Origin of the sequence: Sphingomonas sp. ACRSK, from assembly GCF_022346685.1 — a bacterium.
GTDB lineage: Bacteria > Pseudomonadota > Alphaproteobacteria > Sphingomonadales > Sphingomonadaceae > Sphingomonas > Sphingomonas molluscorum.
Map to the genome: position 1 here is coordinate 1 of NZ_JAKRNR010000004.1, position 171,257 is coordinate 171,257.

Consider the following 171,257-nt stretch of genomic DNA (forward strand, 5'->3'; position numbering starts at 1 on the left):
CTCAACCTCACGCAGCTTCCCGATAATCTCCTCGGGCTTGTGCTTCTTCGAAGGCATTCGTCGTCCCTTCCTTGATCCAGACTGTCATAGTCGATGGACCACTCAGAAGGGGGCAGCTCAGTCGGCGGCGCGTCGACGGCGGCATAAAAGCCCTGGCGCGGGACGTTCACGGTGAATTTGCGCCCGTCATAGTAGAACTGGCGGTACTGACGATCGGAGCGCAATTCGATGAAGAACGCGTTGGGACGCTGCACGCGATAGGTGTTCTCGAGGCCGAGGCTCACCTTGAGATCGGTGTTCTCCATGTTGGTCTCGATCGTCGCCTTGCTGCGCAATTCGAACGAGTTGAGGGTCTTCAGATAATTCCCCATCGATCGAAGCGCCTGGATCGCCACGGGATCGACGGTGGTGGCGGCCGTCCCGGCCACACCTGCTTGCGGCGCGCTCTGGGCATATGCCGGCGAACCGATCAGAACGGCTGCGGCCAAGCCCAGCTTCCATCGCACTTGTCGATACATCGTGCATCTCCATCGCTTGTTGACCTTGAAAGAATTGTCCCGGGGCCGTGGCTCTCCAATCAGGGGAAACCCGCTGAACCTTTCGGGACTTGGCCGGGCGACGCCGCTAGGACGCGGCGGGGCAAGTCCCGGCCGGGGGCGGGGGCGCGCGCGTTGCCTCGGCCTGGGCGGCGAGGATGTCGCGGCGGAAGCCGGGGTCGCCGTGGAGTCGCGCCACCGTGGCGGCTGCGATCGTCCGTCCTGCCTCCACGTCGCTTTCCCAGTGCGCGTTGCAGACCAGACGGCTCTCGCCGAAGTCGCGACCGCGCGCGAGGATGGCGTCGGCCTGATGTGGCATGATCTCGGTGAAGATCAGCGCCCAGCCCCAGCCGATCGCGCTGTGTCCCGAAGGGTAGGAGCCGTCGGTACGCAGCGCCGCCTCATCCTTGGGGAAGCACGTCGCGCCCGCATGGGCGACGAACGGCCGCGTCCGGCGGTAGTGGTTCTTGGCCTTGTAGGTCGACAGGCCGATGTCGATCATCGACTTCTGGAGCAGCCGGTAGAGTACCGGGGTCCGCTTCGGATCGGGCGCGAACCCCGCCGCGCAGTCGAAGGTCTGTGTCAGATGCCCGAAGGTCAGGTCCGCGTCCTGCGCCGCCTGCGTCCAGCGGCTGCTTCCCGGCGGCAGGGACATGGCCTTGCTGACCGCCTCGTCCAGGGCAAAGCCGGCGGAGTTCGGGGGCGGCGGGGGCGGCAGCAGCGCCAGGCTGTCGGGAAGCTCCGAGGGCGCAAGATAGCCCTGCGGCGTGGCATGGGCGCCCTGCAGCGACGGCGGTATCGACGGCGGCGCGTCCTGTGAGACGGCGCCGCTCGACAAGAGAAGCAACGTGCCGGCGAGAACGGCGGCACGCGCCGCCCGACGCACGACGGTTCGGTGGAAAGGCGCCATCGCAACCTCCGCTTTTCAGTTCGAGATGCCGCCCGTTCGCGGTGGGCGGTGAGCCGGGTGCGGGCTCCGCCGGAGAGGGAGCGGAGCCCGCGTGAGGATGCGCCGCGTCAGCTGGAGCCGGCGTTCGCGTCGGCCATCTTTGCGATCGCATCGTCAATCGTGAAGCTGTTCGGCCGCTGCACGGGCGGAAACTGGTGGAAGGTTTCCGCGAACTTCTTCGCCGCGAGCTGTGCGATGAAGATGAAGTAGTCGTTGTACAGGAACCAATGGTAATAGGTGTTCGACGTAATGTCGGCATATTCGTACGGATCGGTGCGCAGGTTGAAGACCTTCGGGAGCCGTAGTCGGACGAAGGGTTCGGCCCACACCCGCATCGTGCCGGCGACACGCTGCTCCATGAACACGATCTTCCAATTGTCGTAGCGCATCGCCAGGATGTCGCCGTCGTCGCTGATGTAGAAGAAGAACTGGCGGGGACTCTTCTCCTCCTGCCCGGTGATGTAGCCGAGCAGGCTCATGCCATCGATGTGGTTCTTGTAGGTGCGCCCGATCGCGTCATAGCCGCTCTTCAGCTTGTCGACGATGTCCGGGGCGCCGGCCATCTCGAGAAACGTCGGAAGCCAGTCGTGATGCTGGACGATGCCGTTGGCGATCGATCCGGGCGCGATCTTTCCAGGCCACCGAACGAGCAAGGGCACGCGGAAGGCGCCTTCCCAGTTGGTGTTCTTTTCGCTGCGGAACGGCGTCATGCCGCCGTCCGGCCAGGTGTTGCGATGCGGGCCGTTGTCGGTCGAATATTGCACGAACGTGTCGTCGGCGATGCCGAGCTCGTCGAGGAAGGCGAGCACCTCGCCGATCAGCTTGTCGTGATCGACCATGGTGTCGTGGTAGTCGGATTGCCAGCGGCCCGCCTGTCCCTTGCTCTCGGGTTTGGGGTGGGTGAACAGGTGCATGTGGGTGGTGTTGAGCCACAGGAAGAACGGCTGGTCGTCGTTGGCGGCCCGCTTCATGAAATTCTTGGCAGCCGCGGCGAACTCGTCGTCGACGGTTTCCATCCGCTTCTTGGTCAGCGGGCCGGTGTCCTCGATCCGTTGCTTGCCGACGCGGCCCCAGCGCTCGTGCTCGGTGGCATCGTCGGTATCGGTGGCCCAGCTGTGGATCACGCCGCGCGGGGCGAACGCTTCGTGGAAGCGCGGATCCTTCGGATAATCCGTCATCTCCGGCTCTTCCTCGGCGTTGAGGTGGTAGAGGTTGCCGAAGAACTCGTCGAAGCCATGGTTCGTGGGCAGCATGTGGTTGAGGTCGCCCAGGTGGTTCTTGCCGAACTGGCCGGTGGCATAGCCCTGCTCCTTGAGGAGCGCGGCGATGGTCACCGTCTTTTCGTTCATGCCGATCGGCGCGGCGGGAATGCCGACCTTGGAGAGGCCGGTGCGCAGCACGCTCTGCCCGGTGATGAAGGACGAGCGCCCGGCCGTGCAGCTCTGCTCGCCATAGCTGTCCGTGAACATCATGCCCTCTCGGGCAAGCCGGTCGATGTTGGGCGTCTGATAGCCCATCAGCCCGTGACTGTAGCAGCTCAGATTGCTGATGCCGATGTCGTCGCCCCAGATCACAAGGATGTTTGGTTTGCCTTTGGGCATGATCGGACTCCTTCTTGCCGTTGCGCCGGAAGGGTGCCGAGTCCCGCGACCGGCTGGCATCAGGGCTTTCCCGCGGACCAGCATCGGTCGAGTCCCGGGGCGGCGGCCTGCGCGCGACAGGCGGTGCGCGCAGCCGTGCAGCGGCCCGCCGCGAAGCCGCAGGGAGTCGGCCTTGAACTGTTGTCGAGAGGGAGCGACGCGTTCTGCGCCGACACGCCGAGATCGGCGATTCGAGGAAGTCAGCGGCGAAGGGCCGAAACCGTCATTCGGGGAACAGGAAGGTGAGGGTCAACCGCAGTCCCCAGTCGGGCCCGCCGCTCGGCCGCTCGGCATAATATTTGCCGCTCATCGAAATCTGCATGGGCTGCCGGCCGATGCGGACCAGCTGGCCCAGCGTGATGTCGATCGGCACGGTCCACTGCTTCTGCTTCCAGTTGTAGCTCGCTTCGGTATTGGCACCGATGCTCATGCCGTTGTGGAACGTCTGTGTCACAAACGGCTGCAGCAAGGTTGCGCTGACGCCCGGCCGGTCATCCTTGCCCGCATAGGACCAGAGATGGTTGGCGAGCATGCCGAGCGTAGTCCCCTTGGGCGTCTGTTTGACCACAAGGGCGGTCGGGCCTGCCGACCACTTCCCGCTGCCGAATTCCTTGTTCCCGATCGGCCACACGACAGCCGGTCCGGCGGCGATCGTGATGCCGTTGATCTGGGGCTTGAAGAAAAAGCTCTGCGTGATGTCGCCGAAGCCGTTCGTGCCGCGCCCGTCCGAGACGGTTCGTTCCTGCGCGATGAACGGCAGGATCGTGCGCGTGATCAGGCTCAGTTCGGAGTTCAACCGGACGGGGATGACCGGCTGGATGTTGAGCGTATAGCGGTTCGCGTCGGCGGGGCCGAAGCAGCAATCGAGATTGCTCTGCAACGGCACGCTGATCAGTTCCGCCACCGGGTTCGCAACCTGTTGCGCCAGATTGGCATCACTCCCCGGCGTGCCGACACCCTGCGCTGCCGCTGCCGCTGCCGGTGCCGGTGCCGGTGCCGGTGCCGCTACCGGCGCACCCTGCTCCATGGGCGGATCCTCGGGATCGGCGGACGTCGGGTCCGCCATGAGGAGTACGGCACCGATTGCGCTGAAAAGGGTCATGGCGGCCTCCCTGGCTGATAGGCCATCGTCGCCACGGACCCGCAGGCCAGCCATCGGGATCAACCCGCTGGCAGAGCAGGGCACAAGCCGGAGCGATCGTCCTCAAGCCGGGGTTCTGGCGCTCGCGCCGCTCGGGAGTTGTCCCGATGGGCTTGCCGCGGCCGCTCGGCGATTCTTGCCCCCGACAGCAATGGGGAAAGCGATGGCCGAAGATACTCATCTCCAGCGCCCGGCGCCCATGGCCCTGCCGCCGCTACCGCCCGTTCCGGACACCACGGGCCAGGAAAACGGTGCGGCATCGGTCGAGCTTGCCCGCTTCCGCAGCGAGCTTTCCGAACTCCGCAGCCGCATGTCGGAACACCGCACGGACCTTTCGGAGTTCCGGACCAGCCTTTCCCAGCACCGTACCGATCTTTCGGAGCACCGTACCGATCTGTCCGGCGAACGTACCGAGATGTCGATGCGCCGGACCGGCATGTCGATCCAGCGCACCAGGATGAGCGCGGATCGGACGCTGATGTCGGTGCAGCGGACGTCGCTTTCGCTGATCGGCTTCGGTTTCACGCTGTACCAGACGTTCGACAAACTGCACGACATGGGCACGATCCGCAGTTCGGCAGCGCCCCGGAATTTCGGCGCAGCCTTGATCGTCCTCGGCATCCTGCTGCTGGTGGGCGGCATTTCCCGGCACCTGCAGTTCGCCTTCCAGTTGCGCCACGTCCGGGCGGAACTGAAGGAGGCAGGACTCGTGCACGGGGAGATGGACTATCCGGTCTCCCTCACGCTCATCACCAGCATCCTGCTGCTCGCGATCGGCGTTCTCGCGATCACGGGCATCGTGTTCCACATCGAGGTATTCGGCGCATGACCGAGACGCGTTTCGAAGCAGATGGTCGCGGCAGCTCCCACCCGGACATGGTCTGGATCGGCGGGGGTGCGTTCACCATGGGTTCGGACCATCATTATCCCGAGGAGCGCCCCAGCCGGCGCGCGTCGGTGAGCGGCTTCTGGATCGACCGTGCGCCGGTGACGAACCGGCAGTTCGCCGCCTTCGTCGCTGCGACGGGACATCGCACGATGGCCGAAACGCCGCCGGATGCGGCCGACTACCCCGGCGCGCTTCCCGAGATGCTGGTGGCTGCGTCGCTCGTGTTCGCACCGCCTGCGGGCGCGATCGATCCGCGCGGTCCTTCGTCGCAATGGTGGAGCTTCGTTCCCGGCGCGGATTGGCGGCACCCGACGGGCCCCGACAGCACGATCGAGGGGTCGGAGGACCATCCGGTGGTTCACGTCGCGCTTGCGGATGTGGAGGCCTATGCCGCCTGGGCGGGATTGTCCCTGCCGAACGAAGTCGAGTGGGAGTATGCCGCGCGCGGCGGCCTCGAAGGCGCCGAGTTCGCCTGGGGCGATGCGCTGCTGGTGGATGGCGCCCACGTGGCCAACACCTGGCAGGGCGAGTTCCCGCACCGCAACCTCGCGCTGGACGGATGGGAGCGTACCTCGCCGGTGGGCAGCTTCCCGGCCAACGGCTATGGCCTGGTGGATATGATCGGCAATGTCTGGGAGTGGACAGCCGACTGGTGGAGCACGCCGGGCGCCATGCGCGGGAGTTGCTGCGGCGCGTCCTTGCAAGACAAGGTCAAGGCCAGCGCCGATCCGGCCGATGCCGCCCGGATCGCCCGCAAGGTGCTGAAGGGTGGATCGCACCTGTGTGCGCCCAACTATTGCCGCCGCTACCGGCCGGCAGCGCGCCATGCGCATCCGATCGACACGTCCACGTCGCATGTCGGCTTTCGCTGCGTGCGGCGCCCCTGACGCGGGCGCCGCTCACTCCTTTGCGGGCATCTTCATGTGCAACGGCAGGCTGAGGCTCAGCATGAAGTTCGTGCCTTCGACGCGGTTCTTGGCATCGAACTCCTGCAGGACCTGCAGCCGGATCGTCGCGGGGCTGCGTCCGAGCACGGTGTCATACGCCAGCGTCCCACCCGCTGCGAGCACGCGTCCTCGGTAGGCGCCCAGCTTCGCGCCCGCGCCGGTGTCATCGCTCACCTGCTGGAAGTAATAGCCCTGGGCGCCCAGCGAGAACTTCGAGGAGAGCTTCTTCTCCGCGGCCAGCTCCGCGTGGAAGTCGTTGCCCGAATTATAGTCGGTGTCTTCGTTGTGACCGTTGAAGGTGAAGCCGACCTTGCCGCTGATGTCCCAGCCGGTCTTCGGGTCGAGCCACGTCGCGGCGACGGAGACGTCCCCGGCCCAGCGGTGGAAGGCGATGTTGGCAAGCCTGCCGACCCGATAATGCCCCACCGGGACGTTGAGCATGCCGCTGACGGCGTAATGCATGTTGCCGCTTTTCCAGCCCATCATCGCCGTGGCGATCGGGTCTCCGACCATCAGTGCGGAATCATGGGTGCGGACGCCGAGCTGGCGCCCGCGGGGTCCGGTGAGCACGGCAGAGGCATCGATCATCGGTGCGCCGACCGGCAGCGTGCCGCCGACCGTCAGGGTGCCGCCGAGCACGTTCGTGCTCGGGACCCAGAGCAGCGTCGTGAAGTTGGCGGCCACCGTCGAATCGACGTCCGCCACGACGTTGCCACCGATGGTGAGGTCGCGGCTCGCATGCGAGCTGGCGTCATAGACCATGACGATGTTGTCCAGGTACACGCCCGGCAGCGGCGGGGAGACCGCCGCGCCTGGCCCGCCCGACCCCAGCAGATAGAGACTTGCGCCGTTTTCGTCGGCCATCGCGGGCACTGCTCCCAGCGGGAGCACCGCGGCCGCGATCAGGAAGAGGCAGCTATTCTGGTGCAAAGGATCACGCGGCATGACACTCACCCCTGTTGCGGACCCTTAGTCGGTATCGACCTTCCTGAGCCGCCAGCATCGGGGCATCCCCGAGACGGGGCGGGGGGAACTCCCCCCGGTCCGCCTCCGGATCGTTCTCGGGAGCGCGTTTGCGCATGGGTCCGGGGAATCGCCGATCGCAAGACCCGGCCATCGCGCCGCATTCTCCGGCCCGTGGAGGAGGCGGCGCGGTGTCCTTGGATCGGGTGGGTGGCGGGCAGCGGGTGCGTTCCGGTCCCGGCGCGACGTTCCGCCTGAGCCCCGACATAGGCCGGATGGTGCGGCTGGGATTGCTGCTTTCGTGTTTGCCGCTGGCGTGGACCGGCGCGCCTGCCGCGCATGCGCAGGAGGCCGAAACCACCGCTCCCGAGCCGGCACCGCACCATCCGCTTTCCCTGACCGGATCGATGCGCGTGCGCTACGAAGCATTGGGTGGCCAGGCCCATGCCGGGCTTCCGGACACGGACTCGCTGCTCAGCATCCGGACCACGGTGCTGCTCGCCTATGCCCAGGACCGGCTGCGCGCCGGCGTCGAACTCCAGGACAGTCGCGGCTATTTCGGGAAACGGGGCGGCGAAGTGAGCGCGAACGACGTGAACGCGTTCGAATGGATCCAGGCCTATGCCGGGCTGACGGTGGGCAGCGAAGGCCTCGTCCGGGTCGGCCGGGTCAAATTCGACGTCGGATCTCGGCGGCTCGTCGCGGCGCATGATTACCGGAACACGGCAAGTGCCTTCACCGGCCTGGTCGCGACTCTTCCGGCAAGTGGCGGCACGGCCACGCTGTTCTACACGCTGCCGCAACAGCACCGCCCCGACGACCAGGATGCGGTGCTCGCCAACCGGGTGCAATGGGATCATGAGGGGTTCGACCTGCAGTTCTGGGGCACGCACCTGGCCGGGGTTCCGATCGGCTCGGGCACGCTGGACATCGGCTATTTCGGGCTGAACGAGCGGGACACGCCGGACAGGCCGACCCGCAATCGCAAGCTGCACAGCCTGGACCTGCGGCTGGCCGATGCGCCGGGGCGGGACGGGGCGGATTTCGAACTGGAGGCAGTGTACCAGTTCGGCTCGATCCGCGCCGACACGACCGCTGATGCCGCCGAGTTGCCGGTCTCCGCCTGGTTCGTGCACGCGGCCGCCGGCTATCGATTCCCCGGCGCCCCTCATGCACGGCTCTCCCTGGCCTATGATCAGGCGAGCGGCGACGGATCGGGCGGGCGCTACGGCCGGTTCGACACGCTGTTCGGGGCCCGGCGGTCGGACCTCGGGCCGGGCGCGATCTATGGTGCGGTCGGGCGGGCGAACATTTTGACGCCGTCGCTCCGCCTGGAGTTGACGCCGAACCAGCGCCTCGACGGCTTCCTCGCCTATCGGGTGATGTGGCTCGATTCCCGCACGGACAGCTTTTCCACCACGGGCGTGCGCGACGCCTCCGGCGGATCGGGGCGCTTCGCCGGGCACCAGGTGGAGGGGCGGGTCCGCTGGTGGCTGCTGCCTCACCGGGCGCAGCTCGAGCTGAATGCGGCCTGGCTAAAGAAAGGGCGCTTCCTCAAGGAAGCGCCCAATGCTCCGTCGACGGGGGATACGCTCTATGGCGCGGTGTCGCTGTCGATCCCCTTCGGCAGCGCCGTTCAGAAGCGGTAGCCGAGGCCGACGACGATCTGGTTGCGGTCGACATCGAGGTCGTAGCCCCGGACGTCCCCATAATGCGAATAGCGATACTCGCCCTTGGCATAGAAGCCTTGCGAGAAGCGGTACTCCAGGCCCAGGCCTGCCCGGAAGCCGTCGCTGTCCGCCGCATCGTCGATGGTGTTCTGGCCGGGAACGCTCGGGATGTAGGTGCTCTCGATGCGCAGGTTGGTGTAGCCTGCCTTCACATAGCCGAGGAACTGCGGGGTAAAGGCGTAGCCGAGCCGTGCGCCGATATAGATGTCGCGATCCGCTTCCACGCGAAAGAGATCGGACGGAGTCATGTAGCTCCTGACCGTCGACGAGGTGCCGGCGCCGGTGAGTTCCAGTTCGGCACCGACGACGATGTTCTGCATCTGGTAGTCGTACCCGATCGCACCGCCGAACACGAAGTCGTCCTCGGAATCGGATTCGCCGTGCCCGGCGCTAAAATTGTCCCAGCCCGCGATCGCCTCGACCCTGGGGCCCGTGAAACTCCCGTCCTCTTGGGCAGACGCCGGAGCGGCAAACCCGGCCGCGACGAGAAAGATGGTCGCCGTACTCAGAACACGCATCGAACTTCCCTTTCTGCTTGCCGCGTCTAGGTTGCGCATGCGCAGGGGCATCAACATCGGCCAAAACCCGCAAAGCGGACGCGATCACGCCCTATTCCCGTCCCGGCGCAGCGCCGCGCCCGTGGGAGGGGGATCGATGCCGGCGTCGAGAGACGCTAATCCAGGCACATGAGCAGGACCGAGTCAGCCTCGACCGCCGATCCCTCGACGCAGCCGGCGGAGGGCGTGGCTGCATCGCTGGGCGTGGACCCGGAGGCGGGCCTGTCGACCGAGGAAGCGGCCCGGAGGCTGGCGGAACATGGTCCCAACGCGCTTCGAACAACCGCCGGCCCGTCGCTCTGGCGCCGGATCGCCGCGCAGTTCCGGGATCCGCTCGTCTATCTGCTGCTCGGCGCCAGCGCGGTGGCGTTCCTCGCCTGGTTGATCGAGCATGAGGGCGGTTGGCCCGTCGACACCATCGTCATCCTGGCGGTGCTGCTGGTCAATGCGGCGCTCGGCTTTGCCCAGGAGAACAAGGCCGCGGATGCGGTCGCCGCCCTGGGGCGGATGACGCAAGTGACGTCGTCGGTGCTGCGGGCGGGCGAGCGCCGTCGGATCCCGAGCGTCGAACTGGTTCCCGGCGACGTCCTGCTGCTGGAGGAAGGCGATTCGGTCGGCGCGGACGCGCGCCTGATCGCCGCTGCGGCGCTTCGCGTTCAGGAAGCGTCGCTGACGGGGGAAAGCGAGCCGGTCTCGAAAAGCCCGGACCCGCTCGCCGCGGCCGCGCCGCTCGCGGATCGCACGTCGATGGTCTTCAAGGGCACCGCCGTGGCGCAGGGAACGGGGCGGGCCGTCGTCACCGCCACGGGAATGGACACGCAGATGGGGGCAATCGCCACTCTGCTCGACGCGACCGAGGAGAGCACGACGCCCCTGGAGCAGGAGGTCGCCCGCATCGGCCGCATGCTCGGCCTCGCCGTGGTCGTCATCGCCTTGATCGTGATCGCGTCGGTATTCGCCGTGTCCGACGTCGCCACCTTCAGCGGCGTGGTCGCGGTGCTGCTCCTCGGCGTTTCCCTCGCGGTCGCGGCGGTGCCCGAAGGGCTGCCGGCGATCCTCTCGCTTGTGCTGGCGCTGGGGGTCCAGCGCATGGCAGCGCGCAAGGCGGTGGTGAAGCGGCTGTCGTCGGTGGAGACGCTGGGCGCCGCCACGGTCATCTGCTCCGACAAGACTGGGACGCTCACCCGTTCGCAGATGACGATCCAGCGGATCGCGACCGCCTCCGGCGACAGCCGCGTGGCAGGCGTCGGCTATGTCCCGGAGGGCGCCATCACGGCCCCGGGCGAAGCCGCGATCGCAGGCGCGTTGAAGGCGGAGCTTGTCGTGGTGCTGAGCGGCGGCAGCCTGGCGAGCAACGCCGGCCTGCATCAGACGCCGGACGGCCTGTGGGAGATCGAGGGCGATCCGACCGAAGCCGCCTTCCTGGTCGCGGAGAAGAAGCTGGGCGCGGACCGGCGGCGCCAGACGCGTTTCGAGCGGGTCGCCGAGCTTCCCTTCACGTCCGAACGCAAGATGATGTCCACGATCGCCCGCGACATGGAGCATGGCGGCGAACTGGTGCTCGTCGCCAAGGGGGCGCCCGATGTGTTGATGCAGCGCTGCACCCGCGTGCGCGTCGGCATGGAGGTGCTTCCGTTCGACGAAGGCCATCGCGCGCGCGCCGCGGGCGAGGTCGAGCGGCTCTCCGGCGAGGCGCTGCGCACGCTGGCGGTGGCCTATCGTCCGCTGGCGGAGGGGGAGGAACGGTCCCTCGACCCGGCGCTGGAACGCGATCTCATCTTCGTCGGGACCGTCGGCATCATCGATCCGCCGCGCGAAGAGGCGGCGGTCGCGATCGCCGAGGCGCACCGCGCCGGCATCCGGGTGATGATGATCACCGGCGACCATCCCCGGACCGCCGCTCGCATCGCCGCACTGCTGGGTATCGCGCCGGCGGATGCTCCCGTGCTGACGGGCACCGATCTGGAGGCGTTGGACGAGGCCGGTCTCGCCAAGGCCGTGCGCGAGACCTCGGTCTATGCCCGTGTCGCCCCGGTCCACAAGCTGCGGATCGTGGACGCGCTCCAGGCGAACGGGGAAGTCGTGGCGATGACCGGCGACGGGGTGAACGATGCGCCCGCGCTCAAGTCCGCCGACATCGGCATCGCGATGGGCGTTACCGGTACCGAAGTGACCAAGGAAGCGGCCAAGATGATCCTGGCCGACGACAATTTCGCAACGATCGTCGTCGCCGTGCGCGAGGGGCGCGCGATCTTCGACAACATCCGCAAGTTCCTGCGGTACCTCCTGTCCTCGAACATGGGCGAGGTGCTTACCGTCTTCCTGGGCGTGATCGGGGCGGGGGTCATCGGATTGAACGCGGGCGGCGACGGCAAGACACTGGTCGCGCCGCTGCTTGCGACGCAGATCCTGTGGATCAACCTCATCACCGATTCAGGTCCCGCCCTGGCGATGGGGGTCGATCCGGAGACGGAGAACGTGATGACCCGTCCGCCGCGGCGGTCCGGAGAACCCGCGATCGACGCCGCCATGTGGCGCGGTGTCCTGGAAATGGGCCTGGTGATGGCGATCGCCACGCTCCTCACCATCGACCTGTTCCTGCCCGGCGGGCTGTTCGAGGGAAGCCATGCGCTCGAGTATGCGCGAACGGCGGGATTCACGGTCCTGGTCTTCGCCCAGTTGTTCAACTGCTTCAGCGCCCGCTCGGAAACAGCCAGCGCCTTTCGCCACCTGTTCGCCAATCACTGGCTGTGGGGTGCCGTGATCCTCTCGGCGTTGCTGCAGGTCGCGGTCGTCCATCTGCCCCTTCTCAACACTGCGTTCGGCACCACCCCGCTCACCGGTGCCGACTGGCTGCTGTGCCTGGGCATGGGAAGCGCGGTGCTTTGGTTCGCCGAGGCGCGCAAATGGCTGCTTCGGCGGATGGGGGCCGTTCCGGCGAGCGCCTGATCCGGCTGTATTCCGGACATCTATCGGTATCCTGCCGAATGTCTGACAAATATTTCGTATGATTAAAGCTGCGAAGCAAAGTTCAAGAAAACTGCTCCCATTGGTCTTGAAAGCGCTTGTGAAAGCCGAAGAACTGGCGTTACGATAGCGGTCACATAGCCGGCGTACGACCGGGAAAGCATACGCGGTCAGCGACCGCGACTAGGGAGGGGATGATGATGAAGGCCAAGGGTCTTGCGTCGGCGCTCGCGCGCTCGGCTTCCGGCATGGCGCTCGCCACGTGTCTGACGGTCTCGGGGGCTGCCTTTGCGCAGACGCAAAGCGGCGCGGAAGCGACCAATGCGCAGCCGACCACGGCTCCGGGCACGACGGCAGATCCGGCGGGCGACGCCGGCCAGCTGACGTCGCCGCAGGCGGCGCCCACGTCGGAGGCCGCGTCGGCCGATCAGGACGCGACCGGCAGCGACATCGTTGTGACCGGCATCCGCGCCAGCCTTGAGCGCTCCATCGCCATCAAGCGCAACTCGACCGGCATCGTCGATGCGATCTCGGCCGAGGACATCGGCAAGTTCCCGGACACCAACCTCGCCGAGTCGCTCCAGCGCATCACCGGCGTGTCGATCAACCGCACCAACGGCGAAGGCTCTCAGGTCACGGTGCGCGGCTTCGGGCCGAGCTACAATCTGGTGACCCTGAACGGGCGCCAGCTCGCCACTGCCAACGTGCAGGTGGTCGGCGGCGACCAGAATTCGGACAGCGCGCAAGGATCGAGCCGCTCGTTCGACTTCTCCAACCTCGCCTCAGAAGGCGTGCGAACGCTGGAGGTCTACAAGACCGGCCGCGCCTCGATCCCGACCGGCGGCATCGGCGCGACCATCAACATCGTCACCCGCCGGCCTCTCGACGGCGAGGGCGGTCTTACCGGCAGCATCGGCGCCAAGGCGCTCTACGACACCAGCACCCACGGCTGCCTGGATTGCGGGTCCAAGGTGACACCCGAACTGTCCGGCGTCGTCAGCTGGGCCGATCCGACCAACCGCTTCGGCGTGTCGCTGTTCGGCAGCTATCAGAAGCGCAACTTCACCTCGATCAGCGCGACGTCCAACGACTGGAACATCATCCCGTACAGCACCTTCCTGAGCGGCGGGTTCGTCAAGGCGGACGGCAGCACGGAGATCACCGGCGCACCTTCCGATCCGGACCAGTTGGTGGGCGTCCCGAACGACAGCCGCTACCATTATGCCGAGGGCAGCCGCGAGCGCATCAACGGCCAGGCGGTGTTCCAGTTCAGGCCGGTCGAGACGCTGACGCTGACCGCGGACGCGCTGTTCGCGCAGAACACCCAGGAGGAAGTCCGGTCCGACCTGTCGAACTGGTTCAGCCGGCCGTTCGATGAGGTGCAGTTCGACGGCAACCCGACCGTTGCGACCGCCACCTACCTCCACGAGACCATCAACGGCGCCAAGGACGTGGGCTTCGAGGCGCAGAATCGCGGCCAGAAGAGCCGGATCCAGGATTATGGCCTGAACGGCAAGTGGGACATCGCCGACAACTTCTCGCTCAACCTCGACGGCCATTACAGCAAGGCATGGAGCCGCCCGAACAATCCCAACGGCAACAGCTCGACCCTGGTGGGCATCGGCGCCAACGTCGTGACGGAGCATTCGGTCGACTATAGCGGCGACATCCCCAAGCAGGACGTCACCCTGAACGGCCCGCTCACCCTCGCCGAGGTCGGGTCGCAGATGGGGCGCACCTATGCGTCGTCCCAGTCCCAGACGGTGAAGGAGGTGCGTGCCGACTTCGGCTGGGACCTGGGTGAAGGCAGCCGCGTCGACTTCGGCGGCAACTATCGCGATACGCGCATGCGGCAGACCCGCGTGGCCACCCAGCAGACGCTCGGCGACTGGGGCATCACCAGCCCCGGCGATATCGAGCGGCTGGCGCCGGGCGCACTCCAGACCTTCTGCCTGGTCTGCAAGTTCAACGCCTTCGATCCGGGCAACGATCCCGACTCGCAGACGGCCTTCCGCGGCGATGCGGCCAACATCTATTCGATCCTCTCGCCCTACTACGCCGGGCAGGGCAATGCGATCGGCACGACCAGCAACGAGGACAATCGCGTCCGCGAGAAGATCTGGTCGCTCTATGCGCAGGTCACCTGGAAGGGCGACATCGGCAACAGCCCGGCGACGCTGGTCGGCGGTCTGCGCTATGAACACACCGATTCGGAATCGACCTCGCTGGTCGCGGTGCCGGCGGCGATCAACTGGGTGTCGGACAACGACTTCACCGTCGTGATCTCGAACGAGAACAGCTTCCTGACGGACGGCGGCTCCTACGACAATTTCCTGCCCTCGATCGACTTCCAGGTCGAGCTGCGTCCCGACGTGATCGGCCGCGTGTCGTACAGCAAGACGATCGCCCGGCCGGAATATGGCAGCCTGTTCACCTCCACCAGCGTCGGCGGACCGCCGCGCCCGATCGCCAACGGCGGCGTCGCGACGGGCTCCACCGGCAACGCCCGGCTGATCCCGCTCGAATCCGACAATTTCGATGCGTCGATCGAATGGTATTACAAGCCGGACAGCTATATTTCGCTGGGCGTCTTCGACAAGCGCGTGCGCAACTTCATCGGCAACGGGCAGTTCACCTCGGAACTGTTCGGCCTGCGTGACCCGAGCTCGGGCGCCGAAGGCACCCGGTCCGGCCAGGCACGCGCAGCACTGCAGTCACTGGGCGCCGACCAGAGCGACGTGAACCTGTTCGCGCTGACGGCGCTGATCGACCAGACCGGCTCGGTCGCCGCTGCCACGGCCGCGTTCCAGGCGAACTACAACACCACGACCGGCTCGCTGAACGACGACTTCGTCAAGCAGATCAACAGCGCGCGCGACGTCGTGGCGAACGGCACCGACGTGCTCTACCAGTTCCAGGTGACCCAGCCGGTCAACAACCGCGATGCGGAGATCTATGGCCTCGAGATCGCGGGGCAGCATTTCTTCGGATCGACCGGCTTCGGCATCGGCGCCGCCTATACGCTGGTGCGTGGCGACGTCGGGTTCAACATCGGTGCCAGCCCGTCGCAGGACCAGTTCGCATTGCTCGGCCTGTCCGACACGTTCAATGCGACGCTGATCTACGACAAGAACGGCCTGTCGGCTCGGGTGGCGTACAACTGGCGCGACAAGTTCCTGTCGGGCATCAACCGCCAGGGTTCGCGCAATCCGGAGTTCACCGAGCCGTTCGGGCAGCTCGATCTCAACATCAGCTACGACATCACGCCCAACTTCGCGGTCTCGTTCGAAGGCATTAACCTGACCGAGGAGTCGCTGCGGACCTATGCCCGCAGCAAGAGCCAGCTCTGGTTCGCGCAGGAACTCCAGCGCCGCTTCCTGCTGGGTGGCCGCTTCCGCTTCTAAGCGCGGAGCTTGAAGAAGGTGGGGCCGCCTGCAGAGGCGGCCCCATCGTCGTTGGGCGGATTGCACTCGAGCACCGGCGCCCGCATGATGCCGCGGCTGCGGCGCGAACGCTTGCAAGCCGCAAAGGGCGCAACGTGACGAACATCGTCCTCCTCAACAATGTCGATCACGCGGATCTCACGGTCGCGATCGGCCACGGTCCCGAGTTCGGCGACGCGGTGAACCAGACGCTGGTCTTCCCGACCGAATGGGAAGAGGCGCAGCGCGAATACCCGATCCTGTTTCGTCGCGGCGACGACGGGCGGCTCCAGTCGGTGCTGCTGCTCGGGTTCGACCGAGACGAAAACCTGTTCCTGGGCGACGGCGTCTGGGACGGTCGCTACGTACCGGCCCTGCACCAGCGCGGGCCCTTCTCCATCGGGCTCCAGGCTTCGGAAGATGGCGCGGAGGCGGAGCCGATGATCCACGTCGACCTAGACCATCCGCGGATCGGCGGCGCGCAGGCACAGGCGGTCTTCCTGCCCCACGGCGGCAACTCTCCCTATCTGGACGCCATCTCCGGTGTGCTGAGGCGAATTCACGCCGGGGTCCTGGTCGCCGACCCGATGTTCGAGGCGTTCGAAGCGCATGGCCTGATCCAGCCGATCGCCCTGGAAGTGACGCTGAGCGAGACCAAACGCTATTCGCTCGACGGCTTCCTCACGATCGATGCGGAGCGGCTGGGCGCCCTGGAGGGACCGGCGCTGCATAGCCTGCACCAACGCGGCTTCCTGCAGGCGGCGTTTTGGGCGGTGTCCTCGCTTGCGAATGTCGCCCGGCTGATCGATCGCAAGAACCGTCGGTTGCCCCTGCCGTGACTGCCCTTGGCGCTTTGCCCCCGGTCCGCGTGATCGAAGGACCGCATGGCGACGTGAACTACCAGGCGCTGGTCGATGCCGGGGAGCCGGTCGTGCTCAAGGGTGCCGGTCAGCATCTGCCGCTGGTCGCCGCGGGGCGCGAGGGCGCCAAGGCGGCGATGGCCTATCTCCTGCGCTTCGACGCGGGCCGCGGCGTGGTCGGCTTCGTCGGCGATCCTGCCATCGGCGGACGCTTCTTCTACAACGAAGACCTGAGCGCGATGAACTTCGCGGGCGGACGCGCACCTCTGGCCCATTATCTGGAGCGGATCCGCGACGGCATGGGACAGGCGGACGCGCCTTCGATCTATGTCGGCTCGACAGACCTGGACATCTACCTTCCCGGGTTCCGCGAAGAAAATCCCGTGGTGCCCGATGGTGCGCTGCCGGGCGCACAAGCGCCGCTTGCGAGCATCTGGATCGGGAACCGAACCACGGCCGCCGCGCACTGGGACATGTCGAACAACGTCGCTTGTCCCTTGGTCGGCCGACGGCGTTTCACCCTGTTCCCGCCGGACCAGGTCGCGAACCTCTATCCCGGGCCGCTGGAGCCGACCCCGGGGGGGCAGGTCGTCAGCATGGTGGATTTCCGTGCGCCCGATCACGCCCGCTACCCGGGATTCCGGCAGGCGCTGGCGACGGCGCAGGTGGCGGAGCTCGAACCGGGGGACGTGCTCGTCTATCCGGCGCTGTGGTGGCACCAGGTGGAGGCGCTCGACCCCTTCAACGTCATGGTGAACTATTGGTGGAACGAGGCACCCGCGTTCGCCGATACGCCCATGACGACGCTGCTGCATGCGCTGCTCAGCGTGCGCGACCGCCCGGAGCACGAGAAGCAGAGCTGGCGCGCCTTGTTCGACTATTATGTCTTCGGCCCCGCAGACCGCGCAGGCGAGCACCTGCCCCCGCACGCGCGCGGCCCGCTCGCCCCCCTCGATGACCGCACCGCGCGGCGGCTGCGCGCGCACGTGATGCAGCGTCTGAACAGGTGAACACCATGACCCCGACCGATGTCCCGCAGCGCCGCCGGGTGGTGATCGCAGGCGGGGGCACCTCCGGCTGGCTCGCCGCGGCGGCGCTCGCCCAGCAGCTGGGGGCGCTCCTCGACATCACCCTGGTCGAATCCGAGGAGATCGGGACGATCGGCGTCGGTGAGTCGACCATCCCCACCGCCCGGGCCTTTCACCGGTTGATCGGGCTGGACGAGCAGCGGTTCATGTCGGAGACCGGTGCCACCTTCAAGCTCGGCATCGCGTTCGAGAATTGGGCGCAGAAGGGCGACCGTTACATTCACGCGTTCGGCGAGACCGGCCAGTCGACCTGGATGGGGGCGTTCCACCACTTCTGGCTGCAAGCGCGCGAGCAGGGCTTCGGCGGAGACTTCGGCGAATATTGCCTGGAGCTCCAGGCGGCGGATGCTGGGCGCTTCGGGATCGGCGCCAAGCTGCCGGAGCTCAGCTACGCCTATCATCTCGATGCCGGCCGCTACGCGCGTCACTTGCGCGGCATTGCCGAGCAAGCGGGCGTCCGCCGCATCGAAGGGATGATCGAGCGGGTCGAGCAGCAGGGCGATGGCGCGGACATCACTGCCCTGGTGCTGCGTTCGGGTCAGCGGATCGAAGGTGACCTGTTCCTCGACTGTACCGGCTTCCGCGCGCTGCTGATCGGACAGGCGCTGGGCTCGCCGTTCGAGGATTGGGGGCACTGGCTGCCGACCGACCGTGCCGTCGCCGTGCAGACGCGCGCCGTCGAGCCTGCGCGGCCCTATACTCGGGCTATTGCCCATGGCGCTGGGTGGCGGTGGCGCATTCCCCTCCAGCATCGCGTCGGCAACGGCTTCGTCTACGACGGCCGCCACCTCTCGGACGATGAAGCGCGCGCGCAACTGCTCCGCGAGGTCGAGGGCGAGATCGTCGCCGAGCCGCGGCTTATCCGCTTCCGTGCCGGGCGGCGGGCCGAGGCATGGCGAGGCAATTGCGTCGCACTCGGGCTCGCGGGCGGCTTCGTCGAACCGCTCGAGTCCACCGCGATCCACCTCGTCATGATCGCGATCACCCGGCTGCTCCAGCTCTTCCCCTTCGCGGCCGACTGCGCCGCGGCGGCGCGGCGCTTCAACGCGCAGGCGGCGGCGGAGCTGGACGGCATCCGGGACTTCATCATCCTCCACTATGTCCTCACCGAACGCGAGGACACGCCGTTCTGGCGCGGCATGCGGGCGATGGAGATCCCGGAGTCGCTACGCGATCGGATCGCGCTCTTCCGCGATGGCGGCATCGCCTACCAGGATGGCGCCGACCTGTTCCGCGTCGATTCCTGGGCCCAGGTGATGATCGGCCAGCGGCTGCTGCCGCACCAGCATCATCGCATGGCCGAGATCATGGGTGCGGCTCGCTTGCGCCAGGTGCTGGCGGACATGAAGGCGCGGGTGGCCCAGCAGGTGTCGCTGCTGCCGACGCACGCCGCCTTTCTGCGGGACTATTGCCCCGCCGAAGACGCGGCGTAGCCCTAGGTGCGCGGCCTGGAGACGGCGATCATGGGTAGCGCACCGGGGCTGGCGCCTCCGGGAGCGGGATGAACTCGTCCTCATCGGGCACCGGCGCGAACCGCTGCGCCTTCCAATCGGCCTTGGCCTGCTCGATCCGCTCCTCGCGCGACGAGACGAAGTTCCAGAAGATATGGCGGCGCTCGGGAAAGGGCTCGCCGCCGATCAGCATCAGGCGCGCACCCTCGGGTGCCTGCACGACGATCTCCGCGCCGGGCTTGAACAGGACGAGCTCGCCGGTGGCGAAGGTGCCGGTCTGTCCCACGACTGCGACGCTTCCTTCGACGACATAGATCGCGCGCTCGATGTGTTCGGCCTTCACCTGATAGCGTGCGCCGGGCGCCAGCTGGATGTCGGCGTAGACCAGGTCGGAGAAGGTCTTCACCGGAGACGCCATGCCGTCCGACGTGCCGGCGATCAGCGTCAGGCGGGTGCCGTCGGCTTCGGCGACGGGGATCTCCTGCGCCTTGTAGTGCGCGAAGTCCGGAGCGGCCTCTTCCACATGGGTCGGCAGCGCCAGCCAGGTCTGGAGGCCGAACAGGCTGCTCTCGGCCGCGCGCTGCTCGGGTCCGGTGCGCTCCGAATGCACGATGCCGGAGCCTGCGGTCATCCAGTTGACCTCGCCCGGCCGGATCGGCTGCACCGAGCCCACGCTGTCGCGGTGCAGGATCTCCCCGTCCAGCAGATAGGTGACGGTGGCGAGGCCGATGTGCGGGTGCGGGCGCACGTCGAGGCCTTCGCCGCCGCGAAACGCCGCGGGTCCCATCTGGTCGAAGAAGATGAAGGGACCCACCATGCGGCGATGCGCCGACGGCAGCGCGCGACGCACGGTGAAGCCATCCCCCAGATCGCGCACTGGCGGCAGGATGATCTGCTCGACGCCTTCGACGTCGCTGCTTCGAATGGTCATTGGCACACTCCGGGAATCAGGTCGGGGGAAGCTCGCAGGCACTAGATCAGGCGGCGCGGCCGAGGACAATCTCGCTCGCGCCCATGGGCGTCCAGATCACCTCCCTTCGTGGACAGGAAGCGGACGAGCCCTCTAAGGCGATGTTGAACTTCGATCAGGAGGGGTGATGGTCCCCAAGCACAGGGTCACGCTTGCGGTTGCAGCGCTATGGATGGTGTCGACGGCGGCGAGCGCACTACCGCAACAGGGGCGCGCGCGCGGCGGGCTGAGGCTCGACCTCCCCACGATGGAAGAGGCGCAGCGCGCCGATGCCTCCCGCTCTGGCGAGACGGTAACGGGGACCGCCGAGGATGCGGAGGCGCGCGCGGCTGCGGAGGCCGAGGCGGCGCGGGTGCGGGAAGCCAATGCCGCGCAGCGCGTCCTGGCCGAGGCCGACTCGCAGCGGATCGCCGCGGACCGGCGGGCGCAGGAGGCGCGGCTGGCGCAGTATCGCGAGCAGCAGCGCCTTCACGACGAGGCGCTCACCAACTATGCGGATCAGGTCGCTGCCGCCGAGGCCGCTCGCCGCCGCTGGCAGGCGGACGTCGCCGCCTGCAAGGCGGGTGACCACGCCCGATGCGGAGTGAGCGCCAGCCCGCGCTGACGCGGGCCCTTGTCCAAAGGGCCTCTGCTGTTCCGGTCAGCAGGTGACGATCCGCCCGTCACGCACCGTGACTGGCCAGGAGGTGAGGCGCTGTCCGGCGCACGGGCCGCCGACGCAGGCGCCCGTCTCCGGCTCGAACAGCGCGCCATGCCAGCTGCAGGTGATGAAGCGGCCGTCGGGGGTCAGGTAGGCGTCCAGCGTCTGGGCGAGCGGCAGCCCGGCGTGCGGGCAGCGATCGACATAGCCGCGGACCTGGTCGCCGACCCGCACCAGGAAGCCGTGGAAGCGGCCGGTTCGGGTCTCGATCACGAAATTGCGGGCCGTGCCCTCCGCAAGGAGATCCAGGGTGCAGAGGGCGATGCCGGCCGGAGTGGCGGAGAGGCGCGCAAGATCGCTCATGCGGGGTCGGCGTCCGGCTGGCGATCGGGACGGGCTTCGGCGACCGGCTCGAGCGCCAGGGCTGCGGCTGAGCAGTCGCGGATCCTGGGAAAGGGGGAGAGATCGACGCCGAAGCGCTCCGCCGAATAGACCTGGGGTACGAGGCAGCAGTCGGCAAGCGTGGGCGTGTCGCCAAAGGCGTACCGGCCGCCGTGCCGTGCCACCAGCGTCTCCAGCGCGCCGAACCCTTCCGTGATCCAGCGCCCGATCCAGGCGGAGACCTGCGCTTCGTCGGCACCCAAGTCGCTGCGGAGGGTGGTCAGCACCCGCAGGTTGTTGAGCGGGTGGATGTCGCAGGCGATCAGCCCCGTCATCGCGCGCACGGTTGCGCGGCCCCGCGCGGACTTGGGGAGCAGGGCAGGCGCCGGGTGCGTCTCCTCCAGCCATTCGAGGATGGCGAGGCTTTGGGTCACGACCCCCTGGCTGGTCTCCAGCGCGGGGACCAGTCCCTGGGGATTGAGCATGGTATAGCTTTGGTGGCGCTGTGCGCCGCTGCGCAGGTCATGGGGCACTTGGAGATAGGCGAGCCCCTTGAGGTTGAGTGCGATCCGGACCCGATAGGCGGCGCTCGACCGCCAGTAGCCGTGCAGGCGGATCACGCGGCGATCGCGGGCATCACGATGCCGGTGCACGGGCCGAAACCGATCGCGCGATAGCCCGGCGCCTCGGCACGGCCGGCGAGGGTGAGTTCGTCGCCGTCCTCCAGGAAACTGCGGACTTCTCCCGTCGGCAGCGCGATCGGCTCCGCACCGGCGCGGGTGAGTTCGAGCAGGCTGCCGAAGCCCTCGCGCGTCGGCGCGGAGATGGTGCCGGTGCCGAGCAGGTCGCCGGGGCGAAGATCGCAGCCGTTGGAGGCATGGTGCGCGACCATCTGGGCGATCGTCCAGTACATGTGGGTGGCGGCACTGCGGCTCAGCCGGACCGGCGCCATGCCCGCCGCGCGCATCGCCTGGGTGGCCAAGGTCACTTCAAGCGTGATGGCAAGCGCGCCCTCCGCCTGATCCCCGGCGTCGAGCAGATAGGGCAGGGGAGCGGGATCTCCCGCTGGCCGCGCGGGCTGGGCCGTGCGGAAAGGAGCGAGCGCCTCGGCGGTGACGATCCAGGGCGATACCGTGGTCAGGAAGTTCTTGGCCAGGAACGGCCCGAGCGGCTGATACTCCCAGGCCTGAATGTCGCGTGCCGACCAGTCGTTGAGGAGCGACAAGCCCGCGACATGCTCCCCGGCGCTTCCGATTGGGATGGTTTCGCCGAGCGCGTTGCCGGTGCCGATCCACACGCCCATTTCCAGCTCGAAGTCGAGCCGGCGGGTGGGTGCGCGCACGGGAACGTCGGCGTCCGGCGCCTTGAGCTGGCCACACGGGCGCACCAGCGGCGTGCCGGACACGCGCACCGACGAGGCGCGGCCGTGATAGCCGATCGGCACGTATTTGTAGTTGGGCAGCAGCGGATTGTCGGGGCGGAATACCTTGCCGACGTTGGTCGCGTGATGGATGCCGACGTAGAAGTCGGTGTAGTCGCCCACTGCCGCCGGAAGGTGCAGCGTGCATGCCGCGGCTTGGTACAGGCAGCGCGAGACGGCGTCCTGCTGCGCCGGGTCGCTGAGCAGCGCCGACACCGCCCGGCGGAGTGCGCGCCGGGGCGTCGCGCCGAGCGCCAGCAACGCATTCAGCGTCGGGCCGGAGGCGGCGACCGCAGCCTGTTGCGCTTCGCCCTCCAGCAGCCCGCTTTCCGCGAGTGCGGCGAGATCGAGGATTCGGTCGCCGATGGCGATGCCGCCGCGTGGCGCCCCGCCGGTCGAGAAGATGCCGAGGGGCAGGTTCTGGATCGGGAACTCGGGGTGGTCATCCGCGCCGGGCACCCAGCTCGTCCGGGCGGGGTCGTGGGTCTCGTCGATGGTCCAGCTCAACACGGCAACTCCGCCTTGGCGAAACCGGACCAGACCTCGTCATAGTCGAGCTGCATCGTCGGGGTCTCGGTTGCCCAGCGGGTCGGCGCGACCACGTGGCGAGTCTCGAACATGAAGGCCATGGTGTCCTCGATACGGTGCGGCGCGAGCTCGGCGGCGATTGCCTTGTCATAGCTCGCGCAGTCGGGCCCGTGCCCGTTCATCTGGTTGTGCAGGCTGGCGCCCCCCGGCGAGAACCCGCCCTGCTTGGCATCATAGGCGCCGGTCACCAGCCCCATGAACTCGCTCATCACGTTGCGGTGGAACCAGGGCGGGCGGAACGTGCCTTCGGCCACCATCCAGCGGGGCGGAAAGATCACGAAGTCGCAATTGGCCGTTCCCGGCGTGTCGCTGGGGCTGGTCAGCACGGTGAAGATCGACGGATCGGGATGGTCGAAGCTGACCGTGTTGATCGTGTTGAAGCGGGTGAGATCATAGCGGCAGGGCGCGAGGTTGCCGTGCCAGCCGACCACATCGAACGGCGAGTGATCGAGCGTCGTCTCCCAGAGCCCACCTTGGAACTTCTGAACGACGGTGCAGGGCGCATCGACATCCTCGAACCAGGCGACCGGCGTCTCGAAGTCCCGCGGATTGGCAAGGCCATTGGCGCCGATCGGCCCGAGATCGGGCAGGCGGAACAGGGCGCCATAGTTCTCCAGCACATAGCCGCGTGCCCGCCCGTCCGGAAGCGCGATGCGGAAGCGTATGCCCCGCGGGATCAGCGCCACCTGGAGCGGCGCGATGTCGATCTGGCCCAACTCGGTGGTGATCGACAGCCGGCCCTCTTGCGGCACGATCAGCAGCTCGCCGTCGGCCGAAAAGAAGGCGCGCGCCATGTCGGCGGTCGCGGCGTAGAGATGGATGCCGACACCGGTCTGCGCGTCCGGGCTGCCGTTGCCGCCATAGGTGACGAGCGCGTCGAGCCAGTCGGTCGCGACCTCCGGCCAGGGAAGGGGATCCCAGCGCATGCGGTTGGGCGACGGCGGCACCTCCGCGAACGGGCCCGAGCGCAGGCGCGGGGCCGCGGCAGAGCGCACGAACGCCGGGTGCTGGGCGGCGGGGCGAAGCCGGTACAGCCAGGAGCGCCGGTTCTCCGCGCGCGGGGCGGTGAAGGCGGTGCCGGACAATTGCTCCGCATAGAGGCCGAAGGGCACGTGCTGCGGACTGTTGCGGCCGATCGGCAGCGCACCCGCAACCGCCTCCGTCGCGACATGGTTGCCGAAGCCGGGCACATAGGCTGCGCCCGTATGCGCCCCCGCGGGCGTGTGCATCGTCATGCCGCGTTGCTCCGCAAGCCTGCCGTTCCGGGATCAGGCATCGACCTTGATGACCCCGCGGCGGATCTGGTCGAGCTCGATCGATTCGAACAAGGCCTGGAAATTGCCGTTGCCGAAGCCCTGGTTGCCCTTGCGCTGGATGATCTCGAAGAAGATCGGCCCGACCATGTTCTCGGTGAAGATCTGGAGCAGGATGCCTTCGCCGTTCTCGACCGATCCGTCGATCAGGATGCGGTTGCGGCGCAGCCGCTCCAGATCCTCGCCATGGCCGGGCACGCGCTTGTCGACCAGCTCGTAATAGGTCTCGATCGTGTCCTGCAGCCGCACGCCGCGCGCGCGTAGCTTCTCGACCGTCTCGTAGATGTTCTCGGTGGTGAGGGCGAGGTGCTGGATGCCTTCACCCTGATACTCGCGGATGAACTCCTCGATCTGGCTGTTCTCGTCCTGGCTCTCGTTGAGGGGAATACGGATGGCGCCGTCGGGGGCGATCATCGCCTGGCTGAACAGGCCGGTCGCCTTCCCCTTGATGTCGAAATACTTCTGCTCTTCGAACCCGAACAGGCGGCCGTAGAAGCTCGACCAGGTCCGCATCTCGCCACGGCGGACATTGTGGGTGAGGTGGTCAAGCAGGTCGAGGCCTACGGAGTTGCGCGCCTCCGCCTCCTGCCAGCCCGGCACTTCCTGCCACGCGGCGTAGAGATCCTCGCCGCTCTTCACCAGATAGAGGTAGGATCCGCCGATCCCCTCGATCGCACAGGCGTCGGTGCCCAGCGTCCCGCGCCCGGCGTCGACCGCCACGGCGCCCTCCGCCACGGCATGGTCCCGGGCCGCGCGCGGATCGGCGACCCGGAAGGCCATGCCGCTTGCCGACGGGCCGTGGGCGGCGCGGAACTCGGCGGCCTGACCCTCCGGCTCGGCGTTCAGCAGGAGGTTGATACGTCCCTGCTTGTAGCGGGTGACCTGCTTGGTCGGATGGCGGTGCGTCGGCACGAAGCCCATCTGCTCGAAATGTTGGCCGAGCTGTTCCGGATCGGGCGAGGTGAACTCGCAGAATTCGAAACCATCGAGGCCGAGCGGATTGTTCTGCGTGGTCATGCAAAGCCTTTCGGAGCGTTGGTAGATGGGGAGGGGCGGCATCGCCGCGGAAGGCAGCTCATGCGGAGCGCTTTCCTTGCGCGTAGGCCTGGGTGCCCCGGGTATAGAGGTGGTCGGACGGGAGGACCGCGTCGGTCTCGATGTCGGCGGCGCCCGCCAGTTCGGCATAGATCGGGCCGAAGTCGGTGTTCAGCGTCTGGTCGAGCAGGTCCTCGAAGCTGTCGATGACGAAGTAGCTCTGCTGATAGTCGTCGATGCGATAGCGGGTCTGCATCACCCGCTTGAGATAGAACCGGATGCGGTTGGGCGAGGGATCGTCGAGCGCGAACTGCGACTCGCCGTAGGAGGAGACGATGCCGGCGCCATAGAGCTGGAGCGCATTACCCGCCCGGACGAGTCCGAACTCGACCGTGTACCAGTAGAGCCTCGCCAGCTTCGCGATCGTGCCCGCCGCAGCGGCGCGCTGCCCGCCTTGGCCATAGGCCTGCATGTAATCGGCAAAGACCGGCTGGGTGAGCAGCGGGACGTGGCCGAACACGTCGTGGAAGACGTCGGGCTCCTGGAGATAATCGAGCTGGTCAGGACGCCGGATGAAGTTGCCGGCGACGAACCGCCGGTTCGCGAGATGATCGAAGAACACGCTGTCGGGGACGAGCCCGGGCACCGCCACGACCTGCCATCCGGTGGCCTTCATCAGCCGCTCCGACAGTTCTTCGAAGTCGGGAATGCCGGGCTTGGAGAGGCGCAGGATGTCCAGGCCCTGCAGAAACAGCGGTGTGACGCGCCCGGGAAGAAGCTGCGCCTGGCGCTCGAACAACCTGTCCCAGGTGGCGTGATCTTCCGGCGTATAGGACTCCCACCGCTGGGGGATGGTCCAGTCCTTGGCGGCGCCCGCCGGTGGTGTGCCCGGATCCTCGCTCATGCCGACACGATCTCACCCAACGCCGATGATTGCTCATCATTCGAGGCGGCTTTATCGTCTCGGCTGAAATGGGTTCGCGAGGATCGCCGGGAAGATGAAACAGGATCGCGCGATGGATGCGGTCGATCGCCGAATCGTCCGGCTCTTGCAGGAGGACGCGACACTCAGTCACGCCCAGCTTGCGGAGGAGGTCGGGGCGTCCCCGGCTTCCTGCTGGCGGCGGGTGAAGGCGCTGGAGGCGGCCGGCATCCTCGGGCGCACCGTCCGGCTCGTCGATCCGGAAGCCGTGGGCCGCGGCGTCAACGTGATGTGCAACATCCGCATGCGCAGCCACGCGGCCGAGGCGCGGCAGAGCTTCGAGGAGTTCGTCCGGGGCCGGCCGGAGGTGGTGGAGTGCTTCTCCATGTCCGGCGAGTGGGACTATCTGCTCCGCATCGTGGTGGCCGACGTCGTCGACTACAACCAGTTCCTGATGCAGACGATGCTGGGCCACCCCTCCGTCGCCGGCGGATCGTCGCACTTCGTGCTGGCAACCACCAAATACACGACGGCCTTACCAGTGTGATAGCTTCCGGGACGCAAGGTTCCGCTCCACTCAAGACGCGGCTGGAGTGCGGCTTCCGCGTTCCGCGTCGCGGGCGTTGAACCGTCATACCGGCAGGACGGTGGTCGACTTGATCTCCGACAGGGCGACGGTGGAGATGACCTCCTGCACGCCGGGTACGCGCGACAGCTTGTCGAAGAAGAAGCGCTCATAGGCCTCGATGTCCTCGGCGACGACGCGCATCAGGAAGTCGACCGGCCCCATCAGCACGTAGCATTCCAGCACTTCCGGAAAGGCGCGGATCGCCTCGGCGAACTCGTCCAGGTGGGCGCGGCCATGGGCGTTGAGCTTCACCTGCGCGAAGACATGCGCATTGAGCCCGATGGCCCGCCGATCGAGCAGCGCCACGCGCTTGCGGATGATGCCATCCCGCTCCAGCCGGTCGATCCGTCGCCAGCACGGCGAGGGGGAGAGACCCACGCGTTCTGCGACTGCAGCGGTGGGCAGGCTCGCGTCCTCCTGAAGGACGCGCAGGATACGACGTTCGGCATCATCAAGCGGTTGGGGCAATCTATCCTCCATGATGGAAAACATCGGTCAATTCTTGCGCGTACAGCGAAGGCGGCGGTCAACAAAGATCAGTTCGCTCTGCGGGCTCGAGGTATCACTTCGCTGCATCACAGATGAGGGTCCCGCCATGAATGAATTGCTGCCCCCGGAAGCCGTAGTCCGGCTCGACGACCCGCAGACGGGCTTGCGGGGCTTCATCGTCCTGCATTCCACCGTGCTCGGGCCCGCCGCGGGCGGCTGCCGGTTGTGGCACTATGCCGACGAGGCGGCCGGGAGCGAGGATGCACTGCGGCTCGCCGCGGGCATGACGATGAAGAACGCGCTGGCCGGGTTGCCGCTGGGCGGCGGCAAGGCCGTGCTGATGCTCCCCGAGGCGCCGTTCAGCCGCTCGCAGCTGTTCGAGGCGTTCGGGCGCGCGGTCGCAGCGCTCGACGGGCGCTACGTGACGGCGGAGGATGTCGGCACCAGCGTCGAGGACATGGCGGTTGTCGCAGGGCGGACGACCCATGTCGCCGGCCTGGCTCGGCAGGGCGAGCGGCCCGGCGGCGATCCTTCCCCCTGGACCGCGCGCGGCGTGTTCCGGGCGATGGAGGTGGCGGTCGCGCGACGGCTGGGCAAGTCGCTGGCAGAGGTGACGGTGGCGGTGCAGGGCGTCGGCCATGTCGGCATGGCGCTGTGCGAACTGCTGCACGCCGCCGGTGCACGGCTGGTGATCGCGGAATCGCGATCGGAACTGGCGGCGCGGGCGGCAACCCGCTTCGGAGCGGTCCTGGTGTCCTCCCGCGCGATCTCCGGTGTTCGGGCGGATGTCTTTGCACCCTGTGCGCTGGGCGGCGTGCTGAACGTTGCGACCGCCACCAGCTTGCAGGCGAAGGTCGTGTGCGGTGCTGCCAACAACCAGCTGGCGTCGGCGGAGGTGGGGGAGCTGCTGGCGAAGCGCGGCGTGCTCTACGCACCCGACTATGTCGTCAACGCCGGCGGCATCATTAACGTGGCGGCCGAATATCTCGGCTGGAGCGAAGCGGTGGTGCCGTCCCGCGTCGACGGCGTCGCCACGCGGCTGGGCGAGGTGCTGGACCTGGCGGAGGCGGAGCGGCTTTCCCCCGCGCGTGCGGCCGCGTTGCTCGCGCGCGAGGTGATCGTCCAGGGACGGCAGCCTTGCGACAAGGCGAGGCTCGCTGCCTGAGGGGGAGGGCGATGCGCGTGACGGTCACCGGCGCCGCCTCCACCTCGCTGCTGCTGCGCGTCGTCAATCTCGTCGCGCTGCATGACCTGGCGTTCGCTACCCTTGCGGCGGAGTTGGCGGATGGCGGCATGGTGATCCGTCTCGACCTGGCAGACGGGGCGCCGCCCGCAGAGGCGAGCCTGGAGAAGCTGCGCGCGCTCGTCGAGGTCGCCAGCGTCGAGCTGACCGATCAACCGGGATGCTGACGCGCGATTGCGAAGGCGCATTGCCTGCGAAGCCGCGGCCGAGCATGTTGCCCGAACAACGGGAGGGGCGACATGCGGGCACTCGGGTTATTGGTTTTGATGACGGCGTGGCCGGCAGGCCTGGCGGCGCAGGAGGCCCTGCCGCCGCCCGCCGCCGCCCCCGGTGCGGCAAGCGCGCAGGGCGACGTTTCCGTCACCATCTACAACAACGACGTGGCGCTGGTGCAGGACGTGCGCGTCCTCGATCTTCCTGGCCGGCGAATTCGCCAGGACTTCCCCGACGTCAGCGCGCAGATCCGGCCGGAGACCGTGTCGCTTTCCGTCGCCGATGCCGCCATCGTGGAGCAGAATTTCGACTATGATCTGCTGAGCCCGTCGAGCCTGATGGAAAAAGCGGTGGGTGAGACGATCACCCTGGTCCGCACCAACCCTGCCACCGGCGTGGAGACGCGCGAGCGGGCGCGAGTGCTGGCGGTGAACGGCGGCGTCGTGCTGGAGATCGGCGGTCGCGTGGAGGTGTTGCGCGACGACGGCCTGCCGGTGCGCGCGGTGTTCGACCGGGTGCCCGAGTCCCTGCGCGCACGGCCCACCCTTTCCGTAACGCTGGCGAGCGAGCGTGCGGGCAGCCGCCCGGCGCGACTGTCCTATCTCAGCCGTGGCCTCGGCTGGAGCGCCGACTATGTCGCGCTCTTCGACGACAAGAGCGGCACCGTCGATGTCCAGGGCTGGGTGACGCTGCGCAACACCAGCGGCACGACCTTCAACAATGCGAAGACGCTGCTCGTCGCAGGCGATGTCGGAAGTGCCGAGAATCCGGACACCTATGCCCCTAGGCCGCGACGCGGGACACAGGTGCGGCCCGGCACGGAATCGGCGGCGCGCGAGCAACTCGGCGACTTCTATCTCTATCCGCTGGCTGCGCGGACCACGATTGCGGACAAGCAGACCAAGCAGGTCAGCTTCCTCGACAGCAAGGGGGTCGCCGCACGCTCCGGCTATCGGTTCGAAAATCCCTGGCTCGGAACCGCGAACGAGCCGCGCAGCGCACAGAGCGTTCTCTACTTCGCCAATTCCGGCGCCGCGGGACTCGGGGACGCGCTGCCGGCAGGAACGGTTCGCGTCTATGTCCGCGATGCGCGCGGCCAGCCGCAGTTCACGGGCGAGAACCGGATCGACCATACCCCGCAGGGCTCGACCATCGCGCTGCCCACGGGCGACGCGTTCGACGTGAAGGTGCAGCCGACGACGGTTTCGCGCACGCGCCTGAGTGGGGATCGCTGGCGCACCCAGCTGCGCTATCGCCTCACCAATGCGCGCGCCCGCGCCGTGACGGTGGAGCTGGTCCAGGCTGGGTTGGGCTGGGCCGACACCCGTATCCTCGAGGAGAGCCGGCCAAGCGAGCGGCGGGATGCCGGCGCGGCCGTGTGGCAGGTGCCCGTCCCCGCCAATGGGGAGGCGGTGGTCACCGCGACGTTCGACACGCGCTACTGATGCGCGCATCGGCATTTCTGGCGGCGATGGTCGCCACCCTTGCGCTGCCGCGACCGGCAGCGGCGCAGGAGCGCGTCGTGACGTCGCGCGCGCCCGAGCATGTCGGGCTGACCGTCTATCGCGCGCCCTTCGGCCGGGGCGGCATCAACCTGCGCTATCTGGGGGGCTTCGCGCTGGTGACGGAGACGCGGCGGGTGAAGCTGCCGCGCGGGCCGGCGACGCTCCGTTTCGAAGGCGTGGCCGAAGGCATCATCCCGGTGAGCGCGGTGGTGGAGGGGCTTCCGGGAGGTGTCGTGGAGAAAAACCGCGACGCTCGCCTGCTTTCCCCCGCCTCGCTGGTCGACGGCACGCTCGGTCGGCAGGTGACGCTCACCCGCACGAACCGGGCGACCGGGCGGACCGTAAGCGAGGAAGCAACCCTGATTGCCGGGCCGCGGCCGGGTGTCGTGCTCCAGACCGCGGGAGGCATCGAGGCGCTACGGTGCTCCGGCCTTCCGGAGGCGCTCTCCTTCGACGGTACGCCCGCGGGGCTGACGGACAAGCCGGTGCTGAGCGTGGCCGCGGTGTCCCCCGTGGCCCGTACGGTGACGGTCCGGCTGAGTTACCTGGCCTCCGGCTTCGACTGGCGCGCGAGCTATGTCGCCACGGTCGCGGCCGATGGCCGCACGCTTGATCTCTTTGCGTGGCTTACTCTGGCGAACGGCAACCCTGGGTCGCTTGCCAAAGCCGAAGTGAATGCCGTCGCCGGTCGGCTGAACCGGGTGGACGTGCGTGCGCTCCCCGAAGAAGCGGGAGCCTTGTCGCTGACTTGCTATCCGCTCGGCACCACCACTTCGGACTTGCGGAGCGAGGCCTTCGAGCCCGCGGAGGAGATCGTGGTCACGGCGGCCCTGGCCAGAGTATATGCCCCGCTGCCTGTGGCGGCCCCGCCGCCACCGCCGCCGCCACCGCCGCCGCCACCACCGCCCGAGGATTTGGGGGACCTGAAACTCTATCGCGTGCCCGAACCGGTGACGGTTCAGGGCCGTGCCCAGAAGCAGGTCGCGCTGCTGGGGCGTACGGGCGTGCCCTTCGAACGGCGCTACCGGCGCCCGATCCCCGTCGGTGCGACGCTCTCGCCCATGCCCACTGCCGTGGTGCTGGTGATGCGCAACCATAAGGAAGCCGGCCTCGGCCTGGCCCTGCCGTCCGGGAGCACGGCGGCCTATGCCGAGCGGCAGGGGGGCGAAACCTTGCTGCTGGGGCTGGGGGCGCTCGACGACCGGGCGGAGGGCGAAACCTTCCGGATCGGGGCCGGCATCAGCACGCAGGTGCTGGTCGAACAGCGGACAGAGAAGCCAGGCGAGGCGCGGATCCGCGTGACCAATGCCAATCCGTTTCCCGTGGCGCTGGAGATACCGATACAAGTCGGCACTGCCGACGTGGATCTGAAGATCGAGGGGGAAGCTCCCGTGGCAGCGGACGGGCTCCGCACCTGGTCGCCGACGGTGGCGGCGGGTTCGGAGGCGGAACTCCGCTACCGCTACTGATCGGGAACGGAGCTTTGTGCGCCGGCGCCGGGTTGGCCGCAGCGCTGCTCGAACAAGCCTTGGGGGAAATTAGCGCCTCGTTCTGTTGATACTGCTAGTGACTCGCAAGTTGCCTTCGGCTAGAGGCCCCGCAACATCAAAGGGGGATCCGAATGCGTTTGCCGAAGAGCCTGTTGTCGAGCGTCGCCATCGCCTGCCTGGGCGTAGCCACCGCCCATGCGGCGCCCGTAGCCGACGGCGCGCAGGTGCGGTCGGAGGACGCAAGCAGCGACGAGGTGGTCGTGGTCGGCAAGAGCTACGGCCGCGAGGTCGGCAAGACCGTCACCCCGCTCAAGGACATGCCCAATACGGTCACGCTGATCGACCGGGAACAGATCGAGGCGCAGAACCTGTTCACGCTGGAGGACGCGATGACCGCGACCAACGGCATCACCGTCACCGGCATCGGCAGCGAGGATCCGTCCTTCATGTCGCGCGGCTTTGCGATCACCAACTACCTGATCGACGGCGTGCCGACGCTGTCGTTCGGCTTCCCGGGGGTGGTGCCGGACCTGTTCGCCTATGACCGGCTGGAAGTGCTGCGCGGGCCTGCCGGCCTGTTCAGCGGATCGGGCAATCCGGCAGGCAGCATCAACCTTGTGCGCAAGCGGCCGCTGGAAGCGTTCAAGGTCCAGGCCTCGGCCGGCTATGGCAGCTACGACAATCTGCGGCTCGAGCTCGACGTTTCCGCCCCGCTCGGCGATCGCGCCGGGGTGCGCGTCGGCGGCATGCTGCAGGACCAGGACCAGTTCTTCGATGTCGCCCATCGCAACCGGCTTGGCTTCTATGGCATCACCGCGATCGAGATCGGCGACCGGACGACCCTGACGATCGGGGGGAGCTATGACCGCTTCAAGCCCGCGATCCAATCCGGGCTTCCGGGCTATGCCGGCGGAGCCGACGGCAGCGAGGGCCGCCTGCTCGATGTCGACCGTTCGACCTATTTGGGCGCCGACTGGAACCGGTTCCGCTCGGAGACCTGGACCGCCTACGCCGAGCTGACGCACCGGGTGAGCGACCGCTGGACGCTGCGCGCGACCGGCCTGATGACCGACGTCGATCGGATCGACGTCTACAGCTACATCGGCAACCAGGCTGTGACGCCTGCCAACGGCGGCAACACCAACCACATCGCCTATCGCGGCGACAATTTCGCCAAGACGCGGTCGTTCGACATGAACGGCGTCGGCAGCTTCCCCCTGTTCGGGCGCGAGCAGACGCTGATCCTGGGCGCCGATTATCAGGCGTCGGATTATGACAGCTATTTCACGCGGCTTTCGAACTACGCGCGCATCAACGTGTTCGATCCGGTTTCGCCGACCGAGCCGCCGCTGAACCCCTATGGCCCGCTGCCCTATTACCCGGTGCAGGGGAGCAATGCGACCTGCCCGAACACCAGCACGCCGATCACGCCCGCGCCGGTCAATTGCGTCCTGCAGTCCTATGGCGGCACCAGCACGCTCGTCGAGCAATACGGCCTCTACGGCCAGATGCGGCTACAGCCGGTCGAGGGGCTGACGCTGGTCGGCGGCGGCCGCCTCACCTGGTGGGAGCAGACGACGGAGACCCTGCTGCCCACTCCGGCCGCGCCGCGCTCCACAGGCGTGGATGCGCAGCTCACGCCCTATGCGGGCATCGTGTGGGACGTCACCCCGAACCTCAATGTCTACGGCAGCTATGCGGACAGCTTCACGCCGCAGTCGGCGCCCGCCGGCCGCACGCGTCCGGATCGCGAACCGGTCAAGCCGCTGATCGGCGACCAGTATGAGCTGGGCACCAAGCTGGCGCTGATGGACAATCGCCTACTGCTTTCGGCGGCGGTCTATCAGCTCACGCAGAGCAACCGGCTTTTCAACCCGGCCGACGAGCCGACCATCGTGCTGCAGGTCGGCAAGGTCCGCGCACGCGGGATCGAGGCGGAGGCGACCGGCGAGATTCTGCCCGGCTGGCGGATCAACGGCGGCTATACCTATACCAAGACCGAGTATCTGGAGGACACCCAGCCGCAGTTCGAGGGGCTGTCGCTGACGCCGATCATTCCGAAGCACATGATCAAGGTCTTCACCAACTATGCTCCGCAGGACGGGGTGCTGGCGGGCGCCAGCGTCGGCGGCGGGCTGACGTGGTTCAGCGAGACTTCCGGAGGAACCCCGTCGATCATCGGCGCGAACGGACAGCCGACGATCTCCACCGTCGTGCGCCAGGGGGCCTATGCCGTGCTCGACCTGCGTGCCGGCTACAAGGTCAACGACCAGCTTTCCTTCTCGATCAACGCGAACAACCTACTCGACCGCAACTATTATTCGCGCATCTCCTCCACCGGGCGCGGCAACTACTACGGCAGCCCGCGCACGGTGTTCGCGACCATCCGGCTCACCTACCCGTGAGCGCCCTCGCTTTCTCGAAAGGACCCTCTGCCATGAAGAAGATGCTGTTCGCCGCCCTGCTGCTGGGCCTCTCGACGGCGGCTCAGGCGCATGAAGTCTGGATCGAGCGCGACGGCGACGGTCCCGCGCGCATCTACCTGGGGGAACCCGCCGAGGCGATGCCCGCGGGCGGCGATCCGGAGTTCGCCAAGCTGAAGGCGCCCAAGCTGCTGAAGGCGCCGAATGCCCGGTTGGAGCGCAAGACCGGCTATCTGGAAGCGGCGCTTCCCGCAGGGGACGTGCGCGCGTGGGACGACACGGTGTTCGCGCCCTGGGGCGAGCCGGGCAAGCAGGAGTCGGTGGTCTATTACGCCCGCGCGGGGCGGACCGAGACGCGGGCTGCCCTTCCGTTCGAGTTCGTGCCTGCCACGGCGGGCGCCGATCGCTTCCGCCTGGTACGCGACGGCAAGCCGGTTGCCGGGAACGAAGTCACGCTGATCGCACCCGACAAGTCGACGCAGAAGCTGGTCACCGATGCCAAGGGCGAAGTGACGGCGCCGGCCGGCGCGAAGGGGCGGTATCTGCTGACGGCGGCGCTCAAGGACGAGGGCGCGTACACGACGCCCGCGGGCCCGGTCGCGGTGCTGCATCGCATCACCACGATCAGCTATCTGGCCAACTGACAAAAACGGCAGCTTCAAGGGCCGAAGCGCTTGAGGCTGCCGTCTGCAGTGGCGGGGTCGGGGGAACCCCGGGGAAGCGGTCAGAAGCGCATCCGCACGCCCAGACGATAGATGCGACCCAGCGTGTCATAGAGCGCAGGATTGACGTCGAGGCCGGTGTTGGTCTGCGGCGACGGTGCCGGATCATGGTCGAACACATTGTCGACCTTGAAGAAGGTCGTGACCTCCTTGGTCACGTTGTACGAGCCGCCGATGTCCAGGTAGAAGGCGCCCTTCATCCGGTTGTAGTCGATGGTCGGATTGTTTCCGGTGGAAACCGGGCAGTCCGAGACACAGACCACATATTGGTTGCCGAATACCCCATCCGAGAACCAGCGCTCCTGGAGGGTGAGGCTGAAGCGGTCATTCTCGTAGGTCTGGACGGCGAGCCACTTCCAGTCCGGCGTGGCGCCGGTGTTGGCACCGGCCTGGTCGACCGTCGCGACGCCCGCGATGCCCGCGTTGACCAGGAATTCCCGCACGTGGGTGCCGAGCGCCCGGACGGTGAAGCTGCCGGGCAGGCCGAGCGGCTGGGTCCATTGGTAGCTCGCCTCGATGTCGAAGCCGCTCGTCTTCCAGGAGGCGAGATTGAACGGCTGGACGTTGACGTAATTGCCGCCTTGAACGGGACTGTTGAGCTCGAAGCCGCCGCAAAAGGCCTGGTTGCCCTCGAAGCAGAAGCGGACGATCTGGTCCGGGCTGAGGGTCGAGACGACCCCGTCGAGCTTGATGTTGTAATAGTCGAGCGAGAGGCTGAAGCCGGGCAGCCACGAGGGGCGCGAGAGCACGATGCCGACTTCGGTATTGCGGGCGATCTCCGGTTTCAGGTCGGGATTGCCGATGGTGTTCTGGAAGATCTGGACCGCGCGGTTGCGGAACGGGTCGGTGAAGTTCGGCACCGTCGTGACCGTCGGCGCGGCGAACAGCTCCGACAGGTTGGGAGCGCGAACGTCGCGCGAGGTGACGGCGCGGAGCCGCAGGCCCTCCAGCGGCGTGTCCCAGGTGCCGCCGACCTTCCATGCCCAGACAGTGCCGGACGTGCTGTAATGGGTGCCGCGGCCGGCGGCGTTCAGGTTCGCCCGCCCGATCGAGGGGCTGTCGAACAGGGGCAGGTTGACCTCCAGGAAGCCTTCATAGACGTCGTACTTGCCGCTGCCGTTCTTGTAGTTGCCGGCGGCCCAGTTGCTTCCCTGGTCCGCGTTGAGCAGCGGATCGGCCGGATATTCCGGGCTGTTCGGGCTCACGTCCATGACGCCGGCGCCATAGGGGTCGGCGCGTACGCGATAATATTCGCGCCGGTACTCGGCACCGAAGGCGACCGACAATGGACCGGCCCACAGTTCGACGGGCGCGCCGGAGAAGTTGAGGCTCGCGACATCCTGGGTCAGCTTGGTGTGCTGGAACGGGCCGTTCTCGGGCGTGATATAGGCAAGCGCTGCGGCGGATGGGGCGAAGCCGCCGAAGATGTTGATCGGCTGGCATCCTGCGGCCCGTGCCGCAGGATCGGCGCAGACGACCGCCCCGTTCAGGGTGATCGCGTTGGTCGCGGCGACATAGCGGTTCTGCAGCACGATGTCGTCGACATCGATGTCCGACATGGTGATGCCGTGTTCGTAATAGGCATCGTAGGTCCAGTCGCTGCCGCCGATGTCGAACTTGCCCTTCAGCCCGCCGACGAAGCGGTATTGCCGGCGATCGGTGCGGACCAGGGGGTCGGGGAAGCTGCCGTTGCTGGTGCCGAAGTTGAACTGGGTGATCCCCGCGGCCGCGCAACGATCGCGTACCAGCTGCGGCAGGAATGCGTTGGCGCACTGCACGGTCAGGTTGGGCCGATTGTAGCCGGGGCTGGGCTGGTTGGAGGTCTTCACCTGCGCCACGTTCACGGTGAGGTAGACCTCGTTGTCCTCGGCAAAGTCGAAGCCGATCCGGCCGAAGCCGTTCAGGCGCTCGAGTTCGGATTTCAGCGACGCACCCGAGCCCGGTGCACCGGAGAGGTCGCCGCCGACGCAGAAGCTGTTGCCCGGATAGCAGTTGGTGACGCGGCCGGTGCCCGTGGGCGTGCCGCCCGATCCATAGTTGAAGTTGTAGGGCGTACCGTTCTGGTCGAACGCGATCCCCTGCAGCGGCCCGTTATTGATGAGGCCGTAGAGGGCGTACTGATAGGGCTGCGCATAGTCGCGATAGTTGAACTGCGGGAGCCCGTTGTCGGTGACGCCCGTGTTGAGCAGCGTGGTCGCCCGGTACCAGTTGCGGCCACCCGCCAGGTCCGTGCCGAAGTTGCCCGCGCCGACGCCGCCCTCATGGTCGAACTCGCCGCTGACGATCAGGTGCAGGCGATCGTCGAGCAAGGCGGTGCCATAGGCTCCCTGCACGAGCACCTGTTCGTCATCGCCATAGTTGGTGATGCCGCCCTGGACGTTCGCTTTGAAGCCCTCGAACCGGGTGTCGGTGATGAAGTTGACGACGCCGCCGACCGCGTCCGAGCCGTAGGAGGCGGAGGCACCGCCGGTCACGACGTCCACGCGCTTGACCAGCAGCTGCGGGAACATGCTGATGTCGGGAACGCCCGTTACGTTCGCGCCGACGACGCGCTGGCCGTCAAGCAGAGTCAGCGTGCGGATGGGGCCGAGGCCGCGCAGCGAGAAGGAGCTGAGGCCCTGGGTGCCGCTCGACGTGCTGAACGTGCCCGTGGAAGCGCCGGTCGAGCCCTGCAGCGACGGCAACTGCGCGATCGCGTTGAAGATGTTGGGCTGTGCGTTCTTCTGGAGCTGGTCCTCGCCGATCACGGTCGTGGGGGTCGGCGCGTTGAAGCCGGTCGTGATACGGGTGCCGGTCACGACGACCTCGGTGGGCGACGCCTCCGGCTGGGCCGCGGTCGAGCCGGTGATGCCCGGGTCGGCGGGTGTCGCGGTGGTGTCGGTCTGGTCCTGAGGCTCGTTGGGGGGCGTCTGCTGCTGCGCCAAAGCAGGCGCTGAGGCGAGCAGGGCCGCAAGCACCGCGAAGCTGGTAACGTTATCATACGCACGTGTCTTGCGACGACGATCGCGAAGGACCTTGCCCATCATCCATCCCCTCCTTGGTGCCGGCGCGTGCCGTAGTCCGGCGTGGCGTCGTGTCCGTGTGCGTGCATTCTATCCGATGCCGGCAGGCGCAGCATCTACGACCAAAGTCGAAGGGGGCCGATCAGGGCCGCGCCGCGAACAGCGCATGATGCGCGAGGATGAACAGCGTCGCGCCGTCCGGGCCGCCGAACAGAAGTTGGAGTGGACGTTGCGGCACGTCGATGCGCCCTTGCTCGCGCCCATCGGGGCCGTAGACGAAGATCTCGCCGTTCGCGACATAGACGCGTCCATCCGGCCCCACGGCCACGCTTTCCCCGCCGCGCGGCGCAAAGGGCTTGAGGTCGGTCACCGCGCCGCCCGCGCCCAGGAGGCCACTGTAGGTACGATCCTCGGAGCCGTTCGCGACATAGACGCGGGAACCCACCGTGCCGTGGACGAAGCCATAGGTGTCGAGCGTGTCCGAGAACCGCCAGCCCAGGTGATCGGCCGGACCCTGCTGCCAAACGCGGTAGGCAGGAAGCGCGATGCTTCCATCGCGCGAGCGATATTCCAGCGGCTTGGGCAGTGCCATGTCGCGCGCGAACATCTCTGCCAGTGTCGTGAAGCGATCGGTCGCGGGATCATATTGGTCGCGGAACTCGCCGTTGTTCCAGAAGCTCGCGGGCAGGGCGATATGCGCGCCCGTGGCGGCGGAGGCGGGAGTCGGCGCGATGATCCGCGGCGCCTGGGGAGTCGCGGGATCGATGCTGTACACCGTCGCTGCCGGGCCGGCGGATGACAGCACCATCAGCTTGCCGGAGCGGTCGACGGCGAGATTGACCGGATCGAGCGGCGCGTCGGCGACGATCGACAGTCCCTCCCTCTCCGACCAGCCATGGATGCGCTGGAACTGACGGTCGACGAAATAGAGCTTGCCCGCCGGGTCCACGGCGCCACCGCCCAGCGAGTAGAAGCCCTCCGCCAGCATGCGTACCGGCGCGAGGGAGGGGCTGGCTGCCGGTGCCGGCGCGTCCGTCACGTCGAGCACCGCGAACTCGCGTTCGCGCACCGCGGCGCGGCGAGTCACGTCGACAATCGCGTTCTCATACGGATATTTGCTGGCGCGCAGGTATGTCCCGCATCCGTTGCCATCGCAGGTGGCAAAGCCGCTCTCGGCGTTCACGTGCACGTTGCGGAAGCGGATGCCACTCGAACCCTCCAGCGTCACGGCTGCAGGCGCGGGCTGGAGCGAGCGGGTGACGCGATAGGCGTGCAGATTGGCAAAGAGGATGTCGCGCGAATTGCGGACCTCCAGCGCCACCGCGTCCCGGCTCTCCCCCGCTTCCTCCTCCGTCTGCGGCGCCAGGAATTGCCAGTTGCGGACGCGGTCGAGCACGATCTCGGCGCGCCGGTGATGCTCGGCCGACATCTGATAGACGTAGCCCGGCGTGCTGGTGTCCGACACGTAGAGCCCCGCCTGGGCATAGGTGTTGGGCGTCCACAGCCCGTTGAAGGTGCCGCCGCCGTCGTCGGTGACCCACAGGCTGGCATATTGGCCGTCCCAGCGCTTCTTGGGGTCGAGGTCGGCCGTGTGGTTGGCGTTGTACGGATCGAAGCGGCTGCCGTCGGCAAGGAAGGTGCCGTGACCACCCTGGAACTTGACGTCGTCCACCAGCGATCGTTCGCCTGCACGCCACAAGAGCGCGGTCGCACGCGGATTGGTGCCGCCCGTGAACAGGCCCAGGCCGGAGACGATCGCGTCCCCGCCTTTCGCGCTCTCGATCAGCGCGCGCGGGCTGCCGACGCCGCGGAAGGACGCACTGTCCTCGGCGAGGACGATCTGCGTCATGCTGGGATGCAGGCCGATCAGCACGCTGTCGGGGCGCAGCTTCAGCGTGTCGGCGACGCGATAGAAGCCGGCCGGAAAGTAGAGTACCCGGCGGCTGTCGATCGCCCGCTGGATCGCGGCGGTGTCGTCGGTCGCGTTGTCGCCACGCACCCCCAGGTCCCGCACGTTCACCCAGTCGGAGACCGGCGGCAGCAGGCGGATCGCGCGATCGCGGCGGCGCGGGGTGCCCGGGAGCGGTGCGGCGTCCATGCGCGTCGCGTAGCTGCCGGTGGCGCCCAGCGCGGGCACGGTCAGCCCATAGGTGAACTCGCGCACGCGGTAGCGGCTGCCTTTGCCGGCCACCGTCTGGCCGCTGTCGCGGAAGCGCGCGAAGACCGGCGTACCCGTCGCCACCGCATTGTCGAAGCCGACCTGCGTGTACGCATTGCCTTCGTTGCTGATGATGACGCCGGCTTGCGAGACATTCTCGAAGCGGACGTCTTTGCCCCACAGCCAGTCGCCATAGCCGCGGTCGATCTCGATCCCGACGGGCACGTTGCGGAAGCTGGTGTTGACCAGCGTGAGGCCGGCCTCGTGCTCGCGGATCGCGGCGTCGCGCTGTCCTTCGAAGGTCGAGTCCAGCAGCGTGTACTGCCAGGCCGGGGAAGGCTTTTCGGTGAGGATGCCATAGCGGCCGCCAAAGAAGCGCAGGTTCTGGCCCAGGTTGCCGACCTGGTAGATGCCGGCGAGGGCGGAGCCGAGGTGGAAGTCGATGTGGCTCAGATAGGTATGCTGGGCGGTGTGGAACCGGACCGCGGTTGCCGCTGGATTGCCGCTGCCGATCTCGAAGTCGACGTTCGCCATGGCGGAGTAGAAGGTGCCGGAATTGGCGTCGGCAATGCCGGGGTTGAACGGCACGCTGGTGGGCGGCGGCACGGGCACGCGCGGGCCTGACCCCTCCGGTGCGGGGCGGTTGCCGGTGAAGAAGATCATGTTGCCGATGCCGCTCTGGAAGCCGGGCGTGTTGGGTGTCAGCACGAAGACAGGGCGCTTCTTGCCGACCCCGAACAGGCGCACGCCCGGCCAGACATAGAGGGTGCGGGTGATCCGGTACCGACCGGAGGGAAGGAAGACGAGACCGCCGCCGCCCTGGCCCGCCGCCGCATCGATCGCCTGCTGGATCGCGGCGCTGTCGTCGGTGGTGCCGTCGCCCTGTGCCGAAACGGTGACGGCGCGGGGGTCGTTGGGCGCGCTGGCGTAGACCGACGTCGAGCCGGGCGCCGCCAGTGCCGGCAGGGCGGTGCCGGCGAGCAGCAGCGCCGGGAGCAGACGGAGGGCGGTGCTGGCTGTCATGGCGATGCGTCCCTTGATCGCTGCGCGAGTGTGCCCGCCTGGATAGTTCGGCCTCCCCAGAGTGGCGACCTCGACCAAGGTCGCAATGGCCAAGCAGTTCGCCAGCCCCAATACCGCCCGGGCAACACGGCCGGCCGGCCAAAGCTGAGGGCACAGGCGTGCAGGCACAACGGCAAGGGATCGACCGACCGCGCGCGATCGTGGTGATGGGGGTGAGCGGCACAGGCAAGACGACGCTGTCGGCAAGGCTCGGTGCAGAGCTCGGCTGCCCCGTCTTGGAGGGCGATGCCTTTCACTCGGCCGCAAGTGTCGCCAAGATGCGGGCCGGCCACCCCCTGACCGATGCGGATCGCTGGCCCTGGCTCGACCGGCTGGGGCGCGCGATCGGCGAGGCAAGCTCGACTGAGGGGATCGCCTTTGCCGCCTGTTCGGCGCTCAAGCGCGCGTATCGCGAGCGGCTGGCCGCCGCGTCGGCGGTGCCGATGTATTTCGTCCTGCTCGACACCGCTCGCGAGGAGATCGCGCGGCGCATGGCGGGCCGCGACGGCCATTACATGCCGCCCAGCCTGCTCGACAGCCAGTTGGCGACGCTGGAGCGTCCCATGCCGGACGAGCGCGCACTGACGTTGGATGCGGCGCGGACGCCGGAGAGGCTGTGCGCCGAGGTCCGCGCCTGGCTCGACCTCGTGCCCGCGTCCCGCTGAGGGGGAGCGGCAATCACGGCATCAGCCGCTTGCGTCCCTGCGACAGATGCCAACGCATCGCCAGCGCCGCACCATCGGCATCGCGGGCGCGGATCGCGTCCACGATCGCGTCATGCTCGTCCATCATCGCGCCGATCACCTCGGGCGGGCGCGCGCGCGAGATCTCGACGCCTGCGCGCAGGATCTGCATCACCGCGTCCCGCAGGTGATCGAAGACCGGCGGGAACGCCGCGTTGCCGGTGGCCTCGGCGATGCTGCGGTGCAGGTTCCAGTCCTCGTCATGCGCGGGCGCGTTCGAGAGGAGCGCGGCGCGCAACGCGCTCAGCGCCCGCTCGATCGCCTCGAGTTGATGGTGCGAACGCCGCTGCGCCGCCAGCCGTGCCGCCTCCGCCTCCAGCACGAAGCGTACTTCGTAGGTGCCCAGCGTTGCCGCCAGCGCGTCCATCGGCATGTGCGAGCCGAGCCGGTCGGACGGCCGCCGCTTCACATAGGAGCCCGCGCCTCGACGTGCCTCGGTGATGCCGTCGGAGGCGAGGCGGGCGAGCGCCTCGCGCACGATGGTGCGCGACATGCCGAACAGATCGGCCAGCCGGGCCTCGGAGGGTAGGCGATCCCCGCTCACCATCCCCTGATCGTTGATGATCCGGACGATCTCCGTATAGGCGCGATCCGCGAGACGTCCCTCGCTCATGGAAGATCCCCAACCGGCTCCGCGGGCCGGCTTCGCCCGTGGTCAGACGACATAGCTGAGCGCCAGGACCAGCAGGAGGCCGACCACCGAAATGGCCGTTTCGAGCAGCGACCAGGTGCGGAACGTGTCGGCGGTGCTGGTGCCGACATAGCTCTTGACCAGCCAGAAGCCGGGATCGTTCACATGGCTGAAGAACACCGATCCGGCGCCCACGGCCAGCACCACCAGTTCGGGGGAAACGCCGGAACCGGCGACCACACCCGGCATGATGCCCACCGCAGTGATCGTCGCCACGGTCGCCGAGCCGGCGGCCAGGCGGATGCCGACCGCGATCAGCCAGCCGAGCAGCAGCGGCGAGATGGCGTACATCAGCACGACCCGCGCGAGCAGGTCCGACAGGCCGGCCGTCACCAGCACCTGCTTGAGCGCGCCGCCCGCACCGATCGCGAGCAGGATCGCACCGGCAGCACCCATGGTTTCGAACCAGACCGCGTCCTGGATCGCCGCCTCGCGCAGGCGCCTTCCGAACAGCAGCGGCAGCGCGAGCAGGTTGGCGATCAGCAATGCCACGACCGGGTTGCTCGCGGCGGCAAGCGCCGTGTTGCCGCGCAACCCAGGCAGCATCTGCCCGATCTCGCCCGCGGCGATCAGGACGACGGGGAGAAGCACGATGAGCAGTGCGCTCCCGCGCCCGGGTATCGCGATGTCCAGCCGGTGGTCGGTGAGAACCGGCGCCTCCAGCCGCACGCCGCGTGCGGTGACCTTTGCCAGCATCGGCCCTGCCACGATCGCCGTCGGGATCGCGATTACGATGCCGTAGAGCATCGTGCGGCCGAGGTCGGCGCCCAGCGCCTCGACGGCGAGCAGCGGACCGGGATGCGGGGGCACCAGCGCGTGGACGACGCCCAGCCCCGCGAGCGCCGGCATGATCAGGCGCAGCTTCGCCGCATCCCGTTCGGCAGGATCGTTGCCCGCCATCGATTCGGCTGCCGCGACCACGATCGGCAGCAACAGCACCAGGCCCGTCTCGAAGAACAGCGGCAGGCCGATGACGATCGCGATGCCCAGAGTAGCCCAGGGTGCGGCTCGGGCGCCCGTGAGCTGTAGCGCCCCCTTCGCCAGCGTGGCGGCGCCGCCCGACAGATGCAGCATCGCGCCGAGCGACAGGCCAAGTGCCACGACCAGGCCGGTGCCGCCGATGATGTCGCCGACGCCCTTCTGCACCGCCTTGGCGGTTTCCGGCAGGGGAAGGCCTGCGAGCAGACCGACGGTGAAAGCGCCGCAGAGCAGACCGATGAAGGGGTGGAGGCGGCCGCGCACGATCATCAGCACTGCGAGCAGAATGCCGCCCAGCGCCGCGCCGATCAGACGAAGGTCTTCGCCGGTCATCCTGCGAGCCCGTGGAAATACGCGCGAGAAACCAGCGCTTCGGCCATCGACATCCCTCCCAAGGGTCTGGCGGCATTTTGCCTTCCGCCCATAGCTGTAGGACAGGTTTTTGCGGATCAGCAATGAAAAAGGCTTGATCAGGCTCAAATAGAGGGATCATACTCAAAACCTGTCCAACCGAATCCACAAGAGTGGAGCGCTGGACCAAGAGGCCGCCTGGACCGCGCGTCCGGTCGGACAAGGCCAAAGAAGCCGACCAGGAGGAGGATGTCGATGGGAGGGACCGCCCAACAGACTCGCCGATCCGAACCGCTCGCGAGCCACGCGGCCGAGTTCGGTCTGGCGCAACTGACACCTACGCAGATCAAGGTTCTGCGCGGTGTCCACTCAGGGCTACTCAACAAGCAGATCGCCTTCGACCTCGGCATCGCCGAGGCGACCGTGAAGGCGCACATGACCGCATTGATGCGCAAGCTGAACGTGCGCAATCGTACCCAGGTGGCGATCGCCGCACAGGCGCTGGGCCACCACCTTTCCTGAGATCACCGCTACGCACGGGCCGGAACACGGCTGCATTCGGCGCTTCCGTCCGCGCAAAAATGATAACGATACCAGAACAGAGGGAGATGATGGATGAAGGCGACCTGGCTGCTCGGCGCGGCGGCATTGATGCTGCCCGCCCCGGTTCTGGCAAAGTCATCATCGGTCTACCTCCAGGCTCCCGATGACCCGCGTGCGATCACCGTCCGGGGCGTCGGCGACGGACGTGCGGACGATAGCGCCGCGATCCAGCAGGCGATCGATGCCGCAGCGGAAGGCGGCCACGGGGGCGTGGTCTTCCTTCCCTCCGGCCGATACCGGATCAGCCGCACCATCTTCGTGAAGTCGGCCGTGCGGGTGTTCGGCGTCGGCCCGACCCGTCCCGAGATCATCCTTGGGGACAACACCGCCGGCTTCGGCTCGGGCGTTGCGGCGATGGTGGCTTTCACGGGCGAGGACCAGTATCGTGTCGGCAAGGCGCCGGTGCCGCCGCGCACCAGCGTGCCGTTCGATCCGAGCATCTTCGATGCCACGTCGAGCACCTTTTATTCGGCGCTGTCCAACGTGGATTTCCGCATCGGCGCGGGCAATGCGGGCGCGGTCGCGGTGCGTTTCCGCGTCGCGCAGCACGGCTATCTGCGCCACGTCGACTTCCACATCGGCTCCGGGCTGGCGGGCGTCTACCAAGCGGGCAACGAGTTCGAGAACCTGCGCTTCTATGGCGGCCGCTATGGCATCATGTCGGAGAAGACCTCGCCTGCCTGGCAATTCACGCTGATCGACTCCGAGTTCCAGGGCCAGCGCGATGCCGCGATCCGCGAGCATGAGGTGGACCTGACCCTCGTCAACGTCGCCATCCGCGACACGCCGGTCGGGATCGAGATCGACCGCGGCTACTCCGACTCGCTGTTCGGCAAGCAGGTGCGGTTCGAGAATGTCTCGAATGCGGGCGTGCTGATCTCCGAAGAGAACAACGTCTTTACCCAGGTCGGCTTCGCCGATGCGGTGGCGGTCAATACGCCAACGTTCGCCCGCTTCCGCGACAGCGGGAAGACGGTGGCCGGGTCCGGCGCCCGCTACCAGGTCAAGGACTTCTCCTACGGGCTGAAGCTCGCCGGGCTGGGCACCATCGGTGACTATGCGACCGACGTCGAGATGGCGCCGCTCGGTCGCACGCCGGCGCGCCCGGCGGCGAAGATCCGCGCGTTGCCACCCGTCTCGCAATGGACCAACGTCCGCAACCTCGGCGTGAAGGGCGACGATACGACCGACGATACGGCGGCGTTGCAGCGGGCCATCGACACCCACCGTGTGCTGTATCTGCCGATGGGGCGGTACCGCGTCACCGACACGCTCAAGCTGCGTCCGGACAGCGTGCTGATCGCGCTCCACCCGAGCCTCACCCACCTCTATCTACCGGACGAGACGCCGGCGTTCATGGGCGTTGGCGGGCCCAAGGCGCTGATCCAGAGCGCCAAGGGGGGCAATGCGATCGTCCACGGCCTCGGGCTGTGGACCGGTGGCGTGAACCCGCGCGCGACGGCGCTGCTGTGGCGCGCGGGCGAGGCGTCGGAGGTCAACGACGTCAAGATCCAGGGCGGCGGCGGCACCGTGCTGACCAAGGGCAGCCCGATCGGCTTCGGCGATCCGCGTGCGCGCTTCGACGGGCAATATCCCAGCATCTGGGTGACGGATGGCGGCGGCGGCACCTTTGCCGCGCTGTGGTCGCCCAACACGCTGGCGTCCGCCGGCTTCTACGTCTCGGACACCAAGACGCCGGGGCACGTCTACCAGTTGTCGGCCGAGCACCACTATCGTGCCGAGATCGTGCTCAAGAACGTCGAGAACTGGGAGTTCCTGGCGCCGCAGACCGAGCAGGAGGTGCAGGACGGCGTCAACGCGGTCTCGACCGAATTCCACAACTCCCGCAACATCCTGTTCGCCAACTACCACGGCTATCGCGTGACGCGGTCGATCAAGCCGATGGATGCGGCGGTGAAGCTCTACAACTCGGGGGACATCCGCTTCCGCAACGTCCATGTGAACGCCGAGAGCGGCTTTGCGAGCTGCGACGCGAAAGGCTGCGGCACCTTTACCCGCGTCAGCAAATTCCCGTTCGAGAATGCGATCAAGGACATGACCCGGCAACAGGAGGTCCGGGAGCGGGAGTTCGCGCGCCTCGACCTGCCTTCCGCGCCCACGGTCGCCGCAACCCAGTCCGGGGTGCCGGTGTCGCCGGGCGTGGAGAAGCTCGCCGACGGCTTCTACTCGATCGCGGGCGGGGCGGTGGATGCCAACGGCAAGCTCTTCTTCATCGACCGCTTCTTTCAGCGCATCCACGGCTGGTCCAAGCCCGAGGGGCTGACGATCGTCGCCGACGCGCCGCTCGACGCGGTCAACCTGGCGGTCGATCGTTCCGGCGACCTGCTGGTGCTCTCCTCGGCGGGTCGGGACGGAACGGTGTTCAGCATCGATCCGAAGAAGCCGGCCGATGTCCGCGTGATCGCACCGACGCCGGTCCGCGCGCACAACGGCGCCTCGACCCTGCTCCCGGTCAACGTCTGGGCGAATGGCGAGTTCGCCGACCGCATCGATCCCGCGACCTACGCCTACCCGCCGCTATCCCACTTCTTCGTCGACAAGCTGGGGGAGGCGAAGGCGCAGGAATATGTCTCCCCGGATGGATCGCTGGTGCTGCCGGCCTTCCGCGTGTGGAACCAGGGGCCGGACGATCACCGCGGGTGGCGCTGGTCGGACACCCTCGACGCCTATGGGCTGGTCGCGGCCGATGCCGAGGGTCGAGTGGTCGTCACCAACGCTTCGGAGAACCGGACCTACAGCGGCCGGGTGGCCGAGGGCGGCCGGGTGACCGACCTCAAGATCGTGGCGGATCGCGGCGGCGAGAGCGTGGCCCGGGATGCTGCCGGCAACCTCTATGTCGCGAACGGGCAGGTGTTCGTCTATGGCCCGGACTCGCGCCTCCAGCGGCGGATCGACGTGCCGGAGCGGCCGCTGCAACTGCTGCTGGGCGGACCGGACCGGCGGACGCTCTACATCCTCACCCATCACAGCCTGTACGCGACCGGCATCTGATCGCGGTGTGCCGGCGGCGGAGTGTCCCCGCCGCCGGGCCCGCTCAGGCCAGGCGCTGGAGCGGCCCGCGGGAGGTCGCCCGGAAACGGGCGGCCACTGCGGTCGTGTAGGGCTTTGCGACGATGGTGGAGACGGTCGCGAACTCCGCGACCGCCGCCTCCCGCGTGAGCGTCAGGCGGAGGAAGCCCTTGTTGTCCTGGTCGCAGAACTGCACTTCCTCGTTCGCGTCCGCGATCAGCCGGCCGATGCCCGGCAGCAGAGAACCATAGGAAGGGCTGCTGATCGCGGTCGTGCCGAACTCGACCGCGGCAAGCGTGCCCTTCTGGTCGTGGAGGTCGTTGGCCCAGGCAGCGTGGCTGTCACCCGACAGCACGATCGGCCGCGATCCTGCCCGGCGGAAGCTGGCGTACAGCCGCTCGCGCGCGGCCGGATAGCCGTCCCAGCTGTCGAAGTTGAACGGCAGGCCGGCGCGATAGGAGGCGAGCGCCGCGGCCATCCGCTCGCGATAGGCGCCGGGCATCTTCGCCATCATCGCCGCGTAGCGTTCCGCGCCGAGCTGGCGCTCAACGTCGGGGCCTGCGACGCGCGCCATCACCACCTGGTTGCCCAGCACCTGCCACGGCTTGCCCGCCTTCACCGAGGCTGCAAGCGTTCCCTCGAGCCAGCGCTGCTGACGCGGGCCCAACAACTCCCGATCGGCGCGCGCACGCTCCGCCATCATCGGCGCATAATCGGCTTGGGTCGGAGCCGCGCCCTTGGCCGCGACCTGGCGCGCGCGGGCGAGAAGGCGGGTCTCGACCATCGCCAGGGTCGCCAGATCGCCGAATTCGAAGCTGCGGTTGATTGCGTCCCACGGCTCGCCCGGGCGCGGGTCGCGGATCGGCATCCATTCGAAATAGGCCTGCATCGCTGCCGCCTTGCGCTTCTCCCAGTCGCCCTCGGTGGCGGCGTCGTGGTTCTCGGCGCCGTGCATCCAGCTGTCGTTGGCGACCTCATGATCGTCCCACACGCAGATAAAGGCGGCGCGGGCGTGGGCTGCCTGCATGTCCGGGTCGCGCTTCACCTGCGCGTGGCGGAGGCGGTAATCGGCGAGCGTCAGGATCTCGTGCCGGGGCTCTGGCAGGCGGCCAAGCTTGGCGCCCATCTCCGCGCCATAACCTTCCGCGCCATATTCATAGATATAGTCGCCCAGGTGGAGCACCGCGTCGAGCCGGTCGCTGCGCGCGATCGCGTCGTACGCGTTGTAGAGCCCGCCCGGATAGAGCTGGCAGGAGACCACCGCGAACACCAGTTCCGCCGTCGCACCGGTCGGGAGCGTGCGGAAGCGGCCGACGGGCGAGCGCGTGCCGTCTTCGCTCGTGAACCAGAACCAGTATTCGGTGCCGGCGGATAGGCCGCTCGCCGCGACCTTGGCCGTGAAATCGCGTGCCGCGCGGGCCACGACCTCGCCCGAGGCGATCGGCGCTGCGTCCGCGGCCGGGGCTACGTGCCAGCGCAGCGGAACGTCGGCGTTGGACCCGGCGGGCGGGGTGGCTCGCGTCCACAAGATCGCGCCGTCTGCGGCGGGATCGCCGCTTGCGACCCCATGGTCGAAGCGGCCCGTGGCCGGTGCCGCGCCGGCGCCTGCGGGCAACGTCAGGGCAAGGCCCGTTCCCAGCAGGGACAGGGCGCCGCGGCGGTTGATCGTCATCGAAAATGCTCCCCAAATCTGCCGCGGCCACTAAGCAGCGCGCGCGACACTTCGGTTGCGGAGGCGTGACATTTTGGGGAAGCGCGCGTCACCGCCGCGTCATGCGGCTGCCGCCGCTTTGTCACCTGTCCTCCCTAGTCGGGCCGCGTCGCCGTTTGGGGGAAAACAGAAAGATGCGGAAGTTTGGGTTGGGGTTCGTGCTGGCAACGCTCGGCGCGGGAGTTTCTTCGGGAGCGCTGGCGCAGGCAAGTGCACAGCCGGAGAGCGACGGGTCGGCGTTCGAAGCGGGCGACGTCATCGTCACGGCACAGAAGCGGGCGCAGCGGATCGAGGACGTGCCGGTCACGGTCACCGCGCTGTCGGGCGCGCACATGGCCGACATCGGCGTGTCCGAACTCGACGAGGTGGCGGCGTTCATCCCCGGCCTTCAGGTGCAGGAGCAGAGCGCCAACAACCCTGGGTTCGTGATCCGCGGCATCACCTCGGACTCGGGCTCCGCACAACAGGGCGCGCGCGTCACGCTCTACTACAACGGCGTCGACATCAGCCGTTCGCGTGGCGCCTATCAGGACCTGTACGACCTGGCCCGCATCGAGGTGGTGAAGGGTCCGCAGGCGACGCTGTTCGGCACCGCGGCTGCGGTCGGCGCGATCAGCATCGTGCCGGCCGCGCCCGAGCCGGGCTTCTCCGGAGAGGTCGCCGGCTCCTACGGCAACTTCGATCGCACCCAGGTTTCCGGCTTCCTGAACGCGGGGGACGAGGTGCTCGCGGGGCGTATCGCCTTCGCCTACAAATACCGCCGCGGCTATGTTCGCAATATCGCCGGCGATCCCGACGTTCCGAACCAGAACCAGGGCCGGGTCGATCAGGACGACCTCAATGGCCAGGACCAGCGCGGCATCCGCGGATCGCTTCGCTGGCAGCCGAGCGATGCGGTCACCGCGGACCTGGTCCTCACCTATGACGGGCAACGCAATCCCGGCACCGCGTTCAAGTCGCGCGCGCATGCCCCCACCGGCGGGCAGACCGGCGACTATGGCTATGCCGAGCTGTCGGGTTCTCCCTACAGCGAGGAGGTGCTCGGCGCCCGCAAGCTGGGACTGGACCGCAACGTCTATGACGCCAATCTGACGGTGAACGTCGACCTGGCGGACGGCATCCGCTTCACGACCGTCAACGGCTTCCGCCATTTCGACGCGCTGGAGGTGTTCGACGCTGATGGCGGCCCGGCCTGGTACCTCGAGTTTGCCGAGGATGCGAAGGGGGAGCAGTGGAGCCATGAGGGCCGCTTCTCGTTCGAAGGTGCCGAGTATCGCGCCGCCTTCGGCTGGAACGCCTTTTTCGAAAACGGCTACCAGCGGGTGCCCTTCTCGACGGAGGAAGGGACCTATCTCGCCTGCTCGGTGGCGGCAGCCTATGCGCCGATCCGCGCTCAGCTCCAGGCGGCCGGGATTCCGACGGGAACGGGCTGTGTTCTGCCGAACGGCACCATCCCGGCGACGCAGGTGACGTCGATCGTCACCGGCGGGGCGCTTCGTGAGCTTCCCTACGCGTCCGAGTTCAGCAACTACGGCAACAACGACACTTATTCGGTGTTCGCCGACGCCACCTGGATCCCGACGCCGCGCCTGGAACTGACCGCGGGCGCCCGCGTGCTGATCGAGGACCGCAAGTCCGGCTACAGCTCGATCCAGCCCAATTCCGTGATCCTGGCCGCGCTCGGCATTCGCACCAGCCTGATCGGCACCGCGAACACGCAGGGCGCGAAGCTGACGGCGCAGCGCAGCTTTGCGGCGCTGTTGCCGCGGTTCAATGCGCTGTTCCGGCTGAACGACAGCCTCAACCTCTATGGCACCGTCAGCAAGGGCCGGCGCTCGCCGGTCGTGCAGCTGAGCGCCGCCAACAGCGCCGCCGGCGTGGTGCCGAACCTCCAGCTGGTGCCCGAGGAGACGGTATGGAATTACGAAGGCGGCATCAAGGGCCGGGTCGGCCCGTTCACCGGCGCGGCGTCCGTCTTCTACCAGCGGTACAAGGGGTTCCAGGTCTCCGTCACCGGCGAGGACGGCGTCACCCGGACGCAAAGCGCCGGATCGGCCGACAATCTGGGCGTGGAGCTGGAGGCGAGCTTGGCGATCTCGCCCGTGCTGACCCTGTTCGGCAGCTTCTCCTACCTCGACGGCGGGATCGCGGATGATGCGGCGAACGGCGTCTATGCCGGCAACCGCTTCCGCCTGCAGCCCGACACGACGGCGTCGGGCGGCGCATCGCTGCGCGTGCCGGTCGGCAACTGGACGCTCTATGCGACGCCGACCGTCACCTACCGATCGAAGGTGTACTTCGAGGTCCCGAACAACGAAGCGATCAGCCAGGACGGCTATGCGCTGGTCAACCTGCGCGCCGGCATCGAAACCGCGGACGGCCGCTATCGCATCGGGGGCTTTGCGCGGAACCTGACGGACGAGCAGTATCTGATCGACGCCGGCAACACCGGCGGCGGCTTCGGCATTCCCACCTACATCGCAGGCGAACCACGCTTCTATGGCGTGGAACTGGGCGCCCGCTTCTGAACCCTGCCGCCGCCGCCCGCTTCGGGCGGCGGCGCGCTAGAAGCGGTCGGTGATGCGGCCGTCGATCTGCCGGTCCTTCAGCCAGCGGGCGCCGGTGCTGCGAAATCCGGTGACATCCGTGAGCGCGAAGGTCTCGCCCCGCGGCGCGCGTAGGTTGGTGATGTCCGCATCGGCTACGTCCTCCAGCCAGATCGCCGGCCGCGGGTCGGGCGCCGCGGTCGCGATTTCGACATGGTGCATCTCGAGATTGCGCAGGTGGCGCGCGAAAAGGCCGGTGGCGGGAAGGTCTCCGAACATGGTGGCCTCGGGATAGCCGAGCTCGTTTTCGGGCGGACGCACCTGCGCCATCGCCGCCGGCGCGCCGCCGACATGGTGGAGATAGACGTCGGAGAGGGACACGTCCTCTATCGGATGGCCGGCGAGCCCGGCGAAGACCGAGGGCAGGGGCGTCGCGTTGCTGCTAGTGACGTTCTGGATCATGATCCGCTTGAGCGTGCCGATCGGCCGTCCGGCGGGGCCGCGCATCCGCTTGCCCAGGCGCAGGAACAGGGGCGCGTCGACGATCCCGCGCATGGTGATGTTGCTGATCGCGAAATCCTCAATCACGCCGCCGTCGACCGTCTCGATCGCGAGGCCGCGGCTGTCCTCGAACACGCAGTTGCTGATCGCGACGTTGCGGAAGCCGCCGTTGGTCTCGGTCCCGAACTTGATGCGGCCGTGGATCTGGGGGGCGAAATCGGCCGGCATCTTGCGGAAGCTGCCGTCGATCACCGAGCCGACCTGGTAGTTGCCCGTGACGAAGCAGTTGGCGATCGTCAGGTTCTCGGTGATGCGCGGCTCGCCCAGTGCGTAGCTCGACTTGGGGCAGATGCCGTCGTCCCAGGGCGAGTTCACCGTGCAGTTGGTGACGCGGACGTTGCGGCAGCAGTCGATGTCGAAGCCGTCGCGATTGGTGTCCACGACGACATTGTCGATCGTCAGGTTGTCGACGCCGGTCGCGAGCAGCGCGAACCAGCCGCCCTCCAGCACCTTGAAGTCGCGCAGCAGGACGTTGCGGCAGTTCTTGAGCGCGATTGCCTTGTTTCCGGTGCCCGGGCCCGAGGGGTCCTTCAGCCAATTGTCCTTGCCATCGCCGCGGCCGAGCCCTTTGCCCCAGATGAGGCCGGGGCCGAGGATCGCGATGTCGTGCAGCCCCTCGCCCCAGATCAGGCTGTTGCGCCAATGGCTGTGGCCGAAATCCTGGAAGCCCACCGCACGCGGATCCTGCGGCTCGGCGACGTCATAGCCGGCGGTGGCGGTCGGGGCGGCAGCGAGGATCGTCGCACCCTGGTCCAGGTAGAGCGACACCCGGCTCTTCAGCCGGATGGTGTGGGCGGCATAGGTACCGGCGGGGAACACGACGGTGCCGCCGCCCCGCGCCGCCGCGTGGTCGATCGCGCGGTTGATCGCGGAGGTGTCGAGCGCACGGCCATCGCCCTTCGCCCCGAAACGGCGCACGCTCACCCAGCCGCCCCCCGCCACCTGCCCGGCGGCCCAGGCGGGGGACAGGAGCAAGCCACCGGCGGCAACGGCTCCGCCCAGCAGCACGGTACGACGATCGATCAGCATCCTGTCTCTTCTCCGCAAACCCGGGGTGGGCGAGCCCACCCCGCCAGGTCAGAACTTCGCGGTCGCGCCGAGGAAGAACTCCGGCCCGAGCACGTCGTAGGTGGCCGAGAAGGTGTTGGCGCTCGGCCCCTGGGTGGTGATCGGGGGCTTGTTGTTGAGCACGTTGTTGACGCCGCCGAAGAACTCCACCTTGTCGGTCACGCCCAGGCTGAACGAGACGTCGACATAGTTCTGCGCGGCGAGGCGCGGATAGGCGAAGTTGGTGATCGGCGGGGCGGTTTCCGCATTCTGGCGCAGCGGCACGATGTAGCGGTCGGTGGTGACCGGCCCGATGTAGCGATGGCGGACGCTCGCCGAGAAATCGCCGATGTTGAGCGTCGCCCGCGTGGTGCCGCGCCATTCCGGCAGCGGCTGTCCGCAGGTGGGACCGAACGAGCCGACGCACTTGTTCTTGATGTCCGGGAAGGCCGCCACCGGCGTCGAGGTGAAGTCGAGCAGATAGGTGAAGGTGGAGCTGAGCTCGACCGAGGTATCGCCCGAGCCGATGTCGAAGCGATAGCGGCCGGCGAAGTCGATGCCCTCGGTCTGGAGCGCGCCCGTGTTCGCGTTCAGGATGCGGGCGACATAGGGATCGTTGATCTCGCCCGTGCGGGGATCGCGGTTGAGTGCGCGACAATATTCGCTGTTTGCGTCCTGCAGCGTCAGATAGCAGAGGTTGAAGGTGTTCTGCAGCCCGCCGCCGAGTGCAGCGACCGCCCCCTTCAGGTCGATGTTGAAGTAATCGACGCTGAGGTACAGGCCGGGCGCGAAGCGCGGCGTGATGACGGCGCCTGCCGTGTAGGTGTTGGACTTTTCGGCATCGAGGTCGGGGTTGCCGCCGAAGTCCGCGGGGATGATCGCGTTCGGCTGCACCTCGGGCGAGAAGACGGCGGCCGCTGGCACGCCGGTCGCGATGCACACCGCGCGAACCGCGTCGGTCTGCTGCGACACCGGCGCGCGGCTCGAGCAGGGATCGGTCGCTGCGCCGACGACGCGATTGATGCCGCCGTAGAGCTCGCCCACGTTGGGTGCGCGGATCGCGCGCTGATACTGGCCGCGCAGGGTCAGGTCGCGGGATACGCGCCAGTCCAGGCCGGCCGAATAGGTCCACTGCCCGCCGACGCCTTTCAGGCTGTAGTCGGAGTAGCGGAACGCGCCGTTGAACGCGAGATGCTCGATCAGCGGCGTGTTGTGGATCAGCGGGATGCGGACTTCGCCGAAGGCCTCCTTCACCGACACCGAGCCCTGCGTGGGGAGGCCCGGATTGAAGCCGGCGACGTCCCCGGACGCGAGGAAGGAATCGGGCGAGAAGGTCGCGCTGACCTTGCGCCATTCGAAGCCGCCCGAGAAGCCCGCCCCGCCGGCAGGCAGGTTGACGAGATTGCCGGTGAGGCTTGCTTGCGCGACCTGCTGGGTGGCGACGGTGGTGTTGGTCGCGTTGATGCGGATCGCGCTGGCGCATTCCGCGCTGACGTTCGCGCCGAAGATGTTGCACAAGGGGGGCGCGCCGCCTTCCGAAAGCAGCGACTCCTGGAGCCGGCTGCGCGACAGGGCGTTGCGTAGCTGCAGCGTGTTCTCGCTGCGCGAGTAGGTGTAATAGGCGTCCCACTTCAGGTCGGTCAGGAAGTTCTCGGACGCGTTCCCGAGATCGCCGCGCAGGCCCCAGGCGCCGCGATAGACGTTGCGCCGCTCGGTCGCGGCCCGCGCGCCGACCTCGACGTAACGGCGGCCAGCAGTGACGAGCGCGAGGCCATCGCCCGGGTTGTTGATCCGGGTGGCGGTGCCGCTGGTGACGGTCGTCGGTCCGGTCTCGGCGAGGTCGAGCTGCCGGAAGACCTCCTGCAACGCGGGCGTGAGATAGGGATTGTCGACGTTGAACAGCGTCGGCGAGCCGACGTTGGTCGGCGCGAGCCGGGCATCCACCTCGTTGTGCGAATAGTGGAGCTCCATGTAGCCGGTGATCGAGTCGGTGAAGTCATAGTGCGCGAAGCTGTTGATCATCCAGCGCTTCTGCGGCTGGATGAGGTAGTTGTCCGGACCGAGGTTGAAGTCGTCCTGCGGGGTAAGCGCCGGCCGGGCGGAGGAGCCTTCGTCGTTGAAGGTGAAGCCGCGGCCACCGAGGCCGCTCAGGCCGGCTGCGGCATAGGCGGCGTTCAGCGCGGCGTTGGTGCCACCGAAGGCCGGAATGCCGGAGAAGCGGCCGTTGGGGATGTCGCCCGATCCGCTCGCGACGAAGCCGAGCTCGCCGCCGCCGGCGACACAGCCGAGCCCCGCTGCCGGCGTGAACGGCGTTCCGGGCCCGGTGGCGCTTCCCGAGCCGGGCACGACGCAACCATCGGCGAGCGACAGATAGGCGAAGCTACCCCGCTGGCCGCGGGTGATGGAGCCGCGGTCGAGATAGTTCATCGAGACCACGGCGTTCCCGCGCCCTTCGGCGAAGTTGCCGCCGACCGTGAGATCATAATTATAGGTGGGCGTGCTCGTCGGTCCGGCCAGGTTGAGCTGCGCGCGCGCCTCGACCCCTTCGAAGTCGGTGCGCATGATGAAGTTGACGACGCCGGTGATCGCGTCCGAGCCATAGACGGCCGAGGAGCCGCCGGTGACGATCTCGGTCCGGGCGATCAACGTCGAGGGGATGGTGTTGAGATCGACGACCTGTTCCGGCCCGAAGATCGCGAAGCGCCGGCCGTTCACCAGCACCAGGTTGCGCGTCGAGCCGAAGCCGCGAAGGTTCACGTCGGCATAGCCGCCGGGCACGGTGTTCGACGTGGCGCCGCCCAGCTGCGAGGCGACCGTCTGCGGGATTTGCTGGAGGGTGCGTTCGATGTTGACGTTGCCCGAGAGCTTCACCTCCTGCGCATCGACGACGTTGACGGGGGTCGGCGCGTCGAAGCCGGTGCGGGCAATGCGGGATCCGGTGACGACGACGTCGGCGCCGGGCTCACCCTCCCCATTGACCTGGCTGCCCGCCTGGCCGTTGGGATCGGCGACGGTGCTGGTCTGGGCAGTGCCGTTGGAGCCGATGGGGGTAGGCGCCGTCTGCTCCGTGGCCTGGACGGGCACCGCCTGAGCGAACGCCGGGCCGCCGGGCAACACTCCGGCCATCAGTACCGCTGAGCCGGCCAGCAGGTGCGCGCGAACTAGAGCCCGAGTCCCCATCAAACATCCTCCCTTTGCTGCCGACCCGTTGATCGGCCTGTCGCCCCGCGGCGCGACGGTAGGCCCGTCTGCTGCCAAGTCGTAAGCGATAGCGCTAACGTCTCGCGAGATATGTTGAAACGTAGTTCCACTTGTTGAACACGTCAATGCTATGTTCTACGTCTGGAAAGCGGCACCAAGTCGCCACGCGAACAACGCAGATGCAGCAACAAGAAGCGTGGTAACGCTCTCGCTGTTTGGGATGAGGAGGGGTTGATGGCTCAAGGCTTGGGACGGCGAAGGTCTGTACGCACCGGGTTGGCACTGCTTGCGCTGACCTTGTGCGGCGGTGCGAAATCAGTCTCTGCGGAGCAGCCGGCCACCGCACCCGCCACGTTCCGCAACCCGATCCTGTTCGCCGACTATTCCGATCCGGACGTCATCCGCGTTGGCACCGCCTATTATATGGTGTCGTCGAGCTTCCACTTCTCGCCCGGCATCCCGATCCTGCGGTCCTATGACCTGGTGCACTGGACGATCATCGGCAGCGTGTTGCCGCGCCTGCCGTTCGCGCCCGAATATGACATGCCCGGACCGCACAGCCTCACCGACAAGATCTCGAAGCCGGTGGGAGGCACGCGCTACGCAGGCGGCGTGTGGGCGCCGTCCATCCGGCATCACAACAGCCGGTTCTACGTCTATTGGGCGACGATCGACGAAGGCGTGTTCATGGCGACCGCCGGTGACCCGGCCGGTCCGTGGAGCAAGCCGGTCCAGGTCATCGACGAGCGGATGCTGGAGGACCCGTGTCCCTTCTGGGACGAGGACGGCACCGCCTGGCTGGTCCATTCGCGCCACGGCGCCGGCCCGCTGATCCTCCACCGCATGAGCGCGGACGGGACTCGTGTGCTCGACAAGGGCGAGGTGATCGTCGAGGACAAGGCGAACCTGCCGATCCTGGAAGGGCCGAAGTTCTACAAGCGCAATGGCTGGTACTACATCTTCGCCCCGATCGGCGGGGTGGAGAAGGGACAGCAGGTCGCGCTGCGGGCGCGCAACATTCGCGGACCCTATGAATGGCGGGTGGTGCTGGAGCAGGGCTCGACCCGGTTGGAGGGGCCGCATCAGGGCGGATGGATCGAGACGCCGTCGGGCGAGGGATGGTTCGCCCACTTCAACAGCACCGGTGCGTTCGGCCGCATCGTCCATCTCCAGCCGGTGCGCTGGGTGGACGACTGGCCAGTGATGGGGCGGCCGCTCGCGGGCAAGACCTCGGGCGAGCCGATGATGACGCCGCCCCGGCCCAACACCGGTCATGCACCGACCCGGGACCGGCTGCAGGACTCCGACGAGTTCAGCGCGCCGAAGCTGGGCCTGCAGTGGGCGTGGAACCATAATCCCGACGACGAGCGCTGGAGCCTCTCGGCGCGCCCGGGCTGGCTGCGATTGGAGGCGGGCGAGGCGCAGCATCTGGTGACGGCGCGCAACACGCTGACCCAGGTGTTGCAGGGGCCGGAGAGCCGCATCACCGCGCGGATCGATCTGTCCCATATGGCGGATGGCCAGCGTGCCGGCCTGACCCTGTTCGGGGTCCGCCCGAGTTGGATCGGCGCGGTGCGCGAGCGGGGTGCGACCCACCTGGTCCTCGCACGCGAAGGAGAGGAACAGGCTGGACCGAGGTTGACCGCCGACACCATCGAGCTGCGCGCCGAGGTCGGTCGCGACCAGACCGTGCGCTACAGCTACCGCCTGGGCACGGGCGGTTTCACGCCGCTGGGGGACGCCATCCCGCTTGCGCGCTTCTCCTGGTGGAAGGGATCGCGCCCGGCGCTGTTCACCTTCAACAAGCGGGCCCCGAGCGGCCGCATCGACGTCGATTGGTTTCACGTCGACCATCCGGAGCTCAACCCATGAGGTCGTCCTTGGATCGCAGGTCATTCCTTGCCGCAAGCGCCGCCGCGACGCTGGCCATGCCTACCTTTGCCCGTGCCCAGCAGGGCGGGGGAGCAGGGGTTCCGCACTTCTCGACCACGAACGCGCGCTGGCAGGCGGCCTATGACGCTGCCCTCGACGTGCTCGCCGGCAATGTGAAGGTCATGCCTTACGTCAGCAAGCCGGTGCTGATCGAGGGATCGGTCTACCAAGGCATCTGGCAGGAATGCGGGCCGCACGAGGCGCTGCTGTATCGCAAGTTCCGACCCGACGTGGCGCGCAACAGCCACCTGACCTTCTTCGAACTGCAGCGCGCCGACGGTCAGCTGCCGGCGAACAACAAGGTCGTCGAGACCGGCTTCGGCCAGATCCAGATGGTGGTGCCGATCGCCGCCACCGCCTGGGACCTGGCGCAGGCGACCGGCGACGGCGAACTGCTGGAGGCGGCCTATCGCGGCTGGGGCGCGTGGGACGGCTGGCTGATGCGCCATCGCAACACGCGCGGCACCGGACTGGTCGAGGGCTTCTGCACCTATGACACCGGCCACGACAATTCCCCGCGGTGGAAGGGCATGCCCAACCAGTGCCCGAACAAGGACGCGCGCACCCATCATCCGATCGCCTCCCTGCCGCGGCTGTGTCCGGACCTTTCGGCGACGGTCTACGGCGGCCGCCGCGCACTGGCAGCGATGGCCGAGGCGCTGGGCAAGCGGGACGAGGCGGCACGCTGGGCCGAACAGGCGGAAGCCATCCGGCGGCGGATCCTGGACACGCTCTATGTCGCCGAGGATGCGGCCTTCTACGACCTGGATGCACAGAACCAGTTCGTGCGCGTGCGCTCCGACATTCTCAGCCGCGTGTGCGGGGAGCATGTCGTCGACCAGAAGACCTTCGACACGCTGTGGACCCGGCAGCTGGGCAACCGCCAGGCGTTCTGGACGCGCTACCCGATGGCGTCGATCGCGGTGGACGATCCGACCTTCGTCCGGCCGATTCCTGCGAACAGCTGGGGCGGCGCGTCGCAGGCGCTCACCGCCATGCGCGCGCCGCGCTGGATCGAGCATTATGGTCGCACGGCCGAGTTCACCGAGATGATGGAGGCCTGGTGCGAGGCGATCCAGGCGGACCCGAGCTTCCGCCAGCAGATCGACCCGGAGACCGGCGCCTTCACCCATGGCGAGGACCAGCCGCGCTATTCGCCCTGTGCGCTGGTGATGGTGGACTATAGCTGGCGCCTGGTGGGCGTCGTCGAGGAACCCAACGCGCTCCACTGGAACGTGCGTCCTGGGCACGCCGCCGCGGCTGGTGCGCAGCTGTCCCTGCCGACGGACGCAGGGCGAACGGCGGCGATGGCCTATGACGCCAAGGGGGCGAGCCTCACCCTGTCAGGCAAGCTGCTCGGCCGGATCGAGGGCGGTGCCGTGCGGCTGATCACCGCTACGGACGGCACGCCACGCGCGCTGCTCGGGATCGAGCCCAAGCCGCAGCGGGTCACGCTCCGCCTCGCCGGGCGGCCGCCCCGCACGCTGACAGTCCACCCCAATCGCCGCATCGCCCTCGACCAGGGCTGAGCCCCGGAAGCTGGAGAAAGCCGATGTTCGATCGCCGCCAATTTCTTGCCGGAGCCGCTGGGGCCGCCGGCGCACTCGCGCTGCCACTCCAAGCCGCGCCACGCGGTGACGGTCTGGGCGCAATCGCCGCCGCCAGCGGCATTCGGTTCGGCAGCACGATCGGCAAGGGCAATTTCGCCGACGCCGCCTATCGGGCACTCAACGCCCGCGAGTGCGCGCTGATCGTGCCGGAGAACGAGCTCAAGTGGAGCATCACCCGGCCCAACGCCACGACGTTCGACTTCGGCCCTGCGGACGCGTTGATCGGCTGGGCAACCCGTAATGGCCTTGGCGTGCGCGGGCACACGCTGCTGTGGCATTCGGAGCGCTGGACGCCGAAATGGGTCACCGAACACGACTTCGGTGCGCAGCCCGCACGCGCGGCCGAGCGGCTGCTCCAGGAGCATGTGACCAGGGTGGCCGGGCGCTATGCCCGCGTGATCGACAGCTTCGACGTGGTCAACGAGGCGATCGACTCCGACACGGGCATGCTGCGCGAGACGGCGTTGTCGAAGGCCATGGGCGGCGCACAGCAGACGCTGGATCTCGCCTTTCACAGCGCGCGGGCGGCGGCGCCCTCGGCTGAGCTGGTCTACAACGACTATATGGGCTGGCGTGCGGACGAGGCCGTGCACCGGACGGCGGTGCTCAAGCTGCTGGAGGGCTTCCGCAAGCGCAACGTGCCGGTGGACGCGCTCGGGGTGCAGAGCCACCTGGGCAGCAAATATTCGGACTCGCCGACCGGCCTCGGCGCGCTGGACGAGACGGCGTGGCGCAAGTTCCTCGACGAGGTCACGGCCATGGGCTTCCGGCTGCTGATCACGGAGATGGACGTGCACGACAACCCGCTTCCCAGCGATATCGCCAAGCGCGATGCCGAGGTCGCGGCACATACGCGCGCGTACCTGGACCTCATGCTCTCCTATCCGCAGTGCCGGACGGTCATGTGCTGGGGGCTGTCGGACCGCTACAGCTGGCTCAGCGACTTTCGTCCGCGACCCGATGCGCTGCCCAAGCGCCCCCTGCCGTTCGACGCCGAGTTTCGCCCCAAGCCGATGCGCGATGCTCTGGCCGCGGCGTTCGAGGCGCATCCTCGCAAGCGCTAGTCGCCGAAGCGCCACCGCAGGTTCAGGCCGACGTTGCGCGGCTGCGCTACGCCCCACACCGTGGCGGGGGTCAGGTCGCCGCCGTTCTCCGCGCCGTGATAGTAGAGCGCGTCGAACAGGTTCTCGACATAGGCCACGGCTTCCCACCCGCTTTCCGAGCGATAGCCGAGGCGGAGGTTCACCGCGGTATAGCCGTGGCGGCGGGTGATGCCGCGCCAGTCGAAGCTTTGGCGCCCGCGCCCTTCGTAGATCCACTCGCCCGTGAGATAGGCTTCACCGGAGGCGAGGGGATAATGGAAGGTGCCGACGCCACTCGACGCCCAGGTGGGGTTCGGGAGGCCGCCGCAGTCGCGCAGCGTGCAATCGCGGTCGCCGCGCTTGCGCGTGTGGGTGTAGGTGAGCGTCCCCGTCAGATCGAAGAAGCGGCTGGGGCGCAGGGTCGTCGCGAACTCGGCGCCATACCCCTGCACCCGCCCGACGTTCAGGACCCGCTGCGTGCGTGTCTCGGTGTCGAAATAGACGCTCTGCAGATTGCGATAGTTGTAGAGGAAGCCGGTGAGGTCGAAGCGCAGGCGCCCGCCGAGAAGATCGCCCTTCACCCCCAGCTCCTCGCTCCAGATCGTCTCGGGCGCAAAGGCGTCGGGCTTGGTGCCGTCGGGGACGAGGCCAAACTCCTCGATCGGTCCGGGCGCTGCCACCGTGAAGGAGCCGAACCCGCCCGATTTATAGCCCCGCGTGACGCTGGCGTAGACGTTCAGCCGGGGCTGGATCTCATAGCGCACGTAGAGCCGCGGCGTCGTACCCTGCCAGGACCTGCCATCGGTCACGAAGCCGTCGGTGTAGTAGGCGAACGTCCAGATGTTGCCGAGCGTGGTGTCGCTCGGGAGGATGTTCAGCCCGAACTTCTTGTGGTCCCAGGTGTAGCGCAGTCCCAGGCCGACGTTCAGCTTGGGGAGGACGCGATAATTGACGTCGCCATAGGCGGAGAGGCCGGTGTTGACCGTCCGCGCCTCGTTCATGTCGACCAGAACACCGCCCGGCGCGGCAACATAGGGCGTGCCATACAGGTCCTGGGTCAGTTCCTCGCAACTGGAGTAGCCGTAGCCGGCCAGGCAGACGGCGGTCTCGTCCGCCTGCTCGGTGAAGCGGGCCCGCACCGTCTCGCGATAGCCGGACAGCCCGGCCGACCAGGTGAACCGACCCGTACCCGGAGAAACGAGGCGGACCTCCTGGCTCGCATAGGTGCCGCGCTGGCGCTGGCTGTAGTTGCCGATGCGAAGCGGCGTCCCGTCATAATCCTCGGAATAGAAGAAGCGGTGGCGGCGATAGGCGGTGATCGAACTCAGCGTGGCGAAGTCCAGATCCAGGTCGGCCTGAAGCGTGCCCCCGTAGATCTCGCCGTCGTCGCGGGGATCCGTCAGGTCCGTATCCACATCGCGAGGACCACCGCCGACCACGAGATCGATGCCAAGCGCGTCGTCGATCGCGTCCAGCACCTCGCGATCGTCGTTGGAAGCGCGATAGGGCGTGCCATCCAGCCGCCGCCGCTCATACTCGCCCATGGCGATCACGCGCAGCGGACCTGCCGTATAGAGCAGAGAGGCACGCGCGGCAGTGCGGTTCTCGCCCATCAGCCGATCGTCGCGACCGGGCGTGAACACATTGTCCACCCACCCATCCGAGGCGGTGTGATATCCCGCCACGCGCAGCGCCCAATGCTCGCTCAGCGGCAGGTTGACCGCAGCCTCCCCCTCCACGCGATCCACCTCCCCATAGCCGAGGTAGACGTGCCCCCGGACTCGCTCCGTGTCGGGCTTGTTGGTGACGATGTTGATCGCGCCGGAAATGGCGTTGCGCCCGAACAGGAAGCCCTGCGGCCCGCGCAGGGCCTCCGCGCGCTCGATGTCGAACAGGGAGGTGACCGCGCTTCCGGTCCGCCCCTGATACACGCCGTCCTTGAAGATGCCGATCGAGGGATCGCCGCCGATCCCATAGTCGTTCGAGACGATGCCGCGAATCGCCAGCGTATCGATGAAGCTGTCTTCGGAGTTGCCGGAGAAGCCGGGCGTGTAGGTCACCACGTCCTTGATGTCGCTGAGCTTGCGCTGGACGATCGCCTGTTCGTCGAGCGCGGTGATCGCGACGGGCGTGTTCTGGATGCGCTCCGGACGGCGCTGCGCGGTGACGATGACTTCTTCTTGCGCCTCCGCCTGCGATTCGGCCGCAGGCATAGGCTCCTGCACGGGAGCGGCCGCTGCGGGCGTTGCCAAGAGAATGAGGGCCGGGGCGGCGCAGGACATGAGGCGCGCACGGCAAGAGATCGGGATCATGCCCGCGGCTATCCAGCAGATTCATGATTTCGACGTTAACGGAAGATGGGCCGCGGGTCTTCGAATTGCGGCGCTACGACCCGCACAGGGAGAAAGTGCCGGGTAGCGCAACTCCTTGGGACACCGGAGATTTTTTCTTGAGGAGTCGGGGGTGGCAAGGCTTGGCAGCAAGACCTCCTTAACTGCCACTCCCTACCCCTTGAAACATGGAGCCGGCACAGAACTCAGCCGGGCGCGCGGGCCGCAGGCGGTTCCTCGCCCAAGTGGTCGCACCTGCCCTCGCCACGGTCGCGGCGATGGCGGTGCTGATCGCCGCGCTGGTCCTGTTCTCCGCGCGTCAGGCCGACCGGCTCGCCTTCCAGCGCGAACATGGCGTGATCTCGACCGTGCTTGCGCAGAGCATCGCGCGGATCGCGCACGACCAGGAGGGCGTCACCGTCTGGGACGATGCGGTCCGGCACGTGCGGGCCTTTCGTCAGGACCCGGTGTGGCTGGATACCAACCTCGGCGTATGGATGCGCACCTATTACGGGCACGACGAAGCCTTTGTCCTGAACCCCAAGGACGAGCCGCTCTATGCGATGCGCGCCGGGCGCCGCCTTTCTGCCTCCGCCTACCATCAAGACATCGCGCGCATCGCCGCTCCGCTCGTCACGGAACTGCGGCGCAAGCTGCGCCAGCCCTCTCCGGAGGATGTGGGGCCATCGGCGCTGACGCCGGGAACGATCGACCTCGCCATCGTCAGCGGCCATCCTGCCATCGTCAGCGTAAAGCCGATCACCTCGGACACCGGCACCATTCCCCAGGCTGCCGGTACCGAGTTCCTGCACATCGCGGTGCGGTATCTCGACACGGGCTTCACGCGGGAGCTTTCCGAGCGATACCAGCTCCAAGGCGCGGCCTTTGCGAAGCGGCCGCTCGCCGCCCAGGCAGAGGGGGCGGTGCCGCTGCGCTCCTCGGCCGACCAGTTGCTCGGCTACGTCGTCTGGCAACCGTTCCAGCCGGGTTCGCTGCTGGTGGAGCGCGTGGCTCCCGTGATGGGCGCATCGCTTCTCCTCATCTTCGCGATCGTGACCATTTTGCTGCGCCATGTGCGACAGGGCACGTTGCGGCTGGAGGCGAGCGAGGCGCAGGCGCAGCATCTCGCCTTCCACGATTCGCTGACGGGGCTCGCGAACCGCGCGCTGTTCGACGATCGCCTCGCCCATCAGCTCGCCCATGCGCGCGCCGCATCCACCTCGCTCGCACTTCTGTACCTCGACCTGGACGGGTTCAAGAACGTCAACGACACGCTCGGCCACCCTGCCGGCGACGAACTCATTCGGCAGGTGGGGACTCGGCTGGCCGCGCTGGTCCGTTCGACGGACCTGGTCGCGCGCGTGGGCGGCGACGAATTCGCGATCATCCAGTGCGACATCGAAGGTCCGGCCGAGGCCGAGATCCTGTGCATGCGGATCGTCGAGGAGATCAGCCGCCCTATCGACATCGCCGGCACCCAGGCGCGGGTCGGCGTCAGCATCGGCATCGCCATGGGGCCCGCCGATGCGGGCGAGCGGACCGAACTCGCGCGCAAGGCGGACATCGCGCTCTACGAGGCGAAGAGTGCGGGCAAGGGACGCTACACCTTCTTTGCCGAAGGGATGGACGCCAGCCTGAGGCGACGCAAGGAGATCGAAACGGGGCTGCGCACCGCGCTGGACACCGGCAGTGGACTCGAGGTCTATTACCAACCGCTCTATTCGGCGCAGAGCGACGTCATCACCGGCGCGGAGGCACTCGTTCGCTGGCGGCATCCGGAAAAGGGCGTCATCTCGCCGACCATCTTCGTGCCGATCGCCGAGGAGGCCGGGCTCATCGAGCAACTCGGGGAATGGGTGCTCGAGCAGGCCTGCCGCGCAGCGGTGAACTGGCCGATCGGCACGATTTCGGTGAATGTTTCGGCGGTTCAACTGCGCAACGCGCACTTCGCCGAGCGGGTGATGGAGATCCTGAGGCGAACGGGCCTGGACCCCGCCCGACTGGAAGTGGAGATCACCGAGACTAGCTTCATCGAGAATGCGTCCACCTGCCAACCCAATCTGACGGCGCTGCGCGCACGCGGGGTGAAGGTCGCACTGGATGATTTCGGGACCGGCTATTCCTCCTTCACCCATCTGCGCAACTTCGACGTCGATCGCATCAAGATCGACCGGTCGTTCGTGAGCGGCATCGGCAGCACGGAGGACGGCAGTCCGATCATCCAGGCGATCATCGACCTGGCGAAGGCGAGCGGCCTGAAGGTGACGGCGGAAGGCGTGGAGACTGCCGAGCAGCGCTTCTTCCTATCCGAGATCGGCTGCAATTCGCTCCAGGGCTACCTGCTCAGCCGGCCGATGCCCGCGACGGCCATGGACGCGGTGTTCCGCGTCGGCGGGCACTCGTCCGCGCTCGCCGACGCCAATTGAGCGGAGGGGGCTCCCAGGGCCCTGTCCTGCTCGCCCCCTGGATCGGGGACTCCGCCATGGCCGGCGGTCAGGGCTCGCCGGTGTCTGTCATAAGCGTGATCGGCGCGCCCGTGCTGCCGCTGCTGAGGCTGTCGGGCGTGACCACGACGGTGGTGCCCGCGACCAGCAGCGGCAACAGGCGATCCCGGAAGCGCGGATCGACGCTGATGCGGTCCTTGTCCTCCGCAACGGGGGCGTTCGCGGCCTTGCCGTCCCAGGGAAGCGCGACCTTGGTCCAGTGCGCCCCGGCGGCATCGACGCTGCTGGCGACATAGGCCGCAGGGCGAGGAATGGCGCCGCGCAGGGTGACGGGGGCTGCCCCGATCTCCACGCCGTTGCGCAGCACCACCACCCGCCGGTCTGCCGCGCTGACGATGATCGAAACGGGGCCGGAGGCTGCGCGTTCGGGCTGCCAGAAGCCGGCATCGCCGGTCTGGGAGCGAGCGGTCTTGCCCGCCTTCAGCAGCTGCGGGGTCGGAGCCACGCGGGGTACTGGCGCATCCTGAGTGATCACCACCGTCATGCCCTTGCTGGTGGCGCCGTACAGCAGCCGCGCGAAGGCGAGCGGCAGCCGGATGCAGCCGTGCGAGGCCGGGTAGCCGGGCAGGTTGCCGGCATGCATGGCGATCCCGTCCCAGGTCAGCCGCTGCATGAACGGCATGGGCGCGCCGTTGTACAGGTTAGACTTATGGTCGATGTCCTTCTGAAGGACGGTGAAGACCCCGGTCGGCGTCTCGTGTCCCTTGGCGCCGGAAGAGATGGTGGAAACGCCGATCATCACGCCGTTGCGATAGACATAGGCGCGCTGCAGGCGAAGGCTCACCACGATCATCATCGGCCCGTCGGGCGCGACCTGCGGCGCCCACAGATAGCCGCCGGGCGTTAGCTTCTGCACCGCGTCGACGACGCTCAAGCCGGGCGGACCCGGCTGCTGGGCGACGGCTGGATTGCCGGCAAACAACGCGAGCATGCCAAGCAGGGCGGCGGCAGGAGCGGAACGGCGGGTCATGGCCCGTAGCTATCGCGCACTTGAAGCCGCTGAACCAGCCGGGGCGACGCCGAGCGCGTCGAGTTGCGGGCGCCAGCGGCTTCAGAGCCCCGGCATCGCTTTCGGATTCCGCGCCCGTACGAATGCTCCGACAAATTCCTCGCTCACAGTGATCGGCATTGCTCGTTGGCGGTCCGGCGCCCGGCCGGGCCAAGGGGCCGCACCGCTGTGATGCCGGCGACCGCCGACATCCCATAACCCGACAACATGGACGACATGATGGCTTTCACTACCTCGCGCGCCGGGCTCTTGGCTGCGTGCATCAATCTCTCGCTCGTCGGGCCCGTGCTTGCACAGGCACACCAGGTCGCGGACCCCGCCTCGACCCAGGCTGCAAGCCGCATGCAGACCGTCGCCGCGCCGACCGTTCCCGAGCGGCCCGTGCTGTCGCAGCCGGGCGTTGCAGGCACCGTTCAGGCCGGTGGGGATGGCGCTGCGGCCAGCGCACACCAGTTCACTCGCGACAATGGCGCGCCCATCGGCGAGAACCGCCATTCCAAGGCAGTGGGCGACATGGGGCCGGTGCTGCTGGAAGACGCGCACCTGATCGAGAAGCTGGCCCGGTTCGACCGGGAGCGCGTGCCGGAGCGCGTCGTCCACGCCCGCGGCACGGGTGCTCAGGGTGTGTTCCGCGCCACTGCCGACATCTCCGACATCACCAAGGCGTCGCTGTTCGTGCCGGGCAAGGAAACGCCGGTGTTCGTCCGCTTCTCGACCGTAATCCACGGCGCGGGGAGCCCGGAGACGATGCGCGATCCCCACGGCTTCGCGACCAAGTTCTACACCGATCAGGGCAACTGGGACCTCGTCGGCAACAACCTGCCGATCTTCTTCATCCGCGATGCGATCCAGTTCCCGGACATGATCCACTCGCTCAAGCCTTCGCCGGTCACCAACAAGCAGGATCCGAACCGCCTCTTCGACTTCTTCTCAAAGACGCCGGAGGCGACCAACATGATCACCCAGGTATGGACCAACCTTGGCACGCCCGCGTCCTATCGCACGATGGACGGCAATGGCGTCCACGCGTTCAAGCTGGTGAATGCCCAAGGCAAGACGATCTTCGCCAAGTTCCGCTGGATCAGCCGCCAGGGCGTCAAGAACCTGAACGGCGAACAGGTCGCGAAGGCGAACTTCAACTTCCTGACCGACGATCTTTACGGCCAGATCTCCGCGGGCAATCACCCGAGCTGGGACCTGATGGTGCAGACCATGTCCGCCGACCAGTTCGCGTCGCTGAACTACAATCCGTTCGACGACACCAAGGAGTGGCTGGGCGTGCCGTTCAAGAAGATCGGCGAGATGACGCTCAACAAGGTCCCCGACAACTTCTTCGAATGGACCGAGCAGTCGGCGTTCGCCCCGTCGAACATGGTGCCGGGCATCGAACCGTCCCCCGACCGCATGCTCCAGGGCCGGCTGTTCTCCTATGCCGACACCCAGCGGTATCGCGTGGGCGCCAACGTCATGACGCTTCCGGTGAACCGGCCGCGGGTGGCCGTGGTGAACAACAACCAGGATGGGCAACTGAACGCCACGCAGCGCTCGTCGGACGTGAACTACTTCCCGGCCGACACGGCGCCCAAGACGACGGCGGCCGAGTTCCGCAACTCGACCTATGAAGTCTCCGGCATCGTGGACTCGAAGCCCATCGAGAAGACCAACAATTTCGAGCAGGCGGGCATCTTCTACCGGTCGCTGAAGCCGCAGGACAAGGCGGACCTGGTCAAGAACCTGGCGGGCGACCTGGGCCAGGTCACCTCGATGCGGGTGAAGACCATGATGCTCAGCTACTTCTACCAGGCCGACAAGGACTATGGGACGCGCGTCGCCAAGGCGGTGAACGTGCCCCTGTCCGAAGTCGTGAAGGCGGCGAACGAATATCGCGCCGCCTATCCTGAGCAGTTCGGGGCGAACTGATCGCCCCGAGGGTCCCGGCGCTCGCCCCCCCTCTCCCGCGCCGGGACCCACCCCCTTCAGCAAAGGACTCCCGATGTTTGTCGTGCTGACTGCCGCGCTGCTTGCAGCGGCGACTTCCCAGCAGGTGCCGGCCGCCTCGGCGGCTCCGGCGACCGCTGTCCCGTCGGCGGAGCGCCGGCAGGAACTGCTGTTCGACGCCGCCCGCCTGGGACGGGTCGACATGATCGACACCCTTGTGAAGGCCGGCGCCGACGTCGACGGGTATGACAGGCGCGGTTTCACTCCGCTGATCCTCGCCGCGTACAACGGCCAGAAGGAGGCAGTGGAGGCGCTGCTCGAACGCGGTGCCGATCCGTGCAAGCCGGATGCCGGCCAGGGCAACACCGCCCAGATGGGCGTCGCGTTCAAGGGTGACGATGCCATCGCCGCTCGGTTGCTCAAGACCGGTTGTGACGTGAACGCGCGCAACAAGGCCGGCCAGACCGCGCTGATGATGGCCGCGCTGTTCAGCCGGACCGCCCAGGTCGACCTGCTGGTGGCGGCGGGGGCGGATGCCAGTATCGCGGACGCGACCGGCCGGACCGCCGCCTCGGTCGCTGCCGCGCAGGGCAACACGGCGCTGGCAGCGGCGCTCTCGGCCAAGTGAGGGGAGGCGGTCGCATGATCCCGGCGAACCATCCCGCCACCCCGTCTCCCCGCGTCGGCGTGCTGCTCATCAACCTGGGCACGCCAGACGCACCGGAACCCAGGGCGGTACGGCGCTACCTTGCCGAGTTCCTGTCCGACCGCCGGGTCATCGAGCTTCCGCAACTCCTGTGGCAGCCGATCCTGCGCGGGGCAGTCCTCACCACCCGTCCCCGCAAGTCGGCGCATGCCTATGCGCAGGTATGGACCGACGCCGGATCCCCGCTGGCGGCCATCACGCGGGAGCAGGCGGCGGCGCTGCAGGGCGCGTTCGGCGCAGACGTCGTGGTGGACTATGCGATGCGCTATGGCAGCCCCGCGATCGGCGACCGAGTGCGTGCACTGAAGGAGGCGGGGTGCGCGCGCATTCTGCTGGCGCCGCTCTACCCGCAATATTGCGCGGCAACGACGGCGACGGCGAACGACAAGGCGTTCGCGGCGCTGGCGGAGATGCGCTGGCAGCCGGCGGTCCGCACGCTGCCGCCCTATCATGACGATCCTGCCTATATCGATGCGCTCAAGACTTCGGTCGAGGCCAGTCTCGCGACGCTCGGCTGGGAGCCGGAGGCGCTGGTGGCGAGCTTCCACGGCATGCCCCTGCGCACCATGGACCTGGGCGATCCCTATTATCGCCAATGCCTGGAGACCGGACAGCTTCTCTCGAAGGCGCTGGGCCGGGATCTGACCGTCAGCTTCCAGTCGCGCTTCGGCCCCGCGAAGTGGCTGGGGCCCGCCACCGACACGGTGCTCGCCGGCCTCCCCGCAAAGGGGGTGACGAAGGTGGCGATCTTCGCGCCGGGCTTTTCGGCCGATTGCGTCGAGACGCTCGAGGAACTCGCGATCCGGGGACGCGAGACCTTCGTCGAAGCGGGCGGCGCCGAGTTCGCCTATCTGCCGTGCCTGAACGCGAGCGCCGGCGGGATCGCGATGCTTCGGGCCGTTCTGGTACGGGAACTCGCAGGCTGGGTCCGGGCAGCCGCCTAGCCGGTTCATAGACCTGGGCCGCGTCCGGCCCACTGAAGATCAAGAATCTCACGACCTGCTATTGCGAATGATGCGCAACTCTCCTAGCGGGAGCCATGCCGTGGGCAATGAGCGTTGTGGGGAAAGTCATGCAATTGAAGATCGCGTTTCTGCTGGGCGGAGCAGCCATGCTCGTCGCGGTTCCTGCAGCCGCGCAGGAAACGGACGCGAACGCGAACGCATCGGACGAAGAGATCGTCGTCGTCGGTTCCTACGCCCTCCCGGACGCGATCGACACGGCGACCGGCCTGGGCCTCACGGTCCGCGAGACGCCGCAGTCGGTCAGCATCATGACCGCGCAGCGCATCCTCGACCAGAACCTGATCACGGTGAAGGACGTCATCACCAACGCGGTCGGCGTGTCCGCGAACGAGTTCGACGATGTCCGCAACAGCTTCTTCGCGCGCGGCTTCGAGATCCGCAACACTCAGGTGGACGGCGTGCCGGCGGCCTGGACGCTGGCGGGCGGCAACGGCGAGACCAGCATCGACGTGTCCATCTATGAGCGGGTGGAGATCGTGCGGGGCGCCACCGGCCTGCTGTCGGGCGTCGGCGACCCCTCGGCCTCGGTGAATCTGGTCCGCAAGCATGCCGATGCCACCGACCTGACCGGCTATGTCAACGCCAGCCTCGGCAGCTGGGACACCTGGCGCCTGTCGGCGGATGTCGGCGGCGCGCTGACGGCGGACGGACGCGTGCGCGCGCGCGTCGTCGGCCGCTACGAGGAAGGCGAAAGCTACATCGACATCCAGAACAAGAAGAAGTGGGTGCTCTATGGCGTGGTCGACGCCGACCTGACCGACACGACGCTGGTGCGGGCAGGGATCAGCCATCAGGATACCAAGCCTGGGGGCGCTACCTGGGGTGCGCTGCCGACCTTCTACAGCGACGGCACGCTGACCGATCTTCCGCGTTCGCAGACGACGGCGGCGGACTGGACCTATTGGAACAGCACCAACCAGAACATCTTTGCCACCGTCCGCCAGGAACTCGGTGACCGGTGGAACCTGACGGTCAATTACAACCGCCTCAAGAACACCAGCGATACCCAGCTGCTCTACCTGTACGGCACCGTCGACAAGGCGACGGGCACGATGGACGGCACCAATCCGTACAAGTCGGCAGGCGTGAGCTATCAGAACAGCTTCGATGCCCAGCTGAAGGGTGCGGTGTCCCTGTTCGGGCGCGACCATGAAGTGGTGGTCGGCGCGCTGCACAGCATCCTCAAGCGCCACACCGACAATTACGACGCGCCGCTTCCCTGGCTCACCGACGTCCCGGTGATCGGCCAGGAGGGCATCCCCTATCCCGAGCCGGTCTGGGGCACCGAGCCCGTCCGCAACGAGCAGGAGCGGATCAAGCAGACCGGCTATTACGGCGCCGTCCGCCTGAACGTGGCCGATCCGTTCAAGGTCATCCTGGGCGGGCGCCTCGCCAGCTGGAAGCAGACGGGCTATGCCTGGGGAACGAACAGCGACTATGGCGATGACGACGTGTTCATCCCCTATGTCGGGGCGCTCTACGACATCACGCCCAATCACCGCCTCTATGCCAGCTTCACCAAGATCTTCCAGCCGCAGAACCTCTACGATCGCGAACACCAGTTGCTCGATCCTCTGGACGGCGATGCCTATGAAATCGGCCTGAAGAGCAGCTTCTTCGGCGACGCGCTGCAAACCTCGATCGCGCTGTTCCGCATCGAGCAGGACAATGTCGGGCAGATCGACGGACCGGAAGTCATCCTCGACGGCCAAATATTCCAGCCTTATCGGGCCGCCCAGGGCGTGGTCAGCAAGGGCTTCGAACTGGAGGCGACCGGCCAGCCGCTCCCGGGCTGGAACGTCAACGCCAGCTACAGCCAGTTCAAGGCCGAAGATGCCGATGACATCCCCGCCAACACCGATCAGCCGCGCAAGCTGCTCAAGATCTTCACCACCTATGACCTGCAGGGTCCGCTGGCGGGCCTCACCATCGGCGGTGGCGTGAACTATCGCAGCAAGGCGTATTCGGACGGCACGAACCCGGTCCTGAACACCCCGTATCGCTTCCAGCAGGACGGCTACACGCTGGTCAGCCTGATGGCGCGCTATGCCGTGACGGAGCAGCTGCAGCTGCAGGCCAACGTCGACAATCTGTTCGACAAGACCTTCTACAGCAACGTGGGCTCGTTCAGCCAGTATCGCTACGGGGCGCCGCGCAACGCGACGGTGACCTTGAGCTACCGCTTCTGAGCCAGGCAGGCGTCGGCGTGTGTGCGCCGACGCCTGTCGTCAGCCGCGTGCCGCAGCTGCTGCGGCAAGCGCCCGCTCGCGCGCGGGGCGATGGGCGATCAGGGGTTCGGGATAGCCGGCCGGCGCCACGCCCGCGCCGTGCGGGTCGTGGATGCTGCTGTCGTCCAGGCCGGCAAGTTCCGGCACCCAGCGGCGGATATAGGCTCCCGCATCGAACTTGGGCGATTGCACCAGCGGGGCCATGATCCGGCCGAAGGGGCTGGAGTCGACGCCCGTGCCGGCGATCCACTGCCAGTTGACGGCGTTGTTGCCATAGTCCGCATCGACCAGGCAGTCCCAGAACCAGTGCTGGCCACGTCGCCAGTCGATCAGCAGATGCTTCACCAGGAAGCTCGCCGCGATCATCCGCACGCGATTGTGCATCCAGCCGATGTGCCAGAGCTGCCGCATGCCTGCGTCCACGATCGGATAGCCTGTCTGCCCTCGCGTCCAGGCGCGGAACTCCGCATCGGCTTCCTGGCCGGTGCGCCAGGCAAGCGCATCCATCTTCGCGCGACCGTGGGCGGTGCCATAGTCGGGCAGTTGGACGATCAGGTTGGCCGCGAAGTCCCGCCAGCCGAGCTCGCGCAGATAGCTCTCCGCGCCATTCTTGCCCTCAAGCGCGTGCCAGACGGCGGCGGGAGAGACTTCGCCGAAGTGCAGGTGCGGCGACAGGCTGGAAGTGCCGTCGGTGGAAGGCAGGTTGCGGGCGTGATCATAGTCGCCGACTTCGTCCGCAAACGCCTCCAGTCGCGCCCGGGCACCGGCCTCACCCGGCGTCCAGTGCCCGAAGCCCTCCGCCCAGTTCGGGGCGGTGGGGAGCAGGTACCACTCCTCCAGCCGATCGCTGCGCGGCGGATGGACCATGCCCTGCACGTTGGTGGGCGCCGGCTCGGGCGGCGGTGGCGGCATGTGGAGCTGGAGCGCGCGCCAGAACGGGGTGAAGATGCGAAACGGCCCGCCGCTGCCGGTGCGGACCATGCCCTGTTCGGCGAGCAGGCGACCGGGGTGGCGCACCAGATCAACCGACCGGGCGAGCGCATCCTCGGCTTCGCGCCACCAGGGTTCCTGATGGGCGAGGCAATGGACGCGCTTGGCGCCGGTCTCCTCCGCGATCCTGGCAATTTCGTCGGCTGCGCGGCCACGCCGCAGCACCAGCGCGACGCCGAGATCGGCAAGCGACTCGGCCAATGCGGCGAGCGTATGATGCAGCCACCAGCGTTGCGCGCCGCCGATCCGCCATTCGCCGGGTGTCTCGTCATCGAGCACATAGACGGCGAGCACCGGCCCTTCCGCCGCGGCGGCGGCAAACGCGGCTTGGTCGGAGAGGCGCAGGTCCTGGCGGAACCAGACGATGCTGGGAGTTTCGGAAACGGTCACCGGGGCAGAATGCGCGAGGGAGCGAACGGATGCATCCTCGGCCCCACCAAGACGAGAGCTCAGGCGCCGCCGGTCCCGTCCGGGGCATAGGCGCGCAGGAACACCTCGGTCGCGGTCTGAGCCCCCGCCTCGATCTCGGCCGCAGAAGGCGCGGCGCCGCCCCACAGCATGCGCTGTTGCAGCCCCATGCACAGATAGGTGACCACATTGGCGGCATCGGCCGGGTCGGCCTGGCGAAGCTGCCCTGTGGCCATCGCAGCGGAGAAGAACTCGGCCAGCAGCTGGCGAGTGCGCTGGGGCACGCGCGAGAAGATCCTGCCCACCTCAGGCGAGCGCGCCGCTTCCGTGGCGACGAGGCGATGGAGCTGTACCGCTTCCAGAGAGGTGATCTTCGCGATGAAGCTGCGCGTAAAGGCCAGCACCGTTGCTGCCATGTCGGGCGTGGGTCGCAGTAGATCCGTCAGCTGCTGGCGATAAACTGCGGTTGCGTCGTCGAGAACCGCATCGAACAGCTCTTCCTTGGAAGGGAAGTAGTTCCACAGGGTGGCCTTTGAGCCACCCAGCTCGGCCGCGATCGCCGACATGGACGTCGCGGCATAACCGTTCTCGAGGAACATCCGCCGGGCCGTCGCCATGATCGTCAGGCGCCGGTCCTGCTTGCGTGCCTCGCGCCTGCCGCAGCTCCTTTTCGCATCCTGTTCCATAACCGTACTATAGAGTACAGTTTTCGGTTGACAAGGCTGGGGCACGGGGCCATCTGCCGCACCGTACCAATCAGTACGGTTTTGCTTCATGATCCGATTTTCCTTCCGGCCGTTGCTGCTTGCCGCCGCGGCCGGCGTCGTCCCGCTGGCGGCCTGTGCGCCAGTTCCGAACCTGGGCGCCCGGCCCGAGGTGCGGACCTCCCAGAGCTTTGCCGCCGAGCAGAGCCTCGCAACCACGTCTGCCGCCTCCGCCTGGCCCGCAACCGACTGGTGGTCGGGCTTCGGCGACCCTCAACTGAGCGCGCTCATCGAGGAGGGGCTGGCCGACTCCCCGGATGTCGTCGCCGCCGCCGCCCGGCTGCGCGCCGCACGCGCGATCGTCGAGCAGCGCGGCGCTGCCCGGCTGCCGTCGGTGGGCATCGAGGGCAACGTCAGCGAGAACAAGCAGAGCTATAACAACGGCATCCCAGCCGATTTCGTGCCGCACGGCTGGAACGACACCGGTTCGGTCGCCGCGACCCTGAATTTCGACCTGGACCTGTGGGGCCGTAACCGCGCAGCCCTGGCCGCCGCCACTTCGGAAGCGGAAGCGTCGCGGATCGATGTCGAGCAGGCGCGACTGGTGCTCTCGACGAACATCGCTGCCGCCTATGCCGATCTGGCGCGCCAGGCCGCCGAGCGGGCGGTGCAGCTGCGCTCGCTGGAAGTCCGCAGGCAGACCGAGCAACTGGTCGCGCAGCGCGTCACCAACGGCCTCGATACGCGGGCCGAGGTCAAGCAGGCAGAGGCGGCCATCCCGACGATCCGCGCACAGATCGCCGCGATCGACGAGAACATCGGCCTGACCCGCAACCGGCTCGCCGCGCTGCTGGGCAAGGGGCCGGACCGGGGGCTGAGCATCGCGCTGCCGCCGCTTCCGCCGGGGGCGCGGGCGCTGCCGGCCGGCGTCACCACCGACCTGATCGGCCGCCGGCCCGACATCGCCGCGGCGCGGGCGCGGGTCGAGGCGCGGGCGAGCGAGATCAAGGTCGCACGTGCCGACTTCTATCCTGCGATCAACCTCAATGCGCTGGTAGGCTTCCAGTCGCTTGGCCTGGGCAACCTGTTCAAGGGCGGGTCCACCTATGGTCAGGTCGGGCCGGCGTTCACCCTGCCGATCTTCCGCGGCGGCCAGTTGTCGGGCCAGTATCGCGGCGCGCGCGCCAGCTATGACGAGGCGGTCGCGAGCTACGACGGCACGGTCGCCAACGCCTATCGCGAGGTCGCCGACGCGGTGACCAGCCAGCGCGCGCTCGTCGAGCGGCTCGCCCAGACCCGCGAGGCGCTTGCCGCCTCCGAAGAGGCGTGGTCGCTCGCCCGCCAGCGCTACGAGGGCGGGCTTTCGACCTTCCTCGACGTTCTCACCGCCGAAGACCGTGTGCTGCAGAACCGCACCGCGGTTGCCGACCTGGAGGCGCGGTCCTTCGCGCTCGACGTCCAGCTCGTCCGTGCGCTCGGCGGCGGCTTTTCCACCAACATCGCGGCCGTGGCCGCACGCAAGGACCCGACCCATGGCTGACGCCGCCCTTCCCCACCAGGCCGCCGCAGGCGAGGGCGCCAAGCCCAACGGCCGGCGCAAGAAGTTGCTGGGGATCATCGCCGTACTGGTGCTGATCGCAGCGGTGATCTTCGGGGCCTATTACCTGCTGGTCTCCCGCCACTATGTGAGCACCGACAACGCCTATGTGGGCGCGGATACCGCGAGCGTCACGCCGATGATCGCGGCCCAGGTCGCGAGCGTCGCCGTTGCGGACACCCAGACGGTACGCAAGGGCACGGTGCTGGTCCGCCTCGACGACAGCGACGCGCGCATTGCCGTCGCCCAGGCCCAGGCGGATCTGGCGCGGGCGCAGCGGCAATATGGCCAGACCTCCGCCACCAGCACCGCGCTTGCTGCGCAGGTGGAAGCACGAGACGCCGATATCGCCCGTGCCCGCGCACAGCTGGTCGCCGCACAGGCCGACTATGAGCGCGCGCGGCTGGACCTGGAGCGCCGCCAGCGGCTGGCGCCCAACGGTGCCGTCTCGGGCGAAGAACTGAGCAGCGCGACCAACGCCTTCGCCACCGCCCGTGCGAACCTGGAGCTGGCGCGTGCCGGCGTTGCCCAGGCGAGCTCGACCCGCGGCCAGGCGACCGGCCAGCTTGCGGCGAACAACGCGCTGATCCGCGGCACCACGGCTGCGACCGCGCCGGAGGTGCTGGCCGCCCAGGCGAAGCTCGCGCAGGCGAAGCTCGACCTGGAGCGCACCGTGATCCGCGCGCCGATCGACGGCGTCATCACGCGCCGCAACGTCCAGGTCGGACAGCGCGTCGCCCCGGGCACCGCGCTGATGCTGATCGTGCCGCTCAACCAGCTCTACGTCGACGCCAACTTCAAGGAAGGCCAGCTCGACCGCGTGAAGGTCGGCCAGCCGGTGACGCTCACCTCCGACCTTTATGGCGGCGACATCGAATATCACGGCCGCGTCATCGGCTTCTCGGGCGGCACCGGATCGTCGTTCGCGCTGATCCCGGCGCAGAACGCGACCGGCAACTGGATCAAGGTGGTCCAGCGCCTGCCGGTGCGCGTCGCGCTCGACCCCAAGGAGCTGCAGGCGCATCCGCTGCGCGTCGGCCTGTCGATGGACGCCGAGATCGACCTCCGCTCGCACTAGAGCGGTGTCCGATCCGGCTTCCCCGGATCGCCGCTCTGGTTTCCTTTTGTTGCCGCGGTTGCCGAGCCGGCAGCTGATGCCACCTGCCTCGCAACCGCTTTAAGGACAGGCCCATGAACGCCAAGGCCGAGTCGCCCACGCCCCTTACGGGCGTGCGGCTGCTGCTTGCGGGCGCGGTCCTCGCGCTCACCAACTTCATGGTGGTGCTCGACACCACCATCGCCAACGTCTCCGTGCCGCACATCTCCGGCAGCCTCGCCATCTCGGGCAGCCAGGGAACGTGGATCATCACCTCCTATGCGGTCGCGGAGGCCGTGTGCGTGCCGCTCACCGGCTGGCTTTCCGGCCGGTTCGGCGCGGTCAGGGTCTTCACGATCGGCATGATCGGCTTCGGCATCTTTTCGGTGCTGTGCGGTTTGTCGACCAGCCTGAGCATGCTGATCGCGTGCCGGATCGGGCAGGGGCTGTGCGGCGGACCGCTGATGCCGCTGTCGCAGACGCTGCTGATGCGCATCTTCCGCCCCGATCAGCGCGCGCAGGCGATGGGCGCCTGGTCGATGACCACCGTGGTCGCGCCGATCCTGGGGCCGATCCTGGGCGGCACGATCAGCGACAGCTGGTCGTGGCATTGGATCTTCTTCATCAACATTCCCGTGGCGGCGCTGTGCGCATTTGGCGCGATGCGGCTGCTGCGCCACGCCGAGACGCCGACCCAGCCGCTGCGCGTCGACAAGATCGGCCTGATGCTGATGCTGCTGTGGATCGGCGCCTTGCAGATCATGCTGGACCTGGGACGCGAGCATGACTGGTTCGCGGATCCGATGATCGTCGGACTGGCAGTGATCGCTGGTGTCGGCTTCCTGGTGTTCCTGGCGTGGGAGGTGACGGAGGCCGAGCCGATCGTGGACCTGCGCGTGTTCCGGCACCGTGGCTATACGGTGGCGGTCACCTCGTTGTTCTTCGCCTTCGGCACCTTCTTCGCCTCGGCGGTCATCATCCCGCAGTGGCTGCAGACGAGCCTGGGCTACACCGCGACCTATGCGGGCTATGCGACGGCGTTCAACGGCGTGGCGGCGGTGGTGATGTCGCCGATCGTTGCCAAGCTATCGACCAAGGTCGACCCGCGCGGGCTGGTATGCTTCGGTATCGTCTGGCTGGGCATGACGACGCTGCTACGCACGCAGTGGAACAGCGGCGCGGATTTCTGGACGCTCGCCTTTCCGCAGCTGCTCCAGGGGTTCGGCATGCCATTCTTCTTCGTGCCGCTGATGACGCTGGCGCTGGGATCGGTGGACCCGAAGGAGACGGCCGCCGCCGCCGGCCTGATGAGCTTCCTGCGTACCATGGCGGGCGCGATCGGCACCTCGGTGGTGACGACCATGTGGGACGACAGCTCCCGCGTGGCCCGCAGCGAGGTGACCGGTCGCTTGAACGATGGCCACACCATCGACGCGCTGACCGCGCAGGGCATGCCGCTCGACCAGGTGCGCGCGATCGTCGCGCAATTGGTGGACAAGGAAGCGATGGCGCTCGCCACCACTCACATCTTCCTCTTGTCGGCCCTCGCCTTCTTCGGGGCGGCGATGATCATCTGGCTGGCCCCCCGGCCACGCCGCGCGGCGGACACCAGCGCCGCGCACTGATCCTTCCGGCGGCGGTGCAGCAGGACTGCGCCGCCGTCCTTCAACCCGAAGCCTGAACGCGACGCGCGAAAGCGCGCCGCGCGCGTCTTGATGCGCGGGGCGGGTCCCCGAAGGGAGTGTCTGATTTTCTAGGAGAAAATGGTGCTGCCGGTGAGGATTGAACTCACGACCTCAGCCTTACCAAGGATGCGCTCTACCACTGAGCTACGGCAGCACACGCCGGCAGTTGCCAGCGGAGGGGCGCCTATGTGCGGGGCGCGGATGATTGTCAACCCGGCAGTGCGCGGTTTATGCGAAGCGCGATGAACGACCCCGAAAAACAGGCCCGGCTGGCGCAGGCGCTGCGCGACAATCTGCGGCGGCGCAAGGCACAGGCGCGCGCGGGGGAAGGGGCGCCTGCGCCCGTCGAGGAGCGCGCTGGCCGGTCGCAGGAGGATCGGGACGGCTGAAGAGGGCGGATACCCGACCCCGGTCACGCTAACGTTCGCCAGGGAGACGGGAGCATGCGTATCTCGGTCTCTCACCCGATCGGTGCGCACTTCTCCTCCAGCCAGGCGCGAGTGTCCGCATCCAGCAGCGGCGTGGCCCGACGCAGCGTCTCGGCGTGGTAGGCGTCCAGCCACGCGCGCTCGGCCGGGGTGAGGAGCGCAGGCTCGATCAGGCGCCGCTCGATCGGCACGAAGCTGGTCGTCTGGAACGCCAGCATGGTCGCATCGCCGCCCGCAGGCGTGTGCTCCACCACCAGCATCAGGTTCTCGATGCGGATGCCGTACTCGCCGGCCTTGTAATAGCCGGGCTCGTTGGAGAGCAGCATGCCGGCGCGCAGCGGCTCCAGCGGGCCGCCGCCCGGATAGGTCGGCTGGGCGATGCGTTGCGGCCCTTCGTGGACCGACAGATAGGCGCCGATGCCGTGGCCGGTGCCATGCGCGAAATCGAGGCCGGCCTCCCACAGCGGGCGGCGGGCGAAGGCGTCGATCTGCGCGCCCGTGGTGCCGTCCGGAAAGATCGCGGTGGCGACCGCGATGTGCCCCTTGAGCACGCGGGTGAAGCGGTCGCGCATCTCGGCCGTGGGCTCGGTGACCGGCATCACGCGGGTGATGTCGGTGGTGCCGTCGGCGTACTGCCCGCCCGAATCGATCAGGAACAGCTGGCCCGGCAGGATCGGCGCGTTCGATTCGTTTGTGACCTTGTAGTGCGGGCTGGCACCGTGCGCGCCGGTGGCGGAGATCGTCTCGAAGGATTCGTCCTTGAGCACGCCGGTTTCGGCACGGAAATCGTGGAGCCGCGCCGCGACGTCGAGTTCGGTCAGTGTACCGGCAGGGGCGGTTTCCTCGAACCACTTGAGGAAGCGCACCAGTGCGGCAGCATCGCGCGCCTGGGCGGCATGGTGGCCGGCGATCTCGGCCGGGTTCTTGATCGCCTTGGCCAATACCACCGGATCGCGCATCGGCAGCAGCATGGCCCCGCCCGCGTCGAGCGCGTCGAAGATCGCCGCGACCGCCCGCTCGGGATCGACGGCGACCCGCTTACCGGCAAGGTTGCGCAAGGCGGATGCGAACTCCGCCTTGTCGCGGACGCGCACGGCGTTGCCCAGGTGGCGGTGGACGTCGTCACCGACCTTGTCGGGCGCCACGAACAGTTCGGCGGTGCCGTCCTCGGCGACCAGCGCGTACGAGAGCGCGACCGGCGTGTGGGTCACGTCGGTGCCGCGGACGTTGAACGCCCAGGCGACCGAATCGAGCGCGGAGAGCACCAGCGCGTCGGCGCCCTGGGCGCGCAGCCAGTCGGCGATTTCCGCCCGCTTGTCGGCGGCGCTGCGGCCGGCGAGGGTGTCGGGCTGCACGGCCAGCGGGGCGTCGGACGGCTCCGGGCGGTCCGCCCAGAGCGCATCGATCGGATTCGCCGCGACGGGCACCAGCGTGCCGCCGCGCGGGGCGAGGGCGGCGGCGGTCCGTTCCACCCACTCGCGCGTGTGCAGCCACGGGTCGTAGCCGATCCGGCCGCCCTGCGGCGCATGGCCAGCGAGCCAGCCCGCCACGCTTTCCTGCGGCACTTGGGCATAGCTCCAGTCGGCGCCGTCGACCTGCTCGCGCACCTGCAGCGTGTAGCGGCCGTCGGTGAAGATCGCCGCGTCGCTGGACAGCACCACTGCGGTACCGGCCGAGCCCTGGAAGCCGGTGAGCCACGCCAGCCGCTGCGCATAGCCGCCGACATATTCGCTCATATGCTCGTCCGTCAGCGGCACGACGAACCCGTCGAGCCCTTCTTGCGCGAGCCGGGTGCGGAGGGTGGCGAGGCGTTCGGAATAAGCAGGCATCGGCAATCCATCTGGCGGTCGGGGCGGCGGCGGGGGATGCCCCACGGCTGCGGAAGGCCGTGCTGTGCCAGATTCAGCCGGTGGGCGACAGGGCCGCACCCGGACTCGGCTCACCGCTTGGGGGTTCATTCGCCCCGCCGGCTGCGATACCCCGCCCGCATGCCCGACGCGATCCAGATGCCGTCCGCCCTCCCGTCCATATGCAGGGGGCCGTGGCTGGCACTGCTCGCGGTGCCGCTCCTGGCCGCGTGCGGCGGCAAGCATTTCCGGCCGGTGAGCGACACGCCCGTCAAGATCGGCAAGCCCTATATGGTGCGCGGCATCCGCTACACGCCGGCGGAGGACCCGGACTATGACGCGGTCGGCTATGCCAGCTGGTACGGCAATGAGTCCGGCAACCAGACGGCGAACGGGGAGCGCTTCCGGCCCAAGGGGATCACCGCCGCGCACACCACCTTGCCGCTGCCGAGCTATGTCGAGGTGACGGCGCTCGACACCGGGCGCACTATCCTCCTGCGGATCAACGACCGCGGACCGTTCTCGCGCGGGCGCATCTTGGACCTGAGCCGGGGCGCGGCCGAGCAGCTCGGCATCCGCACGCAGGGCTATGCGGCAGTGCGTGTCCGCCGCGTCGAGCCGCCGGAAAAGGACCGGGCGCGGCTGCGCGACGGCAAGCCCGCGCGGGAGCGGCCCCGTGCCTCCGCAGTGGAGCTGGCGAACCTGCGCGAGCGGCTGGCGCTGGAGAGCGGGCGCTAGGAACGTCCTGGATCCCAACCAGCCGTGTACCCCGGCGAAGGCCGGGGCCCAGTCGCGATGGTCTGGCGGCGGCGCGTTGACGGTGAGGCTTTGCCAACTGGGCCCCGGCCTGCGCCGGGGTATGGAAAGGGAGCGGGGTGCTGCCCTTCATCCCTGTGCTCCTGCCTGCGCTGGAGCACGGTGGTTGTGGCGGAAATCGCTCCCCTCGACTTCACGGGCGTCCCGGCCCACATGGGCGGGCATGAACCACCCGACGCCCCCCATCGCAGAGCAGCGCCCCCACAGCTTCGAACGCCACGGCATCACCGTAGAGGACCCCTGGGCCTGGCTGCGCGACGCCAACTATCCGGAGGTCACCGATCCGGACGTGCTCGCCTATCTGGAAGCCGAGAACGCCTATTTCGAGACGGTGATGGCGCCGCACCAGCGGCTCACCGACGGGCTGTTCGAGGAGATGCGCGGGCGGATCAAGGAGGACGATGCCACCGTTCCGCAGAAGGACGGCGACTGGCTCTACTGGTCCGACTTCGAGACCGGCGGCGAGTATCGCCGCTGGTGGCGCAAGCCCGTGTCGGGCGGCGCGGACGAGCTTATCCTGGACGAGCCGGCGCTGGCCGCGGGCAAGGAATATTTCCGCCTGGGCGCGCTGTCGGTCAGCCCCGACGGCCGCTACCTGGCGTACGCGATCGACGACAATGGCTCCGAACGGTTTGAGGCGCGGGTCAAGGACCTGACCACCGGCGCGCTGCTGGACGACGTGATCCCGGGCACGCTTTCCGAGCTGGTGTGGGTCGCCGACTCCTCGGGCTTTCTCTACGGCCTCGCCAACGACCAGTGGCGGACCGACAATGCGCGGCTGCACCGCCTCGGCACGCCGATCGACCAGGACGTCGAGTTGTACCACGAGGCGGACGAGGGCTGGCGCGTGTCGGTGGGCGAGACCCAGTCGCGCCGCTTCCTGGTGATCTCCGCCGGCGACCACGTCACCAGCGAGGTCCGGCTGGTCCCCGCCGACGACCCGACCGCCGATCCGATCCTGGTGCGCGCGCGCCAGCCGCACGTTGAATATGATGTGGAGGAGCATGACGGCACGCTGTTCATCCACACCAACGACACCGATCCGAACTTCCGGTTGGTGACCGCACCGCTGGAGCGCCCCTCCGAATGGACCGAGCGCCTGGGCCCGAGCGGCCATTTCTACATGACCGGCGTCACCACCTTCGCCGATTTCTTCGTGGTCGAGGGGCGCGAGGACGGGCTCGATCAAATCTTTCTGCACCGCTACGAAGGGGGCGAGGGGACGCCGATCGCGTTCCCTGAGGCGAGCTATGTCGTGGGTCTGGGGGACAACCCCGAGTACGCCGTCGACAAGCTGAGGCTCGGCTATGAGTCGATGGTCACGCCGGGCACCGTCATCGAGTATGACGTCGCCACCGCCGAGCAGCGCGTGCTCAAGGTCCAGACCATCCCCAGCGGCTATGACGCGTCGAAGTACGCGACCGAGCGGCTGAAGATCACCGCCCGCGACGGCACGGAAGTGCCGGTGTCGGTGGTTTACCCCAACGGCTTCCCGCGCGACAGCACGGGCAAGCTCTACCTCTATGCCTATGGCGCCTATGGCTATGCGGTGCCGCCGGGCTTCTCGACCAGCCGCATGTCGTTCCTGGACCGCGGCGTTGCCTTCGCCATCGCGCACATTCGGGGCGGCGACGATCTCGGCCAGCAATGGTATCTCGACGGCAAGCTCGAGAAGCGCACCAACACCTTCAACGACTTCGTCGACGTGGCGCGTGGGCTCATCGAGCACGGCTTCACCAGCGAGGGGCAGATTGCCATCGCCGGCGGATCGGCGGGCGGCGAGCTGATGGGCGCGGTGGTGAACTCCGACCCCGAGCTATGGGGCGCGGTGGTCGCGAGCGTGCCGTTCGTCGACGTGCTCAACACGATGCTGGACGAGACGCTGCCGCTGACGCCGGGCGAATGGCCGGAGTGGGGCAATCCGATCGAGGACAAGGCGGCGTTCGAGCTGATCCGCTCCTACAGCCCATACGACAACGTCCGGGCGCAGGCGTACCCGCCGATCTTCATCTCGGGCGGACTGAACGATCCGCGCGTGACCTATTGGGAGCCGGCCAAATGGGCCGCGAAGCTGCGCTTCACCAAGACCGACGGCAACGTGCTGCTGCTCAAGACCAACATGGGTGCAGGCCATGGCGGCAAGTCGGGCCGGTGGGAGAGCCTGAAGGAAGCCGCCGAGGAGATGGCGTTCGTCCTGTGGCAACTCGGGGTCGAGGGCTGAGCCCTCGCGGGCGGAGCCGCGGCTCCGCCCGTCGGGGAGTGCGCCGCGCAGTTGCGGCGCGGGCGTCAGGCGGCCTTGGCGAACTCGGCGACGATCGCGCGGTCGTTGGCAGCAGTGGTCTTGGAGACCGGTGCGATGTGCGCGCCGACGGTCTGGTTGCGATAGGCGAAATACAGCGCGATCAGGCTGAACATGGTGGACCTCTTGGATGTTTGCTGCGGTGCAGCATCTGTCCCCATCCATGTGGCGTTTCGGCGCGATTGCAGCAAATGCAATGAACTTGCCGGCAGTTGCGCGGCGTGCATCTGAAAAATGGAGCGCGTGCGGGAGGTGCGTACCTCCGCGCGGGCCGGCCGATACGGGGACGACCGGCGCGCCGAAGGCGGCGCTCCCACTGAGGGTTACGCTTGGACTTGCAGGGGCGAGTAGCGCCCCGCGAAGCTCAGTCCCGCACGACTCGCGTGACGTGCCCCATCTTGCGACCGGCACGGACTTCGCGCTTGCCGTAGAGGTGGAGGTGGGCGCCGGGCTCGGCCATCAGCTCGGGCCAGGCGTCGGCGTCCTCGCCGATCAGGTTGGTCATCACCGCCTCGCGGCCCGTCATCCGCACGGGGCCCAGCGGCAGGCCGCAGATCGCCCGCACATGGTTCTCGAACTGCGAGGTTTCGGCCCCCTCGATCGTCCAATGGCCGGAATTGTGGACGCGCGGCGCCATCTCGTTGAACACCGGGCCTTCCGGGCCGCAGAAGAACTCCAGCGTGAGCACCCCGACATGGCCGAGCGCCTCCGCGACGCGGCCGGCGAGGGCCGCCGCCTCGGTCCATTGCGCGGCGACTTCCGCCGGGGCGGGGACGGTCGAGGTGTCGAGGATGCCGTCCTTGTGGACGTTGCACGCCGGCGGATAGCTGACCACCGCGCCGTCCGGGCCGCGCGCCAGGATGATCGAGAATTCGTGGGTGAAGGGAACGAACGCCTCGAGGATCGCAGGGCCGTCGCCAATCGCCGCCCAGGCGGCGTCCGCGTCCTCCGGCGCGGCAAGGCGGGCTTGACCCTTGCCATCGTAGCCGAAGCGCGTGGTCTTGAGGACCGCGGGGCAGCCGATGGTGGCGATCGCTGCGTCCAGCTCCGCACGGCTGGCGACCGCCGCCCAGCGGGCGGGCCGGCCACCGAGATCCTCGACGAAGCGCTTCTCCGCGACACGATCCTGCGCCACGCGGAGCGACTTGGAGGAGGGGTGGACCGGCACCTGTTCCTCGAGCGTCGCGATCGGCTCGGCGGCGATGTTCTCGAACTCGTAGGTGACGAGGTCGACCTGGGCGGCGAACTCGGCGAGCGCCGCGCCGTCGTCATAGGCGCCGCGGGTGTGCGCGGCGGCTACGTCATTGGCGGGCCCGGTATCGGGCGCATAGACATGGATGCGATAGCCGAGCTGGGCGGCGGCCATGCCGATCATCCGCCCGAGCTGGCCCGATCCGATGATGCCGATGGTGGCGCCGGGCGAGTGGGTCATTGCGGGTCGATCGCCACGCTGTCGGTCTGGGCGGCGCGCCAGGTGTCGAGGCGGGCAGCGAGCGCATCGTCGGAGACGGCCAGGATCGCCGCTGCCATCAGACCGGCATTGACGGCGCCGGCGCGGCCGATCGCGAGCGTACCGACCGGGATGCCGGCCGGCATCTGCACGATCGAGAGCAGGCTATCCATGCCGCTCAATGCCTTGGATTCCACCGGCACGCCCAGCACCGGGAGCCGCGTCATCGAGGCCGCCATGCCCGGCAGGTGCGCAGCGCCACCGGCACCGGCGATCACCACCTTGAGGCCACGTCCCGCCGCACCCTCAGCATAGTCGACCAGACGCCGCGGCGTTCGGTGCGCGGACACCACCTTGGTCTCGTGCGGGACGCCCAAGGCGTCGAGCACGTCTGCTGCATGGCGCATCGTCTCCCAATCGGAGGTGCTGCCCATGATGATGCCGACGAGAGGTTGGTCTGCCATCGCTGTCCCAAATGCGAGGAAGCCGGCTTCCTAGAGAGCGGCACGGCACCGGGCAAGGCCGGAAGCCCCGCCCGAGGTGCCACGCTGCGAAACGGCCTTACCGGTCGCGCAAATAGTAGCGGTCGGTCGCGTTGAGCGCCTCGTCGAGTTCATAGACCAGCGGCTGACCGGTCGGGATCTCCAGACTGGCGATATCCGCGTCCGAGATGCCGGACAGGTGCTTCACCAGCGCGCGCAGCGAATTGCCGTGCGCGGAGATCAGCACGCGCTTGCCGGCCTTGAGCTCGGGTACGATCCGCGCCTCCCAATAGGGCAGCACGCGCGCGATCGTGTCCTTCAGACTCTCCGTCGCAGGTACGGCGATGCCGGCATAGCGGCGATCGTTGCTGAGGTCATAGGGGCTTCCCGCCTCCGGCAGGGGCGGCGGGATGTCGAAGCTGCGGCGCCAGATCTTGACCTGGTCCTCACCGTGCTTGGCTGCGGTCTCTGCCTTGTCGAGGCCGGTCAGACCCCCATAGTGCCGCTCGTTGAGGCGCCAGTCCTTCTCGACCGGCAGCCACAGGCGGCCCATCGACTCCAGTGCGAGGTTGAGCGTCTTGATCGCCCGCGTCTGGAAGCTGGTGAAGCACTGGTCGAAGTCGAGGCCCTTGGCCGCCATCAGTTCGCCGGCCGCCGTCGCCTCGGCGATGCCCTGCTCGGTCAGGTTGACGTCCCACCAGCCGGTGAAGCGGTTCTCCAGGTTCCAGGCGGACTGGCCGTGACGAATGAGGACGAGGCTGGGCATCGGGGCTCCTTGGAAAAATGGGTACGGCAGGACGGGCGGATCAGAGCTCGTCGATCATCCCGGCAAGCGTGTCGAGGCAGGAATGCGCGAGCTTCTTGGAGCGCTCGGGCGACCAGCCGAACTCCGGATCGGGGTTCGCGTCATGGTCCTTGAACGGCATCTCCAGCGTCATCGACACCGCGCCGAAGCGTTCGGCGAGCTGGTTGGTCGACATGGACAGGTTCGCCTGGCCGGGCGCCGACTTCACATAGCCGAGCTCCAGCTGGAAGTCGGGCGTCGCCGCTGCCAGGCGCCGGCCATATTCGTAGAACTTCTCGCCATGCGGATCGGTCCAGGCGGGAATGCCCTCATACCCCGCCAGGAAATTGGCGGGGATCGCCTCGTCGCCGTGGACGTCCATCGCGAAGACGACGCCGGTCTCATCCATGGCGTTGCGCACGCACAGCACTTCGGGGCTGCGCTCGGGCGTCGGCGTATGCCACTCGCGGTTGAGGTTCACGCCGGCCGCATTGGTGCGCAGGTGGCCGCGGAAGGACCCGTCCGGATTCATGTTGGGCACCAGGTGCAGCGTCGCCTTTTCGCGCAGCGCCTGCGCGGTCGCGTCGTTCGGATCGACCAGCTTTTCCAGCGCGCCTTCCATGAACCATTCGGTCATCGACTCGCCCGGATGCTGGCGCGCGTAGAACCAGACCTGCTTGGGGCCGGTGCCGATCGTCAGGCAATCGATCGCACGGCCGTCCAGCGTCTGGCCCAGCTCGCGCACGGTGACGCCGGGCTCGCCACCGATTCGCGCCACCAGCGCGTCGTGCTGCTCCATCGTATAGGGTGCGAAATAGGCGAACCAGACGAGGTCGCTGTCGATCTCCGCCGTCCAGCGCATCACGCCATCGGCATAGTCGGTGTCGGCGACCTGCCGCCATGCCACGCGGTCGGTGCTCATCCGCGTGCGGTAGCCGGGCCACCCGAACGCATAGGCCGAGCCGCCTGCATTGGTGATGCGGAAGGTCAGCCGGCGCCCCTTGGCGCCGGCGACCCGGAAGTGGAACCATTGATAGAAGTCGGACTGGTGATCGCGCACGATCTCCAGGTTCAGCGTGTCGCCCTCGATTCCGGTGAGGCGGATGTTGCCGCTGTCGAAGGCGGCGTTGACGGTGATGCTCATTTGACCGTGGTAGTGATCCCCGACTCTCCGGGGAAGCCCTGGAACAAGGCGTTGGCGAGCTTGTCGGCCACCGTGATCGGCTGGCTCGACTCCTTGCCTTCGAGCGACTCGGTGACCGCACGGCCTTCCCACACGACCGTGTTGTCGGTCCGGCGGCGGATCTGCGCCGAAAGCTCCGATCCGATCACCGCCTGCTGGCGGCCGCCGCCGACGGGCAGGGTCACGCCGCCGCCTACGCCCACGCCCGAGCGCCGGCCGAAGCTGCCGCCGCCGGCGCCCAGGCCCACGGAAAAGGGTGCAGGCTTTTCCACATAGCCGCGGGTGGCACGCAAGAATGCGACCGAGACGACATAGCGCGAATCGCTGCTCACCGTGGTGCGCGTGGGCGTGAAGCCAAGGCGACTCAGTTCGCGCGAAACCGCGTCGGCATAGGTCTGGTACTCGGGGCTGATGGTCGCGTTGGTGCGGAGCGGCTCGATCGTGAAGCTGCCCGGCTCTACGGGCGAACCGAGGTGGAAGCGGGTCACATCGATCGGCGCGGCACGCTGGGTGGTCGCACAGCCCGCGGTAAGGCTTGCGATCCCTGCGGTAAGCGCCAGTACGAGCTTGTTCATGCCTTGGCTCCTGTGCGGCCCGAATCGTCGTGCCGTGTTCAACGCGCGGCTTGCCGCATCCGCTCCAATGCCGCCATCCTTGACTTGGAAGCCGTCAGCTTCTAGGCGGGCGCCTCTTTTTGTCAGCCCAAATTTCGAGAAGCGAACCCGGTCATGAAGATCGTCAACTCCCTGAAGTCGCTCAAGGATCGCCACCGGGACAACCGCGTGATCCGCCGCCGCGGCCGTATCTACGTCATCAACAAGACGAATCGCCGTTTCAAGGCACGCCAGGGCTGATCTTGCCGGTTCGGTGACGGTCGACGTGCCGAACCCGGTCAAGGCCGTCGTCTTCGACGTCGGCAACGTCCTCTACCATTGGGACCCTCGGTTCCTCTACGAGCGCCTGATCGACGACGATCAGGCGCTCGCGGCGTTTCTGCGCGACGTCGTGACGCAGGAATGGCATTTCCAGCACGATGCCGGCCGCCCCTTCGCCGAGACCTCGGCCGAGCTGATCGCGCGCTATCCGGAGCATGAGGCGCTGATCGCCGCCTGGGGGCCGCGCTTCAACGAAAGCATCGGCGGGCCCGTGCTCGGCATGGCCGGTATCGTCGCGGAACTGGATGCCGCCGGCGTGCCGCTCTACGCGATCACCAACTTCTCCGGCGAGTTCTGGCCGCCGTTCCGCGCGACCGCGCCCGAACTGTTCGACCGGTTCCGCGACGTGGTGGTGTCGGGCGATGAGAAGCTGGTGAAGCCGGATCCGGCGATCTACGCGCTGGCGCTGCGTCGATTCGGCTTGGCCAAGGGCGAGGCGGTGTTCGTGGACGACAACCTCGCCAACGTGGCCGCCGCCGATGCCGCGGGCCTTCGCGCGGTGCATTTCTGGGACGCTGCGGCTTTCCGCGCCGAACTGGTGCGGCTGGGGTTGCTACCCGAATAACAAGCACAGGCTCCTGCGCAGGCAGGAGCCTAGGGCCGCAGGCGCTGGCGCTCGCATACCCGGTGCTCCCGCTTTCCGGGAGCACCGGCTCGGCCTCAGGCCTTGTTCTTCTCGTAGTTCTTGAGCTCGTCGCCGATCAGCCGCACCACGTGCAGCACGTTGGTGGAGCCCGGCGTTCCGAACGGCACGCCGGCACAGACCACCACTCTGTCGGAGGCGCCGGCCATGTGGTGGCGCAGCATCATGCGCTTCGCCTTGGCGATCATCTCCTCGAACGACCCTACGTCGCGGGTGTGGACCGCGTGCACGCCCCACAACAGGCCGAGTCGCCGTGCGGTCTCCAGCTTCGGAGTCAGCACCATGATCGGCACGCCCGGACGCTCACGTGCGATTCGCCGAGCGGTCGAGCCGGAGATGGTGAAGCACAGGATCGCCTTGGCATCGACCGTGCGGGCGATGTTCTTGGCAGCTTCGGCGAGCGCGTCGGCGGTAGTGGGATCGGGACGCGTGATGGTGAAGTGGACGCGGTCGCCGTGGCCGGGATCGCGCTCCACCGAATTGGCGATGGCGTCCATCATCGCGACCGACTCGGCCGGCCACGAACCGGCGGCGCTTTCCGCCGAAAGCATGATCGCGTCGGCGCCGTCGTAGACCGCCGTCGCCACGTCCGACACTTCCGCGCGGGTCGGCGAAGGCGAGGTGATCATCGATTCGAGCATCTGGGTCGCGACCACCACCGGCCGGCCCAGGCGGCGGGCGGTCTCGACGATCCGCTTCTGGAGCGGCGGCACCGACTGGGGCGGCAGCTCCACGCCCAGGTCGCCGCGCGCGACCATGACGCCGTCGCACTGCTCGACGATCTCCTCCAGTCGGACGACGGCCGACGGTTTCTCGATCTTGGCGAGCAGCGCGGCGCGTCCCTGGATGAGCTTGCGGGCGTCCGCCAGATCCTCGGGCCGCTGGACGAACGAGAGCGCGATCCAGTCGACGCCCGCGTCCACCGCGAAGTGAAGGTCGCTGATGTCCTTGGGGGTCAGCGCCGCCATCGGCAGCACCACGTCCGGAACGTTCAGGCCCTTGTTGTTGGAGAGCATGCCGCCGACTTCGACCCGGGTCACGATGCGGGTGTCGTCATGCTCGACGACGCGCAGCACGAGCTTGCCGTCGTCCAGCAGCAGCCGAGCCTCCGGCGTGATCGCGGCGAAGATCTCCCGGTGGGGAAGCTCGACGCGCGTGGCGTCGCCCGGCGCGTCCGAGCGATCGAGGATGAACTGACTGCCGGTTTCCAGCATCACCTTGCCCTCGGCGAAGCGGCCGACGCGCAGCTTCGGACCCTGAAGATCGGCAAGGATCGTGGTGGGGCGGTTATATTCCTTTTCCAGCGCGCGAATCGCCGCGATCACCGGGAGTTTCGACGCCTGGTCGCCGTGGCTCATGTTGATCCGGAACGCGTCTGCACCGGCTTCGAACAGCCGGGCGATCATCTCCGGAGTGTTGCTGGCCGGGCCCAGTGTCGCGAGCACGCGGACTTTGCGCGAGCGGGGCGTAAAAGCCTTTGTCATCCTCGATCCTTGGTTTTCGAGCCACCGGCTCTACCTGTTCTTCGATCCGGATCAACCTTTGGAGGGCGTAAATGGCAGACATCGACCATCTTGATGACAGGATCGCTGCGACCGCGTTCCGGCGGCTGGTGCGCCATCTGCGCCATCGCTCGGACGCGCAGAACATCGATCTGATGGGGCTGGCGGGGTTTTGCCGGAACTGCCTGTCGGAATGGGTGGAGGACGCGAGCATCCGCGCGGAGCAGCCGATCGACCGGGAAACCGCGCGCGCGCTGATCTATGGCATGCCCTATGCCGAGTGGAAGGCCAGCCACCAGCCGCCGGTAACCGAGGCGCAGCTCGCGCGCATGCAGGAAAGCCTGGCGCGTAATCCGACCGACCTCGCCTGAACGCCGAACGAAGCGCGCGAGCCTCACGCACCGGTTGAGCGGTGGCGGGGGATCGCCTAGACGCCCCGGTTCACCACAGATTCCACAGGACCATCATGAGCGACAATATCTCCGCCGAGCAGCTGCGCCTTCTGATCGAGCGCATCGAGCGGCTGGAAGAGGAGAAGAAGGGCATCTCCGACGACATCAAGGACGTCTTCGCCGAGGCGAAGTCGACCGGCTTCGACGTTAAGACCATGCGCACCATCATTCGACTGCGAAAGATGGAGAAGCACCATCGCGAGGAGCAGGATATGATGGTTCAAACCTACCTGAGCGCCCTGGGGATGTAAGATTGCCGCTAACCGCCCGAGTACGGCCGATTCAATGCCTCTTCATAGCGCTTCAGCGCTATCGGGTCAGCGGATTTTAGATCACGTATCAAGGCCTTAGTTTCCTCAACGTGCTGCATAAACGTGAGGTGCGTACGAGCCATCAGATAGTTGATCGTCGCGGTCAGCCAGAACAGGCCAGACTCGATCTGGTCAAGTTCTTCGTCGCTGACCGCGAGATCACTTCCCGGCCGAGGATGCGTGATCCGATTCCGAATCGAAACGGCGTGTTGAAGGTCTGCCCAGCCGGAAACAGAGAACGCCACCTCTAGGTCCGGGCTGATATGTTGCGCTTGGGACGCTACCAGCCTGATAGCGGTTGGTAGCGGCACGCTTCGCTGCTGCAGCTGGACTCGCCCATTGTCCGACACGGTGTACGCCTGCTCGCGGAGCGCAAGATCGATGATAGGCGTGAGCTCGTCGATGTGGTCTAGCACTTTATGAACATGGTCGCGTGCGAGCCATGTAAGACCTTCCATCGCTGCTAGGCTGGCGCGCACGATGTCCCGGCGAGTGGTCTGGTCGTCCTTGACCCGAAGGCGTGTTTGCGCGGCGATCACGTCTTCAATCAGCAGCCGGATGAGCGCCGTCAATCGTCCCGCATCGTCAGCATTCTGCATGGCATCATGTGACCGCAATCTTCTGGCAAGAGCAAGGGTTGCTGAGGGCACTGGCGGACGAGTATGGCCGCTTCAGATCCCAAAAGAGGCATTCATGGCAGGCCATTCCAAGTTCAAGAACATCATGCACCGCAAGGGCGCGCAGGATAAGAAGCGCTCGGGCATGTTCTCCAAGCTCAGCCGCGAAATCACCGTCGCGGCCAAGATGGGTCTGCCGGACCCCGACATGAACCCGCGCCTGCGCGCGGCGGTGAACGCCGCCAAGGCGCAGTCGATGCCCAAGGACAACATCCAGCGCGCGATCGACAAGGCGTCGAAGGGCGATATGGAGAATTACGAGGAGATCCGCTACGAGGGCTTCGGGCCCGGCGGTGTGTCCCTCATCATCGAGGCGCTGACCGATAACCGCAACCGCACCGCCACCAACGTGCGCACCGCAGTGTCGAAGAACGGCGGCAACCTGGGTGCGAGCGGTTCGGTCAGCCACGGCTTCGACCGCGTGGGCCTCATCAACTATCCGGCAAGCGCCGGCGACGCCGAAAAGGTGTTCGAGGCGGCACTGGAAGCCGGTGCCGAGGACGTCACCTCCAGCGAGGACGGGCACGAGATCTGGACCGCACAGGGCGACCTGCACGAAGTCGCCAAGGCGCTGGAGCCGGTGCTGGGCGAGGCCGAGGGCGCAAAGCTCGCCTGGAAGCCGCAGACCATGGTCGAAGTGACCGAGGACGACGCTGCGACCCTGTTCAAGCTGATCGACGCGCTCGACGACGACGATGACGTGCAGACCGTGTGGGGCAACTACGAAGTCTCCGACGCGGTTATGGAGAAGCTCGGCTGATCATCCTGGGCCTGGATCCCGGCCTCGGCACCACTGGCTGGGGCCTGATCCGCGCGGACGGCAATCGCCTCAGCCACGTCGCCAACGGGCAGATCCGCACCGATCCGTCGATGCAGCTGCCCCGGCGCCTCTCCCACCTGTTCGGGGCGCTGGGCGAGGTGATCCGCACCGAGCGTCCCGAGAGCGCTGCGGCCGAGGAGGTGCTGGGCAACAGCAATGCGCAGTCGACGCTCAAGCTCGGGCAGGCGCGCGGCGTGGTGCTGCTCGCCGCCGCCACCGCGGGACTGGCGATCGGCGAATATCATCCGAGCGTGGTCAAAAAGGCGGTGGTCGGCACCGGCGGGGCCGACAAGCGCCAGATCCAGGCGATGGTCGGGCATCTATTGCCGGGCGTGAAGCTCGCCGGGCCCGACGCCGCCGACGCGCTGGCGGTGGCGATCACCCATGCGCATCACCTGGCGAGCGCCCATGCGCGCGCCCGACGGACGGGAGTGGGGGCATGATCGCGCATCTCAAAGGTCGGCTCGAGTCGACGGGCATCGACCACGCGGTGATCGACGTAGGCGGCGTCGGCTATCTGGTCGGCGCCTCGTCCCGCACGCTGCAGGCGCTGGGCGGGGTGGGCGAGCACGTCACCATCCACACCGAGATGCTGGTGGCCGAGGACTTCATCCGGCTGGTCGGCTTCGCCACTGCCGACGAACGTGACTGGTTCCGGTTGCTGACCGGCGTGCAGGGCGTGGGCGCGCGGGTCGCGCTCGCGATCCTGTCGGTGCTTGCCCCCGACGAGCTGCGCACCGCCATCGCCAAGGGCGACAAGGCCAGCATCGGCCGCGCCAATGGCGTGGGGCCCAAGCTAGCCCAGCGCATCGCCATGGAGCTGAAGGACAAGGTCGGCGGCATCGCGCCGGGCCTCGCGGGCGTCGCCGGTGCCACGATTCCGGCGGGCGGCGCGAGCGCCGACGCGGTTTCGGCGCTGCTCAACCTGGGCTTCAAGCCGGCCGAAGCGGCACGCGCCGTCGAGGCAGCGGCCGAGGAGGTCGGCGAGGGTGCCAGCCTCGATGCGCTCGTCCGCCTCGCGCTGCGCAAGGCGGCGCGATAGCGGCTGCGCTGGACGCCGCGGCCAGTGCGCGACAGGATGCCCATGCCTGAACGGGGGCGCTGCCCTCGGAAGGGCTGACGCACCAAAAGAAAGCACGGTCGAAATGGCGATGCATGCGATGATCCTTGTGGCGCTGCTTGCGACAAGCCCTGCGAGTGCTGAGGATGCGGCCGTGCGTCGACTGGTCGAGCGGTTCGAGGCGGCGCGCCTCGGGTTCGATCCTGCTGCGCTCGAAGAGACGCTTTCGCCCGAGTACGAAGAGATCTCGCCGGCTGGTGCTGTCGACTCTCGCGCGGAAGTCCTCGCCTTCTACGCGCCTGAGGCGAAGAAGCCTGCGCCGCCGATCCGGAGCGATGAAGTCGCCGTGCGATCGGCCGGGGACACTGCAGTGGTTACGTCGCGCATGTCGGTGATGCTTCCGGGCGGCGCGTCGCGTTCCATGCGCGTCCGCTATGTCGCGCATCGGTCCGGCGGCGCTTGGCGGCTGCTCTCGACGCAATACACGCCGATGCCGCCGGCAAGGACGCAGTAACCAAAAGCAACGCCCCGTCCCGTACCCCGGCGCAGGCCGGGGTCCAGGGCCAAGCAGAGCCACGGCTTGGGGCGCCTGGAACCCTGAGCTCCTGCCTGCGCAGGAGCACGGTAGAGGGGCCGCAAGGCCCGGACTACGCGTTCGTCAGAACAGCTTCAGTTCGACCACGCGTACCGGCCTTCCCGCTTGCGGGCGCATCCGCACCCGGACCGCGGTGGCGCGCAGCGGCGACCAGCGGGCGTTGGTGATGCCGTTGGCGAGCGGAGCGTCCTGCTCAGCCGTGACTTTCTGCCAGCGACCGTCGACCTGCGCCTCGATCGTGTAGCTTACCGGCGCGGCGTGCTGGGCATCGGCGAAGAAGGCGAGCTCGGCCGAAGAAAGCTCGGTTGGTTTGCCGAAGTCCACCTGCAGCCACGGTGCGCGTTCGCCGGCCTGGCTGCTCCAGCCGTGGTCGTTCTCCGGGAAGAACACCACGCGGCCGTCCACGGCGTCGTGGATGCGCTCGGGCGTGCCGCTCGACGCGCTCGGCTTGGGAAATTGCCCGCGGACCAGTTCGACCGCGCGGTCGATGCGGGTCGCGCGGGCAGGCGCGGCGCGGCGCGCGATGGGCACTTCGATCCGCTCGGCCTTGGCACTGCGTGCGACCTCCTGCCCGTCGACCAACACGCGCATGCCTGCACCCTGGCGGTAGTGGCTGCCGTCGGCGTCGTAGCGGATCGTCACCAGCCGCCCGTGATAGGGCACGTCCTGCAACTGGAACCACTGAAGGGTGTCCGGCCCGGTGCCGGCGGGTACCAGCGGGTGGACCTCCAGCACATCGTCCTCGCGCGGACGCAGGCCGACCAGCCCGGCGATCACCAGGTCGGTGAAGCCCGAGTGGAAATAATGGTGGCTGCGCGCCAGGCCGACGATCGGCTTGCCGGTGTCGGGATGATAATCCTCCTCCAGGTCGAGCCGGTCGCCCTGATAGTGGAGCTGCGCATATTGGCGCAGCAGGCGCAGATAGTCGGCGCGGGTGACGACGTTCTGGCGATAGTCGCGCAGCAGATTGGCCATGGCGGTCAGCGTCTGCGTTGTCTGGAACGGCCAGATGGGTCCGTTCCACTGGCATTCGGGCGCAGTGCCTTCGTAGCGATACTGCTGCATGTAGTGCGGGTAGCTCGGCTCCACCGTGCGCATGCCGAACGGTCCGCCTAGCCCCTGCGGCGACAGCAGGTGCTTCCAGGCGTTGGCGAAGCGTGGGTCGTTGCTCGGCAGGCCGAAGGTCCAGGGCACATAGCCGGCGAGCTCGCGCCCGCGGATCGGCTCCCAATACTTCACATGCTCGTTGTCGACCTTGTACCGGTCGATGAAGTGGCCGAGCTTCGGGCTCCACAGCGCTTCTTCGACGCGGGTGCGCAGCCGGTCGGCGCGTGCGTCATAGTCGGCGGCGGTCTTCGCATCCCCTGAAAGGGCGGACAGGCGGGCGATCGCGCGCGCGTTGGCGAACATATAGGCGTTGATCGACGGCCGGAACGAATCGCCCCCGCGAAACCCGTCCTTCCCGCCGGAGGCGTCGATCGACGAGATGGTGTACTCGGTCGCATCGAGCAGCGGTTCGATGAAGTAGAGCCCCTTGGTGAAGTCGAACTTGTCGTCCCACAGGCCATAGATGTGGCGCATCGCGGAAAGGTGGCGGACCGCATCGATACGGTCGCCGTCGACCAGGAAGCGCGCGTAGGTGGCATCCGCGATCGCTTCGCTGAAGTGCCGGTCGTTGCCGCCGTCCTGGTAGAGGAAGTCGATGTAATCGCCCGCATAGCGGCGATCGCGCAGCCAGCGGCCTTCGTAGAGGTGGAAGCCGGTCGCGTCGTTGAGACTCGCATAGGGTTCGCGCTGCCAGCCCACGTCGTCCATGAACTCGGTGCTGATATAGCCCTTTTCGCCCAGGTCGCGCTGGTGGGCGCGGAACAGCTGCCAGCGATAGTAATAGACGGCGTCGAGCTTCGGATCGGACGATTCGAACAGTGGGATATTGTCGCGATACCAGGGCGCGTCGTTGCCGAACCGGCCAGGCAGCACGGCGTCCGCATCGATCCGCAGCGCAGTCACGGCCGGCTGTTGCGGCGGCCCCGCCGTCGCACCGGCGCTCAGCAAGCCGGCTGCGCCCAGCAGCGCCAGCACCCGCACCGCGCGCCCGATGCGCGTCCCCTTCGTCCGGTTGATCGCCAAGCCTGCCTCTCCCTTTTTTGTCTGAGCAATGCTTAGGCGAAAGGAGACCGCTTAGACCAGCGGCGTCGGCAACGGCTTCCCCGCAAAATAGGCGTCGAGGTTGGCGAGCACCAGCGCGGCCATGGCGGCACGGCCGGCGACGGTGGCGCTCCCTTGGTGGGGGGCGAGCACGACATGGTCCATGTGGCGAAGCGCGCGCGGCACGTCCGGCTCGTTCTCGAACACGTCCAGCCCGGCGCCGGCGATCTGCCCCTCGGCGAGCGCCGCGATCAGCGCCGCCTCGTCCACCAGGCTGCCGCGCGCGACGTTGACGAGCACGCCGTCCGGGCCAAGCTCCGCAAGCACCTCGGCCCCGACGATGTGCTGCGTTTCCTCGCCGCCCGGGGCAGACAGGATCAGCACGTCCGAAGCGGCTGCCAGGGCGCGGATGTCGGGCAGGAACCGCCAGGGCAGGTCCGGCTTCGCATGGCGGGCGGTGTAGAGGAGCTCGGCCGCGAACGGCTCGGCGCGGCGTGCTATCGCACGACCGATGCGGCCGAGGCCGAAGATGCCGATGCGGCGGCCGCTCGCCTGGCGGCCGGGAGGGACCATCCAGCCGCCGTCGCGCACCATCCGGTCGTTGACGGCGATCCGCCGCTGCACCGCCAGCATGAGCGCGATCGCCTGGTCCGCGACGTCCTCGGTCAGCACGTCCGGCGTCGTCGTGACGCGAATGCTGCGGGCGCGGGCCGCCTCCAGATCGATGCCGTCATAGCCGACGCCGTTGATCGCGATGATCTCCAGCCGAGGCAGGGCCTCGATCATCGCGGCGTCGATGACGCTTGCGCCACCGGCGACGATGGCGCGGGTGTCCTCCGGACCGCCGCCGCGGTGGACGGTGAAGCGCTGCTCCAACTGCTCGATCATCTCGGATGCGAGCGGCGTCATGACGAACAGGGGCGGGAGATCGGTCATCGCGTCAGCCTAGCGGCGTGCGATGTGCCTCGACAGGGGGCGGGGTGCATCGGTACGGAACGAACCATGGACATCATCGATCCGAAGGCCGCAATCCCGTCCTCCATGGGGCCGGCAAGCCGATGAGCGATGCCGATCGCATTCTGACGCCCGCCCGGCGCGGCGAGGACGTCGACGCCGCGCTTCGCCCGCGTTCGCTGGACGAGTTCGTCGGCCAGAAAGCCGCGCGCGAAAATCTGCGCGTGTTCATCGACGCGGCGCGCTCGCGGGGCGATGCGCTCGACCATGTGCTGTTCTTCGGACCTCCAGGGCTCGGCAAGACGACGCTGGCGCAGATCGTCGCGCGCGAGATGGGCGTGGGCTTCCGCGCCACCTCCGGCCCAGTGATCGCCAAGTCGGGCGATCTGGCCGCGCTGCTCACCAACCTCGAGGACGGCGACGTGCTGTTCATCGACGAGATCCACCGCCTCAATCCGGCGGTCGAGGAGGTGCTCTATCCGGCGATGGAGGACCGCGCGCTCGACCTGATGATCGGCGAGGGTCCGTCGGCGCGATCGGTACGGATCGATCTGCCGCGCTTCACGCTGGTGGGCGCCACCACGCGCCAGGGCCTGCTGACGACGCCATTGCGCGACCGCTTCGGCATCCCGGTGCGGCTGCAATTCTACACGGTCGACGAGCTGGAGCGGGTGGTGACGCGGGCGGCCGGGCTGCTCGACCTGCACGTGGCGTCGGACGGTGCGCGCGAGATCGCCCGGCGCGCACGCGGCACGCCGCGCATCGCCGGACGGCTGCTGCGCCGCGTGCGCGACTTCGCCAATGTCGCGGGCGCCGAGACGGTCGACGCGCGCACGGCCGATGCCGCGCTCAACCGGCTGGAGGTCGACAACCAAGGGCTGGACGCGATGGACCGGCGCTACCTGACGATGATCGCCGACGTGTATCGCGGCGGCCCGGTTGGCGTGGAGACGCTGGCGGCGGGGCTTTCCGAGCCGCGCGACACGATCGAGGAAGTGATCGAGCCCTATCTGATCCAGATCGGCATGGTCGCGCGTACCGCACGCGGGCGCTGCCTGAACTCGGCCGGGTGGAAGCACCTCGGCATCGAGCCCCCGGTGAACACGCAGGACGGCCTCTTCGACTAGGCGCCGGGCGGCGGCGATCGCGTCCGTCGCCAGGTCTGGCGCGAGCGGAACCAGGAGCCTCCCCCGCGCGCTGGAACGATCCACCGGCTCGCAGGCGCCGGCGGCGAGGAGAGAGGCGATGGCGGACACGGAACAGGCGCCCGGCAAGACGGCGCTGCTGATCATCGACATGATCAACGCGCTCGATTTCGAGGATGCGGCCCCGTTGCAGGAGGCGGCGGAAGCGGCTGCGGAGCCGATCCTGTCGCTGCGCGCGGCGGCCGACGCGGCGGGCGTGCCCGTCATCTACGTCAACGACAACAACGGCGAATGGCATTCCGAACGCTCGCGCCTGGTCGAAAACGTGACGGAGAGCGATGCGCCGGGGCGCGAGCTCACCCGCAAGCTGGCGCCCCGCAAGGACGATTACTTCATCATCAAGCCGCAGTTCTCCGGCTTCTACTCGACCAACCTGCCGGTGCTGCTGCCCAAGCTGGGGGTCAGCCGGCTGATCCTGACGGGGGTGGCCGCCGACATTTGCGTGCTGTTCACCGCCGCGGACGCGCACATGCGGGCGTACGACCTGTGGGTGCCCGAGGATGCCGTCGCCAGCAGCGATCCACAGCGCACCAAATGGGCGCTGGAGATCATGCGCAACAGCATGGATGCGGAGATCGGTCCCACCCGCGAATGCTCGCTCGCCGACTGGATCGCCAAGGCGGAGTGACCAAGGAACGCGGCTGGGCTGCGCTCGTTTGAACCCCCACGCGCCGCCCGGCGTGCTGGAGTTCCCGATGCACCCATTGCCCGTGCGCGCCGGTGGCGCCGCCTGATGCCGACCGCAGATTCCATGCCCTATGGCGTGCTTGCCGCCGCCCTGGCGGACGCAATCGCGAGCCAGGACTTGCTGTTCATCGCCGCCGACGAGCAGCGCGCCGAGCGCATTGCCGCGGCGCTGGCCGCCCTCGCTCCCGACGCGGCGGTGGTGCACCTGCCGTCGAGCGACGCAATCCCGGGCGACAATGCGCCGCCCTCCGCCGCCAATGTGGGCCGGCGCGTGGGGGCGCTGCGCCGGCTGCGGCTGCTGGCGGGGGACGCCAAGCGCCCGCGGCTTGCCTGCATCACCACGGCGGAGGCGACCGTGCCGCTGCTGCCGCCGGTGGAAAGCTTCGATGCGGCGCCGCCGGCGTTGGCGGTCGGCGACGAACTCGATCCGGAGGCCTTCCGTGCCGAGGCGGAGGCGATCGGTTACTTCACCGACGACCGGGTGGATGAGCCGGGCGAGGTCGCAGTGCGGGGCGGTGTGGTCGACATCTTCCCCGCGGACGCCCCGCGCCCGGTGCGGATCGAGGTGGTGGAGGGACGGATCGCCGCGATCCGCGGCTATGATCCCGCGACGCAGCGCTCCGAAGAGGCGCTGGACACCATCGAGATCGGCCGGGCCATGGAACCGGGCATCGGCGAGGGTGCTGCAGGCGTATCCCTCTTCGCGCACTTGCCCCCCGTCGCAATTGCCAGCGACTCCGGTGCCGAGAAGCGTCGGAAACGCTTCCTGGCGCTGGCCGAGGACGGCGCCAAGCGTCGTCGCGCAAACGCTGGCGTCGTGTCCGGCAGCGATTGGAACGCGCAGTTGGCCAAGGCCGATACGCTCGGCCTGCCGGAGGGCGGGGAAGTGCCGCCGCGCTTCGTCGAGCAGCGCCAGCCCTCGCGCGGCTTTGCGCGGTTCGGGCGCGCCGCACTGGAGGAGGGCGCGCTGCTGCTGGTCGGATCGCGCCGCGACCTACGCTTCTTGGGGGCAAGGGTGAGGAAGCTGCTCAAGACCGAGCCTCAGGAGGTCGCCAGCTGGCAGGCTGCGCGGGCGCTTGGGCCTGGTACGGTCGCGACCCTGGTTGCGCCGATCGAGCGCGGGTTCCGCGTCGAAGGACTGGCGGTGGTGGCCGCCTCCGACCTGCTCGGCGGACGCGCGCTGGCAGAGGACAACGCGGTCGCCGCGATCGACCCGCTGTTCGCGGGTGCCGGCGAACTGCGCATCGGTGACGTGGTGGTGCACGAGGACTTCGGCATCGGGACCGTGATGGGGTTGGAGACGCTGCCGGGTGAGCATGGCGGCGACGCGATCATGCTCGGCTATGCGCGCGAAGGCCGCCGGCTGGTGCCGGTCGCCGAGGCCGACCGCATCTGGCGCTACGGCGCGGACGCCGATTCGGTGAGACTCGACTCGCTCGACGGATCGAGCTGGGAGAAGCGGCGCGGCGCGATCGATGCGGCGGTGGCGGAGAGCGCCAAGGGCCTCGCTGCACTCGCCGCCGAGCGCGACGCGCGCACCACCGACCCGATCGAGCCGGACCCGGCTGCGTACGAACGCTTCGCCGCCGGCTTCGCCTTTACCGAGACGCCGGATCAGGCGCGGGCGATCGCGGCCGTGCGCGACGACCTCGCCTCGGGCAAGCCGATGGACCGGCTGGTGATCGGCGACGTCGGCTATGGCAAGACCGAGGTGGCCCTGCGCGCGGCTGCGATGGTCGCGCTCGCCGGCCGCCAGGTGGCGATCGCGGCCCCCACCACGGTGCTGGTTCGCCAGCACCTGGAAACCTTTCAGAAGCGCTTCGAAGGCACCGGCATCGCCGTCGCCGGCCTCTCTCGCCTGTCGAGCGAGGCGGAGAAGAGAGAGGTCAAGACGGGCCTTGGCGACGGATCGATCCGGGTGGTGATCGGCACCGGTGCGGTGGCGGGTGCCGGGGTGGAGTACCAAGACCTTGCGCTGGTGGTGCTCGACGAGGAGCAGCGCTTCGGCGCGGCCGACAAGGCCAAGCTGCGCGATCTGGGCGCGGGACATGTCATGGCGTTGTCGGCGACGCCCATCCCCCGCACGCTGCAGACCGCGCTGGTGGGCCTGCAACAGCTGTCGATCCTGGCGACGCCGCCTGCCCGCCGCCAGCCGATCCGCACCGCCATCGCCAGCTTCGATCCCGTGACGGTGCGCAGCGCCCTGCTGCGCGAAAAGGGCCGCGGCGGGCAGAGCTTCGTGGTGGTGCCGCGGATCGAGGACATGGCGCCGCTGGAGGCGGAGCTGAAGAAGCTGGTGCCGGAGCTGCGGCTGGTCACCGCGCATGGCAAGATGCCTGCGGCCGAGATCGACGAGGCGATGGTCGCCTTTGCCAACGGCGCGGGCGACGTGCTGCTCGCCACCAACATCATCGAGGCCGGGCTCGACGTGCCGCGCGCCAACACCATGATCGTCCACCACGCGGACCGCTTCGGGCTGAGCCAGCTCCACCAGCTGCGCGGTCGGGTGGGGCGTGGCGGCCGTCGCGGGCAGGTGCTGCTGATGACCGAAGCGGGCGCCGAGATCGCCGAGTCCACGCTCAAGCGCCTGCGCACCCTGCAAGCGTTCGACCGGCTGGGTGCGGGCTTTGCGATCTCCGCCCGCGACCTCGACATGCGCGGCGCTGGCGACCTGATGGGCGAGGCCCAAGCCGGGCACATGAAGCTGATCGGCGTGGACCTGTACCAGCATCTGCTGGGCCTCGCGCTGCGATCGGCGCGCGGGGAGGAGGTGACGGTGTGGACCCCGGAGCTGAACCTGGGGATCGAGGGTCGCTTGCCGGAGGACTGGATCCCGGAAGCCGAGGTACGGCTGACGCTCTATGCCCGGCTTGCGCGGCTGGCCGACGAGGCGGCCCTCGACGGCTTCGAGGAGGAACTGGAGGATCGGTTCGGTGAACTGCCGGAGGACGCCCAGCGGCTGATGACGGTGGCGCGTATCCGCCAGCTGGCGCGGGTCGCCGAGGTCGCCCGCGTCGATGCGGGGCCGGGCGGGATCGCGCTCACGCCCCATGGCAAGACGAAGCTGAAGGCCGAGGGGCTGGAGGCGAAGGGGGACCGGTACGTGGTGGCCGAGCGCATCGAGGACGCGGCGGAGCGCGCCGCCCGGGTACAGGCGCTGCTGAGCGAGGTAGCCGACTGCTGACGCCCCGTACCCCGGCGGAGGCCGGGGTCCAAGGTTACGGAACGCAGCGCGTGTGGCCCTGAGCTCCTGCCTTCGCAGGAGCGCGATGGTGGCCGCGTCAGCGCGTGATCGCCAATCCGCTGCCGAGGACCAGGGCGTCCTCGACGAAGCCGCTCTTGTCCTGGCCGTAGCGGCGCAGCGCCCGCATGCGCAGCGACAAGCCAACGTACGAGGCGGCGATCGCGGTCGCCGCTGCCAGTACCGCGGCCGTCTTGCGCTGTTCGGCAGGGGCCAGGGCGGCACCGGCGAAGGCTGCGGTGGCAGTGCGCGCGATCAGGCCCAGCACGACGGTGCGGTCGGGTGCGGTGCGCATCTTGTCGCCCGCCATCTCCGCCGCCGCGAGCGCCACCGCACCAGTCGCGACCAGTGGATGGGCGAGCAGATCGCGCGCCAGCGCATCCTTTGGCAGGCGGTCGCGCCGGGCGGCGCCCGCGACGAGCGCGAGCGGGGTCATGGCGCGCTGGCCCGCGACGAGGCCGATGAGGAGGGAGCGAAGCATGCGGATCTCCTGGAATGGTCTGGAACGCAACGAGCGGAGGGCGCCGGGTATCCCCAGGGATCAGGCGGCGCCTTCGTCCACGTCGGGCGCATCCTCCGCATCGACGCCGTTCTCCAGCGCGGCATCGTCGGCGGCGAGTGCGGCGGCATCCTCGGCATGGATGCCGAACCGCACAGCCACGTCGGGCGCATAGCGCAGCAGGTCGCCGCGCAGCTTGATCAGGGCCAGGTCCTTGGACTTGCCCTCCAGCATCACGTCGAAGGTGAGCCCCTCTGCGGTGCGCATGAAGGTCGCGAATTCGAACGGGTTGGTGAAGTCGGCATGGCCCGTCCACACCGGTGGGCGCAGCACCGTCTTCACCCGCGCGTTCGGCTTCACCGGCGCCTTGGTGACCTCGTCCTTGGCCGCCTTGCCGCGCTTGGCGGGCGTGATCTTCTGCTTCACCTCGCGCATCTCGGTGCGCGGCGAAGAAAAGTGGATCTTGGGGCGGACGCCTTCGGGCCAGCTCGCCATGAAGCGCTCCAGCGTCTCGCGCAGGTCCAACCCTTCCGGGTTGAGGCACCAGAAATGCTGATAGTCGAAGATCAGCCGGACGCCGGTGCGCGCATGGATCCACAGCACGTCGGCGGCCGAGAAGCGGAGGTCGTCGTTCTCCAGCACCAGCCGGCGGCGGACATGCTCCGGGCATTGCTCCCAGCCCTCGATCCAGCGGGCGCGCGCCGCCTCGCGATCGTCATAGACGCCGCCGACATGGGTGATGACCACCGCCTCGTCGTCCAGCCCCATGCGGTCGAGCATTTCCGACTGGCTGGCGAGATCCTGGATGCTCTTGGCGGTCAGTTCCGGGTTCGGGCTGTTGAGCAGGATATATTGCGACGGGTGGAACGACAGCCGCATGTCCAGCGACCGCGCCTTGGCGCCGAAGGCGGCGAGCTCCGCGTCGCTTTCCGCCACCATGGCGTGGAACTGCGGCATGTCCGGATGGGTGGCATAGGGCGCCAGGTCCGACGACAGCCGGTACATGGAAATGCCCCTGGCGGCGCAATAGTCGAGCACGCGGTCGACATGCTCGAGCGAGCATTTGAGGTGCGGACCCGCCTGCCAGCGGCGGGTGTCGTTGCTCTTGAGCTCGGGCTTGCCCATCACCTTGACGGGAAAGCCCAGCCGCATCGGGCGGTCGGATCGGTTCGGCATCGCCCGTCCAACGGGCGGGGACGCCAGAGGGTCCGTTATTCCACCAGGGCGTCGATCGCCTGCGCCATGTCGATGTCGCGGTACGACAGTCCGCCCGCGTCATGCGTGGTCAGGAGAATGTCCACGCGGTTCCAAACGTTCGACCATTCCGGGTGGTGATCGGCCTTCTCCGCCAGCAGCGCCACCTGCGTCATGAAGGCAAAGGCCTGGCTGAAATTGTCGAAGGTGAAGCTGCGCGTGATTGCGTCCCGCGCGTCGTCATGGTCCCAGTCCGGCAGCCCGTCGAGCGCATCGGCGCGCTCCGCCTCGTTCAACAGCTCCATTCGACCCTCCTTGTGCGGCCTCGCCGGCAAGGCCTATGGACGAAGCCATGTCCGAGCAAGCGCCTTTGCAGTTCGCCCCCGACGCCGCCCGCATCGAGGCGCTGGCCCGCGCCGCGCTCGCCCGCATCCCGGAGCCGTTTGCCGAGCACCTGAAGGACGTGGTGCTGCTGGTCGAGGAGTTCGCGGACGACGAGACGCTGGATGTGATGGGCATCGAGGACCCGTTCGCGCTGACCGGCCTCTACCACGGGCTGCCGGTGGGCGAGAAATCCGCCTGGGCCGGCGCTGCGATGCCCGACCGCATCCACCTGTATCGCCGCGCCTTGCTCGACGAGTGGGTCGAGACCGACGTCTCGCTGGAAGCGCTCATCACCCATGTCGTGGTGCATGAGGTGGGGCATCATTTCGGCCTGTCGGACGCCGACATGCACGCGCTGGAGGAAGCCGCGGGCGCGTGAGCACGGCGGCGCTCGTGCTGGACGACGTTGCCTGCATACGTGGCGGGCGGCTGTTGTTCGAGAGATTCAGCCTTGCGCTTGCCGCCGGGGAGGCGGCGCTGGTGACCGGCCCCAACGGCGTCGGCAAGTCCAGCCTGATCCGCATCGCCGCCGGCCTGCTCGCCCCGGCCGCGGGCCGGGTCGACGCGAGCGGCGCGCGGGCGCTGCTGGCGGAGGCCGCCGCACTCGATCCGGAACGCACGCTCAGCGACGCCGTCGGCTTTTGGGCGGCGCTCGATGGCGCGCGCGGGCGGGTGCCGGATGCACTGGAGGCGGTGGGGCTCGGTGCGCTCGCGGAAGTACCCGTGCGGATGCTGTCGACCGGCCAGCGTAGGCGTGCGGCGCTGGCGCGGGTGGTCGCGGGCGGTGCCGCCATCTGGCTGCTGGACGAGCCCGTCAACGGCCTCGACGCCGCCTCGACCACCCTGCTGGAGGGGCTGGTGGCACGGCACCGCGGCGGCGGCGGCATCGTGCTGGTGGCAAGCCATGTGCCGGTGGCGCTGCCCGGTGCCCGCGTGCTGCCGCTGGAGCCGGCGGCATGATCGCGATCGTGCTGCGCGAGCTGCGCCGCGCGTGGAGCGGCGGCGGGCTGATGCTGACGCTCGCCTTCTTCCTGCTGGTGGCGACGCTCTTCCCGTTCGCGATCGGCCCGGACGCGAAGTTGCTCGCGCGGATCGGCGGCGGAGTGGTGTGGGCGACCGCGCTTCTCGCCGCGCTGCTGCCGGTCGAGCGGCTGGTGCTGCCGGATCTCGAATCAGGCGTGATCGACCAGTTCGCGGTGCGCCGCCTGTCCGGTGCGGGCGTGGCGCTCGCCAAGATCCTGGGCCATTGGATCGGCTTCGGCCCCGCAGTGATGCTGGCCGCGGCGCTCAGCGCTGCGCTGCTGGAGATGCCGGCGGACGTGCTGTTGAGGCTGGAACTCGGGCTGCTGCTCGGCACGCCCGGCCTGGCGGCATTGGCCGTCGCAACCGCCGCGCTGGTCGCCGGCCTGCGCGGCGCGGGCGCGGTGGCCGGCATGGTGATGCTGCCCTTCGCGCTCCCCCTGCTGGTGTTCGGCGCCGGCGCGCTGGAGGGCGGCAGTTCCGGCCTCAAGCTGGTGGCGGCCACCAGCCTGCTGCTGCTGGCAGGCGCCCCGTTCGTGGCGGGCGCCGCGCTGCGCTTTGCGCGGGAGTAGACCCACTTCGTTTGTCCCGAGCAAAAATCGAGCTTGTCGAGAGCCCGTGTCGAGAGAGCCACGAGCGCTGACCTCTCGATACGCCATCTCGACAAGCTCGATGGCTACTCGAGGCGAACGGAAAAAGGCTTGGGCGGGACGTTCAGGCTCAACGTGGACCTGTCGGCTACCGCCGCCACCGCGCGAAAATCGCCGTCGGCAGCGTCAGGCCGCGGGCTTCTTCGCGAACGCCGAGCTCGCCGCATTCGACGGTGCCGCCCAGATCGGCGAGCGCCTGGCGCAGCAGTTCGCCGATCGCCAGCGCGGACATGCGCACCGCGTAGACGGTCAGGAACAGGAAGCGGGAGTTTTCGTCCAGCAGCTGGCGGCAGTCGGCGATGAGGCCCGGGAGGTGATCCTCCAGCTTCCACACCTCGCCATTGGGGCCGCGGCCCCATTTGGGCGGATCGAGCAGGATGCCGTCGTAGCGGCGGTTGCGGCGCACCTCACGCGCCACGAACTTGCTGGCGTCCTCCACCAGCCAGCGGACGGGCAGGTCGGTCATGCCCGAGAGCACGGCGTTGCCACGCGCGGCCTCGACCGACTTCTTGGATGCGTCGACGTGCACCATCCGGGCGCCGGCCGAGGCGAGCGCGAGGGTGCCGACCCCGGTGTAGCCGAACAGGTTGAGGCACTCCGGATCCTGCGCGTCGCTCAGCTGCTCGCGCATCCAGCTCCACACTGGCGCCATGTCCGGAAAGAAGCCGAGGTGGCGGAAGGGCGTGTTCTGCGCAGTGAAGCGAACCTCGTTCCAGGCGAGCGGCCAGCCCTCGCGCGGTACCGGCTTGTCGAATTGCCAGCGGCCGCCGCCTTCCTCGTCGGAGCCGGGCACGAACTCGCCGTGCGCATCCCAGTCCGGGGAAGCGGGTGCCCACATCGCCTGGGGTTCCGGACGGATGAAGCGATAGGGGCCGTAGCGCTCGAGCTTTCGGCCATGCCCGGAGTCCACCAGGCCATAGTCGGGCCAGGGCTCACCGATCAGGCTGATGAGCTTCACGCGCGTGCCACCGCACGCTCGGCGATATAGCCGGTCACCGTCTCGAACGTGGCGGGCAGGCGATCGCAGCGCTCCTCGCGTTCGAACAGGTCGCCTACGCGAGCAGGCAGGGCCGGGCGATGGCCGGTCGCCCGCTCGACCGCGTCCGGGAACTTGGCCGGATGGGCGGTGGCGAGCGTGACGACGGGAACGTCGGGCGCAATGTCCAGCTCCCGCGCGGCGGCGAGGCCGATCGCGGTGTGCGGGTCGATCAGCTCGCCCGTGCGCTCGCATGCCCAGCGCATGGCGCCCATCATGCCGTCCGCGTCGATGCGTGCGCTGGTGAAGAGAGCAGCCGCACCGTCCCGATGCGCGCCACTCAGCTGCATCGCGCGGCTGGTTTCGAAACCCTGCATCTGCAGCGCGAGTGCCGCCCCGTCCCGGCCGCCGAGGTCGTGCAGCAGCCGTTCGAAGTTGGAGCTGACCTGGATGTCCATCGACGGTGTGTCGGTAGCGGTGACGGTGCCGGTGGAATAGTCGCCCGCGGACAGCGCGCGATGGAGGATGTCGTTGACGTTGGTCGCGACCACCAGCTTGGCCACCGGCAGCCCCATACGCTGCGCGACATAGCCTGCGAACACGTCCCCGAAATTGCCGGTCGGGACGGAGAAGGCGACCGGCCGCTCGGGTGCGCCCAGGCGGACGGCGGTGTAGAAGTAATAGACCACCTGCGCCATCAGCCGGGCCCAGTTGATCGAGTTCACCGCCGACAGGTGGAAGCGGCCGGCGAAGTCCGGCGCGTTGAACATCGCCTTCACCAGCGCCTGCGCATCGTCGAAGCTGCCGTCGATGGCGACGTTGTGGACGTTGGGGGCGAGCACCGTCGTCATCTGCCGCCGCTGCACGTCCGACACGCGGCCATGCGGGTGAAGCATGAAGATGTCGACGCCGGTGCGGCCGGCAAGCGCGTCGATCGCCGCCGAGCCGGTGTCGCCCGAGGTCGCGCCGATCACCGTCACATGCTCCGACCGGCCGGTCAGGAAGCGTTCGAACAACAGGCCGAGCAGTTGGAGCGCCACGTCCTTGAACGCGAGCGTCGGCCCATGGAACAGCTCCAGCAGCCAATGGCGATGGTCGAGCTGGACGAGCGGGGTGACCGCAGCATGGGCGAAGCGGGTGCCATAGGCGCGCTGGCAGAGGTCGCGCAGTTCGTCTTCGCTCAGGCTGTCGCCGATGAAGGGGAGCATCACGCGCACTGCCGTCTCGGCATAGGAGAGGCCGGCAAGCGCCGTAATCTCGTCGCGCGACAGCGTCGGCCACGCCTCCGGCACATAGAGTCCGCCATCGGCGGCCAGCCCTGCCAGCGTCGCGCCCTCGAAATCGAGGACCGGCGCATTCCCCCTGGTGCTCACATAGCGCATGCGGAGGCGTTAGCCCCCCGGCCGGGAGGGCACAAGCGCGTCAGCCCTTCAGCCGCCACCGAAGTGCCAGTGCATAGATGGCAGCCGCGATGGCTGCGAAGGCGAACCACTGCACGGCATAGGCAAAATGGTTGTTGGGGACATCGGCGGGATCGGGCTGGTGGCTGGGTGCAAGGCCGGGTGCGGGCGCCTCGGCGACGATCATCCACACCTTCGCCGCTCGCGCGCCGAAGGCCGCGGCAATGGCGGGCGTGCCGGTCGGGGCTTGTGTCAGCAGGCCCGTGACCCGGCCCCCTTCCCAGTTGGGGCGCAGCTTGGGATCGTTCCCGACGCCCATGTCGGCGCGGAACGCCGCCGTGCGCGGACCGGTCTTGCAGTGGGCGATGTGGCGCCAGCCCGGGGTGCCGTCTTCGGTGCGACCCGCGCTGACGCTCCAGCCTGTCACCGCCAAGCACCGGGCGGTCACGCGGCGGAACAGCAGATCGTCGGTGGGGGCGCGGGGAAGGGGGAGGACGTCCTTTCCGGCGTTGGCGGTGAAGCGGGCGATCATCGCTTCCTTCTGGTCCCGCCGGTGGAGCTGCCAGAAGCCGAGGGCGAGCATCGCGGCCACCGCCAGCAGCACCGCTGCGGTGGCGACGGCGGGAAGGCGCCTCATGCCTCGTCGCTCGTCAGCCGCGCCTCGCGCGCGGCGTTGCGATATTCCAGCGCGAGCAGCAGCGCCTTGGTAAAGCGCAGCGACACCGCCACGCCGCCCAGGGTGAGCGGCAGCCACAGCACCACGTGCAGCCAGGTCGGCGGCGAGAAGAGCAGCTCGACCACCACGGCGAGCACCGTCACCAGCGTTCCAATGCCCATCGTCAGGAACACCGTGGGGCCATCACCCACGTTGAACTGGAGGAAGTCGAGGCCGCAGTTGGTGCAGCTGGGGGCAAAGGCGATGAAGCCGGAAAACAGCGTCTTCGCCCCGCAGCGCGGGCAGAGCCCGCCGGTCGCGGCCGCCAGGGGTTCCGGCGGCGTGCCGGCGGGGCCCGTCACGTCAGCCCGCGTGGACCGGCGCGCCCCATCCGCCCCAGACATAGACGGTGACGAACAGGAACAGCCAGACCACGTCGACGAAGTGCCAGTACCAGGCCGCCGCCTCGAAGCCGAAATGCTGCCGCGGCGTGAAGTCGCCTTGGTACACTCGCACCAGGTTCACGATCAGGAAGATCGTGCCGACGATGACGTGAAAGCCGTGGAAGCCCGTCGCCATGTAGAAGGCGGAGGTGTAGTTGATCGTCCCGAACGGGAAGGGAGCATGCGCATATTCATACGCCTGGATGCACGAGAACAGCAGCCCGAGCACGATCGTCAGCCACAGGCCCTTCTTGACGCCATCGTCCTCGCCGACACCGAGCAGGCCCCACAGGCCGACCCGGCGGCCACCGCGCTGCCCATGGATCAGCGCGTGATGGGCCCAGGTGATCGTCGTGCCCGAGAGCAGCAGCAGGAAGGTGTTGAGCAGCGGAAGCTGGAACGCGTCGAGGACCTCGATGCCGGCCGGCGGCCATTGCGCGGCGAGCTGCGACGCGGAGTCGATCAGCGAGACCCCGTCCTCATGGTTGAACTGCACGGCGGCCGGGAACAGCGCGAAATCGAACCAGGCCCAGAACCAGCCCAGGAAGAACATCACCTCGGAGGCGATGAAGAGCACCATGCCGTAGCGCAGGTGAAGCTGCACGACGGGGGTATGGTCGCCGGCGCGCGCTTCGCGGATCACGTCGGCCCACCACAGGCCCATGCAGGCCAGAACCGCGATCAGCCCGGCACCGAACACCAGGCCGCCATAGGCCGCATCGCGCATGTACATGATGCCGCCCACGGCCAGCACCAGCGCGGCGAAGCTGCTCAGCATCGGCCACGGGCTCGGCGGCAGGATGTGATAATCGTGGTTCTTGGTTCCGGCCATCGTCGTCCCCATCCTCTCTTGTCCGCAAAGGTCTAGCTTGGCGTTCGGGGGGAATCCACCGGGTAAAACGTATAGGACAGGGTGATCACACGCACGTCGCGGGTGTCGGGATCGCTCGCGAGCTTGGGATCGACGTAGAAGATCACGGGCATCCGCACCTCCTCGCCCGGCTGGAGCGTCTGCTCGGTGAAGCAGAAGCACTGGATCTTGGTGAAATACTTGCCGGCCTGGGCGGGGGTCACGTTGAAGGTGGCCGTGCCGGTGATCGGGCGGTCGGTCAGGTTCTTGGCGGTGAAGAACGCCATGTCGCGCGCGCCGATGTCGATCGTCTCGGCCGGCCGCTCGGGTCGAAAGCGCCACTTGAGGTTGGGCGCCACGTTGCTGTCGAAGCGAACGGTGACCTTGTCGCCGATGCCGCCGGGCGCCAGCTCGCCGCGCTGCGTGGTGCCGTTCAGCCCCGTCACCTGGCAGAAGACGCGGTAGAGGGGCACGCTCGCCCAGCCGAGACCCGTCATCGACACGGCGGCAAGGCCGGCGAGCAGCGCGGTGCGGCCGTTGCGGGTCACATCATCCCTGCCTGGATCTTGACGATGCTGATCGCGAACACGAGCACCACCAGCGCGCCGAGCAGCCACGCCATCACCTTCGCACGTGATCGCTGACGGGCGCGAACCAGGGCCTCCTCCTCCGGCGTCACGGCAGCAGCCACCGGTCGACGACCAGCGCGCCGAACACCACGAAGAGGTAGAGGATCGAATAGCCGAACAGGCGCTTTTCCGGCTGCATCGTGTCGCCCTCGGGCGCTGTCGTGCGCCGAGCCACGCCCAGCGCGAACCAGCCGAACACGGCCGTCATCGCAACCGAAACCGCGCCATAGATCGGGCCGGCGAGGCCAAGCGGCCAGGGGGCGATCGCGGCCAGCGCCATGGGGATGGTGTAGAGGCCGATCTGGGTACGGGTGGTGCGTTCGCCCGCCACCACCGGCAGCATCGGCACGCCGGCCGCCGCATAGTCCATGCGGACGAACAGCGCGAGCGCCCAGAAGTGCGGGGGCGTCCACAGGAACACCAGCGCGAACAGCAGCAGCGGCAGCAGCGCGATCTCGCCAGTCGCCGCCGCCCAGCCGATCAGCGGCGGGAAGGCACCGGCCGCGCCGCCGATGACGATGTTCTGCGGCGTGCGGCGCTTCAGCCAGACGGTGTAGATCAGCACATAGAAGAGGATCGAGACGGTCAGGATCGCGGCCGCGGCCAGGTTGATCGCCAGCCCCATCAGCGCGACCGAGAACACCGCGAGCCCGACACCGAAATGCAGAGCCGACTGCCGGTCCATACGCCCGGCGGGGAGCGGACGGCCGCGGGTGCGCTTCATGTGTGCATCCAGATCCGCCTCGTACCACTGGTTGAGCGCACCTGCCGCCCCGGCGCCGAGCGCGATGCACAGGATCGCGGTGAAGCCGAGCACGGGATGGATGCCGACGGGGGCGGCGAGCATGCCGCACAGGCCGGTGAAGACCACCAGGGTCATCACGCGCGGCTTGGTGAGGGCGAGGAAGTCCCGCCAATCGGCGGGCATCGTCAGGGAAACTGCGGTCGTCATGGGCTGCGTCCGTGTATAGTCCGGCGGACGCCGCGGCGAAAGGGTTGCCGCTACCCGCCGCTGCGATACAGGAGACCCCATGCGAACACTTCTGGCCTGCGCGACCCTTGCCGCCTCCATGGCTTCCACGCCGGCGATCGCTCGGACGACGCAGGACGAGCAGGTCTGGATCAACGTCACCGTGACCGGATCTGCCAAGGACGACCTTCTCTACTTTGTCGAGGCGCAGCCCCGGCTGATGGAAGGGCTCTCCGAGTTGCGGCAGGCCCTCCTGCGGGGGGCGATCGGCTGGCGATTGAGCGACCAGGTCAGCGTCTACCAGGGCTATGCCTATGTTGTGCAGCCGGTGGAGGGGCCCGCGCCCGACCGTGACGAGCACCGCAGCCTCCAGCAGCTGTCGTGGACGCTGGTGCCGGGCGCGACCGAGCTGTCCTCGCGCACGCGACTCGAGCAGCGCTGGGTGGACGGTTTCAGCGACACCGGGCTGCGCGTGCGCCAGATGGCCCGCCTGGAGACGCCGATCGCGGGCGGGACGAAGCCGCTCAAGGCGCTGCTCTCCGCGGAAGCCATGTTCGCGCTCAACGACACCGACTGGGGCGCCCGCGGCGGCTTCGACCAGCTGCGCAGCTTCGTGGGCGTCGAGGTGCCGCTGAAGGGCAAGTCGACCATCGAGGCGGGATATCTCAACCAGTTGGTGAACCGCACCGGGGGCGAGACCGCGGTCAACCACGTGGCCTCGGTTAGCCTGTTCGTCCGCCCCTGATCTCCGGCGGCAGCGGATAAAGAAAACGCCCCGGGGAGGATGCTCCCCGGGGCGTTTTTGCTTGCGGAGGTGCTGGAGGGTCAGTCGACCTTCGGCAGCGTCTCGAACTGGTGGTAGGGCGGCGGAGACGACAGCGTCCACTCCAGCGTGGTCGCGCCTTCCCCCCAGGGATTGTCGCCGGCGCGGCGGCCGCTTGCCAGCGACACGACCAGGTTGATCAGGAAGATCACAATGCCGACTGCCATGATCACATAGCCAATCGAGGCGATGTGGTTCCAGTACGCGAAAGCGTCCGGATAGTCCGGGATGCGGCGCGGCATGCCGTTGGCACCCAGGAAGTGCATCGGGAAGAACAGTACGTTCACGCCGACGAAGAACACCCAGAAGTGCAGCTTGCCGAGCAGCTCGTTGTACATCTTCCCCGACATCTTGGGGAACCAGTAGTAGAAGCCGGCGAATAGGGCGAACACTGCGCCCAGCGACAGCACATAGTGGAAGTGCGCGACGACATAGTAGGTGTCGTGCATGTAATCGTCGACGCCGCCGTTGGCGAGGATGACGCCGGTCACGCCACCGACCGTGAACATGAAGATGAAGCCCAGCGCCCACAGCATCGGGGTCGGGAAGCGCAGCGAGCCGCCCCACATGGTCGCGATCCACGAGAAGATCTTGATGCCGGTCGGCACCGCGATGATCATCGTCGCGGCGGTGAAGTACATCTTGGTGTTTACGCTGAGACCGGTCGTGAACATGTGGTGCGCCCACACGATGAAGCCGACGGCGCCGATCGCGACCATGGCATAGGCCATGCCGAGGTAGCCGAACACCGGCTTGCGGCTGAAGGTCGCGACCACATGGCTGATCATGCCGAAGCCCGGCAGGATCATGATGTAGACCTCCGGATGGCCGAAGAACCAGAACAGGTGCTGGTAGAGCACCGGATCGCCGCCGCCGGCCGGGTCGAAGAAGGTGGTGCCGAAATTGCGGTCGGTCAGCAGCATGGTGATCGCCGCGGCCAGCACCGGCAGCGACAAGAGCAGCAGGAAGGCCGTGACCAGCACCGACCAGGCGAACAGCGGCATCTTGTGCAGCGTCATGCCCGGGGCGCGCATGTTGAAGATGGTGGTGATGAAGTTGATCGCGCCCAGGATCGAGCTGGCGCCCGACAGGTGCAGCGACAGGATCGCCATGTCGACCGAGGCCGAGGGCTCGCCATAGGTCGACAGCGGCGCATAGACCGTCCAGCCGGTACCCGCGCCGCCGAAGAAGGGCGAGGCGAGCAGCAGGATGCCCGAGGGCACCAGCAGCCAGAAGGACACGTTGTTCATGCGCGGGAACGCCATGTCCGGTGCCCCGATCATGATCGGCACGAACCAGTTGCCGAACCCGCCGATCATCGCCGGCATCACCATGAAGAACACCATGATCAGCCCGTGGGCGGTGATCATCACGTTCCAGAGGTGGAGCGACTCGTCCAGGCTCTGTTCCGAGCCCGCGAGCCAGGTCGCCCAGCTGCCAAGATGCTGGATGCCGGGCTCCGCCAGCTCCCAGCGCATCAAGCCGGAGATGGCGCCGCCGACCACGCCCATGAAGATCGCGAAGATCAGGTAGAGGGTGCCGATGTCCTTGTGGTTCGTGGACAGGAACCAGCGCGCGAAGAAACCAGGGCGATGGTCCGCATGATGATCATGCGAATCATGCGAGTGCGCCTCGAACGCAGAGGGCTGCAGGGCGGTGTCGGTCATGGCTTACTGATCCACGTTGCCGGCGCCGGCCGGGTTGCCGGTTGCGCCCTGGGTGACGGGAGTGGCGGTTTCGGTCGCGTTGACGGTCGGACCGTCGCCGCCCGTGGGCGGGGTCGCGGTGTCGTCGACATGATCGGCCGAAGGCTGCGCCGGCGCGGCGGTGGAGGGTTGGGCAGCGCCCGGCATGGTGCCGCCCTTGGCGCGGATCCAGGCGGCGAACTCGGCCGGGGACACCGCGTCGATGGCGATCGGCATATAGGCGTGGCGCGCGCCGCACAGTTCGGAGCACTGGCCGAAATAGACGCCCGGCTCCTTGATGGTGAAGCTGGTCTCGTTCAACCGGCCGGGGATCGCATCGAGCTTCACCCAAAAGGACGGAATCGCCCAGCTGTGGATCACGTCGTTGGCGGTGGTGATCAGCCGGATCGGCATGCCGACCGGCAGCACGATGCGGTTGTCGGTGGCGAGCAGGCGCGGGCCGTCGGCATCGGTACGGTAGCGCTGGCCGGGCGCGACCTGGTCGCGCTCCTTGAGCATGTTGGCGGTCACCGACACGCCGCCGTTGTCCGGATATTCGTAGGTCCAGAACCACTGGTTGCCGATCGCCTTCAGCGTCACGGCGTTGTCGGGCGCAGGCTTGAACTGGTGGGCGAGCAGCCGGATCGAGGGAACGGCGAACACGGCCAGGATCAGCACCGGCACCGCGGTCCACAGGATCTCGATGGTGGTGTTGTGCGAGGTGCGCGACGGTTTGGGGTGGGCGGCCGCGCGATAGCGGATCACCACCCACACGAGCAGCGCGAGCACCAGCAGGACGATGAGCGTGACGACCGGCATCAGCAGGTTGTTGTGGAAGCGGGCCGCCTCCTCGCCGTTGGGCGTCACCTGGTTCTGGATGCCGAGCACGCGCGGGCTCGGCTGGCCCTTGTTCTCGGTCGGGCGAAGCTTCGGGCTGCCGTCGGCGTTGAGCGTGGGATCGGCGACGGCTCCGGCCGGCTGGGCCGCACCGGCAGTGGCCGGAGGCGTGACGCTGCCGTCGGGCTGGGCTTCTGCGGATCCGGGAGGCGGCGCTCCCACCTGCGGTGCCGCTGCCTGCGTGCCCGTGCTCGCCGGCACCGCGGGCGTCGTCGCATGGCCGCCCGCTGCCAGCGCCAGACTGGCACCCAGCAAGGCCAGCTTCAGTCCGGAAAGCCCCATTCCAGCCATTCGCATCCCCATCCACCCGTTTTTGTCGCGCGGGCTTGCGCATCCGGAACCCCGAAAAAAGGCCCAGCTGAGGGGTATAGGCAGCGTTTTGCCGTGCCTCAAGCGCGTACCGGCTCTTTTTGCCGCGCCGATTGCCGCGCCGCACGGCTGCGCCTAGAGAGAGCCTCGACCATGACAGACGACGACATCCTGGCGGAATTCCGCGCGGCCGAGGCCCTGCTGGAAGGGCATTTCATTCTTTCTTCCGGGCGCCACAGCGCACGCTATCTCCAGTGCGCGCGCGTGCTGATGGATCCCAGGCGCGGTGCACGACTGGCGGACGAACTCGTCGCGCGCTTGCCGAGCGACGTGCGCAGCGCGATCGACGCGGTGGTTTCGCCCGCCATGGGCGGCGTCATCGCGGGGCACGAGATGGGGCGTTCGCTGGGCCGCCCCGCGATGTTCCTGGAGCGGCCGACCGGCACGTTCGAACTGCGCCGCGGTTTCCGCCTCGATCCGGGTACGCGCGTGCTGATGATGGAGGACGTCGTCACCACCGGCCTCTCGTCACGCGAAGCGATCGCGGCGATTCGCGCGGCGGGCGGCCAGGTTGTCGCGGCTGCGGCACTCGTGGACCGCTCCAACGGCCAGGCGGATCTGGGCGTGCCCTTCTACCCGCTCATCCGGCTGGAGGTCCCCAGCTACGAGGCGGACGCGCTGCCGCCGGAACTGGCGGCGATCCCCGCGATTAAGCCGGGGAGCAGGGCTGCGACGTGAGAGGGCCGATCCGCCTGGGCGTCAACATCGACCATGTCGCGACCGTCCGGAACGCGCGCGGCAGCGGCTATCCCGATCCCGTGCGCGCGGCGCTGCTGGCGGCAGAAGCCGGTGCCCAGGGCATCACCGCGCACCTGCGGGAGGATCGCCGCCACATCACCGATGCCGACATCGCGCGCCTCTCTGCCGAGCTGCCGGTGCCGCTGAACCTGGAGATGGCGGCGACGGAGGAGATGCTCGGCATTGCGCTACGCCATCGTCCCCATGCCGCCTGCATCGTGCCCGAGAAGCGCGAGGAGCGCACCACCGAGGGTGGGCTGGATGCGGCGGGCCAGTTCGACGCCCTGGCGCCCATGGTGGCGGCGCTGCGGGATGCGGGCATTCGCGTGTCGCTGTTCATCGAGCCCGAGGCGGCGCAGATCGACGCCGCGGTGCGGCTGGGTGCCCCGGTGGTCGAGCTCCACACCGGCCGCTATGCGGAGCTGGACGAGGCGGCCCGCGAAGCCGAACTCAAGCGGCTTGCCGACGCCGCGGCGCTGGCCGCCAAGAACGGCATCGAGGTGCACGCCGGCCACGGCCTGACCTTCGACAATGTCGTGCCGATCGCCGCCATCCCGCAGGTCCGCGAGCTCAACATCGGACACTTCCTGATCGGCGAGGCGATCTTCGACGGGCTCGCGCCCGTGGTCGCGCGGATGCGCGCGCTGATGGACGCGGCGCGGTGATCGTCGGGCTCGGCTCCGACCTCTGCAACATCGAGCGCATCCAGACTTCGCTCGACCGGTTCGGCGAGCGGTTCATCCAGCGCGTCTTCACCGAGGTGGAGCAGGCCAAGGCCGCACGCCGGCCGTTCACCCGCGCCGGGACCTTCGCCAAGCGCTTCGCCGCCAAGGAGGCCTTTTCGAAGGCGGTCGGCACCGGCTTCAACCGCGGCGTGTTCATGCGCGACATCGGCGTGGTCAACGCGCCTTCGGGCGCGCCGACGCTGGCGCTTTCGGGCGGAGCCAAGGCGGCGCTCGATGCGTTGATCCCGCCGGGGCTCGTCCCCAAGATTCACCTGACGCTCACCGACGACCATCCCTGGGCGCAGGCGTTCGTTATCATCGAGGCGCTGCCCGGCGCCCAGCAGGAAGTCCGATGACCGGAGAGGACCTGGCGCTGCCGTCCGAAACCCACCAGCCGTCCAAAACGACGCGTCGACCCACAGACTGGGGGGCGGAGATCCGCAACCTGCTGGTGCTGGTCCTCGCCGTGCTCGGCTTTCACAGCCTGGTGGCCAAGCCCTTCTACATCCCGTCGGAATCGATGATGCCGGGGCTGCTGGTCGGCGATCGCCTGGTGGTGACCAAATACCCCTATGGCTATTCGTTCGTCACCCCCGCCTTCCACCTGCTGCCCTTTTTCCACGGCCGGCTGTTCGGCAGCCTGCCGGAACGTGGCGACGTCGTGATCGTGACGCCGCCGGGCACCAAGACGGACTATATCAAGCGCGTGATCGGCCTGCCGGGGGACCGGGTGCAGGTGTCGGGCGGCATGCTCTACCTCAACGGCAAGCCGGTCGAGCGGCATGCGGCCGGCGACCGGATGATCCCGGTCGACGCCAACACCCACTGCCCCGCCGGTCAGTATCCCGATGCGCAGGTGCGCAATGCAGCGGGCCAAGCATTCTGCCGCCTGCCGATCTATCGCGAGACGCTGCCCAACGGGCGATCCTATGACACGATCGATGCGGTACAGGGCTCGATCGGCGACAATTTCGGGCCGATCACGGTGCCTGCCGACCACGTCTTCCTGATGGGGGACAATCGCGACAACAGCGCCGACAGCCGCTTCTCGCTGGTGGACCAGGGGCTGGGCGGTCCTGTGCCTTGGGAAAACATCGGCGGTCGCGCCGAGTTCATCACCTTCTCGCTCGACGGAACGACGAGCCTGAATCCGCTGACCTGGTGGTCCTCGCTGCGCAGTGGCCGTGCGGGAACCTCGTTGCATCCGGAACGCGCCCAATGAGCAAGCACGACGGGGTGGAGGTCGAGCGCGCGCCCGGCCCGAACGAGCTGCGCGATCCGCTGGTGCGGGCGGAGCTGCGCCGTGCCTCGGTCTGGTTCGGCCTGGCGATCGCCGCCGGCCTGGTTGTGCTGCTGATCCAGCCGCTGCTCATCATCTTCGGCGGGCTGGTGTTCGCCGCGATGCTGGACGGCGGCGTGCGGCTGCTCGGGCGCGTGCTGCCGATCGGGCGCGGGCTGCGGCTGATGATCGTCGTGCTGCTGGCCCTCGCCTTCATCCTCGGCACCTTCTACCTCACCGGAGTCCAGATCGCCGCCCAGGCCGAGCAGTTGCGCTCTACCCTGGAAGTGCAGGGCAACCGCCTGATCGCCTGGGCGAACGGCATGGGCCTGATGCCCGGGCGATCCGATCTGAGCGGGATCGTCCAGCAGGCGATGGGATCGGTGGGCCGGCTCACCTCCGCGGTCGGCACGGTGTTCGGCGCGTTCACCAGCCTGTTCATGATCATGGTCATCGGGCTGTTCGTCGCGATGGAGCCGCGCATCTACGACCGCGGCCTTCAGTGGATGGTGCCCGTCGGCAATCGCGCCGAGTTCGCCGTCACCATCAACCGCATGGCGACGACCATGCGCCGGCTGCTCGCAGGGCGGCTGGCCGGAATGCTGTTCGAAGGCGTGCTCACCTGGCTGCTGCTGTGGATCGCGGGCGTGCCCATGGCGCTGCTGCTGGGCATCATCACGGGCTTGCTCGCCTTCATCCCCAACATCGGCGCGTTCATCAGCGGCGTGCTGATGGTGGCGGTGGGCTTCAGCGCCGGCGTCGACACCGGGCTGTGGGCGATCGTCATCTATTTCGTGGTGCAGACCTTTGACGGCTATGTGCTGCTGCCGATCGTGGCCCGCCGCACGGTGGACCTGCCGCCGGCGCTGACGCTGTCCTCGCAGATCCTGGCATCGACGCTGTTCGGCATCCTGGGCCTGGCGCTCGCCGATCCGATGGTGGCGATGATCAAGGTCGCGCTGGAGCGGGAGTCGGAGCGTGCCGCCAAGGCAGGCATCCGGATGAACGAAGAAGACGAAGCGCAAGCACAGGCTTGAGGCGGAAGAGGGGAGGCGATGAATACGCCTCCCCATCCGGTCAGATGCGGGTCGGGTAGATCGGCTGGATGTCGACCGGGATCGCGGCCATGGTGCCGACGACCTTCTGCGCATCGGCATCGAGTTGCTGCCAGCGCGACAGCATCGCCTTGGCGCCGGCATAGTCGCCATTGCCCTGCACCACGATCATGTCGCGGAGCAGGTCGCGCAGCCCCGCTTCCATCTTGGCGTCGTCGATGCGGAAGCGGCCGGCATTCGCATCCCAGGCGAACGCGCCCTTGTCGCGCAGGTAGCCGTACTGCATCGCCGCCCCACGGCCATGCGCCTCGGCCGTGCCGAAGCGCATCGCGCGGAACACACCCGCCAGATAGGTCGAGAACAGCTGCGGCTTCTCCGCGATCGGCAGCTCGCCCTTGTTCATCATGAACAGGATGTTCCACACGCCCATCACGTCGGCCTTGGCCTCTTCCAGCGCCGAGGCCTGTTCCTTCAGCTCCGCGTTCACGCTGGTCTTGCGGCCGTTCAGCGTGATGTTGCCCGGCCCCAGGCTGTGCGACAGTTCGTGGAACAGGGTCTCGAGCTGCATGTACTTCTTGGCGACCAGCCCGGCCTGATCCGGCACCAGCACCAGCGGCGCCATAGGGGCCAGGATGCGGTCGTACTTGGCGCCCAGCACGTTGGAGAGGATCACCTTCTTCGCGCCCTTGGCCTCGCGCACCCGCTCGTCGTTCGGCAGGTTGAAGGCGATGGTGCGGCCGCCATGCTCGTTGTCCCCGCCGCCGCGCACCTGCTCGGCGACTGCGATCGGGGACTCGAACCCGCGGGTGAAGTTCTTGTAGCGCGCGTCGACCGGCAGGTTCGCTTCCATGTCGCGCAGGTAATGCTTGTACTTGTCGAGCGCGGCGGACTCCTCAGGGTCCTTGATCGTCACGAAGCTCTCGAACGCGGCCTTCGCGCCATAGAGCCGGTCGGTGTAGACCTCGTACGGCCCGATCGCGACCTCGATCGGCGTGTCCTTCAGGTCCATCCACGCAAGCTCCGACTCGAAATAGTCGTCGGTACGGAACGCCTTGGCCCGCAGGGTGAGGAAGCGCTTGAGGCTGAGGTTCGTGGTGACGGCCGCCGCCTGCTCGAGCAGCTTGGCCGCCGGCTCCAGCCATTCGCGATACTCCACCGAATAGGGCACCGCCTTCAGCTTGGTGCCGTCGCGCCGCACGACCGTGTAGAGGCTGGTGAGCGCTGCCTTCTCCGCCGGGTGCCGGGCGACATAGGCGTCGAACTCCTCGCGGGTCAGGTCCTCGGGGTAGAAGCCTGCACCCTCCGGCATCGGCTGGTCCCCCCAGAAGGGGCGCAGCTCGGCGAAGTCGTCCCACGGGCCCAGGTTGGCATCGAACCAGTCGAGGATCAGTGGCTGATCCGCTCGGCGCATGCGGGAAATCACGAGCCGCGTCTCCGGATTGTGGACCGAGCGCTGGCGCAGGTAGATCGGCGTCATGAGGTCGGATGCCTGGATCAGCAGGTTCACCACCTGGCGCTCCTCCGCCGAGAGAAAGCCGGTGTCGGGCGCAATGTCGACCCGCGCGATCTTGGCCCGCTGCGCCTCCACCGAATAGCCGTCGTCCTCGGTCGTGGACGGGATGGGTTTCAACGCGGTCGTGGACTGCGGGGAAACGCTCTGCGCCTGCGTGCAGGCGGTGGTGGCAAGGAGGGCAACGAGAAGCGGAAGACGCATAACAAACAACCTTGGTCGTGAAATCCAGGAGATCAGGCGGCGAGGCTCTTGCTCACCTGCTCGAGCATGTCCTTGGACAAACCCGGCGAGGCGAGGATTTGCTCCAGCGCGGCGCGCATCGCCTGCTGTCGGGCGGGATCGAAACGGCGCCAGCGGCCGAGCGGCGGCATCATCTTGGCCGCCGTCTGCGGGTTCAGCCGATCGAGCGCGATCAGCTGCTGCACGAAGAAGCGATAGCCGCGGCCGTCGGCTGCGTGGAAGGCGCGCTGGTTGACCCCGAACGCACCCACCAGCGCGCGCGCGCGGTTGGGGTTGGCCAGGGTAAAGTCGCGGTGGCCGGCGAGTTCCTCCACCCGCTCGGGCGTGTCGTCGCGGGTCGACAGCGCCTGGGTCGAGAACCACTTGTCCAGCACCAGCGGATTGTCGCGGTAGCGATTGTAGAAGATGTCGAGCGCGGCGACCCGCTGGTCCCAGGGGCCGTTCACCAGCGTCATCAGCGCGCCCTGCCGGTCGGTCATGTTGTCCGCCTGCTCGAACTGGGCGAAGGCGAGCTCGCCGATGTCGGGGGCACCCGAGGCGGCGAGATAGCCGAGCGCCACCGTCTTCAGGCGGCGTTTGCCCTTGGCCTCCGGCGAATATTCGAACGCACCGCCGCGCGTGTCCTCATAGGCCTGGCGCCAGTCGCGTTCGAGGGCGCGGCCGATGTCGCGGCGCAGGGCCTCCCGCGCGCGGAAGATTGCGTCCGGATCGACGATCGGGAGCTGGTCGCCGATGAAATTGTCCGAAGGAAGCAGCACCGCCTCCGCGACAAAGGCGCGGTCGAGCTCCGGGTTGCGCAGCGTCTCGCGCACGGCATCCACCACCGCGCCATGGTCGCCACGCCCGCTCGCCACCGACGCGACCAGCGTGTCGAGCATCAGCTGCTGCATCGCCTCGTAGCGCGCGAAGGGATCGTCGTCGTGGCCTGAGAGGAAGGCCAGGTCCGCAGGCGTCCGGTTCGTGTCCACGATCACCGGTGCGGAAAAGCCGCGGTTGATCGACAGCACCGGCCGCTCGGTGACGGCCTCGAAGCGCAGCGTCGCCTCCGCGTCCGACAGCAACACCAGCTGCTCGTCGCCGAGCGGCCGGCCGGTGTTGCCGCCGAACAGCCGCAGCTTGAGCGGCAGCACCATCGGCAGCTTGTGCGGCTGGCCGGGCGTGGGCGGAACCGCCTGGGCGAGGTGTAGCGTCGCGGTGCCGCCGCCCGGCTCGTGCTCCAGCGTGGCGGTGACCCGCGGGGTCCCCGCCTGCGAGTACCAGCGGCGGAATTGCGCGAGGTCCACCCCGTTCGCCTCCTCCATAGAGGAGACGAAGTCCTCGCAGGTGGCGGCGGTGCCGTCGAAGCGTTCGAAATAGAGATCGGTGCCGGCGCGGAAGCGCTGCGGGCCGAGGATGGTGTGGAGCATCCGCACCACTTCCGCGCCCTTGTTGTAGATGGTGGCGGTGTAGAAGTTGGAGATTTCCAGATAGCTGTCCGGGCGGATTGGATGCGCGAGCGGACCCGCGTCCTCCGGGAACTGGGCCGCGCGCAGGGAGCGTACGTCCTCGATCCGCTTGACCGCCGCCGAGCCCTGGTCGGCGGAGAAGCCCTGATCGCGGAAGACGGTGAAGCCCTCTTTCAGCGACAGCTGGAACCAGTCGCGGCAGGTGACGCGGTTGCCCGACCAGTTGTGGAAATACTCGTGCGCCACGACGGCGGCGATGGCGTCATAGTCGTGGTCGGTCGCGGTATCCGGGTCGGCCAGGATGTAGCGCGAGTTGAAGATGTTGAGGCCCTTGTTCTCCATCGCGCCGAAGTTGAAGTCGTCGACGGCGACGATGTTGAACACGTCCAGGTCGTATTCGCGGCCATAGACGCGCTCGTCCCAGGCCATCGACGTCTTGAGCGCGTCGAGCGCGTGATCGGTCTTGGCGAGGTCCTTCTCCCGCACCCAGATGGCGAGCTGCACCTCGCGTCCGCTTGCCGTGACGAAGGTGGCGCGGTTGGCGACCAGGTCGCCCGCCACCAGCGCAAAGAGGTAGGAGGGCTTGGGGAAGGGGTCGTGCCATTCGGCCCAGTGGCGGCCGTCTTCCAGGTCGCCGTGCGCGATCGGGTCGCCGTTGGCGAGCAGCACCGGGAAGCGCGCCTTGTCCGCGGTCATGCGCACCGAATAGCGCGCGAGCACGTCGGGCCGGTCGGGGAAGAAGGTGATGCGGCGGAAGCCTTCCGCCTCGCACTGGGTGCACAGGTTCCCGCCCGAGGCATAGAGGCCCATCAGCTGGGTGTTGCGCTCCGGCGCGATCGCGACCTCCGTCTCCACGACATGGGCCTTGCCGTCGAGGTCGATCACCAGCGCGTCGCCGTCCATGCGCCACCGGTCGTTGCTGCCGGCTACGCCGTCGATCCCCACCGACAGCGCCTCGAGCCCGTCGCCGTCGAGGCGGAGCAGCCGGTCGTGGTCGCCGTTGCGCGTCACGTGCAGCTTCGCGCGCACCACCGTGCGTGCCGGATCGAGGTCGAACTCCAGCGCGATCTCCGACACCTGCCAGTCCGGCGCGCGATAGTCGCTGCGCAGGATCGGCGCGGGAGGCTGGTCGGGGGAACGGAGTGCGTCGGCCATCGGAAAACCCTTGCGGAGGCGGTCGGGGCCTGAGTGCGCGCGTGATTGCGTCGCACCGCGGCCCGCTGCATAGCCGACCCATATGCCCTCGACGCCAAGGATTCCAATGCTCCGTACCGTCCTGCCGCTCGTCGCCCTCGTCGCCACCGCTCCGATCGCATCCCCGGTCCTGGCCCAGAAGGCCAAGCCTGCACCCGCCGCGCAGGCCGCTACCGACGTCGCCCAGCGCAATGCCGCGGCCAACGCGCCGCTGCCCGCCGACCAGGCGGCGATGAAGGCGCATGTGCTGTTCCTCGCCTCCGACGCGATGCGCGGGCGCGAGGCGGGATCGCCGGAATATGACATCGCCGCCAGCTATGTGGCGTCGCAATTCTATGCGGCTGGGCTGCGGCCGGCGGGCGACCAGGGCAGCTACCTGCAGAAGGTGCCGCTGCTGAGCTACAAGCCGGCCGACAAGGGTGGTGTTGCGATCGGCGGCGACCCGCTGGTGTTCGGAGAGGATTATATCCCGGCCGGCAACCCAGCCGCCCCGCTGGTCGCGGTCGACGCGCCAGTGGTGTTCGTCGGCTATGGCCTGGTCGCGCCGAGCATCGGTCGCGACGACTATTCGGGCGTGGACGTGAAGGGCAAGATCGTGGCGATCGTGCCGGGAACGCCCGACGGCCTGAACGGAGAGGAGCGCGCCCACTTCGGCAGCCCTGCCACCAAGGCCGCGATCGCCATGTCCAAGGGCGCGGTGGGCATCGTCACGCTGGAGACGCCGGAGGCGGCCAAGCAGCGGCCCTTCGCTAAGCTGGCCGAGAGCTGGAACCAGCCGCGCGTCACCTGGGTGAACCGCAACGGCATCGCCAATGTCCCTGCACCTTCCACGCCGACGCTAGGCATGCTCAGCCAGGCCGCGACCACCAAGCTCTTCGCGGGCGCCTCAACCAGCTGGGAACAGGTGGCGGCCGCGCTCAAGGGCCCCGAACGGTTCGAGGCGATCCCGCTGCACAAGAACCTGTCCGTGCGGATGACTACCACCAGCACGCCCTTCACCAGCTACAATGTCGCTGGGCTGTTGGTCGGAAGCGATCCCGCAGTGGGGAGCGAGGTGGTCGTGCTGAGCGCGCACCTGGATCACGTCGGTGTCGGTACCGCGGTGAAGGGCGACAGCATCTACAACGGGGCGATGGACAATGCGGTCGGCGTCGCCTCGCTGATCGAGGAGGCGAAACGGTTCCAGGCCTCCGGGCAGCCGCCGCGGCGCAGCGTCCTGTTCCTGGCGGTCACCGCCGAGGAGAAGGGGCTGGTCGGCTCCGACTATTTCGCGAACAATCCCACGATCGCGAAGTCGGCACTGGTCGCCAACGTCAACCTCGACATGCCGATCATCACCTACAAGTTCACCGACGTGATCGCGTTCGGCGCAGACCGTTCGACGCTGGGGCCGATCGTGCGCCGCGCGGCCGCGATGGCGGGTGCGAGCTTCTCGCCCGATCCCATGCCGGAGCAGGGCCTGTTCGTGCGCTCCGACCATTACCGCTTCGTGCAGCAGGGCATCCCCTCGGTCTTCCTGTGGCCCGGTGAGGCCGGCGCGGGCAAGGCTGCGGTCGAGAAGTTCTTTGCCGAGCATTACCACCAGCCCTCCGACGAGGTGGTGCAGGACCCGGCGATCGACTGGGAATCCGGCGTCCGCTTCATCAAGGTGAACTACCAGATCGCCCGCGACATCGCCGATGCGCCCGAACGGCCGGTCTGGAACCGGGGCGACTTCTTCGGGACGCTCTACGGCGGCATCGGCGCGGTCGAGCCCGTCGAAGCGCTCAAGGAAGAAGCGCCCAAGGGACGCGCTAACCTGCGACAATCGGTTACAAAGTAGCGATTGCCAGCCCGCGGAGGCGACGGCTAACAAGGCCTCGTCCTTGCCCAGCGCCTCGGCGGGCGGCCAGCGATGCCCAGAGCGCCAGCTCCGGGTCTGCGTCCGGCTGCTCCGTGCGGGGCCGCCCGTATCCCCGGCGCGTAGCCGCGGCCTCGGCCGTGGTGTCGTGCAACGACCAGGCTTTCGCTATGCACCCGGCTTTTTCTCGCGCGACCCTTCCCATGTTTGCGGCGGCTCTGCTGCTTGTCGGCTGCTCGCATGAGGAAGAGCAGGAAAAGGGCGGGGGGCGCGGCGGCGCACGCGGGCCGGCACAGGTCGGCTTCGTAGTGGTCCAGCCGACCAGCGTCGCCCAGACCGTCGAGCTGAATGCACGCGTCACCGCCTATGAGCAGTCGGAGGTGCGGCCCCAGGTCGCGGGTGTGATCCGCCGCCGGTTCTTCACCGAAGGTTCGATCGTGCGGCGCGGGCAGACGCTCTACGAGATCGACCCCCGCATCTACAGCGCCGCCGTGTTGGAAGCGCAGGCGAACCTTCAGAGCGCCCGTGCCAACGCCGAGGCGACCCGGGTGAATGCGGAGCGGCTGCGCCCGCTGGCGCGGATGGAAGCGGTCTCGCAGCAGGAATATACCAACGCCGCCGCAGCGTCGCGCCAGGCCCAGGCTTCGGTCGCGCAGACGCAGGCGCAGCTGGAAACGGCGCGGATCAACCTGCGCTTCACCAGCGTCCCGGCTCCGATCACCGGGCGCATCGGCCGTTCGCTCGCGACCGTCGGCGCGCTCGTGACCGCGAACCAGGCGGACCCGCTTGCGGTGATCCAGCGTCTCGATCCGATCTTTGTCGACATCCAGCAGTCGAGCGCAGAGCTGCTCGCGCTGCGGCGTTCGCTGTCGCGCGACGGCGTCGCTCCGGGGCGTGCCACGGTACGGCTCAAGCTGGAGGACGGCAGCGACTATGAACAGACCGGCACGGTCGAGTTCGCGGAATCGCTGGTCGATCCCAGCACCGGCACGGTGACGCTGCGCGCCCGCTTCCCCAACCCGAACGGCTTGCTGCTGCCGGGCATGTTCGCACGCGCGGTGTTCGCCCAGTCGATCAACAGCCGGGCCTTCCTCGTGCCGCAGCCCGCCATCAGCCGCAGCCCAGCCGGCGAGGCGACGCTGTTCGTGGTGGGGCCCAACAATACCGCCGTTCAGCGCAAGGTGGTCACCAGCCTGACCCAGGGGACCAATTGGGTGGTGACCCAGGGGTTGCAGCCCGGCGACAAGGTGATCGTGCAGGGGACCGGCAACTTGCGTCCCAACGCCCAGGTCCGCCCGGTTCCTGCGGACAGCCCGCAACGGGTCGCCCCGCCGCAGGGGAATCCCTCGGGCCAGGGCAAGCAGGGCAGCCAGTCGGGCGCAGCCACCTCCGCCAAGGGGGGCTGAGCCAGCATGTCCCGGATCTTCATCGATCGCCCGATCTTCGCCTGGGTGATCGCGATCATCACCATGCTTGCGGGCATCGGCGCGATCTTCAGCCTGCCGATCGCGCAGTATCCCGACGTCGCGCCGCCCCAGGTCAACATCCGCGCGACCTATCCGGGCGCAAATGCCCAGACGATCCAGAACAGCGTCACCCAAATCATCGAGCAGCAGCTGACCGGCATCGACGGGTTGCTCTATTTCAGCTCGCAGTCCAGCTCGCGCGGGCAGGTGACGATCAGCGCGACCTTCGCCAAGGGCACCGATCCGGACATCGCGCAGGTGCAGGTCCAGAACCAGGTCCAGCAAGCGCTGTCGCGCCTGCCCCAGCAGGTGCAGCAGCAGGGGCTGCGCGTCACCAAGTCGAACCCCGACTTCCTGATGATCGTCGGCGTCTATGACGAGACCGACCGCAGCACCAACGGCGACGTTTCCGACTATCTCGAATCCAACCTCGTCGAGCCGCTCGGCCGCATCGAGGGCGTGGGCGAAACCAACGTCTTCGGCTCGCAATATGCGATGCGCATCTGGCTCGATCCGGCGAAGCTCGCGAGCTACAGCCTGATCCCCGGCGACGTCATCACCGCCATCCAGAACCAGAACACCGAGGTGGCCGCGGGCGAACTGGGCGGGCAGCCGCAGCCGAACACCCAGCTGCTGAACGCAACCGTGACCGCGCAGGCGCGTCTCCAGACCCCCGAGCAGTTCCGCGCCATCATCCTGAAGACCCAGAGCAGCGGTGCGAGCGTCCGGCTTGGCGACGTCGCCCGCGTCGAATTGGGCCAGGAGAACTACAGCTCGCTCAGCCGCGTGAACGCGCATCCCGGCGCCGGCGTCGCCATCTCGCTCGCCCCAGGGGCGGACGCGCTCAAGACCGCCCGGCTGGTGAAGGCGGAAGTGGCGCGTCGCGCCAAGGACTTCCCGCAGGGCTACACCTACGACTACGCCAACGACACGACCGCCTTCATCCAGCTGTCGATCAAGGAAGTGATCAAGACGCTGATCGAAGCGGTGATCCTGGTCGTCATCGTCATGTTCGTGTTCCTGCAGAGCTGGCGTGCGACGCTGATCCCGACCATCGCGGTGCCGGTCGTGCTGCTGGGCACCTTTGCCGTCTTCTATCTCGCGGGCTTTTCGATCAACACGCTGACCCTGTTCGGGTTGGTGCTGGCGATTGGTCTGCTGGTCGACGACGCGATCGTGGTGGTCGAGAACGTCGAGCGTCTGCTCGAAGAGAATCCCGAGATGACGCCGCGCGAGGCGACCATCGAGTCGATGAAGGAGATCCAGGTCGCCCTGATCGCCATCGGTATCGTCCTTTCCGCGGTGTTCCTGCCGATGGCCTTCTTCGGCGGGTCGACCGGCGTGATCTATCGCCAGTTCTCGGTGACGATCGTGGCGGCCATGGTGCTGTCGGTTCTGGTGGCGCTGATCCTCTCCCCCGCGCTCACGGCGACGCTGCTCAAGCAGAACCCGCGCGACGAGAATGGCGAGCATCTGCGCGACAGCCGGTTCGCCCGCCGCTTCCCGGGCGTCGTCCGCCTGGCGGATCGCGCCCGCCATGGCTTCAACCATGGCTTCGAACGGATGGTCGCGCGCTACGAGGGCGGCGTGCAGCGGGTCATCAACCGCAAGTGGCTGTTCCTGCTGATCTATGCAGGCGTTCTCGCGCTGCTGGTGCTGCTGTTCCTGCGGCTGCCGACGAGCTTCCTGCCGACCGAGGACCAGGGCGCGGCGCTGGTACGCTACCAGTTGCCGGCCGGGGCGACGCGCGGGCGTACGGAGGCGGTGCAGCGGGCGGTCGAGGACTACCTGCTCAAGCACGAAGGCAAGAACGTTCGCACCATCCTGACGGTCAGCGGCGGCGGCAGCGGAGCGGCCGGCCAGAACACCGGCCAGGGCTTCATGAACTTCGTCGACTGGTCGGAGCGCGAGGGCAAGGAAAACAGCGCCGACGCGATCGTCGCCCGTGCCGGTGCCGCCTTCCGCGGCTTGCGCGACGCGCAGGTCTATGCGCTGATCCCGCCGGCGATCCGGGGTCTCGGTCAATCGAGCGGCTTCACCATGGAGTTGCAGAACACCAGCGGCATGTCCGCCGAGGCGTTCGCAGAAGCGCGCGACAAGCTGCTCGCGGCCGCAACCGCCGATCCGAAGCTGACGGGCGTGCGCCTGACCGAACTGCCCGACGTCGCGACGCTGCAGGTCGATCTCGACCAGACCAAGCTTTCCGCGCTGGGTCTCTCGCAAAGCGACGTCAACGCCACCCTGTCGACCGCCTGGGGCGGCCGCTACGTCAACGACTTCATCGACCGTGGCCGCGTGAAGCGGGTGTACGTCCAGGGGGATGCGCCCTACCGCGCCGCGCCCTCCGATCTCGACCAGTGGTTCGTCCGCACTGGGGACGGGTCGATGGCACCCTTCTCTTCCTTTGCGCAGACCTCCTGGGGCGTGGCACCGACGACGCTGTCGCGCTTCCAGGGCCTGCCGTCCTACGAGTTCCAGGGCGATGCCACCCCGGGCACCAGCTCGGGCGAGGCGATGGAGCGGATCGCCGCGCTTGCGGCCGAGATCCCGGGTGTCGGCGTCGCCTGGGCCGGGCTGTCGTTCCAGGAGCGGCTGTCCTCCGGCCAGGCGCCGCTGCTCTACGGCCTGTCGCTGCTGGTCGTCTTCCTGTGCCTCGCTGCGCTTTATGAAAGCTGGTCGATCCCGATCGCGGTGTTGCTGGTGATCCCGCTCGGCCTGATCGGCGCCGTGTTCTTCGTGACGCTGCGCGGGCTGGAGAACGACGTATATCTCCAGATTGGCCTGCTCACGACGATGGGGTTGGCGGCCAAGAACGCGATCCTGATGATCGAGTTCGCCGAGCAGGCGGAGCGCAAGGGCGCGCGCGTGATCGACGCCGCTCTGGAGGCGGCACGCATCCGTCTGCGTCCGATCCTGATGACCAGCCTTGCCTTCATCTTCGGCGTGCTGCCGCTGGCGCTGTCGACGGGGGCTGGCGCCAACAGCCGCATCGCGATCGGCACGTCGGTGATCGGCGGCATGGTGACGGCCACGATCCTCGCCATCTTCTACATCCCGCTGTTCTTCGTGCTGGTGCGCCGCGGCGTGCGCGACGGTCTTGCCAGGCTCCGCGGCAAGCCGACCGGTCACCAGCCCAAGGACCTGCCGAAGGAGGAACCCGCGGCATGAACGCCCGGCTGACCGCGCTCTTGCCGCTGCTGCTGGCAGGCTGTTCGATGGCCCCGGAGGACGTCCGTCCGCCGTCGGCGGTGCCCGCGTCCTGGCCGGTGGGCGATGCCTATCTGCGCCAGAGTGAGGCGAGCCTGCCGGTGGTGAGCTATCGCGACGTGTTCGTGGACCCGCGTCTCCAGACGCTGATCGGCCAGGCGCTGGTCAACAACCGCGACCTGCGCATCGCCGCCGCGAACATCGTGGCGGCACGTGCGCAGTACCGCATCCAGCGTTCGGAGCTGTTCCCGCAAGTCGATGCCTCGGCAAGCTACACCCGGTCGCGCAGTGCCGGGCAATCGTCCGGCAGCGGCACCGACGGTGGAAGCTCGGGGGACCCAGGCGGTAGCGGGGCGAGGACGAGCGACCGCTTCGGCGCGGACCTGGGCGTCACCTCGTTCGAGCTCGACCTGTTCGGCCGGATCCGCTCGCTCACCCGCGCGCAGCAGAACCAGTATTTCGCGACCGAGGCGGCGGCACGCGCGACGCGGCTGACGCTCGTCGCCGACATTGCCGATGCCTGGCTCGTCTATGCCGCCGACACGAGCCTGCTGCGCATCGCCGAGCAGACGGCCGCCAGTGCGGAGCGCAGCGTGACGCTCACCCGCGCGCGGCTCCGGGGCGGGGTCGCGCCACGCACCGATCTGCGCCAGGCCGAACAGATCCTAACCGCCGCCCAGGCGGACGTCGCGGAGCAGCGCACCCAGCTCGCGCAGGACGTGAATGCGCTGCAACTGCTGGTCGGTGCGCCGTTCGACCGTGCCTTGTTGCCGGAGACCATCGAGCAGGCGGCGCCTGCCGTCCGGGCGCTTCCCGCAGGCGTCGACTCCGGCGTGCTGCTGCGCCGGCCCGATGTGGTGCAGGCGGAGTACCAGCTGCGCGCCGCCAACGCCGAGATCGGCGCTGCCCGCGCCGCGCTGTTCCCACGCATCTCGCTGACGGCGGTGCTGGGGCTCGCCAGCAATGCGCTGGGTTCGTTGTTCGATAATGGCGCCTTCACCTATTCGGCGGGACCCTCGGTCGCCTACCCGATCTTCCAGGCCGGGGCCGCCCGCGCGAACGTCCGGCTGACCGAGGCGCAGCGCGAAGGCCTGCTCGCGGAATATGAGCGGACCATCCAGATCGCCTTCCGCGAAGTGTCCGACGCCCTCGCCCGGCAGGGGACCATCGGCGAGCAGCTGCGCGCCACCGAGGCGCAGACGGCGGCCGCCGAGGACACCTTCACCCTGACCGAGGCGCGCTATCGGGGCGGGATCGACACCTTCCTCGCGAGCCTCGACGCGCAGCGATCGCTCTACCAGTCGCAGCGCACCCTGGTGCAGACCCGGCTGGTGGCGGCGAGCAACCGCGTCACCCTGTACCGTACCCTTGGCGGCGACACGCTGCTGGAGGCGACGGAACAGGGGCCGATCCCGGCCACGCCCGCCGACTGAACGGAACCCTCGCCGCCGGCACTGGTTCGGAAAGGAGAGATCCCGAGGAGACGGACCATGAGCGACAAGCAGCCGATGCAGGCAGCCGGCAAGGGCGTGGCAGAGGGCCAGGACGGCGTCGACCAGGAGCGGGTGAACGGCCGCAACGCCGGAGGCGAGAGCGGCGGTGGCGCCTATCCCAACCCCCACACGGGGAAGGAAGAGAAGCAGAGCGGCTTCCTGGGCCATGGCGGCCAGACCGACATCGACTATCGCGGTCCGGGCCAGGGCAGCGAAGGCGAGGGCAAGACAGGCGCCAACGCCAATGCCGGGACGGGGTCGAACACGGACTGAGACCGCGCTTCGGCCGGCCGGAGCGGTGAGCCGGCATCGGCATCCACTTGAAGGCCGAGCCGACACTTTCCCGTTTGTCTCGAGTAGGGATCGAGCTTGTCGAGAGCCCGTATCGAGAGATGCCCCGCAACCGGCCTCTCGATACGCGGTCTCGACGGGCTCCACGGCTACCCGAGACAAACGGAAGAGGGGAAAGGGAGTGCCTGACCTATCCCCGCACGATCGGATGCCGCTCGCGCAGATCGTCGGCGACGCGCTCCACCGCCTCGACCGCGGCGGCGTTGCCCGACGGGTGGATCGACCAGTTGCAGTGCGCGTGCGTGTCCAGGCTGTGGACGGTGACCTGGCCGATCACCAGCCGCCAGTGCCGACGCGTGCCGCCCGCATCGCGCACCAGGGTCGTGACGAACAGGTCCAGCAGGTCGGCAGCGGTCATGCCGGCGTTCATAGCCGCAGGTAGCGGAAGTACCAGACCTCGTGCCCCTGGCGCCGCGCCTTGCGCTCGTAGCGCGTCTCCGGCCAGTCGGCCGGGCGGGTGAGAAAGTCCTGCGCCGCCTCCGCCTGCCACGCGAAGTCGCGGCGCCCGCGCATTACCATCATCGACCAGCGGCAATAGGTCGGGTCGTCGGTGCCGAGGCGGAACTCGCCGCCGGGCTTCAGCTTGGCGGCGATCATGTCGAGCGGGCCGTCGTTGACCATGCGGCGCTTGGCATGGCGCGCCTTGCGCCAGGGATCGGGGTGGAGGAGGTAGACGCGCTCCAGGCTGGCGTCGGGCAGCCGCTCAAGCGCCTCCAGCGCGTCGCCCATGTGCAGGCGGACGTTCTCTAGCTCGCCGTCGCGGATGTGGTTGAGCGCGCCGACGACGCCGTTCAGGAACGGCTCGCAGCCGATGAAGCCATGGTCCGGGCGCATCGCCGCCTGGCCTGCGAGGTGCTCGCCGCCGCCGAAGCCGATCTCGAACTCCAGCGGACGTATGTCGCCGAACAGCGCCTGTGCGTCCAGCGGACCTTCGTCGGGGATGCTGACGACGGGGAGCAGGTCTTCCACCAGCGCGGCCTGGCCCTGGCGCAGCTTGTGTCCCTGGCGGCGGCCGTAGAGGCGGCGGATCGAGGTCGGATCGGTCATGGCGCGGGGCTGTAGCCGCCCCGTGCCCGGGCTCCAAGCGCCGATGGAGCTTGCCATGCTCCGAAGGGTTGTTCGTGCGCACCCATGGAAGGCGACGAATGAGCAAGGGCAGGACGGGCAAGGCACTGGCGCACGAGTTGGAGCGCGTCGACATCAAGGCAGGGCACGCCGCTGCCGAATGGCACGACCACGTCGTGGTGCGAGCGCTGAAGCTGGTGCGCGAGCTTGCCGACCAGCCGCCGCTGATCGCGCTGTCGATCGGCACGGCGGTTGTCGGTGCGGCACGGGGCGATCGCCGCCTCGCACGCACGGGCGCGCGCATGCTGGCCAGCCATCTCGCGGCCACGGCGATCAAGGCCGCGATCAAGCGCAGGATCGATCGCGCACGGCCGCGGTTGTTCAGCAGCGACCATGATCACCGGCTCACACGGGGCGACCGCAACGAGGGGCCGCACAATTCCTTCCCCTCCGGCCACACGGCGGGGGCGATGGCGGTAAGCCGCGCGATCCTGCGGGAATATCCAGGCGCGAGCGGTCCCGCCTATGCGGCGGCGGTGGCGACCGGCGCGCTCCAACTGCCGACCGGCTCGCATTTTCCGATCGACGTCCTCGCAGGAGCAGCGATCGGCGTCGGTTCGGAAGCGCTGGTCGCGCGGATCTTCCCCGACGTGGCGCCCGAGCGGGTGCCGTCGGCGTGAAGATGCGGATGTAGAAAAATGGCGCGCCCGGAACGATTCGAACGTCCGACCCTCAGATTCGTAGTCTGATGCTCTATCCAGCTGAGCTACGGGCGCTTGGGAGGCGGTCCCCTATCCGCCCCCGGACTCGGGCGCAAGCCCCTCGGTGTCGAACGGCCCAATTTTTCGACATCGTAGTGCGAGGAGTCGGCGCGGCTGGCCTTAACAAGCCTGTCCCTGTGCTCCCGCGAAGGCGGGAGTTCAGGGTCAAGCGCGACGCTCCTTGAGCCTGTCAGACCCTGGATCCATGCCTACGCGGGGGATGGACTACCCGCAGTGATGCTCGCGAAGCCTTCTACTTCGCCTCGCTGAAGGCGCCGGAACTGATGTTGATGCTCCGATCCTTGCCCCAGGTGTTGACGCGCGAGTTGATCGGGCCGCGGATGATGTGCTCCACTACCTGCTCGGGTGGGGGAAGTCGGTCCTGCGCCTGAAAATTGGTGATGGTGCCCAGGTCGATCAAAGCGACGGACCAACGGGGCTCGGCGGGCTTGCTCTCTGCCAGCAAGGCGCTGGCGGCATCGGGCTGAACGAAGATGCCGCGGCCAGCGTCCGACAGAGCGATGAGGTAGCGGTCGGTGGCTGCGTTTGGCCGATACACGCCGCCTGCCTTCAGGATCGTGGCGTCCCGGCACCAGGAGACGGCAGGCTGCGGAGTCGGCGCGTCCTGCTTCTTTGTGTCGGCATGCACCGCGAGTCCCATAAAGGCGGCCATCAAAGCAGCGGCGCCGTTGGTTGACGCAGGCTTCGCTTCACCGGACAGGGCCAGCGGCGTGGGGCATTCCGCAACCGGGCTGGTCGCAGGCGCTGGCGCGACCTCCCGCGGCCATTCGAGTGCGGCCAGCGCCTCGCGCATCGCGGTCGCGAGACTCGCCGATTCCAGGGTCTTGGACGAGTAGCGCAGCTTCACCAGCCATTCGCCGAAGGGGAGGATGGCGACGCCGGTGCTCCGATACGGACCCTTGTTGAGGGTGTAGGCGGCAATCAGGCCGCTTTCCGTCTGCTGGCCGGGCGGCACGAAGCTGGGGCTTCCTACTGCGGCGACGGGCTTACCGTAGACGTCCGGCCGGTTCTCGATTGCCCAGCGGGCGCGATCGAACCACACCGGCAGCGCACCGCTTGCCTGGCGGTAGACGTAAAGGCTCAACAACTCGGCGCCGTCGGAGCTCTCGTAGCTGGCCGAGACGTCGAGCAGATCTTCGCCGATCGCGATCGCCTTGATGCGGGGCGCGCCCGCCAGTGTGGCCGGCAAGCGAAGCCCGCTGAGCTTGTGCTTATAGGGTTTGCCGGCAGAGACCTTGAGGTCTGTGGCCTGCTGGGCTGCGGCAGGCGTGCCCGATATCATTGCAGCCGCGGCGAATCCCAGCGTGGCCGCCAAAACGCGCTTCATCGTCCCTCTCCCCCTGGTGCCGGCAAAGCTGCCACCGCTGGGGGAAGGGCACAAGCGCGAAGACGGGGCAGCCTTGCGCCGCCCCGCCTTCCGGTAGCTCAGGCCAGCTCGGCCTTGAGCGCTTCGACCAGGTCGGTCTTTTCCCAGGTGAACAGGTCACCCTCTGCCTTGCGGCCGAAGTGGCCATAGGCGGCGGTCGGCAGGTAGATCGCCTTGTTCATGCCCAGGTGGGTGCGGATGCCCTTGGGGGTCAGGCGCACCAGCTTGGGCAGAACCGCCTCGATCTTCGATTCCTCGACGGTGCCGGTGCCGTGCGTGTCGACATAGAGCGACAGCGGCTCGGCCACGCCGATCGCGTAGGAGAGCTGGATCGTGCAGCGCTTGGCAAGGCCCGCCGCGACGATGTTCTTGGCGAGGTAGCGGCTGATATAGGCCGCCGAACGATCCACCTTGGTCGGGTCCTTGCCCGAGAAGGCGCCGCCGCCATGGGGTGCTGCACCGCCATAGGTGTCGACGATGATCTTGCGGCCGGTGAGGCCTGCGTCCCCATCGGGGCCGCCGATTTCGAACAGGCCGGTCGGGTTCACGTAGATCTGCGACTGGTCGGCCGGCATCCAGCCCTGCGGCAGGACGTCCTCGAACACCGTCATCACATAGTCGCGCAGCTGCTTCTGGCCGGCATCGCTGGACAGCGCCTTGCTGTGCTGGGTCGACACGACGAGCGCGGTGGCACCGGTCGGGCGGCCGTTCTCATACTTGAGCGTCACCTGGCTCTTGGCGTCCGGCTCCAGGAAGTCGACGACATTGGCGTGGCGATCCTGCGCCAACTTCTCCAGGATGCGGTGCGAGTAATAGAGCGTCGCCGGCATCAGATCGGGCGTCTCGTCGCAGGCGAAGCCGAACATGATGCCCTGGTCCCCGGCACCCTCGTCCTTGTTGCCGCTCTCGTCGACGCCCTGCGCGATGTGCGCGGACTGGCCGTGGAGGTGGCAGGCGAACTCGGCGGTCTGCCAGTGGAAGCCGTGCTGTTCGTAGCCGATCTTCTTCACCGTATCCCGCGCGACCTTCTCGATCTCGTCGAGGGTCGGGAACACGTCCTGGCTGCAGCGCACCTCGCCGGCCAGCACGATCCGCTGAGTCGTGACCATGGTCTCGCAGGCGACGCGGGCGACGGGGTCGCGCGACAGGAACAGGTCGACGACAGCGTCGGAAATCTGGTCCGCGACCTTGTCGGGATGGCCTTCGGAGACGGATTCGGAGGTGAAGAGATAGTTGGAACGCATGGATTTCCCTTTTCTATGGGAAAGCGCGGCCGTTGCCATGCCGATATAAAGCTTTCCTTATATACCGCGCCCTAGCGGTTGCGCCGACGGATGGCAACGGCCGCGAGGGCAAGGAAAAGGGCCACTATCGCGGCGATGCCGTTGCCGAAGCGCGCGAACAGCGTCGGCGGATGCGCGGGTGGCAACGGCAGTTCGATCGCGCCGGCGCGACCCTGCGGGATCGTCGCCAGAAGCCGTCCGTCGGCGTCGATGATCGCCGAAATGCCGGTCGGCGTGGAGCGCAGGATGGGCAGCCCCTCCTCGATCGCACGCATGCGCGCCTGCGCCAGATGCTGGGGCGGCCCCCAGGCACCGAACCAGGCGTCGTTGGACGGGTTGAACAGCAGCCGCGGGCGATGGGCACGGTCCACCACCTGGCCGGAAAAGATGATCTCGTAGCAGATCTGCATGCCGACGGAGCCGAAGCCCGACACGGGCACGGACCGCGGTCCGGGACCCGGCGCAAAGTCGATGTCGCCCATCACCAGGCGGGAGAGGCCGAGCGGCTGGAGAAGGGGCCGCATCGGCAGATATTCGCCATAGGGAACCAGATGCGCCTTGTCGTAGCGGCCGCCGAGGCGACCGTCCGGCAGCACCGAGAAGACCGAGTTGCCTGCCGAGCCGACCTGTCCCCGCCGGTCGAAGAACAGCGCGGTACCGCCAACCAGCGCGGCGTCGCGCGGCCCGAGCAAGCGGGCGATCTGCGCGCGGACGAGCGCCGGATTGGCGTCGTACCAATAAGGCGGATACCCATCCTCGACATAATAGTTGAGCGTCCCCTCCGGCCAGACGACCAGCCGCGGGGCGGGCCCGGGGCGTCCGCTCAGCCGCAGCAAGCGATCGAACACCTCGGCGGCATAGCCGTCATCGGCGACATGCTCCTGACCGATGTTGGGCTGGACCACGCGCACGCGCGGTGCATCGTCCGGAAGGGGCGGATCGGCGGCATGCAGCAGGGGCCACCCGACCGCGAGCGCAAGTCCCGCAACGGCGATCCCGGCCGGGAACTGCCAGCGGCGGTGCCATGCCAGCAGCAACGCGCCGGCTGCCATTACCGTCAACCCGGACAAGGCATAGGTCCCTACCCAGGCAGCCAGATGCGTAAGGCCCGGCACCGGCAGCCAGATGACGCCGATTGGGTTCCAGGCATAGCCGGTGAACATCACCGCGCGCAGCCACTCGGTCGCGATCCAGGCGGCGCCCGCGATCAGCGCGAACCCGACGTCCGGCCGTGCCCCCCGGCGTCCCAGCCGCCAGACGAGGCCGCCGGCGAGCATCGGATACACCGCAAGATAGAGCGCAAGCCCGACAACCGCAAAATAGCCGAGCGCGGGGGGCATCCGATCCTGATAGTCGAAGGCGTGCTGGATCCAGTTGTTGCCGATGGTGAAATGCGCCACGCCGAACAGCCAGGAACGCCACAGCGCGGATTTCAGGCTGGGCGCGGCATGGACGCAGCGCAGCCACAGCGCGAAGGCGGCGAGCGTCAGCGGCCACCATTGGAGGGGCGCGAAGCCGAGCGCGGAGACAGCACCGGCGAGGAGGACGAGCAGGGCAGGGGGGAAACGCACGGCGCGGATATCGTTCGCTTTGGCGGTGCGGGCAAGCAGTTCGCGCGTGTACGCCCGCACTCGATCCGCTAGGCTCGCGCCATGGCCGAGCTTCGCCCCTTCCACCTCGCCTTTCCGGTCCACGATCTGGCGGCGGCACGCACCTTCTATCGCGACGTGCTGGGCTGCGGCGAGGGGCGCAGCAGCGACCACTGGATCGACTTCGATCTTGGCGGGCACCAGATCGTCGCGCACCTCGACCCCGATGCCCGGCCGCAGGCGACCAGCAATGCGGTCGACGGTCATCAGGTGCCGGTGCCGCACTTCGGCGTCGTGCTGCGCATGGCCGACTGGGAGGCGCTGGCCGCCCGGGTGGAGGCGGCTGGGATCGAGTTCGGCATCGCGCCGCACGTCCGCTTCAAGGGGCAGCCGGGCGAGCAGGCAACGATGTTCTTCCGCGACCCTTCCGGAAACGCTTTGGAGTTCAAGGCGTTCGCCCATGATTCGATGCTGTTCGCAAGTTAAAGGATTTACGCGTGGCTGAACCCGTTACCGTCGACATTCCCCACAAGCTCGGCCGGGAGGGCGCGCGTACCCGCATCGAAGCGGGGATCGGCAAGCTCGCCGGCATGTTCCCGGGCGGCACGGTGACGGAACAGCATTGGGAGGGTGACGCCCTTTCCTTCACCGTGCAGGCGATGGGGCAGCGCGTGGCAAGCCGGCTCGAGCTGTTCGAGGATCGGGTCCGCGCCGAACTCGACCTGCCGCCTTTCCTGCGCCTGTTCGCCGACAAGATCCGGGCCAAGCTTCAGAAGGACGGGCCCGCCCTGCTCAAGTAGCGATCGGGCGCCGCACGGAACCGCCACGGGCTCGTTTCGGTTGAGCAAGGGTTAGGAGAGGCTCATGAAGGCACCGCTTTTCGTGCTGGCTGCGGCATCGGCGCTGGCAGGCTGTTCGGACCGGGATTCGACCGAGAACCAGGTCGCGCTCCCGGTCGGGACCCAGATCGCCGACAACGGCGTGGTCGAGGCGCCGCCGACCGGCAGTGCCCCGACAATCCCGACCGCGACCGGCCCCGGGACCGCCTTTGGCATGACCAAGGAGCAGCTGGAGGATGCGGACCTGCTCGGCGCCGGCAATGCCAAGCTCGGCGAGGTGGACCGGGTGACTACCGACGCGCAGGGCAGCGTCAACGGCCTGGTGGTGGAAATCGAAGCCCAGCCGGACGATCGCGAGGTGTTGTTGCCCCTCAAGGGCATCGAGCCGGTGGCGGTGGGCGACCAGTGGCATCTGCGCGCCCCTGCGCTGACGCGCGAGCAGCTGTTGACCCTGCCCGAGGTGAAGCGCGCCGGCCGCTAAGGCTGCCGGCACGGGACACGGCCCGCGGGGTTCAGCGCCCCGCGGCGGCGCTCACCCGCCAGATCACGTTCCCGACGTCGTCGGCGACGAGCAGTCCGCCGCTGCGATCGGTGATCACCCCCACGGGACGGCCGCGCGCCTTGCCGTCCTGATCCAGGAACCCGGTCAGGACATCGACGGGCTTGGCGCCCTTCACCGGGAAGCCGTTGGCCGCGAACGGTACGAACACGACCTTATAGCCCGACGGAGGTACGCGGTTCCAGGATCCGTGCTGACCGATGAACGCGCCGCTTGCGAAGCGCGACCCCAGCTTGGCGTCGCCGGCGAAGGCGAGGCCGAGCGAGGCAGTATGGGCGCCCAGCGCATAGTCCGGCCGCGCGGTGTATTCGCGCAGGTCGGGCCGCTGCGGCTGGACACGGTCGTCGACATAGCCGCCCCAGTAATGCCAAGGCCAGCCGTAGAAGCCGCCGAACTCCACCCGCGTCATATAATCGGGCGGCATGTCCGAGCCGATCATGTCGCGCTCGTTGACGACGGTCCACAGCGCCCGGCTGTTGGGCTCGAACGCCATGCCGTTCGGGTTCCGCAGCCCGCTGGCATAGATGCGGAACTTCTTCACCAGCGGGTCGACCTCCAGGATCGCCGCACGGTTCTTCTCGATCTCCAGCCCGTCCTCGGCGATGTTGGAGGCCGAGCCGACCGTCACGAACAGCGTCTTGCCCTCGGGGTTCGCCACGACGTTGCGCGTCCAGTGATTGCCCCCGCCCGGCAGGTCCACGACCTTCTCCGCATTCGCGGTGATGCGCGTCTGGCCCACGCGGAAGGGGAAGCGCACCAGCGCATCGGTGTTGGCGACGTAGAGCCAGTCGCCCACCACCGCCATCCCGAAGGGGGAGTTGAGCCCGGTCAGCAGCGCCGAGCGCTGTTCGGCGACGCCGTCGCCGTCCGCGTCGCGCAGCAGCGTGATCCGGTTGGCGGAAGGCACGCCTGCGCCCGCCCGGCCCATGAACAGCTTCATCACCCAGCCCTTGAGCCCGCCGCCCTCGCGCGGGGGCGAGTTGCTCTCCGCCACGAGCACGTCGCCGTTGGCCAGGCGATAGAGCCAGCGCGGATGGTCGAGCCCGCGTGCGAACGGCTGGACGCGCAGCCCCTGCGCCGGGGTCGGCATTGTGTCGCCGGTCCAGCCGATCGGCTTGGCGATGCGGACGGTGGGGATGGTCTGCTCGCGTGCGCGGCTCAAGCGCGGCTGGGCACCCGTCACCGCATCCTCGGGCAGCTCCGCGCGATCGGGGCTGAACAGCCACCACCCCAGCGCGAGCAGCAGGACAAGGAGAATGGCGGCAAGGCGGAGCAGGTGTTTGCGCATGGCCGGAGGATTAGGGGCTGCGGACCTGCACGCAACATGAAAAGCGCCGCCGCTGACGGATGGGAGAGTTCCGTCGGCGGCGGCGCTTCACGCTGTCGCACGGGATCGGTGCGACAGCGCAGGCGGGGCGGCAGGAATGGGGGGAGAGCCGCCCCGCGATCCGGTGTGGTTAGCGCGGTCCCGCGTCGGACAGGGCCATGCGGTCCATGTCCTTCTGGGTTTCGCGGTCTTCCTCCGACTTGCTCATCGTGGCGAGGCGCTCGCGCACCCGCTCGGCGAGGTTCGCATCGACGGCTTCGAAATGGCCCATCTGGCGATCGATGATGAACTGCGGGATGCCGTGCATCGCCTCGGCGATGTTGCTGGCGGTCCGCGCCTTCTGGTCCTCGTCGAACAGGTTCCACAGGTCACGCGGCTGGCGGAAGTCGTCATTGCCCTCGCTGTGGTCCCAGTGCCAGGCGGTGCCCTCCACCTTCAGCGGCGGCTCCTTGTAGCGCGGGTCCTCGACCGGGCCGCCGAACGAGTTGGGCTCGTAATAGGCGTCCGGATAGTCCTGGTTCACGTCCTCCATAAACCGCAGCAGCCCGTCCTTGTGATAGGTGTGGACCGGGCAGTGCGGCCGGTTGACCGGCAGCGCCTCGTAATGCGTGCCCAGCCGATGGCGATGGGCGTCGGCATAGGAGAAGATGCGCGCCTGCAGCATCTTGTCCGGCGAGAAGCTGATCCCGCGCACGACGTTGGACGGGCTGAACGCCGCCTGCTCGATCTGCGCGAAATAATTGTCCGGGTTGCGGTTCAGCTCGACCTCGCCGACCTCGATCAGCGGATAGTCGCCGTGCGGCCAGACCTTGGTCAGGTCGAACGGGTTGTACCAGTGCTTGCCCACGTCCTCCTCGGGCATGATCTGGACGAACATCTTCCACTTCGGGAACTCGCCGCGGTGGATGGTGCCGTAGATCTCCTCCTGAAAGCTCTCGCGGCTCTTGGCGATGACCTCGGCCGCCTCGGCATTGGTGTAGAACTTGTGGCCCTGCTGGGTCTTGAAGTGGAACTTCACCCAGTAGCGCTCACCCGCGTCGTTCCAGAAGGAATAGGTGTGGCTGCCATAGCCGTTCATGTACTGCGGCCCCTGCGGCAGGCCGCGATCCGACATCAGGATCAGCAGCTGGTGCATCGACTGGGGCTCGAGGCTCCAGAAGTCCCACATCGCGGTCGGCGAACGCATGTTGGTGCGGGGGTGGCGCTTCTGCGTGCGGATGAAGTCCGGGAACTTGCGTGGGTCGCGCACGAAGAACACCGGCGTGTTGTTGCCGACGAGGTCCCAGTTGCCCTCTTCGGTGTAAAATTTGAAGCTGAAACCGCGCACGTCGCGCTCGGCATCGGCAGCACCCTGCTCGCCGGCAACGGTCGAGAAGCGCAGCAGCATCTCGGTCTGCTTGCCGACTTCGGAGAAGATCTTGGCGTTGGTGTACTTGCTGATGTCGTGGGTGACGGTGAAGGTACCGAACGCGCCCCAGCCCTTGGCGTGCACCACCCGCTCGGGGATGCGCTCGCGGTTCTGGTGGGTCAGCTTTTCGATCAGCTGATAATCCTGCAGCAGCAACGGGCCGAACCGGCCCACGGTGAGAGAATGCTGGTTGTCGCCGACCGGGGCACCCGCGGAGGTGGTGAGCGTCGGTCGCTTCTTTTCGGCATCTGCCATGGCATGTCTCCTGATCGTCCGGGCACGTTGGTGCCGCAGCCGATGGAATGACTCAAACGCATAGAAGTGCCCAGCGTGATCGAAAACATCGATGCTAGTGGGAATAGCCGCGGCAGACGGAGTTTTGCGCGGGTGTAATCGGGTCGGCACCCCGGCGAGGCCAGGGTGCCGGGTCCGCCTGCCAGCCAGCAGACGGCAGAGCTATTCCTCGGCCGGCGCTTCCGCGACCGGGGGGTGGAGGCGCAGGCGCGTGACCCGTCGATCGTCGCCATCGATGATCTCCAGCGTCCAGCCGCTGGAGTGCAGCAGTCGTTCCCCGGGCTTGGGAACGTGACCCGCGAGCACGAAGGCGAGGCCGCCCAGCGTCTCGACGTCCTCTTCGACCTCGCCCAGCCGCGGGTCGATCAGTTCGGCTGCATCCTCCAGCTCGGCGCGGGCGTCTGCATCCCAGCCGCCGCCGTCGATCGGCACCAGCAGCGCCGCCGGCGCCTCGTCGTGCTCGTCCTCGATCTCGCCGACGATCTCCTCGATCAAATCCTCGATCGTGATGAGCCCATCGGTGCCCGAATATTCGTCCAGCACCACCGCCAGATGGGTGCGGCTGGCGCGCATCTGCGCGAGCAGGTCGAGGGTACCCATCGATTGAGGCACGTAGAGCGGCTGGCGCATCAGGTCGGTGATGCTTGCAGGCGGCGCCCCTTCGCGTGCCAGGATCGCGAACACGTCCTTCACATGGATCATGCCGATCACATGGTCGAGCCGCTCGCGATAGACGGGGAGCCGGCTGTGCCCGGCCTCTGCGAAGATCTGGACCAGTTCGGAAAACGGCGTCGACTCTTCCACCGCGACGATGTCCGCGCGCGGCACGCCCATGTCGCCTGCGTCGCGCTCGCCGAAGTGGAGGATGTTGCGGACCATCTGCCGCTCGATCGGGGAAAGGTCGCCGGCGACCGGCCGGGCCTCTTCCTCCTCATGCTCCGTGATGACTTCCTCGATCCGCCCACGCAGCGTCTCGTTGTGTTCCTCGCCGAACAGCAGGGCGCGGATGCCCCGCCATACGCCGCCCTCTCCGGCGGCCTGGCTACTGTCGCCCCCCGGGGCGGCGCTACTGGAACCTTCTGGCATGGAAGTCTCGTCAATCCTCGCGAACGTGATAGGGATCATGCAGACCGAGCTGGCGCAGCGTGAGGCGTTCGATATCCTCCATCGCCTCCGCCTCGGCGTCGTCCTGATGGTCGTAGCCTAGCAGGTGCAGGCAACCATGGACAATCAAGTGGGTTGCGTGGTCCGCGACCGAAATCCCGCGCTCCGCCGCCTCCGCCACGCACACGCCATGTGCGAGCACGATGTCGCCCAGCAGCACTTCGCCGTCGTCGGAGTTCTGCGTGACGGTGTCGAGCAGGTCCGGCTGGATCATCGGGAAGGACAGCACGTTGGTCGGCTTGTCCTTGCCGCGATACTGGCGGTTGAGGCCGTGCACCTCCTCGTCCGAGGTGAGGCGGATCGCCACCTCGATCACCGCCGGATCGGTGGACCAGCCAGCGTAAGGCGTGCGCGCGAACGCCGCTTCCGCGGCGCGGGTAGCCAACGCCTCCCAGTCCACGTCGGCGGGCCAGTCGCCCTCTGGTAGAACCGCAATATCAAGCATGCATCGTCTTCCGGTTGTCGGCAGCAGCGACGGGTAGCCGGGCGGTGCCGCCGGTCAAGCGTCCTTCCCTTCGTACGCCTCGACGATCCGTCCGACGATCGGGTGGCGGACCACGTCGGCTGCGCCGAAACGGGCAAAGGCGATCCCCTCCACCGCCTCCAGCCGTGCGGTCGCGTCGGCCAGGCCGGAGGCGGAAACGCCCCCGGGCAGATCGGTCTGGTTCGGATCGCCGCACACCACCATCCGGCTGTTCTGGCCGAAGCGGGTCAGGAACATCTTCATCTGGGCGGGCGTGGTGTTCTGCGCCTCGTCCAGGATCACGAAGGCATCGGCGAGGGTGCGGCCGCGCATGAACGCGATCGGCGCGATCTCGATCTCTCCGCTCGCGATCCGCCGCTCGACCTGCTCGGCGGGCAGACAGTCGTGCAGCGCGTCGTAGAGCGGGCGGAGATAGGGATCGACCTTCTCCTTCATGTCGCCGGGCAGGAAGCCGAGCTTCTCGCCGGCCTCCACCGCCGGGCGCGACAGGATGAGGCGCTGGACCGAACCGGTGATGAGCTGCGCGACCGCCTGGGCGACCGCGAGATAGGTCTTGCCGGTACCCGCCGGCCCGAGCGCGAAGATGATGTCGTGGCCGACGAGCTGGCGCATGTAGGACGCCTGCGCCGCGGTGCGCGGCACGATCGTTTTCTTGCGCGTCCGGATCATGATCGACGACGCTGCGCCGCCCCCGTCCGCACGCACGATCCCGTCGAGCGTGGGCTGGTCGGCCATCGCGATCACCGCGTCGATCAGACCGGTGTCCACGTCCTCGCCGCGCAGGATGCGGTGGTGCAGCTCCTGGAGCACCTCCCGCGCGCGGGCGACCGAATCGGCTGATCCCTCGATCCCCACGCGATCGCCGCGTGCGGTGATATAGACGCCCAGCCGCTCTTCGAGCGCGAGCAGGTTGCTGTCGAACTCGCCGAACAGGCGGGGCAACAACTGGGGCTTGTCGAAGCTGACCTCGACCCGGCTGCGATCGCCGGAGCGGGCGGGAACGGGCTTGCGACTCATGCGATCCTTTCGTGGCGGATGCGGCAGGGGACGGACATTACCGCCGGAACAGACATGCGAGCGTCAGCCGCCACGAACGTGCGCGGCCCTCGGTTGGTTGCGCCGAAGCGGAGCGGGCGAAGAATGCCGGGCTGCATGCCGGGGGAATGTGGCAGAGGTGGGCATCCACGGACAGGGGGAATATGGGGAGCAGGATCCCCGGCGCCAAGCTTTGCCGTGCAAAAGCCCGGGGGAAGAGACGCGGACCGCTCAGGCGGCTTGCGCGACCCGCTCTGCCCCTGACAGCGACACCGGGCCCGCGGCCACCAGATCGACCTCCACCAGGTCTCCGATCCGTGCTTCCGTAAGAAGATGCACCGACTGGAGCCAAGGCGACTTGCCGAGCATCTGGCCGGGCAGCTTGCCCGGGCGCTCGATCAACACCTGGGTGGCGCGGCCGACTGCCGCCGCGTTGAACGCCTGCTGGTCGCGCAGCAGCGCTGCCTGCAACTGCTGCAGCCGGTCGTCCATGACCTCGGCGGGCACCGGGCCCGCATAGTCTGCCGCGGGGGTGCCGGGCCGCGGGCTGTATTTGAAGCTGAACGCCTGCGCATAGCCGACCGCATCGACCAGCCGCAGCGTGTCGGCGAATTCTGCGTCGGTCTCGCCGGGGAATCCCACGATGAAGTCGCCCGACAGCGCGATGTCGGGGCGCACCGCACGCACCCGATCGAGCAGCCGCAGATAGCTGTCGCGCGTGTGGCTGCGGTTCATCGCCTTCAGCACGCGGTCGCTGCCCGACTGCACCGGCAGGTGGAGATAGGGCATCAGCTTCTCGACATCGCCGTGCGCGTCGATCAGCCCCTGAGTCATGTCGTTGGGATGGCTGGTCGTGTAGCGGATCCGCGCGAGGCCCGGCAGGCGGTCGAGCGCGCGGATGAGGCCGTCCAGGCCTTGGATCCGGCCGGTCTCGTCTTCGCCCGTCCAGGCGTTGACGTTCTGCCCGAGCAGCGTGATCTCGCGCGCCCCGGCATCCACCAGCGCGCGTGCCTCGTCCAGCAGGGCGCCCCAGGGGCGGCTGACTTCAGCACCGCGGGTGTAGGGAACGACGCAGTAGGTGCAGAATTTGTCGCAACCCTCCTGCACGGTCAGGAAGGCCGTCGGTCCCGAGCGCCGGCGCGGCGCGAGCGCGCCGAACTTGGACTCGGGCGGCATGTCCGTGTCGATCGCCAGCCGGCCGGTGGCTGCCTCGGCGACCAGGGAGGGCAGGTTGTGATAGGCCTGGGGGCCCACCACCACGTCGACTTTTGCCCTGCGCGCGATTTCCGCGCCCTCGGCCTGCGCGACGCAGCCCGCGACCGCGATCATCGGGCGGGACCCATCCTCGCGGCGCAGCCGGCCGATGTCCGAATAGACCTTCTCGGTCGCCCGCTCGCGAATGTGGCAGGTGTTGAGCACGACCAGGTCGGCGGCCGCCGCGTCCGTCGCCGCGGTCATGCCCTGCGCGGCCATCAACTCGGCCATGCGCTCGCCGTCATAGACGTTCATCTGGCAGCCGAAGGATTTGACGTGAAAGCTTTTTGGAGGCGTGCTCATGGAGGCGGGCCTATACGCCGCTTTGGCCTGCGCTGCCAGCTTGCGCCGCCTCCATCCGCCGCCGCGCCTCGGCCGCGACCCCCTTGCGACCGAGTCCCGCGGGATCGAAGGGTTCGAGGAAGCGGATCGTGAGCGGAATGGTGCCGGCGCGCGAGACCAGCCGGACCGCGTTGTGGATGCCGGATTCGCCGCCGATCCAGCCCACCTCGGGAGTCGCGATTCCATAGTCGAGGACGACCGGCTGGACGCGAAGCCCGGGCGGGGCAGGGTCGACGACCGCCAGCAGCGACGCCTTGAAGGGCAGCATCGCCGTGCCGTCCCCGGTGGTGCCTTCGGGGAAGATGGTGACTGGGCGACCGCCGAGGGCACGACGGAGGGAAGCCACCTGCGCGGCGACTCCCAGGCGGTCGCCCCGCTCCACGAACAGCGTGTCGTTCAGGCGGCACAGCCAGCCGACCAGCGGCGCCGACTGGAGCTCGCCCTTGGCGACGAAGGTGCTGCCGGACGTGCCCGCGATGGCGAGGATGTCGAGCCAGCTCTGGTGGTTCGCGAGCAGCAGGACGTTCTGCTCCAGCGGACGGCCGAGGACGCGTACGCGCGCCCCCGCAAGCCAGGCGACGGCGCCGAGGAAACGGGGCGGCCAAGGGGAGGGGCGGCGGAACAGCCGCCAAAGTCCATGCAGCGCCAGCGCGCCGAGCAGGCAGCCGAGAATCGCCGCCAGGCGTCCGGCGAGACGGACGTGCCCGGCCAGGCCGGGCACCGGATCAGCCCTTGCGGTCGAGGCTGACGCCATAGAGCTCCATGCGGTGATCGACGAGGCGGAAGCCCAGCCGTTCGGCGATCTGCTTCTGGAGGAGTTCGAGTTCGGGATCGACGAATTCGATGACCTTGCCGGTCTCGACGTCGATCAGGTGATCATGGTGGGATTCGGGGGAGGGCTCATAGCGAGCGCGTCCGTCGCCGAAGTCGTGGCGGTCGAGAATCCCCGCCTCTTCGAACAGCCGTACCGTGCGATAGACGGTGGCGATCGAGATGCCGGGGTCGATGGCAGAGGCCCGCTCATAGACCTTCTCGACGTCCGGATGGTCTTCCGCTTCCGACAGCACGCGCGCGATCACGCGGCGCTGCTCGGTGATGCGCAGCCCCTTTTCCTGACACAGCGCCTCGAGGTCGATCCTGCGCGGCATTCCTTCTCCGTTTTTCAGTGCAGCCCGACATTTAGCGGATGGTGGCCGCTTCGGGAAGCGGGCTTGGCCGCCCCTTCGCCATCACGGCGAACGGGCGGCACAAAACCGGTGGAGGGGGGGATCAGCGCTTGCGGTTGGTGCCGAGGCCGATCGCCTTGGCGAGGCTGCGGCGCTGCTCGGCATAGTTGGGGGCGACCATCGGATAGTCGGCCGGAAGACCCCACTTGGCGCGATACTGGTCGGGCGTCATCTGATAGTGCGTCATCAGGTGACGCTTGAGCATCTTGAGCTTCTTGCCGTCTTCAAGGCAGACGATGAAGTCCGGCTTCACCGATGCGCGGATCGGCACTGCCGGCTCCTGCTTCGCCTCGGGTGCGGTGTTCGCGCCACCCAGGGTGGTGAGCGCGCCGTGAACATTCTGGATCAGCGACGGCAGGTCGGCGAGCGACACGCTGTTGTTGCTGACATGGGCTGCCACGATATCGGCCGTGTACGCGATCAACGCGTCGGCCGGCGGCTGCTGGACTTCCATTCTACTACCCTTTCAACAAGAACGGCAAAACACCGCCGTCCCCGTTCGGACCTATTCACCCCGTGCGACCCAATCGCAACAGCGGTGAGGATGAAATTTTTGCAACGAATTGTTTCGTTACAGTTCAGGGAATGGTGCGCGCATAGCTGTGCGCATCAAAAGCCTCTCCGGCCTGGCCCCGATAGTATCGCGGCCGCTCGCCTACTTTGGCGAAACCTTCGCGCTTGTAGAGCTCTACGGCGGCATTGCCCGCGCGGACCTCAAGATGCAAGCGCGAGAGCGTCCGGCGTCGCGCTTCGTCGATCACGGAGCGCAGCAGCATGCCGCCCACGCCGCGCCCCTGCGCTGCCGGGCGGGTCGCGATCAGCAGGAGCTCGCCCTCGTCCATCACCGCCCGGGAAAGCGCAAAGCCGGCGAGCCCCTCGTCCTGCTCCGCCAGGGTCAGCCAGACGCCGGGCAGCGACAACATGCCGAGGCACTGGGCGGACGTCCATGCCTCTCCGAAGCGGGCGTCGAACGCCTCACGCATCACGATAGAGACCGCATCGAGATCGGCGACCGAGCCGACGCGCAGGGTGACGGGGCCCGGCATCCGGCTCACGACTGCGGCAGCTTCGCGTCCGGCGCGCGGCCGTAGAGGGGGCGGGGCGCCAGGCTGGCGAGCGCCGCCGGCAGCAGACGCGCATCGCGCGCATCGGGCAGCGCTTCCGCGGCGGCAATGCCGGCGTCGAGCGCCAGGAGTCGATGCACGCCGTTGCCTACGGCCAGCCGTCCCGCCAGTCGCTCCAGCGCAGCCTCCGGGCGCAGCGACGCGAACGGCGCGGCGTCGGTCAGCGGATCGGCGGTGAATTCCTGCACGAACACCTCGCCATGGCCGCCCTCCAGCACCACCGCGAGGGTGTCGGCCGAAAGCCGCCAGTCGAACGCACCTGCCGCGACGAGTGCCAGGGAAGAGAAGCCGAAGACCTGCGCGCCCCACCCAATCGCCAAGCCCCGCGCTGCGGCCAGCCCGACCCGAACGCCGGTAAAGCTGCCGGGGCCGCAATCCACCAGGATCCGCTCGGCGCGTCCGGCGTCGGGAAGTTCGGCGATCATCGGCACCAGCCGTTCGGCATGGCCGCGGCCGACCACCTCATGCCGAAAGTCCAGGATGCGATCGTCTTCCATCACCGCCACCGAGCAGGCGGCGGTCGCGGTCTCGATTACCAGCGTGCGCAAGGGATCAGGCGATCGTGTTGAACCGGTCAAACGCCGGTCGCGGCAGGCGCTCATGCAGCCGCGACGGGTCGCCATGGCCGAGCACTGCAATAAAGTTCGAACGGACGGCCGGCGTTCCGCTGAAGAACGCCTTGTCCACCGCGCCATTGTCGAAGCCGGACATGGGGCCCACGTCCAGACCGAGCGCGCGGGCGGCGACGATCAGATAGGCACCCTGCAGCGTCGAGTTGCGCATGGCTGAAACCTGGCGCAGCTCCGCATTGCCGTCGAACCACGCCTTGGCATTCGTATGCGGGAACAGCTCGGGCAGATGCTCGTGGAACTCGGTGTCCATGCCGACGATCACTGCGACCGGTGCCTGGCGAACCTTGTCCGCGTTGCTGTCACTGCAGCAGGCGGCAAGCCGCTCGCGCGCCTCCGGCGACACGCACCACACCAGCCGCGCCGGCAGCTGGTTGGCCGAGGTCGGACCCATCTTCATCAGGTTCCAGATCGCCTCCAGTTCCGCCTGCGTGACCGGCTGGTCGGTGAAATGGGTGTGGCTGCGGGCGGAGCGAAAGATCGTGTCGAGCGCGGCGTCGTCCAGCATCGCCATCAGACGGCCCGCACTTCGGTCACTTCGGGGACGTAATATTTCAGGAGCTGCTCGATGCCGTTCTTGAGCGTCGCACTCGAGGACGGGCAGCCCGAGCAGGCGCCCTGCATCTGCAGGTAGACCTTGCCCTTGTCGAAGCCGCGATAGACGATGTCACCGCCGTCGTTGGCCACCGCCGGACGCACCCGCGTCTCGATCAGCTCGCGGATCTGCGCGACGATGTCGGCGTCCTCAGGATTGTCGACGATGTCGCTTTTGGCCGGCGGCACCGAGAAAGCGGCGCTGCCTTGGCGGAACAGCGGCATCGCGGCCGAGAAATGGTCGAGCAGGATCGCGACCACGTCCGGCTTCAGGCTCGGCCACTCGACACCGGGTGCGGCGGTGACGGAGACGAAGTCGCGCCCGAAGAACACGCCGGTCACGTCGCCCAGCGCGAAGATCGCCTCGGCAAGCGGCGACACTTCCGCTTCCTCGGGCGTCGCGAAGTCGCGGGTGCCGGTTTCCATCACGACCCGACCCGGAAGGAACTTCAGGGTTGCGGGATTGGGCGTCGGTTCGGTCTCGATCAACATGACCGTCATTTGGCGTGCCGGGGGGGCAGGATCAAGCGGAGGCCGGAAACGATCCGTTCGGGGCGGGCGACGCGCCCGCGTGCGGGGCGCGGTGCCAGGCGAGCAGGTTGCGCCGCGCCTCCTGGACGAAGGCGGAGCGACGGACCAGATCGAGCAGCAGGTCCGCGACCCAGCGGCCCGGCTGGCGGAGCGGCCGCTTGAACTGGATCAGCAGGACCACGCGGGTGCTGCCGGTGTCGTTCCAAACCTCATGCTCATAGGTGTCGTCGAACACCAGCGTCTCGCCCTCGGCCCAGCGCAGTACGCGATTGTCGAGGCGCATGCGCACGTCACCGTCGCGCGGCACCACCAGCGCCAGGTGGCAGGTGATCAGCCCCTTGGTGACGCCGCGGTGCGCGGGAATGTGGCTGCCCGGCGCCAGGATCGAGAACATCGCGTTGGTGAGGCCGGGGATGCCTTGCAACGCACGCGCGGTGACCGGGCAGCGCGCGAGGTTCGCGTCCATGTCATAGCCATAGCCGCACAACACGAACGACCGCCACCGATCGACGGCCGCGAGCGTGCAGGGATCGGGGGAAATGGTGGCGAGCGGGGGCGCGGCGCCCTCCGGCAGCGCCACGCGCTCCGCCTCGTTCCGAATCGCCTGCCACTGGCTGCGGAGCTCCCGGGTCCAGGGAAAGGTGCGTACGTCCAGCACCGGGGCGGTGGAGACCAGGGAGGACGCGCGGATCAGCCGGTCGAAGACGTGCCGCAGCCGCTTGCCCGCGCGCAGGACGAGCGAATGCTGTGCCTGGCCGGTCGCCGGCGCAGCGCGTGCCTCGTCGTCTGCCGGTCGTGTTGCGCGGTGCATTGCCCCTCCCTTCGGCCTGCAACGCTGCGCTGCAGAAAAGGCGAAAAGGTGGCGGTCGCGTGGAAGATCGTGTCCGCCAGTTTCCCGGCGATTCCGAACACTTGGTCGCCCGCGCTGGCGGTGCCGGGAAAAGCCCGCTACGCTTGGCGCATGGCATTCCCTGTACGCGTACGCCGGATCGCGCTGCCGCTTCTGGCCCTGATCGCCACCACGCCGCTCGTCGCCCAGACGGCGCCCCCGCCCGCACCGCAGCAGCAGAGCCGGCAGCTGCCGCCGTTGCAGCCGGTGGCCCAGGGGCCGGACACCCCCTGGCTGTTCAAGGGCAGCGACATCCCGCCCGACCGGTCCTGGACCTATGGGGTGTTGCCGAACGGCCTGCGCTACGCCGTCCGCCACAACGGCGTGCCGCCGGGGCAGATCGCCATCCGCGTCGCGATCGACGCGGGCTCGCTGATGGAAACGGAGCAGGAGCGCGGGTTCGCGCACCTCTTGGAGCATCTCTCGTTCCGCGGCTCGATGCATGTGCCCGATGGCGAGTCGAAGCGCGTGTGGCAGCGGCTGGGCGTGACGTTCGGCTCGGACACCAATGCCGCGACCAGCTTCACCCAGACGGTCTACAAGCTCGACCTGCCCGGTGCCACCCAGGCAGGCCTGGACGAGAGCATGAAGATCCTGGCGGGCATGATGGCGGAGCCCACGATCACCCCGGCCTCACTCAATGCCGAGCGCCCGGTGGTGCTTGCCGAGCAGCGCGAGCAGCCGGGCCCGCAGCTGCGGCTGGGCGACGCGACGCGCGCGCTGTTCTTTGCCGGCCAGCCGCTCGCCGATCGTTCGCCCATCGGCAACGTCGAGACGCTGCAGGCGGCGACGGCCGACATGGTGAGCGCCTTTCATGATCGCTGGTACCGGCCCGACCGGGCAGTGGTGGTGATCGCAGGAGACGCCGATCCCAAACTGCTCGAGGCGGCGGTGGTGAAGCATTTCTCCGGCTGGAAGGGGAAGGGACCGGCCCCCCAGAACCCCGACCTCGGCAAGCCCAAGGCCGGTGGGCCGCTGAGCGCCGTCGTGAACGAACCGGCGTTGCCGACCCTGGTGCAGATGGCGACGGTGCGGCCCTGGACCGTCGGCAACGATACCATCGTCTTCAACCAGGAGCGCATGGTCGACCAGATCGCCATCCGCATCATCAACCGCCGCCTGGAGAGCCGGGCGCGGGCGGGCGCCAGCTACATCAGCGCGGGTGCCGACCTGGAAGACGTGTCGCGTTCGGCCAACATCACGGCGATCTCGATCATGCCGGTGGGGAACGACTGGGAGGCGGCCGTGCGCGACGTACGCGCCACCGTCGCCAGTGCCCTGCGCAACCCGCCTTCGCAGCAGGAAATCGACCGCGAGGTGGGAGAGATCCGCGCAGCGATGGAAAATGCCGTCGCGACCTCGCGCGTCGATGCGGGCGCCAAGCTTGCCGACAATCTGGTAGAGGCGGTCGACATCCGCGAGACGGTCGCGGGACCCGAGATGTCGCTGCGCATCTTCGACGGTGCCGTCGCCGGCAAGTTCTTCACCCCCGCCAAGGTGCAGGCGGCGACCCGCAAGGTCTTCGAGGGCGTCGAGACCCGCGCGCTCGTCAACACGCCGACGCCGGACCCGTCCGCAGCCAACAAGCTGGCAGCAGCGATCCAGGCGGATGTGACGGCAGCCGCCGAGAAGCGCGGGCCCCAGCGCACTGTGAAGTTCGACGAGCTTCCCAAGCTCGGCGCGCCCGGCAAGGTCACCGGCCGCAGCGTGGTGCTCACCGATCCGCAGATCGAGAAGGTGAGCTTCGCCAATGGCGTCAACCTGCTGATGTTCCCGAACAACTCGGAAACCGGCAAGGTCTATGTCCAGGTCCGCTTCGGCCGCGGGCTGAGCGCGCTTCCTTCGAACAAGCAGACGCCCGCCTTTGCCGGCGATCTGGCGCTGGTGGCGAGCGGCGTCGGCAAGTTCGGGCAGGAAGAGCTCGACCAGCTGACCGGCGACCGCCAGATCGGCCTGTCCTTCGGCATGCAGGAAGATGCCTTCGTGCTGGGCGGCATTACAACGGCGGCCGACCTCAACGACCAGCTCCGGCTGATCGCCACCAAGCTTGCCGCACCCGGCTGGGATCCCAAGCCGGTGGCGCGTGCGCGTGCGGTGATGCTGGCGAGCTATGAGAGCCAGTCCTCGTCGCCGGTGGGCGTGCTCCAGCGCGACCTGGAAGGCCTGCTCCACGCCGGCGACACGCGCTGGGCCTCGCCCGATCGCAAGGACATCGAGGGGCTGGATGCCGCTCGGTTCCGCGCCTTCTGGGAGCCGCTGCTCGCCAGTGGCCCGATCGAGGTGCAGGTCTATGGCGACACCACGGCCGACGCCACGATCGCGGCGGTGGCCAGCACCTTCGGCGCGCTGAAGCCGCGACCGGCGGCGCCGGTGGGCAACGTCAACGTGCGATTCCCGGACCATGTGGCGACGCCCGTCGTGCGCACCCATACCGGCCAGCCCAACCAGGCGGCGGCGGTGATCGCCTGGCCGACCGGCGGTGGCAGCGCGGGGCTGACGGAAAGCCGCAAGCTGGAACTGCTCGCCGCCATTTTCCGGGACCGGTTGCTCGACAAGCTGCGGTCGGAGGCGGGGGTGAGCTATACGCCCAACGTCTCCACCGACTGGCCCGTGGGCCTGCCGAGCGGCGGCAAGATCCTGGCGATCGGCGCGGTGCCGCCCGACAAGACGGACTTCTTCTTCCAGCTGGCGCGCGGGATCGCGGCGGACCTGGTGGCGAACCCGATCACCGAGGACGAACTGCGGCGTGCGCAGGCGCCGGTGCTGCAGTTCATTGCGCGCGTGTCGAGCGGCAACATGTTCTGGATGCAGCAGACCGCGGGCGGCACGCTCGACCCCAAGCGGATCGACGCGATCAACACCATCGCCTCGGACATCGGCACGACGACCTCTGCCGACATCCAGGCGCTGGCGGTGAAATATCTCCGCCCGGAGAAGGACTGGTCGCTGGTGGTCGTGCCGGAGAAGAAGGCGAACTGAGTCGTAGGTCCGGCGCAGCGAGGGCCCGGGTTAACGAGCGACGCGCTTGTGGCCCTGGGCTCCTGCCTGCGCAGGAGCGCGGTACGGGGATGACCCCCGGGTGCCTCCAGCTGACGCAGCGACCCGGCAGTGCCTCACCCACTTCCGTGCTCCTGCGCAGGCAGGAGCCCAGGGTTGTCAGACTCGACGCCGATAGTTCTGCGTCGCCTTTGCAGGCGCCGGCTTACCCCTTGTAGAGCGCGTCCAGCCGCTCGCCATAGACCTGGCGCAGGATGTGGCGGCGGATTTTCAGGCTGGGGGTGAGCTGCTCGTTCTCGATGGTGAACGGCCGGTCCGCCAGGATGAAGCGGCGGATGCGTTCGGTCACGGTCAGGTCCTGGTTCACCCGGTCCACGGCTGCGCTCAACGCTGCGCGATAGCCGCTGTCCTCCGCCAGCCGCTTGAAATCGCAGACCGCGCGGTTGGCCGCGCACCATTCCTGCGTCCACTCCGGATCGGGCACGATCACCGCGACCATATAGGGGCGGCGATCGCCCGCGATCATCGCCTGGGAGATCTCGGGCTGGAGGGTGAGCATCCCCTCCACCTTCTGCGGGGCGACGTTCTCGCCCTTGTCGTTGACGATGATGTCCTTCTTGCGGTCGGTGATCTTGATCCGCCCCGCCTCGTCGATCAGGCCGATGTCGCCGGTGTGCAGCCATCCGTCTTTCAGGACGCGCGCCGTCTCGACCTCGTTGCGCCAGTAGCCGTGCATCACCAGCTCGCCACGGACCAGGATTTCGCCGTCCTCGGCGATGCGCACTTCGGTGTTGGCGAGCGGCGGGCCGACGCTGTCCATGCGGACGCCTGCCGACGGGCGGTTGCACGAGATCACCGGCGCGGCCTCGGTCTGGCCATAGCCCTGGAGGAAGGTGACCCCCAGCGCCTGGAAGAACAGCCCCACCTCAGGATTGAGCGGCGCGCCGCCCGAGACCATCGCCTTCATCCGGCCGCCGAAGCGCTTGGCGATCTTGGGCCGGAACAAGGTCCGCACCGCCAGCTGCGCCGGCCGGTCGGTCAGGCGCAGGCGCCCCTCGCTCTCCTTGTTGCCGAGTTCGATCGCCTTGCCGAGCAGATAGGCGGCCATGCCGCCCTGTTTCGCGACCGCCTTGGTGATCCGGGTGCGCAGCACTTCGAACAGCCGCGGCACGACGAACATGATCGTCGGGCGCACCTCCTCGATATTGGCGGCGAGCTTGTCGAGGCCCTCGGCATAATAGATCTGCCCGCCCAGGCCGATCGCGAAATGCTGGCCGCCGGTGTGCTCATAGGCGTGGCTCAGCGGCAGGAACGACAGGAACACCTCGTCGTCCCAGCCGAAATCCTCGGCGATGACCGCCGAGCAGCCGGCCACGTTGTGGAGGATGGCGCCGTGGTGCTGCATCACCCCACGCGGCGCGCCCCCGGTGCCGCTGGTGTAGATGATGCAGGCGAGGTCCTCGCGCTGGAAGCTTGCCTCGCCCGCGGCCGCGTCGGCGCTGGCGGGATGATCGGCGATCAGCTGATGCCAGCTGTGGAATTCGATGCTGCCGGGCTGGACCAGGCGAACGTCCTCGATCCCGATGATCTTCTGCGGGGTGGATGCGTGAAGGGCGGCCGGGATCAGCTCGCGCGCGAGCTTGGCGGTGGAGACGATCGCGGCGCAGGCGCCCGAATTCTCCATGATGTGCTGGTGGTCGCGCTGGGTGTTGGTGACATAGGTCGGCACCGTGATGCAGCCCGCGGCCATGATGGCAAGGTCGGAGATGCACCATTCGGGGCGGTTCTCCGACACCAGCATCACCCGGTCGCCGCGCTTGAGGCCGAGCGCCTTCAGGCCTGCGGCGAGGCTGGCGACCTGGCGGGCGGCCTCCGCCCAGCTGGTCGGCTGCCATTCGCCCCCGGCCTTGTGCCACAGGAACGGCTTGTCGCCCTTCTCGCGCGCACGCGCAAAGAACATCGTGACGAGATTCGGGAAGTGCTCGAGGGTACGCATGGCCTCTCCTGCCGCCCCGGCATCCGTGCGCCGGGGACTTGCCTGTTGTTATTCCGGGGGACGGGTGCCGAAGCCGCCGACCCGCTTGATTTCGACGACGGTGCCGTCCTGCCGCATGGCGACACCCTCGCTGCGCGGATCGGCGCCGCCGACCCAGCGACCGTGTACGCGCTCCACCGCATTTGCTTTCAGGCCCATGGGCGCGATCTTCACCGGCTCTCCCAGCGCCTCGAGTGCCGGTGCCATGGCGTCGAGTTGGGTACCCTGTTCGAGAGTCGCAATCCTCCCGGGTGCATAGATCAGCCCCAGGCCGATCGCGTCCTGCGCCGTCATCCGCCAGTCGATCACCGCGATCACCGCCTTGGCGACCTGGGCGATGATGGTGGACCCGCCCGCCGCACCGATCACCAGCCGGACCTTGCCGTCCGGGCCGTAGACGATGGTCGGCGACATCGAACTGCGCGGCCGCTTGCCGCCTTCGACCCTGTTGGCGACCAGGTGACCGTTCTTTTCCGGCACGATGTCGAAGTCGGTCAGCTCGTTGTTGAGCATGGTGCCGTTCACCGACAGGCCCGAGCCGAAATAGCCCTCCACCGTCGACGTGACCGACACCGCGTTGCCGTGCGCGTCGGTTGCCGAGACATGGGTCGTCCCCGGCACTTCGCTCTGCTGGACCCGGATGCGGGCAGGAGCGCCGGCGGGCGTGCCGGGCGCGACGCTCGCCATCGTCCGGTCGGGCGAAATCAGGGCCGAGCGCGCGGCGATGTACGTACGGTCGAGCAGCCCCTTGACCGGCACCGTCACATGGTCCGGGTCGGCCAGGTACATGTCCCGGTCGGCATAGGCGAGGCGCTGGCTCTCGGCCATCAGATGCCAGGCGACCGGCGAGTGCTTGCCCAGCTTCGCCATGTCGAAGCGTTCGAGCTGCTTCAGGATCATCAGCACCGCGACGCCGCCGGACGAGGGCGGACCCATGCCGCAGATGCGATAGGCGCGGTAGCTGCCGCACACCGGCGCGCGCTCCTTGGCATCGTAGCTGGCGAGATCGCCCGCGGTCATCTTCGACGGGTTGCGTGCGGCGGTGTTGACGGTGGTGACGAGCTTCTGCGCGTCCGGCCCCACATAGAAGCTGTCCGGGCCCAGCCGTGCCAGGCGTTCGAACAAGGCGGCCTGTTCGGGGTTCTTGAGCAGCGTGCCGACCGGCAGCGCTTTGCCGTCCGGCGTCAGATATTTTGTCCGCGCCCACGCGTCGATGTGGCTGCCGAAGCGGTCGATCCCGGTGTTGAGGCGCTGGGTGACACGAAAGCCGTCGCGGGCGAGGCGGATCGCCGGTTCGAACAGCTTCGCCCAGGGGAGCTTGCCGGCGCGGGCATGCGCCATCGCCCATTCGCGCAGGTTGCCCGGCACTCCGACGCTACGCCCGCCGGGCACGGCTGCGGAATGGCTCAGCGGATTGCCGTCGGGCGCGTAGAACCAGTGCGGATCGGCCGCCGCGGGAGCCGTCTCGCGCCCGTCGATGGTCAGGAGCTTGCCGGTCCTGGCATCATGCCCGACCCAGAAGCCGCCGCCGCCGATGCCGGAATTCTGCGGCTCCACCACGTTGAGCGCGAGCAGGGTCGCGATCGCGGCATCGGTGGCGCTGCCGCCAGCGCGCAGCATCTCGACGCCCGCCGCCGCGGCGCGCGGGTCCGAAGCGCTGACCATGCCTTGCGCCGCCTGCTTGGCGGGGTGGGCGGGACGGGCGACCTGGGCACTCGCAACGACGGGTACGGCGAGCAGCAATGCTGCACAGCTGAGGAAACGCTTCATGCCTGCAGGAGTAGCCGCGATTGTCCCGGGTGCAAAGGCGAGGGGACACGGCCGAAGCCGTGCCCCTCCGTCCTCAGCCGCGCCGTGTCGCCGCCGCGTAGAGCGCAATGGCCGCTGCGTTGGAGACGTTCAGGCTTTCGATCTGGTCGCTGATCGGCAACCGCGCGAGCACGTCGCAATGCGCCGCGGTGTTCTGGCGCATGCCCTCGCCCTCGGCACCCAGCACCAGCGCGACCTTGTCCGAGCCCATCGCCTGGTCGAGCGTGAGGTCGGTGTTGCCCGTAAGGCCGATGCGCCAATAGCCGGCTTCGGCGATTTCCTCGAGCGCACGGGCGAGGTTCACCACGCGCACCCAGGGGACGATCTCCAGCGCGCCGGACGCGGTGCGGGCGACGGTGCCGGACTCCGGCGGGGCATGCCGGTCCTGCGTCACGATGCCGAGCGCGTCGAACGCGGCTGCCGAGCGCAGGATCGCGCCGACATTGTGCGGGTCGGTGACCTGATCGAGCACGAGCAGCGGGCGGGTGTCGGAACGGCCACGCTCCAGCAGGTCGCCCAGCCAGATGTCCTCCAGCGGATCGACCTCTGCCACCATGCCCTGGTGCGGGGCGTCGTTCGGAACCAGCCGGCCGAGGTCGGCCGCCTCGGCATAGGTGACGGTCAGCGTCGACGGGAGGTCGAGCTGCGACAACGCCTCGTGCGTGCCCCACAGCTTGCGCACCGTGCGCTCGGGGTTGGCGAGTGCGGCGAGTACCGCATGGCGGCCCCAGAAACGGGGACGCTGCGGAGAGCCCTGGCTCGGGCGATGACCACGACGTGCCATGCTCAGTCCTCCGCCTTCGGCCAGGCGTACGGGTCGGTGACCTTTGGCTGGCGGGGCAGCGGCGGCTTCGGCAGCGGCTTGTCCGCGTTGGCGGCATTGAGGAGGAAGGAGGCCATGATGATCGATGCCTGACGCAGGTCCTCGCCCTTCATATGGTCGAAGGTATCGGCATTGGTGTGGTGGATGCGGCTGCCATAGTCCAGCGGGTCCTGGATGAACTGGAAGCCCTGCAGTCCGATCGACTGGAAGAAATAATGGTCGGTGCTCGACGTGCGGCGCATCGCGACGGTGCCGGCGCCCATCGCCTGGAACGGCGCGAACCATTCGCGGAAGATCGGCACCGCGGCCTGGTTGTTCTCGGCATAGATGCCGCGGATCTTGCCCGAGCCGTTGTCGAGGTTGAAATAGGCGGCGAGCTGGTCGTAGCCCGGCTTCTTCGTGATCGGCCAGCGCGAGGTCCAGCCATAGAAACGGGCGAGGCCGGTCGTCGGCCCGGTGGCGGCCGGCGCGCGCGTGGCGATGTGCTGCTCGATATAGGCGAGCGAGCCGAGCAGCCCCTGTTCCTCGCCGTTCCACAGCGCGAAGCGGATCGTGCGCTTCGGGCGCACCCCCATCTGCGAAAGGATGCGCGCGGCCTCCATCACCACGGCGGAGCCCGCAGCGTTGTCGGAAGCGCCATCGCCTGCGGCCCAGCTGTCGAGATGGGCACCGGCCATCACATAGCCGGCTTTGGGGTCGGTGCCCGGGATGTCGGCGAGGATGTTGTAGGCCTGCACGTCGCTGTCGTCGAAGCGGACGTTGCTGGTCACTTCCAGCGTCGGTGCCTGGCCGACGCGGGCAAGGCGGGCGAGGCGGCGATAATCCTCGGCCGCGATCTCGATCCCGGGCGTCGCCGGGGTCTGATCGCGTCCGAACAGATAGCCGCTGCCGTGCAGCAGCATGCCGTCGCGGCTGGACATGGTCGCCATCGCCACCGCGCCCTCGCTCTTCAGGAACGCGTCGAGCTTGAGCGAGAAGTCGAGCCGCTTGAGCCGGCGGTCCGCCGCCTCCGGATCATTGACCGGTGCTTCGAAGAAGTCCTGGTCGGCGAGCTCCTGCTGGCTGAGCCGACGGAAGGCGGGGCGGTCCGGCTCCGAGCCGGTGTCCGGCTGGGTCACCATCACGATCTTGCCCGCCAGCTGCCCGCGATAGCGTGCAAAGTCCGCTTCCTTGGACATCGGCGCCACGATGACCGGCGCGGTGACGGTGCCGTTGGTGCCGGGGGTCCACGCGATCGGGATCGCGGTCAGCTGGATCGGGCGCGGGGTCACCATGCGTACGCTCGAGCTGACGATCGACCAGCCGCGGCCGAACTCAAACCCTTCCTTGTGGACGTTCTTTAGGCCCCATTCGCGGAACTTCGACTGGGTCCATTCCTCTGCCTGGCGCATGCCGGGCGAGTTGGTGAGGCGCGGGCCGATCACGTCGGTCAGGTGCTGCGCGATCGGCATCACTTCCGACTGGTTGGTGCCCTCGTCGATGATCCGGGTGACGGCGTCCCGATCGACCGACTGGGCGGCGAGCGGGGCGGCAAGAGGCGTGGCGGCAACGGTGGCAAGCAGGGCAAGGCTGAGCGCGCGCATCGGGTTCCGTTCATGCGAGGGAGAGAAAAGTGTCACAAACGACGCTATGCGGCCCGGGAAAGGCGCGCAAGCCGTTGACAGCGTGCGCGTCGGACGGCAATGGGCCACCTCGCTTCAGCGAAGCGGCCCCGTGGAAGGGTGGCCGAGTGGTTAAAGGCAGCAGACTGTAAATCTGCCCACGCAAGTGTACGCTGGTTCGAATCCAGCCCCTTCCACCATCCGCCCCGGCGCGGCGGATCGGTTCTCCCGGAAAAAGGGACACCTGCGCTGCCGACCCCCCTGATCTTCATCGCCGCAGCCATGCTTGAGATCGGCGGATGCTTCGCGTTCTGGAAATGGGCGCGGCTCGGCGCATCGCCCTTGTGGCTCATCCCCGGACTGGTCGCGCTTGCCGGCTTCGCCTGGCTCCTCACCTTTGCCGACACGCCGGCGGCGGCGCGCGCCTATGCGGCCTATGGCGGCATCTATGTGGCGAGTTCGCTCGGCTGGATGTGGCTGGTCGAGGGGCTGCGGCCGGACCGCTTCGACCTGATCGGCGGGGGGCTGTGTCTCGCGGGGTGCCTGGCGATCCTGCTCGGGCCGCGGTGAGGGGCGTATTCGATCCTCTTCGGCTTTCTCCCGTCCACCCCGATCCTCATTTAACTCCCCGTTCGCTTCGAGTAGCCGTCGAGCTTGTCGAGACGGCGTATCGAGAAGCCGGTTGTTGTGGCTCTCTCGATACGGGCTCTCGACAAGCTCGATCCCTACTCGAGACAAACGGGGTGGGTGGAGAGGCGGCATTCTGCCCTGCGCCGGCTGAGCCGCTTGCCCACCTCTTGCGTCCGCCGCTTCGCGCGGCTACCTCCGGCGCATCGGGCGGGTATAGCACAATGGTAGTGCAGCAGCCTTCCAAGCTGAATACACGGGTTCGATTCCCGTTACCCGCTCCACCTTCTTTCCGCCTCCGCCCGCCACGGCGTCCTCGCTGCGCGATTGCCGGAGCTGCGGACCAGCCCTAGAGAGCGCCGCCATGGCCCGCATCGAAACGCCCCGCCCCATTCGCGGCACCCAGGACATCTTCGGCGAAGACCAGCGCCGCTTCGGCCGCGTGGTCGACGCGTTCGAGCGCACCCGCCGGCTTTATTGCTTCAGCCGCGTCGAGCTGCCGGTGTTCGAATCGACCGCCGTCTTCGCACGCTCGCTGGGCGAGACCACCGATGTCGTCTCCAAGGAGATGTACAGCTTCGAGGACCGCGGCGGCGATTCGCTGACGCTCCGCCCGGAGTTCACCGCCGGCATCGCCCGCGCGTACCTGACCGACGGCTGGCAGCAATATGCCCCGCTAAAGATCGCGACCCACGGCCCGGTGTTCCGCTACGAGCGGCCACAGAAGGGGCGCTATCGCCAGTTCCACCAGATCGACGCCGAGATCATCGGCGCCGCCGAGCCCGGCGCCGACGTCGAGCTGCTCGCCTTCGCCGACCAGCTGCTCCACGAACTCGGCATCGCCGATGGCGTGACGCTGCAGCTCAACACGCTCGGCGATGCGGACACCCGCGATGCGTGGCGCGCCGCGCTGGTCGCGCATTTCGAGGCGCACCGCGACGTGCTGAGCGAGGACAGCCTCGCCCGCCTCGACAAGAACCCGCTGCGCATTCTGGACTCCAAGGACCCGCGCGACCGCCCGGTTGCGGACGCCGCGCCGGGGATCGACGACTATCTGACACCGCAAGCGCGCGACTTCTTTGCTGCCGTCACCGCAGGGCTGGATGCCGCCGGCGTGGCGTGGACCCGGAACGACCGGCTGGTGCGCGGGCTCGACTATTACCGCCACACCGCGTTCGAGTTCGTCACCGACCGGCTCGGCGCCCAGGGCACCGTCCTCGCGGGCGGCCGCTACGACGGGCTGATCGGCTCGCTCGGCGGCCCCGAGACGCCGGGCGTCGGCTGGGCGGCCGGCATCGAACGGCTGGCGATGTTGCTGGACGGCGCCCCCGCGCCCCAGCTCGACGTCGCCGTGGTCGTGGAGGACGAGCGCGCGCTTGCCGACGGCGTCACCACCGTCGCGCGGCTGCGCAAGGCGGGGCTGGTCGCCGACCTCGTCGCCACCGGATCGCCGCGCAAGCGCTATGACAAGGCGCTCAAGCTGGAGCCGGCCGAGACGGTATCGCTGCGCTTCGAGGGTGACGCGTCGGCCACCGCCTTCCGCACGTTGCGGGGAGAGCCGCGTGCCGAGCAGGTGCTGCGCCAGGCATGACCGCCATCTCTCCCGATCGCATCGCCCAGATCGAGGCGCGGCGCGACGAGTTGCAGGCGCTGATGGCGACCGGCGAGCTGCCGGGCGACCGCTTCGTGGCGGTGTCGAAGGAATATGCCGAGCTGGAGCCGGTGGCCGAGGCCGCCGGCGCGGTGCGGCGACTGCGGGCCGAGGCCGAATCGCTGGAGGACATGAGCCAGGACGGCGACGAGGAACTGCGTCGCATGGCCGCCGAGGAACTCCACGAGAACCGCGAGCGGCTGGCGGCGGCCGAGCACGCGCTGGCGCTGGCGCTGCTGCCGCGTGACGCGGCCGACGAGCGCCCGGCGATGCTCGAAATCCGCGCCGGTACCGGCGGGGACGAGGCGGCGCTGTTCGCGGGCGACCTGTTCCGCATGTACCAGCGCTATGCCGACAGCCGCGGCTGGCGGGTCGAGATGATCTCGGCCAGCGCCTCCGACGCGGGCGGGTTCAAGGAGGTCGTCGCCTCGGTCACCGGCCAGGGCGTGTTCGCGCGGCTGAAGTTCGAAAGCGGCGTCCACCGCGTCCAGCGCGTTCCGGTGACCGAGAGCGGCGGGCGCATCCACACCTCCGCCGCGACCGTCGCGGTGCTGCCGGAGGCCGAGGAAGTCGACGTCCAGATCGACGACAAGGACCTGCGGATCGACGTTTATCGCTCGTCCGGGCCGGGCGGCCAGTCGGTCAACACCACCGACTCCGCCGTCCGCATCACGCACTTGCCGACTGGGCTGGTCGTGATCCAGCAGGACGAGAAGTCGCAGCACAAGAACAAGGCCAAGGCGCTCAAGGTCCTGCGCACCCGGCTCTACGAAGCGGAGCGCGAGCGGCTCGCCTCCGAACGCTCGGGTACGCGCAAGGCGATGGTCGGCTCGGGCGACCGCTCCGAGCGGATCCGCACCTACAACTTCCCGCAGGGGCGGGTGACCGACCACCGCATCAACCTGACGCTCCATCGCCTTCCCGAAATCCTGGAGGGCGAGATGGACGAGCTGATCGGCGCACTGATCGCCGAGGACGAGGCGGAGCGGCTGGCGACGCTCGACGCCGCGTGACGCTCACCGCCGCCGAGGCGGTCCGGGAGGCGGCACAGCGGATCGCCGCCGTCTCGGACACGCCGCGGCTCGATGCCGAACTGCTGATGGCGCATGCGATGAGCGTCGAGCGCAACGGGCTGCTGCTCGGGCGCTTGGCCGATCCGGTACCGGCTGGCTTTTCCGCGCTCGTCGAGGCGCGGTTGGCACATACCCCAGTCGCCTATCTGACCGGCAGCCGCGCCTTCTGGACGATCGATCTGGAGGTGGGGCCGGGCGCTTTGGTCCCGCGCGCCGATAGCGAGACGCTGATCGAGGCGGCGGTGGCGCACTGCGCGGACCGCGCCCCGGCGACCGTGCTCGACCTGGGTACCGGACCCGGCACGCTGCTGCTCGCTGCGCTGGACCAATGGCCGGATGCGCATGGGCTCGGGGTGGATCGGTCAATCGGCGCCCTGGACTATGCCCGCCGCAATGCCCGGCGTCTCGGCATGGGCGGGCGGGCGCGCTTCATGCTGGGTGACTGGGCGGCGGCGTTGGACGCGCGCTTCGACCTGGTGCTCACCAACCCGCCCTATATCGGCACGGAGGAGCGCCTGCCGCAGGAGGTGGTGGGCCATGAGCCGGCCGGGGCGTTGTTCGCCGGCGCCGACGGGCTGGACGCCTATCGCCTGCTCGCGCCGCAGCTTGCGCGGTTGCTCGCGCCCGGTGGCGTGGCGGTGGTGGAGATCGGCTTCACCCAGGCCGAACCCGTGTCGGCGCTGCTCCGCGCCCAGGGGCTCTCAACCCGCGTCGCACCGGATCTGGGCGGGCGTCCTCGCGCGATCATCGCCGGTTGATTCCGGCGTCGGCACCCCCATATTTCCCCTTGGAGATCGCCCAGGCACCCGCTAAGACCGGGGCGGGGCAAGCCACCTTCGACCAGTCACAGGTGAGTTCGGGGCACTGCCCCCTCCAGCGTCATGCGCGCCACTGCGGTCCGGTGGCCATGGCAGACGGGGTCGCGCAAGAGCGCGCCTCCGCGACAGGCAGCATCCGGGATCGACAGGATCGACGGACAGTTTTGAACGGGACACACACACGTTGATAAACAACCGGCAAGCCGGCCGCCGTCGCGGCCGTGGTGGGCAGCGTCCTCAAGGCGGGGGTGGCAGCCCCGGCCGTTCCGATAACGGCAATCGTATCGACAGTCGTGCACGCGGCAATGCCGCGCAGCTGCTGGAAAAGTACAAGAACCTGGCCCGCGACGCGCAGATGCAGGGCGATCGGGTGAACTCGGAATATTATTTCCAGTTCGCCGATCACTATTTCCGCGTGCTCAACGACAATCGCGCTCGGGTCGAAGAGAACCAGCGCCAGCGCGGCGACTTCGCCTCCGATGACGAGGGCGAGGAGTTCGAGTTCGAGGGCGAGAACGGCGGCAACGACCGCCCGCAGCGCGAGGAGCGGGGCCAGCGCGACGAACGTCCTCGCCGCGAAGACCGAGCCCAGCGGGAGGATCGGCCCCAGCGGGAGGCGCGTCCGCGGCCCGAGCGTGGCCCGCGCGGCGAGCGTCCGTCGGTAACGCAGACCGAGGTGGATGGCGCTCCGGTTGAGCAGCTGCAGCTGGTTCCTGCCGAAGCCGCCAACGACGTCGACGTGCAGCCGGTGGAAGCGGAGGCGCGCGCGCCCCGTGCTCGCCCGCGCGCCCGTCGTCGTGACGCCGAGCAGCCGGCAGAGGCTGCGGCCGAGGCCCATGGGATCGATGCGGACCGGCTGCCGCCGGCGCTCGGTGCTGTGGAAGGCGAGGGCGAGGAGCGTCCGCGCCGCCGCCGTCGCGTCCGCGCCGACGACGAGGTGATGCCGCCGGCCGCCTGAGCCCGAGCGCACGCACGAAACAAGGGGCCGGTACCGCACCAGCGGTGCCGGCCCTTTTGTTATTCCGTGTCGGGAGAGTCGGCCTCGAGGCGGTCCTTGCGTGCGAACCGGTCGACTGCAGCATCGTGGCCCGTGCCCGAGCTCAGGAAGATCAGCCCCATCAGCACCGCCGCCATCAACACCGACAAGCCGACACCGAGCGCCGTCGCGATCGCCATGTGGATCGGCAGCGGACCGACGAGGTGCCACAGCAACGCGACTGCGACGCCCGCGGCAAGTGCCGCAACGGCGGCCATCCACTTCAGCAGCCGCCGAAACCTGCCCCAGGCGAAGTGCGCATAGGTCGGATCGTCCAGCGGATCGCGGTCATCGTGCAGCATCGTCTTGCAATCCCATCCAAACATGGGATGCTCAACCCCCGTCGATGCACGCGGCGGCAGAGGAGGGTGCGATGACCATCGCGGTGATCCTGAGCGGCAAGGGCCATGACGTGGTCTCGATCGACGCCGGGAGGACGGTCGGCGACGCCGTCCACCTCCTCGCCGAGCGACGGATCGGCGCGGTGCCGGTGGTCGAGGGAGACTCGATCCTCGGCGTCTTTTCGGAACGCGACGTGATCGGCTGCCTGCACCACGGCGGGGCGGTCACGCTCGATCGTCCGGTGACCGCGGCCATGACCGCGCCCGCCGTCACCGTTTCCCCGCAGGAGCCCGTGCTCGCGGCCCTGTCGTTGATGACGCACCGGCGCATCCGCCATCTTCCCGTGGTCGAATCGGGGCGTCTCGTCGGCATCGTCTCGATCGGCGACCTGGTGAAGCACCGGATCGAGCGCATCGAGGCCGAGGCGCAGGCGATGCGCGCCTATATCGGCAGCTGACCGACGGCGTCAGGCGCGCCGCGACCGGACCAGCGCCAGCGCCTCGGCCAGCAGCCCGCGTCCGAAGGTCAGCATCCAGCCCGCGTAGACCAGCGCTCCGGCCGGAACCAGGATGGCCACTCGCGGCAAGGGTGCGAGCGGCGGCAGCAGGTGGTCGATCAGCAGCACGGCGAGCGCCATGCCGACGCTCCCCAGCAAGGGCTGGGAGACGGCCGCGGCGAGTGCCCCTGCGCGCACCCCGATTACCGGCAGCGTGCGCCACGCACAAAGCGCGAGGTACAGGGGCGCGGTAACGAGCCACGCGGTGGCGAGACCCAGGACGCCATGGCGCACGCCGACAAGGAAGGCGATCGGCAGCAGGATCGCCCCGATCGCACCATTGCCGGCGCTGATCCCGGGCCGCCCACAGGCATCGCACGCCGGCGCGAACAGGATCTGCAGGGTCAGGAACGGCATGGCGAGCGCGAGCAGGCCCACGACGGGGCCGGTCTCCAGCCACTTCTCGCCTAGAACCACCGACACCAGCGGCTCGGCCACCACCGCGAGGCCGAGGTAGAAGGGCATCGCCAGCAGCAGCACCATGCGCACGCCCATCAGGAACGCGGCGGCGACCGAGCTGCGGTCGTGCTGGATGCGGGCATAGGCGGAAAAGGCGACGTCGTTGATCGGCGGCACGAACTTCGCGACCAGGATCTGCGCCAGGAACAGGCTCGTCGTGTAGATGCCGAGCGCATGGGCATCCAGGTGGCGGCCGGCAACAAAGACGTCGGCCTGGCTCTGGATGACCCAGAACAGCTGACTCGTCGCCATCAGGCCCCCATAGCGCGCGATCCCCCCGGCGCCTCGAAAGTCGAAGCTCGGGCGTACCCATGCGCGCGCCGTCACCATCATGCCGATGGCGCGCGTGCCGAACAGCACCATCGGCGCCAGCACCAGGGTCCAAACGCCCAGGCCCCCGAGTGCACCGCCGAGCGCTGCAAGCGCACCGAGCACGGCCGAGAGCAGGTTCACCGCCGCCTGGCGCCGGAAATCCATGGCCCGGCTCAGCAGCGCATAGGGAAAGGCGATGAAGGGGGTGGCGAGATACAGCAGCGCCTGCACGCGCAGCAGCTCGGCGACCTGGGGGTGCCGGAAATAGGCGGCCGCCAGCGGTGCCGCCGCGATCTGGAGGATCGCGAGTGCCCCGTTCAGCACAAGCAGCATCCCGAACAGCTGCCGGATCGCGCGATCGTCGACCTCCGGCTTCTGGATCAGCGCGCTCGCAAGGCCGTAGCCGTTCAGCATGTTGAGCACGACCAGCACGACCTGGGTCATGGCGAACAGGCCGTAATCCTGCGGGCTCAGGATCCGGATCACCAGGAAGGTGGACGCCCATGCGATCAGCTGGCCGACGATCTGCGTGCCGGAGCGCCACAGAATCGCTGACCGGACCTGTTGCCGCAGCGATTCGGCGGGGCGATTCGTCTCCTGAAGGGGCGCATCCATGGCTCCGGCCTATGCCGAGCCGGAGCCGCGCGCCACAAAAACCGCAGAAATCCGCGGATTCTCACCCTCTCCGTCACATTTTTGAAAAATGGGTTTGACGGGTTTGGGTGATGCCTCTAAAGACCCGTTCACCGCAGCGGCGCACCGAACGGAGCGCTTGCTGGGGTCGCAAAAAACCTGGTGCTGAGCGCCTCTTGAAAGAGGGGTTTGCTGGAGCGCCGGCGTTTTGTTCTTTGACATTGTTGGTTAAGATGAAGGGACATGTGGGCGGCGGCTCCGGTCTGCCACGTTTTCAAGGCGTGGTGTGGTCGGTTAAAGCTTAAGCCAGTTCATATGTCCTATTACATATCCACAGTATATGTGATGTGCAGGAATTGGCTCCTTGAAGTGAGCTGCTTGATCCTCGTTATTCCGCGGGGATTGGGTGGAACATCAAACTTGAGAGTTTGATCCTGGCTCAGAACGAACGCTGGCGGCATGCCTAACACATGCAAGTCGAACGAGACCTTCGGGTCTAGTGGCGCACGGGTGCGTAACGCGTGGGAATCTGCCCTTGGGAA

146 protein-coding genes, 4 tRNA genes and 1 rRNA gene are annotated in these 171,257 nt (G+C 68.2%); 73 read left to right on the top strand and 78 right to left on the bottom strand.

Features of this window, described 5'->3' with window-relative positions; translation table 11 throughout:
- From MHZ35_RS03085 to MHZ35_RS03100, 4 genes are all read right to left on the bottom strand, one after another.
- On the bottom strand, positions 1 to 518 hold a 518-nt coding region (locus MHZ35_RS03085; protein WP_239434334.1), incomplete at its 3' end, for a DUF2092 domain-containing protein.
- A 106-nt stretch (positions 519 to 624) separates the two neighbouring features.
- Positions 625 to 1,446 carry an acid phosphatase gene (locus MHZ35_RS03090; protein WP_239434335.1) on the bottom strand — a complete coding sequence of 274 codons (822 nt, stop codon included), beginning with the start codon at positions 1,444 to 1,446 and terminating at the stop codon, positions 625 to 627.
- 107 nt (positions 1,447 to 1,553) lie between these two features.
- Positions 1,554 to 3,086, bottom strand: coding sequence for an arylsulfatase (locus MHZ35_RS03095; protein ID WP_239434336.1), 1,533 nt, complete (start codon positions 3,084 to 3,086; stop codon positions 1,554 to 1,556).
- A gap of 262 nt (positions 3,087 to 3,348) precedes the next feature.
- Positions 3,349 to 4,227, bottom strand: a complete 879-nt coding sequence (locus MHZ35_RS03100) for a transporter (protein WP_239434337.1) — start codon at positions 4,225 to 4,227, stop codon at positions 3,349 to 3,351.
- Here MHZ35_RS03100 and MHZ35_RS03105 point away from each other — a divergent pair.
- Positions 4,226 to 5,095: a DUF202 domain-containing protein gene (locus MHZ35_RS03105; protein ID WP_239434338.1), complete on the top strand. Its 870-nt coding sequence runs from the start codon at positions 4,226 to 4,228 to the stop codon at positions 5,093 to 5,095. The two genes, MHZ35_RS03100 and MHZ35_RS03105, sit on opposite strands and share 2 nt — an antisense overlap.
- Positions 5,096 to 5,142: 47 nt before the next feature.
- A complete protein-coding gene (locus tag MHZ35_RS03110; protein WP_239434453.1) occupies positions 5,143 to 6,042 on the top strand; it encodes a formylglycine-generating enzyme family protein in 900 nt (299 codons plus the stop codon).
- A gap of 12 nt (positions 6,043 to 6,054) precedes the next feature.
- On the opposite strand, the gene MHZ35_RS03115 is transcribed toward MHZ35_RS03110, so the two are convergent.
- Complete coding sequence (locus tag MHZ35_RS03115) at positions 6,055 to 7,047, bottom strand: SphA family protein (protein ID WP_239434339.1); 993 nt, start codon at positions 7,045 to 7,047, stop codon at positions 6,055 to 6,057.
- Between the two features lie 209 nt (positions 7,048 to 7,256).
- Here MHZ35_RS03115 and MHZ35_RS03120 point away from each other — a divergent pair, with 209 nt between their 5' ends.
- The gene (locus MHZ35_RS03120) at positions 7,257 to 8,714 is read left to right on the top strand and encodes an alginate export family protein (RefSeq protein WP_239434340.1); all 1,458 of its coding nucleotides are present in this window, start codon (positions 7,257 to 7,259) and stop codon (positions 8,712 to 8,714) included.
- Here the strand turns inward: MHZ35_RS03120 and MHZ35_RS03125 are convergent.
- Positions 8,702 to 9,313 (bottom strand): outer membrane protein, encoded by a 612-nt coding sequence (locus MHZ35_RS03125; RefSeq protein WP_239434341.1) that lies wholly within the window; start codon positions 9,311 to 9,313, stop codon positions 8,702 to 8,704. The genes MHZ35_RS03120 and MHZ35_RS03125 overlap by 13 nt on opposite strands.
- A gap of 168 nt (positions 9,314 to 9,481) precedes the next feature.
- On the opposite strand from MHZ35_RS03125, the gene MHZ35_RS03130 reads away from it, so the two are divergent.
- From MHZ35_RS03130 to MHZ35_RS03150, 5 genes are all read left to right on the top strand, one after another.
- The gene (locus MHZ35_RS03130) at positions 9,482 to 12,301 is read left to right on the top strand and encodes a cation-translocating P-type ATPase (protein WP_239434342.1); all 2,820 of its coding nucleotides are present in this window, start codon (positions 9,482 to 9,484) and stop codon (positions 12,299 to 12,301) included.
- 218 nt (positions 12,302 to 12,519) lie between these two features.
- Positions 12,520 to 15,723, top strand: coding sequence for a TonB-dependent receptor (locus MHZ35_RS03135; protein ID WP_239434454.1), 3,204 nt, complete (start codon positions 12,520 to 12,522; stop codon positions 15,721 to 15,723).
- A gap of 134 nt (positions 15,724 to 15,857) precedes the next feature.
- Complete coding sequence (locus tag MHZ35_RS03140) at positions 15,858 to 16,580, top strand: SapC family protein (RefSeq protein WP_239434343.1); 723 nt, start codon at positions 15,858 to 15,860, stop codon at positions 16,578 to 16,580.
- A 29-nt stretch (positions 16,581 to 16,609) separates the two neighbouring features.
- On the top strand, positions 16,610 to 17,611 hold the full coding sequence (locus tag MHZ35_RS03145) for a cupin-like domain-containing protein (RefSeq protein ID WP_239434344.1): 1,002 nt from the start codon (positions 16,610 to 16,612) through the stop codon (positions 17,609 to 17,611).
- A 5-nt stretch (positions 17,612 to 17,616) separates the two neighbouring features.
- Complete coding sequence (locus tag MHZ35_RS03150; RefSeq protein WP_239434345.1) at positions 17,617 to 19,122, top strand: tryptophan halogenase family protein; 1,506 nt, start codon at positions 17,617 to 17,619, stop codon at positions 19,120 to 19,122.
- A 28-nt stretch (positions 19,123 to 19,150) separates the two neighbouring features.
- Here the strand turns inward: MHZ35_RS03150 and MHZ35_RS03155 are convergent, their stop codons facing one another.
- Complete coding sequence (locus tag MHZ35_RS03155) at positions 19,151 to 20,071, bottom strand: pirin family protein (protein ID WP_239434346.1); 921 nt, start codon at positions 20,069 to 20,071, stop codon at positions 19,151 to 19,153.
- 166 nt (positions 20,072 to 20,237) lie between these two features.
- On the opposite strand from MHZ35_RS03155, the gene MHZ35_RS03160 reads away from it, so the two are divergent.
- Positions 20,238 to 20,714, top strand: a complete 477-nt coding sequence (locus MHZ35_RS03160) for a hypothetical protein (RefSeq protein ID WP_239434347.1) — start codon at positions 20,238 to 20,240, stop codon at positions 20,712 to 20,714.
- Between the two features lie 36 nt (positions 20,715 to 20,750).
- Here the strand turns inward: MHZ35_RS03160 and MHZ35_RS03165 are convergent, their stop codons facing one another.
- The 6 genes from MHZ35_RS03165 to phhA are packed head-to-tail and all read right to left on the bottom strand — an operon-like array spanning position 20,751 to position 26,391.
- Complete coding sequence (locus MHZ35_RS03165; RefSeq protein WP_239434348.1) at positions 20,751 to 21,113, bottom strand: Rieske (2Fe-2S) protein; 363 nt, start codon at positions 21,111 to 21,113, stop codon at positions 20,751 to 20,753.
- Positions 21,110 to 21,784 carry a maleylacetoacetate isomerase gene (maiA, locus tag MHZ35_RS03170; RefSeq protein ID WP_239434349.1) on the bottom strand — a complete coding sequence of 225 codons (675 nt, stop codon included), beginning with the start codon at positions 21,782 to 21,784 and terminating at the stop codon, positions 21,110 to 21,112. The genes MHZ35_RS03165 and maiA overlap by 4 nt, the downstream gene beginning before the upstream one ends.
- Entirely contained in the window at positions 21,748 to 23,061 is a 1,314-nt protein-coding gene (gene fahA, locus MHZ35_RS03175; RefSeq protein ID WP_239434350.1) for a fumarylacetoacetase, read from the bottom strand. Before fahA ends, maiA begins: the two co-directional genes overlap by 37 nt.
- Positions 23,055 to 24,374, bottom strand: a complete 1,320-nt coding sequence (gene hmgA, locus MHZ35_RS03180) for a homogentisate 1,2-dioxygenase (protein ID WP_239434351.1) — start codon at positions 24,372 to 24,374, stop codon at positions 23,055 to 23,057. The genes fahA and hmgA overlap by 7 nt, the downstream gene beginning before the upstream one ends.
- Positions 24,375 to 24,407: 33 nt before the next feature.
- Entirely contained in the window at positions 24,408 to 25,469 is a 1,062-nt protein-coding gene (gene hppD / locus MHZ35_RS03185; RefSeq protein WP_239434352.1) for a 4-hydroxyphenylpyruvate dioxygenase, read from the bottom strand.
- 58 nt (positions 25,470 to 25,527) lie between these two features.
- A complete protein-coding gene (phhA, locus tag MHZ35_RS03190) occupies positions 25,528 to 26,391 on the bottom strand; it encodes a phenylalanine 4-monooxygenase (protein WP_239434353.1) in 864 nt (287 codons plus the stop codon).
- Positions 26,392 to 26,485: 94 nt separating this feature from the next.
- Here phhA and MHZ35_RS03195 point away from each other — a divergent pair, with 94 nt between their 5' ends.
- Positions 26,486 to 26,956, top strand: a complete 471-nt coding sequence (locus MHZ35_RS03195) for an Lrp/AsnC family transcriptional regulator (RefSeq protein WP_239434354.1) — start codon at positions 26,486 to 26,488, stop codon at positions 26,954 to 26,956.
- An 84-nt stretch (positions 26,957 to 27,040) separates the two neighbouring features.
- On the opposite strand, the gene MHZ35_RS03200 is transcribed toward MHZ35_RS03195, so the two are convergent.
- Positions 27,041 to 27,517: an Lrp/AsnC family transcriptional regulator gene (locus MHZ35_RS03200; protein ID WP_239434455.1), complete on the bottom strand. Its 477-nt coding sequence runs from the start codon at positions 27,515 to 27,517 to the stop codon at positions 27,041 to 27,043.
- A 115-nt stretch (positions 27,518 to 27,632) separates the two neighbouring features.
- On the opposite strand from MHZ35_RS03200, the gene MHZ35_RS03205 reads away from it, so the two are divergent.
- The 6 genes from MHZ35_RS03205 (at position 27,633) to MHZ35_RS03230 (ending at position 35,044) form a co-directional block, all read left to right on the top strand.
- Positions 27,633 to 28,691: a Glu/Leu/Phe/Val family dehydrogenase gene (locus tag MHZ35_RS03205; RefSeq protein ID WP_239434355.1), complete on the top strand. Its 1,059-nt coding sequence runs from the start codon at positions 27,633 to 27,635 to the stop codon at positions 28,689 to 28,691.
- Positions 28,692 to 28,702: 11 nt separating this feature from the next.
- The gene (locus MHZ35_RS03210) at positions 28,703 to 28,936 is read left to right on the top strand and encodes a hypothetical protein (RefSeq protein WP_239434356.1); all 234 of its coding nucleotides are present in this window, start codon (positions 28,703 to 28,705) and stop codon (positions 28,934 to 28,936) included.
- A gap of 99 nt (positions 28,937 to 29,035) precedes the next feature.
- The gene (locus MHZ35_RS03215; protein WP_239434357.1) at positions 29,036 to 30,427 is read left to right on the top strand and encodes a DUF4139 domain-containing protein; all 1,392 of its coding nucleotides are present in this window, start codon (positions 29,036 to 29,038) and stop codon (positions 30,425 to 30,427) included.
- Positions 30,427 to 31,956 carry a DUF4139 domain-containing protein gene (locus MHZ35_RS03220; RefSeq protein ID WP_239434358.1) on the top strand — a complete coding sequence of 510 codons (1,530 nt, stop codon included), beginning with the start codon at positions 30,427 to 30,429 and terminating at the stop codon, positions 31,954 to 31,956. The genes MHZ35_RS03215 and MHZ35_RS03220 overlap by 1 nt, the downstream gene beginning before the upstream one ends.
- A 152-nt stretch (positions 31,957 to 32,108) precedes the next feature.
- A complete protein-coding gene (locus tag MHZ35_RS03225) occupies positions 32,109 to 34,382 on the top strand; it encodes a TonB-dependent siderophore receptor (RefSeq protein ID WP_239434359.1) in 2,274 nt (757 codons plus the stop codon).
- 32 nt (positions 34,383 to 34,414) lie between these two features.
- Positions 34,415 to 35,044 (top strand): DUF4198 domain-containing protein, encoded by a 630-nt coding sequence (locus MHZ35_RS03230; RefSeq protein WP_239434360.1) that lies wholly within the window; start codon positions 34,415 to 34,417, stop codon positions 35,042 to 35,044.
- Between the two features lie 80 nt (positions 35,045 to 35,124).
- Here the strand turns inward: MHZ35_RS03230 and MHZ35_RS03235 are convergent, their stop codons facing one another.
- Together MHZ35_RS03235 and MHZ35_RS03240 are read right to left on the bottom strand one after the other, a co-directional pair.
- Positions 35,125 to 38,148 (bottom strand): TonB-dependent receptor plug domain-containing protein, encoded by a 3,024-nt coding sequence (locus tag MHZ35_RS03235; RefSeq protein ID WP_239434361.1) that lies wholly within the window; start codon positions 38,146 to 38,148, stop codon positions 35,125 to 35,127.
- A gap of 118 nt (positions 38,149 to 38,266) precedes the next feature.
- Positions 38,267 to 41,305, bottom strand: coding sequence for a glycosyl hydrolase family 28-related protein (locus MHZ35_RS03240; RefSeq protein WP_239434362.1), 3,039 nt, complete (start codon positions 41,303 to 41,305; stop codon positions 38,267 to 38,269).
- A 206-nt stretch (positions 41,306 to 41,511) separates the two neighbouring features.
- On the opposite strand from MHZ35_RS03240, the gene MHZ35_RS03245 reads away from it, so the two are divergent.
- A complete protein-coding gene (locus tag MHZ35_RS03245; RefSeq protein ID WP_239434456.1) occupies positions 41,512 to 42,009 on the top strand; it encodes a gluconokinase in 498 nt (165 codons plus the stop codon).
- Positions 42,010 to 42,022: 13 nt separating this feature from the next.
- Here the strand turns inward: MHZ35_RS03245 and MHZ35_RS03250 are convergent, their stop codons facing one another.
- Together MHZ35_RS03250 and MHZ35_RS03255 are read right to left on the bottom strand one after the other, a co-directional pair.
- A complete protein-coding gene (locus MHZ35_RS03250) occupies positions 42,023 to 42,700 on the bottom strand; it encodes a FadR/GntR family transcriptional regulator (RefSeq protein WP_239434363.1) in 678 nt (225 codons plus the stop codon).
- A gap of 42 nt (positions 42,701 to 42,742) precedes the next feature.
- On the bottom strand, positions 42,743 to 44,089 hold the full coding sequence (locus MHZ35_RS03255; RefSeq protein ID WP_239434364.1) for a GntP family permease: 1,347 nt from the start codon (positions 44,087 to 44,089) through the stop codon (positions 42,743 to 42,745).
- Between the two features lie 273 nt (positions 44,090 to 44,362).
- Between MHZ35_RS03255 and MHZ35_RS03260 the strand changes: the two genes are divergently transcribed.
- Positions 44,363 to 44,629 (top strand): response regulator transcription factor, encoded by a 267-nt coding sequence (locus MHZ35_RS03260; protein ID WP_239434365.1) that lies wholly within the window; start codon positions 44,363 to 44,365, stop codon positions 44,627 to 44,629.
- A 93-nt stretch (positions 44,630 to 44,722) separates the two neighbouring features.
- A complete protein-coding gene (locus MHZ35_RS03265; RefSeq protein ID WP_239434366.1) occupies positions 44,723 to 47,722 on the top strand; it encodes a glycosyl hydrolase family 28-related protein in 3,000 nt (999 codons plus the stop codon).
- A gap of 43 nt (positions 47,723 to 47,765) precedes the next feature.
- Here the strand turns inward: MHZ35_RS03265 and MHZ35_RS03270 are convergent, their stop codons facing one another.
- Positions 47,766 to 49,412 carry an alkaline phosphatase D family protein gene (locus tag MHZ35_RS03270; RefSeq protein WP_239434367.1) on the bottom strand — a complete coding sequence of 549 codons (1,647 nt, stop codon included), beginning with the start codon at positions 49,410 to 49,412 and terminating at the stop codon, positions 47,766 to 47,768.
- A 173-nt stretch (positions 49,413 to 49,585) separates the two neighbouring features.
- Between MHZ35_RS03270 and MHZ35_RS03275 the strand changes: the two genes are divergently transcribed.
- Positions 49,586 to 51,979 (top strand): TonB-dependent receptor, encoded by a 2,394-nt coding sequence (locus MHZ35_RS03275; RefSeq protein ID WP_239434368.1) that lies wholly within the window; start codon positions 49,586 to 49,588, stop codon positions 51,977 to 51,979.
- 36 nt (positions 51,980 to 52,015) lie between these two features.
- On the opposite strand, the gene MHZ35_RS03280 is transcribed toward MHZ35_RS03275, so the two are convergent.
- Both MHZ35_RS03280 and MHZ35_RS03285 read right to left on the bottom strand, forming a co-directional pair.
- Positions 52,016 to 53,587 carry a rhamnogalacturonidase gene (locus MHZ35_RS03280; RefSeq protein ID WP_239434369.1) on the bottom strand — a complete coding sequence of 524 codons (1,572 nt, stop codon included), beginning with the start codon at positions 53,585 to 53,587 and terminating at the stop codon, positions 52,016 to 52,018.
- A 48-nt stretch (positions 53,588 to 53,635) separates the two neighbouring features.
- Entirely contained in the window at positions 53,636 to 56,731 is a 3,096-nt protein-coding gene (locus tag MHZ35_RS03285; RefSeq protein ID WP_239434370.1) for a TonB-dependent receptor domain-containing protein, read from the bottom strand.
- Between the two features lie 309 nt (positions 56,732 to 57,040).
- Between MHZ35_RS03285 and MHZ35_RS03290 the strand changes: the two genes are divergently transcribed.
- Genes MHZ35_RS03290 through MHZ35_RS03300 form a run of 3 tightly spaced genes read left to right on the top strand, consistent with a single transcriptional unit; the run spans position 57,041 to position 61,412 of the window.
- Positions 57,041 to 58,678, top strand: coding sequence for a glycoside hydrolase family 43 protein (locus MHZ35_RS03290; protein WP_239434371.1), 1,638 nt, complete (start codon positions 57,041 to 57,043; stop codon positions 58,676 to 58,678).
- Complete coding sequence (locus tag MHZ35_RS03295) at positions 58,675 to 60,267, top strand: MGH1-like glycoside hydrolase domain-containing protein (protein WP_239434372.1); 1,593 nt, start codon at positions 58,675 to 58,677, stop codon at positions 60,265 to 60,267. The genes MHZ35_RS03290 and MHZ35_RS03295 overlap by 4 nt, the downstream gene beginning before the upstream one ends.
- A 23-nt stretch (positions 60,268 to 60,290) precedes the next feature.
- The gene (locus MHZ35_RS03300) at positions 60,291 to 61,412 is read left to right on the top strand and encodes an endo-1,4-beta-xylanase (protein ID WP_239434373.1); all 1,122 of its coding nucleotides are present in this window, start codon (positions 60,291 to 60,293) and stop codon (positions 61,410 to 61,412) included.
- Here MHZ35_RS03300 and MHZ35_RS03305 read toward each other — a convergent pair.
- Positions 61,409 to 63,643 (bottom strand): TonB-dependent receptor, encoded by a 2,235-nt coding sequence (locus tag MHZ35_RS03305; RefSeq protein WP_239434374.1) that lies wholly within the window; start codon positions 63,641 to 63,643, stop codon positions 61,409 to 61,411. The genes MHZ35_RS03300 and MHZ35_RS03305 overlap by 4 nt on opposite strands.
- A 362-nt stretch (positions 63,644 to 64,005) precedes the next feature.
- On the opposite strand from MHZ35_RS03305, the gene MHZ35_RS03310 reads away from it, so the two are divergent.
- On the top strand, positions 64,006 to 66,186 hold the full coding sequence (locus MHZ35_RS03310; protein ID WP_239434375.1) for a putative bifunctional diguanylate cyclase/phosphodiesterase: 2,181 nt from the start codon (positions 64,006 to 64,008) through the stop codon (positions 66,184 to 66,186).
- Between the two features lie 67 nt (positions 66,187 to 66,253).
- Here MHZ35_RS03310 and MHZ35_RS03315 read toward each other — a convergent pair whose 3' ends face one another.
- On the bottom strand, positions 66,254 to 67,234 hold the full coding sequence (locus MHZ35_RS03315; RefSeq protein ID WP_239434376.1) for a L,D-transpeptidase: 981 nt from the start codon (positions 67,232 to 67,234) through the stop codon (positions 66,254 to 66,256).
- A gap of 246 nt (positions 67,235 to 67,480) precedes the next feature.
- Here MHZ35_RS03315 and MHZ35_RS03320 point away from each other — a divergent pair, with 246 nt between their 5' ends.
- From MHZ35_RS03320 to MHZ35_RS03335, 4 genes are all read left to right on the top strand, one after another.
- The gene (locus tag MHZ35_RS03320) at positions 67,481 to 69,193 is read left to right on the top strand and encodes a catalase (protein WP_446741008.1); all 1,713 of its coding nucleotides are present in this window, start codon (positions 67,481 to 67,483) and stop codon (positions 69,191 to 69,193) included.
- 73 nt (positions 69,194 to 69,266) lie between these two features.
- Positions 69,267 to 69,839, top strand: coding sequence for an ankyrin repeat domain-containing protein (locus MHZ35_RS03325; protein WP_239434377.1), 573 nt, complete (start codon positions 69,267 to 69,269; stop codon positions 69,837 to 69,839).
- Between the two features lie 14 nt (positions 69,840 to 69,853).
- A complete protein-coding gene (hemH, locus tag MHZ35_RS03330; protein ID WP_239434378.1) occupies positions 69,854 to 70,861 on the top strand; it encodes a ferrochelatase in 1,008 nt (335 codons plus the stop codon).
- 128 nt (positions 70,862 to 70,989) lie between these two features.
- Complete coding sequence (locus tag MHZ35_RS03335) at positions 70,990 to 73,131, top strand: TonB-dependent siderophore receptor (protein ID WP_239434379.1); 2,142 nt, start codon at positions 70,990 to 70,992, stop codon at positions 73,129 to 73,131.
- A 39-nt stretch (positions 73,132 to 73,170) separates the two neighbouring features.
- On the opposite strand, the gene MHZ35_RS03340 is transcribed toward MHZ35_RS03335, so the two are convergent.
- Both MHZ35_RS03340 and MHZ35_RS03345 read right to left on the bottom strand, forming a co-directional pair.
- Positions 73,171 to 74,550: a cryptochrome/photolyase family protein gene (locus tag MHZ35_RS03340; protein WP_239434380.1), complete on the bottom strand. Its 1,380-nt coding sequence runs from the start codon at positions 74,548 to 74,550 to the stop codon at positions 73,171 to 73,173.
- A 59-nt stretch (positions 74,551 to 74,609) separates the two neighbouring features.
- Entirely contained in the window at positions 74,610 to 75,344 is a 735-nt protein-coding gene (locus MHZ35_RS03345; RefSeq protein ID WP_342453500.1) for a TetR/AcrR family transcriptional regulator, read from the bottom strand.
- Between MHZ35_RS03345 and MHZ35_RS03350 the strand changes: the two genes are divergently transcribed.
- From MHZ35_RS03350 to MHZ35_RS03360, 3 genes are all read left to right on the top strand, one after another.
- Positions 75,343 to 76,812: an efflux transporter outer membrane subunit gene (locus tag MHZ35_RS03350; protein WP_239434381.1), complete on the top strand. Its 1,470-nt coding sequence runs from the start codon at positions 75,343 to 75,345 to the stop codon at positions 76,810 to 76,812. The genes MHZ35_RS03345 and MHZ35_RS03350 overlap by 2 nt on opposite strands.
- Entirely contained in the window at positions 76,805 to 77,947 is a 1,143-nt protein-coding gene (locus tag MHZ35_RS03355; RefSeq protein WP_239434382.1) for an HlyD family efflux transporter periplasmic adaptor subunit, read from the top strand. The genes MHZ35_RS03350 and MHZ35_RS03355 overlap by 8 nt, the downstream gene beginning before the upstream one ends.
- 113 nt (positions 77,948 to 78,060) lie before the next feature.
- A complete protein-coding gene (locus tag MHZ35_RS03360; RefSeq protein WP_239434383.1) occupies positions 78,061 to 79,590 on the top strand; it encodes a DHA2 family efflux MFS transporter permease subunit in 1,530 nt (509 codons plus the stop codon).
- Between the two features lie 139 nt (positions 79,591 to 79,729).
- On the opposite strand, the gene MHZ35_RS03365 is transcribed toward MHZ35_RS03360, so the two are convergent.
- Positions 79,730 to 79,804, bottom strand: a tRNA-Thr gene (locus tag MHZ35_RS03365).
- 88 nt (positions 79,805 to 79,892) lie between these two features.
- Here MHZ35_RS03365 and MHZ35_RS03370 point away from each other — a divergent pair.
- Complete coding sequence (locus MHZ35_RS03370; protein ID WP_239434384.1) at positions 79,893 to 80,039, top strand: hypothetical protein; 147 nt, start codon at positions 79,893 to 79,895, stop codon at positions 80,037 to 80,039.
- Positions 80,040 to 80,110: 71 nt separating this feature from the next.
- Here MHZ35_RS03370 and MHZ35_RS03375 read toward each other — a convergent pair whose 3' ends face one another.
- On the bottom strand, positions 80,111 to 81,907 hold the full coding sequence (locus MHZ35_RS03375) for an aminopeptidase P family protein (RefSeq protein ID WP_239434385.1): 1,797 nt from the start codon (positions 81,905 to 81,907) through the stop codon (positions 80,111 to 80,113).
- Between the two features lie 177 nt (positions 81,908 to 82,084).
- Between MHZ35_RS03375 and MHZ35_RS03380 the strand changes: the two genes are divergently transcribed.
- Together MHZ35_RS03380 and MHZ35_RS03385 are read left to right on the top strand one after the other, a co-directional pair.
- On the top strand, positions 82,085 to 82,663 hold the full coding sequence (locus tag MHZ35_RS03380; RefSeq protein WP_239434459.1) for a septal ring lytic transglycosylase RlpA family protein: 579 nt from the start codon (positions 82,085 to 82,087) through the stop codon (positions 82,661 to 82,663).
- 241 nt (positions 82,664 to 82,904) lie between these two features.
- Entirely contained in the window at positions 82,905 to 84,962 is a 2,058-nt protein-coding gene (locus tag MHZ35_RS03385) for a S9 family peptidase (RefSeq protein ID WP_239434386.1), read from the top strand.
- Between the two features lie 65 nt (positions 84,963 to 85,027).
- Here the strand turns inward: MHZ35_RS03385 and MHZ35_RS17980 are convergent, their stop codons facing one another.
- From MHZ35_RS17980 to MHZ35_RS03410, 6 genes are all read right to left on the bottom strand, one after another.
- Positions 85,028 to 85,156, bottom strand: coding sequence for a hypothetical protein (locus MHZ35_RS17980; protein ID WP_272695160.1), 129 nt, complete (start codon positions 85,154 to 85,156; stop codon positions 85,028 to 85,030).
- Positions 85,157 to 85,404: 248 nt separating this feature from the next.
- Positions 85,405 to 86,472, bottom strand: coding sequence for a 5-(carboxyamino)imidazole ribonucleotide synthase (locus MHZ35_RS03390; protein ID WP_239434387.1), 1,068 nt, complete (start codon positions 86,470 to 86,472; stop codon positions 85,405 to 85,407).
- Positions 86,469 to 86,954, bottom strand: a complete 486-nt coding sequence (purE, locus tag MHZ35_RS03395) for a 5-(carboxyamino)imidazole ribonucleotide mutase (protein WP_239434388.1) — start codon at positions 86,952 to 86,954, stop codon at positions 86,469 to 86,471. The genes MHZ35_RS03390 and purE overlap by 4 nt, the downstream gene beginning before the upstream one ends.
- A 97-nt stretch (positions 86,955 to 87,051) precedes the next feature.
- Complete coding sequence (gene gpmA / locus MHZ35_RS03400; protein ID WP_239434389.1) at positions 87,052 to 87,738, bottom strand: 2,3-diphosphoglycerate-dependent phosphoglycerate mutase; 687 nt, start codon at positions 87,736 to 87,738, stop codon at positions 87,052 to 87,054.
- A gap of 40 nt (positions 87,739 to 87,778) precedes the next feature.
- A complete protein-coding gene (locus MHZ35_RS03405; protein ID WP_239434390.1) occupies positions 87,779 to 88,900 on the bottom strand; it encodes a M14 family metallopeptidase in 1,122 nt (373 codons plus the stop codon).
- Complete coding sequence (locus MHZ35_RS03410; protein WP_239434391.1) at positions 88,897 to 89,514, bottom strand: DUF4136 domain-containing protein; 618 nt, start codon at positions 89,512 to 89,514, stop codon at positions 88,897 to 88,899. The genes MHZ35_RS03405 and MHZ35_RS03410 overlap by 4 nt, the downstream gene beginning before the upstream one ends.
- Positions 89,515 to 89,667: 153 nt before the next feature.
- Here MHZ35_RS03410 and ykgO point away from each other — a divergent pair, with 153 nt between their 5' ends.
- Together ykgO and MHZ35_RS03420 are read left to right on the top strand one after the other, a co-directional pair.
- Positions 89,668 to 89,793 (top strand): type B 50S ribosomal protein L36, encoded by a 126-nt coding sequence (gene ykgO, locus MHZ35_RS03415; RefSeq protein ID WP_055755695.1) that lies wholly within the window; start codon positions 89,668 to 89,670, stop codon positions 89,791 to 89,793.
- A 13-nt stretch (positions 89,794 to 89,806) separates the two neighbouring features.
- Complete coding sequence (locus tag MHZ35_RS03420) at positions 89,807 to 90,439, top strand: HAD-IA family hydrolase (protein ID WP_239434392.1); 633 nt, start codon at positions 89,807 to 89,809, stop codon at positions 90,437 to 90,439.
- 95 nt (positions 90,440 to 90,534) lie between these two features.
- Here MHZ35_RS03420 and pyk read toward each other — a convergent pair whose 3' ends face one another.
- Positions 90,535 to 92,001 carry a pyruvate kinase gene (pyk, locus tag MHZ35_RS03425; protein ID WP_239434393.1) on the bottom strand — a complete coding sequence of 489 codons (1,467 nt, stop codon included), beginning with the start codon at positions 91,999 to 92,001 and terminating at the stop codon, positions 90,535 to 90,537.
- Positions 92,002 to 92,072: 71 nt separating this feature from the next.
- Between pyk and MHZ35_RS03430 the strand changes: the two genes are divergently transcribed.
- Both MHZ35_RS03430 and MHZ35_RS03435 read left to right on the top strand, forming a co-directional pair.
- Positions 92,073 to 92,390: a DUF1244 domain-containing protein gene (locus MHZ35_RS03430; protein ID WP_239434394.1), complete on the top strand. Its 318-nt coding sequence runs from the start codon at positions 92,073 to 92,075 to the stop codon at positions 92,388 to 92,390.
- 95 nt (positions 92,391 to 92,485) lie between these two features.
- Complete coding sequence (locus MHZ35_RS03435) at positions 92,486 to 92,722, top strand: DUF2312 domain-containing protein (protein ID WP_239434395.1); 237 nt, start codon at positions 92,486 to 92,488, stop codon at positions 92,720 to 92,722.
- A gap of 8 nt (positions 92,723 to 92,730) precedes the next feature.
- Here the strand turns inward: MHZ35_RS03435 and MHZ35_RS03440 are convergent, their stop codons facing one another.
- On the bottom strand, positions 92,731 to 93,381 hold the full coding sequence (locus MHZ35_RS03440; protein ID WP_239434396.1) for a hypothetical protein: 651 nt from the start codon (positions 93,379 to 93,381) through the stop codon (positions 92,731 to 92,733).
- A gap of 94 nt (positions 93,382 to 93,475) precedes the next feature.
- Between MHZ35_RS03440 and MHZ35_RS03445 the strand changes: the two genes are divergently transcribed.
- The 4 genes from MHZ35_RS03445 (at position 93,476) to MHZ35_RS03460 (ending at position 95,853) form a co-directional block, all read left to right on the top strand.
- Entirely contained in the window at positions 93,476 to 94,219 is a 744-nt protein-coding gene (locus tag MHZ35_RS03445) for a YebC/PmpR family DNA-binding transcriptional regulator (RefSeq protein ID WP_125959345.1), read from the top strand.
- Entirely contained in the window at positions 94,216 to 94,722 is a 507-nt protein-coding gene (gene ruvC, locus MHZ35_RS03450) for a crossover junction endodeoxyribonuclease RuvC (RefSeq protein ID WP_229362807.1), read from the top strand. Before MHZ35_RS03445 ends, ruvC begins: the two co-directional genes overlap by 4 nt.
- Positions 94,719 to 95,321 (top strand): Holliday junction branch migration protein RuvA, encoded by a 603-nt coding sequence (ruvA, locus tag MHZ35_RS03455; RefSeq protein ID WP_132883343.1) that lies wholly within the window; start codon positions 94,719 to 94,721, stop codon positions 95,319 to 95,321. Before ruvC ends, ruvA begins: the two co-directional genes overlap by 4 nt.
- A gap of 172 nt (positions 95,322 to 95,493) precedes the next feature.
- A complete protein-coding gene (locus MHZ35_RS03460; protein ID WP_239434397.1) occupies positions 95,494 to 95,853 on the top strand; it encodes a nuclear transport factor 2 family protein in 360 nt (119 codons plus the stop codon).
- A gap of 144 nt (positions 95,854 to 95,997) precedes the next feature.
- On the opposite strand, the gene MHZ35_RS03465 is transcribed toward MHZ35_RS03460, so the two are convergent.
- Positions 95,998 to 98,064 carry an MGH1-like glycoside hydrolase domain-containing protein gene (locus MHZ35_RS03465; protein ID WP_239434398.1) on the bottom strand — a complete coding sequence of 689 codons (2,067 nt, stop codon included), beginning with the start codon at positions 98,062 to 98,064 and terminating at the stop codon, positions 95,998 to 96,000.
- Between the two features lie 51 nt (positions 98,065 to 98,115).
- Positions 98,116 to 99,018: a 2-hydroxyacid dehydrogenase gene (locus MHZ35_RS03470; protein ID WP_239434399.1), complete on the bottom strand. Its 903-nt coding sequence runs from the start codon at positions 99,016 to 99,018 to the stop codon at positions 98,116 to 98,118.
- A 122-nt stretch (positions 99,019 to 99,140) separates the two neighbouring features.
- Here MHZ35_RS03470 and ruvB point away from each other — a divergent pair, with 122 nt between their 5' ends.
- The 3 genes from ruvB to MHZ35_RS03485 all read left to right on the top strand — a co-directional run bounded on the left by ruvB (position 99,141) and on the right by MHZ35_RS03485 (position 104,112).
- Entirely contained in the window at positions 99,141 to 100,163 is a 1,023-nt protein-coding gene (ruvB, locus tag MHZ35_RS03475) for a Holliday junction branch migration DNA helicase RuvB (protein WP_129343185.1), read from the top strand.
- A gap of 118 nt (positions 100,164 to 100,281) precedes the next feature.
- On the top strand, positions 100,282 to 100,869 hold the full coding sequence (locus tag MHZ35_RS03480; RefSeq protein WP_125959339.1) for a cysteine hydrolase family protein: 588 nt from the start codon (positions 100,282 to 100,284) through the stop codon (positions 100,867 to 100,869).
- Positions 100,870 to 100,974: 105 nt separating this feature from the next.
- Positions 100,975 to 104,112, top strand: a complete 3,138-nt coding sequence (locus MHZ35_RS03485) for a TRCF domain-containing protein (protein ID WP_239434400.1) — start codon at positions 100,975 to 100,977, stop codon at positions 104,110 to 104,112.
- Positions 104,113 to 104,209: 97 nt separating this feature from the next.
- Here MHZ35_RS03485 and MHZ35_RS03490 read toward each other — a convergent pair whose 3' ends face one another.
- Genes MHZ35_RS03490 through MHZ35_RS03500 form a run of 3 tightly spaced genes read right to left on the bottom strand, consistent with a single transcriptional unit; the run spans position 104,210 to position 106,167 of the window.
- Complete coding sequence (locus tag MHZ35_RS03490; protein WP_239434401.1) at positions 104,210 to 104,650, bottom strand: DUF4126 domain-containing protein; 441 nt, start codon at positions 104,648 to 104,650, stop codon at positions 104,210 to 104,212.
- Positions 104,651 to 104,710: 60 nt separating this feature from the next.
- Positions 104,711 to 105,844: a UV DNA damage repair endonuclease UvsE gene (uvsE, locus tag MHZ35_RS03495; RefSeq protein ID WP_239434402.1), complete on the bottom strand. Its 1,134-nt coding sequence runs from the start codon at positions 105,842 to 105,844 to the stop codon at positions 104,711 to 104,713.
- Between the two features lie 35 nt (positions 105,845 to 105,879).
- On the bottom strand, positions 105,880 to 106,167 hold the full coding sequence (locus MHZ35_RS03500) for a 4a-hydroxytetrahydrobiopterin dehydratase (protein ID WP_239434403.1): 288 nt from the start codon (positions 106,165 to 106,167) through the stop codon (positions 105,880 to 105,882).
- A gap of 47 nt (positions 106,168 to 106,214) precedes the next feature.
- Here MHZ35_RS03500 and MHZ35_RS03505 point away from each other — a divergent pair, with 47 nt between their 5' ends.
- The 3 genes from MHZ35_RS03505 to MHZ35_RS03515 are packed head-to-tail and all read left to right on the top strand — an operon-like array spanning position 106,215 to position 107,838.
- Complete coding sequence (locus MHZ35_RS03505) at positions 106,215 to 106,625, top strand: metallopeptidase family protein (RefSeq protein WP_239434404.1); 411 nt, start codon at positions 106,215 to 106,217, stop codon at positions 106,623 to 106,625.
- Positions 106,622 to 107,206 carry a heme ABC exporter ATP-binding protein CcmA gene (gene ccmA / locus MHZ35_RS03510; protein ID WP_239434405.1) on the top strand — a complete coding sequence of 195 codons (585 nt, stop codon included), beginning with the start codon at positions 106,622 to 106,624 and terminating at the stop codon, positions 107,204 to 107,206. Before MHZ35_RS03505 ends, ccmA begins: the two co-directional genes overlap by 4 nt.
- Entirely contained in the window at positions 107,203 to 107,838 is a 636-nt protein-coding gene (locus MHZ35_RS03515; RefSeq protein ID WP_239434406.1) for a heme exporter protein CcmB, read from the top strand. The genes ccmA and MHZ35_RS03515 overlap by 4 nt, the downstream gene beginning before the upstream one ends.
- A gap of 166 nt (positions 107,839 to 108,004) precedes the next feature.
- On the opposite strand, the gene MHZ35_RS03520 is transcribed toward MHZ35_RS03515, so the two are convergent.
- Genes MHZ35_RS03520 through MHZ35_RS03550 form a run of 8 tightly spaced genes read right to left on the bottom strand, consistent with a single transcriptional unit; the run spans position 108,005 to position 113,821 of the window.
- Entirely contained in the window at positions 108,005 to 108,874 is an 870-nt protein-coding gene (locus tag MHZ35_RS03520) for a class I SAM-dependent methyltransferase (RefSeq protein ID WP_132883337.1), read from the bottom strand.
- Positions 108,871 to 110,274, bottom strand: coding sequence for a threonine synthase (gene thrC / locus MHZ35_RS03525; protein ID WP_239434407.1), 1,404 nt, complete (start codon positions 110,272 to 110,274; stop codon positions 108,871 to 108,873). Before thrC ends, MHZ35_RS03520 begins: the two co-directional genes overlap by 4 nt.
- A gap of 40 nt (positions 110,275 to 110,314) precedes the next feature.
- Positions 110,315 to 110,929 carry an SURF1 family protein gene (locus MHZ35_RS03530; protein WP_239434408.1) on the bottom strand — a complete coding sequence of 205 codons (615 nt, stop codon included), beginning with the start codon at positions 110,927 to 110,929 and terminating at the stop codon, positions 110,315 to 110,317.
- Positions 110,926 to 111,351, bottom strand: coding sequence for a DUF983 domain-containing protein (locus MHZ35_RS03535; RefSeq protein ID WP_446741009.1), 426 nt, complete (start codon positions 111,349 to 111,351; stop codon positions 110,926 to 110,928). The genes MHZ35_RS03530 and MHZ35_RS03535 overlap by 4 nt, the downstream gene beginning before the upstream one ends.
- Complete coding sequence (locus MHZ35_RS03540; RefSeq protein WP_125959330.1) at positions 111,311 to 112,222, bottom strand: cytochrome c oxidase subunit 3; 912 nt, start codon at positions 112,220 to 112,222, stop codon at positions 111,311 to 111,313. The genes MHZ35_RS03535 and MHZ35_RS03540 overlap by 41 nt, the downstream gene beginning before the upstream one ends.
- Before the next feature lie 32 nt (positions 112,223 to 112,254).
- Positions 112,255 to 112,737: a cytochrome c oxidase assembly protein gene (locus MHZ35_RS03545; RefSeq protein WP_239434460.1), complete on the bottom strand. Its 483-nt coding sequence runs from the start codon at positions 112,735 to 112,737 to the stop codon at positions 112,255 to 112,257.
- Positions 112,738 to 112,784: 47 nt separating this feature from the next.
- Positions 112,785 to 112,919, bottom strand: a complete 135-nt coding sequence (locus tag MHZ35_RS17985) for a hypothetical protein (protein ID WP_274615640.1) — start codon at positions 112,917 to 112,919, stop codon at positions 112,785 to 112,787.
- Positions 112,916 to 113,821, bottom strand: coding sequence for a heme o synthase (locus MHZ35_RS03550; protein ID WP_132883331.1), 906 nt, complete (start codon positions 113,819 to 113,821; stop codon positions 112,916 to 112,918). The genes MHZ35_RS17985 and MHZ35_RS03550 overlap by 4 nt, the downstream gene beginning before the upstream one ends.
- Before the next feature lie 79 nt (positions 113,822 to 113,900).
- On the opposite strand from MHZ35_RS03550, the gene MHZ35_RS03555 reads away from it, so the two are divergent.
- Complete coding sequence (locus MHZ35_RS03555) at positions 113,901 to 114,584, top strand: DUF2490 domain-containing protein (protein ID WP_239434410.1); 684 nt, start codon at positions 113,901 to 113,903, stop codon at positions 114,582 to 114,584.
- A gap of 80 nt (positions 114,585 to 114,664) precedes the next feature.
- On the opposite strand, the gene ctaD is transcribed toward MHZ35_RS03555, so the two are convergent.
- Positions 114,665 to 116,329 (bottom strand): cytochrome c oxidase subunit I, encoded by a 1,665-nt coding sequence (gene ctaD, locus MHZ35_RS03560; protein WP_239434411.1) that lies wholly within the window; start codon positions 116,327 to 116,329, stop codon positions 114,665 to 114,667.
- 3 nt (positions 116,330 to 116,332) lie between these two features.
- Complete coding sequence (gene coxB / locus MHZ35_RS03565; RefSeq protein WP_239434412.1) at positions 116,333 to 117,541, bottom strand: cytochrome c oxidase subunit II; 1,209 nt, start codon at positions 117,539 to 117,541, stop codon at positions 116,333 to 116,335.
- A 165-nt stretch (positions 117,542 to 117,706) separates the two neighbouring features.
- Here coxB and pyrE point away from each other — a divergent pair, with 165 nt between their 5' ends.
- From pyrE to MHZ35_RS03590, 5 genes are read left to right on the top strand one after another with little or no spacing between them, the layout of a single operon-like run.
- Positions 117,707 to 118,291, top strand: a complete 585-nt coding sequence (gene pyrE / locus MHZ35_RS03570) for an orotate phosphoribosyltransferase (protein WP_239434413.1) — start codon at positions 117,707 to 117,709, stop codon at positions 118,289 to 118,291.
- A complete protein-coding gene (locus tag MHZ35_RS03575; protein ID WP_239434414.1) occupies positions 118,288 to 119,016 on the top strand; it encodes a pyridoxine 5'-phosphate synthase in 729 nt (242 codons plus the stop codon). The genes pyrE and MHZ35_RS03575 overlap by 4 nt, the downstream gene beginning before the upstream one ends.
- Positions 119,013 to 119,432, top strand: coding sequence for a holo-ACP synthase (gene acpS, locus MHZ35_RS03580; RefSeq protein WP_239434415.1), 420 nt, complete (start codon positions 119,013 to 119,015; stop codon positions 119,430 to 119,432). The genes MHZ35_RS03575 and acpS overlap by 4 nt, the downstream gene beginning before the upstream one ends.
- Positions 119,429 to 120,298: a signal peptidase I gene (gene lepB / locus MHZ35_RS03585; RefSeq protein WP_239434416.1), complete on the top strand. Its 870-nt coding sequence runs from the start codon at positions 119,429 to 119,431 to the stop codon at positions 120,296 to 120,298. The genes acpS and lepB overlap by 4 nt, the downstream gene beginning before the upstream one ends.
- Positions 120,295 to 121,392, top strand: a complete 1,098-nt coding sequence (locus MHZ35_RS03590; protein WP_239434417.1) for an AI-2E family transporter — start codon at positions 120,295 to 120,297, stop codon at positions 121,390 to 121,392. Before lepB ends, MHZ35_RS03590 begins: the two co-directional genes overlap by 4 nt.
- Before the next feature lie 40 nt (positions 121,393 to 121,432).
- On the opposite strand, the gene MHZ35_RS03595 is transcribed toward MHZ35_RS03590, so the two are convergent.
- Positions 121,433 to 123,124 (bottom strand): dipeptidyl-peptidase 3 family protein, encoded by a 1,692-nt coding sequence (locus MHZ35_RS03595; RefSeq protein WP_239434418.1) that lies wholly within the window; start codon positions 123,122 to 123,124, stop codon positions 121,433 to 121,435.
- 32 nt (positions 123,125 to 123,156) lie between these two features.
- Entirely contained in the window at positions 123,157 to 125,763 is a 2,607-nt protein-coding gene (gene pepN / locus MHZ35_RS03600) for an aminopeptidase N (protein ID WP_239434419.1), read from the bottom strand.
- 106 nt (positions 125,764 to 125,869) lie between these two features.
- On the opposite strand from pepN, the gene MHZ35_RS03605 reads away from it, so the two are divergent.
- The 5 genes from MHZ35_RS03605 to MHZ35_RS03625 all read left to right on the top strand — a co-directional run bounded on the left by MHZ35_RS03605 (position 125,870) and on the right by MHZ35_RS03625 (position 134,081).
- On the top strand, positions 125,870 to 127,624 hold the full coding sequence (locus MHZ35_RS03605; protein WP_239434420.1) for a M28 family metallopeptidase: 1,755 nt from the start codon (positions 125,870 to 125,872) through the stop codon (positions 127,622 to 127,624).
- A gap of 221 nt (positions 127,625 to 127,845) precedes the next feature.
- Positions 127,846 to 129,048, top strand: coding sequence for an efflux RND transporter periplasmic adaptor subunit (locus tag MHZ35_RS03610; protein WP_239434421.1), 1,203 nt, complete (start codon positions 127,846 to 127,848; stop codon positions 129,046 to 129,048).
- A 6-nt stretch (positions 129,049 to 129,054) separates the two neighbouring features.
- Positions 129,055 to 132,276, top strand: coding sequence for an efflux RND transporter permease subunit (locus MHZ35_RS03615; RefSeq protein WP_239434422.1), 3,222 nt, complete (start codon positions 129,055 to 129,057; stop codon positions 132,274 to 132,276).
- Positions 132,273 to 133,748 carry an efflux transporter outer membrane subunit gene (locus MHZ35_RS03620; protein WP_239434423.1) on the top strand — a complete coding sequence of 492 codons (1,476 nt, stop codon included), beginning with the start codon at positions 132,273 to 132,275 and terminating at the stop codon, positions 133,746 to 133,748. The genes MHZ35_RS03615 and MHZ35_RS03620 overlap by 4 nt, the downstream gene beginning before the upstream one ends.
- Before the next feature lie 57 nt (positions 133,749 to 133,805).
- A complete protein-coding gene (locus tag MHZ35_RS03625) occupies positions 133,806 to 134,081 on the top strand; it encodes a hypothetical protein (RefSeq protein WP_239434424.1) in 276 nt (91 codons plus the stop codon).
- A gap of 208 nt (positions 134,082 to 134,289) precedes the next feature.
- Here the strand turns inward: MHZ35_RS03625 and MHZ35_RS03630 are convergent, their stop codons facing one another.
- Together MHZ35_RS03630 and trmB are read right to left on the bottom strand one after the other, a co-directional pair.
- Complete coding sequence (locus MHZ35_RS03630; protein ID WP_125959314.1) at positions 134,290 to 134,517, bottom strand: hypothetical protein; 228 nt, start codon at positions 134,515 to 134,517, stop codon at positions 134,290 to 134,292.
- An 8-nt stretch (positions 134,518 to 134,525) separates the two neighbouring features.
- Positions 134,526 to 135,206 carry a tRNA (guanine(46)-N(7))-methyltransferase TrmB gene (gene trmB, locus MHZ35_RS03635; RefSeq protein ID WP_239434425.1) on the bottom strand — a complete coding sequence of 227 codons (681 nt, stop codon included), beginning with the start codon at positions 135,204 to 135,206 and terminating at the stop codon, positions 134,526 to 134,528.
- Positions 135,207 to 135,304: 98 nt separating this feature from the next.
- On the opposite strand from trmB, the gene MHZ35_RS03640 reads away from it, so the two are divergent.
- Entirely contained in the window at positions 135,305 to 135,904 is a 600-nt protein-coding gene (locus tag MHZ35_RS03640; RefSeq protein WP_239434426.1) for a phosphatase PAP2 family protein, read from the top strand.
- 19 nt (positions 135,905 to 135,923) lie between these two features.
- Here MHZ35_RS03640 and MHZ35_RS03645 read toward each other — a convergent pair.
- The 4 genes from MHZ35_RS03645 to lnt all read right to left on the bottom strand — a co-directional run bounded on the left by MHZ35_RS03645 (position 135,924) and on the right by lnt (position 140,226).
- A tRNA-Arg gene (locus MHZ35_RS03645) sits at positions 135,924 to 136,000 on the bottom strand.
- Between the two features lie 238 nt (positions 136,001 to 136,238).
- On the bottom strand, positions 136,239 to 137,333 hold the full coding sequence (locus tag MHZ35_RS03650; RefSeq protein ID WP_239434427.1) for a hypothetical protein: 1,095 nt from the start codon (positions 137,331 to 137,333) through the stop codon (positions 136,239 to 136,241).
- A gap of 98 nt (positions 137,334 to 137,431) precedes the next feature.
- Positions 137,432 to 138,616, bottom strand: coding sequence for a methionine adenosyltransferase (gene metK, locus MHZ35_RS03655; protein WP_239434428.1), 1,185 nt, complete (start codon positions 138,614 to 138,616; stop codon positions 137,432 to 137,434).
- A 71-nt stretch (positions 138,617 to 138,687) separates the two neighbouring features.
- Positions 138,688 to 140,226 carry an apolipoprotein N-acyltransferase gene (gene lnt, locus MHZ35_RS03660; protein ID WP_239434429.1) on the bottom strand — a complete coding sequence of 513 codons (1,539 nt, stop codon included), beginning with the start codon at positions 140,224 to 140,226 and terminating at the stop codon, positions 138,688 to 138,690.
- Positions 140,227 to 140,307: 81 nt separating this feature from the next.
- Between lnt and MHZ35_RS03665 the strand changes: the two genes are divergently transcribed.
- The 3 genes from MHZ35_RS03665 (at position 140,308) to MHZ35_RS03675 (ending at position 141,564) form a co-directional block, all read left to right on the top strand.
- Positions 140,308 to 140,730: a VOC family protein gene (locus MHZ35_RS03665; RefSeq protein ID WP_239434430.1), complete on the top strand. Its 423-nt coding sequence runs from the start codon at positions 140,308 to 140,310 to the stop codon at positions 140,728 to 140,730.
- A gap of 11 nt (positions 140,731 to 140,741) precedes the next feature.
- Positions 140,742 to 141,044: a polyhydroxyalkanoic acid system family protein gene (locus MHZ35_RS03670; protein ID WP_125959308.1), complete on the top strand. Its 303-nt coding sequence runs from the start codon at positions 140,742 to 140,744 to the stop codon at positions 141,042 to 141,044.
- Between the two features lie 64 nt (positions 141,045 to 141,108).
- Positions 141,109 to 141,564 (top strand): hypothetical protein, encoded by a 456-nt coding sequence (locus MHZ35_RS03675; RefSeq protein ID WP_239434431.1) that lies wholly within the window; start codon positions 141,109 to 141,111, stop codon positions 141,562 to 141,564.
- A gap of 31 nt (positions 141,565 to 141,595) precedes the next feature.
- Here the strand turns inward: MHZ35_RS03675 and MHZ35_RS03680 are convergent, their stop codons facing one another.
- The 14 genes from MHZ35_RS03680 to MHZ35_RS03745 form a co-directional block, all read right to left on the bottom strand.
- Positions 141,596 to 142,930 carry a PQQ-dependent sugar dehydrogenase gene (locus tag MHZ35_RS03680; protein WP_239434432.1) on the bottom strand — a complete coding sequence of 445 codons (1,335 nt, stop codon included), beginning with the start codon at positions 142,928 to 142,930 and terminating at the stop codon, positions 141,596 to 141,598.
- 169 nt (positions 142,931 to 143,099) lie between these two features.
- Positions 143,100 to 144,632, bottom strand: a complete 1,533-nt coding sequence (locus tag MHZ35_RS03685; protein WP_239434433.1) for a catalase — start codon at positions 144,630 to 144,632, stop codon at positions 143,100 to 143,102.
- A gap of 201 nt (positions 144,633 to 144,833) precedes the next feature.
- The gene (locus MHZ35_RS03690; protein WP_239434434.1) at positions 144,834 to 145,757 is read right to left on the bottom strand and encodes a hemolysin family protein; all 924 of its coding nucleotides are present in this window, start codon (positions 145,755 to 145,757) and stop codon (positions 144,834 to 144,836) included.
- Between the two features lie 10 nt (positions 145,758 to 145,767).
- Positions 145,768 to 146,280: an rRNA maturation RNase YbeY gene (gene ybeY, locus MHZ35_RS03695; protein ID WP_239434435.1), complete on the bottom strand. Its 513-nt coding sequence runs from the start codon at positions 146,278 to 146,280 to the stop codon at positions 145,768 to 145,770.
- A gap of 54 nt (positions 146,281 to 146,334) precedes the next feature.
- Entirely contained in the window at positions 146,335 to 147,336 is a 1,002-nt protein-coding gene (locus tag MHZ35_RS03700) for a PhoH family protein (protein WP_132883307.1), read from the bottom strand.
- A gap of 249 nt (positions 147,337 to 147,585) precedes the next feature.
- Positions 147,586 to 148,911: a tRNA (N6-isopentenyl adenosine(37)-C2)-methylthiotransferase MiaB gene (gene miaB / locus MHZ35_RS03705; protein ID WP_239434436.1), complete on the bottom strand. Its 1,326-nt coding sequence runs from the start codon at positions 148,909 to 148,911 to the stop codon at positions 147,586 to 147,588.
- Between the two features lie 10 nt (positions 148,912 to 148,921).
- Complete coding sequence (locus MHZ35_RS03710) at positions 148,922 to 149,704, bottom strand: lysophospholipid acyltransferase family protein (protein ID WP_239434437.1); 783 nt, start codon at positions 149,702 to 149,704, stop codon at positions 148,922 to 148,924.
- Entirely contained in the window at positions 149,676 to 150,098 is a 423-nt protein-coding gene (locus tag MHZ35_RS03715) for a Fur family transcriptional regulator (protein WP_125959300.1), read from the bottom strand. Before MHZ35_RS03715 ends, MHZ35_RS03710 begins: the two co-directional genes overlap by 29 nt.
- A gap of 121 nt (positions 150,099 to 150,219) precedes the next feature.
- Entirely contained in the window at positions 150,220 to 150,630 is a 411-nt protein-coding gene (locus tag MHZ35_RS03720) for a MucR family transcriptional regulator (RefSeq protein ID WP_125959299.1), read from the bottom strand.
- Positions 150,631 to 150,754: 124 nt separating this feature from the next.
- Complete coding sequence (gene rimI / locus MHZ35_RS03725) at positions 150,755 to 151,222, bottom strand: ribosomal protein S18-alanine N-acetyltransferase (RefSeq protein WP_239434461.1); 468 nt, start codon at positions 151,220 to 151,222, stop codon at positions 150,755 to 150,757.
- A 5-nt stretch (positions 151,223 to 151,227) separates the two neighbouring features.
- Positions 151,228 to 151,848 carry a tRNA (adenosine(37)-N6)-threonylcarbamoyltransferase complex dimerization subunit type 1 TsaB gene (tsaB, locus tag MHZ35_RS03730; protein WP_239434438.1) on the bottom strand — a complete coding sequence of 207 codons (621 nt, stop codon included), beginning with the start codon at positions 151,846 to 151,848 and terminating at the stop codon, positions 151,228 to 151,230.
- A 4-nt stretch (positions 151,849 to 151,852) separates the two neighbouring features.
- Positions 151,853 to 152,443 (bottom strand): malonic semialdehyde reductase, encoded by a 591-nt coding sequence (locus tag MHZ35_RS03735; protein WP_239434439.1) that lies wholly within the window; start codon positions 152,441 to 152,443, stop codon positions 151,853 to 151,855.
- Positions 152,443 to 153,015: a NifU family protein gene (locus MHZ35_RS03740; protein WP_239434440.1), complete on the bottom strand. Its 573-nt coding sequence runs from the start codon at positions 153,013 to 153,015 to the stop codon at positions 152,443 to 152,445. Before MHZ35_RS03740 ends, MHZ35_RS03735 begins: the two co-directional genes overlap by 1 nt.
- A gap of 31 nt (positions 153,016 to 153,046) precedes the next feature.
- On the bottom strand, positions 153,047 to 153,865 hold the full coding sequence (locus MHZ35_RS03745) for an aspartyl/asparaginyl beta-hydroxylase domain-containing protein (RefSeq protein ID WP_239434441.1): 819 nt from the start codon (positions 153,863 to 153,865) through the stop codon (positions 153,047 to 153,049).
- A gap of 150 nt (positions 153,866 to 154,015) precedes the next feature.
- On the opposite strand from MHZ35_RS03745, the gene MHZ35_RS03750 reads away from it, so the two are divergent.
- Positions 154,016 to 156,922 (top strand): M16 family metallopeptidase, encoded by a 2,907-nt coding sequence (locus tag MHZ35_RS03750; RefSeq protein ID WP_239434442.1) that lies wholly within the window; start codon positions 154,016 to 154,018, stop codon positions 156,920 to 156,922.
- Positions 156,923 to 157,145: 223 nt separating this feature from the next.
- Here MHZ35_RS03750 and MHZ35_RS03755 read toward each other — a convergent pair whose 3' ends face one another.
- From MHZ35_RS03755 to MHZ35_RS03770, 4 genes are all read right to left on the bottom strand, one after another.
- Entirely contained in the window at positions 157,146 to 158,936 is a 1,791-nt protein-coding gene (locus MHZ35_RS03755; RefSeq protein WP_239434443.1) for an AMP-dependent synthetase/ligase, read from the bottom strand.
- 48 nt (positions 158,937 to 158,984) lie between these two features.
- On the bottom strand, positions 158,985 to 160,745 hold the full coding sequence (gene ggt, locus MHZ35_RS03760; protein ID WP_239434444.1) for a gamma-glutamyltransferase: 1,761 nt from the start codon (positions 160,743 to 160,745) through the stop codon (positions 158,985 to 158,987).
- 73 nt (positions 160,746 to 160,818) lie between these two features.
- Positions 160,819 to 161,568: a 23S rRNA (guanosine(2251)-2'-O)-methyltransferase RlmB gene (gene rlmB / locus MHZ35_RS03765; protein WP_125959292.1), complete on the bottom strand. Its 750-nt coding sequence runs from the start codon at positions 161,566 to 161,568 to the stop codon at positions 160,819 to 160,821.
- Positions 161,569 to 161,570: 2 nt separating this feature from the next.
- On the bottom strand, positions 161,571 to 163,190 hold the full coding sequence (locus tag MHZ35_RS03770) for a M20/M25/M40 family metallo-hydrolase (protein WP_239434445.1): 1,620 nt from the start codon (positions 163,188 to 163,190) through the stop codon (positions 161,571 to 161,573).
- A gap of 132 nt (positions 163,191 to 163,322) precedes the next feature.
- Here MHZ35_RS03770 and MHZ35_RS03775 point away from each other — a divergent pair.
- The 7 genes from MHZ35_RS03775 (at position 163,323) to MHZ35_RS03805 (ending at position 168,335) form a co-directional block, all read left to right on the top strand.
- A tRNA-Tyr gene (locus tag MHZ35_RS03775) sits at positions 163,323 to 163,408 on the top strand.
- Positions 163,409 to 163,457: 49 nt separating this feature from the next.
- Complete coding sequence (locus tag MHZ35_RS03780) at positions 163,458 to 163,778, top strand: YnfA family protein (protein WP_274615639.1); 321 nt, start codon at positions 163,458 to 163,460, stop codon at positions 163,776 to 163,778.
- Positions 163,779 to 164,045: 267 nt separating this feature from the next.
- A tRNA-Gly gene (locus tag MHZ35_RS03785) sits at positions 164,046 to 164,119 on the top strand.
- 80 nt (positions 164,120 to 164,199) lie between these two features.
- Positions 164,200 to 165,426: a histidine--tRNA ligase gene (gene hisS / locus MHZ35_RS03790; protein ID WP_239434447.1), complete on the top strand. Its 1,227-nt coding sequence runs from the start codon at positions 164,200 to 164,202 to the stop codon at positions 165,424 to 165,426.
- Positions 165,423 to 166,499 (top strand): peptide chain release factor 1, encoded by a 1,077-nt coding sequence (gene prfA / locus MHZ35_RS03795; protein ID WP_132883295.1) that lies wholly within the window; start codon positions 165,423 to 165,425, stop codon positions 166,497 to 166,499. Before hisS ends, prfA begins: the two co-directional genes overlap by 4 nt.
- Entirely contained in the window at positions 166,496 to 167,317 is an 822-nt protein-coding gene (gene prmC, locus MHZ35_RS03800; RefSeq protein WP_239434448.1) for a peptide chain release factor N(5)-glutamine methyltransferase, read from the top strand. Before prfA ends, prmC begins: the two co-directional genes overlap by 4 nt.
- Before the next feature lie 244 nt (positions 167,318 to 167,561).
- Positions 167,562 to 168,335, top strand: a complete 774-nt coding sequence (locus tag MHZ35_RS03805) for a DUF4167 domain-containing protein (RefSeq protein ID WP_239434449.1) — start codon at positions 167,562 to 167,564, stop codon at positions 168,333 to 168,335.
- 59 nt (positions 168,336 to 168,394) lie between these two features.
- On the opposite strand, the gene MHZ35_RS03810 is transcribed toward MHZ35_RS03805, so the two are convergent.
- A complete protein-coding gene (locus tag MHZ35_RS03810) occupies positions 168,395 to 168,715 on the bottom strand; it encodes a hypothetical protein (protein ID WP_239434450.1) in 321 nt (106 codons plus the stop codon).
- Positions 168,716 to 168,786: 71 nt separating this feature from the next.
- On the opposite strand from MHZ35_RS03810, the gene MHZ35_RS03815 reads away from it, so the two are divergent.
- Positions 168,787 to 169,212 carry a CBS domain-containing protein gene (locus tag MHZ35_RS03815; protein ID WP_239434451.1) on the top strand — a complete coding sequence of 142 codons (426 nt, stop codon included), beginning with the start codon at positions 168,787 to 168,789 and terminating at the stop codon, positions 169,210 to 169,212.
- 9 nt (positions 169,213 to 169,221) lie between these two features.
- Here the strand turns inward: MHZ35_RS03815 and MHZ35_RS03820 are convergent, their stop codons facing one another.
- Positions 169,222 to 170,697: a lipopolysaccharide biosynthesis protein gene (locus MHZ35_RS03820; RefSeq protein ID WP_239434452.1), complete on the bottom strand. Its 1,476-nt coding sequence runs from the start codon at positions 170,695 to 170,697 to the stop codon at positions 169,222 to 169,224.
- 434 nt (positions 170,698 to 171,131) lie between these two features.
- Here MHZ35_RS03820 and MHZ35_RS03825 point away from each other — a divergent pair.
- Positions 171,132 to 171,257 (top strand): 16S ribosomal RNA (locus tag MHZ35_RS03825); the annotation flags it as partial.

Excerpts from the sequence above, each read along its gene's own strand:
- MHZ35_RS03265 (WP_239434366.1), top strand. The coding sequence starts at position 44,723 with ATGAAGGCGACCTGGCTGCTCGGCGCGGCGGCATTGATGCTGCCCGCC.
- trmB (WP_239434425.1), bottom strand. The coding sequence starts at position 135,206 with ATGACCGATCCGACCTCGATCCGCCGCCTCTACGGCCGCCGCCAGGGA.
- MHZ35_RS03555 (WP_239434410.1), top strand. The coding sequence starts at position 113,901 with ATGCGAACACTTCTGGCCTGCGCGACCCTTGCCGCCTCCATGGCTTCC.
- MHZ35_RS03770 (WP_239434445.1), bottom strand. The coding sequence starts at position 163,190 with ATGCGCGCGCTCAGCCTTGCCCTGCTTGCCACCGTTGCCGCCACGCCT.
- MHZ35_RS03125 (WP_239434341.1), bottom strand. The coding sequence starts at position 9,313 with ATGCGTGTTCTGAGTACGGCGACCATCTTTCTCGTCGCGGCCGGGTTT.
- MHZ35_RS03135 (WP_239434454.1), top strand. The coding sequence starts at position 12,520 with ATGAAGGCCAAGGGTCTTGCGTCGGCGCTCGCGCGCTCGGCTTCCGGC.
- ybeY (WP_239434435.1), bottom strand. The coding sequence starts at position 146,280 with ATGCTTGATATTGCGGTTCTACCAGAGGGCGACTGGCCCGCCGACGTG.
- MHZ35_RS03295 (WP_239434372.1), top strand. The coding sequence starts at position 58,675 with ATGAGGTCGTCCTTGGATCGCAGGTCATTCCTTGCCGCAAGCGCCGCC.
- MHZ35_RS03150 (WP_239434345.1), top strand. The coding sequence starts at position 17,617 with ATGACCCCGACCGATGTCCCGCAGCGCCGCCGGGTGGTGATCGCAGGC.
- MHZ35_RS03480 (WP_125959339.1), top strand. The coding sequence starts at position 100,282 with ATGGCGGACACGGAACAGGCGCCCGGCAAGACGGCGCTGCTGATCATC.
- MHZ35_RS03650 (WP_239434427.1), bottom strand. The coding sequence starts at position 137,333 with ATGAAGCGCGTTTTGGCGGCCACGCTGGGATTCGCCGCGGCTGCAATG.
- hisS (WP_239434447.1), top strand. The coding sequence starts at position 164,200 with ATGGCCCGCATCGAAACGCCCCGCCCCATTCGCGGCACCCAGGACATC.
- MHZ35_RS03235 (WP_239434361.1), bottom strand. The coding sequence starts at position 38,148 with ATGATGGGCAAGGTCCTTCGCGATCGTCGTCGCAAGACACGTGCGTAT.
- MHZ35_RS03700 (WP_132883307.1), bottom strand. The coding sequence starts at position 147,336 with ATGAGTCGCAAGCCCGTTCCCGCCCGCTCCGGCGATCGCAGCCGGGTC.
- MHZ35_RS03625 (WP_239434424.1), top strand. The coding sequence starts at position 133,806 with ATGAGCGACAAGCAGCCGATGCAGGCAGCCGGCAAGGGCGTGGCAGAG.
- MHZ35_RS03675 (WP_239434431.1), top strand. The coding sequence starts at position 141,109 with ATGAAGGCACCGCTTTTCGTGCTGGCTGCGGCATCGGCGCTGGCAGGC.
- MHZ35_RS03640 (WP_239434426.1), top strand. The coding sequence starts at position 135,305 with ATGAGCAAGGGCAGGACGGGCAAGGCACTGGCGCACGAGTTGGAGCGC.
- MHZ35_RS03355 (WP_239434382.1), top strand. The coding sequence starts at position 76,805 with ATGGCTGACGCCGCCCTTCCCCACCAGGCCGCCGCAGGCGAGGGCGCC.
- ykgO (WP_055755695.1), top strand. The coding sequence starts at position 89,668 with ATGAAGATCGTCAACTCCCTGAAGTCGCTCAAGGATCGCCACCGGGAC.
- MHZ35_RS03620 (WP_239434423.1), top strand. The coding sequence starts at position 132,273 with ATGAACGCCCGGCTGACCGCGCTCTTGCCGCTGCTGCTGGCAGGCTGT.
- MHZ35_RS03115 (WP_239434339.1), bottom strand. The coding sequence starts at position 7,047 with ATGCCGCGTGATCCTTTGCACCAGAATAGCTGCCTCTTCCTGATCGCG.
- MHZ35_RS03610 (WP_239434421.1), top strand. The coding sequence starts at position 127,846 with ATGTTTGCGGCGGCTCTGCTGCTTGTCGGCTGCTCGCATGAGGAAGAG.
- MHZ35_RS03745 (WP_239434441.1), bottom strand. The coding sequence starts at position 153,865 with ATGCACCGCGCAACACGACCGGCAGACGACGAGGCACGCGCTGCGCCG.
- MHZ35_RS03810 (WP_239434450.1), bottom strand. The coding sequence starts at position 168,715 with ATGCTGCACGATGACCGCGATCCGCTGGACGATCCGACCTATGCGCAC.
- MHZ35_RS03590 (WP_239434417.1), top strand. The coding sequence starts at position 120,295 with ATGAGCAAGCACGACGGGGTGGAGGTCGAGCGCGCGCCCGGCCCGAAC.
- MHZ35_RS03110 (WP_239434453.1), top strand. The coding sequence starts at position 5,143 with ATGGTCTGGATCGGCGGGGGTGCGTTCACCATGGGTTCGGACCATCAT.
- MHZ35_RS03685 (WP_239434433.1), bottom strand. The coding sequence starts at position 144,632 with ATGGCAGATGCCGAAAAGAAGCGACCGACGCTCACCACCTCCGCGGGT.
- MHZ35_RS03245 (WP_239434456.1), top strand. The coding sequence starts at position 41,512 with ATGGGGGTGAGCGGCACAGGCAAGACGACGCTGTCGGCAAGGCTCGGT.
- MHZ35_RS03605 (WP_239434420.1), top strand. The coding sequence starts at position 125,870 with ATGCTCCGTACCGTCCTGCCGCTCGTCGCCCTCGTCGCCACCGCTCCG.
- MHZ35_RS03195 (WP_239434354.1), top strand. The coding sequence starts at position 26,486 with ATGAAACAGGATCGCGCGATGGATGCGGTCGATCGCCGAATCGTCCGG.
- MHZ35_RS03515 (WP_239434406.1), top strand. The coding sequence starts at position 107,203 with ATGATCGCGATCGTGCTGCGCGAGCTGCGCCGCGCGTGGAGCGGCGGC.
- MHZ35_RS03545 (WP_239434460.1), bottom strand. The coding sequence starts at position 112,737 with ATGACGGGTCTCGGCTGGGCGAGCGTGCCCCTCTACCGCGTCTTCTGC.
- MHZ35_RS03360 (WP_239434383.1), top strand. The coding sequence starts at position 78,061 with ATGAACGCCAAGGCCGAGTCGCCCACGCCCCTTACGGGCGTGCGGCTG.
- MHZ35_RS03090 (WP_239434335.1), bottom strand. The coding sequence starts at position 1,446 with ATGGCGCCTTTCCACCGAACCGTCGTGCGTCGGGCGGCGCGTGCCGCC.
- MHZ35_RS03530 (WP_239434408.1), bottom strand. The coding sequence starts at position 110,929 with ATGAGGCGCCTTCCCGCCGTCGCCACCGCAGCGGTGCTGCTGGCGGTG.
- MHZ35_RS03335 (WP_239434379.1), top strand. The coding sequence starts at position 70,990 with ATGCAATTGAAGATCGCGTTTCTGCTGGGCGGAGCAGCCATGCTCGTC.
- MHZ35_RS03280 (WP_239434369.1), bottom strand. The coding sequence starts at position 53,587 with ATGCTGATCGATCGTCGTACCGTGCTGCTGGGCGGAGCCGTTGCCGCC.
- ruvA (WP_132883343.1), top strand. The coding sequence starts at position 94,719 with ATGATCGCGCATCTCAAAGGTCGGCTCGAGTCGACGGGCATCGACCAC.
- rimI (WP_239434461.1), bottom strand. The coding sequence starts at position 151,222 with ATGCCGGGCCCCGTCACCCTGCGCGTCGGCTCGGTCGCCGATCTCGAT.
- MHZ35_RS03540 (WP_125959330.1), bottom strand. The coding sequence starts at position 112,222 with ATGGCCGGAACCAAGAACCACGATTATCACATCCTGCCGCCGAGCCCG.
- pyrE (WP_239434413.1), top strand. The coding sequence starts at position 117,707 with ATGACAGACGACGACATCCTGGCGGAATTCCGCGCGGCCGAGGCCCTG.
- prfA (WP_132883295.1), top strand. The coding sequence starts at position 165,423 with ATGACCGCCATCTCTCCCGATCGCATCGCCCAGATCGAGGCGCGGCGC.
- MHZ35_RS03220 (WP_239434358.1), top strand. The coding sequence starts at position 30,427 with ATGCGCGCATCGGCATTTCTGGCGGCGATGGTCGCCACCCTTGCGCTG.
- MHZ35_RS03755 (WP_239434443.1), bottom strand. The coding sequence starts at position 158,936 with ATGCGTACCCTCGAGCACTTCCCGAATCTCGTCACGATGTTCTTTGCG.
- MHZ35_RS03750 (WP_239434442.1), top strand. The coding sequence starts at position 154,016 with ATGGCATTCCCTGTACGCGTACGCCGGATCGCGCTGCCGCTTCTGGCC.
- hmgA (WP_239434351.1), bottom strand. The coding sequence starts at position 24,374 with ATGACGATGCACACGCCCGCGGGGGCGCATACGGGCGCAGCCTATGTG.
- rlmB (WP_125959292.1), bottom strand. The coding sequence starts at position 161,568 with ATGGCACGTCGTGGTCATCGCCCGAGCCAGGGCTCTCCGCAGCGTCCC.
- MHZ35_RS03350 (WP_239434381.1), top strand. The coding sequence starts at position 75,343 with ATGATCCGATTTTCCTTCCGGCCGTTGCTGCTTGCCGCCGCGGCCGGC.
- lepB (WP_239434416.1), top strand. The coding sequence starts at position 119,429 with ATGACCGGAGAGGACCTGGCGCTGCCGTCCGAAACCCACCAGCCGTCC.
- ggt (WP_239434444.1), bottom strand. The coding sequence starts at position 160,745 with ATGAAGCGTTTCCTCAGCTGTGCAGCATTGCTGCTCGCCGTACCCGTC.
- MHZ35_RS03325 (WP_239434377.1), top strand. The coding sequence starts at position 69,267 with ATGTTTGTCGTGCTGACTGCCGCGCTGCTTGCAGCGGCGACTTCCCAG.
- MHZ35_RS03385 (WP_239434386.1), top strand. The coding sequence starts at position 82,905 with ATGAACCACCCGACGCCCCCCATCGCAGAGCAGCGCCCCCACAGCTTC.
- MHZ35_RS03595 (WP_239434418.1), bottom strand. The coding sequence starts at position 123,124 with ATGCGTCTTCCGCTTCTCGTTGCCCTCCTTGCCACCACCGCCTGCACG.
- phhA (WP_239434353.1), bottom strand. The coding sequence starts at position 26,391 with ATGAGCGAGGATCCGGGCACACCACCGGCGGGCGCCGCCAAGGACTGG.
- MHZ35_RS03215 (WP_239434357.1), top strand. The coding sequence starts at position 29,036 with ATGACGGCGTGGCCGGCAGGCCTGGCGGCGCAGGAGGCCCTGCCGCCG.
- MHZ35_RS03285 (WP_239434370.1), bottom strand. The coding sequence starts at position 56,731 with ATGGCCGGAGTGTTGCCCGGCGGCCCGGCGTTCGCTCAGGCGGTGCCC.
- MHZ35_RS03100 (WP_239434337.1), bottom strand. The coding sequence starts at position 4,227 with ATGACCCTTTTCAGCGCAATCGGTGCCGTACTCCTCATGGCGGACCCG.
- MHZ35_RS03535 (WP_446741009.1), bottom strand. The coding sequence starts at position 111,351 with ATGTCTGGGGCGGATGGGGCGCGCCGGTCCACGCGGGCTGACGTGACG.
- MHZ35_RS03505 (WP_239434404.1), top strand. The coding sequence starts at position 106,215 with ATGTCCGAGCAAGCGCCTTTGCAGTTCGCCCCCGACGCCGCCCGCATC.
- ruvB (WP_129343185.1), top strand. The coding sequence starts at position 99,141 with ATGAGCGATGCCGATCGCATTCTGACGCCCGCCCGGCGCGGCGAGGAC.
- MHZ35_RS03095 (WP_239434336.1), bottom strand. The coding sequence starts at position 3,086 with ATGCCCAAAGGCAAACCAAACATCCTTGTGATCTGGGGCGACGACATC.
- MHZ35_RS03720 (WP_125959299.1), bottom strand. The coding sequence starts at position 150,630 with ATGGAAGTCCAGCAGCCGCCGGCCGACGCGTTGATCGCGTACACGGCC.
- MHZ35_RS03240 (WP_239434362.1), bottom strand. The coding sequence starts at position 41,305 with ATGACAGCCAGCACCGCCCTCCGTCTGCTCCCGGCGCTGCTGCTCGCC.
- purE (WP_239434388.1), bottom strand. The coding sequence starts at position 86,954 with ATGGCAGACCAACCTCTCGTCGGCATCATCATGGGCAGCACCTCCGAT.
- uvsE (WP_239434402.1), bottom strand. The coding sequence starts at position 105,844 with ATGCCGAACCGATCCGACCGCCCGATGCGGCTGGGCTTTCCCGTCAAG.
- hemH (WP_239434378.1), top strand. The coding sequence starts at position 69,854 with ATGATCCCGGCGAACCATCCCGCCACCCCGTCTCCCCGCGTCGGCGTG.
- MHZ35_RS03690 (WP_239434434.1), bottom strand. The coding sequence starts at position 145,757 with ATGCCAGAAGGTTCCAGTAGCGCCGCCCCGGGGGGCGACAGTAGCCAG.
- MHZ35_RS03405 (WP_239434390.1), bottom strand. The coding sequence starts at position 88,900 with ATGAGCATCACCGTCAACGCCGCCTTCGACAGCGGCAACATCCGCCTC.
- MHZ35_RS03500 (WP_239434403.1), bottom strand. The coding sequence starts at position 106,167 with ATGGAGCTGTTGAACGAGGCGGAGCGCGCCGATGCGCTCGACGGGCTG.
- pepN (WP_239434419.1), bottom strand. The coding sequence starts at position 125,763 with ATGGCCGACGCACTCCGTTCCCCCGACCAGCCTCCCGCGCCGATCCTG.
- MHZ35_RS03710 (WP_239434437.1), bottom strand. The coding sequence starts at position 149,704 with ATGGCGTCAGCCTCGACCGCAAGGGCTGATCCGGTGCCCGGCCTGGCC.
- MHZ35_RS03300 (WP_239434373.1), top strand. The coding sequence starts at position 60,291 with ATGTTCGATCGCCGCCAATTTCTTGCCGGAGCCGCTGGGGCCGCCGGC.
- MHZ35_RS03160 (WP_239434347.1), top strand. The coding sequence starts at position 20,238 with ATGGTCCCCAAGCACAGGGTCACGCTTGCGGTTGCAGCGCTATGGATG.
- MHZ35_RS03315 (WP_239434376.1), bottom strand. The coding sequence starts at position 67,234 with ATGACCCGCCGTTCCGCTCCTGCCGCCGCCCTGCTTGGCATGCTCGCG.
- MHZ35_RS03390 (WP_239434387.1), bottom strand. The coding sequence starts at position 86,472 with ATGACCCACTCGCCCGGCGCCACCATCGGCATCATCGGATCGGGCCAG.
- MHZ35_RS03820 (WP_239434452.1), bottom strand. The coding sequence starts at position 170,697 with ATGGATGCGCCCCTTCAGGAGACGAATCGCCCCGCCGAATCGCTGCGG.
- MHZ35_RS03485 (WP_239434400.1), top strand. The coding sequence starts at position 100,975 with ATGCCGACCGCAGATTCCATGCCCTATGGCGTGCTTGCCGCCGCCCTG.
- MHZ35_RS03305 (WP_239434374.1), bottom strand. The coding sequence starts at position 63,643 with ATGCCTGCGGCCGAATCGCAGGCGGAGGCGCAAGAAGAAGTCATCGTC.
- MHZ35_RS03630 (WP_125959314.1), bottom strand. The coding sequence starts at position 134,517 with ATGACCGCTGCCGACCTGCTGGACCTGTTCGTCACGACCCTGGTGCGC.
- MHZ35_RS03380 (WP_239434459.1), top strand. The coding sequence starts at position 82,085 with ATGCCGTCCGCCCTCCCGTCCATATGCAGGGGGCCGTGGCTGGCACTG.
- MHZ35_RS03275 (WP_239434368.1), top strand. The coding sequence starts at position 49,586 with ATGCGGAAGTTTGGGTTGGGGTTCGTGCTGGCAACGCTCGGCGCGGGA.
- MHZ35_RS03155 (WP_239434346.1), bottom strand. The coding sequence starts at position 20,071 with ATGACCATTCGAAGCAGCGACGTCGAAGGCGTCGAGCAGATCATCCTG.
- MHZ35_RS03490 (WP_239434401.1), bottom strand. The coding sequence starts at position 104,650 with ATGCTTCGCTCCCTCCTCATCGGCCTCGTCGCGGGCCAGCGCGCCATG.
- MHZ35_RS03735 (WP_239434439.1), bottom strand. The coding sequence starts at position 152,443 with ATGGCGATGCTGGACGACGCCGCGCTCGACACGATCTTTCGCTCCGCC.
- MHZ35_RS03270 (WP_239434367.1), bottom strand. The coding sequence starts at position 49,412 with ATGACGATCAACCGCCGCGGCGCCCTGTCCCTGCTGGGAACGGGCCTT.
- MHZ35_RS03680 (WP_239434432.1), bottom strand. The coding sequence starts at position 142,930 with ATGCGCAAACACCTGCTCCGCCTTGCCGCCATTCTCCTTGTCCTGCTG.
- MHZ35_RS03375 (WP_239434385.1), bottom strand. The coding sequence starts at position 81,907 with ATGCCTGCTTATTCCGAACGCCTCGCCACCCTCCGCACCCGGCTCGCG.
- miaB (WP_239434436.1), bottom strand. The coding sequence starts at position 148,911 with ATGAGCACGCCTCCAAAAAGCTTTCACGTCAAATCCTTCGGCTGCCAG.
- MHZ35_RS03440 (WP_239434396.1), bottom strand. The coding sequence starts at position 93,381 with ATGCAGAATGCTGACGATGCGGGACGATTGACGGCGCTCATCCGGCTG.
- MHZ35_RS03130 (WP_239434342.1), top strand. The coding sequence starts at position 9,482 with ATGAGCAGGACCGAGTCAGCCTCGACCGCCGATCCCTCGACGCAGCCG.
- MHZ35_RS03230 (WP_239434360.1), top strand. The coding sequence starts at position 34,415 with ATGAAGAAGATGCTGTTCGCCGCCCTGCTGCTGGGCCTCTCGACGGCG.
- MHZ35_RS03205 (WP_239434355.1), top strand. The coding sequence starts at position 27,633 with ATGAATGAATTGCTGCCCCCGGAAGCCGTAGTCCGGCTCGACGACCCG.
- MHZ35_RS03665 (WP_239434430.1), top strand. The coding sequence starts at position 140,308 with ATGGCCGAGCTTCGCCCCTTCCACCTCGCCTTTCCGGTCCACGATCTG.
- MHZ35_RS03550 (WP_132883331.1), bottom strand. The coding sequence starts at position 113,821 with ATGACGACCGCAGTTTCCCTGACGATGCCCGCCGATTGGCGGGACTTC.
- MHZ35_RS03715 (WP_125959300.1), bottom strand. The coding sequence starts at position 150,098 with ATGCCGCGCAGGATCGACCTCGAGGCGCTGTGTCAGGAAAAGGGGCTG.
- hppD (WP_239434352.1), bottom strand. The coding sequence starts at position 25,469 with ATGACCACGCAGAACAATCCGCTCGGCCTCGATGGTTTCGAATTCTGC.
- MHZ35_RS17980 (WP_272695160.1), bottom strand. The coding sequence starts at position 85,156 with ATGTTCAGCCTGATCGCGCTGTATTTCGCCTATCGCAACCAGACCGTC.
- gpmA (WP_239434389.1), bottom strand. The coding sequence starts at position 87,738 with ATGCCCAGCCTCGTCCTCATTCGTCACGGCCAGTCCGCCTGGAACCTG.
- MHZ35_RS03470 (WP_239434399.1), bottom strand. The coding sequence starts at position 99,018 with ATGACCGATCTCCCGCCCCTGTTCGTCATGACGCCGCTCGCATCCGAG.
- MHZ35_RS03320 (WP_446741008.1), top strand. The coding sequence starts at position 67,481 with ATGGACGACATGATGGCTTTCACTACCTCGCGCGCCGGGCTCTTGGCT.
- pyk (WP_239434393.1), bottom strand. The coding sequence starts at position 92,001 with ATGACAAAGGCTTTTACGCCCCGCTCGCGCAAAGTCCGCGTGCTCGCG.
- MHZ35_RS03430 (WP_239434394.1), top strand. The coding sequence starts at position 92,073 with ATGGCAGACATCGACCATCTTGATGACAGGATCGCTGCGACCGCGTTC.
- ctaD (WP_239434411.1), bottom strand. The coding sequence starts at position 116,329 with ATGACCGACACCGCCCTGCAGCCCTCTGCGTTCGAGGCGCACTCGCAT.
- MHZ35_RS03345 (WP_342453500.1), bottom strand. The coding sequence starts at position 75,344 with ATGAAGCAAAACCGTACTGATTGGTACGGTGCGGCAGATGGCCCCGTG.
- MHZ35_RS03225 (WP_239434359.1), top strand. The coding sequence starts at position 32,109 with ATGCGTTTGCCGAAGAGCCTGTTGTCGAGCGTCGCCATCGCCTGCCTG.
- MHZ35_RS03255 (WP_239434364.1), bottom strand. The coding sequence starts at position 44,089 with ATGACCGGCGAAGACCTTCGTCTGATCGGCGCGGCGCTGGGCGGCATT.
- MHZ35_RS03260 (WP_239434365.1), top strand. The coding sequence starts at position 44,363 with ATGGGAGGGACCGCCCAACAGACTCGCCGATCCGAACCGCTCGCGAGC.
- MHZ35_RS03435 (WP_239434395.1), top strand. The coding sequence starts at position 92,486 with ATGAGCGACAATATCTCCGCCGAGCAGCTGCGCCTTCTGATCGAGCGC.
- metK (WP_239434428.1), bottom strand. The coding sequence starts at position 138,616 with ATGCGTTCCAACTATCTCTTCACCTCCGAATCCGTCTCCGAAGGCCAT.
- MHZ35_RS03445 (WP_125959345.1), top strand. The coding sequence starts at position 93,476 with ATGGCAGGCCATTCCAAGTTCAAGAACATCATGCACCGCAAGGGCGCG.
- MHZ35_RS03290 (WP_239434371.1), top strand. The coding sequence starts at position 57,041 with ATGGCTCAAGGCTTGGGACGGCGAAGGTCTGTACGCACCGGGTTGGCA.
- MHZ35_RS03815 (WP_239434451.1), top strand. The coding sequence starts at position 168,787 with ATGACCATCGCGGTGATCCTGAGCGGCAAGGGCCATGACGTGGTCTCG.
- MHZ35_RS03105 (WP_239434338.1), top strand. The coding sequence starts at position 4,226 with ATGGCGGCCTCCCTGGCTGATAGGCCATCGTCGCCACGGACCCGCAGG.
- MHZ35_RS03250 (WP_239434363.1), bottom strand. The coding sequence starts at position 42,700 with ATGAGCGAGGGACGTCTCGCGGATCGCGCCTATACGGAGATCGTCCGG.
- MHZ35_RS03740 (WP_239434440.1), bottom strand. The coding sequence starts at position 153,015 with ATGTTGATCGAGACCGAACCGACGCCCAATCCCGCAACCCTGAAGTTC.
- MHZ35_RS03370 (WP_239434384.1), top strand. The coding sequence starts at position 79,893 with ATGAACGACCCCGAAAAACAGGCCCGGCTGGCGCAGGCGCTGCGCGAC.
- thrC (WP_239434407.1), bottom strand. The coding sequence starts at position 110,274 with ATGCGCTATGTGAGCACCAGGGGGAATGCGCCGGTCCTCGATTTCGAG.
- MHZ35_RS03210 (WP_239434356.1), top strand. The coding sequence starts at position 28,703 with ATGCGCGTGACGGTCACCGGCGCCGCCTCCACCTCGCTGCTGCTGCGC.
- coxB (WP_239434412.1), bottom strand. The coding sequence starts at position 117,541 with ATGCGAATGGCTGGAATGGGGCTTTCCGGACTGAAGCTGGCCTTGCTG.
- MHZ35_RS03410 (WP_239434391.1), bottom strand. The coding sequence starts at position 89,514 with ATGAACAAGCTCGTACTGGCGCTTACCGCAGGGATCGCAAGCCTTACC.
- MHZ35_RS03165 (WP_239434348.1), bottom strand. The coding sequence starts at position 21,113 with ATGAGCGATCTTGCGCGCCTCTCCGCCACTCCGGCCGGCATCGCCCTC.
- MHZ35_RS03615 (WP_239434422.1), top strand. The coding sequence starts at position 129,055 with ATGTCCCGGATCTTCATCGATCGCCCGATCTTCGCCTGGGTGATCGCG.
- MHZ35_RS03200 (WP_239434455.1), bottom strand. The coding sequence starts at position 27,517 with ATGGAGGATAGATTGCCCCAACCGCTTGATGATGCCGAACGTCGTATC.